Genomic DNA, 230,686 nt, shown 5'->3' with positions numbered 1-230,686 from the left:
TTAGATACGGCTTCCTTCAAGCGCTGGATTTTCTCTGTGCGCTCCGGATCCTGTACCTTGCTTTGTGCGCTCAGTTCCATCGCCTCCGGTGAAATCGATACTTCGTCCTTCTTGCGTTTCTTCTTATCGATATGCTGCAACTCCCGAGATTCTATATTCCGTTGATACGAATTGACGCCGTTCACGCGTCCCGATTCGTTAATCTTCACGTTCAATCACCTCACTTAAAATAAAAAACCGATAAGCTTTACTAAGTTTATCGGTCCCAAATGGAGCATAGTTAATAGTTCAAAAGTTAGTATTTACGCAGTTTATCGACTGCGCGATAAGTCTCTTTCCCTTTGCCGGACCCGGGCTGATGATCCTGGTCGGCTTCAGCCGCTTGCCGAAGCTCCCGCGTCAGTCTTGTCCTGCAGGACTCGCACATATTGCTCTCACGAATCAGCGTGCCGCACACCTCGCACGGATAGGCCATGTTGGGCGCATTGGCAATCGATATCCGGCCTTCCCTGATAAACCGGGTAATCTGGCGGATCGAAACCTCTGTCGCCTCCGATACTTCATGGATCGTCGCGCCTTTCTGCTCCCGCAAAAAGGTAGCGCATTTCTCATATTCCTTCTCAATCTCTTTCAAGCATTCCGAACACATATCCCGAAAATTCAATGCATACAATCTGCCGCACCGAGGGCAATTCCCCAGATTCATGCTAAACGACCTCCATGCTTATCTAGAACCTTTAATACCCCTAGATTACATGATATCAGGCCTTACGTCTATCTTCCGGAGGTAGAAATCGCGAGTTTTCCCGATGCGCTTGATCTTATGCTCTTAGGACCGGGCCCAAGTTAAGCAATAAACTTCTATCGGCTGACCCAGGGCTTTTTCATGTTTTCGCAACGCCTCCGCGCAGGCATGGACCGTGCTCCCGGTAGTATAAATATCATCGATTAACAAAACGCGAAGCGAAAGCAGCGCATCATTGCTTCTGTCCAGGACCATGTTCATCCGCTTCTCCGCCGAAGCTGCTGCGAGAGCCCGAGCCATAAGCTCGATTGCAAGCGGGCCCGTAACGAATGCGTCCTCCATATCCCTCATTCGGTCCATTCGGGTTTTAAAGCTCTGTTTATCGGTATGCCTTTTCCGCTGAAGCAGGCGAAGATACGGCACCTTTATCTGCCGGGCAAGTCCCATTGCCATCGCCTCTGCCTGATTAAACCCCCGCTCCCGAAGCCGAACTTCGCTGACCGGAACCGACGTTACGGCATGGACCGTCCAGCGGTGCATCTGCCCGCCCCGCAGAGGACGAGCACGCCCCACAGGGCTGAGCTCCCGCTCCATAAGCGCATAAGCCCGGGCCAGCATCCCCGACAACAAACCGGCATACCGTTCATTTCCCCGATATTTGTACTGGGCCAGCCATTCGCGCATCAGCCCATTGTACATCACCGCACTCCGATTCATGGCAAAAGCCCGTCCGTTCGGCCCTGAACGGCTGCAATCGGGGCACCCGATCGCCCTGCCGCAGGCCAGACAGCGGGGACGGACAATCCAGGGAATCGCTCTTGCACAAGCGTCGCAAATGCCGGCGAACTCCCGGTTTAATGGAGCGCTTTTTCCGCAAGCAAAACAAGTCTCTGCAGCCGTGCCCAACAAACCGTGAGCCTTATCCAGAATCTGTTTGAGGGAATGCATAATCACATCGATCGTCTCCTTCCAAAAAAATCTTATGTAAGCTCTATCCGCAAGTAGCCCCCTTTACCCGCAATCCGGTTCATCTGCTTGATCTGGCGTACGGCTTGACTCTGGCTCCGGGTCCATTGGGGAGCGGCGAACACCACCCGTCCGGCGGGATCATCCTTTGATCGTCCTGCCCGTCCTGCCATTTGGATGAGCGCGGCCTCGTCAAACAGATCGCTGTTGGCATCCACAATGTAGACGTCGCTCTTCGGTACCGTTACGCCCCGCTCGAGAATCGTCGTCGTGACTAGCAGCCGAATCTCCCGGTGGCGAAAAGCCATGACCTTGTCTGCACGCGCGGGATCGACGGAAGACGTTCCTTCCATTGGCATATCCGGCATCGCTTGCTGCAGCAGCTCAAGGAAGGGGGCAATATGGCGAATCCGGGAGACGAACAGGAACACCTGCGCCCCGCGCGACAACGAAGCTCTCAAGCTGCGCACTAAGGGGACCGGCAGCCGACGCTGCTGCAAACAGCGGTGCACCGGAAAGATCTTCAGCTTGCGAGGAACCGGCAGCGGATGTCCATGGAATCGGGCCGGAACCTTGGCATGGGGCAACTGTCCCCTGGCAGCCTCCCTTTGGAGGGGAGCAGGAGGAGTCGCCGACAAGTAGATGTATTTGCCCTCTTTCTTGCAAGCATTCCGGGCGGCATAAGCCAGCATCGGATCGTTATGATAGGGAAAAGCATCGATCTCATCAATAACCACGAGATCGAATGCCTCCCGAAACCGTAACAGCTGATGCGTTGTTGCCAGAGTGATGCTTCCCCGTTTCCACCGCTCCGGGCTCCCGCCATACAGCGTAATGACCTGCTCGTCCGGAAAAGCCTTCGACAACCGCGGGGCCAGCTCCAGCACGACATCACGTCTGGGGGCCGCCACCAAGACACGCCCGCCCGCGTCCAATACGGCTTGCAGCAGCGGAAAGATCATCTCGGTCTTTCCGGCGCCGGTGACCGCCCAGATGAGAAACCGGGCGGGCCCCGCGGAGCCCCCTGCGGGCGGCTCCGCCAAGAACCGCAGCGCAGCGCCGGCGGCGGCGCTCTGCGCTGCGCTCAGCCCCCACCGGCCCAAGGCCGCGGTGGGGGAACCCCCGGCCGTGCCCCGCACGGCCGGCCCTGCTGCGCCATGCAGCAGCAGGGTGCAAGCGCGGCTGCGCCCCATCGCGAGGCAGGCCTCGCAATAGGCGCAAGCCGCCGAGCCGCACGCGGCGCATGCCGTGCGGCTTCGGGCCTCGCTGCCGCATCGCCGGCAGCGGGGGGCCATGGCCCGGCCGCGGCGGAGCCGGCCGGGCGGCACCCGCGGGGCGGGCTCCGCCAGCCCCGCTTCCATGCGCAGGCGGCCCAGCAGGACGCCGAGCTGGGCCGCGGAGCGCCAGCCGCCGGTGACCCCGGCGGCTTCCGCCAGAAGAGCCTCGACCTCGCCGGCAAGCAAGGCTCGGCCCTCGATGGCGCAGATGAGCTGCTCAGCCTGCCTCATCAGCCCCGCCCATTCCTCGCGGCCGCTTGGCGTCCAACCGGACAGCACCGCGCGCTCATCAAGCACGTGAACATCCTGCGTGACGGCCCTCCATCTGGCTTGATTCCGCTCAGGCTCCTCGCTGACGCAGCTTGCGATCTGCTTATCCACATAGCATTGCCACTCGCCCGCATCCCATTGATCCATTTCTTGAAGCGGTCTGAACGTATCCCGGATTGAGGCTGCCCACCCCAGCGGGATCGAAGAAGCAAGGATAACGATACGAGGCGGACGGCCGCTGAACCCTTTGCGCCCCTCTCCGTCTCCATACCACCATTGCAAGTCCACCCGCATATCCAGTGAGAGATAGCATCGCCATGTATCCGGCGTCCGGACGGCATATACGATCATCTGCATATCCACGAACCTCCATTAACCATTGCTAAAGTTGGAATCTGATACATTCAAACCACAACAAGCATCCATGCAGCAGAAAATTCGAGTCCTATTTGAGGTCGTAAATTCCATTCCACGCCTATTCCATCAAAGGAGACTCCTCTCCCTTTCTTCACTGTACCGAACGAGGTTCGCAGTAAGAGATGCCTGCCTTGAATTGGATGCGCACCATTCGCTGGCGCGTGGTCAGAGCATCAGCCGCCTGAATTTTCTCCACAACGCAAAAAAGCACCCTCCTTCCATCTGGAATCGGAGTGTGCTTCACGCCTCTTTTGTTCCTATTCTATTCCAAAGCATCTTGGGACGAGTCGGCATCTTCATCGTTCATCCTTGGACATAAGGAATCCGGATCGCCTCGAGCGGGTTGCGCAGATCGATCGTCATGATCGGGGGGGCCCCCGCCTCCCCATCGGTGTCATGTAAGGGCGAATTGCCGGAGCGCCAAGTTCCGTACACCAGCTCAATGCCGGACAAAGGCGTTAATCGTTCGACAATCCGTAACGTATCGTCATGCGACTGGTCATCAAGGACGGTGACGCGAATCCGCGTCCCGCTCATTAGAGCATATAATGAAAGGGCTCTCAAGTACCATTCCACCTGCCGCTCATGGTTGGACGTGATCAGCACGTAATGCATGCGCCGCTTAGGGTCTTTACTTTTTCTCCGAAGATGTCGGGCGTGAATAACATGAACCAGAAGGGCAGCGATGCCGTACACCGCAAGGATCCACAGCAAATGGGCAACCATGAGGCTCACCTCCTTCTCATATCCACAATATATGCCGATATGGAAGAGACGGTGACAGTTATGTAACGGGCAGCCCACACCGAAGCCTGCCGTGGCGGCTCAAAAGGCGTTCGCTTCCCACCGGAAAGGAATCCGCCCAGGCAGCCCTCCTAAGTTATTACTCGTCCATGCGCCCCATACGAGCGAACAATTATAGCGTTACCCAGCCATATTTAATGGAATTGATAACGGCTTGGGTACGGTCGTCGACCTCCATCTTCTGCAAAATGCTGCTGACGTGGTTTTTAACCGTTTTTTCGCTAATGAACAGATATTCCCCAATCATCTTGTTGCTCTTGCCTTCTGCCATCAGTCTCAGCACTTCCGCTTCGCGGCGTGTCAGCGGATTATTCTCCCCTGCCACAAACTTGACGCCGGCCTCGCGCGTACCGCTCTCTGCCATTGCGCCTGCCTCGTTCACGTAGGTCATGCGGCGGAGCTGGTGAATCAGTTTGCCTGTAACCTTCGGATGGATAAACGCATACCCTTCATGCACGGAACGAATGGCGTTAATCAGCGATTCCGCCTCCATATCCTTCAAGAGATACCCGTTTGCTCCTTTGCGAAGCGTCTCGAACACGTAGCTCTCGTCATCATGAATGGAAAGAATAATAACCTTGATCTCCGGGAACATTTCACGAAGCTTCTCGGTTGCCTGAACCCCGTTCTCGGTCGGCATATTAATGTCCATCAGTACGATATCCGGCTTCACCTCGTTGCAGAACTCCAGCACCTGAATGCCGTCTCCGCATTCGCCGATGACGTCGATGTCGTCCTCCATATTTAAAATGCGCTTGAGACCCTCCCTAAATAATTGGTGGTCATCCGCTAATAATACTTTAATCAGTGTATTCTCATTTTCTAAGTGTTCCATCCCATTACTCCTTTCCCTTTTCTACGTTCGTCGGGATATGAATGATGATCTTCGTCCCTTGATTCTCGGCTGATTCGATCTCCATTCTCCCTTCGAGCAGCTCAACCCTCTCCCGCATGCCAATTAACCCAAAGTGGTCCTTGCTCTTCTGTTCCAGCAAGTCGACATTGAATCCCAGGCCGTTGTCTTGTACGACAATCTTGACCAATTGAGCCTGGTACGTAATTTCCACCAATACATAAGTCGGGTAAGCATGTTTTGCAGCATTCGTAAGTGCTTCCTGCACCAAACGGTAGATGGCCGCCTCCATCGCAGAAGAGAGACGATGCTCTTTCCCCCGTGTTTCGAAGATCGTGCGGATTTTGGATTTCTCTTCATAATCATGCACATATTTACGCAGCGTGGGGATTAATCCTAGATCATCGAGTGCCATTGGACGCAGATTGAAAATAACCTTTCGCATTTCCTCCAGGCTTGAGCGAACCTGCCCCTTCAAATCTACTATTTCGTCCTGCACCATCTTAAATTCCTGCTTAGCTAGCATTCTTTCTACAATTTCCGTCCTAAGAACCAGATTGGCAAGCAACTGTGCAGGACCATCGTGGATTTCCCGGGATATCCGTTTGCGTTCTTCCTCCTGGGCCAGGATAATTTTCAGACCGATGACCTGCCGGTTCTTCGCAGATTCGATAATACGGGACACCTGCCCCAGCTCACCGGACAAGTACTCCAGCACCACGCCCATCTGGGATCCGATCGATTCGGCTCGCTCGACGGAATTCTCCACGTTGCGGACGCGCTTTTGCAGCTCATCCCGCCTTGCCTTCAAGTACATTTCCTTCTCCCGGTAGATCATGAGATCCAGCTGCAGCTGCGTCGCCTTCTCGTAAGCCTGCTTGATATCCTCTTCCTTATACCGGACAAAATCCCGGCTGACTTCCGTCAGCCGGATCCGGGAACGGCGATAATTCAGTTCGAGTTGGTCCACTTTTTCCAAGGTTTCCGTCGTTTCCTTCAAAGTCCGCTTTAGTTCCTGATTCAGAGACACGAGCTCCTGCCGAGACGCCTCCAAAATTTCGAACATCTGGTATTTGCTGTCCTCCATCACTTTGATGGCATTCTTTATGACACGGTCGATGGCATCGGCTTGATAATCCACGCACTCTACTCCATTTCTAACGTTTCATATACATATCATACCATATCATGATTCGATCGTAACGGTCTTCGTGTTCTTGTCCCATTTTACTTTAAGGCCTAATTGCTCGGAAACGAGACGAAGAGGGACTAAAGTCCTACCTCCTTGTACCATAGGTGCTACAGCAGCCGAGTGGCGCTTGCCGTTCAAAATAAATTCCTTCTTGCCGACGGTCAGCTCCAGCAGCATGCCGCCTCTCAATACGCCTACCCGCTGTGCGGATTGATTCCAGGTGGCTTGTCCGCCAAACGCGTCCAGCACATGCTTAATCGGAACATACGTCGTTCCGTTCTTCAGAATTGGGGCCGAATCAATCGCTACCTTGGATCCGTTAAGCACGAGAGATTTTTGCCCGATCGTCATGACCGCCTTGCCTGTCGGAAGACCTTCGTTGCCCGCCACAGCCGGCATCGTAAACCGTATATCATCAAAGGATACCGAGCCTGTCAGGGCGCGCTCATCCTGTCCCTCATCCACATTCACGACGTACATGCGCTTCAATTGGGCAGGGAATGCGATATTGTAACCGGTCAGGTCAATATTCAGCGTTTTCCAACCGGTCCAGTCGATCGCCTTGGCCAAATCAACATAGACGGTCTTGCCATTGTTGTCCTTCAGCTCAGCCCGGAGCCAGTTCAGGCTGCTATCTCCTTCCACGTCGATCGCCATGGACGTTGCTTGTGCCGGAATCGTTTTACCGGTTGTACCGTTGAACTCGGCATATGCATACATCTTCTGTCCAAGCCCGCCGGTCATATCATAGGTCAGCTTCAGCACCTTCGAGTCGGCGTGGCTTTCGCTTCCCTTCACGATGGATGCCGTACCGGTTACAGAAGGCACATTCGTTGTGAATTTGATCGGATAGCTTGCGTTTTCAAAGTTCTCCCAAGTGCTTTCCCCCGCCGCGGACAAAATAACAACCGTGCTGAAGCCGTCATATCTAGCAATTGCATACCCTACCTTGGTGTTGCTGTTTACGGAAGTAACGGTCAGGCGGCCGTCTTTGACGCTGCCCTTAAACCCGATGAATTCCCACTTCAGCGTACTGTTTGGAACCTCCAGGCTTTGCCCCGATCTCGTAACAGCCGTAACCGGAACAGATACGCTTGTTCCTGCCTTAAGCGGCGCACTGGATACCGCTGTCGTCAGCGCTGCCAGATCATCGGCTCCCAGCACGTTCACCTGCATCGCTGCCTTTGTGCCGCTGCTAACCGCAGTCAGTGTGGATGTTCCCGGCTTTACGGCCTTAATGCTCTGGCCGTTGATTGCGAGATTACCGTTGCTGGATTTCCAGGTCGGCTTGATCGATCCCGCATCAATCGGGTTGTAGTAGGTGTCGTAGCCCTTCAGTTCATATGACCCTGTCTGGCCGATCAGGAGCGTGCTGCTGCCGCTAACCTTTAAGCCTTTCAGGCTGCCTTTAGGAGCTGTGGAGAACACGCCTAGCGCGTTTACGACGCTACGCTGCGTGGTGCCGTATTCCGTAGGGAATGTGAGCTCCGTATTCATTTCCGCCAACGGGCGATTGACCATCGTCGTGGATCCGCCGCCATCCAGATTCATGCCCTTCCATACTCCGATTTTGCTCATGAAATCCTGGAGCTGCTGCAGGGTCATGCCTGTGCTGCCGTCATTGCGCTCGGTTGCGATCAGATACGCATAACGGCCATCCTTCGAGTAGCCTACAGCCGTCCGGGCACGGGTGCCGCCGAGATCGTTGACGTTGCGGGAGAACGAAGCGGCTTTGCCGTTATCCACCAGAATCGTATGACCGCCGATCATCATTTGGAGTGAGGAAGGATCCAGCTTCTGACCCGATTTTTTAGATACTAGGGTGTAATCCGCCGTCAGCTTCTGACCGACCTCCAGGTTATTCTTCACGAATTCGGCAGCTGCTCCGTGAGTACGAAGAACATAGCTGCCTTCCGGGACTGCTGTCGGCAAGCCTGCCATAACGGATATGTCCGTAATGACGCCGTCCGTTACCATAACCTCTGTTGGTGTCGTCGAGCTATTTAATGGACGGTCAATGGCCTTCCAGGCGCTAGTGTACAAATACGCTGCGTTCACATGACTGAAGGTCGATCCGGTACCCTCCGGGTTGTAAGCTGTTTTGTTAATGCCTGCGAGCGGGAACGTTGCTCCATTCTCAGCCGTGATGCTTCCTGAAAAAGCAAACTCATCCAAGATCGGCTTGCCATCCTTGGTGACGGCAAATGCATACATTCCCTTCAGCGCGGATGGAGAGGACATGAGATCGCCATTGGACACTTGAGGACCCATTGGAGCCCCTTCGCGATTCGTAATGAAGAAGTCGCCGTTAATCGCGGCAACCGCCCCATGCTCCTTGGCCATACCGCCTGTGCTCTGTCTTGTTGTAAACTGGTTCCCCTTGCCTGCCATCACATCCAGCTTCACATACGGGTTGTTTAAGTCGACACGGACGACATTGGCATGCGATTTCGCGCCGGTGCTGCTCGTATATTGATACTTCATCAATACAGCACCAGAGGTGATAATCTCTTCTCCAAGCTTCTTGACCGACGTCGTTGCCGCATAGGCGACGGAGGCTGGTGACAGCTTGTCTATCACAGGCAAACTGCCGCTAAGTACGGGGCTCACCCAGATGACCCCTGCCAACGTAACGATTAACCATTTTTTACCTACTGTTGTTTGGTTTGACTTCAGTGCTTTCCCCTGTCTTGCCATGTAATCGTAACTCTCCCATCTCTTTGTTCAACACATATGCCGAACATGTAAAGTCTCTAATTAATAGACTTCATTTTTGAGGAAAAGTTACGATTTTGTTATAAAAAAACGCTTGGGCGTATTCTACACCAACTCTTTCTGATTTCACAGGTGGATTTTTTGGCAGGATTGGCGCCCCTGTCCTATTCTACTATATATTCGTGCAAAAATGACAGTTTTGTCATATAACCCTTTCCTATTTTACCATAAATTAAGCCAAAAAAAGCTGATACCCTTAGCAGGCATCAGCTTTTTAAAAAGTTACTTTTTTGTAATAATCATTGTTTCAAATGATGATGCTTAGTTGGCTTGAGCTTGCTCCTTCAGAGCCTCAGCCTTGTCTACGCGCTCCCATGGCAGGTCGATATCGGTACGGCCAAAATGTCCGTAAGCCGCTGTTTGCTTGTAGATTGGGCGGCGAAGATCCAGCATGCGGATAATGCCAGCCGGACGCAGGTCAAAGTTATTGCGAACGAGCTCAACGAGCTTCTCTTCGCTGACTTTACCGGTGCCATAGGTATCTACGCTGATCGATACCGGATTTGCGACACCAATCGCGTAAGCAAGCTGAATTTCGCATTTGTCCGCCAGGCCGGCAGCAACGAGGTTTTTAGCCACGTAGCGGGCCGCGTAAGCCGCGGAACGGTCGACTTTTGTAGGATCCTTGCCGGAGAATGCACCGCCTCCATGACGAGCGTAGCCGCCGTAGGTGTCGACGATGATTTTACGTCCGGTCAGACCGGCATCCCCTTGAGGACCGCCGATAACAAAACGTCCCGTTGGGTTAATGAAATATTTAGTTTCCGTATCCAGCAGTTCGGCTGGAACGACCGGAAGAATGACGTGCTCTTTGATGTCCTTCTGGATTTGCTCCAGCGTAACTTCCTCTGCATGCTGCGTCGATACGACAATCGTGTCTACACGAACCGGCTTGTCGCCGTCATATTCAATCGTAACTTGCGTCTTGCCGTCTGGACGCAGGTAGCTAAGCGTACCGTCTTTACGTACCTCGGACAAGCGACGAGCGATGCGGTGAGACAATGCGATCGGCAGCGGCATGAGCTCAGGCGTCTCGTTAGTTGCAAAACCAAACATGAGGCCTTGGTCGCCGGCACCGATGTTCTCGGTTTCCTTATCCACTTGGGAAGGATCACGACTCTCCAGTGCAGCGTTTACTCCCTGTGCAATATCGGCCGATTGCTCATTCAGCGATGTCAGCACCGCGCATGTATTGGAATCAAAACCGTATTTTGCACGCGTGTACCCAATTTCCTTCACGGTGTTCCGTACGATGGATGGGATATCCACGTATTCTGATTTTGTACTAATTTCACCAATGACCAATACCAGACCTGTAGCAACGGAGACTTCGCAAGCCACGCGCGCATTCGGGTCGTTAGCCAAAAATGCATCGAGTACCGCATCGGAAATCTGGTCACAAATTTTATCCGGATGTCCTTCAGTTACGGACTCTGATGTAAATAAACGTCGCCCTGTTAAAGACATGAGATCAACCTCCCATATAAATAGTATGTGAATATTCAAGAGGTCCTACACAAAAAATGAACCTTTTCCGACAGGAAAAGGTTTGAAATGTACAATCCTCAACATGCATATTAACGTATTTGTTACCAGGTGTCAATCCAGTTATCCGCCTGTTTTCAAGGATTTTCTTGGATGTTTTCAAGGCGAGGCAAATACTTAAATGTTTCCTACAATCGCTGTTGGTTTCAGATGTCCTGATTGTACAAAACCTAATACAGTAGAATTCTAAAACCAAAGGCGACACCGGCTTATGCTTTCGATGTAGCTTTCCTTCAGAAAGCTCTCGACTTTTTCGGAATCATTTACTCCCTTGCCTTCATCAGTTTCTAGTGTAAATTATGAGACCATTTACAATCTGCCGAACAGGCTCTGCTCTGCATTTCGTACAAGACGTTTGGTAATTTCTCCACCAACGGATCCGTTCTCACGGGAAGTGAGATGACCCCAACCCGGACGGCGGCTTGATGAGCCGCCTCCAATTGCTCCAAGTTCTGAGCCGAATTCGGTATCGGCACCATTCGAGCTGCTGCCATATCCTACATTCAAACCAAACTCAGCGGCAATTTCATATTTCATCTGATTCAGCATTTGACGGCTTTCCGGAACGATCTGGCGATTACGATTGCTGCGTGGCATATTAAAACACCTCCTGTAAATGTGATTACAGAAGTATTATTTGTTTAATATATGGTACGCACACGTATTAAAGCTTGTCACTGCTGGCAATAATTATAGGAACGCGGTTATCCATAAAACGCTTGGCATTAGTGGATTGAACTTTTAATACCTGGCTTTATTTGATGGTATAGCCGCCACGCACCATGACAATGAGACCATTCTTTTGCCCTTCCTTCACCTGAATGCCACGGCCTTCACGCGGGAAGGAAAGCAGATGGTTCTTCGGCGCAGCTTGTCCATTGAGCAGGTCCTTACCATCTGTAAGATCGGCAACACCATTGGAGTCTTCCGTGTAGATTACGGCATTACCCGAACGCACAATAAATTCTGCACCAGCATCTGCAATCAGAATTTTACCAGGCTTCAAGGCAACGTTCTTTACTTCATCCGAGCCTTGGGAAGGTTGCGTTGGAGTGGTTGGGTTCGTTGGGGTAGTAGGGTTTGTTGGAGTCGTTGTCCCTCCACCACCATTTAGCGCTTTTTGGATTTGTTGATCCACGTAGCTCTTGGTCACGACCGGATCATCGGCTGTGCCGGGGGTGGTGCTGGCGCCGTTGGCGGGGGTGTTGAGGATTGATCCTATATATAGAGTAAAACCAAGAACAACAAATGTAATTAATATCTTAAATTTTCTCATAGTCCCTCCATGATCATTTCTATACAGAAAAAGCAAGGGGCTATATAAGCACCCTTGCTCCTTCTAAAGTGTTACTTATTTTACTGTACGAATCGCGTCAAATGCTTTAACAGCGTTACCAGCTACGTCTTGAACGTATCTAGCGTTTTCACGGATACCGATAGTGTACAATCCTTCTCCATTTTCAACAGTTGGATCAGTGATTACAACTTGCAGAGTGTCCGCGTCAACTTTCACGATTTCAAAGTACGCTTTTTGGTTAGCAGTATCAGATTTAACTGGAATGCTTGATGTAGCACCAGTCAAACGTGTTACTACAAAGTCTTGAGCAAGAAGATCTTCATTGATGTTACCTTTCAAAGCTTCTGTGAAGTCAACAGTTGCTGTGTAAGTAGCAGCTGTAACGTTAGTTTCCACTTTGAAAGTAGTTTGATCTTTTGCAAGTTTAACTTCTGGAGCAACTTTGTCAGCCAGAGTATAGGTAGTAGAACCTACAGTTACAGGAGCGCCAGCTTGCCCCAGTTTAATAGTACTTTGTGCAACCGTACGGAAGTCTGCTTCGTTAAATACAATGGTCAGACCTGCAGTAGTATAGATAGGATCAACCAATTCTACAGTAACGATGTTAGTGTTGTTTGCAGTAACATTTGCAACAGTAACCTCGTTACCGCCAACATAAGCTTTAACATCAGCAATTTGACCTACGAAGCTTTCAACTGCTTGGCTAACCTTCACTTCTACTTTCTTAGTGGAAACGAGCGCACCTGTGTGGCCGTCACCATAAGTTGCGGAAGCATTAAGCTTGTTATAATCACCTACAAGGATATCTCCTGTGGTAAAGTCCTCAAGGAAGTTACCTGCGAGGTCTTTAACGCCTTGAACGCGGATTGCAGTCCAAAGAGCGGAAGTTACATCGCGACCATTGATTTGTACTGGCAAGTCGATAACTACGCCTTTACCATTCTCGATCACGGAGATAACTGCGTTGCTAGGAAGTGCAGTTGCCTTACCATCGAAAGTGATTGTATAGTGTGCAGGATTAGTCAAAGATGCTACATCCATAGCTTCGCTGAAGTAAATTACTGCACGACGAGCTTCATTATCGATTTTGAAGGAAGCTCCTGCAAATTTAGGTGCACCTGTGTCACCTACTGTGAATGTAGTAGTGTAATCAAGAAGCACGTTTCCAAGAACCGTGTTATCTCTGATACCTTTAACTTCCAGCGTGTTAGTTCCTTCTGGCAATGCCGAGAAGAAGTTAACTTCCAGAACGTTGTTAGTGCCGGACTTCAGGTTAGCGCTGGATACTGGACGCACTTTACCGTCTTTGTCCTTAACTGTGATCAACGAAGTCCAGGATTGCGATGGAGCAATACCTTTGCTGAATGTGATCAACAATTGTTTGGAATTTGTTTGGTTAACACGAGCATCAACTACTTGCGGACGCTCTGTATCAACAGTAGCTGTAATTTGTTTGGAAGTTTCAGTGATTTGGTTACCGGAGTAATCCTTCACACCTTCAACATAGATGTTAGTTGCATAAGTAGGAAGTGCATTCGCAGCACTGAAGTATACTTCATATTTGTTAGCTGCAATTCTTACAACACTGTCCGGCTTAATTTTGGTTGCTCCACGCAAGTGGTAGATGTTTTCTTTGAGAACAGTATCACTGTCAACATCTTCGCTGAAAGTGAGCGTTAATTTCTCAAGAGTTCCAACTGCCTCAGCAATTGTTGGAGCTGTTTTGTCTTCAACTACTGTGAATTTATGTTCGGACTTCAAAGATTTGAAGTTATTGAAATCTGTAACACCTTCAACAGTCAGCGTGTGCTCACCTACAGGTAAATCAGACTTAATAATCAATTCACGTCCGTTATACTGGCTGCTGCCATAGAAGCCTTTACCATCCAGCAAGAAGCTGGCAGTGTAAGTTTGTTGTACCGGCTCGCTAAACACGATCTTAACCGCTTTAGTACCAAGACCAGTTACACTTACTACTTCTGGAAGAGCTACGTCAACTGGAGTGAATTCAATATTGGAAGCAGAAATCACTTTAGTTCCAGCTTTGATACCAGAAACGGTCAAGCTATATTTTTGTTGGTTGTTCAGCTTAGTTTTAACCGTCAACGTAACTGCATTTCTCGCATCATTCAGAACTGCAGATTCTACATCAACGCCGCCGCTCAGTTTGTAGTTGTCCTTGATTTGAGCAGTTGTTTTGTCAACTTCGCCATCAAAGGTAACTACTACTTCTTTAAGGTTGCTTGCTGCAACACCCTGCACTTTGGAAGCATCAGTTACAACCCACTTAACTGTTTCAGTGTAGTTGTAGTTGTTATGTGTGAATTTAACTTCAGTATCTTTGTTAGGTACAAGCGCAGTTTCAAGGTTTACTTTAACAACTTCGTTGTTAGCAAGAGTAAACTCAACAGTGCGGCCGTTGTCAGATACCTTGTAGGAAACTACTTTTGGTTTTTGTTGGGACAGGTAGATGTCATAAGCAACTTCAACCAGTTGAGCACGAGTAGCGTTCGCTTTAGGGTTAGCTTTAGCGTCTACCAGACCAGCGTTGATTGCTGCTTGAACATAACCTTTAGCCCAGTCAGAAGCGTTGTTGTTAGTTTCTGTTGGGATTTCAAGTTTTTGAGCAACAACGAGAACCTTCGCCATTTCTTGAACGGTGATTTTACCGTTGAAGTCGAAGATCATTTTCGTTGTGTTCTTACCTTGCATCAAACCAGCAGAGTAAACAGCTTCTACATAAGGAGCTGGCCATTTGCTAGCTTTGTAGTTCTTGTCTTTGAAGGAAGCTTTGCCTTGGATTGGCTCAAGACCCATGATGCCAACCAGAACTTTCGCGAACTCAGCGCGAGTCATTTCCTTCTCAAGACCAGCAGATCCGTCTGGGTAGCCAGAGAAGATCTTAGCTTCTTTAAGTACGTCATACTTTTGTTGCGTGTTAAGTGCGTCGTCACCGAATGCAACAGAAGCAAACATGGAGAATGCCATTGCTGTAGACAGTGCTACGGATAAAATTTTCTTCATAACCTTTTTTTCTCCTCCTTGAATCATCACTTGATTGTTTTCTTTAATTTGGTAGCTCTTGTCACTCATTAGCCCTGCACCTCCTTTCCCGAGTTGAGCATAAATCATAAATGATGTCTGTGACGAGATCACAGAATCTTGTTAACGAGAGAACACTACATACTAGAATAGATTCCTAATCCTACCTAGGTATTATACAACGAGTCCCCAGCACCGTAAAGAACAATTTTCTAATTTATAGACAAGTTTCTTCTTCAGGTTAAACTTGGTTGCCTCATTGGGTTCTACATTATAAACGTTTAATTTTCCGAAAAGTTGCGGGGGGTGCAAAGTTTTTTTTAAAATTTTTTTCGAAGTTTTTTTACTTCCTCTAACAACAAGGGTTTTCCATGTAACGACAACAAAAAAAGACGCCCTTAAGGCGTCTCTTGTTGAACTCTATCGAATCTTCATGGCAAGCTGGATAATTTTTGCGCGCATCTCCGGATCCTGATTCAATCTGCTGTACATCAAATCGATCTCCGCTTTATTCGAACGATAAGTCTTGTCGTGTTTAATGGTTGTATGGGACCACTCGATCAACGCATTCTCGGCTAAGGTCAGTTCATTGAAGGAATCATGAAAGCCGGTCTCTAGTACGAGCTCCTCCATAATTTCTTGCGTTATCTCATTATGAGCGGCACGAGCCAGCTCAATCTTCTTCTCCATTACTTTGGCTTTATCTTCAAACTTCGTCTTCGCCTTCATGTAGTCGAGCTGCGCTTTGGATAAAATCGGCTTCATAAATTCATCTTCACCCTCTAAAAATAGTATGTGCTTCCGCTATTGTAGCGTATTCCATATCAAATTACAAAAATTAGATTTTGGAAAACGCTGTCTGCTTCTTGAAAATAAAAGCTCCCGCCGCGAATTATTTTACGGCAGGAGCAGGTATGTTTCAACCTAACTTAAATTTTTAGGGAATAAGTCCGTACTTTTCTTCAATAATTCTACCGCGATTTTAGCCGCTTCGGCCCGGGTTAGATTTCCTTTTGGATTGAAGTTGTACAGAGGCTTCTTCTGTCCTTCAACCGTAAACGGACTGCCTTCCATAATCTTCGCTTTGGAAACGGCGACAACAGAAGGACGTGCATAGAAATCCACTCTGGCTGCATCAGCAAAGGACTTAGACAACGTGTCACCAAGCTTATTGTCATTCGTAGCAAGCTTCAATTGAAGTGCACGGGCGATCATGACGGCCGCTTGTTCTCGGGTCACTCGCTGCGTTGCACCGAAGAAGCCATCTCCAAGCCCTTGAATGATCCCGGCTCTTGCTGCGGTTTCAATATGCTCGTAGCTCCATGTTGTTGTGCTCGTTCCTGGTTGGATATCGATAAAGGTTGGCTGGTTATCATAGTTCAGCGGCAGATCCAATCCTTTAACCAGCAGCATCGCAAACTCGCCCCGTGTCGTTTGGTCATCCGCACCAAATTCACCAAAGCGGAGATTATTCATAATGCCTTTGGCATAAAGAGCGTTTAGGACATTTCGCGCCCAAGGATGGTTCGTGATGTCACTGTACCCAAGCCGCATCTTCATGACCTTGTAGTAACCAAAATGGTCAAACGACACGGTTATCGTATTATTTTTCGTATCCACAGCCCCACCGATGTTCTCCCATCTACCGTTATCCGTATAGCGGAAAACGGTAACCGTAGTGCCGGCTTCATCAACGATGTTTCCGTCGAAGGAAAGCGTCAATTCTCCTCGCTGGGACGGAACAATTTTACGATCCGGCGTAAATTCTGTGAAATTCCCTTCTATTGAGTACGGAGCGAGTCCGTTCGTACCCGGCTTATAGCCGTTTTGTCCCCGATCATTCTGTTCTCCAATTCCGCCATGAATCCAGTAAATATCGGATACAAGCGAGAAATTGCTGGTGTCTTCCGAAGAATTGAAACGCTGAACTAAATACTCAGGAATTTTAATGGTATTCGCTCCGCCTGGCGTACGGTCATCGTTCGTTACGTTAATAATGTTACCGTAATCGTTCCGACGTTCAACTACGCCGTCCTTAGGATCAGCAATGCCAAACAAAATTTTATTGTCCGGATAGAATTTGGTCACACCTGACCCCGATACATTTGCTGATTGAAGCACAGTTCCCTTAGGGAAGGAAAGCTGAAGCTTCTTATTGAATACCGAATATTTATTTGATACCTTTTCGGCCATAAACTGAGAATCCACTGTCACTGCGCCTGTGTAATACACATAGATCGATTCTTTAATCGTACCGCCCGGACGAGTAATTTGAATGTCGATCTTATTCGACTTGTTTGCTTTCAGCCCTACATAATCAAGTACAAACCGATTATCCATATCGGCACGTTTTACGGCAGGCTCTTTACCGACTAGAACTTCAGTCGCTCCCTCCGCTTCAATATCGAAACGAACGAAGTTTTTATTTACAACAATTTGATCACCTACAGTAGGCTGAGGAGACAGAATGCGATATGGAACTACTTCCCTCAAAATTTCTAACCGCTGCGTCGTCCGCGCCCCGGTTCCGTTGATGAGCTCCAAATTATACACATGGCTGCCCGGCTGCTCAAATGGAATATCCTGAATCCGAAGGATAAAGTCCGACTCATTGCCGGCAAAGCTGAACGTGTAATCCTTGCCATTGAAAGTAAAGGTCGACGAGGTAACATGGTCAACCCCAGCTCTGTCTTTAATATCTCTGTGGAAGAACAACTGTGATCCAAAGTAAATATTGAGATTAGAAGCACCATTACCTCTCAGAACCAAATCATACTTCTGCTGACTGGTTACATATTTGTCCGTGTTCCACACAAAGTCAGGCGTTACCGAAAAAATACGGTTCATTTTATCTTCAGGATAGTTAGCCGGATTGTCTCGATCAAATGGCTCGCGGACCGGTACGGACAGGGTTGGCATAAACTTGGTAATCGTCGAAATGTTCGTGTCAATAATATAAATTTTAAGTTCTTTACGAACTACCCGTTCATTACCGGCTGCATCCGTAGCCGTTCCGGTAAAGACAATCCGGTTTTCCCCATAAACGAGCGGACCCGCTGCATCAATTTTAAAGTTAAAATCGAACAACGCTTTTCCTTGGCTGATTGTCAACCATCCACCTGGATTATTTGGATCCGGATCCATATTAATTCCGTTGACGAATACTTGGGCACTCGATTTGAAGAATGTGCTGTTTACATTTTCAAAGCCGATATACTCCCCTTTTACGTTCAGTGTATGAGTCGTGCGGGAGTCGAAGGAATAGGTTTGTCCATCATGCAAGTTGGCAATATAAATATAGTTTTTGGACACATAAGAAATATCAGCCGTAAATACGGACGTTGAACCTGCATAGTTAAAGCCCACCTTCTGTTGTCCGTTCGAAAATCCGGTAATCCGGTATACTTCCTCATTAGCTGAAAGACCAGGAGGCTGCGGTGATACTCGCGTCAGCGAAATCGGCTTCGTGCCAAGCGGCAAATATTTAGCTTCGAGCTGTGTACTCGCTGGCTTGTCTGTCTTTACAACGATATAGAAGTCAGCTGTATCGGTCTGCGAACCGTTCAATGGAATTCGAGTCACTTTACTTATATCGTTTGTTCCGTTATACCCAGGAAGCAGATCGACCCCTGTGATAACAACTTCATTCGGGAGATATTTGTAATTCACATTATAAGTTGCAGAAAAAGTATCGTACGTTACCACAAGATTAACGGTCTGGGTCCCCGACGATATCGGGAAAGACTGGGTTCTGAACTTTGCCAAACGATAAGCCGGCGTCACGCCGTCCGGACCTGGAATGACCGTTTCGCTAATCACCGATGATACCGGCGTGATTGGTTGTCCAGCAACACTATACGTTGCGCTTCCCCCAAAGGCCGAGGAATGATACGGAACAAGAATCTCCACTTCCAGGTCTGCAGTCGTCCCAGCGCTCGTCAATGTCGGTGTCTTGTCCAGCGCTGGATATGGATTGCCGTCATGGATGATATCTATGCTGGTAAATGGCTTGGTCGTATCAAAAAAGTAAACGCTGCGATTAATCTTGATGGAATCCGATGCATTTTTGATAACCAGTTCAATCGTATTCAAGCCTGGTTTGAAGTTTAAAGCAGGCGTGAAAAATGTTCCATCATTCAGCAATGAAGAGATAAACGCCGTCCCGCCGTTAAGGGCTACCGTAACTTGCGTGGCATTCTTCGCGTTCCCCTGCAGGGTTCCAACCCCGTTCGCAACAACGACGTGGGTCCCTTCGTTCAGGTTGATCGGTGTAGGCCCCCCCATTAATTGCAGGCTCTCGATATACGGAACTTTGTCATAAAGAACGTAGAAAGTATCCGAACGCTCTACATTCCCTTGCATTCCTGAAAAAGTCACCTTGTTGAATCCTGAGAAGAGAGTCAAATTGCTGGCGGTAAACTTGTTCGTTGCATTCGGATCGGCAGTAACCGGTGCCGTGATCGTATTCGTGCTGTCTGTTACCCAACGTACTCCCCCGCCTGTAACCGGTTGGGAACTCAGCTGCTCGATTTTAACCGACAGTGTGTTATTGGATACATGGGAATACACCCCGGTTATGGTCAAAGCCGGATTGCTCGTCTTGTACACGTTATCCCGTGTAATCTGAGAAGCTCCCGGTTCGGTCGTCAATAAAGCCGTGCTTCTGAACTCAACGATATCCGGAATAAAGTAAGTTGCTGCAGACGGGGCTGCATAGGCAGGACGAGCCAAGCCTGCGGGCAGCAGGGTGACCAGCATCGCCGTCAGCATCAACCAGACAATCGATCGTTTTATACGCTGCATGTCAGTTCAATCTCTCCCTTGGTCATTTTATTCGTAACCTTGCTTCCTATATATATCGGTCCCATACATTCAATTTTTTAGAAAAAACACAAAAAAGCCTCACCCTTTTCGGGTGAGGCCTGCATGTCCAATCGTATGCAAAAAGAATTAGTATAAGTTCTTATTTGGAGCGGCTTTCGGGATTCGCCTTCATCCGCATGCGGTTGATCAGGCCCAGGATCGGCCGTTTGGTCTTGCCTACAAGCCCGATAACCTCTGCGCCGATCTGCATGAAGCACATCATGACGCAGATGACGACGAAGGTTACCCAGTTCGCCTCATACATCGCCGCCGAGGATTGAATGACGGCCAGTACGCCGAAGAACGCAGCAATCACATAAATGATCAGCACGGTCTGGCGGTGGCTGAATCCAAGCTCGCGCAGGCAATGATGCAAATGTCCTTTGTCCGGCGCGAAGATCGGCTTCTTCTGAATTTTGCGGCGCACGATCGCGAAGAACGTATCCGACAGCGGCACCCCGATAATAATCAGCGGCGTAATGAACGATACGATCGCAATCTGCTTGAAGCCGAGCAAGGACAGCATGGCCAAACTGAATCCAAGGAACAGTGAGCCGGTATCCCCCATGAAAATCTTGGCGGGATGGAAGTTAAAGAACAGGAATCCGATAATTCCGCCCAAGAGCAGCAGGCAGAGCAGGGCGACGGTCGTATTTCCCATCAGGAACGCCATGACAGAAATCGTCCCGATCGCAATGCCGGACACGCCCGCAGCAAGACCGTCGAGGCCGTCAATCAGGTTGATGGCATTGGTCACCCCGACAATCCAGAAGATGGTGAGCGGAATCGACACCCAGCTCTCGAGCGCCGAGTACCGGTCCTGAAACGGTATATTTACAAAATCCACAGTAATATTAAATCCGAACACGACAACGCAGGCCGCTGCAATCTGTGCCAGGAATTTGACTTTGGCCGACAGCTCAAACCGGTCGTCCAGGGCCCCGATCAGTACGATCATGGAACCGCCGATCAGAAAAGCCTTCATGAAGTTGGCATCCCGCGGCGAAAGGCTATCCGGCAAGAAAGGAAGCACTGCAATGAGTCCGAGCACAAAAGCCAGATAAATGCCAAGCCCGCCGAGACGGGGCATGATTCGAGTATGAACTTTACGGGCATTCGGTACGTCGACGGCACCGATCTTGACCGCGAATTTTTTCACCAGCGGCGTAAGAAGCAGAGCCAAAGCAAGCGCCACGATAAACCCGATGATGTATATCATTAACATGTAATCATTCGACCCCCAATATTGTCTACCGGTTGAATTATACTCCCTTCGGGTCCGAAATCCAATACCAATTTCCGGTGAAATCCCGGATATTCGCCATAGAAATAAGCGATTTAGCTTGTTTTCGTTACGTTTTCTCTCTCGCGCAGCACTTTCACTACGAATTTCGGCAGCGCAAGCATTCTTTTGTAACGGGAGGGCTCCTTCAGAAGCCGGTAGAACCACTCAAGGCGCAGCTTCTGAAATACCTTCGGAGCGCGCTTGAGCTTGCCGGATATGATATCGAAGGATCCGCCGACGCCCATAACGACAGGAACCTGCAGCGCCTGCTTATGCTTGGCGATCCAAGGCTCCTGGTTGTCCGCACCGCGAGCGACAAACAAAATGTCCGGCGAAGCGGCCCGGATCTCCTCGATCACGGCGGCATCCTCCTCAGGCCCAAAAAATCCGTCCCGATACCCGCATATAATTGCAGCCGGATATTGCATTTGTAACCGATTGGCGGCTTCCTGAATCACTTCTGCAGTTGTACCGAGCAGATAAAACTTCCATCTGTAGGTTTCCCCGACCCGGAGCAATTCATGTAACAGATCGAAGCCCGTAACACGTCCCTCCAGCGGGTCGCCCCCTACACCGGCAGCCCATACGATTCCGGTTCCGTCCGGAACGATGATCTCGGCGCTTTGCATCATGGCTTTATATTCGGGATTATTCTCTGCGGTCATGACCATAATCGGATTGGCTGTAATGACCTGATGCGGTTTCCCGGACTTTACGGCCTCCGTCAGATATTTCACGGTATCCTTCATGTCCATTTTGGAAAATGGAACCCCGAACACGGAAACGGTTGGAAAAGGTTTTGTCTGGTTCATGATCTAATCATCCTCTGTGGCGTAAATATTCGACGATGCGTCGGGCCGGCAGAGCGGCCTCCCGCTTCAACTCGGCGATGAGTGCTTCGTGTTCCGTCACCCAGGCACGGCCGCCGTCAAGCAGCTTTGCAATCTCGCTCTTCAGCCGATCCGGATCCAAGGCCTCGCTGCTTCCGACAGGCTCGCAGCCCAGCCGTTTCAAAAAATGGTCAATCTTCGGATCATAGGAGATGCCCAGCAGCGGCACACGCCGGTTCGCCGCATAGATCAAGCTGTGGAGACGCATGCCGAGCACCACATCGCATCGGCTGACCTCCCTCAGCATATCCTGGGGCTGCTGCTCCTCTACATAATAGCTGATCTCGGAGCCGTTCGACCTGACATCGCCGACCAGCTCGGCTATATATCGGGAGGCTTCCAGATCATCCGGCTTGTGGAACGGAAGGAAGCGAAGATGCACCTTTCGGCTCGCAGCCAATTTCTTCAGTCCGTCCGCGATGCTCTGAAGCTCCTTGAGCTCAGGGTGCCAACGGCGAACCGAAATTCCGATCGTCGGAAGATGGCCGTCACCCTGATCTACCTGACCAGCGACTGCTCCTGCACCGGACGCCGGCGGATCAGCCTCGAGCAGAGCAGCTTGTCCTTCATCCGCTGCGCTTCGCTCAGCTTGAGCGCCTTGCAGCGCAGCATCTTGGGCTCCAAGGCCATGCTCCTGCTTGTCCCCCGAAAGCGGCAGACCCATGACCGGATCGGGAACGACCTGGATCGCTTCCGCCGATATGCCCATCGTCTGAAGAAGCTCGCCCGACTGGGTATCGCGAACAGAAATATAAGAGCATTTGCGGAACACCGAACGGATCATCGGATGGAAAAGCTTTCGGTTGACCGGTCCGACGCCCTGTGCGTAGATGAACGTCGGTTTTCCCAGCCACTGGGCAATCTTCAAAATGCCAAGGTAGTAAGGAATCGTCTTCGGACTGGTCGCATCCTGCAGAAGACTGCCTCCCCCGCTGATCAAACCATCGCTCTCCTTGATCGCTTGCCTGACCTCGCCCAGCTTCATCCGGTGTACGGACTTCACGCCGTACGTCGCCTCGGTCCATTCGGGATCGATTGAGAGCACGACCGGGTTGATCGTCACGCCGGCAGCCTGCCCTTCCTGCTCGAGCGCGGTCAAAATCGACTTGAGCACGGCCTCGTCGCCGCTGTTTTTAAATCCGTAATATCCGGAAATGACTAACGTCTTAGAAGTAGTGGTGACCATCGTTTCCAGATCCTTTCTAGTATCTGCCACGCCGCAATCGCAATCAAACCGATGATCAGGCCGAGTCCGAGGCCGAGCACCACGCGAATCGCCGAAATATAGATCGGCGTATGAATGTGCGTAAACGTTCCGACCATCGACAGCTGCCCCATAACGCCAATAACGAGCAGGTAGACCGCATGGCGGTATTTAAAGGACAGGAAGACGCCAAGAACCATCATGGGATGGGCCAGCAAAAATTCCTTGTTCCGCGGGCGAACCCCAAACGTGTTCTCCAGGAACGAGCGGAAGGCCATTTCGATCGGAGAAACAGCGCCCGCGTTGCCGGTCCGGCTTAAGTAGTACATGCCCACGATTCCAACGATGCCGGCTGCGATCACCCATGTGAGCGTAATCGGTGCCTTAAGCAGCTTCTGAATCGAGCTGTACGTAGATCCGCCCCGGTATAACACGACATACACGGCGATCAAAGCGATCGGTGCCGCCGCCAGAAGGCTTACGCCGCGGAACTGATCCAGAACGAGCATATACGTTACATTGTTCAGCAGCGCAACCACGACCGGAACTGCAGCGAGCGATATGATCGTTGTTTTCACCAGCAAAACAATGGAATGCGACACTCTTCGACCTGCGCTCATGTCCGGAATGATCTTCTGCGTATCGTTGACCTTCCGAATGGCCAGTATGACCGCAACGGTCGGCGCACTGATGGCGGCAAACAAAGCGAGCGCCTGCTCGAGCAAGGTAGGCTTGAGGACGTACAGACCTGCGCTGCCAACCAAGCCAATCAAGAAAGCCGGTACCGTCAGGAAAGGGATGTAATACGAAATCATCAGCGTGATCAGGGCGATTGCGCCTATAACCGCTCCAAGCTTAAAGTAACGCTGCATGGAGGAGTCGGTGACTTTAAACGGCTCTGCAAGCCCCATCGTAAATCCGTTGTCTTCCATCTTCTGAATCGCTTGCCCCGTACCCGTCAATGCGTCGATCAAATTATCCATCGGATGGGTGATCGATGCTTTGGTCATGTCCCGGCTCGGCTCGGCATTCAAATAAAACATGCGGATATTCCGGTCCTTTGATGCGAGCGCAAACCGGTCCCCGATGGTTTCCGGGTCAAGATTAGCATCCCGCTCACTGAGGGAATAAATACGGGTGACGTTATAATCCGTCATATAAGCAAGCTGGGTAAATCCTTTTTGCGGACGCTTAATGTTCTCGATAGCAATGAGGCCGATATTATACTGATTCAGGAGTTTACCGAAGGCATCCAGACTCTTCTTATCGGCATTATCATTGAAGCCCTTGGCAGCATCGCCCTCGAACAAAATCCGCTTGACGCCGATATCGGAGAAATACGCCATCAGCTGCTCGACGTAAGCCTCGTCATACGGCAGGCTGTCGGATAGACGCGGCACTATGGTAAAGCCCTTGTCCCGCAGCATCGCAATCGTTATCGGATCCGGAGTCATCGGTTTAATGATTGCATTAGAGCGTGGCGTTTCAAGAACGAGACCGTCCACCGCATGTTCATTGTTCCATCCTCTCACCGGAATCCCCAGTCTCGAATAGGTCTCCTCAATGATCGGCTTAATCAGAACTGCGCTCTCCTCGCTATTAAACGCGATGTACGTAAAGTTCTCATTCGGCGAAATCGTCGTTCCGGTTAAATCCGCTGCTTGCTGCGCGTCATACACGGTAATTCGGCGGGATTTCACCAGCTCGTCCAGCGTGCTCTCGTAGAGAGCCATGCTCATAACGCCATTTTCCTTCAAACGATCCAGCTGCTCGGATATGAAATCCTCCGGCTTGGCTTGGTATACCGACACATCCAATAAATCACGGTAATCAAATACCAGCTCTACATTCTTGGATGTTGATTCTGTCTGCAGCCGGTCATAGCCAACCGGCAGCGACGCTGCAACGCCCAGAACAACCAGAATCCACAGCCACTTTCGGGCTGCCGTGTTCCAGCGTTTCCATTTCTGAACCACGAAAGTACCTCCTCATTGAACCTACAGGGTTAGCAAAGCGAAAAGCGATGCCTTAATCGACCGGCATACGCTCCATTCGCTTCGCTGTTATCCTAAGTTTGTCCATCTCTAAATTCGTTTTTTTTATCATTTAATCCATCAAGCGTCGACGCGGGCCATTACATGCTCAACCAGCGTTTGAATTTTCTGCTGCGCATCTGCAGCGGAAGCTCCGCGAACCGCGAAATACACCTTAATCTTCGGCTCGGTGCCCGATGGTCTCAAGCAGAACCAGGAGCCGTCCTCAAGCAAGTACTTGAGTACATTTTCTTTCGGCAGGCCGTCCAATCCGTTCGCGTAATCAAGCACCTGCTCGATCTTGATGCCGCCGATTTCCTGCGGAGGATTGTCTCGCCAATCCGACATTTTTGCCGCGATTTGCGCTACGCCATCCTTCCCTTTCAAGGTCCGGGACTCGAGCTTTTCCAGGAAATAACCGAATTGCTCGTACAGCTCCTGGAGGACATCATACAAGGTCTTTCCTTGTCCTTTATAGTAAGCGGCCGCTTCGCAAATCAGCATGGAGGCCAGCACCGCGTCTTTATCCCGGGCATAATTGCCTGCGAGGTAGCCGTAGCTTTCCTCATAGCCGAACAAGAACGTATGGCTGCCGGACTGCTCGAACTGCGTCATTTTCTCGCCGATATACTTAAAGCCCGTCAACGTATTCAGCACCGTTGCACCGTAATGCTCGGCAATGGCTGCGCCCATTTCGCTGGTCACGATCGTCTTGATAACCGCCCCGTTGTTCGGCAGCTTGCCTGCTTCCTTCAGCTGGCTCATCAGATAATGAATCATGATCGCACCGGACTGATTGCCGGTCAGCACGACATATTCTCCTTGACGGTTCTTGACTACGGCTCCCATACGGTCAGCATCGGGATCGGTACCGATCAGAATATCGGCGCCGACTTCCTCGCCAAGCTTCATGGCCAGCGTAAACGCTTCGCGCTCCTCCGGATTCGGAGATTTCACCGTGGAGAAATCGGCATCCGGCTGCTGCTGCTCAGGCACCACATAAATATGCTTGAATCCGATCGTCTCGAGGACCCGTTTAACCGGCTCATGCCCCGTGCCATGCAGCGGAGTAAACACGATTTTGAAATCATCGGCAAGCCGGGAGGCAATCGCTTCCCGATTAACGGAAACGGCAGCAACCGTATCGATGAAGGCTTGATCCTCAGCTTCGCCAAGCCATACGAGCAGTCCCTGCGCTTCCGCTTCCTCCCTCGAAAGCTTCTTCACGGCGGCAAAGGAATCCACCTGCTGGATCAGGGCGATGACCTTCTCCGCTTCATGCGGAACCAGCTGGCCTCCCTCCTGATTGTAAACCTTGTAGCCGTTATACTCCGGAGGATTATGGCTTGCCGTGATAACGATACCTGCCGAGGCACCCAAATGACGGACGCTGAACGATAATTGCGGCGTGGAGCGCAGCGACGGATACAACTTGGCTACAATGCCGTTACCGGCAAGCACCAGAGCGGCCTCGAGCGCAAACTCCCGCGAGAAATGCCTTGAATCATGAGCGATGACGACCGAAGGCTTCTCTTTCTGTTGACCATGGGTATCCAGAATATATTGCGCGAAGCCTTGCGTCGCGCGTCCTACCGTATATTTATTCATCCGATTGCTGCCGGCGCCGATCACGCCGCGAAGTCCGCCTGTGCCGAACTCCAGATCGCGGTAGAACCGCTCCTCCAGCTCACGGGTATCATTCTCCAGTGCACGGAGCTCCCGCTTTGTCTCTTCATCGACATAAGGGTCGTTTAACCAGCGCTGAACCGTGTCCTTCGTTCTCTGACTCATCTCTGACATGAAAAAATATCTCCCTTCAAGCAAGAATTGTCTGCAAGAGGCTGTTCAAAAAGTCGTCCTCTGATCAGAAAATGAACATAGAGGAGTCATGCTGGACTACCGACTTTTTGAATCCGCACTGCATGGGTTATTCCTTGTCCGCAAGCGCGAACATAATTTCCCCTTCGGCAACCACGCGTCCGTCGACCGTTGCTGTCGCTTTTCCTTTTCCGATCATGCCCTTCAGGCGAATGATTTCAACCTCCAATCGGAGCGTATCCCCCGGCACGACTTGACCGCGGAAACGGAAGCCGTCGATTCCCGCCAGAAAGCCCAGCTTACCGCGGTTGCTCTCCACGTTGAGAATAGCGACCGCACCGACCTGCGCCAACGCCTCCACAATAAGCACGCCCGGCATTACGGCATATTCGGGAAAATGGCCGACAAAGAACGGCTCGTTGATCGTGACGTTTTTAATACCGACCGCGCGCTTGCCGTCCTCGATCTCCACAATTTTATCAACAAGCAGAAACGGGGGGCGATGCGGAATAATCTCTTGAATCTGTTTAATATTCAACATTCTTCAAAATCCTCCTTATGTACGTACCCGCCAAGCACTGCATTTGAAAACGCAGGCCTCGGAATGATGGCTGTCTTTGACGCCATGATCATCGGCAGCGGGCATTAGGGTAAACCTTCATTCGTTGAAGTCTAAGGTGAGCTTTTCTTTTCATGGATGCATAAAAAAACGGGCTTGCGGAAAAAATGATGATATCCTTCACCACTGCAGAAGTGAAGGTTTCACATAAGGGGCTTTTTTCGCAGGAGGCTTTGTCGCTGCGGAGAAGGCCCTTTTTACTCATGTGCGAATTTCCGCAGATAAAGGACCTATTGCAAGTCCCATCCCATTATACCGTTTTACCCTAAAAAAAGAAAACTCCCGGATTGGGAGTTTCAGCTTATATTAACACATTATTTCCATGACCTGCTTCACCGGCTACGGTGCGAAAATCAGGTCAAATACATGCCTCCAAGTGTCCCATTTAAACACTTCGCTAAGCTCTTGCTTGCCCAGCACAACATAGCCGAATGTCATGCCGCCAAACAATGCCAATATGAGCAAAATCGGGATCATGATCCGTACGGCAATTTTCCACCCGGAAGTTTTGGAGCGCGGCTTCGCTGCTTCCTTACTTTTGGATTCCTTCTTGGTTTCACGTTTCGCCCCGCTTTTCGGTTCGCTCATGATGCCCACCTACCCTCGCATAGTGTTGGCAAGGTTCATCATAGTGTCGCTCGAGCTGAGTGCCCGCGAAGCCAGCTGATAAGCCCGCTGAACTTCCATCATTTTGGTCATTTCCTGTGTCAGGTCGACGTTGGACTGCTCTACATAGCCGGACAGGACCTTCGATCTTGCCGGATCAACCGGATTCCGCGGAGTCAGGTCGAATACGTCCCCTTCGGCAAGCCCATTACCGAGCACGAACTGATTATCCCCTATGGATACAAGTCCCTCGGGACGATTCAGCTCGACCAGCTTTAATGCAGCTGCAACCGAGCGGGTTCCACCCCTCTCCAGGATGATCTGCCCATTGTCATTGACTGCAACCTTGCCGTTAGCCGGCAGCGAAATCGGACGATTGGCAACGTCCAGCACCGGATAGCCCTGGGAATTCACCAGCAGCACATTCTCGGCGTTGTTCGGATCCGGAGAAACATCAAAAGCACCTTCCCGGGTATAGACGACCGTTTCGCCTGCCTGAACGGCAAACATGGCTTGTCCCTCAATCATCAGATCGAGCGGGTTGCCGGTTTCCCGCGGAGCCCCTTGATCCATGTTCATCTCGAGGGAGGATAACCGCATCCCGTAGCCAAGCGTATAGCCTAGCGGCGTCGCGCGCCCGGGCCGGTCAAAATCCTGATGATGCTGCTGTACCTGGGTTAGAACATCCTCGAAAGACGCCTCCCGCTTCTTATAGCCGACTGTATTTACGTTCGCCACATTGTCTGCAATCACATCCAGCCGCTGCTGGAGCGCATTCATCGAGACCATGGCACTAATCATGGAGTTGTTCATTCCTTACCTCCTGTAGGCTTGCCTAATCCTGACACGATAGCCGCGGTCTGACCATTGGAGTCATGGCCAATGCTAGACTCGGCCAATCTCGTTTACGGCCTTCTCCAGCGTCTTATCGTAATATTGCACGATCCGCTGATTCGTTTCATACGCCCGCAGCGCGGCATTCAATTCCACCATCGATTGCGTCGGGTCCACGTTAGAACCCTCGATGAAGCCTTGACGGATCTCTCCGTTATCCGCAGCCGTCATGAAACGGACCTCTCCGTCAGGATCGTTCATGCGAAACACGCCGTTTCCTTCCCGGATTAGGCCATGAGGCTCGCTTACAATGCTGATGCCGAGGTAGGTGCCTGTCCCATTGCCGTCCGCGTCTATGATTTGCCCTTGCTCATCCACTGTAAAGTTACGGGCCGAGCCTGTCAATACAATCGGTGTGTTATTGTTATCCAGCACTTGATAACCGGCCTCGCTCAGCAGGCTGCCATCCGGGCTGACCCGGAAGCTGCCGTTGCGGGTGTAGCGGATATCGCCATTCTCGTTCCGAACGGTGAAAAAGCCTTCCGGCCGGTAAATAACGTCCCCATTCTCGTCTACATATCGTCCCGAGGCATCGAAAGCAACATTTTCCCCCGTGGCCGGATTCTCGACGCTGAAGGATGACACCAGCGCAAAATCCGTGCTTTTCCCGGTCTCGCGCAAAGCTCCCTCGGTATATAAGGAGATGCTCTCCTCCGCATAGACACCGGTGTTGAACTTGCCGAGCTTCCGGCTCGTTTGGGAAGGATCGTTTCCGCCGATCATCGAGACGAGCACTTCCGGGAATGAGCGCTGCACGCTATTGACGGCCTTATAGCCAGTCGTGTTCAGGTTCGCAATATTCTGGGTTACGGTATTGTGGCGCTGCTCCTGGGTCATCATCCCCGAAGCTGCGGTATAAAGTCCTCTTAGCAATGAAGACACTTCCTTCCATATCATAGGGCAAGTCCGTAAAATGTTCCTGCAATCGCTGTTGCTCCCGAATTTCTAATCTTATCATTTCAACAAGGCTGAAACCCGGTCACCAAGGCGACCACTACCGTTTTTCCGGCTCATTCTACTCCTTGCAGTATCTCATACGTTTGTCCATGTATATTAATATCGGAAGGTTAGAACTTTTTCTTAACGACCTTGTCCAAATTATCCAGCATAATGCCCGTTCCCTTAACCACACAGTGCATCGGATCCTCCGCAACGAGAACCGGCACCCGCAGCTCTTCCGTGAGCAGCTCGTCCAATCCGTGAAGCAGTGCGCCCCCGCCTGTCAAAATGACGCCGCGGTCGATAATGTCAGCCGACAGCTCCGGCGGCGTGCGTTCCAATACGGACTTGGCAGCCAGCACGATCGAGGATACCGGATCCCATAGCGCTTCCTGGACCTCTTCGGAGGATACCGTTACCGTTAACGGGAGTCCCGATACCATGTCCCGCCCCCGGATGTCCATTTCTGCCTGCCGTCCCCCCGGACGAACGGTGCCGATCGCAACCTTGAGATCTTCCGCCGTACGTTCACCGATCAATAATTTATATTTATGCTTAATGTACTTCGTGATCGCTTCGTCGAACTTGTCCCCCGCGACTTTAATCGAAGAAGCGGTGACAACATCGCCCATGGACAGGACGGCCACATCTGTCGTGCCGCCCCCAATGTCCACAACCATGTTACCGCTAGGCTGAAAAATATCCATGCCAGCGCCGATGGCCGCTGCCTTCGGCTCTTCTTCCAGGAACACATCTCTGGCGCCGCTGCGCTCAGCCGCTTCCCGAATCGCCTTCTGCTCCACCGACGTAATATTCGTCGGCGCGCAGATCAGGATACGGGGCCGGCTGTGCCAGCTGCGCGCCCCTACGCGATCAATAAAGTACTTCAGCATCGTTTCCGTTATTTCGAAGTCGGCGATGACCCCGTCCCTCAGCGGGCGGATCGCCGTAATGTTGCCGGGAGTGCGTCCGACCATACGCCGAGCTTCCTCACCGACCGCAAGGACCCTCTTCATGTCGGTCTCAATCGTGACTACGGAAGGTTCGTCTAACACTACCCCCTTCCCCTTAACGTGTATTAGCACGTTTGCCGTCCCTAGATCGATTCCTATATCCTTGCTCAACATCATGAAAAGCCCCCAAAGTGTTATTTTATGGTAAAGAGTCCTCATTCACTGCCCCGATATTCAATCGACAATATCCAGCAATCCATGATAATTTACGGCAAGGCAGGTCCCATGATTCGATCCTATACCAGCATTTAACATATCATACTTTAGGGGAGGGATTCAACGTCATTCTAGCGACCTAAGCACTATTTCTCAGGATTTTGCCGTGGCCACCGGTTCACGATTGCTGCCGGTTTTTTTGTACTTGATCTTCGTGGCTTCCCCGCCTCTTAGATGGCGGATGGATTTGTGGTATTCGAGAATGTGCTTCACCTGATCCGCCAGATCCGGGTTAATTTCCGGCAGACGTTCGGTTAAGTCCTTATGCACCGTGCTTTTGGACACGCCAAATTCTTTGGCTATGGTTCGAACCGTATGCCTCGTTTCCACGATACAGCGTCCGATTTTAATGGTCCGCTCTTTGATGTAATCGTGCACGCTCCCGCCTCCCTACTGTGTGGATAGTTTGGTACATTATATGAGGGGCATGACGGGATATTCGCGGTTTCACGGGCTGACAAGCTTAAGCAGACCCATTTATTTTCTGGACATGCCGGGGCGCAGCCGTGCCAAAAGCACGAAAAGGCATGGCGCAGCAAGGGTTGGACTTGCCTCACGGCAGCTTGGAGCGTCGGCCGTGCACTGGTTAACTTGCCGCGGGAAGTTCAAGGCCGCATATGCCTTTCCCCGAAACTTATTCGTAAAAGAACCGACCAGTCGTTTATGCGTAACCGCGCATCTTCTCCCTTATGCTGTCGGCTATCTGTCTGGGAACCTGCAAGAAGATAAAAAAAGGACAGGATCAAGATCCTGTCCGGTGTCGAGCGCGGTGGGCGCCTTTAGCCTAATATCCAACTTATTTTTGCGGGAGCAGCTTCTCCGGGTTCACCAGCTTATCGCCTTCGTATACCTCGAAGTGCAGATGATTACCAAGGTCCTTCTCGAGCTCGTTGCGGCCGGCGGTAGCAATCGCATCGCCCTGCTTCACTTCAGCGCCCTCGGAAACCTTCACCTCATTCAAGCTTTGGTACACGGTTCTCGTGTCACCCGATGTAACTTCCACAACGTTGCCGTTCAGCGGATGGTTCTCCACGCGTGTCACTTTACCGGAAAGCGCGGCTCTGATTTCAAACGCTTGATCGTCGGCTGTGGCCAGATCAATCCCCAGGTTCGGGCTGAAGGTGTCGTTATATTGCACCATCGCCTCTTGATGCGTTTCCGGGGACTCCTCATCAAAGTAAGGCTTGACTACACTTACCGCAACGTCATCCGCTACAGGCCAGATCATCGATTGCGCATTTGCAGTTACTTCCACAGCTTCTCCGTCTTTACCTTCCGCAGCCGGCGTCTCCGAACCTACTACCGATTCAGATACGGTGCTGCTTTCCCCTTGTGGCTTCAGCGTTTTTTGGCTGGCGTCCTGGTAGACCCACACGAGGGTTAGTATAATTGCCGCTGCTGCTAAGTATGCTGCCGGGAACACCCACCGTTTGGATAATGCTTTCTTCCACGAAGACGACGTTGCCGACGAATCTCCCTGCACAGTTTTAGGAGCTTCTTCGTGGGGTTTAGTATTTTTGTTTTGTTCATTCATTTGCAATCACCTCAGTAACCTATTGTTACCGGGGGGAAATCTTTTATACGTTATCTCACTATTATTTTTTTAAGAGGTTGTTCAAAAAGTCTTCCTTTGATCATGAAGTGAATCAAGAAGCAGCTCGGCATCGAATCTTGAATTCGGCCGGTCCTATGCAGATGCTTCCGAAGCATGTTTCCTGCGGAAACATTTCAGGTGCTCACGTATCTAAAACGTACGCTCTGCTCCTCAGTCCCTGGCTTCCTTCAATCTTCTCGGTGCTGAAAATCCGACTTTATGAACTCTCTTTTAAAGAGAGAAGATTTGAAGTTTGGTCAAACGAAATCCCTGTATAGTAGTGCTTCAGAATATCCTGGGCCTTGTAGCCTTCCCGGGCCATCCCTTCAGCCCCGTACTGGCTCATGCCTACCCCATGCCCGTTGCCGTAGGTCGTAATCTCGATCTTTCCGTCTACCATCTTAAAGCTGAATTGGCTGGATTTCAGCCCAAGCTTCTCTCTCACTTCGCGTCCAGTAAACGTCTTGTCTCCGACCTTCAGTCTCTCGATCCGATGCCCCTCCGTATATGAAAGAATCTTTATGATCGGTGCACCGCTCCCCTGCCCGCCTGCCGATACCGGGATTGCGCCATCCGCAAGCCCTAGCTTATCTATGAACTCCGCTCGGTTCATGGTCACAATCGTTTTATACTTGGGTGAAATCTTGATATCCCACGGGCTCTCAACGCTTCGCAGATAGGGAATCTCATTCTTCCAATAATCCTCTGAATTTTCCGTGAATCCGTTGCTTGTCGAGAAAAAAGAAGCCGTAATCGGCTTTCCCTGGTAGGTCATAACCATTCCCTTCGTTTCGTCCACGGCCCGCTTGAGCTTTGACAGCTCCGCTTCCTTCCCTGCTTGCTTCCATTCCTTCTCCAGCTGATCCTGGGACAGGTAGGCCTGGTGGCTAATGGTGTCCGTCACCACGGCCTTCGGGTCCGGCACGCCGCTGCGGTCGCCGGACAACAGCCGCTGCACGATATAGGTCCGTGCAGCGATCGCCTGCGCCTTGAGTGCCTCCGGCTGGAACTCCGCCGGCATTTCGGCGGCGAGCACGCCGACGAGGTAGGTTTCCAGCGGGAGCTCCTCCACGGTGTCCGTCCGCGTTAAATAGACGGACACCATCGGTTCTTCCGCCGCCTGCGGCTCGGCGGAAGGTGCGGGCGCCGGGCCCGGCGGGAGCGGCTCCTGCTGGCCGTTGCCCGGGGCAACGACCAGCAGCGGCAGCGCAAGCGCCAGGGCCAGCAGCCCGGCTATGGCCCAGACGGCAGGGTGCACGCGCACCCGCCGTCTTCCGGCCGCCGGGCGGCGCCGCGCGGCATAGCCGCGGCGCCACAGCCCCCGGGGCCGCGAACGGAACGTGCGGCCCCCGCGGGGGGCGCGGCCTTCCGCCGCCGGCGCGGAGCGTGGCGGCCCGGCCGCGGGCTGCGGGCCATGCGGCATAGCCGCCGGCCCGCCGGGGTCCGGCGCAGCGCCATGCGGCGCGCGTACGCCAGCGGGGCTGCCGGGCGGCGGCGTCTGCGCCGCCCGAAGGGCCTGGCCGGACTTGCCGGAGGCGTCCGGCCCGGACACGGGGCCGCGGTTCCCGCGCGGCCCCTGTACCCTCGGCTCGGGCGGTTCCGCCCCGAGCCGGCCGTGGCCTCCCTGGGCCTGCGGCTCAGGGGCTTCCGGGAACTCCCACTTCAATACCGGTGCGGCGGCACCTTCGGTAAACTCACGATACGGATGGACATCATCCTCATTCGCTTGTACCGCTCGACCTGACGCTTGCTCCTTATCTGAAAGATGGACATTCATCCGATACTTGGAATCTTTCATCTGCGTTTCCCTCCTGACATCGCTCTTCCAGCATTCGTTTCTACCTTTCGTACGTTCTACTTTATCTGTATGAGACGAAAGGAATTGCTAGAACTGTTCTGAGAGAAATGGAGGGCGACCTGATTGGGTGAGTAAGCTGTTGATTTTTGCTCCCATCCCAAGCCATTCCTAGATAATCCTTGCGCGTTAACTGCAGCTGCGATCACTACCAAGCGTCTTTCCCGGTTTGCCGGACTTTTGGCGGACAAAACAAAAATGGCCTTGCCCCTAAAGGCAAAGCCATTTGTTACCCCATATTAAATTCATGAGTCTTGAATTCGAGAGTCTTCACAAAACGAAGTGATTACGCCCAAGTAGGCTGCACGTTAAACAGCTTGCTGTCTTCCGCATCGTCCGCAGGCTTCATCGAAGCCTTCTCGGTGACCGGCTCCTCTGTGGAAATTCTCCAGATGTCTGCGCCAAGGCCCGACAGCTTCTCGGCCAAATTGACATACCCGCGGTCGATATGCTGAACGCCGCCGACCTCTGTCGTCCCTTCCGATACCAGACCGGCCAGGATCAGAGCAGCTCCCGCACGCAAATCCGTAGCGGTCACCTTGGCTCCCTTCAGCTTAGCTCCGCCGGTCACGATCGCTGAGCGTCCCTCAACCTTGATCTCCGCATTCATCAGCTGGAACTCATCCACATGCATGAAGCGGTTCTCAAATACGGTCTCCGTTACAACACTTGTACCTTCCGACACCAGCAGAAGCGCCATCATCTGGGACTGCATATCCGTTGGGAAGCCAGGATAAGGCAGCGTCTTAACGTCTACCGATTTCAGCGGTTTGTCCGCAATAACGCGAATCCCGTTCTCATCCGGCAGGATCGTAACGCCCATCTCCTCCATTTTGGAGATCACAGGCCCCAAATGATCCGCAATTGCTCCCTCGACGTACACATCTCCTCCGGTAATCGCAGCGGCCACCATAAACGTGCCTGCCTCAATCCGGTCCGGTATAACATGATGCTTCACGCCGTGCAGCTGTTCGACTCCCTCGATCCGGATAATCCCGGTTCCGGCACCGCGAACTTTGGCGCCCATGGCATTCAAGTAATTCGCCAAATCGACAATTTCCGGCTCTTTCGCCGCATTTTCGATAACCGTGACACCTTCGGCCAAGGTCGCGGCCATCATAATATTTTCCGTTGCCCCTACGCTAGCGACGTCCAGATATATCTTCGCGCCGCGAAGCTTGCCGTTGCTCTTTGCTTCGATATATCCTTGTCCGAGGCTGATCTCTGCCCCGAGTGCTTCAAATCCTTTTAAATGCTGATCGATCGGTCTTGTGCCAATCGCGCAGCCCCCCGGAAGAGAAATCCGGGTTTGTCCGCAGCGTGCAAGCAAAGGTCCCATGACCAAAAAAGACGCCCGCATCTTCCGCACCCACTCATACGGTGCTTCACATGTCGTTATGTGCTCTGCATTCACACGAATGACTTCATCCTGATATGTAATGCCTGCACCAAGCGACTCCAATACTTTACTGATTGTAATTACATCGTCAAGAGGAGGAGCGTCAATAATAACACTTTCCCCAACTTCCCCTAGTAGAGAGGCAGCGATGATCGGAAGAACTGAATTTTTTGCTCCGCTGACTTTGACGCTTCCGGTCAGTCTTTTGCCACCGCGGACGATAAATTTGCTCATCATGGTTTCCCTCCGCGTCCATAATATTCCTCAAGCATATTTGTAGAGGTTGTTCAAAAAATCGTCTTTTGATCACGAAGTGAAACAAGAAGCAACTCGGCATCGAATCTTGAAAAGCCGACTTTTTGAACTCGCACTTGAAGTGCATTTCCTTGCTAATTACCTAAATTTCATCTTATCATTGTTATTTTCCGCTAAACAAGCGATCTTTGAACTATTTATGACATCTGATACGGCGTTTAGTCCAGGAACTGAAAACTCATGATGCACTCCAAGACACATCTGTTATCCGCAGTATGGACCTATCGAAAGGTACCACGACTGACATACAATTGTCAATGTGTAACCATTGCCGGGAGAACAAGATAGTCCGGAAGTCATATCGTCCGCCCGATCAAATCCTTAACCTCAGTGTTCACATAATAAAATGTGTTTATTCGACATCTTCTTCAAGCAACCTAACAGAGATATAACCATTCGTACAACCATTCAAACAGGGGGAGATATTTACAAATACCCAACCTTATGTACGGTTCAAAAATTCGTCCCCTAAGCTTGATGATGATACGCGGTTCACTCTCGCTTTAAAGCATATATCGGATCATTTGACTCCATGTAATATAGTCAATTAGAAATTCAGCAACAAAGCGTCCTAGTACGATGGCTAGCAGCAGATGCAGCAGCTTCCCCTGCGGTCCCTTCGGATGTCGGACGACCAAATCCAGTTTCAGATGTTGTAACGCCCACCACGACAACGCAATGCAAGCCAGGGAAACGACAATGGATAATAATCCGTTAACCCCTACAGCACCGGAAATTGAATTGGATAAATCCTGATCCATATTCCCTCCTCCATTCTTCAATTATCTGCCGTTAAGGCTCGACTCTTCTATAATACTTTGCCCGGACCGAAGAATCCAGCACTTTCTATCCGACATTTCCTCGGAAATAATAAAGATTGTCGACAAGAGCCCTAAATGTTCGGTCCAATGCGGTTAGCTGAAGCCGCAATCCTGTTTAACGTTTCTATCACAAACATTCACCGTACAATCGTAATGAATGGATTTGGTATCTTTTACGTTTTGTACTCGCCAACTTATCCTCTAATACTCAATAATCGTCTAAATCCTAAACTTTTGTATGATCCCTTACATTTGAACTCATTATCCATTTCTGACCAATTCATTTTCCGTATATTGGAATAATTCAACAAAATTATTTCCTACTTAATAGGTAAATATCGGATGACGACAGCAGTCGCATGCTCAAAACACGTTGCTGCTTTCACTCAAGTGCTTGCAGCCTAGGGATGTTTAAACGATCCATTACTTTCAGTTCATCGTTTTACCTTGTGCGCATTATGGAAATCTGTCCCCGTCGTTTTTTTATGATAAAAGCCTTTGATCTGATTCATTGGTCACATGATTTCAAGTATATAAAAAAGAACCTCAATTCGAGGTTCCCATAGAAATTACGGCTGTTTATTTCTTCAATTATACTGCCGTAGCAATATGAATCGATCCGAAAGCAGGCACTGTTCCCGTCAGAAGCGCAGCCACCAGCAAGTTGTCTACTGTGAGACTAAGGCTGTTAAATCCCGGAATGACATACGTGGTTACCGGTTCATTGACGCGGGTAATGACGAGCGCCACCGCCCCTTCAGAAAAGTTGTTGACGGTTATGGTGGCTGGATCGCCACCTGTCAGGTTCTCGTAATAGGATTTACCGACATTCGGCGCCAGATTGAATATTTGTTCCGGAAGCAATATAGCCATTGGAGTTCCCCCCTCTCCTATTGGATGCTACAGTTTATGCTGCGAATCTAGCAAAAGTTATGGATATTCGGTGCCTTATACCAGCATATTTTCATAGATTCATAACTTTAGCTGCTGGTTGAACTGTAGCAGCCTTAGCTGAGCATCTGGGTTTGAACCTTTGGTAGCTTCTCTGCTCTTTTTGCACAAAATAAAAAAGACAGCCTGCTGCAATAGCATTGCAGCCAAGCTGTCTTTACGTTTAGCCTTGGGTTACCTTAATCCGGTTCATCGCTCTTTGCAGAGCGAGCTCTGCGCGGCGATGGTCGATTTCGTCCTGTCTTCCTTTGGCGTTCAAGCGGGCTTGCGCGCGCTCTTTCGCGGCTTCTGCACGCTCCCGATCGATTTCACTCGCTCGCTCGGCGCTTTCAGCCAGGATGACAACCTTATCTTTGCGGACTTCGACGAACCCGCCTTGTACCGCAAACGGGGTGCGTTCATTGCCGATCTTCACATAGACGGGAGCTATCTGAAGAGGCGTTACGAAAGGAATATGCCCAGGCAAAATGCCCAGCTCCCCTTCTACCCCGCGCACCGTAACACTGTTCACTTGCTCGGAATAAACGACGCGGTCCGGTGTTACGATTTCCAACAAAAAGGTGCTCACTTCCATCCCTCCTCACCGTTATCCGCGAATCACTCCATATCAGGCTGCATGGCTGCAGCCCGATATGGTCAGATACACCCGCGAAGGTGTCCGGCTTACAGTGTTTTCGCTTTTTCAACTGCCTCTTCAATCGTGCCTACGAACAGGAAGGCAGCTTCAGGAAGGTGATCGTGCTTGCCCTCCAGGATTTCTTTGAAGCTGCGAATGGTTTCCTTAACCGGCACGTATTTACCCGGCATGCCGTTGAATTGCTCCGCAACGTGGAACGGCTGGGACAGGAAGCGCTGTACGCGACGTGCACGGGCAACGATCGCTTTATCTTCCTCACTCAGCTCATCCATACCGAGGATGGCAATGATATCTTGAAGCTCGTTGTAGCGGGCAAGAATTTGCTTAACGCCTTGAGCGACATTGTAATGCTCTTCGCCTACGACTTCCGGAGTCAGAATCCGGGAGCTGGATGCGAGCGGATCCACCGCCGGATAGATACCCATCTCGGAGATTTTACGCTCCAGGTTCGTCGTAGCATCCAAGTGAGCAAACGTTGTTGCAGGAGCCGGGTCGGTGTAGTCATCCGCCGGTACGTAAATCGCCTGGATGGACGTTACCGATCCTTTCTTCGTCGATGTGATCCGCTCTTGCAGACGGCCCATTTCGGTTGCCAGCGTTGGCTGGTAACCTACCGCGGACGGCATCCGTCCAAGGAGGGCGGATACTTCGGAACCTGCTTGCGTGAAGCGGAAAATGTTATCGATGAACAGAAGCACGTCCTTGCCTTCCTGATCACGGAAATATTCTGCCATCGTCAGACCGGTCAAGGCTACGCGCAGACGGGCGCCCGGCGGCTCGTTCATCTGACCGAATACCATGGCGGTTTTGCTGATAACGCCGGAATCGCTCATCTCATGATACAGGTCGTTACCTTCACGGGTACGCTCACCAACACCTGCGAATACGGAGATACCGCCGTGCTCTTGCGCGATGTTATTGATCAGTTCCTGGATGGCAACCGTTTTACCTACACCCGCACCACCGAACAGACCGATCTTACCGCCCTTCTGATATGGAGCCAGCAGGTCGATAACTTTAATACCGGTTTCCAGCATTTCCGCTTGCGTCGAAAGCTCGTCGTAAGCAGGAGCTTCGCGGTGAATTGGATTGTTAACCTCGGAAACAACGTCTCCCGCATTGTCGATTGGCTCGCCAAGCACGTTAAATACACGGCCAAGCGTTGGGGCACCAACAGGTACCGTGATCGGAGCACCCAGGTCGACCGCTTCGATCCCGCGTACCAGTCCGTCTGTGGAGGACATTGCGATACAACGTACCAGATTGTCGCCCAGATGGTTAGCTACTTCCAGAGTCAGGTTTATAGAACGGCCGCCTTCCAGTGTGCCTTCAATTTTGATGGCGTTAAAGATCTCGGGAAGATGACCGCGCTCGAATTCAATGTCAACAACAGCGCCTTGAATGCTGACAACGCGTCCTTTTTTCATTGTTTGATTTTCCCTCCTACACACTCACTATAGCAAGTGCTCTTCTTAAACCGCATATTTCATGATCGATAGATTCCGATAAAATATCAATGCTATTACTGCTGCGCGTTTGCACCAGCGACAATCTCCGAGATTTCCTGCGTAATCGCTGCCTGACGGGCACGGTTGTACGTCAGGGTAAGCTCCGAGATCAGCTTGCTCGCATTCTTCGTAGCCGCACCCATTGCCGTCATCTTCGCGCCAAGCTCACTTGCTTTCGCATTTAACATCGCGCTGAAAATGAGGGTTTCGGCATATTTCGGAAGAAGCACTTCAAGCACGCGCTCCGGTGATGGCTCGTATTCATAGCTCGCAACCGAGACGCCGCCGCCGATGTTCTCCATCGGGAGAAGCTGATCGACCTGCGGATCCTGCGTCAACGCATTAACGAAGCGGTTATAGCATACGAACAGCTCATCGATCTTGCCGTTCTCGTATTGGCCGACAGCCGCATTCGCAATCGCTTTGATATCGCCGAAGGTCGGGCTGTCCGACAATTCGGTCAGCTCTTCCACAACCGGCATTTCTCTGCGGCGGAAGTAGTCGCGTCCTTTGCGTCCGATGACGAAAATGCAGTATTCGTCCTTGGACTGGTGACGCTCCGCAATGAAATTAGACACCTTACGCAAAATGTTGGAGTTCGACGCACCGGCAAGACCGCGGTCGGACGTAATAACGAGGTAACCGGTTTTCTTCACCTCGCGTTTCTCCAGCATCGGGTGGCTGATTCCTTGGGTGCCGGCGGCAATGCTGCCAACCACTTCTTTCAGCTTATCCGAGTACGGAAGTGCGGCGGTTGCTTTCTCCTGGGCTCTTCTGAGCTTGGCGGCGGCAACCATCTCCATCGCTTTGGTGATCTGCTTCGTGTTTTGGATACTTTTGATTTGCCGTTTAATATCACGTAATCCTCTTGCCATGATTTCACCACCTCAAAACTTTGGCAGAGCCAAAGTTACTTCGTAAGCATAAACCTAGCTTTGGCGAAGCCAAAGCTAACTTCGAAAGCATAAGCTTAACTTTGGCGGAGCCAAAGTTACTTCGTAAGCATAAACCTAGCTTCGGCGAAGCCAAAGCTAACTTCGTAAGCGTAAACTTAACTTTGGCTGAAACCAAAGTTGCTTGTTAATCCAGCTCGCTTTGGCTTTAGCCAAAGTTACATTCCATATGATGAAAGAGGATACCGGACTTGCCGCCCGGTTCCCCTCCTTATGCCATACCCAAAAGCTTAAACCGAAGCGGCAAAGCCCTTCTTGAATTGATCGATCGCTGCTTTCAGCGCGTTCTCGTTGTCTGCTGTCAGGTCTTTCGTATCCGTAATGGACTTGAGGATTTCCGGCTTGTTGCTCTCAATAAACGCCAGGAATTCCTTCTCGAAACGGCGGACATCCGCTACTTCGATGTCATCCAGATATCCTTTAACAGCGGTGTACAGGCTGACAACCTGCTGCTCAACGGACAGCGGCTGGTTGACACCTTGCTTCAGGATTTCCATCAGCTTGGAACCGCGGTTCAGACGAGCGAGCGTCGATTTGTCCAGATCGGATCCGAACTGGGAGAACGCTTGAAGCTCACGGTATTGGGCAAGGTCGAGTTTCATACCGCCCGCAACCTTCTTCATCGCTTTAATTTGTGCGGAGCTACCAACCCGGGATACGGAGATACCTACGTTGATCGCCGGACGCTGACCCGCATAGAACAGGTCGGACTCCAGGAAGATCTGTCCGTCGGTGATCGAAATCACGTTGGTTGGGATATATGCGGATACGTCGGAAGCTTGCGTCTCGATGAACGGCAGTGCGGTCAAGGAACCGCCTCCGAGCTCGTCGTTCAGCTTCGCGGCACGCTCCAGCAAACGGGAGTGCAGATAGAATACGTCACCCGGATACGCCTCGCGGCCCGGAGGACGACGGAGAAGCAAGGACAGCTCACGATAAGCTGCTGCTTGTTTCGACAAGTCATCATAGATAATAAGGGCATGCTCGCCTTTGAACATGAAATATTCGCCCATCGCGCAGCCCGCATAAGGAGCGATATACTGCAGCGGAGCAGGCTCGGATGCGGAAGCGGTCACGATAATCGTGTATTCCAGCGCGCCGTGGCGGCGGAGCGTTTCCACAACCTGTGCAACGGTCGATTGCTTTTGACCGATCGCAACATAAATACATTTAACGCCGCTGCCTTTTTGGTTCAGAATCGTATCGATCGCAACGGTTGTTTTACCTGTTTGACGGTCACCGATGATCAGCTCGCGCTGTCCGCGGCCGATCGGTACCATCGCGTCAATCGCTTTAATACCGGTTTGAAGCGGCTCATGTACCGATTTCCGGTCGATAACGCCCGGCGCGTTGCTTTCTACCGGACGGAATGCTGCAGCTTCAATCGGTCCTTTGCCGTCAAGCGGCTGGCCGAGCGGGTTTACAACGCGTCCAAGCAGCGCTTCACCGACAGGAACCTCCATGATCCGTCCTGTACGCTTAACCTGATCGCCTTCCTTGATCTCGGAGTAAGGTCCAAGGATAACGACACCGACGTTGCTCTCCTCGAGGTTGAGCGCAAGACCGGATACGCCGTTTTGGAACTCGAGCAGCTCCCCGGACATTGCATTCTCCAGGCCATATACGCGAGCAATACCGTCACTAACTTGAATAACCGTACCTACTTCGGAGACCGTGATATCGGATTTGTATTCTTCGATTTGACTTTTGATTAAAGTACTAATTTCTTCAGGTCTGATACTCAACGTTTTCACCCCTATCTACTATGCTCGTCTATTAAAAGACTTTTCGAGACGCTCCAGCTTGCCGGCAAGGCTTCCGTCATACAGCTTGTCGCCGATTACGACTTTCAAGCCGCCGAGCAGGCTTTCGTCTACCACATTGGTCACCCGGATATTCTGCTGAGCCAGCTGTCCGAATTCCGTGGCTACTTGTTCTTTTTCCTGATCGCTAAGCGGGTAGGTAGAATAGACTGTGGCATCCGCCATTCCCAGGCTGGCACCCTGAATCTTCACATAGCTGTTCAGAAGCTCGGCGAACATTTCCGTACGCCCTCTTTCAAGAAGCAGCTCGATGGTATTCAGCACAGGCTGCGAAACCTTTCCTGCTAACGCCCGATTCAAAACGTCCATTTTTACGGACAGCGGAATATTCGGCGTGGAGATGAACTTCTGAATGTCCGCGTCTCCTTCGATCGCCGATACGACGGCGCGCAATTCCGCTTCCACTTCCAGACCCTTCTGCTGCTGAGCCGCCACGTCGAACAGCGCCCGCGCATACCGCTTGGCTGCTACTGTATTTTGGCTCATGGTCTGCCTCCTACCTCTTTAAGGTATTGGTCAACCAGTTCTTCCTGTGCTTTATCGTTCTTGACTTCCCGTTCAATCAGCTTGGATGCAATCTTGACGGAAACGCTGCCCAGCTCGCTGCGGAGCTCTTCGACAGCCTTCTTCTTCTCGTTCTCGATATCCCGGACCGCTTCGGATTTGAGACGAACCGCCTCTTCCTTGGCTTGCTCCAGAATTTGCTCAGCCTGCTTGTTGCTCGTTTGTCTGGAACGCTCGATAATTTCGTGAGCGTCTTGACGCGCTTGCTCCAGTGCCTTCTTCTGCTCTTCTACGTAAGCAGCCGCCTGCTGGCGGGTCTGTGCCGCTTCGTTCATCTGGCTCATAACCAGCTCACGACGCTGCTCCATGATGCCGAACAATTTGCTGAACGCAAATTTTTGAAGCAAAAAGTAAAGAATAATAAACGAAATGATCGTGATTACGATATTTTCCCATAGAATGTTCATTGAGGTCACTCCTTTCCATCAACACGAAGTGCGGTGCCTAACAAAACGAAGGCGCGGATGGCATCGGCCCTCCCCGCCAAACCGTTGTATTGTTATTAAGAAAACATGATCAAGAACGCGATTACGGTAGCCGCCAAAGGAATAACCTCGACGATACCAACACCGATAAACATCGTCGTTTGCAATTGACCGCGTGCTTCCGGCTGACGAGCGATAGACTCAACTGTTCTGCTTACGATCATACCGTTACCCAAACCTGCGCCAAGAGCGCCAAGACCTACTGCAATAGCTGCTGCCAAAAATTCCATTGTTAAATATCCTCCTTAAAATTGGTTCATAATAGAGTGGTAGTGCTATAAATATATCTCTTTCGAAAAACACCGCTGTCACGGCGGATTCGTCCGAGTGAATCAATGCTCTTCATGAATCGTTGTTTGCGAAATGTACACCATGGTCAAGATTGTAAAGATAAACGCTTGCAATGCTCCGATGAAGATACTGAAGCCTTGCCATGCGGCCATGAACGGAATACCGAAGAATCCGGTTTTCAGAATGACCGTGATCAGAACTTCCCCTGCGAAAATGTTCGCGTACAGCCGGATTGCGAGAGCGATCGGCTTCGCCAGGTTCTCAATGATGTTAAGCGGCAGGAAGATCGGGAATGGTTCGATATAGTGCTTCAGGTAATGCTTGCGGTTCAGCTTCAAGCCGAGGTAGTTCATGAGCACAAACACGACAATCGCAAGACCCGCCGTAACGGAAATGTCCGCTGTCGGAGACTTCCACCACAAGACGTGGGCGTAGTGTCCGTGTTCAAGACCGATCGTAGCCTCAATCGGTATACCGAAGACTTCGAAGTTTTCCGGCAAATCGGTGATAATCGAGAACGGCAAGCCGAGCAGGTTCGCTACGAAGATGAATAGAATCAGAGTCAGGCCCAGCGATATGTACGCCTTCCCCTTCTTCAGATCCATAGCGCTTGCTACGACACCCTGCACAAATTCCACTACCCATTCCATGAAGTTCTGCAGTTTGGAAGGGTTTTCGACAGATAGATTCCGAACGGCCAGACGCACAAGCACAAAGACGATGATCCCTGTAACCAGCAGCATCATGACAGCGGATAGATCCAGACGGAATCCACCTAAATCAATAATCGGTGATTCATGCATAGAATTATTTTCACCCCTTTCCAAGTTAGCGCTGATCAATGATTGTTTCTCAAACTGAATACAATGCTGACAGGAATGGTCAACAATTGGGGGATGAACAGACCGGCGATAGCGCCGCCGAGCGATACCTGTTCGAGCTTCGCCGCGAAGACAACGATCAGAAAACCGATGCATAGTCTCGTGATAAAGCCGAAGTTGTATCTTTTCGGTTCAGGATTGACAGCCAATTGTGCCAGCTGCTGCACTTTCATGGAAAGGAAGCGAACATTAAACAATCCCGCCGCCATCCCCATGATCATCCCCACGATGACGGGGCGATATTCCGGGTAAAGAGCCCATCCCAGAAACAAGGCAGACAATAAGAGCAATGATACTCTAAAAACAGCGTTCACAATGGAAGTCAGATCATTCACTTTGTGCCCCCAGAAATCTTTTAATGAGAAGAGCAATATTCAAAATCCCTATAAAGAGCCCTAAAACGGTTCCAATCGCCAACCAGTATCTGGGCCCGTCCAGCCATTCGGCCAGCCACCTGCCTGTCAAAAAACCGATTACGATATACACGGCCAGTAATCCTCCGGCCCCGCTGATATACAGCGCTATCAACCAAGGGTGGTCTTGACTATTCGGATTTTTCATATAAACCTCTAATCCCAACTCATTTTACTGAATATGACAAGACTTTGTCAATGAATCGATTTTTTGATTTTCCGTGTAAAATCGGGCGTTTTGGGCTGCCTAAACTGCGCAAAACGCCGCGGTAACCGTACAGTTCAACTGTATGCTGTCCCCTTGCGAATCAGAATGCGGCAAACTATGCCTTTGTGAACATTCTGTGAAATTCTTCAGGGCGTTCTTTGAGGATGCCAAAATGGTGCAAAATCGCATTGACAATCCGCTGGGAGGCTTGTCCATCGCCATATGGATTGGCCGCCTTGCTCATCTTCTCATACAGCGCGTCATCCGTCAGAAGAGCCTTAATCCGACTATATACCTTTTCTTCTTCAGTTCCTACCAGCTCCAGCGTTCCGGCCTCAATGCCCTCCGGACGCTCGGTCGTATCCCGGAGCACCAGCGTCGGTACGCCGAAGGAAGGCGCCTCCTCCTGCATGCCGCCGGAATCGGTAATGATGAGGTGCGTATGCGCATAGAAATTGTTCATGTCCACTACATCCAGCGGTTCAATCAGCTTGATGCGCGGATGGTCGCCCAGAATCCGGTGAGCCGGCTCTTTCACCGCAGGACTCGGATGAACCGGATAGACGATCGCAATATCCTCGAACTCATTGGCAATGCGCTTCACAGCCTCGAAAATCTGACGATGCGGCTCCCCGTGGGATTCCCGGCGGTGTGCCGTCATCAGAATCAGACGCTTGCCTTCGGCCCAGTCCAGCACCGGATGCGTATAATCGTCCCGTACCGTGTATTGGAACACGTCCGTAGCCGTATTGCCGGTTACGTAAATGCGCGACTCCGGCTTGTTCTCTCTGCGGAGATTGTCCGCGGACCATTCGGTCGGCGCGAAATGGACATCCGCCAACACGCCGGTCAGCTGCCGGTTCATCTCCTCCGGATACGGAGACAGCTTGTTCCATGTCCGAAGGCCGGCTTCGACGTGGCCGACCTGGATCTGCTGCAGGAAGGCCGCATAGCTCGCCAGGAACGTCGTCAGCGTGTCGCCGTGCACGAGCACGATATCCGGCTTAGCCTCGCGCAGCACCGGTTCAAGGCCTTCCAGAACGCGAACGGTGATTTCATTTAATGTCTGGCGCTCCTTCATGACATCCAGGTCATAGTCCGGAACAATCTTGAACACCTCGAGCACCTGATCGAGCATCTGCCGGTGCTGTGCCGTAACGCACACCACGGATTCGATATGCTCTGGGTGACGCTGCAGCTCCAAAATGAGCGGCGCCATCTTGATCGCTTCAGGGCGCACCCCGAATATGGTCATCACTTTCACTTTAGACATGGCTGATATTACCTCTCCTTATCATCCTTGCTTCCGATCCCGCCGGCACCCTGGTCAGGCAAGCCGGTTAGCGGACAGTCAGCGGATTCTATTATTTCGTCCCGTAGAGCCGGTCTCCCGCATCGCCCAGTCCAGGTACGATGTAACCATGGTCGTTAAGCCCCTCGTCCAATGCCGCAACATAAATATCCACATCCGGGTGCGCTTCCTGAACCGCCTTAACGCCTTCCGGTGCGGCTACGAGATTCATCATTTTAATCTGGGTGCAGCCCCGCTTCTTCAAGACATCGATCGCGGCAATCGCGGAGCCTCCCGTGGCGAGCATCGGGTCGATCACGATCAATTCCCTCTCGGTCACGTCGGTCGGCAGCTTCGTGTAGTACTCCACAGGCTGCAGCGTCTCCGGATCCCGGAACAAGCCGACGTGCCCGACCTTTGCTGCCGGCAGAAGCTTCACCACCCCGTCCAGCATGCCTAAACCGGCACGCAGAATCGGCACCAGCCCGAGCATGCGGCCCGAGATGACCTTACCTTCGGTTTCGGCGACCGGGGTTTGGACGGAAATCGTTTCAAGCGGTACCTCCCGCGTGATTTCATAAGCCATTAATGTCGCGACCTCATCTACTAGCTCGCGAAAATCTTTTGTGTTAGTCCGCATATCGCGAATAAATGTTAGTTTGTGTTGAATCAACGGGTGATCACAAATCACCAATTTTCCCATGTCAGGTCCCTCCGGTTGGATACAAATATGTTTTCAATATGGGCGTATAATATGGTAAGCTCCATAAATCCTGTCTATTATATCATTCCCTCCGGCCATTTGACACCCGCATAGGTCATGTTTCTTTCGACTCGAAGGGCGTGTTAAAGCTCCTCGCCACCCACGCTATATACGATTCCCATTATTTCCAACAAAGATGCTCCCTCCATGGAATCCAACGACCTGCTCCAGCAGCCGCAAACCCTCCATGTGCAAAAAAAGGGTATTCCTGCAGGTTCAATAAACCTGAGGAATACCCACCTCGTCGATCCTGATTAGTACTTGAGGTCCGGATACAGCGGATACTGCTCCGTCAGCTCGGCAACCATACGGCCTGCTTTCTCGAGCGTCGCCTCATCCTTCGGCGCCTTCAGCGTCATCGCAATGATCTTCGCGATGGTGACCATGGCCTTCTCATCCATGCCGCGCGACGTAACCGCCGGCGTACCAATCCGAATGCCGCTGGTAACGAACGGGCTGGTCGGGTCGAACGGAATCGCATTTTTATTGACGGTGATGCCGATCGAATCCAGTACCTTCTCCGCATCCTTGCCGGTGATGTCCAGATTGCGCGTATCCACCAGCATCAGATGGTTATCCGTTCCGCCGGAAACGATGTTCAGGCCTTCCTCAATCAGCGTGTCGGCCAGCACCTTCGCATTGTTCACGACATTTTGAGCATAGGTCTTGAAGGACGGATCCAGCGCTTCGCCGAGAGCAACAGCCTTCGATGCGATGACATGCATCAGCGGTCCGCCCTGCGATCCCGGGAATACTGCCTTGTCAATCGCTTGCGCCCAAGCCTTTTTGCACAGGATCATGCCGCCGCGCGGTCCGCGGAGCGTCTTATGCGTCGTTGTGGTAACGAAATGCGCGTACGGAACCGGATTCGGGTGAAGACCAGCCGCAACAAGTCCTGCGATATGAGCCATGTCGACCATAAACAGCGCGCCGACATCGTTCGCGATCGCGGCCAGCTTCTCGAAATCAATGATGCGCGGATAGGCGCTGGCACCGGCAACGATCAGACGAGGGCGATGCTTGAACGCCGCTTTGCGGACTTCATCATAATCAATGAGGAACGTGTCTTCTTGAACGCCATAAGCGACGAAATTGTACAGCAGGCCGGAGGCATTGACCGGGCTTCCGTGCGTCAGGTGACCGCCATGGGCAAGGTTCATGCCAAGAACGGTATCGCCGGGCTTGAGCGCTGCGAGATACACCGCCATATTCGCCTGCGCGCCGGAGTGCGGCTGCACGTTGGCATGATCGGCGCCAAACAATTCCTTCGCCCGGTCGCGTGCGATATCCTCGACGATGTCCACACGCTCGCATCCGCCGTAGTAGCGTTTGCCAGGGTAGCCTTCCGCATATTTATTGGTGAGGACGGTGCCCATCGCTTCCATGACCGCTTCGCTGACAATGTTCTCCGATGCAATCAGCTCGATATTGCTGCGCTGGCGCTTCAGCTCCAGCTCCATCGCCTCAAGTACAGCAGGATCGTTCTTACGCAAATGTTCCATCATTATTTATATCCTCCTATGATCCAAAATCTTGCTTAAAATATTTTGTTTCCATATTACATAAGGCCAACGATCGAGCAGGGATGCGGGGCAAGTGCGTGAATTTTTTTCACAATCGCTGCTGCTCCCGGATTTTCTTCATCCTTGGAATGGGATCCAAGGCAGAATCGTTAACAAAGGCACACACGATCATGGAGTCGAAATCATTTCACTCTCCTGCCGGCATTTCCCTCTTCGTTAGTCCTACAAACAAGCAAACCAGATGTCGAGCCTCATTCCAAACGAATCAATTGCATGATCCGGAATCCGCATCCGGCACCTGACGATAAACGGCCCGCTCTCCGCCGATCAGCTTGGGCCGGGTATATGCGGCCGTAACCCGCGCCTCCCCGATGTACCGTTCGCTCGGCCTAAAAGGAACCGCGACGCTGCGAAGATGCATGCCGATCAGCGTCTCGCCGATGTCGATGCCCGCATGCGCCTGAATGGATTCCGCCAGGCAAGGCTGCTTCATGCTGCGGTAGGCGCTGGCTGCCATGGAGCCGCCGGCTCCCGGAATCGGCACAGCCGCCACTTCCGTCAAGTCAAGCCGCTCAAGCAGCTCGCGCTCGACGACCAGCGCTCGGTTCAGATGCTCGCAGCATTGGAAGGCCAGCGAGAATCCGTACTCCGCCTGAACCTCGGCAATGCCTTGAAGCAGCTGCTGCGCCGTCTCCAGCGCGCCGCCTGTTCCGATCCGCTTGCCTGCAACCTCGCTCGTGCTCACGCCGACGACCAGCACCTTGCCCGGTCCAAGCTTCGCCGTCTCGGCAAGCTCGCGGACGATGCGGGCGGTCTGCTCGTTTAAGGAAATGTTGGAAGCATCGCTCATGCCACAGTCCTCCCTTAATAGTCTCAACGTCGCTTCATGCCCTAAGTCCAGCGCCTTTCCGGAGAGAAACGTCCTATCCGTTCTTGAGGTAGCGTTCCTCGATCGCCTTGATCTTGTTGACGCGGCCGACATGACGCTCGCCGTGGCTAAACTCGGTTGTCAGCCAAGCATGGACGATTTCCGCGGCAAGGCCGGGGCCGACTACGCGTTCGCCGAGCGCGATCACATTGCTGTCGTTATGCTCGCGCGTTGCTTTGGCCGAGAACACATCATGCGTCAAGGCGCACCGGATTCCCGGCACCTTGTTCGCCGCAATGCTCATGCCGATGCCGGTCCCGCAGATCAGAATGCCGCGATCGGCTTCGCCGGACACGACCTTCTCGCATACCGGCAGCGCATAGTCCGGATAGTCGACGGAATCGGAGCAGCCGCAGCCGAGATCCTCCACCTCATGTCCAAGGCCGCGAATAACCTCCATGATTTCCTCTTTCAGGCGAATGCCCGCATGATCCGTGCCTAGTGCAATTTTCATCGATGAAACCCCCTCATATGTTCGCTTTCGCGTGATTAGCTTGTTTCATTATAACCCAAATATCCCGCAAAAGACGAAAAAAGAGCAGTCGGCGCACACGTAGTGCTCCAATGCTCTTTGCCCAGGCGACCGGCCGTATACTCCGGTGCTCCACCGTGGTTTCATCCACTTCGTCGCCAGTTACACCGGATCTATTGTTGTTTCCCCTACATCTTAAATCAATCGCCGAGGAAAGGCAAGCGGCTTTTTTTGCATCGCCTGCCTGCCGCGCCTTACCTTCCTATGTGTCCCGATGCTCAGGTCATCTGCTGTTCTCCCGCAGGTGCTTGGCGAATTCCCCGCAAAGCGATTATGCCAAACCGCCCGCATTCAGCTTGTCCAACAAACGAAACAATGCCGTCCGAATCTCGGCTGCGGTCGCTTCATACTCTTCCTTCGTGCCGCCGAACGGATCCGAGATATCAAAGCTCGGAATGCGCTGGCGAAGCTCGATCAGCCGTTCACGGTCCCTGTCGCTGACTTCTTGACCGAGGGATCGGGCCAGCTCAATCGATGCGTATAGACTGTCCTGCTCCTGCAGATCCGACAGTACCTTGCTGTCATCCTCAACATATTCCTTTAATGTATGCATTTTGTCAGCAGCGTGAGGAAACTGCCGAATGGCATATTGCTTATGCGATTGGGTCAGGGTCAGGACAAGATCGGCCCATTCCACGAGCTCCGAGGTGAGCGGCTTGGATACGAGCTCGTCCCGGATATCCTGATCCCGAAGCACGGATTCCGCATGATGGGATACCGGCATGCCTTCTATCGCCGATACGCCGGCGGATCGCACCTCCACCGGAATGCCCCGCTGCTTGGCCAGCTTGCGCAGCATCCCCTCGGCCATCGGACTGCGGCAGGTATTTCCGGTGCAGACAAACAGTATTTTTTTCACAGTCTTAAGGCTCCTCCCGTCAGTATTAGGTCCATACGGATATTGTATCAAATCCCATCACAAATTTCGCCAATTCGGTATTACTCGGAAAATGATTCCTTATAAGGTTGCGAGCCTTCCGATCAACAAGCCCCTGCATCCATCCCATATTCCATATCCGATTCGCCTTAACGGCCGTCCGTATTAAACAATAAACATCACGCCGAACACAACCAGAATAAGTCCTCCGAGCATCTCGCCGTACTCGCCCAGCTTGCTGCTGACCTGACGGCCCAGCATCAAACCGAGAATCGACATCAAGCCGCCGACAACGCCGAAGGTTACAACGATCAGCGTCACATCATGCACGAACATGCCAAGCGACAATCCGACCGAGAACGAATCAATGCTGACGCTAAGCGAGAACAACAGCATGCCCAGCAGCGCGGACGGATGGACGAGCCTGCCCTCGCCCCCGCGAAAGGCGTTGTGAATCATATGGCCCCCGAGCAGGACCAGCAGCCCGCCGGCGGCAAGCCCGGTAACCTGTCCCAGCAATAATCCGACATAACGGCCGGCAGACAGCCCCAGCAGGGGCATCAGCATATGAAACAGGCCGATCAGAAAGCTCATGCCCAGCATATGACGATAGCGCAGCCCGCCTCGCAAACCGACTCCGATGCCAAGCGAAAATGCATCTAGCCCAAGTGCAACCGCCATGAGCAGAATCGCCGCAAGCTGTCCCGATTGGACAGACGCCTCCAACATGCCCATTCCCCCAAGTCCCATGGTCTTGTACACCTTATGCGGACAAGGGATAAATGATGCCTAATCGGCCATCAAAAAAAGGCTGCGGTTAATGATCCACGTCGATCACACGATGCCCCGCCGCCTTCAGCAGCCGGTTCATCACCGCGGCGCCGAGGCCCTCTTCAGGACAGGCTTCCGCCAGAATGAAGGTGGCGCCGGCCTCGTCGAACCGGCGCAGGCCGGCGTACAGCCGGCGGGCCGCTTCCTCCGGCGCGGCCTGGCGGCCGAGCGGCACGGCCACGTCCGCGCGGTAGCGACCGATGTGCTCGTCGAACGACAGCACACCGGTCACCTCGCCGCGGCGGGCGGCGGCCTCAAGCTCGGCCGCGATGCGGGCCGCTACCGCGTCGGCGTCGCGGCCCTGCACCACGCACATCGCGCCCTTCGGCGCGTAGTGCGTGTACTTCATGCCCGGCGAGCGGGGCGCCGGGCTCTCCGCCTCCCCGGCGGCGCTTGTTAGCGCCGGGTCGAGGCGCACGCTTGCCGCTACCGCGGCAAGCTGCTCGGCCGTGACGCCGCCCGGGCGGAGCACCGTCACGGCACCGTCCTCGCCGGCTTGCACAACCGTCGACTCGACGCCGACCCCGGCAGGGCCGCCGTCAAGCACGCCGTCGATCGCGCCGGCCAAATCCTCCAGCACATGGCCCGCGAGCGTAGGGCTCGGCCGGCCGGAGCGGTTCGCGCTCGGCGCGGCCAGCGGGCATCCGGCTGCGCGGATCAGGGCGAGCGCAGCGGGGTGGTCGGGCATGCGAACCGCGACCGTGTCCAGCCCTGCCGTCACCCGGGGCGACACGGCACCCGGCTTCACAGGCAGCACCAGCGACAGCGGTCCCGGCCAGAACGCCTTCATCAGGGCACGCTCGGTATCGTTTATCCGAAGCGCCAGGTCATCCAGCTGAGACAAATCCGAAATATGCACGATCAGCGGGTTGTCCGACGGCCTTCCCTTCGCCGCAAATATGCGCTCAACCGCCTCCGTGCTGCCCGCATCGGCGCCTAGCCCGTAAACCGTTTCCGTCGGGAAGGCGACAAGCCCCCCGCCTGCCAGCACACGGCCCGCTTCATGCAAGGCCTGCTCCTCCTCCGGGGTGCGGCTTCCGGATTCCATCGATTCACTGTCGATACGCCACACCTTCGTCGGTCGGGACTGCGCATCGACATGCTCTCCGTGATGTTCCATTTGGCGGCTGTCCTCGCGGCCGCTTGCAGTATGTTCCATTTCCTATCCCAAGCTTTCTGTTTATGAAATATATTAACCATCATGCACGCGCTTTGTTGAAGCCCATCCGGGAACGGCTTTACAAGCTTGTCCAACGGCTTCCGTTTCCATTGCCTTGCCTGCCGGTATTGAAGACTTCGCACGCATCGATCGATCCGCAACGAAGCATTCATCCCGAATATAAAAATATCGTCACGTCTATCGAAGTCCTTCAAGAAGACAGACGCATACCGCAGCAGTTTGGCGCAATATCAAGCAGCAGATCCCCCAGAAGCTTACACGCTCCGATATTTAAAAAAAGCGCTTCGATTCTTTAGTCCGGGTCCCGGGTCACCACCCGGGCAGCCGGCCGTTCTAAAGAGAAAGCACTCTTCTATATAAAAGTGTATCACACTCGCCTCGGATTGAAAATCGATCGCCTGCATGTCCTTCTATCGCTCTTACCTAATATCATTGCGATACATCCGCTAGATTATCCAAATAATCCTGCTACCCAATTCCAAATGCCGATGAACATATCCCATAAGAAAAACCGAACTTCGGGCTCGGAATCGCCCGCATTGACTGGCTCATCCGGCTGACTATTACCCGCTTGCGCCGAGACGGTCTGGACTCCGGCATCCGCCGGCTGTGCCGCCGCATCTCCGCTGCCCCCGTCGATGAAGCACAGCGGCGGGAACAACACGCACCACCAGTTCTGTCCCTGTCCCTCGCCAAGCGTGATGCGCACCGCATCATAATCGCCTGCCGGATAGACCGTGCCGCCGTACAGCTTCGTTGGAAATGGTACGACTCCGAGTTCCACATTGTAGCTGTAGGTGATTCCCCGTTTTCTCAGCTCCTCGCCGACCAGCTGCCGAATTTCCGGCAGATGCCGGGTCGTCAGCACCTTGGCTTCCTCCAGGCTCTGCGGGTTGTCGAGTTCCTGGACCCACAGCTGCATCTGCTCCACGACCGCATCGCGGATTTCCCGCTTCACGAGCTGATCGGAGGGGCTGTCGGAATTGGCCAAGATGCGCAGCCGGATCGATTCCTGAGGAATCGGTCCCCCCACAACGGAAGCATCAATACGCTGGCCTTCCCACACGGTAATGACCATAAACATACAGGATAAGAGCAAAATCATTTTTTTCACGATAATACGGAGGGTTTCGCTATAATGGTTCATCTTGGACAACCGCCTCTCTATCAACCGATAATCTATGATGCTATCAGTATGTCCGGCCTCCGAAGATCTAAACGTGAATCTAGCAATTTATTTTAAAAGATAATAGAATCGCCTCGGGTGGTAGGGTCTTCAAACCGCATCTCCTGTCGTCACTCCAATTGGTTACTGCCCTGCCATGGGTCTGTCCGGACCGAGGTTTCAGCCATAACAAAAAAGAGATGCTACCCTCGGAGGACAACATCTCTTCATAAATGTATTTGCACATTTCAGCTTCTTCTGCTTCAAGATAGGCCATTTCGGACAATCCGTTTCGCACCACTGCACAATGAACAGGGCTTACGCCTGTTTCGCCACCGTCGACCGGTGCGCATGGGGATCCGGCATATCCTCGTCGATCTCCCGGCCGTGCAGCTTCACGCTCATGGCAACCCCGAGGCTCGCCATGCTGATTACGAGCGATGTTCCCCCGTAACTGATAAACGGCAATGTAATCCCTGTCAGCGGCATGAGGCCGATAAACATCCCGATATTCTCAAAGATTTGGTATAAGAACATGGACACGATCCCTATGATGAGAAACGGACCGGCACGTTCACGCGACTCCAGCGATATTAGAATCATCCGATGGATCAGAATGAAATAGAGCAGGAGCAGCACGGAAGAGCCGATAAACCCGTATTCTTCCGCAATCTGCACGAAGATGGAGTCGGAATAGGTATACGGTACCCGTCCCGATTGCACCGAGGTCCCCTGCATAAAGCCTTCCCCGGTCATGCCGCCGGAAGCGATCGCCAGCTTGGCATTGTGGGTGTGATAGCCGGCCCCGGCGTTGTCCGTCGTCTCGGGCATCAGCCATGGGTCGATCCGGTCGAGCCAGTGCGAGCGGCTCCCTTCCTTCATGAAGGCCGTAATTTCGTCATGGTAATGAATGTAAGCCTGGATTCCGCCGAAAGCAGTGCCGGCAACGAGCACCAGACCGATCAGCGCATGCGATAATTTGACATTACCAATCCACAGCAGCCCCATCAAAATGATGACGTAGCTGAGCGCATTCCCCAAGTCGTTGATGCCCATGACGAGCACGAAGGGAATAAACGCCAGGAAGCCGACCGGAATGACATCGCGGATAAAGGAAAGCTGCGATTTATTTTTCTTCACCAATATAAAGGTCAGGAAGATGATCAGCACCAACTTAAACATTTCCGCGGGCTGCAGGCTCGTAAATCCCAGATTGATCCAACCCTTCGAGCCGTTAAGCGTTGCCCCGAAAAACATAACGTACACAAGCAGCAGTAGGCCGCCGATATAAATGTACGTTGCGTGTTTAATGAGAACGCGGTAATCCAACAGGCTCATACCGAAGAAAGCGATAAAGCCCGCAATGTAGAAGATGAGCATCTTAATATGGTACCCGTCCCAATCAGCCGATCCGATGGTTACGCTGTATAAGGAAGTAACGCTGATGATCATCAGCATGACAAGGACGGTTACGACAACAAAGTCTATCTTTTTAAATTTCTGAAGCATGCCTTTGATCCCCCTGTGCCGGAGCGAAACCGCTCCGATGTGCCTTACCGGCCATATAACGATCTGCCCGGATAAAAAGTTTGGGCTCTCCCGGCCCATACCTGGCGCATTAGCCATCGCCCCAACAGCCTTTCAAGGATGCGGGCGGACGATAAGACAGAATACGAACCTTATGAGCACGAACGGATCATGAGCATGAGAAGCCTGCACGGGAAGCGGCGGATTTCCGCAAGTAAACCCATGATCATCATATATTGTAAAAGAATTTCCCTCCGAACACAATTTAACGGGCAATTCCCAAAACATGCCTGTCGATTCCCGCCAAATCCGGGATCGTTATGATCTCGTCCCAATGTCCGGCGGCCCGCAGCAAATCCGCCACGTCCTGCGCCTGGCCCATGCCCAGCTCGAAGGCGATCAGTCTCGGCGGTGCGGCTAGCAGCGGGAGCTGATCCATCATTACGCGGTACGGATAGAGGCCGTCCGGCCCGCCGTCCAGTGCGGTTCGCGGCTCATGATCCCTCACCTCGGGCTGAAGGCCGGCAATGTTGCTGGCCGGGATGTACGGCGGATTGGAGACAATCATATCAGGTCCCAAGCCGGCGAACGGCTCGAGCAGATTGCCCTGCCTGAACTCCACGCCGGCCCCGAGCCGGGCCGCATTACGCCGTGCAACGTCCAGCGCCTGCGGCGAAATGTCGCTCGCCAGCATGCGCAGCCCTTTCGCCTCCAGTGCCAGCGTTACGGCGATGGCGCCGCTGCCGGTGCCGATGTCGACGGCGGTCAGCTTTTCACCAGGCTGCAGCGTTAGCTGGTTTCCATACTTCAGCACGGCCTCAACGAGCAGCTCCGTTTCGGGACGCGGTATCAGAACGGCCGGCGTCACCTCGAACGGTCGCCCGTAGAACTCCTGCTCCCCGATGATGTATTGCGCCGGGACGCCCTCGGCCTTCCGGTTGATGACGGCCTCGAAGTCGCTGCGCCGTTCCTCGGGAAAGGCGTCGCCGAGGGCCACGTAATACGCCGTGCCGGTCAGTCCCAGCACATGCTCCAGCAGCAGCTGTGCATTTCGCTGCGGCTCCATGATCCCGAGCCCGTCTAAAAAAGAAGAAGCCTCCAGAAAGGCTTCCCGTATGCTGCGCTCCGGCGTCAATGTAAATTCGTTTCGCTCCAAAGCGTTATACTCCTTTATCCATCATTTCCGCTTGCTCTGCGATGGTCAGGGCGGAAATGATCTCCTCGATTTCGCCGTTCATCACCTGATCCAGCTTATGCACGGTAAGCCCGATCCGATGGTCGGTCACCCGGCTTTGCGGGAAATTGTACGTGCGGATCCGCTCGCTTCGATCCCCGGTGCCGACCTTGCTCTTGCGCTCGCCGGCGTACTTCGCTTCCTCTTCCTGGCGCATCATGTCGTAGATGCGCGCGCGAAGCACCTGCAGCGCCTTCTCCTTGTTGGAGTTCTGGGACTTGCCGTCCTGACACGTAGCCACGATGCCGGTCGGGATATGCGTTACGCGAACCGCCGATTTCGTGGTGTTAACGGACTGACCGCCCGCACCGCTGGAGCAGAACGTATCCACGCGGATATCCTTATCCAAAATCTCGATATCGACTTCCTCGGCTTCCGGCATGACCGCCACTGTTGAAGTGGAGGTATGGATACGACCTCCGGATTCCGTTGCCGGAATACGCTGCACCCGGTGCGCGCCGCTCTCGAATTTCATTTTGCTGTAAGCACCGCGGCCGTTGATCATGAAGATGACCTCTTTGAAACCGCCGAGGTCGTTCATGTTCACGTCCATCAGCTCAACCTTCCAGCCCTGGGAATCGGCATAACGGGTGTACATCCGGTACAGATCGGACGCGAAGAGCGCCGCCTCGTCTCCGCCGGCTGCGCCGCGAATCTCGACGATAACGTTCTTGTCGTCGTTCGGGTCCTTCGGCAGCAGCAGAATCCGGATTTTCTCCTCCAGCTCCTGTTGGCGGGCGGAGAGCTCCTCGATTTCCATTTTAACCATTTCGCGCATTTCGTCGTCGAGCTTCTCACCCTGCATGGTTTTTGCAGCTTCAAGCTCTTCCATTACATTTTTATATTCAACATAAGCCTCATAAGCAGGCTGCAGATCGGATTGTTCTTTGGAATAATCCCTTAGCTTCTTGGAGTCATTCGCGACATCCGGATCGCACAGCAGCTCGCTCAGCTTCTCGTAACGGTCCGCCAGGGATTGCAATCGGTCTAACAAGGAATTCACCTCTCTTACGTAATATTCCTGATTCTAGCGCCTATCGCTCCCTCGAATATGCGAAGCGTAAACGACTGTTTATTATAGCATGAAACGCCCTATTTGACTAGAAGGGCATACGCACGGGAAACGCAGGAAACGTTCCCTGCACTACATGAAACATCCGCTTGGCAAAAAGACCATGATCCCATGCATCAGCTAAGCATGGAGCCATGGTCTTTGTATCATAATATGCTACACGTTGAAGCGGAAGTGCATGACATCGCCGTCATTGACGACATAGTCCTTCCCTTCAAGGCGGAGCTGTCCGCGCTCCTTCGCGCCGTTCATCGACCCTGCGGCAACAAGATCGTCATAGGATACGACCTCGGCCCGGATAAAGCCGCGCTCGAAATCGCTGTGGATGACGCCGGCCGCCTGAGGGGCCTTCGTGCCTTTGCGGATCGTCCATGCGCGCACCTCCTGCACGCCTGCGGTAAAGTAGGTGTACAGGCCGAGCAGGCTGTATGCCGCTTTAATGAGGCGGTTCAGGCCGGATTCCTCCAGGCCCAGCTCTTCGAGGAACATGGCCTTGTCTTCGCCTTCAAGCTCGGCGATTTCGGCTTCCACCTTGGCGCTGATCGGAACGACGGCAGCATTCTCGGCAGCCGCGAACTCGCGGACCTGCTGAACGTACGGATTGCTGTCCGCGTCAGTCACGCCATCCTCGCTTACGTTGGCCGCATACAGCACCGGCTTGAGCGTCAGCAGATGCAGATCGCGGACGATCAGCTTCTCCTCATCGGACAGCTCGACGCTGCGTGCCGGCTGATCGTTGTACAGGGCTTCCTTCAGACGCTCCAGCAGCTCTACTTCCTGGGCGTACTGTTTGTTGCCGCCCTTCATGTTCTTCTTCGTACGCTCGATCCGCTTCTCGACGCTGTCCAGATCCGCCAGGATCAGCTCCAGGTTGATGGTCTGGATGTCGCTGACCGGATTGACCTTGCCGTCTACGTGGGTGATATTCTCATCCTCGAAGCATCGAACGACGTGCACGATCGCATCGACCTCGCGAATATGGGCCAGGAACTTGTTTCCGAGCCCCTCCCCTTTGCTCGCACCGCGAACCAGTCCCGCGATATCGACGAATTCGAATGCCGTCGGTACGGTTTTATTCGGCTGCACCAGCTCAGTCAGCTTATCAAGGCGCTCATCCGGCACCTCAACGACGCCGACGTTCGGGTCAATCGTACAGAACGGGTAGTTCGCCGATTCGGCGCCCGCCTGCGTTATCGCATTAAACAATGTGGATTTGCCGACGTTCGGCAAACCGACGATCCCTGCTTTTAAAGCCATTTATATGACAACTCCTTATCAGGTTACTATCACTGGTATGCATTTTATTTCAGAGGATTACGGCAGCTTGTGCCTCCTTAACCCCCGGGTCCAAAACAATCTTATTAATTATAGCAGATACCCGATAGAGTTCAACACGTATTGCCGCATCTATTCCCTCGTGTACCATAACGTTTCCTGCATGGCGATCAGTCCTGTCGTTATCGACCTTGCTTTGCGGTCGTTAGAGCTTTCAGTACAGACCAGACCTTGCTTGTCGTTACAAACCTTGCTTGCGGATCAAGCGAGGCGTTGACCTTAACGCCGTTATATCCGCAGCCCCGATTACCAGCATCGCGGTTCGAAGCTCCAGCTCCGCCTGAGCGAGGCGCCGGTCCAGCGCTTCCTCGGAATCGACGGCCGGCCCGAGCAATCCCCGCCCAAAGCCCGCCAGATCAGCGCCCAGTGCAATCGCTTTGGCGGCATCCACGCCGCTGTTTAATCCGCCGCTGCCGATCATCGGCATATCCGGAACAGCTTCCCGCACCTCGACAATACATTCCGCCGTCGGATTGCCCCAGTCGGCAAAGGCCTCCGCTGCGGCTCGTCGTACCGGATCGCTTGCCCGGAATTTCTCGACCTGGCTCCAGGAGGTGCCGCCGGCTCCCGCCACATCAATGAAGGCAACACCGAGCTCCTTCAGCATCCGGGCCGTCTCCCCGTCAATGCCCCAGCCGACTTCTTTCACCCCGACAGGAACCTCGAGCCTGCTGCACAGCTCTTCCATCTTGGAGGCGAGCCCGCCAAATCGCGTGTTTCCTTCCGGCTGGAACACTTCCTGCAGGGCATTGAGATGCAGCACCAGCATATCGGCGCCTGCAATGTCGACCGCCCGGCGGCAATCATCCGTTCCGAAGCCGTAATTGAGCTGAACCGCCCCGAGGTTCGCGATGATCGGTACGCTCGGCGCCCTCTCTCTTACGCGGAAGGTCGGGGCAAGCTCTTCCTTCTCCACCGCTGCCCGGATGGAGCCGACGCCAAGCGCCCAGCCCCTGCGCTCTGCCGCTTCGGCAAGCCGCATATTAATCTCGCCGGTTGTCCGGCTCCCGCCCGTCATGGAGCTGATGAGAAACGGCGTCCGTGTTGGAATGCCGAGAAAGGAGGTGTCTAGGCTGATGTCCTCGAAGTTCACCTCAGGCAGTGCGCAATGCCGGAAGCGGTAGCGCTCAAAGCCTGAAGTAATGCCGACGGAGCCGACCTCTTCCTCCAGGCACAGCCGCACATGCTCAATCTTCCGCTCGCCGGTGGGGACATCCGGAAGCAGCCGGCCGCCGGATGACTCCAAGCCGTCTGACCGATTACAAATTGCGGCAGGCTCCATCGTTCCGGCCCTTATTTTTTTCCATGCATTCATTTCCATAGCACCTCCTGTTTAAAAATTTTTGTGATCGATATTATGGCGGCTGTAGGCTTGTCGAACCGATGGGTGCTCAGCCAGACCGATAAATCCGGACCGGACGAAATGCCTGTCCATCGTGCGCCGCATCTGTCCGGCTTATTCGCGAATCTTCACGTAATAACGGGCTCCGCCCATGTTATCCATATATTTCTCTTAAACGGCTGTTACACATCAGCCCAAATATTCCCTTGCACCCGAGCAACGCTACAGCAGCGGCGACATCAGCCGCGCCGCGGATTCGAGCAGCCGGGTCATGATGCGCTTCTTCCTCGTGCGGCTTCGGTCATACAGCACCGCGTGCTCCAGATCCTGCTCAAAATCGGCTACCAGCTGATTGACGCTGTCCGTATGCACGAGAAGCGCGTTCACTTCAAAATTCAGGTGAAAGCTGCGCATGTCCATATTCGCCGTTCCGATTGTGGCAACCTCTCCATCCACAATGAGCAGCTTGGAATGCATAAAGCCCTTCTCGTATTCGAATACCCGCACCCCCGCATCCAGCAAAGCCGGGAAATAGGAATGCGAGGCCAGAAACGGCAGCCACTTGTCCGGTTTCGACGGAAACAGGATCCGGACGTCAAGGCCGGACAAAGCCGCGACCCTCAGCGCCGTCAAAATATCTTCGTCCGGGATAAAATAAGGCGTCGCAAGCCATACGGAACGACGTGCCGATGCGATCATGGAGAAGAAGATATGCTTGAGCGCCCGGCGCTCATTATCCGGTCCGCTGGCAATAATCTGCACGGCTCCGGAGGAGTGATCGACGAGATCCGGGGAGAAATACACCTGGTCTGTAGGCTGCTCTCCGGTCATATATTCCCAGTCCTGCAGGAACACAATTTGCAGTGTCCTGACGGCCTCGCCCCGGACCAGCATATGCGTGTCCCGCCAAAACCCGAAAACCTTGCTGCGGCTCAAATACTCGTCCCCGACATTCAAGCCGCCGATGAAGCCGACGGTACCGTCGATGACAACGATCTTCCGGTGATTGCGGTAATTGACCCGGCTCGTGAAGAATATCGCCTTCGGGCTGCCGAATACGGCTACCTTAATCCCCGCAGCTTTCATCTCCTCCAGGAAAGCGGGCGGCAGCTGCAGGCTGCCTACCGCATCGACCATGAACCGGACAGCAACCCCTTCCCTGGCCTTTCGCACCAGAATGTCCCGAATTTGGGTCCCGATGTCGTCAGGACGATAAATGTAATATTCCATATGAATATGATGCTTGGCCAGCTCCAGCTCGCGAAGCAGTGCCGCGAACGTCTCCTCTCCGTTCGTGAGCACCTTGGTATCCGAAGAGAACGAAACCGGCGCACGCCCGAGGCGGGTGGACAGCTGCAGGAGCTGCTGGTGTTCCCTTTTAAAACGGGAGATATCTTGGTTGCTGCGCCGAAGCACTTCGCTGGTATAGGCCAAGCCGTCCTTTTGCGCCTTCTTGTCATATTTTCTGCGTTTAAAATAGTTCTGTCCGAACAGAAAATAAAAAACTAGCCCTACGATCGGTACTAGTGCAAGCAGTAGAATCCAGGCCATTGTACTGGTCGGATGCCGGTTCTCCATGAAAATCATGAACCCGATCGAGACGACGGTCAGGGTCGAAAATATCCCGATGATAGTTCCTGTCGTCTTGCCGAAATAATCGATGCCAAAATAATAAAACGCGAATAATAACGCGGTAATCAGTACGGCCTGTATTCCCTTTCTCATATCCTTCTACCCCTTGCTTCATCGCTTCATCTCTCTTTTGTATGTACGATGCTGGTCAACCCATATTCTACATGATAAGTCTCGGGAACTAAAGCATGAACTAAAAAGCCCCGGCCCTCGTTAGGCCCAATAAAAAGACTATTGACAGAAGCAGCCCCGTTTGCTAAAAATATAACTAACGACCGTTAGTTAGGAGGATTGCGATGAGTGCCGCTGAGATAAAACAGTCCGCTCTGGCCCGCTTCGCCCAAGACGGCTATGAAGGAGCCTCGCTTAAACATATTGCCGATGATTGCGGAATAAAGAAGCCATCGATCTATGCTCATTTTTCCAGTAAAGAGGACCTGTTCCTGCAGGTGCTGGCCGATGTGTTCGAGCGGCAGAAGCAGCGGATCGAAGACTATTTCGAGGAGCACGCCTCCCTTCCGCTTGAAGCGCAGCTGAAAGGATTTGTGGTGGATTGGCAGCAGATTTACGAACGGGATGCGGAGAGAAAGTTTTTCCTGAGAATGGTTTTTTTCCCGCCAAGCGCTCTGTATGACGATGTCATGAATCTCGTCTATCCGTTCCTGGATGAGCAGGAACAGAAGCTGTCGAGGCTTCTAGCCGCCGGCTGTCCGGTACAAGGACGGATCATTCGGCACCCTAGGCAGGCCGCCATTGCCTACCTTACCTTGCTCGACGGCATTGCCGTCGAGATGCTGTACGGCGGGGAAGCCCGCACCACTCGGCGGCTTGAAGCCGCATGGCCCGTGTATTGGTCCGGCGTGTCGAGAGAAAGATAACGATAATTTCCGATCAAACAACGGCCTGACGCTCGGGCACGTAGAGTCACAGTCCATAAAAGTTAGCGTTCGCGCAAAAGGAGCACTTAGTCTTCTTAGTCAAGAAAAGGAGAGGAATCATCATGAATCGAAATTGGGTTTTTGTACTTTTGGCCGGCTTGGTCGAAATATTGTGGGTCATCGGCTTAAAGCACGCTTCAAATACGTGGGAATGGCTAGGAACCGCTCTGGCGATTGTCGCCAGTTTCTTTTTGATCATTGAGTCCGCTAAACGGCTCCCTGTGGGGACGGTGTATGCGGTTTTTACCGGAATCGGCACGGCTGGAACGGTCGGCACTGAAATGCTGCTGTTCGGCGAACCTTTTAAGCTGATTAAGGTGCTGCTGATCGGAGTGCTGCTGGCCGGAGTCATCGGACTAAAGCTGGTCACCACTGACAATGCCGAGCAAAACGGGGAGGTGAGCCGATAATGGCCTGGATCGCGCTTATTTGTGCAGGATTGCTTGAAATCGGCGGGGTGATCGGCATTAAGGGAGTGTCTCAGCGGAAGGGCTGGATCTATCTGCTGCTGATGTTCGCTTCGTTTGCAATCAGCTTCTCCCTGCTGTCGTTTGCCATGGAGAGCATTCCCATGGGTACGGCCTACGCCATCTGGACCGGAATCGGGACGGTCGGCAGCACCGTCACGGGCATGGTACTGTTCGGCGAGCCGAAGGAATGGCGGCGTATCCTGTTCATCGCCATGATTCTGTGCTCTGCCGTCGGATTGAAGCTGATCACTTAAGCTACTTCCTTATTCGTAAATGTACGGTGGTTGCATGGGTTAGCCATTGATGCTTGCGAGCGGATGTAGCTTTTATGCGGCTGAAACAAGTCCCTTTTGAGTACTTATGATGCGGATATAGCCCCATGTGGCGGAAACAAGTCCCTTTTTGGTACTTGTGGCGAATATAGCCCCATGCGGCGGAAACAAGTCCCTTTTGAGTACTTGTGATGCGGATATAGCCCCATGTGGCGGAAGCAAGTCCCTTTTGCAGCACCAGTAGAACATCTTTCAAAAGAACGGCCTTTCACGAAAGTTGAAACGGCCGTTCTTTTTCCTTTATAATCGGAAATGACCGCGAGGTCAATAACGGAACTCTTAAGTTCCCAAGCGAGGTGAAATCAGGCTTGGCTGATAAAACGGCAGATAAAAGGCAGCAAATTCTCATCACTGCGATGCAGCTGTTTTCCGCGAAGGGCGCCTCGGAAACCTCCATGCAGGAGATCGCCGAAGTATGCGGGATGTCGAAAGGCAGCCTATATTTACATTTCAAATCCAAAGAGGAATTGGAAAAGAGCATCTACGAGCATATCATCGGCCGAATTAAGGATGAGATTCTGCGAGTGGATAACGATCCGCTCCTCGAACCGAGGGAACAGCTGCGCAAGCAGGCCGAGGTGCTGCTCATCCATTTCATGGAGATTCGCGAATTTCTGCTGAAGCAATTCCACGATCAGACGGTGCCGGGAAAGCCGCCGTTTGACAAGGATAACGCCCAGCAGGAAATTGTGCAGGCATTGCAGTGGTTTAACCATAAACTTCAAGTCATCTACGGGCCGGAAGCCGCGCCCTATACCATGGAGATCGCCATGCTCATGGGCGGTATACTGGGCACCTACATCCGGTTCCTGTTCATGCCGGACTTCCACCTGAATGTGGGACAAACGGCCGAACATCTTATTCAGCTGATGGACGACGTGATGGCAAGCATGCTTCGCCGGCGGCCGAAACCCCTTATTCCGTTGGAGGTCGTTCTGGGTCAGAAGGATCTGTGTCAGGTCGACCTGCGGTCGCCGCGTCACCCGCTTATCGTGATCAAGGCGATGAAGAATGAAATGAAGCAGCTGAAGCTGGATCACGAACTCCGGCAAGATACCCTGGAGTCCCTCGGGATTATGGAGAAGGAACTGATTACCCTCCAGCCGAGCCGGGCGGTACTGAAGGGAATGCTAAGAAACCTTGAAGGAATTGAAGGTCTGGAAGACTTATATGAAGAGCTGAGGAATACCATCACGACCGTACTGGAAACCTACTTAACACCTGGCGGAATGACATAGGAAGATTCGTTTGGTCAAAGCTAGAGACATAAGTTATGGAGAGGGGAGAAACCCGACGCATGAAAGGAATTATTAATTTTTCGCTGCGGAACAAATTTGCCATCTGGCTGTTAACCATCATCGTAACCTTCGCCGGACTATACAGCGGGGTGACGATGAAACAGGAAACGATCCCGGATATTAACGTGCCGTTCCTTAGCGTAACCGCTGTTTACCCGGGCGCCGCACCCGAGGGTGTCGTAGAAGAAGTCACCAAGCCGCTGGAGACGCGCCTCCGGAATATCGACGGCGTAAAGACCGTCACTTCCACCTCTATGGAGAATGCGGCAAACGTCATGGTCGAATTCGATTACGGAACCGACCTCGACAATGCTACAGCGGCCGTTCGCGAAGCCATCCAAGAGGTTCAGCTGCCGGATGAGGCCCAGAAGCCGACCATCTCGAAATTCAGCATGAGCTCGATGCCGGTGGTCTCGCTGAGCATTTCGAACAGCAATAACATGAAGCTCGACGAATTGACCCGCATTACCGAGAATGACATCGTGCCTGCTCTCGAGGATCTGGACGGCGTAGCTTCCATCCAGGTTGCCGGCCAATACGTCAATGAAGTCCAGCTGAACTTCAAGCAGGACGAAATGGATAAGCTTGGCCTCACGGAGGATACCGTGAAGCAGATCGTCCAGGCTTCCTCGCTGTACGTTCCGCTCGGCATGTTCGAGATGGATAAATCGCAAAAAGCCGTTGCGATCGACGGCGGGATCATTACCATTGATGATCTGAAGAACTTGGCGATCCCCGTTATTCCAGGCGGTGCAGGTGCGCAAGCCGGCGCGGGAGCAGGGGCTCCGAACGCAGGCGGCGCTGGTCAGTCGGGAGCTGCTGCCGGTCAAGGGGCCGGAGCAGGGACAGGCGCCCAAGGAGCTCCACAGAACAGCACGGATGCCCAGGCAGCAACGCAGACAGGCGCAGGCGACCAAGCAGCCGCAGGCGCTCAAGGTCAGGGACAAGGCGCCGCAGGTGCCCAAGGTCAGAGCCAGGGTGCCGCAGGCGCTCAGGGTCAGGGTGCTCCAGGCGGGCAAACCGGCGCTCCTGCCGGCATTCCAACCGTGAAGCTGAGCGAAATTGCCGATATTAACGTCATCGGCACCTCGGAATCGATCTCCCGCACCAACGGGAAGGAATCGATCGGCATTCAGATCGTCAAGTCCAATGATGCCAACACCGTTGACGTGGTCAACCTGGTGAAGGATAAGGCCGAAGAACTGGGCAAATTGTATCCGGACATGGATCTGACCATCATGCTCGACCAAGGCAAGCCGATTGAAGACTCTGTGCATACGATGCTCTTCAAAGCGTTGTACGGGGCATTGTTCGCGGTCCTGATCATTATGCTCTTCCTTCGCAATATCCGTTCGACGATTATTTCGATCATCTCGATCCCGCTGTCCCTGCTGATTGCGATTCTGTGTTTGCAGCAGATGGATATCACCCTGAATATGATGTCCCTTGGCGCGATGACCGTTGCCATCGGACGGGTTGTAGACGACTCGATCGTTGTTATTGAAAACATATACCGGCGCATGTCGCTTTCCACCGAGAAGCTTTCTGGCAGGGAGCTCATCAGCGCCGCCACCCGCGAAATGTTCGTGCCGATTATGTCCTCGACCATCGTAACGATCGCGGTATTCCTGCCGCTGACGTTGGTCAGCGGTATGGTAGGCGAACTGTTCATGCCATTTGCATTGACGATGGTATTCGCGCTGCTGGCTTCTCTCGTCGTTGCGATCACGCTCGTGCCGGCCATGGCCCACAGCCTGTTCCGCAAGGGGCTGAAGAACAAGCATGACCATGCGGAGAAGCCGGGCGCGATCGCCAAAGGCTATCGCTCCATTCTGAGATGGTCCTTGAATCATAAGGCCATTACATTCCTAATGGCGATCATCCTGCTGGTCGGCAGCCTGTTCCTTACGAAATTCCTGGGCGTCAGCTTCATTCCGGAGCAGGAAGACAAATACGTAATGGTGACGTATTCCCCTGAGCCGGGCGTTCTGCTCGAGGATGTCGAGCAGCGCGCGCTGAAAGCCGAGAAGCTGATCATGGATCAGCCGGGCGTTGAGAAAATGCAGTATTCCATCGGCGGCAGCAATCCGCTTGGCATGGGCTCCGCCAATTCGGGATTGTTCTATATTATGTATGAATCGGATACCAAGAACTTTGAGGATGTCAAAACAGCCCTGATTGAAGATTTGACGAAGGCCGTTCCGGAAGGAACCTGGGCCAATATGGACATGGCCGGCGGCTTTGGCGGCAACCAGCTGACGGTGAACGTGTTCGGCGATTCCCTGGATCAGATCAAGCCGGTGGCCGATCAGATTGTAGAGCTCGCCAATAAGGACACCGCGACTTTCGATAATGCAGAGACGAGCTTGTCCGAAGCGTTTGAGCAGTACACGCTCGTCGCCGATCAAGAGAAGCTGAGCTCGCTCGGGCTCACTGCCGGACAGCTGGCCATGAAGCTCAGCCCTGTTCGCGAGCGTCCGGTGCTGACTGAGGTAAACATTGAGGACAAAACCTACAATGTCTATATCGAAGCCGACACCACCACTTACAAGAGCATCAAGGAGATTGAGGACGAAACCGTAACCTCCCCGCTTGGTATCGAAGTACCGATCAAGGACGTTGCCAAAGTGGAGAAAGGGACGACTCCGGACACAATCACACGCATCGACGGTAAAATGGTTGTGACTGTAACGGCCGACATTTTGACCAATGACGTAGGAACTGCATCCAGCAGCCTGGAAGCTGAGGTCGATAAGCTGGAAATTCCGGACGGCGTCTCCGTACAATTCGGCGGAGTCACGGAACAGATCAATGAAACGTTCGGGCAGCTGGGACTCGCCATGCTGGCCGCGATCGCCATCGTGTATTTCGTTCTCGTCGTCACGTTCGGGGGCGCGCTCGCTCCGTTCGCGATTCTGTTCTCGCTGCCGTTCATCGTCATCGGGGCGATTATCGGCTTGCTGGTGACCGGCGAAACGCTGAACGTATCCTCGCTGATGGGCGTGCTGATGCTGATCGGTATCGTCGTTACCAACGCGATCGTTCTGATTGACCGCGTGATTCACAAAGAGCGCGAAGGCCTCAGCACTCGCGAAGCGCTGCTCGAGGCAGGGGTGACCCGTCTTCGTCCAATCCTGATGACCGCACTCGCGACCATCGGCGCTCTGCTCCCGCTCGTGTTCGGATGGGAGAACAGCGCAGGGATTATCTCGCGGGGACTTGGCATCACGGTGATCGGCGGCCTGATCAGCTCCACGCTGCTGACGCTTGTCGTCGTGCCGATCGTGTATGAGTTCCTGATGAAATTCCGCAAGAAACAAACAGCCGAATAAACGGCTCGCCTATAACAATAAGGGCATCATTCAGGTCTGCGAAGACTTGAATGATGCCCTTTTGTTCATTCTATAGCATGTTTTGGGACGTCCATGCGGCCATTCAGACCTTCACGTCATCCTTCATATCCGCTCGTTAATGTACAAGCTCCCCCTCACGGGATTGCCTCCACACCTTCAGCATCCGTAAGTCCTGCTTAAGAAATTCCTCCAGCAAGCGGAACAACGCCCGATAAAGCGGGCTATCGGTAGAAGTCCTCATATCCTCGCAGAGCGAGGGCACCCATGCCAGCAAATGCTCCTCCAAAAATTGTTCCTGGGCGGCCATCAATTTCAGCAAACCGTCCTCGCCATAACAATTGTTCAGCATCCGGTCGTGAAGCACTGTCATGAATTCCAGCTCAATCGCCAAATGATCGTCGGCCTCTCCATGCAGTTTGTTAAAAGCAACGCCGACCGTCTCATAACACTCGGCAACGTCCCGAACGCAGCCGCTCTTCGTATACTGCGATTCGGACAGCGGGCGCTGCTTGTTCCGCTCGAGCAAACGGCGGTATTCCGTGCCTTCATACTCGCAGATCTTAACCAGCTCCTCAGGTGATCGGCCGCATAAATAATTCACCAGGTCGGCTCCCCCTTGGGTGCCTTCCGCCGCTTTGCCGATCCCGCTTCCGCGGCTCCATTCCGCAATCATAGACAAGCTGGGCGAATTGCCCATAAAATCGATCAAAAGCTCATAAACCGTCCCCCGGTTTTCCAGCCACCGGTGACAGACGTCAGGTACCTCCAAAGTTTGAACAGGTGATATCGCCATTTCGAACCTCCTAATGGTAACCTCTCTTGTTGGATGTGATATCCATGACAGTATAGCTTAGATGATTGTCTATTGAAAGTGATTTGAAATCATTTCCGAAAGTTTCGGAAAATTAAGGAAGCTTTCGGAAAATGAGAATGCCGCGACTTCCTGCTTCCAAGGGGAGAAAGCGGTTATCTGCGCCTTCATTATAACCGGCAACCGTAAACGCTTTCTGTGAGACGGATCACAGGCTCTTGAAATCGGCTCCTGGCTTGTCCCATGAAAAACAGGGCTTACCCTCATTGACTCCTGTTCGGGGAATGGCTACAATGTGACCATGTCATGCAACTAAAGGTACGTGTTCAAAAAGTCGGTTTTTCAGCACCGAGGCTTATCCTTCCGAAGTGCGTTTTTTCAAAACGCTTTAGGTTAGATGAAGCTAGGGAGTGAGGAGTGGAGCTAAACGTTTTCGTAGAAAACGACTTCGGAAGCATCTGCTTAGTTTAGGTACGTGAGCACCTGAAATGTTTCCGCGGGAAACATGCTTCGGAAGCATTGACTTAGGCCCGGCTGAATTCAAGATTCGATGCCGCGTTACTTCTTGACTCACTTCGTGATCAAAAGACGACTTTTTGAACAACCTCTAAAGGGGGATTTCAATGATTGAGCCGCTGACAGACTCCTTCGGTCGGATCCATGATTATATCCGCATCTCGGTCACCGATCGATGCAATCTGCGTTGTGTCTATTGTATGCCGGAGGAAGGAATGGAATTCCAGCCCCACGATCAGATTATGAGTTATGAAGAAATTGCAGCTGTCTTGCGCGTGCTGGCCCCCATGGGTGTGTCTAAGGTTCGCTTGACCGGCGGCGAGCCGCTGGTGCGAAAAGATCTGGAAGCCTTAGTCCATATGATTGCGAGCATTGATGGAATTAAAGATATATCTCTTACTACAAACGGATTGCTGCTGCCATCCAAAGCCAAGCTTCTGAAGGAAGCGGGACTGACCCGCATCAACATTAGTCTGGATTCGCTCCAGGAGGAGCGCTACGCCCGAATTACGCGCGGCGGCAGTGTGCATAAGGTGCTGAAGGGCATCGAGGCCGCTTATGAAGCCGGACTCGACCCGATCAAATTGAACATGGTCCTGATGAAGGGCTTCAACGAGGATGAAATCCGCGACTTTATCGCCATGACGCTGGACCGCCCGCTGCATGTCCGGTTTATTGAATACATGCCGATCGGCCATGCCTCGGAGGAATGGCGGGACTCCTACCTGCCGCTTAGCCGGGTCAAGGAGGTGTGCAGCGAGGCGGGCTGGGAGGTTCGGGAGGAGAAGGGTCCTTCCGGCAACGGCCCGTCCCGCAATATGAAGGTGGCCGGCGCCGTCGGCACCTTCGGCCTGATTCATCCCGTCAGCGACCATTTCTGCGATTCATGCAACCGGCTCAGACTGACCGCGGACGGCAACATCAAGGCCTGCCTGTACTGGTCCGACGAATTCAATGTCCGCCGGGTCATCGATGATCCGGTCGCGGTGGCGGACCTGTTCCGCAAGGCCCTCGGCGCCAAGCCCCTCAACCACGAGATGGCGCTCGCGCTTGAGAAAAAAACGCAAAGCCACACCCCGACCGTACGGCGCATGTCGCAAATCGGGGGCTAATATCGTACGTTAAATTTATCGACGATGACTGCCTCACGATGCTCGATGCTCAGCGTGGAACGATCGGACGGCGAGCCAATGACACGTCAAAGCTTTCAACATTTGCAAAAAGCCCGGCTGATATCCAATCAGCCGGGCTTTCTTTGATTCCTCTGACCTGCGCTTTCTTTGATTCCCCTGACCTGCACTTTCCTTGATTCCCCTGACCTGCGCTTTCTTTGATTCCCCTGATTTGCGCTGCCGCCTTCGGATCCATGTACAGACTACTCGTTGATCCAGCACCAGGTTCATTTTCCCTATTCCTCTTTTCCCTCTCCCCCTTCTTTTTCCCCTTCCTTTTTTCGGAACCGGCTCATTCGCTTCTTTTAATTCTCTGCACGGCTAATTCTCTGCATCCATACGGCAAGCCTCCACATAATCCTCCGGGCGGTTCATGTTGAATACGGCTTTGCGCGGGGAGCATCCCATCAAGGCTTCCAGCTGATCCTCCGGCACAAGCAGGGCATCCAGCTCTTCGATCCAATCCGTCATGCGCAGCCGCCCTTCCTGCAGTCTTCGCTCGAGACCGGCCGCCGTTTCCTTCCGATACAAAGCCAGCAGCGGATGCATTCTCCCCTGGATGACCGGAATAACCGCTTCCTGCCCGGCTGACGCAGAGTCCCCATGGCCATGCCCAGATTCAGCGAGACGCAGCAGCGCACCTAACAATGCCGGGCTGATGAACGGCATGTCACATGCTGCGACTATATTCCATGTGCGGTCGGACGCCGTCAGGGCAGCATGAATCCCTGCCATCGGCCCTTGTCCGGGATACCGGTCCGGCACGCATTCCACACCGAGGTTTCGAAACGAATCCGGATCGTTGACCGACAGGAGGATTCGCCCGCACACTTGTTCCAGGCACCGAACGGTTCGCTCAATCAGGCTTTCCCCGTTCAGGGACAACAGCGCTTTGTTCGCCCCCATCCGGCGGGAAGCCCCGCCTGCAAGAATAATTCCTGCCACCTGCCCGGACAGGCTGCTGCGGCTCCACTCCCTCATCTCCATCATGTTCAGCCCCCTTTCTCAAATTCAAGCTGACTATATAAGCCTCTAATTGGCAATTAAGTTAATTAAGGTTAATCTAACAAAAGATGGTTTGTATCCCTTTTCAATGCGTGATACATTGGAGAAGGTAGCGGTGTGGTTATGCCGCAAACATAATGCATTCGGTTTGAAAGGAATGACCTGCTTGCGGAATATGGATAAAGATCAACCTTCTCTAACATCGCTCAAGCTGTTCAACTTCTTCATTTACGGAACGATGGTCATTTTCACCGGTTTCTTTCAGCTGTATTTGCAAGATATCGGCATGAGCAAAATCGAGATCGGCAGTCTGATGGCCATAGCTCCCTTCGTCTCGATCTTCGCCAACCCCTTCTGGGGGTACTGGGGCGACCGGACAGCGAACATCAAGCGCGTGCTTCTGATTATGATGACCGGCACGCTGCTTCTGGTTCATTTTGTCTTCCAAGCGAATACGTATGCCATGATTTATATGGCCATGATTCTGTTTTATTTTTTCCAGACCCCGATGTTCTCGCAGACCAATACGCTAATATTGACCTATATCGACGGAACCCGGCACAAGTTCGGCTCTTTCCGGCTATGGGGCTCGCTCGGCTGGGCCCTGACCGCGATCGCAGCCGGCCCTGTCATTGATCAGCTTGGCTCCGGTCGTATTTCCATCGTCTTCTCGATTATGCTGTTCGTGGCGGCCATCTTCATTTTCACGCTTCCCGGCGTGCAGAAGACAACCGGGTCTGCTACAGTAACGCTGAAGGGATTAAGCCAGCTGTTCTTGAATTCGTATTTTGTGTGGTTTATCGTCTTGGGCATCTTGGTATCCATCCCGAATACGGCCAACAATACGTTCATGTCGCTGTATATTTTGGAGCTCGGCGGGACTACGCAGACGGTGGGGCTGGCCATCTTCTTCTCTTCGGTTTTTGAAGTGGTCATCTTCCTTGTCCTGGACCGGTTCTTGAAACGGAAGATCCATGTGCTGGTCGGCTGCCTGGCGGTCGTAAGCCTGCTCTTCGCCCTTCGCTGGCTTCTGATGGCTGAAGCGAGCAGCCCGGTTCATGTAGCCTTGATCCAGCTGCTTCACTGCGTTACCTTCGGCGGCTACTTCTATGTCGGCGTCCAGCTTACGATGCTGTTCGTCCCAAAGCCGTACCGCGCATCCGGACAAGCGATTTATACCTTAAGCTGGAGCGGGATTTCCGGCGTCGTCGGCGGTCTCGCCGGCGGCTGGATGTTTCAAAACTTCGGCGCCCAGACGATGTACCGTACCGGCATGATGCTCGCGATCATCGGCGTCATCGGCTTCGGCTGGATGTGGTACAATCTGCACAAGCACGGGTACCAGCCTCGGCAGCCCGATGAGCAGCTGGACGAGGCGGAGGAGGAATATTCCGTCGTCTGACCCGCATGCGCGCATGGACAAGACTTTCCCTTTGTATGGGATGTAACCTGGAATAGTGGCAGTATATGACAAGACTCGAAGACGCCGCACGGCGGAATCTTCGAATCTTGTTAGTTTAACATGCCGGCTGCAACCGGTCTGCATCCCCGTTCCCTGAAATGCTTAGCTTTTCGGGAGCTGGAACGAGCTCTTCAGCGAGACGACCCGGTTGAATACCGGACGTCCAGGCTGCGAATATTTCGTATCGACATTGAAGTAGCCATGACGGAAGAACTGGAATTTATCCTGCGGCTTGGCATCCTTCATATTCGGCTCCACAAACCCGTGCACGATCTGAAGTGAATTCGGGTTAATATCGTCAAGGAAGGATTTCTCCGCAGCAGCTTCCGTGCTGTCCTCCGTTTCACCGATGGCCTCCTGCGTCAGTTCCGGCTCGGCTTCATCCTCTTCGTCCTTGAACAGCGGCTCATACAGGCGGAATTCGGCAGGCACGGCCTGGCTCGCTTCAACCCAATGGATCGTCCCTTTGACTTTACGGCCGGTAAAGCCGGTGCCGCTCTTCGTCTCCGGATCATAGGTGCAGTGTATTTCGATGACCTTCCCGTTCTCGTCCTTGATGACGTCGTTGCATTTGATGAAGTAAGCATGCTTCAGACGGACCTCGTTGCCCGGGAACAGACGAAAATACTTGCTCGGAGGATTCTCCATGAAGTCCTCCTGTTCGATGTAAATCTCACGGGAGAACGGAATTTGGCGGGAGCCCATCTCCGGATTTTCCGAGTTGTTCTCCGCCTCCAGCCATTCCACCTGACCTTCCGGGTAATTGGTGATCACGACCTTGAGCGGATCCAGCACCGCCATCGTCCGCGGCGCCTTCAGCTTCAGATCCTCCCGGATGAAGTGCTCCAGCATTTGACGGTCCACCGTGCCGTACGCCTTGGAGATCCCGGTCTCATAGACGAAGCTCCGAATCGCCTCCGGCGTGTAGCCGAGCCGGCGAAGCCCGGAGATAGTCGGCATACGCGGATCGTCCCAGCCGTCCACATACTGCTCGTCCACCAGCTGCTTCAGCTTGCGCTTGCTCGTTACGGTCTGGGCAACGTTCAGGCGTCCGAACTCATATTGGCGCGGCGTGCACTCCATCTCGCACTCGGCGACCACCCAATCATAGAACGGGCGCTGATCCTCAAATTCCAGCGAGCACAAGGAATGGGTGACTCCTTCAATCGCATCCTCAATCGGATGGGCGAATGCATACATCGGGTAGATGCACCACTTGTCGCCGGTATTGTGATGATGCGCGTGGGATATGCGGTAAATGACCGGGTCGCGCAGATTGATGTTCGGCGAGGCCATGTCGATCTTGGCGCGCAGCACCCGCTCGCCGTTGCCGAATTCGCCCTGGCGCATCCGTTCGAACAGCTCCAGATTTTCTTCCACGCTGCGGTCGCGGTAAGGACTGTTTTGGCCCGGCTCCGTAAGCGTGCCGCGGGTCTTCCGGATTTGTTCGGCGGTTTGATCGTCCACGTATGCCTTCCCTTTCTTAATGAGCAGCACCGCGCGATTGTACATTTCCTCGAAATAGTCCGATGCAAAGCGCAGCTCCTCCCATTCGAAGCCGAGCCATTTTACATCCTCCTTAATGGAGTTGACGTACTCGATGTCTTCCTTCACCGGATTCGTGTCGTCGAATCGGAGATGGGTCCGTCCGCCGAACTCGTCGGCCAGCGTAAAATTAATCCAGATCGCCTTGGCATGTCCGATATGCAGGTAACCGTTCGGCTCCGGCGGGAAGCGGGTGACGATCTCCTTCACCTTGCCGGACTTCAGATCTTCGGCGATGATATTTTTTATGAAGTTGGAGGGGGTGCCCCGGTGGTTCTCCACGTTGATCAACCTTTCGTCCTGTAATTTCCGTCTATCTCCTGTATAAACGTGTTTCCCTTAAATATACCTGTAATAGCCCGATTGTTCAAGGAACGCGGGCGCTTCCAGGGGATAAGCAGGCCTTTCAAATTAGCCGGATATATTCGCTTGGAGCCCTTATCGCTCCTGCTGCCCAGGGGATGTGAAGCTTCGCTGGGCAAGCCAGCAAAAAGCGGGCAATCCGCGAGTAAGCCAGCGCTTCTGCCGCGGCACTACATATGCTTTGACGGGTGCGGCTTGAATGAGGTAGCATGGATACAAAAACAGCCGACAGGAGGCATTCCTTCATGAGACCGATCAAGCTTGCCAAGGAACAGCGCGATCTGCTGGTCGAAGAAGTCCGCCATTATTTCGAAACCGAGCGCGGCGAAACGATCGGCCATCTTGCCGCGGAAGGCATCTTGGACTATTTTGCGGCAACCCTGGGACCTCACATTTACAATCAGGCTCTCAGCGATTGCAGGCAAGTCGTAAATGAGCGGATGATTTCGCTGGAAGAGGACATTTACGCGCTGGAAAAAAACACGAACACGAAGCGAACCCGCTAAAGCTGCGGGGCAGGATCAACACAAAAGAGGGAGATGCGAGATGTTTGGATATGCGCTTGACGAGCATGTCGAGCTGCGTCCGCTTGCGATCGAGCATGCGCGGGCGCTGTTCGAAATCACGGACCGTTCACGGGACCGGCTGCGGAAGTGGCTTCCGTGGGTGGATTCCGTACAGGAGGTTAACGACACCGTCAATTACATAAAGGGAGCGATGAAGCAGGCTGCGGAAAACGGCGGCTTCTCCGCCGGCATCTGGGTGAGAGAAGAGCTGGCGGGAACGATCTCCTTCCATGAGATCGATTGGAACAACCGCTCCGTCGGCCTCGGCTACTGGCTTGATCAGCAATTCACCGGGCAAGGGCTGATGACGAGCGCTTGCCGGGCTTTCACGGACCATGCGCTCATGCGGATGGGGCTGAACCGGGTGGAGATTCGCTGCGCAACCGCCAACCACCGCAGCCGGGCCATCCCGGAGCGGCTCGGATTCGTCCTGGAGGGCGTGATCCGCGAGGCGGAGAAGCTGCCCCAGGGCTACGTCAACCATGCCGTCTACGGCATGATTCAGAGCGAATGGAAGCGGCTAGGCTAGATTGAGGACTTTACCGAACGGGGACAGGACGCAGCATCCAGACATACGGCGAATCGCCGGGGTCAGGATGGAGGCGCCCGTCCCTTTTTCCTTTTTAAAGAATAGCTTGGGAACCTATCGAGCGGAACCTCGCGGACCGGCCCTCCCTTAAGAGTGTGGTCGGCAAGCTATAGGCGTAACCGCCAACGGACGAAGCTTTCCCTGCGTTCGTTAGGGATCCTTAATTCATTTTCTCCAGCCACTTCGCGAACTGCCCCTTCAAGCTTGCAGCCAGCTCCTCCAGCTCCAGCATCCGGCTTAGCGCCTCCTCATCCTTGCGGCCTTCCTTCATCACGCGCAGCACTTCCCGCACCGTTACACCGGAGCTGCGGCGATCCAGCGGAATCACTGGGGAATCCGCGCTGACCTCGCCTTCCTCCAGGACGCGGAAATAAAACCCGCTGTAGCCCGTATTAAGCACCCTGGCCGGCATATCCTTCACCCCATGCTTGTGCGACAGCTTGAAGCACGGATATCTGGGCTGGCTGACCTGCAGGACTGCACCGCCAATCCGAAACACATCGCCGATGCATACCTGGTCCTCCAGGAGGCCTTGCAGCGTTAAATTTTCCCCGAATGAGGCATACGGCATATCCTTGCCCAGGGATCTCTGCCAATATGGATAGTGCTCGTAAGGGTAAGCGCACACCGCCTTGTCCGGACCTCCGTGATTCACGAGATCGGCCTGACCGTCCCCTTCAAAATTCACATTGCTTAAAAACACCGGTCCTTGCACGGGCTGCTTATGGATTCCGGTCGTCAGAGCCTTGCCCTCATAGTCCACCGTGACCGGCTTCCCAACATTCAGCGAAACGATTCCCAACGTCATGGCAACTCTACCTCCGTCTAACTGATCTTTTCATCATACTATATGAGGTTGTTCAAAAAGTCATCATTGGATCACGAAGCACACGAAGACGCCTGCTGACACAGTAGGCGCGGCGCTTAACCTTCGAGGAGGTCCTGTACGCGTAACGCATGCCGTCTATGACGCTGCATAAGGCCTGTATGCATACGTCTATGGCCATGCACAAGGCTGCCCGGACACAGCAAACGGCCCGGCAATAACTGCCGGACCGTTCATTCCATAATCGCGGCCCATCGCCGGACCAAGATTGTGAGCATTCCTGATATTTTATAAAAAGCAGCACATCCATATATCATCCACATATCGGCCATCCACATAAAATTCCCGGACCAGCCTTCCCTCTTCCCGGAAGCCGCAAGCGCGGTAGAAGGATAAGGCTGCAGGATTCGAGGACAGCACCCGGAGCCTCAGCTTGGCAATCCCCTCTCCGCCCGCCAGCTCCTTGGCCGCCTCGATCAGCTGCAGACCGATGCCTTGGCGCTGATAGGACGGATGAACCGCAATATTCAGCTCCATCACATGGCGATGGCTCTCCATCCCGCTGGGAGAACGAAAGCCGACATAACCGCACAATATATCATCGCAAGCCGCCACCAGCTGGCTTCCTGGAGGGCAATGCAGCAAAAACTGCTCCCTCGAGGTCCAATGCAGCGGCTCGGGGGCCGTATTCCTGTTCCATATCAGATGGTCCAGCTCCATCAGCTGAGCGGCGTCCTTCATCTCCGACAAGCGGATGGTGACGATTTCCTGACTGGCTTTCACCCTAGCATCCCCTCACTTTAAACAGCGCGTACCCCTTTATTATAACAGGCGGGGGCAACCACTGCAGGGTGAGGCTCGATATGCAGCAGCCTATCCTATAGCGTTCGATCCGGCCGAGGGAGCAATGGCAGCGGGGACCCTATGTCCAAGCAGAACCGGAAGCCCCTACACACGGTATCTCATTGTATTCATCTATAACAACGGGTAAATTTCTGTCCAAACTGCATCCATAATCTCCTGCATTCGGTCTTCCTGGCTATTCACCGCGATGACCGCATCTTTGCCAGGGATAACGATGCATAGCTGGCCGGAAGCCCCATCTGCACGGTAGGCATCATGAGTGCACATCCAAAATTGACAGCCATACCCCTGGGCCCAATCGGGATTGCCCTTCGTATCGATCTGTTTGGTGGATACGAATCGGATCCACGCTTCAGGCACAATCTGTTGTCCTTCCCACAATCCACGCTGCAGCAGAAGTTGACCAAATACGCTGAGTTCCTCATTGCTGATAAATAAGCCCGCACAACCCAGCGTCACACCCAACGGGGATGACTCCCAATGAACATTTTCTATACCCAAGGGCTCAAACAGGCGCGGAGTCAGATAGTCCCTTACCGTTTCGCCTGTCGCCGCCTGGAGCATAGCCGAGATCATGAACGTATCTCCACTGCTGTATGTAAAAGTCTCGCCCGGCGTCCGGTCAAGCGGTAACGACATATAGTACTTAGCCCAATCCTTCTCTTTCAAAGATGCTCTTTCGTTTGCCCATAAGGGCGGCGAATCATGGCCCGAAGACATTCGAAGCAAATTGTACAGTGTGATGTTGCCGGGATCAAGAGACGGCTCCAGCGTGTCGACCATCGAAGAATGACGCTGAAAAAATTCACCCAGCCGGCTGTTCAGCGCAAGCTTGCCTTCCTCAATGGCCAGGCCAACGGCCATACAAGTAAAAGATTTGCTGATGGAATGCTGAACACGCCGTTTGTCCTCCGTCAAATCGTACTTTCCCCACAGCCGGCCGTTTTGGCGAACCCGCGCTGAATGCACCTGCAATCCTCTCTCTGCGATGTAATCAATAAAGCCAGTTAATGAATGATTAGACATGGATTTACCTCCTATCCACTTAAGTCTCGTTAGACTGCAGCCCCTGAAAAGGTTTTTGGCATGATTCATGCTCTCACCCCAGAATAACATGTTTCAAACCTAACATGTTGCACCTCAATAGAAACGTTTCAACAATGGATGGTTTTTTTACCAATACATCATTACAGGAATCCATAGTATTCTCAACTTATTGAAAGCGTTTTCTATAGGCGAAAATACACCGAAATAGGGTGAAAATATAGATATTAGTCCTTGATCGCAACATTTTCCACGGAAAATCATATTTTTAAAAACGATATTGACAAAGATTTGATGTCGAATTATGATGTTATCGAAACGATTCGATAAATCGCTTACATAAAATAACGGTGTTTTTGAATCACATCGGTAACGGAACTGACAGGTGTTTCGGCAGTCCCGCTTGGATTTTGTGGATCATCGGGATGCATAGATCCCACCGCCTACCTGCCTAGATCATTCACATTTGAAAGGGGTTACTTATGGCGCATATTACGATAGAGACCGGCTCCCCCACTTTATGCATGACGACAAGCATCCATGTCGTGTCGCCCGTGGAATCAGGCAAAGCACCGGATTACACACTCTATCTTCTTCATGGAGCAGGCGATAACGCGAGCACTTGGCAGCGCCTGACTACCGTTGAGCAATACGCACATCAATACAACTGCACCGTCATTATGCCGGAGGCAAACCGAAGCTACTATACAGACATGACGTATGGCCTTAACTATTTTTATTACGTTACCCAGGAGCTCCCGAAGTTTTGCAGCCGATTGTTCCAGCTGAATGAGGACCCGGCCCGTACCTTTATCGCCGGCTTGTCCATGGGCGGATATGGAGCCCTTAAATGTGCGTTGACTTATCCGGGACAATACGCAAAAGCCGTTTCGTTATCTGGTGTAACCGATATTCGGCAGAGGATTCACGATATGGACATGCCTGCCGGTATGGTCAAGGAAATGCAGGCCGTATTTGGTCCGGAGCTTGACATCAAGCCGGATCAGGATCTGTATAAGCTCGCGGAAGCGGCACTTTCGCAGACCGGAAAGCTGCCCCCGATCCTCTGCTGCTGCGGAACGGAGGATCCCTTTATCAAGATGAACCGCGAATTTGCCGCATACCTGAGACAAAGCGGTTTCGACTTCCGCTACGTGGAAGGACCCGGGGCGCATGAATGGCGGTTCTGGGAGCAGCATCTGGAAACGGCATTTGATTTTCTTTGTAACGACAAGACTCAAGAAGAGTGAGGAGATGCGACTTGAAACCTGCAGCCTTAGGGCCCACCAAGAAACCGAACGGACGCTCAAAATTCAAGAAGCTTGCGTCTGAAATCAAAAAAAACCGAATGACCTACACCCTGCTGATTCCCGGGCTTGTCTGGCTGATCATCTTCGCCTACATGCCGATGGGCGGCCTGTCCCTCGCATTCAAGGACTACAAGGCCAATCTCGGAATCCTGGGCAGCCCGTGGGTCGGATTCGAGAACTTTAAGTATGTATTCCGGGACCCGACCTTTATCGATGCCGTCTGGCGTACGCTCTACATTAACATTATCAAGCTGGTGGTCACGTTTCCGGTTCCGATCATTCTCGCGCTGATCCTGAACGAGCTGCGGATGCATCGGATGAAAAAGGCCTTCCAGACGGTGCTGACCTTCCCGCACTTCCTGTCCTGGATTATCGTCTCCGGTATTGTCATCAACGTGCTGGCTTATGACGGCCTGGTGAACAGCACCCTTGCGATACTCGGTCTGCCGACCATCAACTTCCTGGGTTCGGAAAGCAACTTCATTCCGATGATCCTGCTCACGGATATCTGGAAATCGGCCGGCTGGGGAGCGATCGTCTACCTCGCCGCCATATCCGGTATCGATCAAGACCAATATGAATCGGCTCAAATCGACGGAGCTACACGGATGCAGCAGATGTTCCGCATTACGCTGCCTAATATTATGCCCACCGTGACGATCATGTTCATCCTTTCGGTAGGCGGACTGATGTCCTCCGGCTTCGATCAAATATTTAACCTGGCGAATGCCGCGACCAAGAACGTATCGGAAGTGCTGGACGTCTACATTTACCGGATTACGTTCCAGTCGTCAACGGACTTCTCGTTCTCTACGGCGGTCAGCTTGTTCCGGTCTCTCGTCAACATGGCGCTTCTGCTTATTGCGGACAGAGTAGCCAAAAAAATGGGCGGAGACGGTTTATTCCGTTAAGAAAGGAGTCGAAAAGAAATGAGCACTATTGATACAAGCCCCAAGAGGACGAAGATACGCAAGAACAAGAAGACGATGACCCTTCTGGATTATATTTTGCTGGCCGTTCTTCTCGTACTGGCTCTGCTGATCGTGATTCCGTTCTGGAATGTCATTATGATCTCGTTCTCCACGCCAAAAGAATACGCCGATAACCCGCTCATGATGCTGCCTGCTAATCCAACGCTGGAAAATTACAAAGCGCTGTTCGCCGACGGAAGCATCCTGACCGGCTACTGGAACACCTTCAAGCTCCTGATTATCGGCTTGCCGCTCAGTCTGTTCTTAACCATTACGATGGCTTATGCGCTCAGCCGGAACAAGTTTCCGGGCAAAAAGCTGATCTTTATGCTGGTCCTGTTCACCATGATCTTCAACGGCGGGATTGTTCCGCTCTATCTCATCATGAAGGCGCTGCACCTGACCGGAACGCTCTGGTCCGTTATTCTCGCAGGCAGCTTCAGCGCCTTCAACATGATTCTGATGATGAACTACTTCCAGGGGCTCCCGGAATCCTTGATGGAATCCGCCCGGCTTGATGGGGCCGGAGAATGGAAAATCCTCTTCTCCGTCGTCCTGCCGCTGGCCGCCCCGATTATTGCGACCATTACGCTGTTCTACGGCGTAGCCATTTGGAACAGCTGGTATGACGCCATGATCTTCCTGCGAAAGGCGGATCAGCTCCCGCTCCAGAACGTGCTGCGAACGATCATCGTCGAATCGCAGACCAACGCCTCCAACGCTTCAAGCGTGGATGCCGCCGGGAAGTCCAACTTCTCGACCGGTATGAAAATGGCAGCGGTATTTGTCAGTATGGTACCGATTATGTGCTTCTTCCCGATGCTTCAAAAGCATTTTGCCAAAGGGGTATTAACAGGGGCTATCAAGACCTGATTAATGCATAGATTCAGCCAAAAATTTAATCATTCATGGGGGTAAAACATGAAAACGAACAAACGGCTGTCGGCTAAATCCATTCTGTTGCTGCTGCTGAGCATGAGCCTTGTGCTTGTGACCGCATGCTCGAAGGGAGATTCTTCAAGCAGTGGAGAAAGCGGTAAAGACGAGAACGGGAACTACAAGGATAAGCTGAAAATTTCCGTAGCAAGCACCGTTACGGTCAAGGACGGCGATATGGACAACGAGTTCCACAAGTACTGGATGGACAAGTACAACATCGAGTGGGATTACAACTTTGTCGAGTGGGATTCCTGGGGCGAGAAGCTCCGTCTGTGGATCAACTCGGGCGATTTGCCTGATGTGGCTGTCTGGGATTATGTTCACGGCGATGCGATGAACTACATTGATCAAGGTCTCTTGTACAAGTTCCCTGATGACTGGAAGGAACGCTGGCCGAACGTTGCGAAGGCATACAGCCTGACCGGACTTGGCGATAAGCTGGAAGAGCTGACTGGCGGAACTTACATTCTGCCAAGACCGGTATACTTCGAGAACAAGCCGGCTGATCCGCTCACGAACCAGATTGGCGTTATCGCTATTCGCAAGGACTGGGCAGAGGCTGTCAATTTTGAACTCAAGGATGCTTACACAACAAGCGAACTCATGGAGTACGCCCGTCTGGTGAAAGAGAAGGATCCGGGCAAAGTAGGATCCAAGCTCGTTCCGATCTCCTACAAGCCTGATGATGTCCTGACGAACATCATGATGCCGAACAGCGCACATTCCCGTGTGGAATCGGCGTTCTATAAAGGTGAAGACGGCAAATACAAGTGGGGTCCGGCAGATCCGGAGACACTTACCGGCCTGAAGCTGGTTCAGGAAGCATACAAGGAAGGCCTTCTGAATCCTGAATTCTATACCTGGAAGAGCAGTGAAGCCAGCAACAACTTCCGTGTGAACGGAACGGCTGCTGTCATGAGTCTCGGCGGACTGGCTTCCTACCGTCAAGACGTGGATAAAGACATGAAGAAGAACCTGAATCTGAACAGCGATGATGTTGTTCATACCGCTATCGTCCTTGGCGAAGACGGCAAGTACCGCAATCTGGAGCAGGTTAACTTCTGGTCCGCCCTGATCTTCTCGCCGGATATCAGCAAAGAGAAATTCGAGCGTGTTATGGACCTTGTTGACTTCTCCGTCACAGAAGAAGGACAAATGATTCTGAACATGGGCTTTGAAGGAACCGACTGGAAATACGGGGAGAACAAAGAATTGATCAGCCTCCTTCCCGAAGGAACGAGCGTCGGCGACAAATATCCTGGACGCTTTGAAGGTCTTTACCTGCTTGGCGACGATTTCAGCATGATCAACCCTGCAATTAAGCAAGAATACCGTGATACGGCAGTCAAGCACTACCAGAACAAAGCGAAGCTCGGCAAGGAAGGCGGCGCACTCGCTCTGTACGATTGGGATGTCCAGCTGTATGATTCCAAGGCTAAAAACCAGGCAACCTTCAATTACGCTGAAGAATACACCAACCTGATTCTCCAAGACGGGGATTTGGAAACGAATTGGAAAAAGTGGGTTGAGAGCAAGCAATCTCTTGTGCAACCTGTCTTGGATGAACTCAATAACTTAAAAAAGTAAAACAAACAGCTTCAAACTAGAGTTGGCCTGAGGCATTCGCCAGCGGTACAAGTCCTTTGAACCCGGTGTGCAGGATTTCAAATGCAGCCGGGTTCTTGACTTCTGCCCTGCTCATTCTTCTGAATGAGGAGTTTGCACAACTACATGCCCGTCCATGTTTTGTGCATGCTCCTGAGAAAGGAGATAGAGACATCAGTCAACCCGTTCTCATTCTATTTATTCTCGTAGATATAAAGAAGTGGAGGGAAATACATGGACCAGAAGCAGTTAACCGACCTTTTAACGAAGATGACGCTAGAAGAAAAGATAGCACAGTTGCTGCAGCTTACATCTAATCTCCATGAAGGCACGGAAGATCAGGGCCAAATTACAGGGCCCATGGAGGAAATGGGGCTCACCACCGACATGGTGCGTGCCAGCGGTTCGGTTCTCGGTCTGTCAGGAGCCGCTTCGATCATAGCATTACAACAGAATTATATGAAGAACAGCCGTCTCGGGATTCCGCTCTTGTTTATGGCAGATGTGGTACACGGGTTTAAGACCATCTTTCCGATCCCGCTTGCCATCGGCTGTTCCTGGGATCTCGAGCTTGCCGAGAAAAGTGCAGAAATTGCCGCACGGGAGTCCGCCGTCTCCGGCATCCATGTCACGTTCGCTCCAATGGTTGACCTGGTACGCGATCCACGCTGGGGACGAGTCATGGAAACAACGGGCGAAGACCCGTATTTGAACGGCTTGTTCGCCAGAGCTTTTGTGCGCGGGTACCAGGGAAGCGCGCTGGCGGAGGATAACGAACGCCTGGCCGCCTGCGTCAAGCACTTTGCCGCGTACGGGGCTGCGGAGGGTGGCCGTGATTACAACACGGTGGACATGTCCGAGAGACAACTGCGCGAATATTATCTCCCTGCTTATAAGGCCGCGCTGGATGAAGGCTGCGAAATGGTGATGGCCTCTTTCAATACCGTTGATGGCATTCCTGCCTCCGGCAATGAGAAGCTGATGCGCGGTATTTTGCGTGGTGAGTGGGGATTTGACGGGATTCTCATATCCGACTGGGCATCCATTCGGGAAATGATCGCCCACGGGGCCGCAGAGGATGACCGTGAAGCTGCCTACCGGGCGATGCGCGCAGGCGTCGATATCGAAATGATGACCCCTTGCTACGTCCATCATCTTCCGAATTTGATCAAGAGCGGGCTCATCGATGAATCGCTGATCGATGAGGCCGTCATGCGTATTCTGCAATTGAAAAACAAGCTGGGATTGTTCGAGAATCCGTTCCGGGGAGCGGATCCGGAACGGGAGCGCGAGCTGCTCTTCTGTGACGAGCATCGCCAGGCAGCTTACGATCTGGCGGTGAAGTCCAGCGTCCTGCTAAAAAATAACGGTGTTCTTCCACTTCAACCTGATTCCAATGTCGCTTTGATCGGCCCTTTTGCAGACCAGGAGGACATCCTCGGATGGTGGTCCTGCGTCGGAGCCAAGGAAGATGCCGTAAAGCTGGGCACGGCCATGAAAGAACGCATCAGCGGCAAGCTGACCATCACTGCCGGATGCAATTTTGACTCGATGGACGCAAAGCAGCTGGAGTTGGCACTGGACGCTGCCCGTGAAGCGGATGTCATCGTTCTGGCACTCGGCGAACAATCCGAGATGAGCGGTGAAGGCGGTTCGCGCACGGATATTACGCTGCCGAAAGCGCAGCTCGAGCTGGTTCGACATCTGAAGCAGTTAAACAAGCCTATTGCTGCTGTCATCTTTAACGGCCGTCCACTGGATCTGCAAGGTATTTTCGATAAAGCGGATGCCGTGCTTGAAGCTTGGTTCCCAGGCAGCGAAGGCGGTGCAGCCATAGCCGATCTGCTGATCGGCCATATGAATCCGTCCGGAAGGCTCACCATGTCCTTCCCGCAGTCCGTAGGTCAAATTCCGGTTTATTACAACGCCTTCAATACTGGCCGCCCTATGGACCCTTCCAAAACCGGTGAACGCTATGTATCTAAATATATCGACAGTCCTAATGAGCCTCTGCTTCCGTTCGGCTACGGCCTGTCTTATACGACCTTTGAATACGGTGAGCTTCAACTGTCCAGTAGCGAGATTACAGCGGATCAGCATCTTACGGCGCGGATTCAGGTGACCAACACCGGTACTAGAACGGGTGTCGAAACGGTCCAGCTGTATATTCGGGATATGACAGGCGAAGTCGTTCGGCCACTGCGCGAGCTGAAAGGATTCCAACAGCTGGAGCTTCAACCGGGCGAAAGCTCAATCGCCGAATTCACCATTAGCGAAGATATGCTCCGTTACCATCACAGTGATCTCAGCTTTACTAGTGATCCGGGCAGCTTCCAACTGTTTGTCGGTCCCAATAGCCGGGATTGCCTGCAGGCTTCCTTTAAGCTTGTATAAATCTATTACTATATCGATTATTTAAACTACATCACAACTGCCTTGGCATAGCCGCCGGACATGGCGGTTACTGCCAGGATAGGAGGAGTGACCTACTTATGACAACTATTACACAAGATCTGATTCACATTCAGGCGGGCGACCTTTGCTTTAGCTTCTGGCAAAGCGGTGACTTATATAAAGCCGTAAGCGGAAATACCATGATCAATCAGCTGATCTCCAGTCCGCTGGACGGCTCCATGAACAATATCTATTTGCGAATTCACAATGAAGCGGGCATAACCAGTTATCCACTGCTCGGCATTCATTCCTCCAGTAAAGTAAGCACGGGAAAAGGAATGATCGTCTGGGAGGGGACAGCGGAAGATGTGGAATACGAGGTTTCGTTCGTACTCCAGCCGGAGGGAATCTGGTTCTGGGATGTTCAGACCCGTGGGCAAGGCCAAGTCATTGACATCATCTACGGACAGGATGCAGGAATTGCTGACATTGGAGCGGTTCGCAGCAATGAAGCTTATCTATCCCAATATATTGATCACCGCGTCTTTGAGCACAGTGAACAGGGATATGTGGTATGTTCCCGCCAAAACCAACCCCAAGGCGGTGCCTTCCCTTATCTCCAGCAAGGTTCTCTCACGGGAGCTTCAGCATATTCAACGGATGGCTTCCAATTCTTCGGACTGTCGTACAAGGAAACGAACACGCCGGTCTGCCTGAGTCAGGAGAAACTGGCCTGTGAAGTGTACCAATATGAATTTGCCTATACCGGGCTTCAATCTAAGCAAAAGACATTAAACGGCGAAGAGCATTTTGTGTTTTATGGCCTCTTTAAGGGAAATCACCCTGCTGCAGTTGAGGAGCTTGAGTATTTGACGGAGGTTCAGCAAGCTTGGCAGTCCTATGAGAATCAGACTTCCAAGCATAAGCTCGAGCCCCTCCCTGCCACTCGTCTTAAACCGTATATCGGCAAACCGCTGCAAGCGCTCGAGTTGTCCGAAGAAGAAATCAATGCGCGTTTTCCAATAGGCAGCAGACATCAGGAGGAGCGCAATCAGGGTAACCTGCTGGCTTTCTTCACGGATACCTATGAACATATTGTCTTGAAGCAAAAAGAAATGCTCGTTGAACGCCCGCATGGGCATATTCTGTTGAGCGGCGACAACCTGAAGCTCGGTGCTGAAGTGATGGCAACTACCTCTTTCATGTACGGCATCTTCAACTCCCATGTCGTGGTTGGCAACACGAATATGAATAAAATGATGAGCAATTCCCGCAGCGCACTCAATGTGCCAAAAACGTCGGGCCAGCGGATTTATGTAGAAAAGGACGGAACGTATCATCTGCTGACGATGCCGTCTATGTTCGAAATCGGCTTTAACTATGCTCGCTGGTACTATAAAACGGAAGACGACATGCTGATCATTACGAACTATACGGTGCTGGATGCCCCCGAAGTGCGGCTGCATGTCCGATCGGAGAATGGAATCCCGTATAATTATTTAGTCACGAATCATGTGACGATGAACGTTAATGAGTACGAAACTCCGGTACACATGACAGAAGAAGCCGGAGTGCTGACGTTCCACTCCGATACGAATCCTGTATCGGCCAAAGCTTATCCGGAATTGCAATACCGCCTTTGGGTTGACGGTGCGAAGGTAACGGTTGGAGATGAAACGACGATGGCTGACGGTGTGGCACCGGGCTCCTCTTCCTTGGTAACCCTCCGTCTGGATCGCACTAGCGATTGGACGCTTACGATCCAAGGCCTGCTGGAGGGCAAGACCATTACAGACCGGCCTCGCAGCGTATCCCAAGAAATCATTCGTTACCGCGAATACTATCGCCGAGTCATGAATGGCTTCCATCTCTCGCGTCCCGGAGATGATGCAGATAAATTATTCAAATTAAACGCACTAGCCTGGTGGTATACGCATAATATGTTCGTCCACTACTCGTCTCCTCATGGCTTGGAGCAGTACGGAGGCGCAGCCTGGGGAACGCGCGATGTCTGTCAGGGACCTGTCGAATATTTCATGGCTACACAGAAATATGAGCAGGTGAGAGATATTCTAAAAATGGTATACTGTCATCAATATGAGGATAGCGGAAACTGGCCGCAGTGGTTTATGTTTGACCGATACTTCGCCATACAGCAGGAAGAGAGCCACGGTGACATCATTGTATGGCCGCTGAAAGTATTGAGCGACTATTTAACGGTCACACAGGATTACAGCATCCTGGATGAACAAGTTCCTTATACTTTGAAGCATTCTTTCCAGTTCACGGAGAAAAAAGCGTCTATTCTGGAGCATGCCAAAAAAGAAATTGAATATATACGCAATCATTTTCTGCATGATACCCATCTATCCTCCTACGGAGACGGTGACTGGGACGATACCCTTCAGCCTGCCAACGCGCAGCTTAAGCAGTTTATGGTCAGCAGCTGGACTGTAGCCCTGACTTATCAAACGATGAAGCAGCTCTCTACAGCTCTGCAATCGTTTGATCAAGAACTGGCAGGCACAATATCTGATATTGCAGCGAATATCGGGCAGGATTTCAAGAGGTACATGCTGAACAATGATGTTATACCTGGATTCCTCTACCTCGAGGATCCCGAACAACCTAAGCTTATGTTACACCCTGAGGATCAGGACACCGGTATACAGTACCGGCTGCTTCCTATGACCCGCAGCATGATTGCCGAACTTCTCGAACCCGAGCAAGCGCGTTCCCATTACGAGCTTATTCAGAGCACATTGCTGTTCCCGGACGGCGTGCGTCTGATGAACCGTCCAGCCTCTTATAAAGGAGGCGTAAGCACGCATTTCAAGCGGGCGGAACAGGCTTCCAATTTCGGACGCGAGGTAGGCTTACAATATGTCCATGCCCATATCCGTTACATCGAAGCGATGGCGAAGCTTGGACATGGAGAGGATGTTTGGAAAGGGCTTGAAACGATTAACCCTGTCGGTATCCAAGAGGTGGTACCGAATGCGGCAATTCGCCAGAGCAATGCTTATTTCAGCAGCTCTGACGGCAAGTTCAATACCCGCTACGAGGCTCAAGAGCATTTTGATGACTTGCGCAGCGGAAAAGTAGAGGTCAAGGGCGGCTGGCGGATTTATTCCAGTGGACCGGGAATCTACATGAACCAGTTAATTTCAAACGCCCTCGGCATCCGTCAGGATCGCGGCGACCTGGTATTGGATCCGGTTATACCTGCCAGCATGGACGGACTCCATTTCGACTATGAATTCGCCGGTACCAAGGTAACCTTTGTCTACCACGTTACGGGCAACAGCATCAGCCGCGTTGTGATGAACGGGACCGAGCTGACAGCTGAGCGTATCAATAACCCTTACCGAGAAGGCGGTCTGCGCGTTTCCATACAGCAATTCGAACAGATGATTCAGGGACGGAACAGAGTCGAAATCTTCATGTAGTCTGCAATCCCGCCAGGGATTGGTTTATGCGAAGGAGCGAGCAAAATTGGTAAGTATTAAGGATATCGCAAAAAAAGCCGGTGTTTCGATATCGACCGTATCTTATGCCCTCAACGGCAGCAGTAAAGTGACGGATGAGACGAGCTCTCGAATTTTGGCCATCGCTCAGGAACTGAACTATATACCGAATGCGGCAGCCAGAACGCTTAAAAAGCGAGAGTCCAAAATCATAGGCGTCTTTCTGACCGATTTCAAAGGAGATGTGTACGGAGATCTTCTGGACGGCATGAAGGAAGTCGCCAACGCGCAAGGCTATGATCTGATTGTATGCAGCGGCAAGCAGTCCCACCGAATGCTTCCCGAGCGGATGATTGACGGCGCCATTATTCTTGATCAGGCCTTCGAAAGCGAAGAGCTGCTGGAATATGCGGATCGCAATCACAAAATCGTTGTCTTAGACCGCGAGCTCGATCACAAAAACATCAATCAGGTGCTTCTGGACAATAAAGCAGGCGCTACGCTCGCTATGGAATTTCTGATCGAACGTGGACACCAGAAGATCTATATCGTTACCGGTCCGCCGGGATCCTTCGACTCCATGCAAAGAATGAAGGCCGTTAAACAGGCCCAGGACCGGGTAGATCATATCGAGTGGATCGAGATCGAGGGAGATTTCAAAAAGAGCGGCGGTGAAAAAGCGGCTAAACAAATCATGGCGGAATATAAGCATCCGGTAGCCGTGTTCTGCCTAAATGATGAGATGGCGATCGGACTTTACAACCAGATAACCGAAACTTCTTCTCTGATCATTGGCGAGCAGATTCATCTGATCGGCTTTGATAATATCGAGCTGACCCGCTATATGCAGCCGCGCTTGGCAACGATTGATTACTCCAAACGCAAGTGGGGGGCCCTTGCAGCCGAACAGCTGATCAAGCTGATCGCTGGGGATACCGTTGAGAATGAACGCATCTACGTCACCCTGGTCGAAGGCGAATCGGTTGGATACGCCGTAAAAGAATTTAACAGTACTGATCTAAATGCCTCAAAGAGGGGTGTCCCCGTAAAATTTGGAACCCCCTCAGAATAAAGCAGGATGGTGTTCAAAAAAAATGAAGGAGCTAAGCGATTTATTCTCGCTTAGCTCCTTGTCTTTTGGCGTCGACGGAGGCATGGACGACTTGAAATTCAGCAGACCACCCGGCCTGCTCTACAACATTCGGCTTGCTTGAAGCACTCCCTTATAGCGGCAGGGTTTCCTTCGGAACGCCCCGCTTCCCAGTTACCTGTAAACGGCCGTCATCACCCAGAATGACGCTGCGGCTGATGCGGGCATGGACAACAAACGAGGCAAATGACAGCACCGCCGTGGCTGCCGCCAGCCAAGCCACCGGCGTCAATCCGCCGCCGTCATACATCGTGCCCATCGCATACGGACCGAGCACCCGCCCGGCCGCGCCCATTCCTCCGGCTACGCCGATGTAGAACGGAGCCGCCCGTCCGGCCCGCTCTGCTATGAATGCCGGAATCGCCGGCGAGATCAGCATTTCGCCCAGGGTCGCTAGCACCATCGCCAGCACCATGCCTGGATAGCTGTGCATCGCGACGATAACCAGGTAGGCCGACAAATAAAATAACGCGCTGACAGCCATCTGGTTGCTCTCCGTCCGGGCGAACCAGCGCTTAATCAGCTTGGTTACGGGCTGTGCCGCAAAGATCAGGATGCCGTTAAGCGTCCACAGATAGCCGTAAGCGGTCTTGGACATCCCTTCCGAAATGATGAAGGGCGACACGCCCGTGTTCCAGATGGAGTTGCCGAACCAGAGAAACAGCGAGCCAAGCCCCATATAAAGGTAAATGCGCGTGTGCCCGAGAAGCGCCCATGTCCCTGGCCCTGCAGCGAGGGGCGCCTTCAGCTTCGGGTGCCGGTCTTCCTGTGGTACGGCGCTGCCGTCCAGCTTGGTCAGATAGGACAAGAAGAAGATCGCGAAGCCGAGCGAGGTCACGCCGTTCAGCACAAAGCTCAAATGATACGAAATTTCCGCCAGAAATCCGCTCATGGCCGTGCCCAGGGCAACGCCGATATTGTTGGCTACATAGATCACGTTAAACAGCTCGCCGCGCCGATCGGCAAACCGGAATCCGATAAATGCCTGGATCGCCGGCATCGATACGGCATTGCAAAAGCCGATGAAGCCCATCATCGCCACGAACAAGCCCCATAAGCCGTTAATGAACGGCAGGGTGAACAAACCCAGCGCATTCAGGAGGAGGGAGCCCACGATAAGCCGTTTCACGCCGACCTTGTGATACAGGCCCCCGCCAACCAGCTGGCCGGCGATTCCTCCAAGCGATTGAATCAGGATGACGAAGCCTGCATCCTGCATGCTCCGTCCCAATTCGTCGAACACGTACATCGTGGTGAGCGGCCACATAAGCGAGCCGCCGGCCGAGGCCACGAGACTTGCCACAAGAAAACCTTTTACTTCCTTAGGGTACTGCTCCAACCATTTCATCGTCTTAATCTCCCAGCAGCCTCGCAAGCAGTATTCAGCAGCTAATGCCGCTATCATAATCCAAATAAAAAAGCCCTTGGCGGGCTTGAATAGGTATCACTCGCAGGGCAATGGGCAGGATGCCTCTCCCGCTTCTGCTGCAGCTTACATAACCTGTAACTTTGTGCTTGCCCAATCTCTAGTATCGCCGAAAGCCATGTGAGTTCGCAAGCACATTTAGTGACGCTTTAATCCAGCAGCGAATCAGGACCGCTTCAGCGGCCCTGCTGCTCCGTACTTCCGCTCATCGCTCCGCTGCTCCAGTCTCCGTATCGCGGGAATCCGGATTTGCACCGAGGTTCCGATGCCGACCCGGCTAAAGATGCTTACGCCATATTCGGGGCCGTAATGCAGCTTCACCCGCTCGTCGATATTCCGAATGCCGCAGCCGACATGGCTGTGATCCCCCGGATCAAAGATCTCGCGGATGCGTTCCGGCTTCATGCCCAGGCCATCGTCGATGACCCGGTAAAGGATCGTGCCCTCCTCCTTCTTCACCAGCACGCGGATATGGATCCGGTCTCCGCTCCAGGCATGCTTCAACGTATTTTCGATGAAGGGCTGTAGAATGAGCTTCACCGTCTCGTAAGGCCAGATGTCCGGATCGATGTCGAAGGAAACCTCCATCCGCCGGCCGTATTTCACCTTCTGGATATCCAGATAAGCCGAAGCTTGTTCGATCTCCGCGGCAATCGGGATCATCGTTCGGCCGGAATTCAGCGTCAACCGGTAAAACTGCGCCAGCTGGACCACCATCTGCTGAAGCTTCTCCGTCTCGCCGAACTTGGCCAGCTGATTGATGGACGACAGCGTGTTATACAAGAAATGCGGATTGATCTGCGCCTGCAGCATCTCAAGCTCCGCCTCCTTCTTCTGAAGCTGAGTAAGATACACCTTATTGATAAGCGCCTCGATATCTTCCCCCATGGCGTTGAGCGCATCGGCGATCTGCGGAAATTCTCCCCGTCCCCGGTATTTGATCCGCTTGCTCAGGTTTCCTTCCCGGAAAGCGTTCAGTACGGATACGATCTTCGTAATTCGAATGGACAGATACCGGGACATGAGAAATCCCGTCAGGGCGAACAAAATGACGCACGCCAGACAGATGAGAATAAAGACGGTGCGTACGCGCTTGGCCTCCTGCTCGATAATGTGAAGCGGGACCTCCGCAACGAGTCTCCAGGACTGCTGGGGAAGCTGTTCCTCCAGGATCAGAGCATTGCTCTTGGCGTCTGCCGCCGATATCGGGTCCATACCTGCCTTAAGACGACCGCCTTGACCGCCCTCCACCCGTCCCCTGGAGGAATAGAGGACGTTCCCGGAGGCATCGATCACCGTCAGCGTGCTGCCTTCTCCCAGCTTCTTATAGTTTACGCTTTCGAACAGCTCGGACAGGCGGACGCTGAACCGCATGATTCCCACTTCCTTGATCTCAAGCAGGTTTCCCATATCCACGATCCGCCGGATCAGCGAAATTCTGCCGTCGGTTTGATCCTCCTCGACCTGCCGCCACAGCATGGTTTTGTTGTAGCTCTCCTCGGGAAGCTCTGCATACCAGCGCTTGTTATATATACGATCCATGTGATAGACATTGTATGTTTGTTCGGTGTAGTCTTCACGGCCTCCCCACAGCCGGTATATTTCGTCCAGGCTCTTATTATGGAAGTACACGGACAGTCTTAGATTCAGTCCGATCGCTTTGGATGCGCTTTCCAGTTTCGGGATGATGACCTTGTTCATCCGGACATAATTGTCCATCCGCTCGTCCATCCGTTTCACGCTTTGGATCAGGCTCGAGTCATTGTATAAAGTCGCCGAGGTTTGAACGATATCATCGACCTTGTAAGCCACGTTGTCCCGGATCTGCGCCAGCGTACCCTGAATATTCTTCCGGGTTTGCTTCCGCATGCTCTCGTCGTACATCGTCTGGGATATATAAAAGTTCGCGGAAACCAAAAGGATAATAAACGCCATATACGACAGCATCAGCTTGTAACCGATCGGTATGTATCCCGGACCGTTGCCTGTTCTTTGACCGGGTTGAAGGAACCGGCAGATCATTCGCTTTCTCGCTTTCGGTATTCCAGCGGCGTGATGCCGAATTTCTCCTTAAACTGCCTGCTGAAATAAGGAAGATACCGATACCCCACCTGGTCGGCCACTTCATAGATTTTCATGCCGGGCTGCTTTAACAGCTCGCAGGCCTTCTCCATCCGGAGCTGCACCAGCAGCTCATTGAACGTATGGCCCGATTTTTCCTTGATTAAATACCCGATATGGCTCGGGGAAAAGGAAAAGTGCTGGGCGATATCACGGATGGTGATATTTTCGCTCATATGCTCCTTGATGAAGCTGATCACGCTCCGGGTGAACTTGCCGTCCTTGCTGTTTGATTTCTCATACAGCTTCTCCGATATTTCAAACATGCGCCGAACCAGCCACCCCCGGATATCGCTCACCGTCTCAAACTGCATCAGAATATCCAGATGTTGCATCTCCATGCCGAGCAATTCGAATAAATCCTCATCTTTGCTGCTTAAATATTGATCAAGCTTCCATACAATATAGCTGGACATATTGTGAACGGTAAACCGGGAGCGCAGTCTCTTGACCGAGTCAAACCATTTATCGAGCTCATCGCAAATCCGGACCAGCTCGTAATCCTCCATCGCGGCCAGCAGGCTCTGCATCCGTTCATCCAGCATCCGGGCATCCAGCATGGCCGGCTCGGTCCGGACATCCTCATACTTGATCACCGTGCCCTTCCCCAGAAACATTTTGCCTTCCACCGCCTCCACGGCCTGCCGGTGCGATGCCTGAAGATCATCCGGCCCTTTAGCGGTTCCGCCGATTCCAGCAGTAACGGTTGCAGGCAATTGCCGCCGAATCCGGTCAACCAAATCCCGTACCGCAGCGTCAGCCTGGGCTTCCTCCATCAGCAGCGCGATCCGATGGGAAGACAGCTTGCACCACGTGACGAGCCCGAGGGCCATCATGCTGTCCTGCACCTGCTGCAAAAACTTGCGGGTCGTCTCCCGCTGCGAGGACACTCCCCCCGCCTGCTCCCACGGCAAATTATCCAGCTCGATGACCGCCACCCGCATCGGCCAATTCATCCGGTCAAACCCGTACGATACCATCTGTTTGGCCAGCGCTTCGCCGTCTTCGCTGTCCCCCCGTTCCAGCAGGCGTATCAGAATGTCGCTTTTGACAATCGGGATCATTTCCTGATAAGCCGTTTCCACTTCGCGCTGCTTGATCTCTTCATCGAGGTCCCGCTTTGCTTTCAATAAGGAGGATACAAGCTCGCTATCGTTCATCGGCTTCAGTACATAGCTGTATGCCTTGAGGGATAACGCCTGCTGAACATAACTGAACTCCTGATAGCCGCTGACGAAGATGATCCGGATGTTCGGCTTGCGTTCAAGCGCGATTCGGGCCAGCTCAAGCCCCGACATATAAGGCATATTTACGTCACTGACAAGAATGTCGATGTCTTCCCTCTCAATGATGTCGCAGGCCGACAAGGCGTTGTTCACGCTTCCCCTTACGACCATATTCAGGTCGGACCAAGGGATAAACCTCCTCATTCCCTCCAAGTCAAGCTCTTCATCATCTACCAGCAGAACTTTATACATGCAATCCCCCCTGTTCGAAATCGATCACAAAAGTCGGCCGCGGCCGCTTCTTCGGAGCTGCTGGGCTTTCCTGCCCGCTCCTTGTTCTTCCGTTCATCCTCTCTGCCTGTAAATTCCGTCATGCTTGACGCTGTCCTGCCGGAACTTGCAATTACGTCTATCTAAAGCAACGTTTTTTGAAGGTTCCTCCATGTAAACGGAGATATCCCAAAGAATCCACCTGCGGATTCTTTGGGACGTTGGAATAAGATTGAATATGTGTAGTAAGAAAAGATTATTTCTGCATTTTGGCGAGGTTTTCTTGCCATTTGACCGTACGCCATTCCAGGAGTCTGTCATACCCCAGATCCATCAAGTCTTTATTGCCCTGGTCGAGGATCTTGTCGACTTCCTCATCGCTTGCAGCCATGGACGACTTGGCATAGATCTCAAGGAACAATTCATCCACCGAAGTTCGGATAATGCCCTCCTCGGAATCGGTCGGAGGATTCAGTCCGGTAAACTCGGTCACGTTCAATTGAGTCGGCCAAGTGATGGTCTGCTGATAACGTGCGACCCAATCCTGCTCCTCAACCGGAAGACTCTCCATGTACTTCCACTTAGCTGGGTCGATATAGCTGGTATTGCCTACGAACATCACTTTGTCGTTCTTCGTTTGAATCTCCGCCACTTCTTTCGGATCATAGTTCTCCGTGAAGTTCGGCTTGCCTTCTTCATCAAATCCCTTCCAGTTCTTCCCTTCCGGACCGAAGAACTGCACATTCATGCCTTCAGGTCCGGTATACCAATCGAGGAATGCAAAAATGGCTTCAGGGTCTTCGGCAGCGGTCGTGATATAAGCGGCGTTCCAGCCGAAGCTGGTATACGTGCCCGGGTAAATTTTGTTCTTATCCAAGCCTTCCTTCCGGATCGGCCAAATCATGAAATAGCCGGCATCCGGATCCGTCTTGGTTAATTCCTTATGCGCTTCGCTGGCGAAGAGCGTAGGATTCGCCGAAGCATAGACGGCTACTCTCCCGGTCATGACCTTCTCCTTAACCTGATCCTCCGTCTGGTTGAACGCATCCTGGGAAATCAGCTTTTCCCGGTACAGCTTGGAAATATATTTCTGGGCTTCGCGGAATACCGGATCGGTAAGCAGCGATGTCAGCTTGCCGTCTTTCGGGACCGCCAGCAGATTCGCGTTCAGGTTCGTGTAGCTCGCTCCCTCTCCAAACGCGGTGTACAGCACGCCCAGACCTTGTCGTTCCTGGGCACGATGCGGCTCGAACGGAACCACCTGGTCTCCGTACTTTTCTTTTACTTTGACCAGATAGCTGTAAAGATCGTCGGTTGTTTCCAGTTTGGGCGAACCGAGCTCCTCATAGATTTTCTTGTTCACGGCGTATCCCGCATTTCCGAAAGGACGGGAGGAATACCAGTTCGGAAAGCGGTACAGCTTGCCGTCTGCCGAACGGAGCAGGTTCAAATCGTCTCCCATCCATGTCTTCAGGTTCGTGTACTTATCCAGATAATCATCATAAGGAACGAGCTTGCCGGCCTTCTCGAGCCGGTCCATATCCGGATGGTCCCGGTCCGTCCAGATCATGTCAGGCAGATCATCAGAGGCCATCATGGCGCTCAGCTTTTGCGTGTGGGCTCCGGCAGCTTTGATCATGTCGATCTTGACCTGCTTTTCCTCGCTGAGATATTTACCGATCGGCGTGCTTTCCCATTTAGGGAAATCGGTATCCTGGTAATGGGCGTATGCGCTGAACTGAAGCGGCTTCTCCCCCAGCACCCACTTATCTTCTGTATTTTCTTTAGACGGTTCTTTCGGCTGTTCATTCGTCTTCGGTGGATTGTTCGTTGGCGGCGGCGATCCTTCGTTGGACTTGGTGCATCCCGCCATGACGGTAACGAGCACCAGCAGCGCCGATGCCATGACCAGGAGCGGCTTTTTCATCTTGCTCATTCTCTTAACCCCTCTCATTCTCGAATTATATATGTTCAAAGCTGTTCGCCTTAAACCGGTGTCGGCATTACCCTTTCAGCGAGCCTACGAGCACGCCTTTCACAAAATACTTTTGCACGAAAGGGTACACGAGGATAATCGGAGCGGTAACCACGATCATCATTGCCATCGTCAGCGATTTCGAGCTGGTGTTCTTGGAGCTTTCGATCAATGCAAGCGCGCTGCTGTCGATAGCCGAGCTTTGCGCGGTTTTGATATTGGCGTTTAGGGTCTCCCGCAATATCGTCTGAATCGGCAGCAAATCCTCGTTGGTGATGTAGATGCTTGGCAGGAACCAGTCGTTCCAGTGACCGACCGCCGTGAGCAGTGCCAAGGTCGCGATGACCGGCCCCGAGAGCGGAAGGACGATTCTGAAAAAGGTCCCCCAATTGCTGCACCCGTCCATATGCGCCGATTCCTCCAGGCCGACCGGCAGCCCCTTAAAGAACGTGCGGAAGATGATCATATTCCAGACGCTCACCATAGAAGGAATGATAAACACCAGGAACGTATCCATCAGGCCGAGGGACCGGATCAGGAGATAGGTCGGGATCAAGCCTCCGCTAAAATACAGGGTGAATATAAAGAACGTCATGTAAAAGCTCCTGCCATACAAATAAGAGCGGGTCATGCCGTACGCCACGATGGACGTCATCAGAATCGAGGTGGCGGTTCCGACGACCGTCCGGGCGATCGAGATCATGAATCCGTTGATCAGACGGTCATCCTGCAGGATGACCTGATAATTCTCCAGCGTGAATTGACGCGGCCAGAACGTGATTCCTCCTTTGGAGGTATCCACGCCGACATTGAAGGAGATCGCCACCGCGTTCCAGAACGGATAGAGCGCTGAGAAGGCCAGTAAACCAAGCAGAACGTATATGACGGCAAGCATGACCTTGTCTCCGAAGCTGATTCTTTTTAACATGCTGTACCTCCTAAGGCTTGTGGATCTTACCACAGACTGTTGCCGGATCGCCGGGCCAAGTAGTTGGCAATGGTCAAGAGCGTGACGCTGACGATGGCCTTGAATAGCCCGATGGCGACGGCATAGGAATAACGGTGTGTGCCTAGCCCCACGCGATAGACGTACGTATCGATGACATCGGACACCGGCCTAAGTACCGGATTCGTTGCGAGAAGCAGGATATCCTCAAATCCCGCATTGACCAGATTGCCAATGGCCAGAATCATGAAAATGATGACGACCGGCATGATGCAAGGCAGCGTAATTTTGAAAATTTGCTTGAATTTGCTTGCGCCGTCGATATCGGCTGCTTCATACAGTGCCGGATCGATCCCTGCGATGGCGGCCATAAACACAATGGAGTTAAACCCGATCTCCTTCCACACATTCGCCGAGATGAGAATCGACCAGAAATATTCCTTCATGCCGAGGAAGTTAATCGGCTCGCTGATCAGTCCTGCGCCCTTCAGAAGCATGTTGACGCTTCCGTTCTCAGTGGACAGCATCGACATCGTCAGGCCGGCCACGATGACCCAAGAGAGAAAATGAGGCAAGTAGGTAAGTGTCTGAACCGTTCGTTTAAAGAACATATGGCGGACTTCGTTCAGCATCAGCGCCAGCAAGATCGGGGCCGGAAAGCCGATAAAGAACTTGAGCAGACTGATGACCAGGGTATTGCGGATCAGCCGCTCGAACTCCGGCGCGTTGAAGAAGGCTTCGAAATGCTTGAAACCGACCCATGGATTCTCCCAAATTCTCGAACCCGTAAACAGGTCGTAATCCATAAATCCGGTAATCACCCCGTACATCGGCAAATACGAGAAGATGAAGACGAGGATGACTCCGGGAATGACCATAAGCTGGACTTCCCATTGTTTCACGAAGCGCCGCAAGAAGCTGGAGCTGTGGATGCGGGGCTCCGGGGCAACCGGGACCTGCCGCTGTTTCGGTGCAGATTGGGACATGTTGTTCCTCCCGCTTGAAAAATATAGTCAAGGCGCATGCGAACATCCTTGACACGTTAACGCCAGCCTAAGGGCTGCGGTCTTTCGGACTTAAGGACATTCTAACCTTGGCAATGGGGCGAAACTATATAACAAACCCGCGATTTTTTATACTTCTGACGGATGATCGATAGGGACGCCGCTTGAAAAAGTATAAAGTCTGCCCGTTCACTGCATAAAAAAAGATGCCGCCTAATGATAGACGGCATCTTGATCTTATCAATTCCTCTTTTCATATCGGTTGAAATGGATCGTTTCGGGGCATTGTACATCAGATCCGAGCAAGCATTGCGCCCTGGCACATTACGTTCAGCTCCGTACAGCTTACGCATCGCGCCTAGTCCCATATCGGGGAGAGGTATCCCCCCGGCTTATGAGCGCTTGACCTCGACAACGGTCGAGAAGAAGGTTGCCCCCTCACCCATGTCTGCCAGCCTGTCCGGCGTAAGGGCATTGGCCCGCTGCTTTCGGCCCTCGCCTTCCCACCAGAGGCCTTGGCTGACTACGGTGCCCGGCAGCATCTTATCCACCACTTTGGCGCGAGCCTCATAGGTTCCGCGATCATTGAACACGATAACCGGATCGCCGTCGGCAATCCCCCGCTGCTCCGCATCCTCGGGATGGATTTGGAGCGTCGGCTCCTTCTCCATCTTCTGATGCTTCTCGACATTTGCGAAGGTTGAGTTCAAGAAATTGTGGTTCGGCGGGGAAATGAACATCAGCGGATACCGGTTCCCCCTTCCGCGCCGCACCCCGTCATAGCCTTCCTTCAGCGGCACATAGGTCGGCAGCGGCGGAAGTCCGGCTTCCGCCAGCCTGGCCGAGTACAGCTCGATCCGTCCCGAAGGGGTTGGAAGCCGATCCAGAAAGCTCTCGAGCGGCGTCATGTCCAACTTGACATGACGCTCTGCCTTCAGCCTGTCCAGGGTCACTCCGTTCAGATACGGATTATCGGGATAATCGAGCGCCCGGGCAATCATCTCTTCTTCCGACTCGCGGAAGGCTTCTTCCTCAAAGCCCATCGCCCGTCCGAGCAAGGAGAACAGCTCAACATTGCTCTTGCTCTCCCCCTGCGCCGGGATAACCGGCTCTTGGAGCTGTACGTATTGGTGCCAGTAGGAAGCGTACAGGTCCGTGCTTTCAAAGGAGGAGGTGGCCGGCAGTACGATATCCGCGTACTTGGCCGTGTCCGTCATGAATAGATCATGAACGACCGTGAACAGATCCTCCCGCGCAAACCCCTCCCTCACGCGCTCCGTATCCGGGGCGACGACCAGCGGGTTGCTGCAGTATACGAATACCGAGCGGATCGGATTCTCGGTCATGGCCAGCGCTTCTCCGATCCGGTTCATATTAATCGTGCGCGCACTCGGGTTCGGCCGCAAATCCGGCCGTTCCAGAGCCTCGCTGTTCATGCTGTTGTAGCCCCCGTTTGATTTGGCCGCCCCGCCGCCCCGCTTGAGCCACTGCCCGGTCAGCGCCGGCAGGGCTGCGATGCTGCGCACCGTCATGCCGCCGTTATCATGATGCTGCAGACCGTTGCCGATGTGAATGTAAGACACGCCGGCACGGCCGTACAGCTCGGCCAGCTTCTCCACATCCTCGGCCGGAATGCCCGTTACCGAAGATACGTATTCCGGCGTATACGTCTTCACATGCTCCCGCAGCTCCTCATGACCGATCGTATAACGCTCCATGAACGCTTCATCCGCCAGCCCGTCGCGGAACAGGACGTGCATGATCCCGACGGCAAGCGCGGCATCCGTGCCGGGATGCAGCGGGATGAACCAGTCCGCCCATTGGCCGGTCTGATTTTTGTGAACATCGATGACGACGACCTTCGCGCCCCGCTTTCGCGCTTTTTCAGCCAGCACCACCTGGTGCATATTCGTGCTGACGATATTCCCGCCCCAGACGATGATGACATCGGCGTTCACCGTATCTTCGGGGACCGTTCCCCCGTTGAAGCCCATGACCGATTTCCAGCCTTCGTTTCCGGCCGAATTGCAGATGGACTGCTTCAGCTTGCTGGCGCCCAGCCTGTTGAAGAAACGGCGGTCCATGCCGTCTACGCTCAAGATGCCCATATTGCCGTAGAAGCTGTAGGGCAGGATGCTTTCAGGGCCATCCGATTCAATCAGCGCCTTGTACCGGTCCGTGATTTCCCGGATCGCCTCGTCCCAGCTGATCCGCTCAAATAATCCGGCCCCTTTAGGGCCTGTCCGGCGCAGCGGATACAGCACACGCTCCGGATGGTAGACCCGGTGAGCCATGTTGCGGACTTTATTGCAGATCGCGCCTTGCGTGATCGGATGGTCGGGGTTGCCCGTAACCTTTACGATTTTGCCGTTCTCTTTATGCAGCAGCAGGCTGCAAGTATCCGGACAATCCAACGGGCAAACCGCCGGAAATACGCCATATTCCTGATGAATCACTTTGTCCTCTCCCCCTTGTGCTTCAGCCTCAATCATATCCCCTTATCTTAAAAAAAATCAGCCCCATCGTAAAGTCATACATTTTTTTCTAAAGATGTGATTCAGCGCTCGACCTCCCGGGTATATTTCTATCGAGAGCAAGGATGAGAAACCCAGACCCTTTCTCCTCCTCGCCATATCATGGACCACTCCCAAAAAATTCGCCATGCTTGTATCTCCTCCCCCGAGATACGGCATGGCGAATTTACGTTACGGCCGGCTCAAGATGCGGCCGCGAATGCTCTCTTCGGCTTGCTTCTTCGATAGGAGCATCCTCTTTTATCTGCACGCCTACCTTCTTCCCCTCACCGCGTTTTCTGCTTTCCCTACCGCGCTTTCAGTTTCCAAATCTTCGCATACAGTGATTTATTGCGTAAATCCGCAAAATAATGATCCCGCGAAAGTCCGTATCCCATGTAATCGCTTACGTCCCATCCATTTGGCTCCCTTCTGCCGAAAATAGCGGCAAAAGGCCGTTTTACAATCGAATCCCGCAGGCGTAATATACTATTCAGATTTCAAATCCAATATGAATCTCACAGTTGATTCGCCGAATTTCCAGGAAGGAAAACGGGGGAACCGAAGCGTATGCCTGCCGAAGCGGCAGCCATACTATGGGGTGAATCCTGAATAGCCGCGGCATGTCCCGAGCGGCATCAGGTAGGGCGACTCTCGCGCCCGAATCCGACAGCTAACCTCGTAGGCGTTAATGGGAGGGTTGTGAACTTGTGCAAAAAAACACAGGCTCTAACCTGTGTTTTTTCTATGCCAAAAATCGAAAATTCGAAACGGAGATGCATCCCATGACCGGCTCTTGACCATTCACCCAAGCTCATAATTTTACGCTTTTCTGGGGGATAAACGACCCAAAAACCAAATCGAATCGGTGGTGAACACGATGTTATCTTCCATCAAGCGCTTCCTCATCGGAAGACCGCTCAAGTCCAATGAATTAGGCGATCAGAAGCTGAATAAAACGAAGGCCCTGGCGATTTTGTCGTCTGATGCCTTGTCATCCGTCGCCTACGGCCCCGAGCAAATTCTGCTGGTGCTGATGACCGTCGGCGCCGCGGCCTATTGGTATTCTATCCCGATCGCCATCGGCGTGCTCGTCCTATTGCTGGCATTGATCCTATCCTATAGACAGATCATATTCTCCTATCCGCAGGGCGGCGGAGCCTATGTCGTGTCGAAACGAAATCTGGGCATGTATCCCGGCCTCGTTGCCGGAGGCTCCTTGCTCGTCGACTATATCCTAACGGTGGCGGTCAGCGTATCGGCCGGTACGGATGCGATTACGTCGGCTTTTCCCGAGCTGCGTCCCTATAATGTCGGGATCGCCGTACTGTTCGTCCTGTTTCTTACCGTGCTGAACTTGCGGGGCGTGACGGAATCCGCCTCGATCCTGGCCTATCCGGTCTACCTGTTCGTGCTGGCCTTGTTTATTCTGATTGGCGTCGGTCTCTACGATATCGCAACCGGCCACGCTTCGCCGGAGCTGCACACCAAGATCGGCACGCCCGTCGCCGGACTGAGCCTGTTTCTGCTCCTGCGGGCGTTCGCTTCAGGCAGCTCCGCGCTCACCGGGGTTGAAGCCATATCCAACGCCATTCCGAACTTCAAGGAGCCTGCGCCGAACAACGCCGCCAAAACCCTGGCCGCGATGGGCTCCCTGCTCGCCCTGTTATTTTCGGGAATCGTCTTCCTGGCCTATTATTACGGGGTCAGTCCCAGCGAAGAGGTGACGGTTGTCTCCCAAATCGCCGAGCATACCTTCGGCCGGAACGCGCTGTATTATTTCATCCAGGGGACCACGGCGTTAATTCTGATCCTGGCGGCCAACACGGGGTATTCGGCATTTCCTCTGCTGGCCGTCAACCTGGCGAAGGATAAGTTCATCCCGCGGATGTTCACGGTCCGGGGGGACCGCTTGGGGTATTCCAACGGCATCATTATCCTCGGTCTTCTGTCCATCGTGCTGATCCTGGCCTTCGAGGGCAAGACCGAGCATCTGATCCCGTTGTACGCCGTCGGCGTATTCATTCCGTTTACCTTGTCGCAGACGGGGATGATGGTGAAGTGGCTTCGCGAGAAGCCTCCAGGCTGGCTCCCCAAGCTGGTCATTAACACGACGGGAGCCGTTATCAGCTTTGCGGTAACGTTGATCTTTTTCCTCACGAAATTCGCCCAGGTGTGGTCGGTGCTCCTGTTTCTGCCGCTCATCATCTGGATCTTCACCCGGATTCGGAATCACTATGAAGCGGTCGCCGATCAGCTCCGGATTACGACCTGCGAGCCGGCAAAGCCGATCGAGGGCAACATTATTATCGTACCGGTAGCCGGCATTACGCATGTGGTGGAGAACTCGCTCAATTATGCCAAATCGCTGTCCGCCGACCAGATTATCGCCGTTTACGTGAACTTCGAACGAGAAGACCAGATTGCCTTCGAGGAAAAATGGAAGAAGTGGCAGCCGGACGTCCGGCTGGTGACGCTGCATTCGCCATATCGCAGCATCATCTCGCCGCTGACCAAATTCATCGACATGGTACAGCGCAAGGCCAGCGAGTCGGACTACCAGGTGACGGTCGTCATTCCACAGTTCATTCCGAAGAAGGGGTGGCACAACTTCCTGCACAACCAGTCCAGCCTGCTCATTCGCGCTCATCTGCTGTACCGGCGGGATGTTATTCTTACGACGGTTCCTTATCATCTGAAGAAATAGCTGCAGCCCGGCCCCCCATGGGGGGGACGGGCTTTTTTCTGCCTCTGCGCCCGGTTTTGCATCCCGCATCCGATCACAGGCGGCTGATGCTGTTTCTTCTGAGTTAAAGCGAAAGGGAGCGGGTATTTAACCGGAGGGAGGCGTACTCGCATGGCCCGCCGGCCCCTTCACTGTTGGCGTTTTTTCGGGACAGGCAGCCTAAGGCTTTCAAAGCATCTTATTTTTATTTATAATGTCGGAATGGATGGGTCATGCATCGGGGAAATCTATCTAAATAAACATCTAGGAGACTCCATTTATGAGCTTGAAACACAATCTGCTTCGCAAGAAGCCGATTCCGTCTTTGACAGGCGGAGAAGTGCGTTCCGCATTGAAAAAACAGCTTGGCGTCATGGACTTGATCGTCCTTGGCGTCGGTTCTATCGTGGGGACGGGAATTTTCGTATTAACCGGCGTGACGGCCGCCACCCATGCCGGTCCGGGACTGATCCTGTCATTCCTGCTGGCAGGTCTCGTATGCGCCTTCTGCGCACTGTGCTATGCCGAATTCGCATCTACCGTGCCGGTGGCCGGCAGCGCTTATACGTACAGCTACTCCGCGTTCGGGGAAGGACTCGCTTGGCTGATGGGCTGGGATTTGCTTCTGGAATACGGCTTCGCAAGCGCCCTCGTATCCAGCAGCTGGTCGGGGTATGTGCAGAGCATTCTGTCCGGTTTCAATATCCATCTTCCTGTCGCCATTACTAGTGCTTTCAACCCGGCGAAAGGCACGTATGTGGATGTGCCGGCGATCGTCATCGCCCTGTTGATTACATGGATCGTATCCCGGGGAGCGAAGGAATCGACCCGGCTCAACACCATCATGGTATATCTGAAGATAGCCGTCATCGTTCTGTTCATCGGTGTCGGAGTTTTCTACGTGAAGCCGGACAACTGGACGCCGTTCCTTCCGTTCGGCATCGAAGGGGTCATGACGGGGGCGGCCATCGCCTTCCTCGCATATATCGGCTTCGACGTCATCGCCACAGCTGCGGAGGAAGTGAAGCAGCCTCAGAAAAGCCTGCCAGTCGCCATATTAGGCTCACTGCTGATCGTTGCCGTCCTATACATTGCCGTTACGGCGGTATTAACCGGCCTTGTACCGTATCATCTCTTGAACGTGAAGGACCCTGTCGCCTTCGCGCTGCTGTATATTGAGCAGGACTGGATGTCCTACTTCATCTCGCTCGGAGCCCTCGCCGGCCTGACCACCGTCCTCATGGGGGTATTGTTCGGTCAATCCCGGCTGCTCTACGCGCTCGGTCGGGACGGCTTGCTCCCGAAACGGATGAGCTCGGTCAATCCGAAGACGAAGTCGCCCGTATTCAGCACTTGGGTATCCGGCATCTGCATCGCGGCGCTGTCGGGCTTCGTTCCCCTCGGAAACCTGGCGGACCTGGCCAGCATCGGCACGCTGTTCGCCTTTATTACCGTTTCGCTCGGCATCATTGTCCTGCGCAAGACGCACCCTAACCTGAAGCGGACTTTTCGCGTGCCGCTGGTTCCATGGCTGCCCTTAATTGCCACGCTCAGCTGCTTGTACCTGCTCACGACGCTGCAGCGGATCACCTGGATCGGGTTCATCGTCTGGATCGGGCTCGGCATCATCATCTATGCCGTGTATGGGTACAGGCACAGCTCGCTGCGCCAAGACGCAGCGCCTGACGAATCCTGACTACGGGTGAACGTCTTGCGTTACCATAGATTAACCAGCCTTGACCTCATCACGTAACGAGGAGAAGGGGCCGTCCCGGAAGGTCATTGACCTGGGACAGCCCCTTCTCTTTTCTTATAGGTTAAGTGTTGAGAGCTGAGCGCTCTAGGATTCCATCGCGCCCTTAGCGGCAGCCGTCGACCCGCCAGGCATGCCTTCCACCGGCGCCTTGGCCGCGGGAAGCTTCATGCTGACAAGCGAGGACACCAGGAATACGGCTCCTGCCGTGAAATATACCGTCACGATCGACGATGCCGCCATGTACCAGCCCGTCAGTCCCGAGCCGATCAGCAGCATGCCGGTAAAGACCGGCGTCATGACGCCATTGAGTCGCCCGATATATTGCTCATCAACCTGCCGCATCATCAGCGCCATCAAGACGGTTTGCGCCAGCGCCATCAGTACGCCGGTAACAAAACGCATGGCACCGGTCAGGAGCGGCCACTTGGACAGTACCTCGATGCATGTGGACACCCCAAGGAAGGCAAGGCCAGCAAACAGAAGATACGAGCCTTTCACCCGCCCGGCGATGACGGCAGCAATAATCCCCCCGATCAGCATCCCTGCACCCTCAAGTGCCGTAAACCACTGCACACTGGTCATATCCAGCATCAAACGCTCGGTGATGACAAAGATATCGAGCGGCTGGACAAACCCTGCCCCGAGCGCCAGAAGAATATAAACCACCAAAAGCACCTTCAGCCATCCGGTACGGCCGATGTAGCGAAAGCCCTCCTTCAGTTCTTCTGTGAAAGAGCTTGCAGATTCGGTCTTATCCGCTGCTTCATCCACATGCGAGGGGAGGAATGCCAATACGGCGGCAGAGCCGGCAAATATGACAAGCAGACCAATCAGTGACGCTTCGAGGCCGAAGGCCTGATAGATCGTCGTCCCGATCATCGGCCCTAGAATAATGAACAGCGACATGAGCGTCTGGGACAGCGCCGTCGCAGAAGAGACATGCTCATCCGGCAGGCAGCGCTTGATAATTTTGAACGAGGACGGCTGGGAAAACTGGGAGACGACGGCCGAGATGAGCGTCACCGCGAAGGCTGCCTGCCAATATCCTGCAAATACGACGAACAGGATGAGCAGCACGGATATGAAGCTCAGGATGTCCCCCCAAATCATCGTGCGCTTCGGCCGCCAGCGGTCGGCTAGTACGCCGCCGACAATCGAGACCAGGAAGATCGGCGCATATTCAATAACGGTCAGCAGCGATATGGCTACCGGGTTATGATGGCTTTTCTCCATAATAAAGTAGAGCAGCGCCATGTTGCGGATCCAGATGCCGATGTTCTGCAGGACATCCGAAATCGTAAGCAGTACAAATGCTTTGTTGCGAAATAGGTGTTTCATTTCCCATGCCTCCTCATAAAACCGACTAGTCAGTTTATTTATTCTTAAAAGAATAACGTCTTTCGACGTACTCTCAAAGTAGACAGACCGTGTTAGCGGTCGTTTTTCTGCTGGATCAGAGCAGCGATCCTATTGAAGATGTTTATGCTCCATGATCTTCAAAAGCCGTGCCTGCCGTCCCGCATGTTCTGTGCTCTACCAAATGAGGCTCGATGATCCGGGTCAGTCTTCGGCCCGGCCGGCCAACACCCCTTGCAGAAAAATACTGACGCCCTTCCGGTACAGAACGCGCAATTCCTCCTGTGACCGTTCGAAGAAGGTAGTCGACAAGCCGTCCAGCAGCGATCCGAATATGACGGATACTTCCTCGATATCGTCCGGGGAGATGATTCCTTGATCTGCCCCCTCCTCCAGGATTTCACGGTACAGCACCCGCGGCCCTTGCAGGATCGTCAGCAATTTGCCCAGCAGCGTGTTGTCATTCGGCTGATTGATGTAAAATTCCTCGGCAACCTTCGTGAGCGGATTCTGAAAATCATCGACCATATGATCAGCGATCCCGTACAGCTTCTCTTCAAAGCTTCCGTAATTCGCCTTCTTCTCATGCCATGCGTCCATCCATTCCTGATTCTGTTTGGCAAGAAGCTGGATAAAGAGGTCCTCCTTGCTGTCAAAATGGTAGTAGATGCTGCCCTTGCTGGCACCGGTGAATTTGACCAATTCGTCCATGGACGTTGCCGCATATCCCCGCTGGATGAATAGAATCTTCGCCTTATCCAAAATAAGGTCCCGCTTCCGCTGAGCTTTCTCTGTTGCCATCAAATATGCACTCCTACAAAAAACCGACTATACGGTTTAATTTTCTCCATCATACCCCAACCCTTCCCCAATGTAAAGGAATGGCCTGAAACACAAGAACAGGAGGGCATTTCGACTTATCGAAAACCCTCCCGTCCACATGCTGCCGACATTGTGGATATGATCAATCGGATTAGAGATTCCAGACAGCTCTGTCCATCTTCATCGGATCCCCGAAGCTCAGCTGCAGACCCTTGGCATCTTTGGCTACCTCATAGGAAATCTCCCCCTTGAGCTCCTCTCCGGGAGCTAAGGTTCCATCGAGCGTCTGCACGTCTGAGGAGATCGCAGGCGTATAATGCACCTCCTGGTCATCCGTCAGCGCAAAGGAAAGGGCAGATGAAATGACCACCGGCTCGGCTCCGTTATTTTTAACCGTTAGATCGACCACCTTGAACGTATTGCCGTCCTGGGGCTTTTTATAATCGTCTCCTTCCGATTCCCGCAGCCCGTTCAGCGTGATCACGACTCCGTGATAGTCAATCGTATCCCCGACAACGCCCGTTTCGCCGACACTTAGCGTCTTGCCGCCATCCGGCGGGGCCGTCGGATCCTCCTGGGGCTTGGCTGGCGGGTCTTCAGCAGACCCGGAGGCTTTGCCCGAATCGGCGCCTCCGCTTACGGCAGGGGGCTGTTCCGCCGGCGAAGCTGCCTGATCATTCGAGCAGGCTCCAATAAGCAGCATCGTCAGTATTGCAGCCGAAATCTTTATCATCATCGGATTCATCCTCATTCGTATTACCTCCTACAGCTTCATGTGTTGATCAAATTCTTTCTTTAATGCTGAACTTATTGGATTCGCCATGCACCCGCAAAATCCTGCACAAACACGAAAAAGACCCCCTAAAAGGGGATCTTCAAAGGAATAAATCAGACGTGCGCAGGCGTTTCGGTTTGGATTTCAGGGAGGGCCTGCAATCCGGCCGTGTTCAAGAAGTTCCACGGCTTATTGTAATGCGGCTGGAAGAAGAAGTCGATAAACGCCAGCTGGTCAATCGTCATCCGATTCTGGATGCATACCGACAGCGTATTGATGGACTGGGTCAAGTCGGCCTCGGAAATCACTTGGGCACCGATCACGCGGCGGGTTTCCGCTTCATACACGACCTTCAATGTGACCGATTCGGACGTCGGCATAAATTCCGGACGGTAATGATCGGTGATCGTAACGGCTTCGACCTGGAGCCCCTCATCCTTAGCGGCTCCTTCCGTCAGCCCTGTGGACGCGATGTTATGCTCATAAATTTTGAGACCCGAGGTGCCTTGCGTCCCCATATAAGGCGTGGTGTGCTTCACCAGATTGCGGGCAACCAGCGTACCCATGCGCACGGCGTTCGTCGCCAGCGGAATGTACATCATTTTTCCTGTCGGATTATAGAGCACCGAGCAGCAATCGCCCGCGGCGTACACATCCGGCTTGCTGGTCTGCATGTACGAGTCCACGACGATGGCCCCGTTATCGAGCATGTCGACCTGCCCTTTAAACAGCTCCGTGTTCGGGCGGAAGCCGATGCAGAGAATGACCAGATCTGTTTGGATTTCACCCTTGTCGGTAATCACCTTGGTCACTTTGCCCCCTTCTCCTTGGAAGGAGGTTACCGTCTGACCGAGTGCCAGCTCAATCCCTTTTTCCCGGAAAGAATTCTCGATCTTATCACTGAATTCCGGGTCCAAATATTTGTTCAGAATGCGGTCCGCGCTGTCGATCAGCGTAACCTGCTTACCGTTCTGCTGGAAGGCCTCGACCAGCTCGACGCCGATATACCCGGCACCTACGACGGTAATATGCTTCGCGTGACGCGCTTTTTCGATAATCGTATTGGAATGGCGGTAGTTCTTCGAAAGCAGGATATTATCAAGATCAATGCCCTCGAGTTTCGGAACGATCGGCCAGGAGCCGGTCGTAATGATCAGCTTGTCGTACGTATCGTCGAAGGTTTCGGACGTAGCCAAATTGCGGACCTTAAGCGTCTTGCGGCCGGTATCAACCGATACGATCTCGTGGCGCATCTTGGTGTCGACGCCCAGCTCTTTGAGCTTCTCCGGCGAGGAGTAGAATAATCCATCCGGATCTTTCACAACGCCTCCGACGTACAGCGCAATGCCGCAGGATAAAAAGGAAATATTGTCATTGCGTTCATAAACGGTAATCTGTGCATCCGGATACAGCTTGGCGGTATTTACAATGGCGGACGTTCCTGCATGGGTACAACCAATAACGGCGACTTTCATGGTTTTTCCTCCTCCAAAATGAAGCTTGTATTTGTTTAAGATGATCTGTTTGGCATGGAATCATGCTTGGTAACCGTTGACGCCATTCTGATCCGATGCCCGGTTACGATTGTGAAACATTTCACTTTAACTATGATTTCATTATAATGTGATTTAATTCACATTTCAATAGGCTTTGGGAATAGCCACACATTGTTCACATTTTCACAATCTTATCGTGACCCATTCCATTGACTTTTATCATGATGCAAAAGGCTGGTACTTATCCTGATTCTGTTGCAGCATAAAAGGGAATGAATTCGCTGGGTGCGGAACATACTATTTCGGTCGGCTTGGCCAGGATCGAAACGGCGAATCATGAGCTGAGGCGTTCAAATCGGCCCGCACAGCAAAAAGCAGGACTGCAGTGACCGGATCGTCCAGCTAGCCCCCGGCACTTACAGCCCTACTCTTCAGCATTGAACAAAACTCTCTAAATCATTCATCCAGCAGCGATTCAATCGCGCTTTTCATCGATTCAGCGGTTTCCCGCGGCTCAAACCGGTGCACGATTTCGCCCTCGCGGCTCACAAGAAACTTGGTGAAGTTCCAGGCAATCTCTCCGTTTCCTTCATGACCTGGCTTCTGGGACTTCAAATATTGAAACAGCGGATGCGCCCCTTCCCCATTCACATCAATCTTTGCGAATATCTTGAACGTTACGCCGTAATTCAACTGGCAGAACGCTTCCGCTTCCTCGCTTGTACCCGGCTCCTGTGCTCCGAATTGGTTGCAAGGAAAGCCCAGCACCTCCAGGCCTTTGGATTTATACTGCTCATATAGCTCCTGAAGCTCCCCGTACTGCGGTGTCAGCCCGCATTGACTGGCCGTGTTCGCAACCAGCAGCACGCTGCCCTTATAAGCCTCAAGCGAAACGGTTTTGCCTTGTGTATCGACGGCTTGATAATCATAGATTGACATCATTCATTCCCTCCTCTATCGTGCTGCCCTGTTCGGATAACGCTGATCGGGCGTGCACCATCTACTCCTCATCATACCTGATATCGTGGGGTGAATCCAAATTTCCATACCTCGGACTGATACCCAAATGAAAGCATTTGTATTATGATATTTTTATTGGGCAGGCGAGGAATACCTACAGCCTGTTTTGCCGTACAGCTCATCCGTTTCGTCCCTTCCCCCTTGCGGGTAATGGATAGAGTGGATGTGCCCGGCTGCAGCGTACAGCTGCCATTTCACATGTAAGCGAGGAAGTAGCATGAAATTATACCCGGAAATGTTCGTATCCCCTTGGCATCTCATTGTCGTCTTCTTTGCCCTGATTGCTGGGGTGGGACTCATGATTGGCAAGTACGACCGGAAAACCGTATTGCGCAGTACCGGCCTCTCGGCATTGGTATTTTATTTTATCGTGACGATTCCCGTGGGGCTGATTACGCAGGATTCCTTGTATAAGCAAGAAACGATGCAGACGAAGCTCGACCAAAGATTCGAAGAACTGAAGGAGAAATCCAGCCTGTCGAGCGTTCAGGATCATATCATCGTTTATGTCGGGGCTTACGGAGGCAAGGAGGACACGGATATTCTCGTCTATGCCGGCAATTACCACAGCAGCGAAACGTTCACCGGGGATATTAAGGTCACCGTGTATGATATGAACGAAGAAGAGGTCTTTACCGAAACCTACGAGCAAGTAACGCTTGCGCCCGGGGAGAAAAGGAAGCTCGACTCGACATATACAAGTCAGCCGATGAATACCTACCAATTTCAATACGAAGCGCAGCCCTAGGGCTGCGCTTCTTTACTTGCTTATCACATATTGGTCCGTGCGAACGACAGCTGCTTAATTCACTTTGCGCGGTACATCCGTTTTATTGGCAAGCGTACGGCCCAGCCTAGCTGCTCGATTCCCATTACAGCTGCTGGCCCTTTGACCAATCGATCTCCGGTTCAGGGGGGTGGCCGGCTGGTCTGTACGGTTCAGGCGCCGGCGGCAAATTCCTGGCATCGCGGTTCTTCCGCAATCGGCGGAGCCCAAGATAGACCAGCCCATATAGCGGCAGAAGCATGAAGGACAATGCTATCAGACTTCCTGACATAATATAGGTGGGGTCAGTCTCAACATCGGAGAAGTCCACAAAAAAGAACGTAAACAGCGAAACCAAGGAAAAGATAAGGATCTGCGGCCATCTCATCCACTTCACGAGGAGAAAGAACAGAATGCTGCCGCAGCCGAGCAGCGAAATCGAATAGGCGTAATTGTTCGGGTCAATTGAGCCGTTATCCGATAATCTTACCAGCCAATAGCCGATAGCGAATTGAACCGGGAATACGAGCCAAGCCAGCTTCCCGACCCCGCGAAAGGCGGATTTCCTTTTTCTCAGCTCCTCCTCGTATTCCAGCCGCTTCATCTCATGCTCAAGCTCTTCCAGCTCGGCTTCCGTATACTCGCGCTGCTGCTCCTCTTCGATTAACTCCTCCATATACGGACGGAAGTCACGTTCGATATTCCCGTCAAATTCCGCTGCCTTCAAATCTTCATCGCTCCGCAGCTGCTGCGGCACCGAGGCATCCCTGAAATCATGGATGACGAGCGAGGTAAGGTACAGCGGTATATTTCTTTGGCCCACGGCCTCCAGCCAGCGGTTCGCGTCCATCGGATCCAGGAACGGAACGGCGATGGCCCGCTCCCTCATCCCGCTTCGGGCAATCAGGTACAGGACCGGCATCAATTCGAACATCGGGCTTCTTTCCATCATTTTGGTTTTCTTATAAGCATAGCTGTATTGCAGCACGTAACGGCCATAGTACATCTCCGTCACATCGGTCAGGGAGACACTCCCTTGCTCCGATTCTCCCGTAGCCGGATCCCACAGCTCGTATTCAACGCGATCCTCATACAGCGCGAATCGGTCCAGATGCGTATTGGCCCACACCTGCTTCCTCAGACTTCTCAACAATTTGACGAACATGATGATTCCGACAGGCACGGCTAGCAAGCTAAGCCAGGTCCAGACGGAAGGCCAGCGAAGCAGAAGCATAACCGGGCCGACGATCAGGGCGAGGCCGATCAGTAGGCCGATCGTATACGCCTCAAATGTCAGCACCCAGTAAAAGGGCTGCATCTTGGGCTTTTTCTGCTCATGAATCAAGAGGGACATGCAGGCAACTCCTTTGTCTTCAACGTTTGACTTATATAAGATATGGAACGGGATGTGGACCGATTGCGTGTCATGCCCCTGCTCCCTTACCATACTGAATTCTTCATCCTATATAATCATCCCTATGTATCAATACTCCAACCTTTATAATACGGCAAAATCCTTCCCAAGAGGAGATGAATTTAGACCCTATTTCAGGCAGCTTCATTTCTATAAAACCGGACAAAAACCAACGAAAATCAAAAAAGCCCTCCCCGGCAGCACCCGCCGGAGAAGACATACTGACGCGCTTTGAACACGACCTGCGCCTTAACGCTTTGAAAACGACCTGTTCCTTAACGTTTCTGGGCCAGCTTGACGAGGAGATGAGCCAGCTTGTGCTGCTCCTCGGGCGTGCCCACCTTCCACAATTCCTGAAGAAGCTTCTCCTCCGAATTTCTCGGCTCTTCGTTTGCAGCCAGATAGCCGGCCACCTTCTCCGCCGCCTGGGCAAGCTGCTCCTCATTCAATCCGATGCTCTCGGCCAGCTGGATTCGCTTGTTCAAGTAGGCTTGAAACGAATCGAAATCCGCCAGAATCCGCTCCTTCTCCTTATCGTCAATCCGATCCATTGCGTCATCGACCTTACTTACGTCGAGCTCACCGTTTTTGTTCACGACATGATTATGTTCAGACATGATAACGCCTCCTTGTGATGGATTAGGTAACGATCAGTTATTAACCGCAAGGTCTGCAAATGAACCACCGGATGGCGTTAACGGCCGCGGCGTCCTCCGTTCCGGCCGCTTCCTCCCCGACTGCCGGAACCGCGGCTGCCGCCCTGGTTGGCCTGGCCCCGGGCCGGACTGCCGCTGCGGCCGCCGGATCTTGCCGATCCCCGGCCGGCACCGCCTTGGCCTTTGCTCTGCCCGCGGCCGCGGTCATCGGCAGCTACCAATCTTCCTCGGCCGCCACCGCGTCCGGCGCTTTCTTCCCTGCGGGGCTGCTCCGCCCTCCCCTTGGCTTGGGAACGGCTCCGGCCATCGGCGCTGCCGCCTCTTGCGCTGCGGTCCGATTGACCGCGGCGTGCCGATCCCGTTCCGCCCTCTCTTCGTCCGCCGCCTTGGCCGCGCTCGCGGTCAGACTCGAGCGAAGAGACATGTCTAGCTTTTCTCGGACGGCCGGACTCCATACCCGGGTTGTCTCCGCGATCCTCCTGGATATTCCCCTCGTATGCGTCATAGCGCACCCGCTTCAAGCGAAGCGAAATGCCCTCCTCGATCCGCGCCAGGTCCGAACGGTCCTTGGCCGCCATAAAGGTCACTGCCATTCCGCTGCCTCCCGCGCGTCCGGTCCGGCCGATCCGGTGGATGTAACTTTCAACATCATGGGGCATATCGTAGTTAAATACATGCGTAACCCCCTCCACATCGAGCCCCCGGGCGGCCACGTCCGTGGCGACCAAGAGCTGAAGCTTGGCTTCCCGAAACCGTTTCATGACCGCTTCGCGCTTGGCCTGGGACAGGTCGCCGTGGAGCTCGTCCGATTCGTATCCGGCAGAGAGCAGGGCTTCGTTAAGAGCCGATGCCCGCCGCTTGGTACGGCAGAAGATGATGGCAAGAAACGGCCGGTACCGCTCGATCATGGCCCGGAGGGCGTCCTGCTTGGAGCGGTCGGTACACTCGACAACCACCTGCTTGATCTGCTCCAGCGGAATAGGAGATGCCCCTTTAATCACAATATCTTCAGGTTTATTCATATAACGAGCCGCAAGCTGCTTTACCCCGGCAGGCATCGTGGCCGAGAAGAGCATCGTCTGGCGGCGGTATGGAAGGGCATCGATCAGCGCCTCCACTTCGGCCAAAAAGCCCATATGCAGCATTTGATCCGCTTCATCGAGCACGAGCATTTTGACTCCGCCGAGCTCCAGCGTGCCGCGGCGCAGATGATCCAGCAGCCTTCCCGGCGTGCCGATAATCAAATGACGGCCGCCTTCCAGCTTGCGCAGCTGCTTCTCGACATCCTGGCCGCCGTACACGGCCAATATTTTAATCCCGTCCGGTTCCCCTGCGGTCAGCTTCCGGGCTTCCTCCGTGATCTGGAGGGCCAGCTCCCGGGTTGGGGCGATAATGAGCGCTTGCGGAAAAGGCCGATTCGGATCGATATGCTGCAAAATCGGGAGCATGAAGGCCAGCGTTTTGCCGGTTCCGGTCCGCGCCCGGGCAATGACATCCTTCCCTTCCAGCAGCAGCGGAATCGTCTCCTGCTGTACCGGCGTCGGTACCGCGATTCCCTGCTCCTTCAGTTTTCTCACTCTCTGCTCGTCAATGCCCAGCTGTTGAAAGTTCGGCAAACGTTCCACCTCATTTAAGTATTTTTCGCTATTGAAATCGTATTAAGAAACTGACAAATGATCCTGTCTTTGGTAATGTCAATATTAGAAGATTCATCCCACCACGGCAAGGAGGTGTCCCGAATGAACCCGCTCCAGCTCATAGTCACTGTAATCGTTCTGCTGATCCTGTTCACCTTGATTAACATGATGATGAATTATGTTTCAAGACGGGACGGGGAGCCGCCCGTGCCTCTTAAGAGGAAGCTGTGGCTTGTACCGCTTCTCGCTGCCTTTATCATTGTGCCGATCGAGCTGTTCTCCGTCCTGTACGCACTGCTGTTCCAGGTGACCGATTCTGCGGGACAGATGCTTGCCTATAACGGCGGCGGCGTGCTGCTAAGCCTGCCCCTGCTGCTCCTGATCGGGTTTCTGATCTTTGAAGGCCTCGTGCACCCGATCATGATTACCCTGCTGCGACTATGGCTGCGGCGGGACGCTTCCGTATACGTTAAGCAGACCGTCACTATAATCACCGATTCGATCCTGGTTTACGCACTTGCTTCGGTCATTCCCGCCATTCCGGTCGGCGGCTGGCTCCATGCAATCATCATCGCCGTATTCTACCATTTCATCGAATGGGTCCTGATCGGCGTTCAGGCCTGGATCCAGCAGCGTAAACGGGCCAAGGCAGCGGCTCCCGGCTAAACAGCCTTGGTAAGCGCCCACGGCTAGAAACGCCCCGATTTGAAGATCGAATACAGCAGCCATGCCACCATGAGGAGCGCCACGATGAATCCGACCTCGATCACCGGAAAATTCCACAGCATCATGGGCTCCCGGCTCAAGGAGGAACCGATGATGAGTCCTACCATAATAATGCTGAAGGCCAGCAAAACGATGCTGAAGGAGAGCCGGTTGCTGATCTGATCCAGCTTCCGCATCAGCTGCTGCAGCTCCGGCACGCTGATTTCCACCCGGAGCTTCCCTTTGCTGATCAGGGCGGACAGCTGCCTGGCCTGTCCCGGCAAGTCCAGGAGGCTTTCTGCAAGCCCCGCCAGCCCGTCCAGCACCTTCCTTCCAATCCTGCGCGAATTATAGCGCTCCTTCAGCAGCTTCCGTCCGAAAGGCTCCGCCATGTCGATGATGCTGATTTCGGGATCCAGCATTTCGATGACTCCTTCCAGCGTAAGCAGCGATTTGCCGAGCAGCGTCAAATCCGGCGGGAGCATAATCCGGTGACGCTGGGCAACGGTGAACAGGTCGGTAAGCGCCTTACCTAACCGCACTTGAGAGAACGGCACGTCATAATATTCGCTCCGCAGCCGGTCCATATCCGACCGCAAGGCGTCCATATCGCAATCCTCGGGTATGAGTCCCATCTTGGAAATCGCGCGGATCATTCCTTCCGAATTTCGGCGCATCAATGCAATGATCAGCCCCGACAGATGATCCCTCATGTCCTCGCTCAACTGCCCGACCAGTCCAAAATCCAAGAAGACGAGCTTTCCGTCCTCGGCGACAAGCAGATTGCCCGGATGGGGATCCGCATGGAAAAAGCCCTCGATAAAAATCTGTTGAAGCATGCCGTCGATCAGATGCTCCGCAATTTCCTTCAGGTCATAACCCTTGGCGGCCAGCTCCTGCCGACGGCTGAGCGTAATGCCCTCCGCGAACTCCATCATCAGCACTTTCGAGGACGTATATTCCCAATAAATCCGCGGGATACGGATATACTCATGGTCATTCAGCCTGGACGAGATTTTCTCGGCGTTCCGTGCCTCATGACTATAATCCAGCTCCGCCATCATCGCCCTGGCGAATTCGTCCACAATCCGGTCCACCCGGTACTGCTTCACCCAATCCCAGTGGCGCTCGGCAATCGAGATCATATCGCGCAGGATTTCCAGATCGCGTCCGATCATCCGGGCTACGCCCGGCCGCTGCACCTTGATCGCCACACGCTCACCGCTCTTCAAACGGCCGGCATGCACCTGCCCGATCGAAGCAGCGGCAAGCGGCTTCTCCTCAAATTCCTGCAATACTTCATGTATCGGCATGCCCCATTCCTGCTCGATCAGCTCCCGCGCGCTGGCGGAAGAGAACGGAGGAACCCGCTCCTGCAGCTTGACCAATTCCTGGATAATATGGTCAGGCAGCAGATCCGATCTTGTGCTCGCTAATTGGCCCAGCTTCACGAATGCCGGTCCTAGATCCTCCAGCACCCTCCGAATCCGTTCCCCGAGGGTAATGGTCTCCGGCTGTTCCCTGGAGCTCCAGCGGACGGGCATCGACAGGACATGGAACAGTCCCATCTCCTCCACCATATAGCCAAAGCCATGGCGCATTAGCGCCATGGCGATTTCCCGGTAGCGTCCGGCATGCCTCAATCGGACCGCCATCTAATCCTGCTGCGGCCCTTCCAATTCCACGATTTTCTTCTCAAGGACAGCGATGCGCTGTTCCAGGCTAGCGACATCGGTTCCTTTCGGCACGTCCAGTTCGGACAGTACGCGCTGCACCTGTTCATAAATATACGTCTTGATCTGGGACTGCTCTTCCTCGCCGCGTTCAATGAGGCGATTCACCAGCGCTTTGGATTCGGTGGGCGCCAGCTCCCCCCGCTTGACCAGATCATCCACGATTTTCTCGACTTTTTCTTTGCTGACAACGGTAAGGCCCAATCCTAACGAGATTGCTTTCTTAAAAAGATCACTCATGATTCTATCCCTCCCGATCTTGTCTGGTTCCATTATAACCGTTCGCGCTGGTAAAAACATCTATCCGCAGGCTTCAGCACCCATGTCTCGAGGGCAATCACAGCTTATATGTCGGAATATTGCCAATTCCTTATGTACTTAGAATTACCCGGATCCGGCCGTAAATATGAGGGCAGTGATGGCGATCTCTAACGCTTCATAGGTTAAGAAAAGAAAACAGACCGAAGGGCATTGCCCCGCGGTCTTCAATCTTTTAACAGCATCACTTGAGCTTAATCGTCATAACGATCATCGTCATCGTCGTCGTGATCATCATCGTAACGGTCGTCGTCGTGATCATCGTCATGATCGTCATTTTGATCATCATCGTCGTGATCGTACTCGGACTTTACGATTTTCCCGCTCAGGGCGTTGACCTCGACTTCCATGCTGCCTTTGGAGGTCTTCACTTCAACGTCATAGATCCAGCGGTTATCGTCCTCATCCAGATCGACATCAGTCACCGTGCCGCCTCCTGCATGCTTCAATGCAGCTGCAGCGGCCTTCCCTGCCCCGATCAAGCCGCTGGGATAACGATCGCGGTCATCCTCGTAATCATCATCCCGATCGTAGTCGTCATGGTATTCGAAAGTCCGCTTCCCAAGCGACTTCCCGGTTGCTGCATCAATCCACAGCTTGGTGCCCCGGTCGCTTTGTTGGATGTACACCTTATAAGCGAGCCGTCCTTTATAGTGTACCAGATCAATATCTTTTACCGTTCCCTTGGCGACAGCCAGAGCAAGCTGCTCCGCCTTCTCGACACTGATCAGCTGTTTGCCCGTTTGCGCTGCAGTCGCAGCACCGGTGCTTGCGCTTCCGTTCGAGCCGGCAGCCTGCACGGCGTTATATCCGTATACGCCGCTTGCCGCTATAGCCACAGACAGTGCACCGGCCCAAAGTATTCTTTTTCTCGTCTTGTTCGTTCCCATCGTTATTACCTCCTCATGCTTATCAGTCGTTCTCTTTACAATTTCACTATAACGCCCCAACATGAGAGCATTCAGAGAGAAAGATTAGAAAACGATGATAAAAGCTTCCGGACTACGACGAACAAATGATGAAGGTTGTGCAGAAGCAGGAGGCTGTGCGGAATGCCATCTAATGTTCACGATGTGAAAATCAAGAAGCAGCTCGGCATCGAATCTTGATTACGTCTCGTTCCCTCAATCATCCCATGTGACGGTCATAATCTTGCCGGTAATGGCATGAACCTGAATGGTGGCTTCCCGCCCGTCGCTCTTCTCGATTTCGACCAGATAATAGCGAACGCCGTCATCTTCGCGGTATTCGATATCCTCGATCGTCCCGGGAACCTTGGCGAGCGACACCTTCTCCGCGTGCTCCCTCGTGATCATCCGCATCGGCGGATTCTCCGGCTCGGTGCCTTCGCCATCGTCAGGGTCTTTCGGGGTTCCGCCGGATCCCTCCCCGTTCGGTTCCGCTGCTGGAGGGTTATTGCCCTGACCCTGCCCTTCGCTCGGACCCTGCCCTTCGCTCGGATCCTTCCCGCCGTTATCCGGCGCAGGAGGTTCGGGCTGCTGTCCGGTCGGATCCTGATTACCAGGCACGCCCTCGCCCTTCCCCCTTTCCAGCTGTTTGATCGACACAATGGTTCCCTCGCGGGCATCCACAGCCAAATCATACTTGCCGAGATCGGATACCAGCTGAACCCGGTACACGTCGCCGTCCAATTCAGTATCCGTTATCGTCCCCGAATAGAGCAAATTCACTTTACTTATGATTTCATCCTCGCTCATACGCTCCGACGATGCGCTGAACGGCTTCCACAGCAGCGTACCTGCCACAACGACCACGACCAGCAGAACACCGCCCGTCAGCATCCCCATTTGTTTTCGCATCCCAATCACCTCGGGTACATTCTGTTTAATTAACGCAAGTATACCGCAGCAAGGTTAGAAATCGATGAGAAACAAGAGGACGTTTTAACCTTAACTTCGGGCCTCGGGAGGCTGCAGCCGAATCGTCGCGGTGGTCCCGACTCCCGGCAGGCTTTCAAGCTCCAGCTCGGCGCCGATGGCCTCCGCAATCTCTTTCGCCAGCGACAAGCCGAGCCCTGCTCCGCCGGTTTTCCTGCCGCGAGCTTCATCGACCCGGTAGAAACGGTCAAACACATGCTCCAGATCTTCCTTCGATATCCCGATTCCCCGGTCAATAACCCGAATGTATACCCCAGGCGGCTTTCGTCCGACTTCGATGACGATCGACTCATCGCTGTACTTGCGGGCATTATCAAGGAGGATGAACAGCAGCTGCTTCAGCCTGCGGCTGTCCGTCCAGGCGTGCACCTCGCCTTCAGCGCGGACGTCAACCTTCCGGCTGTAGGCGTCCCGGATCGCACGTGCCGATCCGCTTGCCAGATCGGAGAGCTCCACCGATTCCAGCTCGATCTTCCATGAATCCTGATTCTTCGCCAGCAGCAGCAGCTGCTCGGTCATCTCCTTCATTCGGATCGCTTCCGAATGGATCGCTTCCACCGACTCCTGAAACAGCTCCGGCCGCTCAAGTCCTCTGCGCTTCAGCAGGCTGGCATAGCTCTCGATAATCGTAAGCGGGGTCTTCAGCTCGTGCGAGGCGTTGGATACGAACTGCTCCTGCTTCTCGTGATTGCTCTCGAGCAGCGTGATCATATCATTGAATGCCGCTCCCATCTCCGTCAGCTCGTTTTTCGGCTGCTCCTTAAGCTCGATCCGGCGGAACCGTCCGCTCTCGCGGATATCCTTCATCGTGCGGGTGAGCGCCGTTATCGGCTGCATAATCAAGCGGCCCAGCACGCGGGTCGACACGACGATCGGAATCAGGCCGATGGCCGTGACGGCCACGAGCACGACACGAAGCGCCTTCAGAATATCCATCGTCAGAGCAAGCGTGCGCGCAAGCTGAATATTGTTGACCGAGCCGTCCGGCCAAATGACCGGGATCGAGGCGAATGCGTACGTTTCCCCTTGGATCGTGATCAGCCGCACCTGCTCCCTTGTATCATACGGCTCATCAAGGCCGTCCAGCTCCACGCCTGGCGCCGTCGTCAACCGCTCGGGGCTGCTGTTATCGGGCATGACCACCTTGATCCCTGCGCCAGCCGGAACATAGCTGCGCTGCAAGTCGGCGAGCGGGACGGATTTCGCGGCCTCCACCATATTTCCAGCAATCTGCACGGCTTCGGCCTTCGTCTGCTTAAGCTGGCTATCCACCGTCATCCGGCTGAATACAAAGTAAACCAAAATATTCATGACAATCAGAATGACCGCCATAAGTACCGATGAATACAGATGAATTCGGCTGCTCAGCTTCATGGGCTGTCCTTCAGCACATATCCGACGCCGCGGACGGTATGAATCAGATCGGGCAGGCCGTCAAGATCGATTTTCTTCCGCACATAACGTATGTACACATCGACGACATTCGTATCGCCGTAATAATCGTATCCCCATACCGCCGCCAGAATTTGCTCACGGTTCAGCACCTGCCGTTGATTTTTGAGCAGGTAAACGAGCAGGTCGAATTCACGGGGCGTCAGCTCAATCTTCGTTCCGGCCCTGACCACCTCGCGCGTTCCTTCATGGAGCTTAAGATCTCCCGCCGAAAGCCATTCTTCCCCCGGGTCATTACCGTTCTGGCGACTCCCCTGAAGGCGGAGCGCGGCCCGAATTCTGGCGAGGAGCTCCTCGATCTGAAACGGCTTCGTGATATAATCATTAGCTCCCAGATCAAGACCCGACACCTTATCCTCGACCGAGCTCTTGGCGGTGAGCAGCAGCACCGCCGTATGCGTATCCTGGCTCCGGATGCGCCGCAGCAGCTCGATGCCGCTCATGCCCGGCAGCATGACGTCTAACAGAATCAGATCGAAGGACCCGCTTCGGTATACGCTCAGCGCATCAAGCCCGTTATCCGCTTTGGCAACCTCGTAGCCCTCGCTCTCCAGCTCAATTTCCAGCAGACGGGATATTTTAGCTTCATCCTCGACGATTAAAATTTTCCCGTTGTTCATCCAATCCCTCCTACAGGCATGCTCCGTATGTTCTAGCCCGGAACGCGCGCCGCCCATTTGGCAGCCTGCGTGATAAGCCTCCGAAGCTGCGGCTGAAGGAAGCTAGGCTCATGGTGGCCCGGCATGATAAAGACCACACGGCCGATGCCGTACGTATGGCACCAGGCTGCCGGCCACTGCTGACCTTCATACTCGTAGTGCAGCAGCACCGTTTTTTCCGTAAACGGGCTAAAGGTGAAGCGGTAAGGCTCCTCATCCAATACAAACGGCTCCACGCCTTCCGTGATATCATGACCGGTCTCGGCGGGAACGAAGTACAGCTTATCCATCGGCGGATGGCCGTCAAACCGCGCTCCGATGAGCTGAGCCAGCTCATACCGGTTAGCCAGCGTGATCCCGTTATGAATGACAAGCAGGCCGCCGCCGCCGCTGACGTAAGACAGCAGGCCCGCCGTCTGCCGGGGAGATACGCGCTCATCCCACAAGTCGCTGTAGGCTATGCACAGCTCATAAGGGTACAGATTGCTCTCATGGAGCATTTTATGATTTTCGGTGCACTGCACCGTGAACATATCGTTTAAAAGATGTGTCACTTGTTTATCGATCCCTTGGAGCGGGTGAAACTTGGGGTGGGTGTAGCTGCCTAGCAGCAGTGCTTTTCTTTTATCCATGGGGCATCCTCCTATTTACTACTTACAATATTACACATGATGGTCCATTACATGCACAAGCCTTACGCTCAATCCGGAAGACACGCCCGTCTCCCTCCCCTATCATGCCATTAATTCGCCGATTGGGCAAAAAATCGACCGAGCTCGACCATCATGCTGCCCATGCGCTCATCCTCGGGGACTAGCAGGCGCGCGATTCCTTCCTCGCGCAGCCCCTGTGCCGTAACCTTGCCGACGGCAACGGCGATCACCGGTCCCCGGAATGCCTCCAGCACCGCCTCGAGCTTGCCGTGATCTCTTGCGAAATCGGCCAGGAACCGGAATTGCGGCGCACTGGTGAACGCGACGGCATCCACCTTGCCCTGAATAATTTCGTCAACGAGCAGCGAGATGTCTTCCTCCCGCGGCGGAATATGCTTATACGGCAAGATCGTCTCCACCTGAGCGCCCCGGCTCTCCAGCCATTCCACGAGCTTAGGGGCAGATTCGCCATGCAGCTGGAGAACGATACGCTTATCTGCCAGATCAAACGGCTCCAGCGCCCGAATGAGTCCGGAGGTGCTGCCGTCATCATCCCTCACGATAGGTGTAAGCCCTCTTTTTTTCAACGCGTTCACTGTTTTGTAGCCTCTTGCCGCAATGGTTGTTTGCGTAAGCGTTGCATTCAACCGGTCCAAAACGCCCATCTGCTCCGCCATATCATAGATGGCTTCAAGGCCGATGCCCGTCGTAAAAATGGCCCACGGCGGAGCGGGCTCTTTAAGCCAATTCTCAATCGACTCACGCAGTACCTCATCATCCAAAAAAACCGTCCCCTGTGCCGGACGAATCAGCGGGGTTCCCCCCATGTTCTCCACCAGCTTAGCCATTTCCGCCGCTTTGCGGGGGCCGGCCAGGGCCACAACCCGATCTTTCATATGCTGTGCCATTATTTTTTGCCTCGCTCTCCTAGAGTGTGCAGGTTCTGCCATTTGACTCCAGTATAATGGCCCGCTCCCGAGAGTGAAAGTCACTTTGGTCTTAAACTTGAGCCGCAGTCCTCATAAAAAAAGCAGCAAAGGGAATTCATCTCCTTCGCTGCTTGAATGTTCATCTCGAAGTGCTGCAATTCAGCCCGCTCCTATTAAGCTGCTAAACCTTGAAACGCCGAACCAGCTCTTGAAGCTCCTCCGCCTGCCGGCTCAAATCCGTCGCCGACGCGCTCACCTCTTCCATCGAGGCAAGCTGCTCCTCGGAAGCGGCAGATATGGATTGCGTCCGGCCGGACGTCTGCTCCGAAATATCCCGGATGGCATCGATAGCGGTTCTCGTTTCGTTCGCGTCGTCCGCCAGCTGACGAGCCGTTTCGGCGGTTTCGCTGACCTGACCGGTCACCTTGTGGACCGCCTTCTTAATACGGGAGAAGGAGCGTCCGGTCAGGTCAGCCGCGCCGACGCCTTCGGAAACGTTCTCCTGGGCCGATGCCATTACTGCATTCGTCCGTTCCACCTCTTGCAGGATGGCGGCGATGAGCTCGGCAATATGCTGCGCCGATGCCTCCGAGCGATGCGCCAGGCTGCGAATTTCCGCGGCCACGACGGCAAATCCTCTGCCGTGTTCTCCCGCCCTCGATGCTTCAATGGAGGCATTAAGGGCCAGCAGGCTGGTCTGTTTGGCAATCTCGCCAATCGTCCCGACGATGCCGCGAATTTGCTCCGACCGCTCGGACAGCTGGCTGATGACGCCGCCGAGCTCCTCCATCGAATGGTTGATGTCCTGCATCGTAGCCGCAGCCGTGATCACGGCCGTATTCCCTTCCTGGGCCAGCTCTTCCGTCTGATTCATGGCCCCTCTCATAACCTCAAGGAGAGCGGCAATGGAATCGGCATGCTGGGTTACTTGATTCATCCGCTTTACGATTTCCTCGACGGCGAAGAGCTGGCTCTCGCTGCCTGCCGCCACCTCCTGAATCGAGGAGGTCACATGCTGGACGGCCGCTGTGTTTTGCATCGCGTTAGCCGACAGCTCCTCCGACGAGGCGGATACATTCTCCGACATCCCCATAACGCCATGCACCATTTCGCGCAGATTATCCACCATAGCCTGGAAATGATCGGCCAATTCTCCGATTTCGTCCCGCTTGAATCCGCTCATTCGATAAGTCAAATCTCCGTCGCTGATCACTTCGGTCGCCTTGCTCAGCTTGCGGATCGGCTTCAGCACCGAGCGGATATTCCATATGGCCAGCGCAAACGCGCCAAGAAGCGACAACGCCATCACCAATACCATCGTATTCCGGATGCCGCGAACGGAATCTTCCACCTCCGAGAAATACATCGTTCCGGCAATCTTCCATCCGGTCCGTTCGTTGGTAATGTAATTCAGTTGTTTATCCTCGCCGTTATGCTCGTAATGGAATTGTCCTTCCGTCCCCTCATACAGGCGGGAGATCCAAGCCTCTTGTGCCAATGCATCCGTCCCGGCCGCGTATTCCGGGTGGAATAAATAGTGCTGCTTCTGATCCAGCACCATGGTATAGCCTTCGCGTCCAACCTTGACCTCAACCAGATCGCGGATCTGGGTTAAGTTCAGATCAATGCCGACCACGCCGGATCCGTCCGGGAGCATCTGCGCAATCGTCACAACGATCATCGATCCGGCCTGTGACGCATACGGCGTCGTAATGATCGGTTCACCCTTGGCGTTGACGGCCAGCTTATACCACTCGGTCTGTCTCGGGTCATACCCTTCAGGAAGCTTGTCCGTAGAGGCTTTCAGAATGCCGCCCCGGGCTGTCCCGGCAAAAATATCGACCGTTTCGGGGTGCAGCCCCAGATATTGCCGCAGCACGGCCGCGAGTCCCGTTTCGCTGCCGGATGCCAGCTCCTGATCGACCGCTGCCCCTTTGATCTTGCCGCTGAAATAGCTTAAGTCATGAATTTTATTTTCGATCGTCTGGTTGATGACATCATTGGCCGTCTCCACGCTCCGCGATGCACTCCGTAAAATTTCCTCCTCTACAGTATTGCTGGCGTCGCGATACGTAATATAACCAATCGCAAAGCTTGGAACGAGCAGCACCGCAAGAAACGTGATGATCATGTTTCGCCGAAGCCGGTTGGTTTTCTTTGTCTTCATATTGGTTCCTATCCTTTCAATCCGCAGGGAGGACACTCCCTCGTCACTAAAATCTTCCCTTCAACTTATCGGCATCAGGTAAAGGAATCGTTATATCCCTCATGTGGTAATTGTTTACAATTGCGCCGGGAGGACCAGTGTTGGACCAGTGTCCTTCCGTGAAGAGCGGGTTACGGACAAGCGAAGCGACGAATGGATGACTCCAGGAAATCGAGATAACAGCTAGGCGGAATACGATTCATGGATAAAGCATCTCCCCACCACCCAAGACAGGAGGAAGCCCACGGCAAGCTCCGAAACGACACGAGACAGGTATCCCTATAAAAAAGATGACTAAAAAAGAGGTGCCCCAAAAGATCTCAGGATCTTCTGGACACCTCTCTATATGTGATGGCTTCACGGCCTGCACAGCGGAAGAAGCAGGCCGTTAGGCTCTGGCTCTTTTACGGACAATCGACCAAGAAGTTATTCCGTCTTGCCTTCCTTCGTTAATAACGCCGCTTATACCATCTCCGGCTTGTTCCCGGCCGGAATGAAGCCGCTCAGATCAACGCCGAGTCCCTCAGCCAGTCTGGCTCCATATTCGGCGTCTGCACGGTAGAAGTTGCATACGGCACGCAGCTGGATATCCTGCTTCACCTGGCTCAAATCCGCAATCAGGTTGCGGAGCAGGTTGTCCTTCTGCTGCTGGGTAAAGGAGCGATACAGCTCTCCGGCTTGGGTGAAGTCGTCCGTCTTCTCGATACGCTGGCGAACGACATGACCGCTAAGCGGCGCTTCGCTCTCCTGAACGGATCGATCCTCAACCGGTCCGGTCGTATAGCTGTTCGGCTCATAGTTGACCGGAGACGGATCCTGCTTGACGTTCATCAGACCGTCGCGCTGGTGGTTGCGGACCGGTGCATATGGACAATTGATCGGAATTTGGAGGTAGTTGGGACCAAGCCGGTGACGCTGCGTATCCGGATAGGAGAACAGGCGTCCTTGAAGGAGCTTATCCTCCGAAGGCTCAATGCCGGGAACCAGCGCGCTTGGCGAGAAAGCGGCCTGCTCAACTTCCGCGAAGAAATTTTGCGGGTTGCGGTTCAAGGTCATGGTGCCTACCGTAATGAACGGAAAGCGGTCCTCCGGCCATACCTTCGTTGCATCGAGGGGATCGAAGGGCAAATCGTCCATCTCTTCCGGAGACATCAACTGCACCATCAGACGCCACTTCGGAAAGTCGCCTTGCTCGATATGCTCGCGCAGATCCCGCGTTGCATGGTTGAAATCCTTGCCCTGCACTTCAACCAGCTCATCGGCATCCAGGGTGCGTACCCCTTGCTGCGATTCCCATTTATATTTCACATAAGTGACTTTGCCTTCGCTGTTGACCCATTTAAATGCATGCACGCTGAATCCGTCCAGCTCGCGGTAGTTGGCCGGCGTTCCATGATCGGAGAACACCCAGGTCATCATATGCGTCGATTCCGGGGACAGCGTCATGAAATCCCAGTACCGTCCGGGCTCTTGGATGTTGCTGTCCGGAGCCGGCTTCAGGGAGTGAACCATATCAGGGAATTTGATGGCATCCCGAATAAAGAAGACGGGGATATGATTACCAACGATATCGTAGTTGCCTTCCTCCGTGTAGAACTTCACGGCGAAGCCGCGCGGGTCCCGTGCCGTTTCCGGGGAACCCGTTCCATGAATGACGGTGGAGAATCGAACGAAGACCGGCGTCTCCTGTCCGATCTCCTGCAGGAAGGCCGCTTTGGTATACGGCTTCATGTCATTCTCCACGACGAAGATGCCATGCGCCCCTGCTCCACGGGCGTGAACGACGCGCTCCGGTATCCGTTCACGGTCAAAGTGCGCGATCTTTTCAATCAGATGATAATCCTCCAGCAGCGTAGGACCGCGGCGGCCGGCCGTCTTCGAATTCTGATTGTCTCCTACAGGAGCTCCTTGGTTCGTTGTCAATCTATCCATGCGGAAAACCTCCATCATTTCGATAATTGATTTTAGACTGAATCTAAATCTATGAAATGATTGTATCATCCCGGAATTTGTCCGGTCATGAGTGTCGCATGAGCCTTCGATGAGCGTTACATGATTGACCAATGAGCTTTTATGTTCGTTCGATGAAGTTCTTATGAACGGCCCGTGAACAGAAAAAAAAGGAGGAGGTTAGTCCGCCAGGCGGTAACCTACTCCACGAACCGTCGCGATATAGCGCGGTGCTCCTGCATTGTCGCTCAGCTTCTTGCGCAAGCTCTTGATATGGACGTCCACTACATTGCTGCCGCCCATAAAATCCGTATCCCAGATCTTGCTCATTAACTCCTCTCGGGTGCAGACGGCTCCCTTGCTGTCCATTAGCAGCAGAAGCAGCATGTATTCCGTCTTGGTGAGATGAATCGGAGCTTGCCCGCGGTGAACCGTCATTTTATCCCGATCAATGGTCAGATCCTTATATACGAGACCTTTAGCTTCCTCATCGGCGGAAGGAGCCGGGACGGGGGCGAACAGGCGGATCGTCCGCTGCACTTGGTACATCATCGTATCCTTCGAGCGAGCCGGCCAAACCATGAGCTCCTCGTTCATCAGACTAGTACCGGCATTGCTCATGAGCTCCTCGCCAACAAGGTATAGCACCGGGATCGAGGGATGCTCCGGCAGCAGCAGCTCTCGTTCTTTGCTGAAGGCAGCCATGTCTCTGCAGCCGGTCATGTCGGCAATGATCAATCCGGTGTTCAGAGCCGTCTGCAGGCGCGGCTCCCACTTCCGGAACATCATCACCTCGAAGCAGTTCTCCGTCAGCGTCATGAACATTTCATGAACCCGACCAGGCGAACGGCTTAACAGCGCCGCCCGCATCGTCGTAGGACAAGCATCGCCGATCGGCATTCCCGCTCCCGGATGCTGGTACAAGCTCGTCGTCTTCCAGTCCGGAAACGAATATACGGTCGCCATCTCCATTATTTCTTCCGTTTGGTTTGACATTCTGGACACACCCCCCCGAATACAACGTGAGCATGATGGATCACGTAGCTGGTTTCGCCCGCTACGGTGTCCGCCCAATCCTTAGGCACCTCCGTCATGACCTCGTCGACTTTGCCGCACACTTCACAAATGATATGCTGATGCTCATCCGTCCGGGCATCGTACCGGCTTGCGCTTTCGCCAAGCTTCAGCTCCCGGATCAGCTGCTTATCCGTCAAATAGCGCAAGGAGTTATAGACGGTCCCGTACGCAAGGTTATATCCTTTCTCCACCAGGCGGTTCATGATCTCCGCGGCCGTCGGATGGTCATGCGACTCCCGCAGCACATCATATACCGCTTGGCGCTGTGTGGTTAGATTTAATGATTTCAAGGTATTCACCCTTTTAATTTATTTTTAGATCAAGTATAAATCTTATTCCGGTCAAGGTCAACCTTACAGGGATACTCAATTGCTGGTAATCTTTATGTTTTCTTAAGATTCCATTTACAATTCCTTTAGCTCGCGCGGCTAGACTGATTAATATCATTTGTTTCGGTTACATATTCCCGCTAAAAAGGAGACGATCCATCCGTCATGGCAACGGTATCCAAACCACGTTTCTCTTCTTCAAGGCAGCGCACCGACAGCCCTTTGCCGTATCGTTCCCCGCGTCGGTCGAAGCCGGCCGGAAGACGCAAGGGACAAGCCGGGTGGGCTCTGTGGTTCCTTGGCCTTTGCGTCAGCCTGCTCTTCTTTTACATCGTGAAGGTCTTCATTCCTCCCGCGATCGAAGCTCGTTCGGCTATTCTCATCCATGCCGAAACCGGAAGAGTGCTGTACGCGCAGCGGGCCGATCTGCCGCTCCCTCCTGCAAGCATGGCCAAGATGATGACCGAGCTTATGGTCATGGACGCCGTCTCTTCAGGACGGCATGATTGGAACGAGACGGTACCCGTCAGCCGTTATGCCGAAAAAGCTCCCGGCTCCCAAATCGGCATGAAGGCCGGGGAGACCTACACGCTTAGAGAAATGTTCGAAGCGCTGATTATTCACTCGGCCAATGATGCGGCCATCGCCATCTCCGAGCATCTAGCCGGAAGCGAGCGCGAATTCGTCGATAACATGAACCGCCGCGCGAAGGAGATCGGCCTGTCCGGCCGGACCGTATTTGCCAATGCATCCGGTCTTCCCGCCAAAGATTTGAGGGGCTTTCCCGAAGCGGCCTCCGCAGGCGAGACGGTCATGACGGCAAGGGATGCGGGCATGCTCGCCAGGTGGCTGCTTCAGAACTATCCCGACGTCGTCGAAGTGGCGAGTAAACGCGACCTTTCGATTCCCCAGAAGGGAGTCTCGCTGCACACGACCAATCTCATGCTCCCCGGCGAGCCGTTTGCCTATAACGGAAGCGACGGCTTTAAGACAGGGTATACCCGCTCCGCCGGCTATTGCTTTACCGGAACCGCGGCCCGGAACGGAGTCCGGCTTATCTCCGTCGTTCTTGGGACCGGCCATGCCGAGCAAAGATTTACGGAGACCCAAAAGCTGATGGATTACGGATTCAGACGGCAAAACGCAATATTAGGCCTTTTTTCCATTCATATTTAGGGTAAACTGTTGCTAGAAGATACAACGCCCCACCCGATACCTGCCTTAGAGGCAGCGACCCTATCGGGCCGGATGGGAACATCCCGGGACGAGTCGGAGAATGCAATCGTTATCTTAGAGATCCACATATGAGACTGATGAATCGGATATTCGCCGTGAAAAGCCGTCCCGCAAAGCCGTATCTAATGTAGATTTACTGGAGGATTCAAACGTGAGAAGAGTATTAATCGTTGACGATGACAAGGAAATATCGGGATTGATCTCGATCTACCTGGAGAATGAAGGATACCGGGTCATTCAAGCGCATGACGGGGAAGAAGCGCTGCTTGAGCTCAAGCTGCATCAGGGATCGGTGGATCTCGTCATCCTGGATGTCATGATGCCTAGATTGAACGGGATCGAGACCTGCCGCAAAATCAGGGAGACCTCGTCCATCCCGATTCTGATGCTGAGCGCCAAGAGTGAGGATATGGACAAAATATTGGGCCTGATGACCGGGGCTGACGATTATATGATCAAGCCCTTCAATCCGCTGGAGCTGACCACACGCGTGAAAAGCTTGATCCGTCGCTCCACCCAGTACAACACGGGGCTGGCCCAGCCGGACGCCGACCGCCTGCAAATCGACGGCCTGGATATCAACCGCACGACCCATGAGGTCAAAGCGAACGGCCGGCCGGTCACCCTGACCGCAAGGGAGTTCGACATTCTGTACCTGCTCGCCCGTCAGCCGGGAAGAATCTTCAGCGCCGAAGATATTTTCCAGCAGGTGTGGAAGGAGAAGTATTATGTCTCCAACAATACCGTCATGGTCCATATCAGCAACCTGCGGGACAAGCTGGAGAAAGAGCTCGGCTACAAGCTCATCCAGACCGTATGGGGCGTAGGGTACAAAATCCATGCATAAGCTTCAGTGGAAAATCATCACCCTGTTCTTTGTGAGCGGGGCTTTGACGCTGTCCATCCTGTTCGGCTTTCAAAAAATCATGCAGGTGATCGGACGGGAATACTGGAGGGAGCCCTGGGTAACCACACTGTTCAACATCAGCCGCCGGCTGGAGAACATGTTCGGCTTTCCCGTCGCTGCCACGATCATTGGAATCGTCATCTTTATTGTTGTCGTGCTGCTGATGAGCCAAAGCACCATTCGGCAGATCAATCAATTGATGCAGGGCACGGAGCGGCTGGCGCGCGGGGAGCTTGATCAGGAGATCAAGGTAAGCTCCGGGGACGAGCTTGGCCAGATGGCCCTCCAGATCAACCAGATGGCCAAGCAGCTCAAGCTCTCCTTGGAGGAAGAACGGATGGCTGTCCAGTCCAAGAACGAGCTGATCAGCAATGTGTCCCATGACCTCCGCACGCCGCTGACCTCGATCATCGGCTATTTGCGGTTAGTCAACGAAGACCGCTACAAGGACGAGGTCGAGCTCCGCTACTATACCGATATCGCCTATAGCAAGTCTTTGCGGCTCGGCAGGCTGGTCAACGACCTGTTTGAATACACACGGATCGGCTATTCGCCATTAAATCGTACCGATATTAATCTGGTGGAACTGCTGGGTCAGCTGGCCGTCGACTTTTCGCTAACCGGGCAGACCTCGAAAGAAGGCGTGCAAGTACAGTTCATGCCTACCGAGGAGAAAATCAGCCTGTCCGCCGACGGCGACAAGCTGATGCGAATCTTCGAGAACCTGCTGTCGAATGCGGTGCGCCACGGCAAAGATGCCGGGAGGATCGACTTGAAAGCGTTCAGGGACGGAAGGAGCGCCATCGTTCAGGTGATCAATTACGGCCCGCCTATTCCGCAGCATGCCCTCCCCCACCTGTTTGAACGGTTTTACCGGGCGGATGAATCCCGTACGGACCAGACCGGAGGCTCCGGCCTGGGGCTCGCCATCGTGAAATCGATCGTGGAAGCCCACGAGGGGAGCATCGAGGTGACCAGCAATTCGGATCAGACCCTATTCGAAGTGCGCCTTCCTCTAAACGGGAGCTGAACGTCACAAAATTTGGATTTTGTTCGACATAATAATCTATTTTCCGATAAAATAGGGATGACTGTCCTTATCGCCCTGGGCGCCTTTGTTCAGGGTTACGTGAAAGGAATGACTCCCTGACATGATCAACATCCTGTTTACCAACTTCTGCATTCTCGTAACTTTTCTATATGTATCGGGCCTGCTGTCCAGGCAATACGTAACGGGTTTCGATTCGCCTTCCCGCTCCGTTAAGCTCTGCGGCGGGGTGCTCTTTGGCATCTACGGGATCATCCTGATGTATTACTCATTCCCCATCGATCCGAGATTTTTCGCCGATTTGCGACATCTGGCCATCATCGTGATCGCCAGCTATCTCGGATGGCTTCCGTCCCTGGTTGCCGGATTGTTAATGGCCGTCGGGCGAGTGCTGCTCTTTGGCATGACCGGTTACTCCGCTGCAGCGGGCGCAGGCATGCTGGTGATCGGTATGGTCTGCGGGCTCATCTCCTTAGCCCGATGGGACCGCTTGACCAAAATGATGACTATGTCCATCGCGAGCATGCTCGTGCTGTTCTTCGTCATCTCGTCGAACATTCCCGATCGCGATAAAGTGTTCAGCGTCTTCACCCAGCACCTGATTATCTCCTTGCTGGCCACGCTGGTTATCTACATGCTGACCGAGTACATACATACATCCAATAAGCTGTTTCTTCAATTGAAAAAATACGCCGAGACCGATTATTTGACCAGCCTGAACAATCTTCGCCAATTCGAGCAGCTGCTCTCCGAGCGCTTTCTGGAAGCCCAGCATTTCAGCGAACGCCTGGGGGTGCTCATGATCGATATCGATCACTTCAAAAAAATAAACGACACCTACGGCCATGCGGCCGGAGATGCCGTTTTGCAGCAGCTGAGCAAGGTGCTGAAGGATAACTCCCGCTCGTTCGACGAGGTATCCCGCAACGGCGGGGAGGAGTTCTCGGTTCTCGTCCCGGAAGCCACCATCACCGAGACGACGGCCCTGGCCGAACGGATCCGGGCCGCGGTGGAGCGCCACGCCTTCACGCTCGATGATGGAACGAAGCTGCATATCACGATATCGGTCGGCGTTGCGGTCCATCCGGACACGATTCGCTCCAGGGAAGCCCGCCAGCTGATGGAGCAGGCAGATCAAGAGCTGTACCGGGCCAAAAACAACGGGCGGAACCGCGTGTGTTCCGCCCCCGAAATCCATGACTATATGCTGGGTTAAGCGTTATTCAGGATATCCTCGATCGCCGACAGCGTATCCGGCGTCAGCTTGATGCCGGATGCCTTGACGTTCTCCTCCACCTGCTCGGGACGGCTTGCGCCGACGAGCGCGCTGGATACGTTGTCCTGGCGCAAAATCCACGCGAGAGCCAGCTGACCGACGGTGATGCCGAGCTCGTCCGCAATACGTCCAAGCGACTGCACCTTCCGGATACGGTCTTCGCTGATTTTGAGGCGATCCGCTCCCAGCTTGGAAGCCCGGCTCTCCTCAGGCACATCCTGCTTAGTGTTGTACTTCCCCGTAAGTACCCCTTGAGCCAACGGGGAATAAACGACCTGGCCGATGCCTTTCTTCTCGCCGAGCGGAATGATCTCTCCCTCGATCTTGCGCTCGAACATGTTGTACAGCGGCTGGTTCACCACAATCCGGTCCAGCAGGTAACGGTCGGCGATCGCCAGAGCGGCTTCCATCTGGGCGGCCGTCCACATGCTGACCCCGACATAAAGCACCTTCCCTTGCCGAACGAGATCATCGAGCGCCCGCAGTGTTTCTTCAAGCGGCGTCTCCTCGTGAAAACGGTGGCAGTAATAAATATCAACGTAATCGGTGCCAAGCCGCTTCAGGCTTGCATGGCACTGCTCCATAATGTGCTTGCGGGATAACCCCTGATCATTGGGCCCGTCGCCCATTTTGCCGAATACCTTCGTTGCCAGCACATAGGATTCGCGCGGGAATGCCCGCAGCGTCTCGCCTACGACGACTTCGGCCGCTCCTTGCGCGTACACATTTGCCGTATCAAAAAAGTTCACGCCGAGTCCGTAAGCGGTCTGAATCGACTTCACCGCATTATCCCGCTCTACATACCCTCCGTACGTGAGCCAGCTTCCAAGACTGATTTCGCTTACCTTCAGTCCGCTTCCGCCCAATCTTCGAAATTCCATATTCAAGCCTCCTCTTCTACAGAGATTGATGCCTACAACCGTATTGTACCATTTTCCGGTACGCCAGAGGGAGAGAATCCCTGCTTACCGTTTGTAGCCGGTGGACTTGATTGTCATTCTGACATGAACGTTGAATTTGGCCCGCGGGTAAATTTCAGCCCACTTCTCCATTTCGGTATCGTTGTTCCAGTGGGTACCTCCGTATCGCAGCCCGAAGCCCAAGGGGTCCAGCCCCGTCTTCTGGATCTTCTCCAGCAGCTTGGTAATCGACTCCTTCAGGTCCTTGTTGAATTCCTTCTCAATTTTGCGGAGTCCTGCAGGGGTCATCGGTGCCTTATCCTCCTTCTCCTCCAGGATGGCTGTGATGTTGACCTTGTAATCGATGGTCTCGGCACCCTCTTGGGATTCGTTGATTTTGTAGCGGGCCCGGGTCCGGTCCGTGTTCACCTCAAACAATTCCCCTTCGATTTTAATTCCAAAGTTGGTGCTTAAGTGCCGTTGGTCCAGCAAATTATACAGCCTCGTCTCATCCCGCGTCAGGATCGTCTTCACCCGGCTCTTGTCCATTAAGGCAACCTTGTCAATGTTCAAAATCTCCTTCCCGGTCGCTTCAATGACCGGCATGACGGGGTCCTCCCCGAACTCTGTCATCCGCCTGCTTAAATCAAAGGAATACGTTTTGGCAATAAAGGGAGACTGCGTTCCATCCTCGCTGAGCGCCAGGAAAATCGCGTTTCCGGCAATCCGCTCCGTAGCGGGCTGTACCTTCAAGACCTCCTCAGCCGTCGGAATGGCAACGGCCGGATACATCAGAAGCTGCATATCCCGCCTTCGGACGGTCCAGTCCTGGATTTTGCCGATATCCTGCCGGGCATACGCCTCCCCGTACAAGACCCCTTTGCAATGACCGAAGTCCAGCTCCTTATCCACCTTGGACTTCGCCTCCCGGATCGCCTCCGCGATGCTGGTGGATTCCTGCGTAATCAGCACGGTTTTGACGTCCCCCGATTTCGGATCACCTGTAGGGATCGCAATCTTGAAGCTGAACCGGTTCATGTCCGGATTCGTCTCCGAGACGTCGATGCCGATCGCCACGACGAAGAGCCGAAGATCGATATCCCGAAATTCGCACCCGCCGAGCATCATAATCGAACCGCAGATAAGCAGCGTAAACCACCTTTTCAGGGATCTCACGCCCTCCTCCTCCTTCCTCTTCTCATTGCGGCATAGATCAACAGGATGACAAGCAGGATTTCACCCGCAAACCGGACGTCCAGGAACACAATCGCCATATCATTCAGCGTATACTGGTTGATGACCGTGGCCAGCACGAAAATAATGACCGCGAAAAGGGCCAAAACCCACCACTCCGCCTTCCGTTTCTTAGGCAGCAGCGAGGGCTTCTCGCCTTCCAGCTTGAACCCTCCCAGAACCAGTTCTTTCCCTACATGCCAGTGGATGATCGAGTTCATCAGGGACAGCATCATATAGACAACAAAGAACACGTAGATCATCCGCTCAATGATAAAGTACCGGATTCGCATCGCATCCACCGTCGAAAAAGCGGGATACACATGCTCGCCTGCCCCGTTGGCTCCCAGAATCCCGAGCGGCGCAAAGAGCGATATGAACAGGGACACGATGCTTACCAGGATAATCGAGAACATGTGCTTCATTTTGAATCGGCGGAAGATCCGGTTGAAGACCACCATATTAATGTAACCGGTATAGATATAGGTCGCTGCGGCTATGGTGCGGTAATTCGGCATATTCCAGGCATAGGTAATAATTTGCCTTACGGAATCCCAGCTGAAATAAGGATTGCTGAAGACCCGCCAGGCCATATAGGCAATCAGCGGCATCGCTATGTACAGCACCATTTCCAGCGCATAGAGCAGCGATTCCGAATCCAGCCTTGCGCTTAGACCGACAACGACGAGAAATCCGGTCAGAACGATATAAGGCGATACGTCCGGACTGATATAGCGTGACGTGATATCCATGAAGCTGATCAGCGTGATGACGCTGGAGAAGTACCATGCCAGTCCGTACAAGATTAACAAAAATCCCGAAATCCAAACCGGAAAGACCGAATGGAAGATTTCCGGCAGGCCTTCTCCCGGAAATCTTTGAAGCAGCTTGGAGAAGACATACATTAGAAGTGAACCGACCGGTACGGCGATTAACATCGACATCAACACTCCGCCGAACCGGTCCTGGATCAGGATGCGGGGCACATAGTTGATCAGGTTGATCGAAGCGTTGAGCAGAAAGAGATAGTAAAAGTATTTGTTCCTAACCACTCTGCTGATCTCCCTTCCTTCTCCACTCGATCGCGAACATCTTCAAATAAGGCTTACCGAACGAGCGCAGACTCGTCAGGTACATGATCAGGGAGACGATGCCAAGGACGATCCCGACCAGGCCGAAGAAGGTGGATAGGACAATGAACACGTATTTCGTGACGCGGATTCCCATGCTCATCATCGTGATCGGGATGACGAAATTCGTAATAGCCACCGCCGCAACGAGAATAATCATGACGTTGCTGACCAGGCCGGCTTCCGTTGCGGCCGTCCCCAGGATGAGACCGCCTACCGTCGTGGCCGACTGGCTGACCGCTTTCGGAAGGCGGACGCTCGCCTCGACGAGAAACTCCATCGCCAGCAGCATGAAGATGACCTCGAAGGAAGAGGGATAGGGTACCGTAGCCCGGCTCCCGGCAATCAACAGCGTAATTTGCATCTTCAAAATTTCCGGATTATAGGACGTGAAGGCCACGTACAGACTTGGCATCATGACCGTAATGAACAGGGCAATATACCGGATGGCCTTCAGGAACCAGCCGATGGGCGGCAGCTGGATCTTGTCATCCATCGCCGTGAAGAAATCATTAAAGATGGCCGGGAGCACTAAGACATACCCGGTCGAATCCATAAGCACGCATACCTTCCCCTGCGAAATGTTCAGCACGGCCCGGTCCGGACGCTCGGTCAGCATCAGCGTCGGAAACAGCCGTAATTTCGGATGCATCGTATGCCGCTCGATCTCGGAAGCAGACTGAATGATATCCGTCTTGAGCTCGGACAGACGCTTCTTCAGCTCCTCTAGCACCGAGTGATCTACTTTCGTCTCGTCATACATAATGATGAGCCGGGTCTGGGAGATCCGGCCGACCGTCATGAACTCCGTCTTCAGGTCTGTTGTCTGATACCGATGACGGATCATGTTCAAGTTGACCTCGATATTTTCCGTAAAGGAATCGTCCGGCCCCTGCATCACATTCTCCGTGCTTGCCGGTTGGATGGCCCCCGCGTTGACCAGCACGGCATCAAGCAGCAGCACCCGGTCGCGGATGAAGATCGCAACGCAGCCTCTAAGCATATTGCGGAGCAGCTCCTGCTTATCCTTAGGCTCCAGGCTTGACGGGAACGACCGGATAAATCGCTCGAACAGCTCCATGGAGTCCAGCTCATAGAATCGGTTGATCAAATTTTCATTAACCAGAATAGGGTCGCACATACTCTTAAGGTAGATGAGATGCGCATGCCCTTCTTCATTCTTCAGCTCCCGCTGCTCAACGTCCCCGATATTCTTCAACTGCTCCTGCAGGCATTTCCTTGCTTCTTCGGCGTGCAGCTTTTGGTCGGTGGCCATGATCGATCCCTCCTTTATCATTGACAAGCAAACCGTTCATGTCCTTCTATTTTCTGTACAAATGTCCCAAATTATTAACAATCAACCAGAAAAGTTTGCGGCACTAATCCAAGCTTCGGGAGAGCGCCCTTTATTCAACCCGCTCTCCTCGTTTCTAATTGGTCGAATGTGGTAATAATGGGGACAGGCGTATTGGAGAAACAGCATCTGAATTTATAGAGAGACTAAAGGAGGAATCAAGATGAACCCATCGGGCACATCGTATCATCAATTGCCCCGGTATCCCGAGTCGCTGTGGAGAGCAACGACGGAGCTCCCTTCCTTTCCGCGGCTCGCGGAGGATATTGAAACGGACGTCGCGGTAGTCGGCGCAGGCATAACGGGCATAACGACCGCCTATTTGCTGGCAAAGGCCGGGAAGGCTGTCGTGCTTCTTGAGGCAGGGAAAATATTCAACGGAACGACCGGTTATACGACCGCGAAGGTTACGGCTCAGCACGGACAGATTTACCATGAGCTGATCCAGCACTTTGGAGAGGAGCAAGCGCGCCTCTATTATGAAGCGAACCGGGAAGCCATTGAATTTATAAGGGATATCGTTGGCGGAGAGGAAGATAAGTTCGGTCTGAAGCTGGAGGATGCCTACATCTATACAGAGCAGGATGGCAAAACGCTCGAGAAGCTGGAGCAGGAATACCGGGCTTACGAGAAGCTGGACATTCCAGGAGAGTGGACAGATCGCCTTCCATTGCCGATTCAGGTAACCGGGGCCGTGAAAATGCCGGGGCAATACCGATTCCACCCCTTGCACTACGTGAAGCATCTGACCGAGAAGTTTCTGGAGCTTGGCGGGCGTATTTATGAAAATACGACCATCGGAGGAAAGGTGGAGACCGATGGTCCGCTGTCGCTCCAGACCAAACGGGGCAACCACCGCATTACGTGTAACTACGCGGTGTCCGCCTCTCATTTCCCTTTTCATGACGGCAAGGGCCTCTATTTCTCCAGGCTTCACGTTGAACGGTCCTATGCCATTGCCGTTAAGCCGGAGACCGCATATCCGGGCGGCATGTATTTAAGCGTGGACAATCCGACCCGTTCCCTGCGATCCGCATCGTACGAGGGCGAAGAGCTCGTTATCGTCGGCGGAGAGAATCATGCGACAGGCCGGAGCATCTGTACCCATCAGCATTATGAGAACCTGGAGGTGTTCGCAGGAAATCTGCTGGGGGCAATCTCCATCCCTTACCGATGGTCCGCGCAGGATTTGATTACGTTGGATAAAGTCCCGTACATCGGACCGATCACATCGGACCAGGATCGAATCCTGGTAGCAACGGGATACCGGAAATGGGGCATGACGACAAGCACGCTGGCGGCCCACATCATCAGCGATCACATCCTGGAGACCGGTAACCGGTATGCCGAATTGTTCAGCCCGTCCCGGTTTAAGGCGGATCCGGCCATCAAAACCTTCATCGTTCAAAACGCGACCGTAGCGAAGGATCTGGTGTCCGGCAAAATGGATATGTCCGATGCGGACATGTCCGAGCTTCGGAACGGAGAAGGCGCCGTCGTCCGTCATAACGGACAGCGCGCCGGCGCGTATAAGAATGAAGAGGGCCAGCTGTTTTTGGTGGACACCACCTGCACGCATATGGGCTGCGAAGTTGAGTGGAACGAAGGCGAGCGTTCCTGGGACTGTCCTTGTCACGGTTCCAGATACAGCTATAACGGCGAGGTGCTGGAGGGGCCGGCGACGGAGCCGCTCAAGCAGCTGGACCCGGAGAGCTGACCCATAACGCGGAACCAGGTGAATAAGGCGGGTTCAACGCTTGGTTAAATACGTCATTTGCAATTAGTGGAGCAAATGGCTGTCTGTCCATGTGCTGCGTTCTGTTTTTCTCGTTCAAAAGCATGCAAAAAAGGCACCCCTTGCGGGTGCCTTCATGTATGGGTACAGCGTTGACGTCCGGCATGAATCGGCCGACGGTTCAGCATGAATCAAGCAATAATTGTTTCCGGTTCTTCCCGGTATGCCTCGAGCGATTGATCCACGATCATCTTCACCAGTGACGGATCCATATCGCTTATCCAGGGCATCGCAAGATTCCAGGCATTCTCCTCGATTTGCCGCAGGATCCGCATATATTCCTGTTCATCAACCGATGAATCCAGCAGATCGCACAGCTCGGATAACTGGTCGTCCATCGAATGACCCAGCTCATGCGCGAAGACGACGGCATAATAAGCGTACACCTGTTCAAGCGATCCGAACAACTGCAGGCACTGCTGGCGAATGACCTCCGTATACATGGTCACGCTGTGATTGCCTATGGCATATTTTCCGCCGACTAACCGGCCCCCCGGGAAATAGCCATCCAGCTGTACGGTAACGCTGCTGCCCGACCGACGTAGAAGCTCTTGCGTAATTCGGTTCAGTTCAGACTTATTCAATAATGATCATGGCTCCCTTAAAAAGTATAAACATCATTATAAAAGAACATTATGAAAATGCAACAAGAAATATGCTGTTCAGCTTGCTGTGACGGGCTTTTTTGCCGACTCTGCGGTTTATCGAATCATCCCGCTTCGGGCTGATCGCTGAACTGGCTGTTGTACAGATCCGCATAAAAGCCGCCTTGCGAAAGAAGCTCGTCATGCGTCCCCTGCTCGATGATGCTGCCCTTGTTCATCACCAGAATGAGGTCCGCATCCCGGATCGTCGACAGCCGGTGTGCGATAACGAAGCTGGTCCGATTCTTCATCAGCTCCTTCATCGCCTTCTGGATATACAGCTCCGTCCGCGTATCGACGCTGCTTGTCGCCTCATCCAGAATCAGAATGGCCGGATTGGCAAGAATGGCCCGCGCAATCGTCAGAAGCTGCTTCTGTCCTTGCGATATGTTGGATGCCTCCTCGTTCAGCACCGTGTCGTACCCGTCCGGCAGCGTCCGGATAAAGTGATCCGCATGCGCGGCTTCCGCTGCCCGTATGATCTCTTCTTCGGTCGCGCCTTCGCGTCCGTATCCGATATTATCCCGGATCGTGCCGTTAAAGAGCCATGTGTCCTGAAGCACCATGCCGAACAAGCTTCTCAAATCGCTTCGCTTCATGGAGGCAATATCCTTGCCGTCGATCGTAATGCGGCCGCCGTTAACCTCATAGAAGCGCATCAGCAGATTGATCAGCGTTGTCTTCCCGGCGCCCGTCGGGCCGACAATGGCAACGGTCTGCCCCTGCCGGACGTCCACGTTCATATCCTCGATAAGCAGCTGATCCTCCTTGTACCCGAAGCTGACATGCTCGAAGGACACGTCGCCGCGAGGATGGCGGAGCACCGCCGGTGCGGATGCTTCGGCCACTTCCTCCTCTTCGTCCAGCACCTCGAATACACGCTCTGCCGAAGCAATCGTCGATTGAATGACATTTGCGATATTCGCCAGCTGCGTAATCGGCTGCGTAAACTGGCGCGAGTATTGGATGAACGCCTGAATGTCCCCGATCTCGATCGCCCGGCGGGTAACGAGCACCCCGCCGACAACGCTCACGATCACGTAGCCGATGTTCCCGACAAACCCCATCAGCGGCATGATCGTGCCTGAGATGAACTGCGCGCGCCATCCGGCCTCGTACAGCTTGTCGTTGACCTCATCAAACTGCTCCACCGACTGGCGCTCCCGGCCGAATGCCTTCACCACCTTGTGCCCGGTATACATCTCTTCGACATGACCGTTCAGCTGCCCCAGATGCTTCTGCTGGGCCACAAAATGCTTCTGCGACCGCTTGGCTACCATCATCGTCACGATCACGCTCAGCGGCAGCGTCAGAATGACGACGAGAGTCAGCAGCGGACTGATGGTAAGCATCATCACGATCACCCCGAGCAGCGTGACGGCCGATGTAATCATCTGCGTCAAGCTCTGCTGCAGCGTGCCGGCAATGTTGTCCATATCGTTGGTTACCCGGCTGAGCGTCTCCCCGTGGGTACGGGCATCAAAATATTTCAGCGGCAATCGGCCGAGCTTATCGTATACCGCCTTCCGCAAATCGTACACCGTTCTCTGTGCTACGCCAGCCATCACATACTGCTGGATGTAGGCGAACAGAGAGCTGAGGAGATACAGCCCGGCCAGCCACAGCAGGATGCGCTGGATCGCAGCGAAGTCAATGCCCGCTCCCGGCACGCCTTGCCTTTTCGCCAGGAAGCCTTCAAACAGGATCGTGGTCGCATCGCCCAGAATCTTCGGGCTTACGATGCCAAAGATCGTGCTCAGCATCGCCGCAGCCAGAACGATCAGCAGCTTGCCGGTGTGCGGCTTCAGATAGGTCGTCAGTCTCCGGAAGGTTCCCTTGAAGTCCTTGGCTTTCTCCGCAGGCATGCCCGGGCCGTGGGGGCCGCCAAAGGGACCGCCGCCAGGACCTCTTGGATGTCCTCCGCGCTTCTTCTCGCTCATGCGATCTCCTCCTCTGAAAGCTGGGAAGTGACGATCTCGCGGTACACTTCGCTCGTATTCATGAGCTCCTCATGGGTGCCCATGCCCGCGATCCGCCCTTCATCCAGCACAATAATCCGATCGGCATCCATGACCGTGCTGACTCGCTGAGCGACGATCAGGACGGTAGCTTCGCCGGTCTCCTCCCTTAATGCTGCACGGAGCCTCGCATCGGTCTTGAAGTCCAGCGCCGAGAAGCTGTCGTCGAAGATATAGATTTCCGGCCGCCGTACCAGGGCCCGGGCGATCGAAAGACGCTGCTTCTGTCCGCCGGACACATTGCTGCCTCCCTGCGAAATCTCGGCATCATAAGCGCCTTCCATCGCTTCGATGAAGTCCGCGGCCTGAGCGACCTTCGCCGCATGCCGGATCTCCTCGTCCGTCGCATCCTCCTTGCCGTAGCGGATATTGTCCGCGATGCTGCCCGTGAACAGGAGCGCCTTCTGCGGAACGAATCCGATCCGCTGGCGCAGCTCTTCCTGGCGCATCTCCCGGATATCGGTTCCATTCACGAGAATCCGCCCTGAAGTGACGTCATAGAAACGAGGGATCAGGCTGATCAAGGTGGATTTGCCGGATCCGGTTCCGCCGATAATGGCGGTTACTTCACCCGGTCCCGTGCGGAAGGAGAGATTCGATACCGCCGGCTCCTCCGCTCCAGGATAGAAGAACGTAACATCCTGGAACTCGACAGCGGCCTTCTGAAGTCCCGGCTTTCCAGGCTCTTTCGGATCATGAATGTCCGGCTGCATATGGAGCACTTCGTTGATCCGGACGGCCGACGCCTGCGCGCGCGGAATCATGACGAACATGACCGACAGCATAATGAGCGAGAACATGATCATCATGGCATATTGAAGAAACGCCATCAGATCGCCCACCTTCATATGGGCATCGTCGATGCGATGCGCCCCGAACCAGACGATGGCGATCGTCGCAAAGTTCATGACCAGCATCATGACCGGCATCATCGCCCCCATGATTTTGTTCACCTTGATCGAGGTCGCCGTCAAATCCTCATTCGCATCGTTGAAGCGCACGGTTTCATGTGCGGCACGGTTGAAGGAACGGATGACCCGGATCCCCGTCAGATTTTCCCGCACCACGCGGCTCAGCGTATCGATCTTGACCTGAATCGCTTTAAAGAGCGGAATTCCCTGCTTCGCAATAAGGAAGATCGCCAGTGCGAGAATCGGCAGCACAGCGAGGAGAACGGTGGTCAGGCCCGGATCCCTCGAAATGGCCATGACGATGCCCCCGATGCACATCATCGGCGCAATCGCCATCATGCGAAGGATCATGATCGTCACCTGCTGGACTTGAGTAATATCATTCGTCGTACGGGTGATCAGCGACGCGGTCCCGATTTTGTCAAACTCCTGGAGCGTAAAATTCTCAACATGCGAGAAGACGCGGCCCCGTACGATACGTCCGAACCCTGAAGCCGCTTTGGACGCCAAATAACTGGCCACGATCGCGCAGACCATTCCTCCCGAGGCGACCAGAAGCATAACGCCTCCCACCCGCCAAATATAAGGGACATTGCCAAGAGTGATGCCTTTGTCTACAATGTCCGCCATCAAGGTCGGCAGATACAGATCCGATAAGCATTGAAAGAATGTAAACAATAGGACCAGCAGAACCGCTGTCCGGTACGGTCTCATATAACGAAACAGCTTAAGCAAAGCGAACCACCCCCTGATAGAGACTTATGTTTCCTTCGATCGTTGTTGCTCCTGGTACTGGTATACCTTCATGAGGAGGTCGGCGAGTTTAACGCTGTCCTCTTCGCCCAGATAGTCGACCAGGCCGTTAAAGCTTCTTGCGACGTCTTCATACACCTGTTGGACGACCCGGATCCCCTCCGCAGTCAGCTTCACGCGGACAGCCCGGCGATCGTGCTCATCCATGACCCGCTCGACCAGCCCTTTCCCCTCCAGGCCGTTGATGAACTGCGTGATGGTCGGAGAGGTGACATTCATCATGCCGCTGATCTCCGACACCTTCATGCCGGGCCCGCCCAGCCTGTTAAAATGCATAAGACCCATCAGCACACGGACTTCACCCGGCGTATAGCCCGAAATCATATGCCGATCCCACTCCTGCTTGTGAAACAGACGAATGCTGTGCAGAAGCCTTCCGGCAATACTGTCGTCTGGCAGTCTCCCTGCGTAGCAGCCCTCCGGCGCACCCGGGTCTTTCCCGGCTTGGTGATGCTTATGTAAATCTGGATGAGATTCCTGTGACATCGTCCACCTCCTGCGCATATAAAACCGTAACCATCCGGCCGGGTTGGCCGGGCGGTTACAATCCAAGCATGCAATGAATTAGTTAGTTAACCTATTAATTAGGTAACCTAAATATAATCCTTGGCGAGGACCGATGTCAAATTCATCTCAAATTCCGGGAAGGCCCGCGTTACTCATCCATCAGCTCGAAATACGATCCGGCATGTGCATTACGGCTCCTGGCCGCATGCTTCCCGCCGGGCTTCTTGCCCTGCTTCTTCTGGCGCCTTGTGCTGGCCTGTTCCTTGCGGGCCTGATGGGCCAGTTCCCTCTCGGTTTTTCTGTAATTAGCATACCGCTCGGCATCCAGGGTCCCGGCCTGGAGGGCCTCCTGCACCGCGCATCCATCCTCCTTCTCATGCCGGCAGTCGTGGAATCTGCACTGCGCCGCGAGCGAGGAGATGTCTGCGAATGCAGCCTCCCAGCCATCCTCCGATTCCCACAGCTGCAGCTCCCTCATGCCCGGCGTATCGACCATGATCGCACCGCCCGGCAGCACGAACAGCTCCCGATGCGTCGTCGTGTGGCGCCCTCTGGCATCTTCTTCACGCACGCCCTGGACCCGCTGAATGTCTTGGCCGGACAGCCAGTTCAGCAAGGTTGATTTTCCGGCGCCCGACGAGCCCGTTACGGCCACCGTGGTGCCCGGGTTCAAATAGCTCTGCAGCTGCTCCTTTCCCTGATCCAGCAGCGAGCTGACGGCATGAACCGGCACCCCCGGAGCCGCAGCTTCGACGAGGGCGGCATGCGATTCAGGAGAATCGCATAAATCCGCCTTGGTTAACAGCACGACCGGCTGGGCTCCGCTCTCCCACACGGCGATCAAGTAGCGCTCGATTTTGCGGATATTAAAATCCTTGTTAAGCGCATTGACGATAAATACGGTGTCGATGTTGGCGGCAATGACCTGTTCGTCCGGCACACTCCCCGCCTCCCTGCGGGAAAACGCCGACTTGCGCGGAAGCAGCTGGTGGATCACCGCCCGCGGTTCGCCCTGCAAGGGCTCCACCATAACCCAATCGCCGACAGCCGGGAAATCGCTCTTGCTGGCTGCCTCATATTCATATTTTCCCGTTACGGCGGCCGTCATCTCTCCATCTGGCGTGACGATCCGGTATTGCTTCGAAAATTGGGCGACGATGCGCGCAGGCACCAGGCGTTTGTCCCGCTGGATCGATTGGAGCGCTTCCTGCGCCGCCCGGTCCCAATCCTCATTCCATCCAAAGCCGTTTAAATGATTCATATCTTGGTTTGTCAAAGTGGTTGTTTTCTCCTTATCTGCTTTTAGTTTTGGTTTAACTGAACAACAAAAAAAACCGCAGAATCGTATTCTGCGGTTCGTTATTGGATACAGCTTAAGCAAGACGCACCCCGCCAAAAATGGAGCAAAAAAGCCCATTAGCGGCGATGTGACGCTAGACCTATGCCTATACCAAAAAAGACCCGCAGAATACCGATCACGGTCTCCTGCGGGTCTTGATCTTACGCGAATCATGCATGGAGCCATCCTTAAAGCTTAGGCCCCGTGCCTATTCAACTTATCGATAACCCGTTCGAGGAGACCAACGCCAACAATTTGTCATCATTCACATACTTCATCATGGTCATCAGCCTCCTTGTGCTCCTAAATATATCCGTATTATAGATTCCGCCGAAGCGGCTGTCAACTTTTTCCTGATCGCGATCGGGCAGCGCCGGTTAAATCCGCTTAAAATGCCGCCATTCCTCTGGCAGCAGCATGCTGTACTGCCGGTTAAGGAACCGGTCATCGACCAGCGTCAGCGTGCCGGTGTCATGCTCGGAGCGGATCAAGCGGCCTCCGGCCTGCAGCACTTTATTCATGCCGGGGTATACATAAGCATAGTCATAGCCCCTTTTGCCGGTGCGGTCGAAGTAATCCTTGATAATATCATTCTCGAAGGACAGCTGCGGCAGCCCTACGCCTACAACCACAACGCTGGAAAGCCGCTCTCCCTTCAGGTCAATGCCTTCCGAGAAAATGCCGCCCATCACCGCGAAGCCGATCAGCGGCTCCGAAGCATCGGCCTGAAAGGCCCCGAGGAAGCTCTCCCGCTCCTCCTCACTCATGCCATGGCCCTGAAGGAGCGTTCGCAATCCGGGATTGCTCTCGGCAAATGCCTTGTGAATCTCCTGCATATAGGGATAGGACGGCAGAAAGATCAGCGTGTTGACCGGCTTCTCCCGGACCAGCCCGCTCAGCATGCGCACGATCGCGTCCTTGCTCTGCTCGCGGTCCTTGTACCGGGTCGATAGCGGCATGATCCTTACATCCAGCTGCTCCCGGGAAAAAGGCGACGGAATGGACAGGCTGTAATCCTCCTCTTCCGCCCCCAGCATGTCCCGATAATAACCGAGGGGCATCAGCGTCGCGGAGAAAAAGACGGCCGAGCGGTAGTTCTTGCCCGCCTTCTGCAGCAAATCGGACGGATCCAAGCAGAACAGCTTCAGATACACCTCGCTTTGGCTGATCTCGGCATAGGTGACAAAGCGGTCGTCATAGAGCTTGGAGATCCGCAAATATCCCTGTGCGGCAAAATAGCACTCCAAAAGCGCATCCGCCTCTTCGCCGCTCTTCCCGGTCATCAGCTCCCCCTCGGCCTGCAGAACGAAATCCTCCAGCAGCTCGTCCATCATTTCCGGCTGCTGCGAGCCGACGAACCGCTCCTCCTCCCCGCTGACCTTGCGAATGACGATAAACCGGTTATTTACCCGCTTCGCGGCATGGTAGAGTCCCGGATTACTTTCTTTATATGCCCGCTGTATTTCTAGAAAAGCCGATTTGTACAGCTCAGCCGAGAACATCCCGCGCGCCCGGTCCACCAGATTATGCGCTTCGTCGATCAGAAGAACGCTGCGCTTCTTCACTTCCTCTGGCATCCGTTTAAAGGATACCCTCGGATCAAAGACATAGTTATAGTCGCAGATCACGACATCGGCCGCATACGAGGCATCCAGGGAAAATTCGAACGGGCAGACCTGATGCTTCCGCGCATAGGTCTCAATGACCGATCGGGTGATCAGCGTTTCGTTGCCCAGCAGGTCCAGAAGCGCAGCATTGATCCGGTCATAGTAGCCTTCCGAGAAGATGCAGCCCTCTTGGCCGCAGCCTTCGGCCTCGCTGAAGCAGATTTTATCCTTGGCGGTCAGCGTAACGGCATGCGTATGCAGTCCCTGACGCTCCATCAGAGCCATGGCCTCCTCCGCTGCCGTACGGGTAATCGTCTTCGCCGTCAAATAAAAGATGCGCGACAGCAGGCCCTCGCCGATCGCCTTAATCGACGGGAACAAGGTCGAGATCGTCTTGCCAATGCCGGTCGGCGCTTTGGCAAACAGCCGCCGGCCCTCTTCAATGGTTTTATAGACCGAGCCCGCCAGCTTGCGCTGTCCCTCCCGGTAAGCCGGAAACGGAAACGACAGGCTCTTGATGCTTCGGTCCCGCCGCTCCGCATGATCCCGGAGCAGACGGGCGTAAGGGGCGTAGGCTGCTATCACTTCTTCGACGAAAATCTCCAGCTCATGGATGCTGAAGCTGCGTTCAAACTGCTTTCGCTCGCCGCTCGGCACCTGGAAGTAAGTCAGTCTGACCTCCATCGCTTCGATATCCTGCTGCTTGGCATACATATAGGCGTACATTTTGGCCTGCGCCCAGTGTACGGGATAGCTGTCCTCCTCGATTTGGGACAGGTCTCCCGAGGTCGACTTGATCTCATCAATCATGATACGATCGCCCTTCCGGATCAATCCGTCGCATCGCCCCTCTACGACAAAGAGCAGCTCTTCATATGTAATTTCGGCCTCCAGCTGGACCTCCTTCTGGTCGTTCTCTCCGTATTCGCGCTGAACCTGCTGGTGCGCCCTCGTACCTTCCGTGAGGGATGCAGCGCTGCGGAACCCCGAAACGATGCTGCCGCTGCGAAATACATACTCCACCAGCGGCCTAACCGATATTTGGATCGTATGCGGCATGTCGGTCTCCTTCGCCCCCATCGTATTTAGTGCCGTTATTATACCAAACATCCGTTCCTCACGGGTAGCAGGAAGCATCGCTTAAGGACGGCCAACCGAATGGAAACCGATGTGTGGCGAATGCGGCAAGTACGTTGTAAAGCCCTCGTTTCCGTTTAACTCGCTAAACTCCAAGCGTGCGGCGCTCGCGTCACATAACGGCAGCCAACCTTATCCCCGCCCATTGCGCTCATGCCAAAAAGCGCAGTCCCCTCCAAGGAAGGGACTGCGCGCAATAAAAAAACCGGATCGGCTATGCATCCAATATTTTTCTTGAATTACGGAGCTTTCTTCTGCATCTGGTCCAGGCTTTTAAACTCGTACCCGCGGCTGCGGGCTTCATCGATAATCCGGCCGAGCGCCTCCGTGTTATCTTTGGAAATCGAGTGCAGCAGAATGACAGCCCCCGGATGCAGCTGCGCCGTCACCTTATCAAAGGCGTATTGGGCACCCCGCTGGGATTTCACATCCCAATCCATATAGGCGAGCGACCAGAACACGTTGGTATATCCGAGCTGCTTGCTGACCGCAAGGGAGCGCTCGTCAAAAATGCCGCGCGGCGTGCGCAAATACTTCATCTCCTGCTGGCCGGTAATGCGGGCCACTTCCTTCTTCACCCGCTCCAGCTCCTCCGTCAGCTTCTCCGCGGATAGGGTGGTCACGTCCGGATGATTCCAGGAGTGGTTGCCGATAATATGCCCTTCCGCCGCCATCCGTTTCAGCAAATCCTCCTGCGTCTTTACATAATGACCGGTAACAAAGAAGGTAGCGGGCACCTTCTTTTCCTTGAGCGTATCGAGAATGCGAGCGGTATAGCCGTTCTCGTACCCGTTATCAAACGTAAGGTACAATTCCTTCTGGCTGGCATCGCCCATAAAGATAGCATCGTATTTTTGCAGCAGCTCTTTAAAGCCTTCTTGATCAATCGAAGGAAGCTGACCGTTCACGCTTCTCTTAAAGCCAAAATGAAACGGGCCGCTGCCGGCCGCCGCTGCCGGAACTGCCAGGGTCGCTGCCAGAAGCACGGCAAAGGCTATTCCAAACAGCCATGCCGGCCGAAGAGCATTACGCATCTTCATTCCTGTTCTCTCCTTCTTGAATGTGGTGTTGGGTTCCTAATCCCCCATGGCAAGGCATGCTAAGGGGTTATACACCCTACTATCCCACAAACCGGAGCAAACTATGTGCCCGTTCAGCGGCATGCAACCAGTCTTCCAGCCCGCTGTCTCGCCGGACGGTCCTCGAAGATACTAGACGACCTCCACCGTGCAGCCTTTACGATGACTCTCTATGGCATATTCGATCATCCGGATCACATCCCGCGCCTCCTCCGGCCGCACCGGCAGAGGACCGCCCTCGAGAATCGCCTCCGCCAAGCCCTGATAAAATGCCTGATACCGCCCGGGCAGCGTCTCGATCTCGCCTTGAACCGCCAGGCCGCTCAGCTCCGTTGCCAGCTCGCCGTACATATCCGGCTGATCCTCTCCCCAGCCGGCATCGCCCGGCCGCATGCCTTGCTTTAATTGACCTTCCTGGGGGTCCATTCCGTATTTCAGGAAGCTTCCCTTATCGCCGTGCAGCTCAAATTTCGGCCCGGCTTGCCTGACCAGGGAACCGGCATGCAGGATGACCCGATGGGATGCGTAGCCCAGCACCAGATGGAAATAATCAGGCGCTTGGGAGCCCTCGCGCTCCTGCCGAAGATCCGCCCACAGCGTCCGGGGCTTGCCGAACAGGAAGAGCGCTTGATCAATCAAATGAGAGCCCAGATCATACAGGATCCCGGAGCCGGGCAGCGCCTGCTCTCTCCAGCGGTCCAGCTGCGGATCGGGGCGGTAACGGCTGAACTGCGATTGAAAGATCGTCAGCTTGCCGAGCGCCCCGGTCTCAAGGAGATTGCGGACGGTTAAGAAGTCATTGTCCCAGCGCCGGTTATGATATACCGTCAGCAGCACGCTTCTTTCAGCCGCCAGCGCAATCAGCTCGTCCGCTTCCTCCGAGGTTACGGTAAACGGCTTTTCCACCACCACATGCTTCCCCGCTTCAATCGCAAGCTTGGCGTATTCATAATGCGTTGTATTCGGACTCGTGATGATGACGACCTGAACCTCCGGATCCGCCAGCAGCTCATCCACGCTGTCGACCACTTCGGTATCCGGCAAGTCCCGATGCACCTTGTCAGGATCCGACGATACGACGGTCCGTACATTAAAATCCGGCACGCTTCGAAGAATCGGTGCATGAAACACCGAGCCGGACAACCCATAACCGATGATTCCCGTCTGTATTGCCATATCGCATAGGCCCCCTTTTCATTAGTACTAGGTTCTAATTCGAGATTTGCCGGGTTGATTCCTTGCAGCTCTCCTAATTTCCACGAAAAACCAGGGGCCATATCGCGTTAAAAAGCCGCCCTCCACGATTCCTCGCAGGAAGACGGCTTCTTGTGCTTGCTCGCTCTCGTATAATTAACCCAATCGTAACGATAAGCCTATCCGCTTAGTAAGGATCCGCCTCGTGACCCATGCGCTCGGCATCCTCCACCGCTTGATCCCGCGCGCTTTCTCCTGTGCCCGCCTTCTTCTTGGCGTCCAAGCCTTCCCTAACCCGACGGCCGTAATCCTCGTCGGCGTTCGTAAAGTACTCCACCATTTTGTCCTGAATGCGGACGTCGCATTGAATCAGCGCATTAACCAGGTTGCTGATCAGATCATCGCGCTCCCAATCCTCGAACGCTCTATACGTATCGCCCGCCTGCTTGAAGTCGAGCGTCCGGTCCAGCTTCTCGCGGACCAGGCTGGCATCGTAATGCGGCTGATGCGGCTTAGCCGTCTGCGACGCTTCCTTCAAGCCGTCCGTCATCGACGGTTCGTAGTCAACATGAGGGCTTTGTCCCGGCGCCTTATCAACGAAATACGACATTTGCCCGCCGCGCTGGTTGGTCGCCACCCGTTTCTTCGGCGCATTAATCGGCAGCTGGAGGTAGTTCGTTCCTACCCGGTACCGCTGCGTGTCCGAATACGAGAAGGTCCGTCCTTGAAGAAGCTTGTCGTCGGAGAAGTCGAGACCGTCGACGAGCACGCCCGTTCCGAATGCCGCTTGCTCCACTTCGTTATAATAGTTTTCCGGATTGCGGTTCAGCACCATTTTGCCGACCTTCAGGAACGGGAACTGATCCTGCGGCCACAGCTTGGTCGGGTCGAGCGGATCGAATTCCAGCTCCGGATGCTCGTCGTCGCTCATGATCTGGACGCACAGCTCCCACTCCGGATAATCCCCGCGTTCAATCGCCTCATACAGATCCTGCGTCGCATGGCTGTCGTTCACAGCCTGGATTTTATTCGCTTCCTCTTGCGTCAAATTTTTGATTCCCTGCTTGAGGGGCTCCCAGTGATATTTCACCAGCACGGCCTTGCCCTCGGCGTTCACCCATTTGTATGTATTGACGCCGGAACCCTGCATTTGCCGGTAGTTCGCCGGGATTCCCCACGGGGAATAGACAAAGGTGATCATGTGCGTGGCTTCCGGCGAGCGGGAGACGAAATCGAACATCCCTACCGGTCCCGGAACGTTCGATACCGGATCCGGTCTGAACGCGTGCACCATGTCCGGAAACTTGAGCGGGTCGCGAATGAAAAATATTTTCAAATTGTTGCCGACCAGATCCCAGTTGCCTTCCTCCGTATAAAACTTGACGGCAAAGCCGCGCGGATCTCTAAGCGTCTCCGGGGAACCGGCACCGTGGATAACGGTCGAGAATCGGACAAACACCGGCGTGCGCTTTCCCTCCACCTGGAAGAGCTTCGCGCGCGTATACTTGGATACCGGCTCGTCACCCACCTTGCCATAGGCCTCGAAATACCCGTGCGCCCCAGCTCCTCGGGCATGGACGACCCGCTCGGGAATTTTCTCCCGGTCGAAATGCGTGATTTTCTCCAAAAAATGATAGTTCTCCAGCGTCATCGGTCCGCGATTGCCGACGGTTCTTACGTTCTGGTTATCCGAGATCGGATGCCCCTGCCGGTTCGTCAGCGTGTCCTCGCGCTCGGTTTCCCCGCGGTTCTGGTCGTAGCTGCGGCGCCCGTCTTCAACCTGTTTTCCTGCTCCAAACTCTTGATCACTCACGGATTTCATTCCTCCTTGGATATATCGCTCCTTACTATGGATATTATGTCCAAGGACTGAAAATGTATGAAAGGATCGAAAGGTTTACTAGCTTGGCTGATACGCCCGCTACCGGCCTCTCCAATTCCTGGGGATATATGGAACGCATCGGCAAATAACCCGGATGCTACTCCTGCTCACCCAGCAACCCGCGGGTAAATGCAATCCACTCCCGCACCGCAAAGGACAGATATCGATCCTTCCGCCAGATCATGCCGAGCTGCCACGGAATCGAAGGATTGTCCAGGGGAAGAATGGAGACGCGCGAGGAATCGATCTCCTTGCAAATCGTTTCGGGCAGCAGCGCGATCCCCAAATTCGCCGCCACCATCCCGCTGATCAGGTCCCACTGCGAGCTTTCATATACGACGCGCGGCTCGAATCCGGCCTCCACGCATTCGCGGATAATCCGGTCGTGCAGCGTGAAATCCTCCCGGAACAGAACGAACGGCTCCTCTGCAAGCTCCTTCAAGTTCACGCTGTCCCTGCCGGCAAGCCGGTGGGACGGGTGCACGAGCAAATTCAGCTTCTCCTTAACAAAGGAATAATAATGAAACACCTCTTCGTTCACCGGAAGTACCGCCACGCCGATATCCGTCTGACCGCTCTCCACGTCGGCCTCGACCTTCTTCGCCCCGTCTTCGATCAGCTGAATCGTAATTTTCGGATAGCTCTTGTGGAACTGGCCGATCACTTCAGGGAAAAAGCTTGATCCGACCATCGGCGGCAGACCGATCCGCAGATGCCCGCGCCGAAGATTCATCAGATCCTCCAGCTCCGCGGACACGCGTTGAAAAGCCTCTACCATCTGCTGGGCCTGCTGGTACATGATATGCCCGGCATCCGTCAGCTCAATCCGCTTCCCTGCCCGGTGGAACAGCGTGACCCCCCACTCATCCTCCATATTCCGGATCGTCTTGCTGATGGTCGGCTGCGTGATGTAAAGCTTCTCCGCCGCCTTGGTAAAGCTCTGGTTTCTTGCAACCTCAAGAAAATACTGCAGCTGACGTATATCCATTCGCGTATTCCCTCCCCGACAGTATGTATAGATAAATGGAATAGTTGGCATTCGATATATGCATTTTACCTATGAAAGCAATCGCTGTAAAATTTCATTAAAACATGAAAACAAGGAGGAGGCCGGTCATGAAAAACATCATCAAGGGAAGCTTGCAAGTGGCCGGTTTCATGCTGCTGTCGACACTGATGAGTCAGCTTGCCGAACTGGCCCATATTCCGATACCAGGAAGCATTCTCGGCATCGCCGTCGTCTTCATTCTCCTCGAAACGGGCGTCCTGAAGCTGGAGTGGATCGAGCTTGGCGCCAATTGGCTGCTTGCCGAGCTCCTGCTCTTCTTCATTCCGGCCGCAGTCGGGGTCATGAATTACTTCACCGTGCTCGAAGCCGACGGATTCCGGATTCTGGCCGTCGTCCTGCTCAGCACCGTGCTCGTCATGGCAGGCTCGGGACTGACGGCAACCTTAATTTCTTCAAGAAAGGAGCGTAAATCATCATGAATACCCTGCTATCCGTGCTGACGGGATTGCTGCTGACGATCGGCATTTATGCCGGAGCCAAGCGGCTGTATCGCCGCGTGCCAAAGGTCTATCTGTCCCCGCTCCTTATTACTCCGCTGCTTATTATCGTGATTTTGACCCAGTCGGGCATATCCTATGATGCATATAATGAAGGTGCGAAGTGGATCAGCAAGCTGCTGGAGCCGGCAACCGTCGCGTTTGCCGTCCCGCTGTACAAAAACTTCCAAACCCTCAAGCGCCATGCGGCTGAGATTATTTGCGGCGTTGCAGCCGGTTCGGTGCTTGCGATGGTCTCCTCCGGCATGCTGGCCAAATGGATGCATCTGAGCAGCCCGCTTGCCACAAGCCTGATTCCGCGCTCGATCACGACGCCCATCGCCATGAATGTGTCCGAGGTCATCGGCGGCTTGCCCAGCATGACGGCCGTCTTCGTCATCATGACCGGCATTCTCGGCTCCATGGTCGGGCCCTCGATCATGCGGATCTTCCGGATTCGGGGAGAGATCGCACGCGGAATTTTGTTCGGGACCGCGGCACATGGGACCGGGACCTCGAAGGCGTTCGAATTCAGCTCGCTGTCCGGAACCATTTCCAGCATCTCCATGATCATGGCGGCGCTGTTTACCCTCGGGGCCGCGCCGATGCTGATGGCATTTTTACACTAGAAGAGCTTTCCTTCGCTAAAATCGGCCTTTGGCCGGTTTTTTCATTGTTTAATTTCGGTTGTTATGCGAAGAATATGGACTTACTTTAACTCTTTGACAACCTCCCTCGAAGAGGTCATAATAAATTCTGTTCATAACTTTTGTAAAATTTATGGGTTAATTATTTGTTAAAGCAGCTGTCGGTAGCCGCCTTTAACCCTGCTCTTAGCCGCTGCGGCATCGTATAAGCGGCACGAAGAACGCGCTTTGTACGGACTGGTCGGAGAGAGCGGCATCAACATCGTAAAATCTGCATGTGCGACATGAAAGGAAGGCGATACAGGTGTTTTCCATCTCACGGTTTCGTTTAACGGTTACGAAGCCATTTATATTTTTCTCCGTCATTATGCTGCTCAAGAGCTACTTGGCTTGGGTCGTCATATTTGACGACGTGCTTCCGTGGAGGCCTCTGATAACGGAGATCCCCTTTATCTGGCTCGTGTTCAGCTTGATCGAGTGGTTTGCCTCCAAGCGCAAGCTGGCTGTCTACATGGGCGTCAACCTGTTGTTGACCGCCATTTTCTTCGCGGCCATCATGTATTATAAATATTACGGCGTTATCGTCACTTATCATGCACTGGAGCAGGTGAACCAAGTCACCGCGGTGAGCAACAGCGTATTTTCGCTCATGGATCCGTACTACCTCCTGATCTTCACCGACATCATCGTATTGTTCGTCCTCCTCTGGCGGAGCGACCGCGTCAAGAACTGGAAAATCCGGCACACCAAGAAGGAGAAGCGGAAATTTGCACCCATTATGTTCGTGCTGTCCCTGATGCTCTGCCTCTTCCAGATTATGCCGAACCGTGCGAGCATGAACGAAATCGTGAAGGCGCAGGAGATGGGTATACTGAACTATGAAGCGTACACCATTTTCCAGCAGGAGAATAAAAAGCTCGAGGATGCCAAGTCGATTACACAGGCACGGATCAACGAGCTAAAGGGTATTCAGCCCGCCGAGCAGCCGGTATTGTCCGGCGCAGCCAAGGGCAAGAACCTGATCATCATTCAAATGGAATCCTTCCAGAATTTTCTGATCGATCTGAAGATTGACGGCAAGGAAATTACGCCGAACATGAATAAGCTCGCCCGGGAGAGCCTGTACTTCCCGAACTTCTTCCAGAACGTCGGCCAGGGCAACACCTCGGATGCGGAGTTTGTTGTCAATACGTCCTTCTATATTCCACCACGGGGAGCGGCGACGCAGCATTATGCGGACCGGGTTCTTCCAAGCCTGCCGAGACTGATGCAGAGCCAAGGCTACGATACGGCAACCTTCCATACGAATGTGGTGGAATTCTGGAACCGCGGCGAGCTGTACAAGGCGCTTGGATTTAACCGCTATTACGATAAAGCCTTCTTCGGGGAAGATGACAAGCTGTTCTTCGGCGCATCGGATGACGCGCTGTATACCAAAACGGCCGCCGAGCTGAAGAAGATGCACGAGACCGGCAAGCCGTTCTATACCCAGGTTATATCGATGTCGGCCCACCATCCGTTTACCATTCCGGAGGAGAAATACCGGATGACGCTGCCGGAGCGGTATGAAGGCACCTTCGTCGGCGACTATATCCGTGCGCAAAACTATGCGGATGACGCCCTCGGCAAATTCATCGAGCAGCTGAAGAAGGACGGCATATGGGACGACAGCCTGGTTGTCGTCTACGGCGACCATCTCGGTCTGCCGATTTATTCCTTGGACAACAAGGATAAAGAGCTCATGCAGGAGATCTACGGCCGGGAGTATACTTCTGCCGATATGATCAACATCCCGCTTATGATCCACGGCAAAGGTCTGGAGCCGGCCGTGAAGGAGCAAGTGGGCGGGCAGATCGATCTGCTGCCGACCATTGCGAACCTGCTTGGCGCTCCGCTCGATGACCAGCTTCACTTCGGTCAGGACCTGCTGAACCATGCGGACAGCAATCTGCTGCCGGAGCGGTACTATCTGCCTTCCGGGACGTTCATCAACAATACGACCATGTATATCCCGGGGATCGGCTTCGAGGACGGCACCAAGCATCCGCTGCCGCATCAGGATGCTTCGTCTACGCAGGCTTCGCGGGAAGAGTTCGAGCGCGCCCTGCAGCTCCTCCATCTGTCCGACAGCTATATCAGACAGCTTCCGCTTCACAAATAAACAGCAAGGATGCAAGGACTTCACCTGATTTTCGGGTGGGGTCCTTTTTTTGTCCCCGACAGATGCCGCCAGGCCACTCCTGAAGCGGACTCTCATCAGCTCAATGAACGGACATTTGACATAGTGGCACAATTTTTCTTATGATGTATAACAATATACCTTGTTTTAAATACGATGATCGTGGTGAAATTACGTACAACAACGAGATTCATTGAATCATATGAACGCATTTCAGCCATATATTGGTTAGAGCAAATCGATTACGAATTGTAGGAGTGACGATCCGACTTGGACCCCATACGAAGGATAAACAGAATTATATGTTCCGCTCTTGGCTTCATGCTGCTCTCTTACGTTACGCCCGCGCTCGGCGAGGATCTGTCTGATTCCGTTGTTGCCCAGCAAGGGATGGAGGCGCCCGAAGGAGCATATCCAGCCCCGGCCCCCGTGCCCAAAAGCCCGGACCCCGTCCGGCTGATGCTGGAGCTGCCGCCCCATGAGTCTCTGCTTTCCTTGAATGACGTTATATGCTCCACTGAAACCGATATGTTCCTGATCCTCAAGCACATGATGCTCGAACCTTTGAAGTTCCGGTCGAATTATGTTGACAGCTATGTATAGTTGACACAGGTTATTTAAAAACTAATTCAGATCAGAAAGAAAAAGGATGTGTTTTGTTTGGATGACAATATTGGCCTAAATATATTTCTTGTTGTTTTATTAATTGCTGCTACAGCTTTCTTCGTTATGACGGAATTTGCCATCATCAGGCTTCGTCCCAGCCGGGTCGACCAATTGGTCATGGAAGGGCGTAAAGGTGCACTCGCGGTTAAGAAGGTGACGTCCAACCTTGACGGGTACCTGTCGGCGTGTCAGCTCGGGATTACGATCACCGCGCTCGGTCTCGGTTGGCTCGGGGAGCCGACCATCGAGAAGATCCTGCATCCGGTATTCGATAATTTCGCGATTCCGGCCGCCATATCTTCGTTGATCTCGTTCCTGCTCGCGTTCATTATCATGACATATATTCACGTCGTGATCGGCGAGCTTGCGCCGAAGACCATCGCGATCAATAAAGCCGAAGCTGTTACGTTCTTGTGCGCAACGCCGATTATCTGGTTTAACCGCATCATGTATCCGTTCATCTGGCTTCTGAACGGCTCGGCGAATAAAATCGTCCGCCTGTTCGGCATGCACCCTGCGAGCGAGCATGAAGAGGCTCACTCCGAGGAAGAGCTGCGCATGATTCTAAGCGACAGCTATGAAAGCGGCAAGATCAACCAGGCCGAATACGGCTATGTTAGCCGGATCTTCGCCTTCGATGATATGCTCGCGAAGGAAATCATGGTGCCCCGCACCGATATGATCTGCCTCTATGTTGATAAGCCGCTGGCTGCGAACCTGCAGATCATCAAGCGTGAGCAGTATACCCGTTTCCCGGTCGTCCGGGGAGATAAGGACCAGATTGTCGGTACGATTAACACCAAGCAGTTCTTCCTGGAGTTCGACGATAATTCGAACATGGACCTGACCAAGCTGATTCATCCGGCGATGACGGTATCCGAAGCGATTCCGATCAAAAAGCTGCTGCGGAAGATGCAGCTGGAAGGCACGCATATGGCTATCCTGATCGATGAATACGGCGGCACGTCCGGCATGATCACCATCGAGGACATTCTGGAAGAGATCGTCGGTGAAATCCGCGACGAATTCGACGAGGATGAAGAACGCGAGCTCATCCAGCCCGAGCCGAACCGCATTATCGCGGACGGCAAGGTGCCGATCAACCGGATCAATGATCTGCTGCACACCGACCTGTCCACGGACGATCTCGACACGATCGGCGGCTGGCTGTACGGACACAACTCGGAGCTGTCCAAGGGCGACATCTGGACCTACGAGAACTTGACCTTCACCGTCTTGGAGAAGAAGACGCATCGCTATACGAAGCTTCAAATCGTAAAAGAGGTTGCCGAGGAATCGATGCAGGAAGCATCGGCGGCTTTGGCCGGAGAACGTGAATCCTAATCGTGTATCCTAGGCATCGACGATAGATATCCAACCGCTGTACAGGCCCAAGTGGCCGGTACGGCGGTTTTTTCTATTTGTGCACGCAATACGAGATCCTGGGTCCAGCTGCCATACGGCAGCCCACATAAAATAAGCCATTAGACTGGCCCTGGAAATCGAAAGAACGAAAGCCTAAGTCCTGGACTGTCGCTATTTATTACCGGTACTCAGCACGGTGAAGAGCTCAGCCGAAATATAATATGCTGCACCTTGAAATAAAGATTGTCCATTTTACTGCTTTAATAAGTTACTTCAACGCTGTAATATAGAAAATAACATTTCTCAATTACGGGAGGCGGCATATCATGAATCGTCAAATTGCCATAATCGGGAGCAGCGGCGGCAATCTGTACAATTTGGGCGGCAAGGAGCCCCGCAAACTGCTGGACGAAATCCTGGTGCAGATGGAGAGCGCGGGGCTGTCGTGCGGAGCGCTGCAGTTCATTGCCGCCGGGGTTTCTATGGATGCTGCGAAGGAGACCACACCTGCGGCGCTCTACAGCTGGAGCTCTTCGCAGGGAGCACCTGTCATAATCGCTGAGGGCACTCTGCAGCAGGTCAATCAAGCTGCAGAACGGCTGGATCGGGAAATTGCCGAGCAGATTGAGCTCGGAGAGATAGACGGAATCATTGTCATGAGCGCTGACCCGGAAGGCAGCAACCGCCATGCGGTGGAAGCCTGCGCCAAATACAAGCTGCCGGTGACCGGAACCGGCGGCACCTCGATGGCAATGATTCAGGCGAAAGGCGTCCACGTGATTGCCGCTTCCGGCACGACGGGAACGACGAACCGGACCCGTGCCGTTACGTTCGTCACTTCGCTCAGCAAGCATTGGCGGATTCCGTACCGCCCGGTGATCGGCACAGCCCAGGTATCTTCCTCTTCCGGTTCGGGAGGCAGCGCATCGCCCTGGCGCAGAATTAATATTCGCGGCATGATGATGGCATCGCTCCCCGGCTTTATCGGGATGGCATTGGTGCTGGCTGTGAGTAAAATCCCCGGCTTGTCGGCATTATCCGAGGTATTCGACCTGATGATCAAAGCGCTGCCGGTCATTCTTGCCGCTATCGCAGCCAAGCAGGTGTCGGAACTGGACGAGGTATCGATCGTGGCCGGTATCGTGGCCGGCATCCTGTCCGTAGAGGGAGGCATCATCGGGGGCATCATCGGGGGGATCGGCGCCGGGATCATCGTCCATTACCTGTTCCGTAAATGCGTGGAATGGCGCTTCCCCGCCACAACGGTCAATATCGTCGCCGGAGGCATATCCGGCCTTATTGCCGGGCTGATCGTCTACTTCCTCATTGCGCCGATTGCGCTCAGCGCGGGTGAAGGCATCCGCACGCTGATCGAAACGCTCGTCTCCTGGAGCCCGGTCATGGCGGGTCTGATTGCCGGCCTGCTTATCTGGCCTGCCATCATCGGCGGCGTATACCATGCCGCCATCCTCCCTATTGTTCTGCTGGAAATGGAGACGACGAGCAACAGCTTCCTGGGTGCCGTCGATATGGTGGGCCTGGTCATGGTATCGGCAGGAATCACGCTGGCCAACATGATCGCTCCCCGCGACAAGGGAGAAGCGGCAGTTGCGGCCCCGGGATTCGCCATGAATATGGGCTTCGGCACATTCGTTGAAGCCGCGTATCCCTTCATGTTCTCCAGCAAGCTGGTCTTTGCAGGCGCGATTGCTTCAGCCGGTCTCGGCGGCATGCTCGTCGGACTGTTCGGCGTTCGGGGAACGGCCTACGTGCCTTCCTTTGTCGGTCCGATCACATCCAACAACACGTTCGGCTTCCTGATCTCGATGCTGGCAAGCCTGCTCTGCTCCTTCTTGATCACCTTCTTCGTGAACAAGATGTCCGTCTACCGGAGCACCAAGGGAACGATCGGCATGTAATGTAATCGGCAAGCGAGGCGTTACGGTGCTTTGGGCTTAGAATAACGGTAATACTCTTATAAAGAACGGCCTGGGGTCATCCTCGTGGCCGTTCTTTATTTGATATGGAGGTTTTTTTTCGTCGATTTATGCCGCATCTTGGAATCACTCTACCAACACTGGTAAAATAGTAGATACGGCCTTCAACATTCAGACGATTCTACCTTGCCATGGGGCAACTCTAAGCGCCTGCAACAGTTCCTTAACCGGTTCCGTGCAGACGCTCGGATTAGAAAGAGGGGATAATTGACACAATGACGATGATCGGTATTGATCTTGGGACGACAAACAGCCTTGCGGCTTATTGGGCCGAGGACCGGGCGGCAATCATCCCGAACGTGCTCGACGAGCATCTGACGCCTTCGGTCGTAAGCGTTGACGATAATGGGGAGATCCTGGTCGGCCGGGTTGCGCAGGAGCGGCTTATCACGCATCCGCATGCGACAGCAGCGACGTTCAAGCGATTTATGGGGACGGAAAAAACCTATGTGCTCGGCCCTCACACCTTCACGCCGGAAGAGCTCTCATCCTTTATCATCAAAGCGCTGAAGGCCGATGCCGAGGCTTATTTGGGCGAGCCGGTGACGGAGGCCGTCATCAGCGTTCCTGCCTACTTCAACGACACCCAGCGCAAGGCAACGAAGACGGCCGCGGAATTGGCCGGTCTCAAGGTGGAGCGGCTCATCAGCGAGCCGACGGCCGCGGCAGTTGCCTATGGATTGCATCAGGAGAGCCCCGAAACGAAATTTCTCGTATTCGACCTGGGCGGCGGCACATTCGATGTGTCCATACTCGAATTGTTCGAGGGCATTATGGATGTGAAATCCATTGCCGGCGATAACTTTCTGGGGGGCGAAGATTTTACGGAGCTCCTCTTTACGCACTTTTTACATACGCATAGCTTGAATGCCGAGGAGCTCAACGCCAAAACGAAATCGCTGGTCTATAAGCAGGCCGAAATGTGCAAGCGGGCCCTTGGTCAGGAGAACGAAGCCAAGATGACCGTCCCTGCCGAAACCGGCAGCTTGGAGCTGCGCATAAGCCGGACGGAGTTCGAGAAGCTGGCCCAGCCGCTTCTGCTCCGCCTGCGCCAGCCGATCGAGCGTGCGCTGCGGGATGCCTCCCTTACACCTTCCGAATTGGACGCCATCATTCTTATCGGCGGCGCTACGCGCATGCCGCTGATTCGCAGCGTCATCGGCCGGATGTTCGGACGGATGCCTTACAGCAACATCCATCCCGATGAAACGGTGGCGATCGGCGCGGCGATCCAAACGGCGCTGAAGCAGCGCAACCAGGCGCTTGAAGAGATGATTTTAACGGATGTGTGCCCTTACACGCTCGGTACCAGCGTTGTGCGGGAGATGGGAGGCGGCCAATATTCAACCGGACATTTCCTCCCGATCATTGAACGGAACACGCCGATACCGGTCAGCCGGGTCGAGCGCCTCTACACGATTTCCGATAATCAGCGGCAAATGACCGTCGACGTGTATCAAGGGGAGAGCCGGCGCGTGGAGAACAACATCAAGCTCGGCGAGCTCCGGATCAAAATTCCGCCGGCCCCGGCGGGGGAGCAGAGCATCGACGTGCGCTACACGTACGACATCAACGGCATTTTGGAGGTCGAGGTGATCAGCGTCGCAACCGGCGAGAAAAAGAGAGCGGTCATCGAAAGCAACGCCGGCTCCATGACCAAGGAGCAGATCGAAGCCCGGCTTGCCGAGCTGAAGGATATCAAGATCCATCCCCGGGATCGTACGGAGAACCGGCTGCTGATCGCAAGAGGCGAGCGGCTGTACGAGGAATCGCTGGGCGACCGCCGAGAGATGATTGCCCGGCTGATCCAGCAGTTCGAGATGCAGCTGCAGACGCAAAACGAGCAAGTGGTTAAACAGGCCGCCGAAGCGCTTAAGGAGCAGCTGGATCAGATCGAAAGGTGGATGGATTTAACATGAGTGTATGGGACATTTTAGGAATCGAGGCAACCAGCGATATAACAGCCATCAAAAGAGCCTATGCGAAAAAGCTGAGACTCCACCACCCGGAGGATGACCCTGAAGGCTACCAGCGCTTGCGCGAGGCTTATGATTCCGCGTTGAAAATGGCGCCTTACGTTGAGCCGGAGGAAGAAGAGCCTTTGGATTTTGCGGAGCCCGCCGCTTACGAAGGCGGCCAGACGGCGGAATCCGGCGGCGAGCTTGGGCTGGGGACGGACGAAGGCGATTACCCGGCATCTAAACCATCTTCGGTGTCCGGTTATTATGGAGAACCGCTTCACCACGCCCGCGAGCCGATTCCGCAGGACCCGATTGAGCAGTTCATCGATGAGATCGACGAAATTTATGACAATTTCCAGGCGCGCATTGATCCCGAGGCTTGGGAGGACGCGCTTAACCGGGACATCGTGTGGGATGTGGAGCGGAGCGGGGAACTGCAGTACGCACTGATGGACTTTCTGGAGGATCATCGCCATCTCCCTCGCCCGGTATGGCAGCGGCTTGACGACATGTTTCACTTCACGGAGAACAAGGAAGACCTGCTGGAGGAGTACCCCGATTCGCTCATCGAATATATCATGAGCCAAATTAACGGTACGTCCGAGCTGCGGTACGAGTGCTTTAAGGAGAATCCCGCCGAGGATATTGATATCGAGCAGTATCTTGACCTGAGGGAACAGGGGCAATACATGATAAAGGAAGGCGAGCTGGAAGAAGCCCTCGACTATTTGGCCCACGCCAGCGAGATGTACCCTCATGATCCCGACCTTCAGCTTATGCTCGGTAAATGCCATGCGCGGACCGGCAATCTGACCGCCGCGGACGAATGCTTCGGTCAAGCCATCCGGCTGGCGCCTGAGGAGCTTGATGGATATTGGCACCGGGCCCAGATCCGGTTCGAGCAGGCTGATTATTCGTCCGCATTGAGCGACCTCGAGAAGGTGCTGGACCAAGAGCCGGAAAATACCGATGCGCTCAGCCTGAAAGGACGCTGTTATATAGGACTTGAGGAGTTAGATCAGGCACGGGATATCTTGAAACAGTCCAATCAGCTCGAGAATCCCCATATCCACTCGTATATCTACCTGTGTATGGCGTCTAACAAGCATAAATACGGCCAGAGACACATCACAGCCGCTGACCGGTGGCGGTCATGGAGAAGCAATCTGTTATTCGATACGCTCATGGTGCTCCGCTTAAGCTGGCTCTACATTCTGGTCTATCTAGCTTTGCAAGTAGTCTTCGACCTGCACCCGGTATATACTTGGCTGCTGATTGCCGTCATCCTGTGGAACACCTGGAAGGCCATCAAAGTGCATTGGGTACTTGCAACCTAGAAAGGAGGCATTCGCATAATGAAAGGATTCAGCCGCAAGCACAAGAAACGAATCGAGCTCTATCTCCGCTGCTTGTCCAGCGTTTGTATCGATAGCATGCTGGGTTATTATTATATTCCTTATGAATTTCACCCCTCGGAGCGTTGGCTGCGAAAAGGCGTGATGAAAAGAGCGCTGGCCGACTGGAAGATCACGGACGCGGCCTCTCTTAGAGAGCGTATCGATTTTTTGCTAAACGACGGCCACTGCCAGGAATACCTGGACGTTCATAACCGTTTGTCCGCCCTGACCCTCAAGGCACGCGAGCGTTATCTCGAGGACGCCAAAGACGACCCCGATTACAAAAAAATGGCCGTTGTCGGCAAATGGATGGGGATGCTGCCATCAGCCGATATCGCCGCTTTAGGCGGGGGCTGGGCCATCCTTCTTAGCCGGATTGGGCGGATCTACCGCTTCCTGAGCGAAGAGGAGGCCTGGGAGATCAAACAAAAGGCAGCGGCCCTCCTGCAGCAGCATTACCGAAGCTGGGACGAATATCTTACCGCTTTTGCGGCCGGCACGCATTTTATAAAAGAGGATATCGCAATGAAGCACTCCCACCATGTTATAAGCAGGGCCAGCAACATACTCGGGGGCAGCAAGCTTGCCTACAATAAAGTGCCTTGGGATCTAAGCCTGCTGCCGGACAAGTCCGCTTCGGGCAGCATGTCAGCTTCGGTCTGATTGACCTGGGACCGGGCTCGAGTTCATAAGGTCCGGAGGTCCACCCCCTTCTGTCATATGAAAAAGCCAGGCGAACCCTGCGAGGTTTTCTGCCTGGCTTTTTCAGTTCTAAGACTTGCGGAGCTCGATGTCCGATATCCCCTTGACCTGCGATATGTCGAATTCCCTGAACTGATACGTCGGCGACGCATCACGCAAAGTGCCATTCCCCTTCTGGAGCTTCGCTGCATTGGCAGGCGTGTTCAGTTTTGCCGGATAATACTCGATCTGAAGATCGGTCTTGCCCGGAACCGTAACCCCGGGCAGCTGCTTGACCAGCTCCAGGATGCGCTCCTTCTCTTGGTCCAGGCTGCCCTCCGCAACATCGGCAAACACAACGATGTCTACACTCTGGCTAACCGGCCCGCTGCTGCAGGAATCCAGCTTGTCGTATTCCCGCACCACCTGCTTCATATTGCAGCTTACCCAGGCCTGAACGAAAGCGCCGTCCGGGTACAGCCGGTCGATGACCGGCTCCGCTTTGTCACGAAGCTGCGCTCCCCATACACGATTAAGGTACGTTTCACCGGATGGGACCGGCGGGCTGCCGTCAGTGCTGTCCAGCGTGAATTCCAGCTCGGGAGCTCCTTCGGGAATCGCCTTAAGATTATAGGACCCGACGGCCCATGTATAATCGATCTTGGTGACCTTGAACGGTTCGCCGTACTTTTGCTCCAAATATTGCTCGGCGGCTTCCCGGACCGCCTGCTTCTCCGCAGCCGACTTGGTAAACGGGGCTATTCCCGCCGTGTAACCGGCATACACGGATCCGGCAAGCAAGAGGAAGCCGATCACCGTGCGCACGGCGATGGCGCCTGGAGAAGACAGCTGCCGCTGCCGTTTCTGCTCCAGCCATGGTTTTTTCGGCGACCGGTAGGTAAAATAAATAATCGTGATCACGATGCCCGCAATATGCAGCGCAAGCGCGGCCGGCAGCGCCAAAAAGCCGAGGAAGCCGAGCGTCAGCAGCAGAAAATAAAGTACAACTCCCTGCAGCGCCATAAGCAGCGCCCCGATCATGATCAGCATCGGGGTCCCGATATAAAACAAGCCGAGACCAGTTAAGATCACGGAAAGCGCCACCGCGGTCAGCTGATGTTTTTTCACTCGTCATCCGTCCTTTTTAAGGTAAAATTCTGCTCCATCCATCCGTTGACACTTCATTATAACAGTAACAGCCGTTCCTCTGTAGAGAAACAAAAACCCATCCACCTCACGGGTGCATGGGTTTATTGGCCTTCAGCATCAGCATCCTGCCTATTCCTTCGGATGGATCATCTCTTCCGGCCGCACGATCCGGTCGAATTCCTCGGCGGTCAGCAGCCCGCTCGCCAGCGCCGCTTCCCGAAGGGTCGTGCCCTCTTGATGCGCGCGTTTAGCGATCGCGGCCGCATTCTCGTAGCCAATATGCGGATTCAACGCCGTTACCAGCATGAGCGAACGCTCCATATTGCCGCGGATGACATCGAGATTCGCTTCGATGCCGACCGCGCAGTTCCGGTCGAACGAATCCATCGCATCCGACAGCAGGCGTGCGGATTGCAGGAAATTATAAATGATCACCGGCTTGAATACGTTCAGCTCGAAATTGCCCTGGCTTGCCGCGAACCCGATCGTTGCATCGTTCCCCATCACCTGGCATACCACCATGGTAAGCGCCTCGCTCTGGGTCGGATTCACTTTGCCCGGCATGATCGAGCTTCCCGGCTCGTTGGCCGGTATCGTCAGCTCCCCGATGCCGGAGCGGGGCCCGCTCGCCAGCCAGCGCACGTCATTGGCGATCTTCATCAGATCGGCAGCCAGCGCCTTGAGCGCTCCGTGTGCAAAGACCACTTCGTCATGGCTTGTCAGCGAGTGGAACTTATTGCTGGCGGAGGTGTAGCTTTTGCCGATTTGCAGGCTGATTTCCGCCGCGGTCATCTCGCCGAATTTCGGATGGGCATTGATGCCCGTGCCGACGGCCGTGCCGCCGATCGCCAGCTCCCGCAGCGGCTCGATCGAGGAAGCGATCATAAGCTCGCATTTCTCCAGCATCCGATGCCAGCCGCTGATTTCCTGCCCCAGCGTAAGCGGCGTGGCATCCTGAAGATGCGTGCGGCCGATTTTAATGAGATCCTTGTACTCCTCGCTCTTCTCTTTCAGCGTCTTCTTGAGCCGTTGAAGCGACGGCAGCACGCTGTCCTCCATTGCGATAACGGCAGCCATATGCATCGCCGTCGGGAAGGTGTCGTTGGAGCTTTGGGATTTATTCACGTCATCGTTGGGGTGAATGCGCTGGTCGCTACCCTTTTCCTGAAGCAGCTGGTTCCCCCGGTTCGCGATAACTTCATTCACGTTCATATTGGACTGCGTGCCGCTGCCTGTCTGCCAAACGACAAGGGGAAAATGCTCATCATGCTTGCCTTCAATGATTTCATCGGCTGCGACGGTAATGGCCCAGACCTTGTCTTCATTCAGCTTGCCAAGCTTGCCGTTGACAATCGCGGCGCTCTTCTTCAACACGGCGAACGCCCGGATAATCTCCTTCGGCATCGTTTCCGTGCCGATCCGGAAATTCTCGGAGCTGCGCTGCGTTTGGGCGGCCCAGAGCTTATCGGCAGGCACCTTCACCTCACCTAGCGTATCCTTCTCAATACGGTATTCCATCTTGTCTTCCTCCTTTGGCATCCTTGATTTCAGCATTAAACGCTTTATAGAGGTTGTTCAAAAAGTAGTCTTTTGATCACGAAGTGAATCAAGAAGTAACTCGGCATCGAATCTTGAATTCAGCCGGGCCTAAGCAGATGCTTCCGAAGCATGTTTCCTGCGGAAACATTTTAGTGCTCACGTACCCAAAACAGCAGATGCTTTCGAAGGCGTTTTCTGCGAAAACGTGTAGCTCCACTCCTGACGTCCATAGCTTCATCCAACCTAAAGCGTTTTGAAAAAACGCACTTCGGAAGGATAAGCCTCGGTGCTGAAAAACCGACTTTTTGAACTCCTATTTATATTCCATCTCCCCTATTATGGCACAGTCTGGCGCTGGAGAAAAATGCCGCGGTATGGAGAAGCGAAATGAAAGCACGGAGAAGGATGGCAGACGGCTTGGTGAAGCGGAATGAAGACGAAGCAGGATTTCAAACGGCTTCGAAAAATACACGATTACTGGCGATTCACGCCAGCCATTCGAACCAGCGCCCATGACCGTCGGCTCTAAGAATGGTCTGTTCGCTCGATATGCCGCCGACAATCAAGTCAGCATGGAGATCGCCATCCCACATATTGTTGTACACATGGACGATGTCGCGGTGTTTGCCGATATCGTTCAGATGATGGAGCAGCCGATGTTTGTTATCCTCGGGAATCTGGTTGGCTACATGCGTATGAAAAACGCATACAGCGGCCTCTTCGGGAATGTCCCGCACCAGGCCGGGCAGCAGCTCCGTCCCGTCCCCTTCTACGAACCGAATGTCGGACCGGCTCTTCAGAAGAGCTGCGGCTTGCTCGAGCATCGATACCCGGCCGGGATTGCCCGGCCAGATCAGCGCCCGCAGCCACAATATATCCTCCGCGCTGTGCACGTCGTTCACGTGAAGATCGATCCCCATCCGGTAGACGACCGGGGGACTGGAAGAGAGCAGAAACGGAGCCTTATCGCCCCTGATCCCGGCTTCGATGCGAACGGCGGAGTGCTTGTTGCCGTATACCTCCTGGCCGCCGTAAGCGTAGCCATACTGATCCCACAGCAGCTGCAGTCCGGCGCTGCACCCCAGCTCCACAAGGGCGAGCGGCTTTTGCACCTTGGCGTACACGGAGCAGAACACCGGATAAAGATACGCACAGCGCCGGACCTCGTTCGTCTGCACCCGCTTGCTTCGTAGGATCTCTATAATCCCTTCCCTATGCTCCAGCACAAATGTCCGAAAATGCGGATAGCTTGCCTCCATTTCCTTCGGCTCCTCCGCGAGCCCCGGATAGTAGGCGCTAAGCGCTGCCCCCTTGCCCTTCAGCAGCAAGTACTGAACCGCGCCGAACAGCAGATTGGGCACCGGCTGTCCGGGCGAAGCCTGCGCAGCTATCGCCAAAACCTCCGCGTCGCCGGCGATCTGCCGCGCCAAATGCGCGTACAGATCGCTGGATCCCGGAAACTCCTTATCGGCAAAATGCCGAAACACCCTCACTAGCCGCTCCTGATCCATATGTCACTCTCCTAACGAAAAAATGTATAGACCGGTCTAAGACCATGTTACATCTTTCCAGCCGTGCTTTGGATTGCGATCTTTTATCGGTCCGATAAGAGAAACAATGGAATGGTTCAGGCATATTCCTATTCCGATTATGCGCCCGGGCGGTCAAGCCGATACAACCCGCGATACCTTGGGCAGCGCTCCATCAGCTCCTCGTGCGTTCCGCGCATGACAACTCTCCCTTGCTCCAAGAACAGGATCTCATCCATCCGCTCGACACCGACGAGATGATGGGTCACCCAGATCAGCGTCCGGTCCTGAAGGCTGGAAAAGATGGTAGAGAGCAGCTCGCGCTCCGTTCTGGGATCCAGTCCAACCGTCGGTTCATCAAGGATAACGACCGGACGCTTCTGCAGCAGTATGCGGGCAAGGGCTACACGCTGGCGCTCTCCTCCGGAGAAACGCTGCCCCGCTTCCTGCATGCGGGTATGAAGTCCGTCCGGGAGGGAGTCGACCAGCGGGGTAAGCCGGGCCATCGCAGCAGCCTGCAGGATCTCCGCTTCCGTGGCATCCGGTCGCCCGAGCCGGATATTGTTTGCCAGTGTCGTATCGAACAGATGCGGGCTCTGATTGAGGACGGAAATCACGGACGAGATATCGTCGCCAAAGCGGGCCGCATCCATGCCGCCGATCGTAACCGTGCCCGACGAGGGTGCCAGGACGCCCTGGATAAGCTGCAGCAAGGTCGATTTGCCGGCGCCTGAGCGTCCAATGACCGCCACCTTGGCCCCGGCGGGTACGTCGAGGGAGATGTCCCGGAGCGCCTGTGTACCGTTGTCAAAAGAGCATGATGCAGTTGCACCTGCCCAACGTGCCGGATGTACCGGATCTTTTGAATGTGCTGCATCTGTTGAGTGGATCGCATCTGTTGAGTGAATCGCATTCGTTAAGTGTGTCTCATCTGTTGAGTGTGCTGTCTCTGCTGTTTGATGTGCTGCTGTTTGATGTACTGCTGTTTGATGTACTGCTGGTGAATTTGCTGCAGACGCATCTGGTGAAAGTGTTGCATCGGTCGCATTTGTTGCATATTGAAACGAGACCGAATCCACCTTTATATGCGCGCCGCTTCGAATGACGGCATCCATTTCGCCCCGGGTCAGCGACGGCTGCACCGGGTATCCAATCTCAGCAGAGTCTTCGCCATGCCCGACGGCCTTCAATCGCTGAACGGATTGACCATACGACGGAATCCGCTCCACCGCCTCAGACACCGGCAGAAAAGCATCCATCAGCGGAAACACCGCGAGCACCATTGCCGCGATCAGCGTAACGTCCAGTGCGCCGGCCGCATGCTGCTTGCCCGACCAAAACACCACCGTGACCACGGTGACCGCAACGATCGTCTGCCCGATGAAGCCGCGCAGCCGCGCCCACCGCTTCAGCGCCCGGTCAATCCGGTCCACCTCGGCTTCATCCTCCTCGTAGCCCGTCAGAAACTGCTGCTGCCGGCCGCTGACATACCATTCATGCATGCCAAGCACCGCATCGGTCAGCTTCTGATACAGCCGGTTCCTCGCCTGCTTCATCTCCCGGTTCTTCCGCTTCGTCAGCAGCAGGGAAATAAGCGGGAGCACGAATACCAGTACGGCCACATAAATAGCGAGCAGAAGAGCGAACACCGGATCGAATAGCCCAGCTGCCGCAATTAAGCCGGCATAGAGGACCAGTGCCACGAACGACGGAAACACCGTGCGGATGTAGACGTCCTGCAAATACTCGATGTCATCGGAGAGCACGCCGAGCAGATCGCCGGTCCGGTAGCGGGAAGACAACCGGAGCGCCTGAGGCTCCAGAATCCGGTACAGCCGGAGCCGCATCCGGGACAGGATACGGAGAATCGTATCATGCCCTACAAGTCGTTCCGCATAATGCAGGACGGCCCGTCCGATCCCGAATGTACGGACGCCCACCGTCGGCACATACACCATCAGAATATTCTCCGGACGGAGCGCGGACTTCGAGATCAGGTACCCGGACGTAAGCATCAGCATGCAGGCAAACAGAACGGTAAGCACGCCGAGCACGGCAATGAGCAGAAAGCGCCAGAAATTTGCCGTCACATAAGGCCGAAACCACGATTCCTGCTTCATCCGATTCCCTCCATCTGCGATGTAATCAAGCCGTAATACACGCCCTTCAACTGTATTAACTCCTCATGGGTTCCCGTTTCCGCCACGCGCCCCCGGTGGAGCACGATCATAAAATCCATATCCCGCATCCAGTGCAGTCTGTGCGTCGCTAGAAATACCCACCTGTCCCGAAATAGGGACAGCATCGTTTCTTTCAGCTCATATTCCGTCTCAATGTCAAGATGAGCCGTCGGCTCATCCAGCAGCAGCACCTGCCTGCCGCCGAGCAGCGCTCTCGCCAAGGCGACGCGCTGGGCCTGCCCGCCGCTTAAAGCCCGCCCTCCGGCTCCGATCATTTCATGGAGTCCTTTCGGCAGCGTGCGGACAAGATCAATCAGTCCCGCCGCCTCGACAGCGGCCAGAACGTCCGCGTCGGAAGCATCCGGCGCATAGAACCGCACATTGTCCTGAAGCGTGCTGCTGAACAAATACGGATGCTGCGGCATATACGTCACCCCGCTTCGCCATGTCTCGCGGTTCCCTTCCTCCAGCTTCACGCCGTTCAGCCTGATCTCGCCTGCAGTAGGAGCCGCAAAGCCGCCGAGCAGATCGATGAGCGTGGATTTGCCGGCCCCGCTCTCTCCGACGATCCCGATCCTGCCCTTGCCCGGAATCCGGAAGCTGACGTCCTCCAGAGAGGCCGGCCCCTGCGACTCATGCCGCAAGCCCACACCGCGCAGCTCCAGCATGCTGTGATCATCCCATCGAAATACAGCCGGCGAGCTTCCGCGGTTTATCGAATTATCCTTAATTTGAAGTATCGGGGCTGGGAAAGCCGCTCCGACTTTACGTGCCGTATCCGTTCTCGCCGCATGCAGTGCATCGGCTGTCATCGCCATTGTTGTATTGGTCGTTGCGGCGATTGCTGCGTCGGTTGTCGCTGCGATTGCCGCGTCGGTTGTCGCTGCGACTGCCGCGTCGGTTGTCGCCGCGATTGCCGTGTCGGTTGTCATCGACACCGCTGCTTCAGCATCGTCAGCTGCATCCGCTGTGCGTATGCAACCAGCTCCGCCGGCACCCACACCCGAATCGGCCACAGCGGCTTCGCAGGCGCCATCCGCCCCCCCATTCGGAGCAGCCTCCGACACTGACGGCTTCCACTTCCCCTCAGCCCGCGACGCCCGAATGATCGACTGCATCGCTTCCCCCGCCTGCTTGCCGTCCAGCGTGGCGTGGAAATCGGCGCCGACCATACGCACCGGAAGAAAATACTCCGGTGCCAGAATAAGAACGAGCAGCGCCGGCAGCAGCTCGATGCTGCCGTTTATGAGCCGCAGACCAAGGTTAACCGCAACGGAGGCCACGGACAGCATCGTGAAGAAGTCCAGCGCGAAGGAGGACAGAAAGGCCACGCGCAAGGTGCGCATGGTCGCTTTCCGGTAATCTTCGCTGACCTGCTGAATGCTGGCGCTGTGCCTGCGGCTCTGACCTAGAAATTTCAGCGTCATCAACCCCCGGAGCGAGTCGACGAAATGATTGGACAGCAACCGGTAAGAATCCAGCTGCCGTTCGGTCTGCTTCCTCGCAGCGAGGCCGACGAGAATGAGGAAGGCAATCAGAATCGGCATGGTGACGAGCAGAATAATGCCCGAAATCCGGTCGGTCATGAATACGTACAGCCATACCAGCGCAGGCGTTATGCCCGCGCCCATCAACCGGGGGATGGTCAGCTCCGCATATTTGCGGAACTTGCCGATGCCCTCCAGCACAAGCGTAACCACATTACCCGTTCCTTCCGCCCTAACAAGCGCCGAGCCTTTTTGAAAAAGAACACCGAGCAGCTCCTTTCGAAGGCTTGCGCCGGTCTGCTCCGCAAAGCGCTGCGCAAGCCCTTGCTGGACGGCTCCGACCCCGTGCCGCAGCAGAAAAGCAAGAAGGAACAGGGCAATGGTTCCCCCCTGCTCCTGCAGCGAGGCCCCCGCGAACAGCGCGGAAACCGTCTCTGCAAGCCATTTGGCCTGCAGGAGGATGGCCATGCTCTGTGCCAGGGTACATCCAGCGACCAGGAGAAACGTCGTCTTGGCGCCACGGTAACCCAGCAGATCTTTTCCCATCAGTATTCCAGATGCTCCTTCTCATGTACCCGTTTGTGGAAAACGAAGTAACTCCAGATTTGATAACCCAAGACGAAAGGCAGCAGCGTGACGGCCACGATGGTCATCACCTTCAGCGAATACGGGCCGGAAGCCGCGTTATAGATCGTCAGATCGAACGACTGGCTGATGGAGCTGATCATGACCCGAGGGAACAATCCCGCAAACACGGAGGTTACCGTAAGGGCAATCACGGCCCCGGTCATCCCGAACGCCCACCCGTCCCGCTTCAGGCTCATGAAATAGCCGCCGAGCAGAAAGGCCAGCAGCGCCAGCCCCAGCAGGACGGCGATCAGGCCGCCCCGCCGCTCGAACACGTCCGTCATGAAATACGTCATGACGCCGAACGCCGCGAACAGTCCCGCGACCGGAAGCAGCAGCTTCCGTGCCATGGAGCGTGCGCGCTCCTGCAAATCCGACGTCGTGCGGAGCGTCGTGAACATCAAGCCGTGCAGCAGGCACAGCAGCGTCATCGTCAGCCCGCCGACCACCGTATAGGCGTTGACGATATCGAAGAAGCCGGCGTGCATTTCCATTGCTTCATTGATCGGCAGCCCCTGGATCAGGCAGGCAAATACGACGCCGAGCAGGAACGGAGGCAGCACGCTGCCTGTGAATATGGCGCCGTCCCATACTTTTTTCCAGCGGGTATTCTCAACCTTCCCCCGGAACTCAAAGGCTACTCCGCGGCCGATCAAGGCCAGCAGGAGGAAGACGAGCGGAATGTAGAAGCCGCTGAACAAGGTCGCATACCAGTTCGGAAACGCCGCGAACATCGCGCCGCCCGCCGTCAGCAGCCATACCTCGTTCGCGTCCCAGAACGGGCCGATGGAATTGATGAGCACCCGGCGCTCCGTGTCGCTTTTGGCCAGAAGCTGCGTGGACATCCCAACGCCGAAATCAAAGCCCTCGAGAAAAAAGAACCCGATGAACAATACGGCAACCAGCACAAACCATACTTCATTAAGAGACAGCATTGTAGCCCTCCTTGTTAAACGGATCGCTTGCGTGGCGGTGATCCGCTTCCTCCGCATACGGTCCTTTCTTGATCACCTTCACGAACAGATACGCCATGACAGCCGCCAGCACCGCGTAAATCGCCGTAAACACAATCAGCGAGAACAGGATCGACCCGGCGCTGACATTCGGCGAAATGCTGTTCTCCGTCGTAATGAGCCCGAACACCGTCCACGGCTGGCGCCCGATCTCCGTCATAATCCAGCCCGAGCTGTTCGCAATGATCGGCAGGGAGATGCCAAACAGCATCATGCTCAGGAACCACTTCCCGGCCTGCTCGACCTTTTTGCGCAGCATCAGCCACGCACCGTACAGACCAAGCAGGATCATGGCCGTTCCGGCTGCCACCATAATCCGGAAGCTCCAGAAGGTCGTGCGCACCGGAGGAATATAATCGCCCGGACCGTACTCCTGCTCATACTGGGACTGCAGCTCTTTCATACCGGTCACTTCGCCGCTAAATTTGCTGTAAGACAGGAAGCTGAGCAAATACGGGATTTTGAATTCCGCCGAGTTCTCCTGCTTTTCCGGATCGATCGACGCAAAGACCGTCCACGGTGCCGGATCCTCGCTTGTTTCCCACAGGCCTTCGGCGGCAGCCATCTTCATCGGCTGGGTCTGCACGAGGTACTGCGCCTGCTGGTGGCCGAACACCGCAACCAGAATGGAGGTAAGCAGGCCGACCACGATCGCAAGGTTGAACGATTTTTTGAAAAAATCCACGTCCTGCTTCTTCATCAGCTTATACGCGCTCACCCCGGCCACGAGGAACGCGCCGGTAGCCAGCGCCCCGAAAATCGTATGCGGGAATTCCACCAGCAGCTGACCGTTCGTGATCAGCGCGAAGAAATCGTTCATCTCCGCCCGTCCGTTGTTGATCTCGAATCCGACCGGACGCTGCATGAACGAGTTGGCGGCCAGAATCCAGAACGCCGACATCAAGGTGCCGAAGGACACCAGCCATATGCTCAGCAGATGGACTTTCTTCGAAAGCCGGTCCCAACCGAAAATCCACAGGCCGATGAACGTCGATTCGAGAAAAAAAGCCAGCAGGGCTTCGATCGCCAGCGGCGCGCCAAACACGTCCCCGACAAACCGCGAATAATCGGACCAGTTCATGCCGAACTGGAATTCTTGCAGAATCCCCGTCACGACGCCGACCGCAAAGTTAATGAGAAACAGCTTGCCCCAGAATTTGGCCATCCGTTTATACACGTCCTGGCCTTTGACGACGTACATCGTCTCCATGACGGCGATCAGAAACGCCAACCCGATGGAGATCGGTACGAAAATAAAGTGAAAAATGGTTGTCGATGCGAACTGTATTCGCGCCAGCATCACCGGATCCATAACATACCCCTTCCTTTAGCTCACGTCATCATTTTAAATTTGATTCTTTTGGTATTGTCGCAGACTGGAGCAGGAAGGATTGTGATAAACATCACAATATCGAGGCCAAAAACGGATAAAAAGTTATAAATTTGTGACAAAAATCACGAAGTCCCGAACCTAAAAAGGACAGGCCGCCATCCCTGGCGAGCCTGCCCCTTGTATGCTATACCGCATGCCTCTCAGGCGCGCGGCGTACCTGATCATGCTGTACGACCCTCGTCGTTATTGCTCGTACGGTGCCGGCATGCAAATCATTGCATTAGCTTGTACAATTTATTGAACCGGACCTATCTCGGTTTCGATCAGCTTAAACTCCGTGACGTCGGCAATCCCGCGGTTCGTGATGCGGATTTCCGGAATGACCGGGAGCGCAATGAGGGAGAAGGTCATGAACGGCGCGTTAATGAAGCAGCCGAGCTCCCTCCAGGCATCCTCCAGCGCCGCCACTTCCTCGGCCACGACTTCCACCGGGCGGTCAGCCAGGAGGCCTGCGATCGGCATAGCCACCTTCGCCAGCACCTTCCCGTCCCGGACGACGATCATGCCGCCGCCGCAAGCCGCCAGCTCATTGGCGGCAAAGGCCATATCGTCCACATTCGTGCCCATCACCAGCAGGTTGTGGCTGTCATGGGCCACGGTCGAGGCGACCGCACCCGCCTTCAGACCAAAGCCGCTAGCGAACCCGAGCGAGATTTGCCCGGTTCCGCGGTGACGCTCGATGCAGGCAAGCTGCACAACGTCCTGCTCCAGATCCGGCCGGATGATTCCGTCCACCACCGGGAGAACCGCCGTCATTTTTGCCGTGCGGGCACTGTTCTCAATGACGCGTACGACATTGACTTCCGTTCGCGCCGCCGAGTCGGTTTTGCTGCGGAGCAGGAAATCCTCCGGAGCGAGGGCCCGGGCAAGACGCACCGATTGATAAGCCTTCTCCGGGTATTGGTAGGACGGAAACTCCACCACAAGGCGGCCGTTCTCCGCAACGACCTCGCCATCGGCAATGACGACCGACGGAACCATGCGGTTCAAATCGTCAATGAGCAGGATGTCCGCCGATTTTCCCGGGGAGAGGCTGCCGAGGTCCAGCTCCATTCCGAAATAGCGAGCCACGTTGATCGTTCCCAGTTGAATCGCGGTTACGGGGTCAACCCCTTCTTCCATCGCCCGCCGTACGATATGGTTCATGTGGCCGAGACGGACCAGTGTCTGCGGATATACATCGTCGGTAATGAGCGACATATTGTCCGTACGCACCTTGTCCTCGGTCACCACCTTGATGACTTCCTTGATGTCCTGCCAGGCCGATCCCTCGCGAATCATCAGATGCATCCCGAGCCGAACCTTCTCCAGCGCCTGCTCCCGCGTCACCGTCTCGTGGTCGGAGCTGACCCCTGTAGCCAAATAAGCTTGAAGCATCCGGTCATCCTCCGCCGGAAAATGTCCGGTTACCGTCTTGCCAGCACGCAGCGTAGCTTCAATCTCTCCGATCATCGTCGGATCGCCGTGCACGACGCCTGGGAAGTTCATCACTTCACCGAGGCCTGCCGTGCCCGGCCAGGTCAGCCCCTCTTCGATATCGGATACGCCAAGCTGGGCGCCGCCATCCTCCAAATCGAATGTTGCGGGAACACAGGAAGGAATGGTCGTGAACACCTTCAGCGGCAGCTGTTGACCCTCTTCATGCATCCAGCGCACGCCTTCCATACCGAATACGTTGGCAATCTCGTGCGGGTCCATATAGATTCCGGTCGTTCCGCTTACGATGGCTGCCTTGGCAAATTCGGTCACCGTCAGCATCGTGGATTCGACATGCATATGGCCATCAAGCAGTCCCGGCGTAATATACCGCCCTTTGGCATCAATCACCTTCGTGCCCTCGCCGATGGTATGATCCGCATTGCCGATATAGGCAATGCGCCCGGCTGCAACGGCCACGTCCATATTTGCTTGAAGCTCGCCCGTAAATACGTTGACCAGCGTGCCGTTCTTGATCACCAGCTCGGCTGGCGACTGCCCTAGAGCAACCTGTCCCAGCTGCCGGCTGACCTCGTATCGTTTATATCTTCTGCTTGAACTCATGATGATTGCACGCTCCCCTTTTTTTGCTGATTGGATATTTCTGCGCAGTGAGTTTGATGATGCCCTTCATCGCGGTTTTTCACGCATGGAGGGAGGGGCCCATGGTTTAGATCAATACGATCCCCCTGCGCTGCCGGAACGCAAAACAACCCGGACAGCGTACCTGCCCGGGATGCCTAAAGATTGAATTCATCAAGATGAGGAAGTCCCTTGCTTATCTGCTGCGCTCGCGCGATATTGCCGCTGATTCCGGATTAGACCTTCCGCCGGGCCCACTCGGACGAATACGTGAAACGCCATGCGTACCCGGGTACCGCCATGCCTCGCGATTCCCTTCAAAGCTCGGGCTGTCCTATTCTCATCTTTTATGTAGTCAAGTCATTTACGGTAACCTGGTAGAGACGCCTGGGCCCTATTCCCCGGCATATACATCAAGATTTGCTGCTAAGACCTTTACCCTATTCAATTCTACTCATTTGTTGTTAGAATTATAATCCTCCTGTCCAAGAAGTCAAGTGACAGGAAGGAACCGGCCTCTTTAGGAAATACCAGGATGCCGCCAATATCATGGCGGCAAGCCAGGAGCCTATGTACCGAACGAAGCACCCCTGTATTACAGGCTGACTTCGGTTGGAGCCTTTGTTACCTTTTTGGCGTACAGCATCATCAGCGGAATGCTGACGGCAAACGCCCCCGCAACAAGCAGGAACGGAATACGGGGATCGATGCCATAAGCCCAGCCTCCGATCACGCCGGACGGCGTAATCACGATCAGGATAAGCACCTGGAGCAGCGCGAATATTTTGGCCCGGTTATCGTCATCAATGGCATTCGCAACCGCCGTTTCAAGATACGGATAAGTCATCACCGTTCCAACCGCCGCGATGATCGTGCTTACGCTCAGCACCACAAGGTCGCCCTCCGGGGCGATGACGAGAACCACGTTCGCCAGCACCGAAATGATGAATCCCCAGACCATCGTGCGGTTCACTTTGGACTCGCTGATCCGCGGCATGATCCATCTCATGAACATCAGCATGATGATGGAGGAGAATGCCGGAAAGACGGAAATCAATCCGCTGCCCAGATGCAAATATTCCACCATAAAAATAGAGACATAGGTCGTCTTTACGGTCATCTGAAAGTTAAACAGAATATAAACGCCGAAGATGATCAGCAGAAGCGGGCTTTTCAGCATGCCCTTCATGACGGATATATAGTCAACCATGCCCTCGCGCAGACTCATGGACTTTGTCTCCCTCATCTTGCGGTAGCCGATCTCCGTCTCCCGGGTCGCATAGTGTCTGCCGATGAATTGAATCGTCATCAGGATACAGGCCAGCACGAACATGATCCGCACCCCCGGCACCAGGGAGAAGTAATGCACCAGCAATCCCCCGATCGGAGCAAACAAGCCTCCGACGACGCTGATCAGCTGAAGCAGCGTGAACACATAGGTCCGCTCCTTGGGGGCCGTGTCTTCAACAAGCAGGCAATAGAATGCCGTATGCGGCACTTTTTGAAACCCGTTGACGATAGCCGCGATGACAAAGAACCAGAAGTTTTGCGAGACGGCCCATAGCAGCGTAGCAATACTCCAGCTGAGCACGTCGAAGTAGAGCAGCGCACGCTTGCGGCCCATCCGGTCCGTAAGATATCCGCTAAGAAACGAGGATAGCACTTGAACGAACAGGCCGATCGAGGTGATCCAGCCGATTCCCGTCTCGGTTACGCCAAGCTGATACATAAAGATGGAGCTGTACGTCGCAAACATGCTGTAGGGAATCAGGAACAGCGGTTCATAGACGAGACAGCCCCTGGCATTACCGGTTAATTGCCGAACAGAAGTTGAGCCCATGGATGTCCTCCGGTCGATAGATAGTAGGCAAATGAAATCATTTTCCAGGTTATTATAGCGTACCAAGGATCGTTGCGGGCGGTTTTTTTTGCAGCTGCCCGGCCGAGAGACCGCAGCCTAAAGCATTCGGGCGTGCAGGACTATAGAGCTCGTTCTTTACCGGAGCCCGCTATCATTTCTCGCTCGAATCCTTGCCGGGCAACGGACGGCTCACCGTCTCCCTGCCCAGCCTCGGGCAGCAGTACGGTGATCGTCGTGCCCCGACCCAGCTCGGACCAGATGCCTACCTTGCCTGCATGGGCCTCCACGATGGCCTTCGCAATGCTCATCCCGAGACCCGAGCCGTCCACGCTTTCCTCCGTGTTCGTTCCGCGGTAATACCGCTCGAACAGGTTAGCCTTCGTCTCCTCGTCCATGCCGATGCCTTGATCCGCGACAATGATTGCGGCACCGCCAGGCCGGCTCTCGACCCGCACCTCGATCTTGACCCCTTCCGGATTATGCTTGACCGCATTGATAATCAGGTTATCCATGAGGCGCTGCAGCCACTTCGCATTACCGTTTACGAGCAGCGGCGTTTCCCCGCCAATATAGGTAAAGGTCGCTTCATTCAGCGTGGCATCGTTCACGTATTTCAGCACACAGCGGCGGACCAGCTCATTCAGATCAAGCGGGATCAGCTCCTGCGGGCGGATCGTGCTCTTGAGGCGGAACACGAGCGAGAAATCGTCGATCAGTTCCAGCATATAATCTCCTTTTTCCCGGATGACGGTGCCCATCTCCCGCAGCTCCTCCGCACTCCAATCATTCGGAGCGCTTTCCAGCATGTAACCGTAGCCCTGAATGGAGGAGAGCGGGGTGCGCAGATCATGCGATATCCCCGACATCCATTCCTCCCGGTTCCGTTCCAGACGTTCGCGTTCCCGTTCAGCCTCTGCCAGCTGCTCGGCCATCCGGTAAAAGGAATGGATTACTTCCTTGTACAGCTTATATCGCATGCGAAGCTTGCCGTTCTTGCGGAAGACCCGTTTGCGGTCTTTCGGCGTCAGCACCTCTTCATAAGCTCCGCTGCCCATTCGCTCGAACCAGCCGGTGAAGAGCAGCAGCGGGCGGCTGTATCGGTAACCGTGCCAGATCGCAATGGCGAGCGAGAGAAGCAGCACGCTCAGCATCGCCCACAGGGCGATGCGAATCAGCTCGGTCATCATCGGCCGTTTCCCCAGCGCTTCATCCTGCGGGGTATGGTAGATCCAGGTATTGCCGCTGATCTTGTCCCGATATACGGCAATATGCGTCGAATAAGTACCCGGCTGCTCCTGCATGGCGATGATCTCCAGCGGGTGGTACTCGGACTTGTCCCCTGCGCCTTCCCCGAGCGACTGGACGATGCGGCCTTCCCCGTCAATGATATGGAGGTAGCCGCCTGCGCCGCCAAGCTTCCCTTGCAGCTCCCTTTCAAATTCAGGGTCGATAAGCCCGTTCTTCTCATAAGCGGCCACCCAGTCCAGAAGCTGGTCCGAGCCCTCATCAACCCGCCCCGCCAGGAACAAGAGCGGTTCTTCGTAGAACAGGTCCATCTGCCAGTCCATCGTATAATTGCCGAGCCTCCGCTCTTCCTTAATGGCCAGCAGCGTGCTGACGGAGTACTGGCTTGGAACATCCGAAGGCGTATTCGTGGAATGGATGACGTTCCCTTCCATGTCGACGACCTGAAGCCACATGCCCCTCTCCTGCAGCAGCACCTTCCAGTGCTCCTCCAGCTGAACGCTTCCCTTCTCCGTAATCGTCTCCCCGACGATGCTGTCCAGCACCCCTGCCGGGAAATTCCGCTTAATCTCCTCGTTGCTGATATGGCTGATAAGGATAAACATCAGCACGATAATAAAACAGAACATGAACGCCGAGAATGCAATCAATTGATAGGTAAAATGAAAGGCAAGCCTTCTTCGCAGTCTCATCGGCCGCTCTCCTTGACGAGTTTATAGCCGAGTCCCCGAACCGTAAGCAGATACTGCGGGTTGCTCGGATCCTCCTCGATCCGCTCCCGGATGCGCCGGATATGCACCATCACGGTATTGTCCTCGCCCATGCCGTCAATGCCCCATACCGCTTCGTACAGCTGGGATTTGGAGAAGACGACGCCGGGATGCTTGCAAAAATACAGCAGCAGCTGGAACACCTGCGCCGGACACGGCACCGGTTCCCCGAGGACCATCAGCTCGCCGGCAGCCTCATCCACCTTAAACCGGCCGAAATCCCAGGAGCTTCGAATGACGGCCGGACCGGCCGCCGCATTCGTTCCGATGCCGCCGCGCCGCAGCCGCGCTTTGATCCGGGCCGCAATCTCCAGCGGATTAAACGGCTTGGTCACATAATCGTCCCCGCCCATGGCAAAGCCGGTGAGCACGTCAAGATCCGAAGCCTTGGCCGTCAGAAACAGAATGTGCGGACTACCGTAGGCGCGCAGCTGAGGACACAGATCAAAGCCCGTGCCGTCGGGCAGCATGACGTCCAGCAGCACGAAGTCGGCACCGTGCGCAGCGATTTCATGAAGCGCCTTCTTGCAGCTGGCGGCCGTGTATATCCGGTTGAAGCCTTCTTTGCGCAGCACCATCTGGAGCATTTTCACGATCGAAGGCTCATCATCAACTATTAAAATTCGTGTATTGTCCATAATTCTCACCCGTACATTATGCTAGCACAGCAACCTTAACAGGAGTTAAACAATTGCCGCAGGCGTTAAGAAAAAGTTAGGTTGCCGTTTCCTTTATATTCAAGTGCAATGGCTATACTTATGGCTAAGAGGTGATGATGTGTGAGTACACATAAACGTTCAACGGCCGTGGACGCGATTCGCGGGTTAAGCCTGGCGGGCATTCTGATGGCCAATATGCTTATTTTTCAATACGGCATGTTCGGAAAGGATGAGCTGCATTTCTTCCAGCCCTCCGCGCTGGATACGATCAGCCACAATATCCTGAAGGTATTCGTGGAAGGCAGCTTCATGCCGATCTTTACCTTCCTGTTCGGCTACAGCATGGTGATGATGAGGGAGAGCCTTACAGCCAAAGGCCTGAAATACGGACGCAGCTTCTCCCGCCGCTCGGTGCTGCTGATCGGGCTCGGCCTGCTGCACTCGACCTTTATTTGGGAAGGCGACATTCTATTGTTCTATGGGGGAATCGGCTTCTTTCTGCTCCTGTTCGTGAAACGCAAGGCGAGGACGCTGCTCATCTGGGGAATTATTCTGCTGGCCCTCATGACGGCCCTTGGATACGGCTCCATGGAACCGACCCCGGAGGACGCCTCCCGAATGGAAGCCTATGTGACCAAATCAATCGAGGTGTACGGCAGCGGCAGCTTTGGTGAAATCATGGATTTTCGGTCGAACGAGGAGATGCCGATCAACCTGCCGGATTGGCTGATGCTCCTTGTGGTCCTGATCGCTCCGCTTATGAGCGCCCCGATGTTCCTGTTCGGCATGGCGGCGGCCAAACGGCGACGCTTCCTTCATCCGTCCATGGAAATCCGGCTGTATATCCGGTGGGCGCTGCTCATTCCCGTCGGCCTTGCGCTGAAGACCGCCGGCGTAATGCTGGGAACGACGCATGAATGGAACGGCATCTTCATGATGCTTGGCGGCCCGCTGCTGGCTCTGGGGTATATTTACTTGTTTGCTTCGCTATACGCCTTCTCATCAAGGCAATCGGTCGTGATCCGGGCATTCGAGGCGGTAGGCCGCATGTCGCTGACCAACTATTTGACGCAGAGCGTCGTCTGCGTGTTCATCTTCTACGGATTCGGACTCGGCTTGTTCGGCAAGCTCGGCGTGCTGCAAGGGGCGCTGTTGGCGATCGGCATCTATGCGGTGCTCGCAGTAGGCAGTCTGCTGTGGCTGAAGCGGTTCCGCAGCGGTCCCGTGGAGAGGCTGCTCCGGATCGGCACCTATTGGTCCTGGAGCGGGCGGCCCAAGACCAAGACTGGACCGGTTCCGGCAGCTCCGGCCGCCGATGCGCCGGGCGAGGGGCCGGCGGCAACGTAAGCATCAGGGGTACAAGAGGCAGCCCGCTCGCCTCGCCTCGCCTGCACCGGCTCTCCAAGATGAAATCGGTCCGTCCGTTCCTGTATAATGGACATACGTTAGAGGAACAGGATGAATGAAAAAGGAGGATGCGGCATGCTGGTTGTGACCAACTCGATTAAAGTGAAGCCCGGCCACGGCAAGGAGATCGCACAGCGATTTGCTGAGGCCAAAGGAGTTCAAGAAATTGAAGGATTCGTGCGGATGGAGGTATGGCATGAAGCCAAGGAAGGCGCTGAGGCCGAGGAACTGAAGGTTTCTACCGTTTGGGAGGATGAGGAAGCATTCAAGCGCTGGACGTCCAGCGAATCGTTCCGCCAATCCCACGGTCAGGGCCGTAACGAGAATATACTCGGCGCTTCCCTCAATAAATACGAGCTGCTGATCAGCCATACCAAGTAAGGCAGCGAAAAACGGAAGGCACGTGAAATTGGTTTAAAAACAGCTCGGCGTACGTCTCCAAGAATGTGCGCCGGGCGACAGATTGTGCAAAGCACAATTAGGATCCAGCCAAAGGCATACCAGGGAAGCTTCCCCTTTGCCTGTCGGCTGGATTCTTATTTTTATAGGGACTCTCACACCAGCCCGTTTCCGGCGCAATAAATCGCCAAATACAATGACGTCCGAATGGTTATATTAAGCAGGACACGCTTGTTATCTCACATTTTGATGCAAAGGAGCCGAACCACCAATGGAAAGCACCCATGATTTCGTAGAAAAAATGAACGAGAATGCGGAGAAAGCCCGCCGCAACAAAAACAACGGCAAGGGGACGCCAAGCGACAAGCTCCCGACCAAACAGCACGGAACAAAAAAATAGAGCCGGCCTCGTCCGCGATCCCCTCAAGATCGCGGATGAACCGTCTCCACCGATACCCGTCCCGTCTGTCCACCGGTTGCTCGCTACAGGCTTGCGGAAGCCTGCTTCAGCAGGGATGAAAGCGCCTGCCAATCCACATCCTGCCCCTGGGCGACCTTCATCGTTTTCCGCTCCGGCGGGCCATCGAACGTATCCTCCGACCATGCCAATCCATCCGCGTTAAAAATCGTAAAGCTCACCGCGCTTTTGGCAACGCTGATCACCGCCGCATATTTTCCGTTTTTCAAGAAATGCGGCTTTTTGTACTGCATCCGCTCCTGAACGTCCGGGATCGTCTCGTGCACAAGCTCCCTGAGCTTCACGCTCAGCTCGATCTTCCAGGCATCGCTCAATGCTTCGATGTAATCGGACACTTCTTGGTTTAGGTTCATGTTTTACAGCTCCCTCTATGTCATTGGATAATGGGTTCACGCGGTAATCAGTAATGCTGCGACGGCATGTCTCCTAAGCGCATGCGGTCATGTCAAAACGCCACACACGCTACCGGCAAGCTTTATGCTCGCTCACTAGGTACGACCGGTATCTTGGACATCCACGTTCTTATGCCTCAGCCCTGCTTCACCAGCTGCCATGTCATGCCGAAGCGGTCCACGAGCTCGCCGTAGTAGAAATTCCCCCATGGCTGAAGGGCAAACGGATATTTCTCCACGCCTCCGGCGCTCAGATTACGGTAAGCGGTGCGTGCAGCCTCCTCGTCATCAAACGATAGCGATAGTCCCATATTGGCGCTCGGCTCCGCATCTTGAAAAGCATCCGTCATGATTAACGTGTTCCCTCCCGCCAGCGTCATCGACAGGTGCATTACCTTATCCTTGCTCGATTCCGGCGTGCCCGGGGCATCTCCAAAGGTAGACAGTGCATGGATTTCTCCTCCAACCGCTTCGATATAGAACGCGGCCTGTGCTCTCGCGTCACCGGAAATAATAAATGGAATCAATTGTGCTTGCATATTCTTCATCCTCTTTTCATTCGTTTTTTTGTTTTTCTACTTAAGTGACGAACGGCCATCGCCCAAATCGACATCCATCTGTAAATTTTCCAAAAAATTTTTTTCGTCTGCGGGAAAGCCCTATTATACGCCGCCTGACGCGCATTCCGCGGCACGGCTAAGCAATAACTGCTTCTCCCGCTGGTTATCGGTCAACGAAGCGGCTCGCTTGAATTCCTGGCATGCCTCATCCAGCCGCCCCAGCTTGAACAGCAGATCTCCCCTGACGCTGGGCAGCAGGTGATACTCTTTCAAAGACGGCTCGGCTTGTAAAATGTCCACGATCTCAAGCCCGATCTCCGGCCCGAACGCCATGGAAAGCGCGACCGCCCGGTTCAATTCCACAATCGGGGATGGGGAAACCTGAGCGAGCGCCTCATACAAGGCTGAGATCCGGATCCAGTCGGTATCCTCGGCCTTCGACGCACCCGCATGGCAGGCGGAGATCGCGGCCTGGATCGCATACGGGCCGGTCATGCCGCCCAGCTGCTCCACCCGCTCCAGCGCGGCAAACCCACGCCGAATAAGCAGGTAGTCCCACAATCCCCGGTTCTGATCCATGAGCAGAACCGGCTCGCCGCGATGGTCCACCCGGGCCTTGAAGCGGGATGCCTGGAACTCCATTAACGCCACCAAGCCGTGGACCTCCGGCTCCGCCGGCGCAATCTCGGCCAGAATTCGTCCGATGCGAAGCGCCTCCTGGCACAGCAGCGGACGAATCCACTGGCTGCCCGATGTCGCTGCATATCCTTCGTTGAACATTAAATAGATGACCTCAAGCACCGACGAAAGCCGCGGTTTTAGCTCCGGGCCTTGCGGAATTTCAAACGCCACCCGGGTCGCGGACAGCGTACGCTTGGCACGGACGATCCGCTGCGCGACGGTTGCCTCGGAAGTCAGGTATGCATGCGCAATCTCGGCCGTCGTGAGCCCTCCGAGAAGGCGCAGGGTCAGGGCGACCCGCGCCTCCGGCGAGAGGACCGGGTGGCACGTCATGAAGATCAGCCGCAGCAGATCATCCCCCACCTCGCCGGCTTCCGGCACATCCGGCTCGGAATCGGCCCACGGCTCCTGCTCCCGGCCAATCAGCTCATACTTCCGATCGCGCAGCTTATTCCGGCGAAGCATGTCCAGCGCTTTGCGCTTGGCCACCGTCATCAGCCAGCCGCCCGGGTTCTCCGGCATTCCCGTCTCCGGCCACCGTTCCAGCGCGGCCACGAGCGCGTCCTGCGCCAGGTCCTCCGCCAGTCCGATATCGCGCACCATTCGAGTCAAATGGGCAATGATGCGGGAGGATTCAATTCTCCAAATGGCATCAATCGTACGATGAGTATCCATTATCCATGGCTCCCTCTATCGCTTCTGCCGCTCGATATGCTCTCGCATCTCATATTGCTGGGCCTGGGATTCCGGATCCTCCGTCAATTCGGTCGGCTCGAACACCTGCCGAAGCTCAATCTGCCCCGAGCCGTATCCGTGGGGGTCCGGCATGCGCATCGCCCACTCGATCGCCTCTTCCCGCGATTTCACTTCGATCAGCGTATAGCCGGCGATCAGCTCCTTGGCCTCGGTGAAGGGCCCGTCCGTAACCTTCGGTTTCCCGCCAGGCTCCGGGTACGAGATCCGGATCGCGCCTGAGCTTGGATGCAGGCCGTCCGCCGCGAGCAGCACGCCGGCGCGGGCCAGCTCCATGTTATACCTCATCATGGCGTCAAGCTGCTCCTTGCTCGGCAGCACACCCGCCTCGGAATCCTCGGTTGCTTTTACAATCATCATAAATCTCATGGAAAGTTCCCTCCTGTTATCAAATAGGACCTCGAAATCCGGCCTTTACTAGTTCAACGAACAAGCAACCGGAAATTCGACATCGCAGAAATATTTTTTAAAAAAAAATGAACTACCCACCTTTTTCGTGAACAAACGGAGGAATCCTGTTATAAAATAGGCAGCCGGAGAGATTTATTGTCGGCGGCATTGTAACGTAAAAAGGGCCTCCCATTGGAGACCCCTTTTGCCATATCAGAAAATATCCATGCTCAAATACCGTTCGCCCGTATCCGGGGCGATACAGACGACCCGCTTGCCTTCGCCCAGCCGCTCGGCAACACGCATTGCCGCGAATACCGAGGCGCCGGAGGACGGCCCCACAAGGATCCCTTCTTTGCGGGCCAAGTCCCTGGCAGTCTGCAGAGCATCCTCGTCCGCAATCTGAATAATTTCATTATAAATCCCTGTATTCAAAATCTTCGGCACGAACCCGGGACTTGTGCCCACCAGCTTATGCCGTCCCGGCTGCCCGCCGGAAAGCACGGGCGACCCCTTGGGCTCCACGACCGCAATATGCAGGTCCGGCAGATGCCTCCGCAGCTCCTCGCCGGTGCCCGTTACCGTTCCGCCCGTACCCGCGGTAGCGACAAACGCATCAAGCCAACCTTGGGTCTGCTGCAGGATTTCCGGCGCAGTCGTGACGCGATGAATATCCGGATTGGCTGCATTCTCAAACTGCTGCGGAATAAAGCTCCCGGGAATCTGCTCCCGCAGCTCAAGAGCCTTCGCGATCGAACCCGGCATGCGCTCGCTGCTCGGCGTCAGGACAACCTCGGCCCCGTATGCCTTTAGCAAATTGATCCGTTCCTTGGACATATTATCCGGCATCACCAGGATGGCGCGATATCCCTTGGCAGCGGCGATCATGGCAAGCCCGATACCGGTATTTCCGCTGGTCGGCTCGATGATGGTGCCGCCCGGCTTAAGCAGGCCCTTCGTTTCCGCCGTTTGAATCAAATTGTATGCGGCCCGGTCCTTCACGCTGCCGGACGGATTGAATTTCTCCAGCTTGACATAGATCTCGGCAGCTCCTGGCGGAGCGAGACGCTGAAGCCTTACCATCGGCGTCTCCCCGATCATATCGGCAACGCTGTCAAAAATATTAGCCATAATGCTTCATACTCCTTATAGAGGTTAACCTAAAATGATCTTCCGGCTGTGGCCGTCATCCATTTATCTAACAAAGGAAATAAACTTACTCGGATTATAGGGGAGTTTTCTTCTGCTTGTCAATGAAGCCGCCTGCCGAGAACGTCCGTACGGGACAGCCGCCAAGCCCGCTTTATGGTATGCTGTTGATGTGAAAATACGGAAACGAACGGTAACGAATCGAAGATGGTAATACAGCCATTGTTCATTAGAGGAGGCGCAAGAAAGCGTGAATACCCCGCTGTCACTGCAATACCAACCGATCCTGCTGCTTGATCGGACCAACGATTTGAATTCAGATGATGTGCTGCTCCATTTTGCATTGGATGAGCTGTTATGCCGGCAGGCTGGAGGCGGCGGTCCTGCCGTGTGTCATTTGTGGCGTCACCCGGGGGCGTTTGTCCTGGGCGCTCGGGACAGCCGTCTTCCGCAAGCGCCGGAAGGGGAAGCCTGGCTCCGGTCCCTCGGCTACGATACCGCCGTCCGCCACTCCGGCGGTGCAGCCGTGCCGCTGGACCCCGGCGTCGTCAATGTATCCCTGATTGTTCCCTTTCAATCGGCCGGCCCGGCACCGGACTTTCATCAGGATTTCGAGCTGATGGTTGCACTGATCCGCCAGGCGCTTCAAGGCACGGAACGGCAAGTGGACACCGGCGAAATCGCAGGCGCCTTCTGCCCGGGGACCTTCGACTTAAGCATCGGCGGGCTTAAATTTTGCGGCATCGCCCAGCGGCGGCAGCGCAAGGCCTTCATCGTCCAGGCTTTCGTTATTGCGGAGGGCTCGGGCAGCGAGCGTGCCCGGCTCGTGCGTGCCTTTTACGATATCGCAGCCGCAGGCGCCGACCCGAAGCTGTACCCGGTCGTGGAGGATACCAGCACCGCCAGTCTGGAGCAGCTGACGGGGATCGGCACGGGCGAAGGCGCCGTACAGCGTTTTGTCGACGATGTGCGGGAGGTGATCCGCAGCTGGCAGGCGGATCAGGATTTAAGCGAAGCCGCCGTCTCATTCGCCATGCCGGAAGCCGAGAGCATCCGCGCAATGGCCGAGCAGATGCGGCAGCGGTATCAGCGAACGGAATAGCACGCTCATTTTTTTCATGCCGCACCCGATATTACTTCTATTTTACAAATCCCCCATGAGCGATGATATGGACTTAACATTTCCAGCTTACACTTGTCCTATCGAACATTTAATCATGAGGGGTGGATTAGTTTGAGTAAAACGATGGACCGCAAAACCTTCCTTTCTTATCTGGGCACCGGCGCAACCGCGCTTGCAGCTGCTTCCGCCGGCTTAGGCGTTCTGGAGGGCAAAGCTTCCGCGATGTCGGGGACAGCCAATCATCTGTTCGGATTCAAAACAAACCGCGTCAGCGGATATTTCGATCCGATCGAGCCGACCAAAGCCGACGAGCTCGTCCTGCCGAGAAATTTCAAATACGACGTCATTGCCGCATTCGACGACGTGATCAATCCGGCCGGCGAAAAATTCGGCTCCGGCTGCGATTACAACGCCTTTTTCCCGATCAACGGGTCCAACGTCCGCGGTTTGCTGGTCAACAACCATGAATATTCCACCATCTTCTCGATCGGCCCGGTGAAAGACGGCAAAATGACGGCCGAACAAATCGAGAAAAACTTGTATTATCAAGGCATGTCGGTGATCGAGGTGTACCGCGACGAGAAGGGGGTATGGAAGATGGACACATCCTCCAAGCATGCCCGCCGCATTAACGGTTTCACCAAATTCGACATTACCGGCCCGGCGCGCGGCATTCCGGCGCTGAAGGGTGCAACGACGGCAACCGGCACGTTCGCCAACTGCTCCGGAGGCGTAACCCTGTGGAATACGGTGCTGTCCTGCGAAGAGAATTTCGAGGAAACCGCAAGCATCTCGGGGTTGCCGGAAACCCATTACGGCTGGGTCGTCGAGGTCGATCCTTTCGATAAATCCTTCCTTAAAAAGCATACGGCGCTCGGAAGATTCAACCATGAGAATACGGCAATGGGTCTTGCGAAAGACGGCCGGATCGTAGTCTACATGGGCGATGACAAGAAGGATGCCTGCGTTTATAAATTCATCAGCAACGGCAAATACGACAAGAGCAAGGGACGCGCCAACTCCGCCCTGCTGGAGGACGGCACGCTCTACGTAGCCAACCTGAAATCCGGCAAATGGCAGCCAGTCACGCTGGAAGAGGTGCTGAAGGCGGCAGCCGATGCACCGGAGGTTAAAGGCAAGTTCAAGTCCCAAGGCGATGTCGTTACGTACTGCCAGGAAGCCGCCCGCCTCGTTGGCGGAACGCCGACGGACCGCCCGGAGGATATCGAAATTTCGCCGTTCGACAACACCGTCTTCGTCTGCCATACGAACAATGACAATCACGGCAATATCCATGGCCATATCACGCGGATCTTCGAAGCCGGGAACGATCTGGCAGCCCTCGAGTTCGATTTTGAAATCTTCGCGGCAGGCGGCCGCCAATCGGGCTTCAGCTCCCCGGACAACCTGGCGTTCGATTCCAACGGCGATCTGTGGGTCGTGACGGATATCTCCAGCAGCAGCCAAAATAAAGGCGTGCATAAATCCTTCATGAATAACGGACTGTTCGTTATTCCAACGAGCGGACCGGATCAAGGCAAAGCGCTGCAGTTCGCCTCCGGCCCGGTGGAATGCGAGCTGACGGGCCCGTTCTTCTCGCCGGACGAGCAGACGCTCTTCTTGTCCGTACAGCATCCGGGCGAGAACACGCAGGATCTGAGCAAGCCGACCAGCACCTGGCCGCACCGCTCGGGCGAGAACATGGCGCGCTGTGCAGTAGTCGCCATCAGCGGCTTCAAGCTGGACTAATCTTAACTACAGATAGGAGCGATAGTCATGCCGTTTGGCAATATCGGGATCGGTGGCTTAATCTTGATTTTAATTATCGCCTTGATCATCTTCGGGCCTTCCAAGCTACCTGAGCTGGGACGGGCATTCGGCAGAACCCTGAGCGAATTCAAAGGCGCAACCCGGGGCTTGGTGAACGGGGATGATGAGAATGAGGACGGGAAGAAAGACGATGCTCCTAAAGCGGCTGCTGCAGCGGGCAAGCAAGGCAGCTAACCCGAACGACCAGAGCGCGATCGAGCATCTCGAGGAAATGCGGAGGCGCCTGATCCGCACCCTGATCGCGTTCCTCGTGGCGATGGTGGCCGCCTTCATCTACGTCGAGGAGATTTACCGCTGGCTGGTTCGGGATATGGACGAGAAGCTTGTGCTTCTCGGTCCTTCCGAGGTCATGTGGGTCTATATGATCATCGCCGGCGTCGTTGCGCTGGCCGTCACGCTTCCGGTTGCGGCCTATCAGGTCTGGAAGTTCGTGCAGCCTGCACTGCCGGATGGCGCCCAGCGCTCCGCGCTGCTCCTCATCCCGGTCATCAGCGTGCTGTTCATTGTCGGGCTCGTCTTCGGCTACTTCGTGCTGTTTCCCATGGTGCTGCAGTTTATGCAGCGGATGGCGGAAGGCCAGTTTGAGACGATGTACACGGCTCAGCGGTATTTCACCTTCATGATCCATATGACCGTCCCGTTCGGAATCCTGTTCGAAATGCCGGCCATTGTCGTATTTCTTACCAAGCTTGGCGTCGTGAATCCGCTGCGGCTGGCCAAGATGCGCAAGGCAGCCTACTTTCTGCTCTGCATCGTAGCCGTTACGATCACACCGCCGGATATCATGTCTGACCTGATCGTGATCGTCCCGCTGTTTCTGCTGTATGAGATCAGCGTATCGATCTCCAAAGTCGTTTACCGCAAGCAGCTGCAACTATCTCCTGCAAGCGGAGGCACATCCTGATCCTTCAGTTCCCCCTTGAAGGATGATACCCATGGAATCCGCGAATCTGCTCTCTTACCTACAAGTAAGCGGCAGACTCGCGGTTTTTTTTCGTACCCGGTCCGTCCCAAACAAGTTGATTACCCCCTTTCTCTGCAGCTTCTGGAAAGAATCCATCAAAACTTTTAAATGATGCATTGATTTATGAGGCAAGTTCTCCTAGTATTTTTAATAGATCATTTAACGGCTCGGCAATCCGGCAATTGCTTCGCTGTCTTTATGATAGCGCTATCACGGTGCTATTAAATAACGGGAGGCCTGCAATATGAAATGGAATCACTTCAAGTCCAAGCTTTTGGTTAAGTATACACTCTCATATATATCCATTTTCCTGATCCCTCTTGTTATTTTGACCGTCATCATTTATCACAACGCCGTTAAGACCTTACGCTCGGAAATTGAGCAGACCAATGTCAATCAGCTGACCCAGGCCAAGACCGTCATCGACGAGCGCATGAAGGAGCTGCAGGATATCGCGTTCCGCATCGCCTACGACGAACAGCTGACGCGTTATTGGACGCATCATCCATATTACAGCCGGGAATCGATTGGCGCCCTGGTCAAATATAAAGCCACCAGCTCGATTATCGATGAGCTGTTCCTGTTCTTTCGCGGGGATAATAACATCTACTCTTCCCAGGGTCTGGAGAACCTCGACGTGTTCACCGGACGCTACAAATTCAACACCTGGAACAAAGAGGATTTGGTCCGGGATTTGAATACCGTACGCCTCCCGACGATGCGCCCGGCGGAGCAGGTTATCCAGGGCACCCGAGGGCAGAAATCCATGCTGGCCTATCTTGTGCCGATCGCGCCGAACAATACCCCTGCCCATGGAACCGTCATGTATTTGATCCACGAATCCAATTTGACGGGCTTGATCGATTCCATCTTGACCGATTACCATGGCATGACCTATATATTCGATAATAACGGCCAGGTGCTGGCCGCCAACCATCACGGTGATACCATCACGAAGAACGACGTAAAGGCGCTGTTCCAATTGGAGCCCGGTACGCACAGCCTGTCCCTGAACGGAGAGACCCATTCGGTGGTCTCCGTCAAATCGGATGACGGCTGGACGTATGTTACGGCGATGCCCAGCAGCCAGTTTTTCAGCCGTATCGTCCACATTCGCACCTTTGTTGTATTGGTGTTCTCGTTCGTTGTCATCATGGGTACCGTCCTTGCAATTTTGCTTGCCCGCAGGCAGTATCACCCGATCTCCGATCTGATGGAGTTCGTGCGCTTGAGAAATGTCCGCAGCCTCTCCGAGCCCTCCTCCCAGACCAACGAGCTGGACTGGATCAAGAAGACGCTGCATGACTACAGCCAGCGCGTCGACCTTCAGGAGCCTTACGCGCGCAACCATATTCTGCTGATGCTGCTGAAGCACGGACATACCGGGGAATTGCCGTCCGACCTGAAGGAGCAGCTCGGCATCCGCTTCAACCGCTCCCATTATTTCGTCGTTACGATGGGCTGGGAGACGCATGCCCTGCCCGAAGCGGATCCTTCCGGCGGCTGGCTGCTGATGCAGCTGATGAACGAGGTCGAGCTGCCGGAGCTGACCGCCCATGCGTACGGCGTGGAGCTGCCGCAGCCTGACCGGCTGGCGCTCATCGTCGGTTTCGATGCCGATACCGGGCATGAGGCCAGCCTGAACGCCATCATGGAATCGATCGTGGAGGCGTTCCGGTCGATGGTTACGGAGCACGCCGGCAGTCCGCCTGTCATCGGGACAGGCAACCGGTACAGCCATCCGGAGCAGCTGAACCAGTCCTATATCGAGGCATCCACCGCATTTGAGGCATCCATGCTTCACGGCCAGGGCAGCACCACCTTCTTCCACGCGCTCTCCGGAGCGAAGGATTCCTCCTCCTTCTGGGTGCCGAAGGACGTGCTGCTGAAGCTTGATCAGAGCTTGAAGCAGGGCAGCTATGACGTGGCAGCCCGGATGATCTCCACCGCGCTGGACAGCCTGAAGGAGGAAATGCCGTCGGTGCCGCTGCTGCGCTGCATCTGCTTCGATATTTTGAACACGCTGCTGAAGACGGCCTCGGAGCTCGGCATGCACCATGTCGTGAACGAGCTTCCAAGAATCACATCGTACGACTCTCTGGAGGACTTGGAGAAGAAGCTCGCCGGTCTTGCCGCCGACATCTGTACCCACGTCGAGGCGAAGAGCGAGACGGAAGAGAGCTCCCTGATGGACGAAATCGTAAGCTATATCAACGCGAACTATTCCGATTATGACCTTAGCCTGGGAACGATCTCGTCGAAATTCTCGATCTCCTCGTCCTATTTCAGCCGCTCCTTCAAGGAGAAGGTCGGGATGAATTTCACTCAATATATTTGGCAAAAACGGATGGACGAAGTAATTCGGCAGCTGCTCCATACATCCGATCCGTTGAAGGACATCATTTCGCGGGTCGGCTACCTGGATACGCCGAACTTCATCCGCAAATTCAAGAAGGAAACCGGCTATACGCCGGGACAATACCGCAAAATGCACAGCCAGAACGGAAGCGCCGACTCCTCGGACGATGAGGATGAGGATTACGTCGGGTAGCCGATGGCAACCTGCATGCATTGCATCGCTATATGCAAAACCTCCCCTAAAAGCTCGCAAGCTTAGGGGAGGTTTTGTTTGTTCGTGCTCTTAGGATTGAACAGCTATCCAGGCAGGCTCTGAACGTGCACCATGTGCCATTTAGGGCGTGCTGTCATTTCTGAGTAATCCGGATCCTTCTTTACCAGCCTATTGATTATTGATCGGAAACAGGGCCGATTATTAGCTTCCCAGGCCTTGATGCATCGCATCCAGCAAGCGTCCGGTCTTGTCGCAGCCGTATTCCCAGAACATGATGCCCGCCAGGCCTTCATCCCGGACATAGCCGCATTTGCGGCCGATCGACTCCTCATCGTCGTAGGAAATCAGACACGAGCCGTTAAATAAAAACGGCGCGCACGCCTCGTCGTCCCAGTACCGGACATAGCCGTTCTTGTCGATGTAATCGGCGGCAATCTCGGCGTAGCCTGGCCCGTAGCCGCCCGTGGTACCGGCCATCTGGTGCAGCCCCCGGTTGCGGTCCGGAACCTCGCGCCACATCCGGGAATAGAACGCTGCCCCGATCACGATTTTCTCCTTCGGCACGCCGGCGCGCACGAACAGGTTCACGGAAGCATCGACGCTGATCCGGAACAGATCGCCGGACGGCGCATACAGATTCGTATGATGCCCGGTGAGAATCTGAAAGCCGCCGCGCATGTCATATGTCATCAGCTGGACGAAATCCAGGTACTGTTGAACCTGGTCCATCTCAGTGCCATCCACATAATATTGGTCGGCTCCCGCCGCGATCGTCAGCAGATAATGGCGGCCATCGCGCTCGCCCTTGGCATCCAGCGCTTCGCGGATCGCCTTCAGCAGCAGCGTGAAATTCCGCTTATCATCCGGGCTCGAAGCAATGCCGGCTTCGCCGTAGCAAGGATATTCCCAATCAAGATCAATCCCGTCAAACGGATGCGATTCCAGCACTCGGACGGCCGAAGCCGCCATGCGGCTTCTTCCTTCTTCGGTGGAGGCCGCTTCGGAGAATCCCCCTGCGCTCCAGCCGCCGACGGACAGGAGCACCGTAAGGCTGGGATGATCCCGCTTCATGGCATGCAGAACCTCCGCGTTCTTCAAATGCTCCGTCGTAATTTCATCATTCCGAACATGGCCGAAAGCCACGTTCAGATGGGTCAGCTTCAATAAATCCTCCCGCTTCATTTCCGGAAGAACGGCATCAACGGCATAGCCTGCCACAATATATTGCTTCATGTTCCTTCGCCCTCCAGCTCTCCATTTTAAGAGGTTATTCCCGATAGTATGCGCAGCGCTTCCTTGCCCGTGCCGATCTTATACCCCGATGCCGTATACCGGATCTGGTCCTGACTGTCCAGCACGAACAGATGCGGAAATCCGGCTTCGCGGGCCGGCGATTTCGAGATGAAATCAGGCAGGGCCGAGTAGCTGTCGTCCCGCGCAAACACCGTGCGCTGCGGCAGCTTCGGATAGCTGGCAGGATCGAACGAAGCGCTCCATTCCTTCTCTCCGATCACCAGGACAATCGGGACGTTGAGCTGATCGAGCGACTCCGCCAGCTCGCTCAATTCACGGAGCAGATGCTTCGTCGGCTCCCGCTCCGGCTCAAGCCAAGCGGCGATCGCGCCTTCGCTACCCAGCAGATCACCCAGAAGCACAGCCTTTCCATCAAGCAGGGTGAGCCCATGCTCGCGCGTGAGCGTGCCCAGCACCGGGATTTCTTCCCGGGTGTCACGGAACGTCAGGGATACCGCCGCGGTCCCGTCTGCACGGACGGTAAAATAAGTAAAGCGCACTCGAACCGTGCCGTCCTTGAGACGAACGCCGGTCGTTAAGCGGTAGACCCCTGCCTCGACCTCAAACGGATCATCATACACGTTGGACATGCCGTATGGATAAATCAGCGTCTTATACACGCCGTTCGCAAGGCGGGCGAGCGAAAAGTTCTCGCCGTAGGACGCGGACGGCGCATCCTGCCCGGCATTCGAATCCTTCAGCAGGCGCAAGCGTCCCCAACCGCCGGCATCCTGATTCACCTCACGATCGGCGCTTCCGGCAGCGTCCGGCTGCAGTGAAGCCTCTTCCCAGGCGCCGTTATACCAATACTGCGGCTTCTGCTCGCTTGGGTGCAGCCGCGCCGGGATGCCCAAGCTGCGGCAGACGGCGACGAAAAGAATGTCCAGCGACTCCGAATCGCCCTTCCGCAATCGGAAAGTGCCTGCCGGGTTGCCTTTCCCCTTCAGATTAGGAAGGTCCTCCCACAGCTCGAAGCCATCCGCAAGGCGGTCTGCAAGCTTCGCCGGCGTTTCTCGGAAGGCTGCGATCTCTTCAGGAGTAAAAGCCCCCTTGAACAAACGGCGATACGGAACAAGCATTTCAAACGATACGCGCGGACAGAGAATGTATGGGACGAACAGTTCCTCCGCCCAGCTCCCTTGATGCTCCATCGCACCGGTCAGATGATCGTTCAGCGTAGGCCGGAAGGTATCGATCAAGTCCTTCTCGTTCAGAGATTCCAAGAGCCGCAGCGGCCACTGGCCAAACTCGCCTGACTGCTCCTCAAGGAAAGCGGCAATCTCTCTGCTGTTGCCCCGGGCTTTATGCAGAACGTCCCACACCCGCTCCGGCGGCAGCCCGAGTCCGCGGGCGATGCTCTCCGCCTCTTCGGCTTTCAGGAAGGTATCCTCGTATTCGGTCCGGATCCTCGTCCCTTCCTCCAAGCGGCGGTTATGGCGTTCCTGCTCCTCCTCGGACGGCTGTTCATCGGCATCTCCCTGAGCTTCGGGAGGGGGAACCATATCGAAATCAACGGTACCGACCGGCTGCGCGGCTTCGGCGACCACGATTTGCACCTGCTCTCCGTCCCCGGCGCCCAGCTTATGCTCGCCCCAAGCGCCGTCTTTCACGACACGGATCAGCACGTCGCCATAGCCCGTCTTGAACGAAGCTTCACCCTGCTCATCGGTCGGCAGAATCGCAATCGGATACAGCTCCGCCATGTTATACAGCTCGAAACGCACCTCGGCGCCGGCCACCGGTGCCCCGTTGTTATCCTTGACTTTGACATGGATCGTGCGTGTTCTTGCATAATTCTCGAGCAGATTGATTTCGGTGAACCACTTATCGGCCAGCGTAATATCCTCCGGTCCCGGGTAATCGGCGAAAATCCGGGTGTTAATCAGCATCGCCCGCCGTGCGGGCGGACTGAACCAGCCTTGATTCAGGCGGGCTTCCGGCTCGCATGCGCCGATGTAATACCACTGCCCGTCGGCCCATGCCTCCACCCAGGCATGATTGCTGTCGCAGTGGGCCCAGCGCGGCGTATATACCTGACGGGCCGGAATGCCGATGCTGCGCAGGGCGGCTACCGCGAGCGTGGATTCCTCGCCGCAGCGTCCGCGCGCGTTCCGGATCATCGTCAGCGGCGATATCGTCCGCAGGTCGCTCCCGATATAGGTTGCCTTCTCATGGCACCAGTAATTGGTCTCGAGAATGGCATCCTTCATCGATAACCGCGAAGTCCGCTCTGCCAGCGCATCATACAGAATGCCGCGGGAATCCTCGATATTTTCCGTGTTGACGCGGTAAGGCAGCACGAAGTGCAGGAATAGATGATCCGGCACTCGATTTCCCCAAGGCACCTGCTTTCGGATCGCCAGCGTTCGGCGCACATGGCTGAGGAACAGCTCCCCGTCGTAATCGGCCATGTCGTTCACCGGCATGTAGGCGTATAGATACTTCAGAGCCCACGTTTCCTCCTCGGTCAGCTCTTGGTCAAATATGCCGAACAGCTCCCGCTTTCTGGCCTCTCCCAGGATCAGCTTCTCTTTGAATTTCGCCTCGATGGTCTCCCGCATATCGGAATCCAATGAAAAAACGGAGGTTTGAATGGTCATATCGGCTTTCACTCCTTCCACAGCTTCCCGTCTTCCCGTATACAGATCACGGCGCTGCCGTCCGAGGACGGTGCGCTGATCTGGAACAGGCCGCGGGTCGTTTCGATGACGGGCTCGATGCTCCATGAATCCTCGCCCATCAGCAGCTTCAAATCCTTTGTGAATTCGCCATGCGCTTCGTAATAATTGCGCTCGCGGTAATAGAGCTTGCGCAGCTCCCACTTGATCCACTCGTCTTCCGGCAATTCAAAGCCCGAGCCCGCTTCGCCGTCCGCGAAGACGACGTAGCCCCACAGCTCCGGATAATGCATATTGATGATGCCCATCGGCGACCAGACCCAGTTGTCCTCCGGGTATGGCTTGCCTGTCTCCGGATTCAGCACCTTGCGGTATTCGCCGTCCTGTACCTCTGTCCGCCATTCCACGCGGGAGAAGTTGACGCGCCAGAATTCGCCCGGCACCGGCGGACGCCCCTCCTTCGCGCATTCCCGCAGACTGCTCCAAGGCATCGCCACTTCCACGCTCCACTTCCGGTTATCCGCCCCGGGACGGTTCAGCTCTCCGTCGATATGCACGGCGGTCTTCAGCCCGGCGATATCCCAGCCGTTGACCGGAGGCCCGCCGTCCCGGTACGGCTTGATCAGCAGCAGATCCCATACCGTATTCAGCGCATTGATCTCGAACTCGTAATATTGATGACTATCCCCGTCCGGATCGATAAAAATCTCAAAATCATTGTCGTAAAAGATCACCGAGTCCCGCTCGGTCAGCGTTGCCCAGATCTGATCCTCGATCAGCTCCGCTGCGAAGTAGAAATACTCGTCATCCCACAGCATTTTGACCCGGGTCCGCTTTTCGGGCTTCGGCCTAAGATCCCCCTCGATATCCACGAAATCCTCGGTCCATTCCGCCGCGTCCCAGAACAGCTTATCGATCCGTCCATCCAGCTCAAGGGGCTCCTTCGCACGACGGCATACGTAATGTTTCGGAGCATATTTGATCTGCGGCTCCGGCACTCCGCTTCGGTTCATTTCATTCCCTCCGTTTGAACCGGGAGGAGGCGCCGGCTGCATAACCCGCGCCCTCCCGGCGATTGTTTAGTTATGGGTGACAACGGCTCCGGAGCCGCCGTACATCTCCAGCTCTTCGTCAAACTCAAGTTTCAGCACCGTTACCTGTTCATGCGCATCTTCCGGAGTCATATGGATCCAGGTCGTTCCCGGAATGTTGAACCATGGCACCCCGCCATGAATTTCATGGGTCAGCTCCTTGCCCGAATGCAGCACCGTAATCCTCTTGATCGGGTTGCAAAGACCTTTCAGGCATACATTCTCCTTCGGATCGTCATAGACGAACAGGTACAGCGTCTTGCGGTCCTTCGAAATGGTGCTTCCCCCCAGATAATAACGGGTCATGATGCCTTCCCCGGTTCCGAATACGGCTTCTTCATGCGTCCGGATCCAGTCGCCCAGTCCGAGCAGGATGTCCTCCTGCCGCTTGTCGATCGTGCCGTCTTCCCTCGGTCCGATATCGAGCAGCATATTGCCGCCCATCGAGATGCAGTCGCAGAACATCCGAATGATCTGATTCAGCGATTTGTACTTGTGATCGGTCGGCACGTAGCCCCAGGATGTATTGATGGTCGTGCAGAATTCCCACGGCCCCTCCGGCCTCGTGATCGGAATGCCCTGCTCCGGCGTCTTGTAATCGCCGTGCCCCTGAAGTCTTGAATTGATGATCAGATCCGGATTAAAGGACTTTAAGTAATCCTTGAATGCCGGCAGGTTCCACTGCTCGGCGCTGCGCTCCCAGTCCCCGTCGAACCACAGCAGGTCCACCTTCCCGTAATTCGTCAGGATCTCGCGCAGCTGCTGATTGTTAAATTCGAGGAACTTCCGCCATCTCTCCTCATCCTGAACGCCGTCCACCGGGCTTGAGAACCGGTTGACGCTCCCGAGGTCTTCCGGCACGCGGCCTCCTTCATACACGGTCGGATAATCCGGATGCGACCAGTCGATCAGCGAAAAATACATCCCGAGCCGGAGCCCCCGCTTCTTCACCGCTTCAGCATATTCCTTGATAATATCCCGCTTCGCAGGCGTCCGCTTGACCACATTCAAGTCGCTGTACTGCGTATCCCACAATGCAACGCCGTCATGATGCTTTGTCGTCAGCACCGCATATTTCGCGCCGGATTTCTCGATCAGATCCGCCCAGGCATCGGCATCGAATTTCGATGCCGTAAAGCCGTCAAGCTGTTTCATATACTCCTCATAGCTGATCCTTCCGTTATAGAAGGACCAGGATTCGGAGACCCCGTCCACCGCATAGATGCCGTAGTGGATAAAGATCCCCAGCTTCGCCTCCTCAAACCATGGCTGCATATCGTCCGCACCTTTCCCCGATGTACTTGTAGCTTCCCTTCGCCGCCTTCCGAGCTGCCGGCCTATCCCTTAACGGATCCGGAACACATGAGCGATCGGCGCCGTTCCATGCAGCTCCCGCTCCGGCAGCCGTACCGCAATTCCGTTCTCCGTACGGCGGTAATCCAGCATCTCCTGGCCGCCGATCAGGTCGATACGGCTCGGATCTGTCTGAAGCGGAAGATGCACTTCCCCGGCAACCTCCTCCTGCTCGTCCTTGTACAGATAGAAGGCGTACGTTGTGTCCCCTTTTCGGGTGAAATGGACGTTCTGGACGGAATACGGCTCGCAGGTCCGCGTGCCATAGATGGCATCGCCGTATACCTTCAGCCATTCGCCCATGCCCTTCATCCGCGAGATCGCCGTCTCCGGCAGCCTTCCGTCCGGCTGCGGCCCGATATTGAGCGCGAGGTTGCCGCCCTTGGCCACGATCTCCACAAGCAGATGGATCAGCTGGCGCACCGATTTATAACGGTCCTCATACCGGAAGGAGAACGATGTTCCCATCGTGATGCAGCTCTCCCAAGGAACGTGCAGGGCACGCTCAGGCAGCGTCTGCTCCGGCGTAATGAGATTTTCGTAAGGTCCGCCGACCGTCCGGTCCGCCGACAGAAGCCACGGCTGAATCTCGCGCGCTTTCTCCACGACCTCGCCCAGCCGAATGTTCTGATCCCGATAATCATTCACCCAGCCGGCGTCAAGCCACAGCACGTCAATCCGTCCATACCTTGTCATGAGCTCCATGATTTGCTGATGCGTGAACTGAACGAATTGCTCCCATAACCAAGGGTATTCCTTCGGGTTATAGCTAGGCCCCCGCGACGTGAAGCTGCCGGCTTCCATGCCGGGCGCCCAGTAGTAAGGCGTATGCCAATCGGCTTTGGAGAAGTAGGCGGAGATGCCAAGCCCCCTTGCCCGGAACGCATCGAACAGATTCTTGGTAATATCGGCGTATTTATGCCGATGGAACGGACAATCCGGGCCCGTGATCCGATAGTCGGTCGTATGGGTATCCCACATGCAGAAGCCGTCATGATGCTTCGTCGTAAAATTCAAATACTTGAAGCCGTTATCAGCGGCCAGGTCCGCCCACAGGTCCGGCTGGAAGCGCAGCGGATTGAACGTTTTATTCAAGTCAAAATACTGCCGCTTAAGCTCCTCCGCGTCGATGTCCCAGTCAATTCCGTCACGCGACCATTCCGCATCCTTATCGCTCAGCGCCCAGGATTCAACGAGCCCCAGCTGGGAATAAGGGCCCCAGTGCATCATGAGCCCAAGCTTCTGGTCCTTAAACCATTCAAGACGCTCCAGCAGCAGCGGATCCTCCGGCTTGACCCATTTGTCTTCACTGCTGTAATTGTGGACGCCTGCCTCCACGACCGGCTGCTCTTCTTCGATCAGCTTGTTCTCCGACATGTTAATACCTCCGAGTAGGTTGATTGTTCGTCACCGGGCGATTCGCTTCGGGCGGTCCGCAAGCCGCTCGCCGGTTTCGCTTCATTTTTCTTTTGTCCGTTTAAAAATAAGAGCCAACCCCCGGTCTAGAAGCCTGGACCGGGATATGTTGGCCTTTTGTTGTTCTTGTTATAGATCTGTATTATTTATTGGTGTTCCAGCGGTCGTAAGCGCCTTGGTACAGCTCGACGATGCGGTCGCCGCCCATCTTCTTGACTTGGGCTACATACTTATCCCAATTTTCAAGCGGCTCTTGGCCCGTGATGAACTTCGCTTCCATCTGTTTAACGTAAGTGTCCAGATCGGACATCAACGCCGTAGCCTCGCTTTGCTCCTCATTGGTCAAATACACGTTAGGGAATGGAGCTTTGCCGATCGGCACCAGCTTCTCTTGGTTTTGCTGATCGATCCACTCATCAAATTCGGTACGCAGCCCTTTCGCCACTTCAGGATCGTTGATGCCCGGCGTCAGAATGCCGTAGTTTGGCGTGATTTTACCGCGGTATTCCTCACGGTCGCCGCCATCCGGAACCGGAAGCCATTCTTTCACGCGGTTCTCTTTATCCTTGAACTTCCAGAGCACGCCTTCAGGTCCTTGATTGAACAGCGTCGAACCTTCATAGCTGTAGAGGTAGTCGATCCAGCGCATAGTCGCCTCAGGTGCAGGGTTCTTGCTGGAAATGGCGAACGTGCCGCGTGCCGACATGCCCGGATGCTTGCCGTATACCGGAGATCCTTCGATTTCGCTCTTCACCGGCGTCATGAGCGGATGCTCGGTGCTAGGCTCGCCACCCAGGGTGAAGTACGGATGATAGTCGTTGAATAATGCGAGCTGATTGTTTTCGCCTTTGGCTTTCTTCTGGTCTGCCGTTTGGGAGAAGGTTTCGTGATCCAGCAGCTCTTCCTTCCACAGACGGTTCATGAATGTCAGGTAGCCCTTATAGCCTTCTTCTTGGAAAGGATAATGCACCTTTCCTTCCTTGTCGGCATAGATGCCTTCGTTGTACATACCCCAGAAGCCGAAGAAGTACATCCGCAGGTCATCCAGCTTGACGGAAGTCAGCGGAATCTCGTCCTTCTTGCCGTTGCCGTTCGGATCCTCTTCCTTCACGCGCTTCAGGAACGTATACAGCTCTTCGGTTGTTTTCGGCTCGCTGACGTTGAGCGCTTTTAGGAACTTGCCGTTATACCACATCGGTCCGCGGTACCATACCGCTGCGGTATCGATAAACGGCAGTGCATACATATGGCCGTCCGGCGTCGTAAACGATTTGCGCACATCCGGATGCGCATCCAGAACCTTCTTGATGTTCGGGGCATAGCCTTCATCAATGTATTTTTCTAGCGGAATCAGGATGCCTTGACTGCCGTAAGTAACTTGCTCAGCCGGCTTCAAATCCGCAGCGTAAAACATATCCGGGAGATCACCGCTTGCAAACACCAGGTTCTTCTTCGTCTCAAAGCTGTCGATCGGCGAGAGCTGATACTCCAGCTTGATGTTCGTCAATTTCTCCATCTCTTGCAGGACAGGCATCGTCTTCCAGTCCGCCACCCCGGCGTCCTGGGACATGACCGTCAGCGTAATCGGCTCATCGACGATCGGGAAGCCTTCCTTCTTGACCTCCGTGCTGCTGGACGTTCCGGAAGGTGCGGCAGAACCGCCGTCTCCCTTTGGCGAACCGCAGGCTGCAAGCATGGCTGCCGACAAGGTAAGACAGAGTAAAACGGATGATGCCTTACGAAGCTTCTTCATAACAACAACTCCCCTTTTTTTGGTGTAGATTATGGTTTAAGATCAGCCCTTTACAGAACCAATCATAACACCCTGCACAAAGTAACGCTGAAGGAATGGATAGATGACAATAACTGGCACCGTTGCGACGATGATGACGGCGTATTTGACCAGTGCGGCGATTTCGGCCTTCGAGTTCATGGCGGCAGCCGATGAAATGTCGATGGCTCCTCCGCCTTGGGCCGCCATCTCCTGCAGAACCAGAATCTGTCGCAGGAAGAGCTGCAGCGGATACTTCGCCGCATCGTTCAGATAGATCATGGCGCTGAAATAGCTGTTCCAGTGCCCGACGCCATAGAAGAGCGCCATGACGGCGATAATCGGCATCGACAGCGGCAGCACGATTTTGATGAACAACCGGAAATTCGTACATCCGTCGATATGAGCGGCTTCCTGCAGCTCCTTCGGAATGGTCGACTGGAAGAACGTCCGTGCAACGATAATGTTCCAGATCGAAGCGGCTCCCGGCAGAATGAGCGCCCACATGCTGTTGACCATGCCGAGATCCTTGACGAGCAGGTAGCTCGGTACGAGGCCCCCGCCGAAAAACATCGTGACCAGGAACATCGCCATGAAGAATCCACGGCCTACAAAGTCGCTCCGGCTTAGCGCGTAAGCGGCCGGCAGCGTGACAAACAGGTTGACCGCCGTTCCGATCACGGTATAGATAATGGTGTTCTTGTAGCCGATCCAGATATTCTGGTTCTCGAACACCCGAGCATAGCCCTCGAAGGTAATTCCTTTAGGGAACAGCCACATTTCGCCCGAGGCGACGGCCTTCGGATCGCTGATCGATGCGCTGACGATATACAGCAGCGGGTACAGAACAATGACTAGCGCGATCGTTAAGTACAGATAGTTGCAGAATAGAAACAGTTTATCTCCGTTGCTTTCTTTAACTCCGGATGCCATGCGTAATTCCTCCTTCTACCACAGACTGTTTTCGCTGGTGCGCCGCGCAATTTGGTTGACCGTGAGCAGCAGAATCGCATTGACCACGGAGTTGAACAAGCCGACTGCCGTTGAGAAGCTGTACTGCGCATCCACCAAACCGGAGCGATAAACGAAGGTCGAGATGACATCGGACGACTCCATATTAAGCGGGTTCTGGAGAAGCAGGATTTTCTCGAAGCCGACGCCCAGAATGCTTCCCATATTCAAAATCAGCAATATCGTAATGGTCGGAACGATCGCCGGAAGATTGATATGCAAAATCCGTTTGAACCGGCTGGCACCGTCGACGACGGCGGCTTCATGCAGCTGCGGGTCCACGCCCGACAAGGCTGCCAGGTAGATGATCGTTCCCCAGCCCGTGCTCTGCCAAACCCCGGACAGCACGTACACCGTCTTAAACCAGGCAGGGTCGGTCAAAAATTGGGGCGGCGTAAATCCGAGAAACTCCACCAGATTGACAATCATGCCCGTCGATGGCGTCAAGAAGGTAATAATCATACCGGACATGACGACCACCGAAATAAAATGCGGTGCATAAGTTACCGTCTGTACCGTCCGTTTGAAGAACGAGTCCCTTACCTCATTAAAGGCAAGCGCCAGGATGATCGGCAGCGGGAATCCTATCGCAAGCTCGTACAAGCTGATGCTCAGCGTGTTCCAGAGCAGGTCCCAGAAATAATAAGAATTAAAGAAGCGAACGAAGTGGTCGAATCCGACCCACGGGCTTCCCGTTATCCCTAATGTCGGGATGAAGTTTTTAAAGGCGATTTGTATCCCGTACATCGGCCCGTAATGGAATATCAGAAAGTACAGAAATGCGGGGGCGATAAACAGGTACAGCTCCCAGTTTCGGACCATCCTCCTCCATAAGGTATTTTTCTTGCGGCTTGCCGTTGTGTTAACCGATATGCTCTGCGACAGGGCGGTGTGGCCATCTTGCTGCATCGGTTTCTCCCTCCTCTTCTAATGGAAATCCGGTCAATTTAAGAGGCTGTTCAAAAAGCCGCCTTCTGATCTCGTAGCCAATCAAGGTGCTGATAGACCGACTTTTTGAACGCTCGCTTTAAGGATAAGCACCCCTGTTCAAATGTAAGGAAAGAGGTTCCTTGAGCACACTTCCTCATCTGCGGATTGCCGCACCGGAAAATGTTAACGCTTACATCCCAAGTGTATGAACTGCGGACCGATCCGTAAATATGTCATTTTCAATGGTCATTGTAAGCGGCTACAATCGTTGATCCTACGCGGTTTTGGGCGTTTTTGCGCAGCTTGTCATTGTCATTTCGGCCAAGGAAAACATGTTGATTTTGACCGCAGCCAACGCTTTGGCAAACTGTGCAAACGATTCGCGCCGTCTTGACAGATGCTGGATAGGAACGCTAAGCTTCAAAAAAACAGCCGTATCGCAAATCTCACATATTTTATTGAAACGAGGTTGAAGCTCATGACGGAATCCCCTTGGATTTTTGCCGGATATGCGGGACGCAGGGTTCTCTCCGAGGTTACGGCAGAGGACGCGCTGCGGCTCACCCATCTGAACGTAGCATTTGCCCACATCCGGGAAGGCGCCATTTCGTACCCCCATCCGGAGACTGCCGATGAAATCCGCCGGCTGAAATCGGTTAACCCCAAGCTTCAGGTTCTGCTGTCGGTCGGCGGCTGGGGCTCCAGCGGCTTCTCCGAGGCAGCCGCCTCGCCGGAAGCAAGGGCGCGCCTTTGCGAATCCGCTAATGAAATTTTGGAGAATTATCCTTTTGACGGAATCGACCTGGACTGGGAGTATCCCTGCTATTCGGTTGCCGGCACCTCCGCTTCGCCTGACGACAAGCGGAATTTCACGCTGCTGCTTCAGGCGCTCAGAGAGTCTCTGGACCGGTTCGGGCAGGAGAAGCACCGCCGCTATATGCTGACCATTGCCGCAGGAGCCGATCAATATTATATAGATGGAACCGAGATCGACCTCATCCACCCCTTTCTGGATTTCATACAGCTGATGACCTACGACATGCGCGGCGGCTTCCAGACATACACCGGGCACCATGCGAATCTGTATACGTCCACCGGCGATCTGTTCCGGATCAGTGCGGACGCCTCGGTGCGATTATTCACAGCGGCGGGGGTGCCGCGCGGGAAAATCGTCATCGGAGCTGCCTTCTATTCGAGAGGATGGAACAACGTGCCGAACGTAAACAACGGATATCTCCAGGTCGCTCCGACCGCAGGCGGTTACGGTCCGACTTATACGCAGCTCGCCGCTCATTATTTGAACAATCCCGCCTTCACACGGCATTGGGACGACGAGGCGAAAGCCCCTTACCTGTTCGACGGCAGCAGCTTCATCAGCTACGATGATCCCGAGTCGTTAACGCATAAATGCCATTACGTAAAGGAGCAGCGGCTTGCAGGGATCATGTTCTGGGAATACAGCTGCGATGCGACACGCAGCCTGCTGGATGCGATGCATAAGGCGCTCCTTCTGGAATGATCGACCTCGCTCTAGCCTCCTTTCTCTTTTAATCGAATCTTCTTCGGTTTCGGCCTGCTTTCTCTTTTGACGGAGAGGCAGGCTGTTTTTCGTTTGTGGGATTAACAGCAGCAAATCGATCGTTAATGTAATATTATTTAACACGTTGTTGTCATCCGCTCAAGCCTGTGTTTGCTGCTTGTTTTCATTCTAGGGGACCCTCTTTTTTTCGTAAATATGTCGTTTTTAATCGGGGTGAAATTCGGGAACACCTTGATATGACTGGACATTGTCTGTATGATATGTTGATTTTGTCCTGTGAATCCGCAAGGTTCACATGATCGCTCATACATAAAAAAGCCGCTTCGACAAAACGAAGCAGCTTGTTTACAAACCGTTTTATATCATCTATATTACATGGATATGTTATATAAATTAACCTATTTAGCTGTTCTTCGATCATCATTGGTAACGTCACCGAAGAATCGGATCGAGTACAGCGCACACAGTCCCACAATCGTGTAAACGATCCGCGAACCTGCAGAGCTCTGCCCGCCGAACAATGCGGCGACCAGATCGTATTGAAACAAGCCAACCAGCAGCCAATTGATGCCGCCAATGATCAGCAGCAAGAGCGCAATGGTATTCCACGTTTTCATCGTTTTCCCCCCTTATATGATCCGAATGTTGATGAACTTCTTGAATCGCGTGCTATATAAGATGAACGATTGAACGGGATATCGGGCAATTGGGCTGTAATTTTCCTGCAAATCGCTGCTGCTCCGATCTCATTCTTTGGTTCATTCTATATAGTTCTAGTAGTTTTAGTATCCAGTCTTAACCTTTTCTTGGCATTGTAATCATCTATGTGCAAAAAAACATCCTCCGTAAAGGAGGATCAGGCTGTCGAGAAAGTCTCGACAGCTATTTTCTTGTGAATTTAATTCAACACGACACCGCGTTAATGTTGTATAATAATAGTAAATAAACCGTTCGGAAGGGTGTTACATATGTTGCGTTCGAATCGAGAAAAACAGCAGACTTACGAATTTGTTTCGATTGAAGAATTGGTTCCTCAAGATCATCTGCTCCGTAAAGTGGACAAGTATATCGATTTCTCTTTCATCGACGAAAAGGTTCGTCCGCTTTACTGTGCGGATACTGGGCGGCCTGCTATCGACCCTGTCGTGTTATTTAAGATGATTTTCCTCGGTTATTTTTATGGCATCCGTTCCGAACGCCAACTCGAACGTGAAATTCAAACCAACCTTGCTTACCGCTGGTTTTTGGGGTTAGGTTTAACCGACAAAGTGCCGGACCACTCTACGATTAGCTGGAATCGTCGCACGCGCTTTAAAGACACCGAGATTTTTCAGGAGATCTTCGATGAGATTGTGCTTCAAGCTATCCAGCACCGTATGGTGGGCGGACGTGTCTTAGTTACCGACTCAACCCACGTCAAAGCGAATGCGAACAAGCATAAATACACAAAAGAACAGGTTTTGCAAAACACTCGTGATTATGTGAGTGAACTTAATGCGGCCGTAGAGGCTGACCGGAATGCACATGGAAAAAAGCGCTAAAGCCAAGAGAGGACGTGATCGAGGAAAAGGAAGTTAAAGTGAGCACGACAGATCCCGAAAGCGGTTATATGATTCGTGATGGGAAACCGGAAGGATTCTTCTATTTAGACCACCGTACCGTGGACCTGAAATATAATATGATTACGGATGTCCATGTCACCGCCGGAAATGTCCATGATTCTGTACCATATTTGTCCCGTTTGGATCGTCAACAAGAACGATTTGGTTTTAAAGTCGAAGCCGTTGCTCTGGACTCCGGGTACTTGACTTCACCCATCTGCAAAGGGCTGCAAAGCCGAAACATCTTTGCCGTTATTGCTCACCGAAGATTTCACCCGACCCAGGGTTTATTCCCTAAATGGAAGTTCACGTATGATGCGGAGCGCAATCTTTATGTTTGCCCTGCAAAGCACGAATTACCGTACAAGACGACCAACCGTGAGGGATACCGACAGTACGCTTCGGATCCACAGCACTGCAAGAACTGCCCGTTATTAAATGAATGCACGCGGTCTCGCAACCACCGAAAGGTGGTAACTCGTCATGTCTGGGAGGACAGCAAAGAGTGGGTGCGAGGCAACCGGTTGAGTCGATCCGGGAAATATCTCTACCGAAAACGAAAAGAAACGATTGAGCGAAGCTTCGCGGATGCCAAAGAGCTCCATGGGTTTCGCTATTGCCGTTTGCGCGGGCTGCAAAACGTCAGGGAACAGGCCCTGATGACAGCAGCTGTACAGAACATGAAGAAGATGGCGATCCACCTGGATCGCCTGGAAAAACGGGGGTAATCTCCCCGTTTTCACTTTTGAAGTGACCACTTGAAATTGAGAAACCCTGCACTTTAGAAAAAAGTACAGGGTTTCTCGACAATCTGATCCTCCGTAAAGGAGGATGCTGCGACGTCTGGATTTTGCTGCGCTCGGTTCCAACCGCTCCCGGTACCATATCTGCACAATCTAAACCGTTTCGCTCTTTATTATGCTGATTGAAAAAGCCGCGCTTTGGATTTTGAAAAATCCTCATGAAGGGGTTCATTTCAGCATGCGATATAAATTGAGCGGACCGTACCTGCGGCACTTTATTTGGCCATCCCCTCCTTGCTCCTAAGCAGCTCAAGAAATACTTCCACGGCTTTCGTATGGTAGGGCGTTTTCTGTAAAATGAGGGAGAAGCGGCGAATCACGGGCCGTCCGTCCGGCTTCAGCATATGGAGGGTGCCGAGCTGGAGCTCCTTGCGCACGACAAATCGTGACAGCAGCGTAACGCCTAAGCCAGCCTCAACCGATTCCTTGATCAGCTGTGTGCTGCCGAATTCAACCACATGCCGGGGATGAAAGCCGCTTGCAGCGAACATTCGCTCCGTCGCCTCGCGGGTGCCCGAGCCCTGCTCGCGCACGATCCACGTCTCCGTTTGAAGCTCTGCCAGCGGGATTTCAGACAGCTGTTCATAGCGCTGGCCCCGCGGAACGACAATGACCATTTCATCCTCGGCGAACGCCTCAATTTGCAGCCGCTCGTCCTGATAATCCCCCTCAACGATACCGATATCCGCCTCGTGCCGCAGAATCATTCCCGCCACTTCGGCCGTGTTTCCGATGGTGATGGTTGGACGGATTAACGGATACTGCTGCCTTAAGGAAGCGATCATGCGCGGGAGCAAATACTCGCCGAAGGTGTAGCTGGATCCGATCGACAAATCGCCGCTTGCCCGATGCATTACATCATCCACCAGGGCATTCATGCGTGTATATAACCCCAGAATCTCCTTCGCGTGATGATATACGATCTCTCCCGCTTTATTCAGTCGGACATATTTATTGCTCCGATCCAGCAGCCGCGTCCCTAATGAGCGCTCCAATGCCCGAATATATTGACTTACCGCAGGCTGCGTCATTAACAGCTCCTCCGCTGCCCGAGTGAAGTTCCCTTTCTCAACGACGGTTACAAAAACCTCTAGCGCCTGATCCATCCCCCGCCCTCTCCCTCTCTTTGCATTCATTATGTTGCACAGCTCAAATCCTATCATAATTAAATACTTATCATTACTATTATTATGATTTATTTTTCTTATTTAATAAAGTGGGATACGATAGGTTCAGACCAACCGAACAAACCGGAGGTTATGACTTATGGCTGAACCCGTGCATTCCCAATCGCAAGCCGCCGTCCCTGCCGCGCTGCCGAAGAAGCCGTCGATGACGGCTGTCATCGGCGGTATCGCATTTACGCTGGCGATCGCCCTCATCGGCCTGGCGCTCGCCAGCCTTCCAGGCCTTCGCTATCTTGGCCAACTGGCTTGGGCGATTCTGATTGCCGCCGTGTACCGCCAGATGCGCGGTTATCCGGAGGCGCTGCGCCCCGGGATCCAGTTCACGGCCAAGCGGCTTCTTCGTCTGGCCATTATCTTGTATGGGCTGAAGCTGAATATCGGCATCGTATGGCATCAAGGCCTTGGGCTCATGCTGAGGGATGTCATCAGCGTTGTGTTTGCCATCGCCGTGACACTGCTCATCGCCAAGCGGCTTAAAGCGGATATGTCCCTGTCCCTGCTGCTGGGGATTGGAACAGGCGTATGCGGGGCGGCTGCCATTGCAGCCGTATCGCCGATCGTGCAAGCCAAGGAGAAGGATACCGCGCTGGGAGCAGGGATGATTGCATTTGTCGGCACGATTGCTGCCATCCTCTATACCTTGATACAGCCGTTACTGCCCTTAACCGCCACCCAGTTCGGCATCTGGTCGGGCATAAGTCTTCACGAAATCGCTCATGTAGCGCTTGCGGGAGCTTCCGCGGGCGAGGAGGCCTTGACGCTCGCCCTGCTCGCCAAGCTTGGCCGCGTATTCCTGCTTCTGCCCTTGAGCGCCCTCCTGATGCTCTGGATGAAGCGGACGCGCCCGAATGAAAGCCGGGCCAAACCGGAGTTTCCCTGGTTTCTCATCGGCTTTATGGCAGCAAGCATGCTGGGCAGCTGGGAATATACCGGACAGCCGATGATTCCCCTTCCGCTCAAGGATGCGTTGTCGCAAATCGCCTCCTTTCTGCTGGCGATGGCGATGGTAGGCCTTGGATTGAATGTTCATGTCAAGGATGTACGCAGAGCCTGGAGACCGCTGCTGGCCATGGCCATAACGACGACCCTGTTGGTCCTGCTGACTTATATGTTGGTCTAAATCCACGGCTCACGCTGCCTGAGACGACTTTTTCTTACCGCGTGTTTTTCTTACCGCGTGCCTCTCCCCGCGCGCGGTGTAATGATGACTGCTGCACGATGATCGGCGTCGACGCTCTGACGTCAAGCCATGGAGCATGTCGGCGCAAGCGGGCGGAATCCGCAGGCTATGCCGCCGGAATTGTCAGGTACACCAGCCTTACGAATAGGCTGGGGTCAAGGCCGTAAATCCTTGACCCATGAACGTGCTGACCCGTTATGATCGGGGCAGCACGTTTTTATATACGTAAATTCGTCGTTGTGTCTCGCCGTTCCGCTCGTCTGTTCCATGCCATATTCGGGAACAATTGAACTGTGTTTAACACGGTATGCTCCCCGGGTATGGTTATGGATATGGATAGCTATACCCTGTATGACATAAACGCAAGCCATCTTTACAGAGGAGATGAACGCACGAATGCAGCGAAATCATACCATGATGCAATTTTTCGAATGGCATGTCGCCCCCGACGGCTCGCATTGGAAACGTCTGAAGGAAGCGGCGCCCGAGCTCAGCAAGGCGGGAGTCGATACGGTATGGATTCCACCGGTGACCAAAGCGCTGTCGGCGGAAGATAACGGCTACGGTGCGTATGATCTGTACGATCTGGGGGAGTTTGATCAAAAGGGCACCGTACGTACGAAATACGGCACGAAGCAGGAATTGATCGATGCCATCGCGGCCTGCCACAAGCACGGGATCGCCGTCTATGTGGATCTCGTGATGAACCATAAGGCCGGAGCGGACGAAACCGAGCGATTCCATGTGGTCCAGGTCGATGAAATGGACCGGACCAAGGAAATATCGAAGCCCTTCGAGATTGAGGGTTGGACCAAATTTACGTTCCCCGGCCGGGGCGGCAAGTACTCCTCTTTCCAGTGGAATTTTCATCATTTCAACGGGACCGACTACGATGCGAGTAGAAAGCGTGCCGGCATATACCGCATTCTTGGCGAGAACAAATCATGGAACGAGAAGGTGGACCATGAATTCGGCAACTATGACTATCTGATGTTCGCCAATATCGATTACAGCCATCCCGAGGTTCGCAAAGAGATGATCAAATGGGGCCAGTGGCTCGTCGATACCCTGCAATGCAGCGGCTTCCGGCTGGATGCGATCAAGCATATCAACCATGATTTCATCAAGGAGTTTGCAACGGCCATGAAGAAGAAACGGGGAGACGACTTCTACATCGTCGGGGAGTTTTGGAACCCGGAGCTTCAGGCATGCCGGAGCTACCTCGACCGGGTAGATTACAAGATCGATCTGTTTGACGTATCGCTTCACTATAAGCTTCATGCTGCGGCCAAAGCCGGGCGGTCCTTCGACCTGCGGACGATCTTCGACGATACGCTGGTGCAATCCCATCCTATGAATGCCGTTACGTTCGTCGACAATCATGACTCCCAGCCCCACGAATCACTGGAATCCTGGGTGGAGGACTGGTTCAAGCAGAGCGCTTATGCCTTGATCCTGCTTCGGAAGGACGGCTATCCCGTCGTCTTCTACGGGGATTATTACGGCATCGGCGGGGAGCATTCACTTCCGGGCAAGAAGGAAGCCATCGACCCGCTCCTGTATGCCCGGGCTCACCTCGCGTACGGAGAGCAGGATGATTATTTCGACCATCCCAACACGATCGGCTGGGTTCGAAGAGGGCTGCCGGAAGTTAAAAACTCCGGATGTGCGGTCGTTATGGCAAACGGGGATCCCGGCGAAAAACGCATGTATGTCGGAACCCACCGCGCCGGCGAAGAGTGGATGGATCTGACAGGCAACCGGGATGAGCGTGTTACGATCGGGACCGACGGCTTTGGCGTCTTTCCTGTACACGGCGGCAGCGTATCGGTATGGGCACGGAATGGGGACCGCCAAAATTCGCTGGGCTCCTAACGCAGACTCCCCACGATTGTTCGGATGATGCATTAACAAAAAAACCGGAAGCATCGAATTCGCATATCGCCATGCATCGGTTGCAGGCATTTAAGCGAATCATGATCGACTTCCGGTTTTTTTTGCGTAATTGAAGCTAGGCCAGCACGTTTTTTTAGCCTCTCACCTGGAAACGGCGGCGCAGGCCTTCTGCGAGCAGATTGAATGTCACAATGGCAATCATCATTGCACACGCAGGATAGAATACATATTCAAACTTGCCGAGGAATATATCCGTGCGGTGTCTGGCCAGAATGGTCGCCCAGTTCAGCCCTGTCTCAACGAATTCCATCGTATAATAATCGACTTCCTTCCACTCATGCCCCAGAAAAATATTCACAATCGCAAGCTGGCCGAGAAGGAGCAAGACCTTACCCATGTCCAGACAGAAATTGACGACCATCTCGGGAAACATGATGGGAACGTAATAGTTCTTTGTCAGCGTTCTGGTACGCAGCCCCAGTGCGGAGCTCGCTTCCATGTACGGCTCCCTGGACAATTTATAAGCCTGCTCCTGTACGGTGACGGCAACACGTCCGACCTCCACGCTAGCCAGGATCAGGATAGCCCAGGCCAGCCGGTACTGGGCAAACAGGAGGAACGGAAGCGCAAGCAGCAGCGCCGATGCGAATACCGGCGGCATATAGGAGAACAGCTGGTTCCAAAACGTGATCAGCCGGTGGCAAAACCCTGTTTTCTTTCGGGCCATGATCCCCAGCGGAACCGCGATGATGTACCTGACGGCCGCAATGGCCAGGACAAACAGGATCGTTTCCTTCGCGCCGACAACCAATCGGCTTAGATTGTCGACCCCTTCCTTGTCCGTGCCGAGCAGGTTTTTGGACGATGGCTTAAAGGCAGGCAGCACGAGCTTCTCTTCACCGTTCTTCATGACCCACCGGGATCGCTCTTTGCTCAAATCCGCGTCGATAAACGGAAGATGGGGGCCGACGAACGCTACAAACACCAAGAAAGCAAGCAACGTGCCTCCGAGCCATAAAGGGATATTTCTCAAGTCCGGCTACCTCCATTCATTTCTTTATCTAGGATCGAAATATTTGCGGGCTGAATGACTAATCCATTGCACGACCAGGAAGATCAGCATGAAGAAAAAGGCGATCCCGATAATGACGCCCGGTTCATATTCGGGGCCCGTACCCGTGTAGGGGTTGAAATCCAGCGCCTGGAACAGCCTCCAGGCTGCGCCCGGGTAGTTCCGGTAATACTCGACCACCAGCAAATTCGATAGAATGAATACGAGCAGGCCCGGAAGATGCGTCAAGATCGCCGCGATGCCGTTGCGGAGCATGTGCTTGTACACTACGGCCCTGTCGCTGAGCCCCTTGGCCTTTGCCAACAGGATGTACATCTTTCCTTCCTGGGCAAGAAGCGAAGCGGAGGTCACTCTGGCGATAAAGAAGATGGGGTAGATCGAGACCAGAAGCGCGGGCAGCGCGAACGCCTCCCAGCCTTCCACGGCAAAATAGCGGACGGCCGGTACATGCTTGACCAGAAACCACTGCACAAACAGCATGAGGAAGAAATCAGGTATGGACTGGAACAGCCATGTTGTCCAATGGCCGAGCACATTGAATTTCGTCTTGGACAGCTTGTAGTCTGCAATCCCTTTCAAAATCCCGACGACAAACCCGATTAAAAGCGCCGAGATTATGACCAGCAGGCTCATGCCGACGGCGACCAATGCTGCAGCCTCTGCCGTCTGACCCTTATATCGCGACGGTCCGAGGCTTCCGTGCTCGATGAGCTGGCGGAAGAAATCGCCTATATATGTAAGGTACCGGTTCATGTCGAATGAGGGATCCGCTACAACCTTATGACCATCCAGTGAAATATTGATGTCTCGGGGAATCAGGACGATCAGGACAATGAAGCTAAAGGCCAGCAGGCTGATGATCGTCGATTTGAGCATTTGCGTTTTCAAATTCATATCGGCCTCCTAAGTGTCCTCGTAATACGGAAAATCCTTCATATGCTTAATTGGTTATTCTACTACTACCATAATTCTCCTAGTTTAGTCCAGTAAAAAATTACATATTTTTACTCTCTTATATGTTCATAGGCTTGCGATGGACGTGTATTGCCTGCGGCAATGCTGCACGATGATCAGCGCCGACGTCCGACGGCAGGCCTTAACGCCATAACGCGACCGGTCAACGGCCGAGAAGTTGCAATGCTTCCCGATAGCATATAATCTGGTTGCATAACCCAAGTGCGATGAAGGAGGTTTACAGGATGACCATTTATGATTACGAGGTAACGACAATCACCGGCGAACGCGAGAAGCTCGAGAAATATCGCGGCCACGTGCTGTTAATCGTAAATACTGCGACCAAATGCGGATTCGCCCCTCAATTCAGCGGGCTGGAGAAGCTGCATCAAACGTACCGCGACCAGGGACTGGCCGTGCTCGGCTTCCCCAGCAGCCAGTTTATGAACCAGGAGCTCGAGGACAATGCCTCGATCGAGGAAGCGTGCAAATTGAATCACGGGGTGACCTTTCCCCTCTTCGCCAAGATCGACGTAAACGGCACCGATGCCCATCCCCTGTATAAGCATCTGACCCAAGAAGCGCCAGGCGTGCTCGGCAGTAAAGCCATCAAATGGAACTTCACCAAATTCCTTGTGGACCGGGAGGGGAAGGTAGTCAAGCGGTTCGCCCCGGCCGATACGCCCGAGAAGATCGAAGAGCATATCAAAAAGCTTTTACAGGCATAGCTTGGGGAACACGCGGGAAAATTGCAGCAGACCTCCTGAATTTCCGCCGGAACCGTTGAAAGTTATCCCTTTCAATGGTTGAAAAAAAAGACGCCTCCCGAAGGGCAGAATATTGCCTCTTCGGGTGACGCCCTATTGCTATAGGATCTACTGTTCCATTAACCGTTTCCGCAGGCGCTCCATGGCTTGTCGTCCGAGCGTCGACGCTGATCATCGTGCAGCACTCATCATTACACCGCGCGCCGGGCTCGGGGTCTGCCAGTCGAATCCGGCATTTACACCAGGCTTGCTTCTTCCCGGATCCACACGGCCATCTCGTTCTCCCCTCGATTCCCCCACAGATAATACGGAATTGCCTTTAATGTCGCGGATTTCGCCTGCCGCGGCGCTGCCCGGTACAATTCTCCATTCCAGGACTCCGCCTCTTCCCGCCAGCCGGCTCCCTCGATGACCACGGCGCCTCCCGGCAAATCCGGATCGAATCGCGAATTTAACTTCGGATCAGCCGCCAGGGTAACGGCCGAGATTGGCGCGCCATTATCGACGCTCTCCCAACAGTATACAAGCGGTCCCCGCTGAATGGCCGCTTTGCCGGCATTTGCACGAACCAGCGGATGGGCTCTTACCTGAAGAATATCAAGCGAGAGCGCAAGCTCCAGCGTATCGCCCGAAGCCCAGGTTCGGGTTATGTAAGCATAGCCCTCCCGGATCAAGCCTGCCGTCTCCTCTCCGTTCACGCGGATCACGGCTTGGCCGCGGCACCACCCCGGGATGCGCAGAGCCAGCGTCCACTCCGCCGCCTGCTGCGGTTCAACGGTAAAAGTAACGTTCCCGCTCCACGGCAGCTCGCTGGTCTGCTTGACCTTTACGGTGTTACTGCGAAGGGACACCGCTGTCTCGCCGCCGATGTAAAGATGGGCAAACAACGTATCCTCATTCGAGGTATACACGTACTCGCCGAGTGAAGTCAGCAGCCTTGCCACATTCGGCGGACAGCAGGCGCATGCGAACCAGCCCGGCCGGACCGGCTTCACGTGATGCTTGCCCGGATTATGACGGCAGGCATCCGGCCACACCTCCAGCGGATTAACGTAGAAGAAATGGGTGCCGTCCTGCGCCATGCTGCCGATTACCGTGTTGTACAGCGCCCGCTCCATCACGTCCGCATACTCGGATTTCGGCGACAACTCCAGCATCCGCCGGGCGAAGAAGATCAGGCCAATCGAAGCACAGGTCTCCGCATAGACAGTATCGTTCGGAAGATCGTAATCGATCGTAAACGCCTCGCCGTGGTGGGTCGAGCCGATCCCGCCGGTAATGTACATTTGTTTATGGACAATGTTATCCCACAGATTCTCGCATGCCTTCATCAGTGATGCATCTCCGGTGCGGGCGGCCAAATCGGCCATCGCAGTATACATATAGACGGCACGCACCGAGTGGCCCACCGCTACCTTCTGCTCCCTGACCGGCAGGTGACTCTGATGATAAGGGAGATGGGGAGCTCCGGATACCGAAGCATAGAAGGAGCTTTTTCCGCGCCGTTCCCACTCTTGGTGGAAAAAATGCGGCTCCCGTCCCCGCTCGTCGATAAAGTATTGGGCTAGCCGCAAATACTTCTCCTCATGGGTAGCCTCATATAATTTCACAAGCGCCAGCTCAATCTCCTGGTGACCGTCAAAGCCATGGATTTTGCCCTCTTCCGGTCCGAATACCGTATCGATATAATCGGCGAACCGGCAGGCCACATCCAGCAGCTTCCGTTTGCCGGTTGCACGGTAGTGGGCCACCGCAGCTTCGATCAGATGCCCGGCGCAGTACAGCTCATGGCAGTCCGTCAGGTTGGTCCAGCGTTTAGTTGGCTCTTTTACCGTAAAATACGTATTCAAATAGCCGTCCGGCTGCTGGGCATCGGCAATCAGGTCAATCAGCTCGTCCACCTGCTGCTCCAGCTTCGGATCAGGGTGAATGGCCAGGGAATAAGCCGCAGCCTCCAGCCATTTCGCCACATCGCTGTCTTGAAATACCATGCCTTTATATTCGCCCTGCTCCCTGCCGGCCGCGATACGGAAGTTGGCAACCGCGTGACTCGGCTCCACTCCCGGAATCCGGTCATGAAGCGCCTCGTATTGATAAGGGATGACCACTTCCCTTACCAGCCGGATATAGCGGGACCAGAAGGGATCGTTCAGCTTAACCTGTTGAAGCGGCACCGCAGCGGATCGTTCGGTCACAACTCTCATCGGATAATCACTCCTTAGGATCGTATTGTTGCCTCGACACCTCCCATTCTACGTTTTATGATAGGATGAAAGCGATAAAGGATATGACCCAGTTTTTTATACGATTTCACACAACGATCGAGGTGATCAAGCTGGCCGATTCGAATATGCTATCCCTTCCTTCCCTGCCCCCGCCCTACTACCTTGAATCCGGGTCAACCTTGTATGCCGCAGGGGATCAGCACCCCAACCGGAGAAATCTCGGCGTATATGATCTCATCCTCGTGCGAAGCGGCTGCCTGTACCTCGGCGAGGAGGAGCAGCAGTGGGAGCTGCGCGCGGGAGATCTGGTCATCCTGCTGCCGGATGCGTATCACTATGCGGTGCAGGCATGCAGGGAGGAGACCTTTTTTTACTGGCTGCATTTTCAAGCGACTCCGGACAGCCCCTCGCATCCGGGCAGCATTTCAGACCGCATACATCTGCCGAAGCTGGCTGCCGTTCCCTACCCGGATCAAGCCTATCAGCTGTTCGAATCGCTCCATCTCCTGGCAACGGAGCCGCGTTCTATTGCCTTTTGGCGGGAACAGTCGCTGTTTATCGAGCTCATGCAGATGCTGGACCAGTCAAGGGCCGGGCAGGAGCAATCCCGTGCACGCAAGGTGGCCGAACAAATCGAATCGTTCATCAAAATGCATTACCGGGAACCGATCAGCAACGGCCGTTTATCCGAAAGTCTGCATTTTCACTACAATTACCTGACGCGGTGCATGAAGGAATCCCATGGCGTGACGCCTTCCGAATACTTGCTGCAGTATCGCCTGGATCAAGCGAAGAGGCTGCTGCTGACCACCCGATGGTCCGTGTCCCGCATCGCCGAGCATGTCGGCTTCCAGTACCCCCCTTATTTCACGCGCCGGTTCTCGGCACGCTTCGGCGTATCGCCGCTGCAGTTCCGAAAGCAGTATACTGAATAGGAGTGGGCACTATAAATCACACTAAAAAAAACCGCCCGGGTGTGTGCTTAGCCTGGGCGGTTCTGCGGCAATCGGATCATATGAAGGCTCCTATGGAAAGGCAAAGCCTGGACTAAAATGCCTGCATCGTATGTCAGCACATTCGGCGGCTTCGAGGCAGTGAAGAGTGCACTTAAGCAGGTCCTGGGTTCGTTCAAGCTTGTCGCATGATTAAGATTCGGCCGGGAGATTCAGCTGCCACGAGACGCCGAACTTGTCTACGATCCAGCCGAATTTGCGGCTGAAGCCGTAATTACCCAGCGGCATTAACGGTCCTCCCCCGTCCAGCAGTTGGTGATACAGCCGCTCGATCTCCTCGTCTGAATCGCAGGTCAGGTAGATGGAGAACGCAGGTGTGAACGTAAAATCATGCTTCACGTTGCTGTCGATGCACATGAAGGGCTGCCCCTTCAAGGTGAAGACGGCGTGCATGACGCTCCCTTCTTCTCCCGGCTGTCCGGGACCGTACCGGGTGATGCTCGTAATCTCCGAATCTTCAATCAAGGACGTATAGTACGTCATCGCTTCTTCCGCATCCCCTTGAAACATCAAAAACGGCGTCGCCTTGTTCATCGTTCATACCCCTCTCCTTATGGAATGGAAAACGTCGGTTGAAACAGCATTGCAATCTTGCAAGCAGTCCGCTTGAGCTTTCTCTGAGTACCGTCTTAAGAACCCAAAAGCCCGCTGAGCATGCGCCGAAGCTCCTCATAGCTGGTCGCCACATGACGGGGCTCATGCTCCGATTCAGGCTCAACCCCGCGGTGATTAAACCATATGACATGCCAGCCGGCCGCCAGGGCGCCGACCACGTCATTGCGCCAGGAATCTCCGATATAATAACAGTGTTCCGGCACGGTTCCCGTCCGCTCATTCACATGACGGAAGATCCGGGCATCCGGCTTGTCCCACCCGACCGCCCCGGATACGAATATGCGCTCCTGCGGGATCAGATCCCCCAGCTTCATGGCCGTAATTTTGTTCATCTGATGATCTGCCGGCCCGTTCGTAATTAACCCTACAAGATGCCCGGCATCCTTCAATGCCTGAAGCAGCTCGCGAGCGCCATCAAACATGGTAATCTCATATTGCCGTCCAAGATACGCCCGCTGAACCGCATCGGCTTCCTCGCGGGTCAGCTGTATCCCGAACTCCGCCAAGGCCAGCTGAAAGCGGCGGGTTCTCATATCCCCAACCGCGTCCCCGTAAGCCGCCGTACCGGCCCCTCCAAGCTCTTCGGACAACCGGTCGCTGTAATACCGCATCCGGTGGTAGGCCTTCTCATAAGGGAAGGACTCCCGGGGCTGTACAATCGCCTGCAGCGCATCCCGAAACGGTGCCAAATGGTCGTATAACGTATCATCTACATCAAAGAAAATCCCTTTCCGTTCTGATTGCCCAGTCATGTTCATCCCTCTTCCTATCATCGGGTCGCTTGTCTCTATCGGGATCATGCATCCACATCAATATGGTGTGCTTGCCGGTAAAATCATCTGTGACCGGTTCCCTGCCACCCTGCTTCTAATTCCTCTATTGTACATGCTGGACCTCCTGTCACACCACCCCACCCGGGCCGCCAGCTGCTTAAGGCCATGTCCCCCGCCGTTAATGATATTTCCCCGTTTGCCAACAACGTGACCCCTCTCTCCGCTCCATATGTAAATATGTTCCTCCGCTATGATAAGATAGTTGCAGACATATGAGCAGCCAGTTCCATCGAAGAACGAAAAAGGAGATGAATCGCTTATGACCAAGGACTTGACCGCGGGATGGCAAGGGGACTCTGTTCCCGAAGGCAACCGTGTCAGCAACGTGGAGCGCTTTAGCGGCTTCGAAGACACGTATGACCGGCACCGCCCGGAAGCCCCCGAAGAGGTCGTTACCCTACTCACCGGATATCTGACCCGCAGACCTTCGCTTGTCGTCGATCTGGGCTGCGGAACCGGGTTGTCGTCTTTTGTATGGAAGGACGCCGCAGACCGGATTATCGGCGTTGAACCTAACGATGATATGCGGGGAAAAGCTCTCGCCAAATTGCATTCCCTCACGGAGCAAGGCGCTAATGGTCACGCCCATTCGGGTGCCATCACCTTCGTCTCCGGCTATTCGAACCAACTGGCGCTGCCGGATGGGGCTGCGGACATCATTACCTGCTCCCAGTCCTTTCACTGGATGGAGCCTGCCAGTACGCTGAAGGAGGCCGCACGCGTGCTGCGCGAGGAGGGCGTATTCGCCGCCTATGACTGTGACTGGCCGCCCAGCCTCACTTGGAGAATCGAGCAGGCTTATCATGAGCTGATCCAGCTGGCCGATGACATCATCGGCCGCCGCGTCAATCCGGACGACCAAGCTTACAAAGGGAATAAAAACGAGCATTTGAAGCATATCCGGGAGAGCGGACTGTTCCGGTTTTCGAAGGAAATCGTATTCCACCATGTCGAGCCGTTCACCGCAGACCGTTACACCGGACTTGCCGTCAGCCAAGGCGCCATCCAAACCGTCTTCAAGCTAAATCAGCCCGAGCTTCACGAGAAGATCGCATCATTCCAAGCGATGGTTAAGGAGTATTTTCAGGAACGAATCCTTCCGCTCATGCTCAGCTACCGCATGCGGATCGGCATTAAATAGCCTGGGCAGCAGAACAGCAGCAGGGGCAGCCTCCTCTCGAACGATGGGGCTGCCCTGCTGCTGTTACATGTCTCGTCGTCCAAGCGACGATGATCATCGTGCAGCAGTCATCATTACACCGCGCACCGGGAGGGGCACACGGTTGCTAGGCTAACGCGAACGGGATGCCATTCCAAGCCGGTCAACCGGTCAACCGGCCAGGATCATCTCCGGTTCATCGCCTGCATCAGGCGGATGATATTCTCCGCGGTTCTCTCCACATTCCGCCTTCCGCCTGCCAGCGCCTCCTCCAATGTGGAGGCGCCGGGCATAATCCCGAATATCGCATCAATTCCCAGGTCGTACAGGATCTCCGCTCCGTCGCCGACCCGGCCGGCCAGCGCCACCACCGGCTTGCCGTGCCGTTTCGCGACCTTGGCAACGCCGAGCGGCGCTTTGCCGTACTGCGTCTGGGAATCCATCGCGCCTTCTCCGGTCCATACCATATCGGCCTGTCGGATTCTGTCCTCCAATCCGGTGAAATCGACGACCATTTCGATCCCCTTCCTTAGGTTCCCGTTCAGGAAAGCCATCAACCCTCCACCCAGTCCGCCCGCAGCCCCGGCACCCGGTACGTCCGCAATATCCTTGCCGAGCTCCTGCTTGATCTTCTCGGCATAATGGCGAAGATTACGATCCAAAAGCCGGATCATATCCGGGTTGGCCCCTTTCTGAGGCCCGAATACGCTGGAGGCCCCCGTTTCTCCGCAGAGCGGGTTCGTCACGTCGCAAGCAACCTCCACCTGCACATTCCGAAGACGCGAATCGAAGGCGGACAAGTCAATCCGCGCAAGGCGTCCCAGCTCCCCGCCGCCATAGGCAAGCTCCCTGTCCTCCGTATCGAGCAGTCTGCCGCCCAGCGCCTGCACGACTCCGGCTCCCCCGTCATTCGTAGCACTGCCGCCGATGCCGATCAGCAGCTTGCGGATGCCGTGATCCAGGCAGGCTCTGATGAGCTCTCCCGTCCCGTAGGTCGTCGCCGCCAGCGGATTCCGTTCCCCCGGCGGCACGAGATGAATTCCGCTGGCACTGGCCATTTCGAGAATACCGGTGCTGCCGTCGCCGGAAATCCCGTACGAGGCCATCACCGGATGCCCCATCGGACCTGTCACCCTTCGGGTATAAACCGTTCCGCCTGTCGCATCCACGAGGGACTGCATCGTTCCTTCTCCGCCATCCGCCATAGGCACATGAATGCAGGTGACATCCGGACTTCCCTTCTTGATGCCGCGTTCCATCGCTTCACACACTTCCTTGGCTGTCAAACTCTCCTTGAAGGAGTCTGGCGCCAGCACAATGACATAGTCCCGTTTCACGTTATCCCCTGCCAATCCTCGTAATTTCAGGTCTCTTTGCCGCTTCAGGCGTCTTTTGATTGTTCCGGTCATGAATCCCCTTAGCCCTTTTCAACCGGCTTCCCGCGTTCGGATCTCGTCCGGGGCGACATGAGCGATTGTCTGCATGACCTCGAACTGTCCCCTCGAGCTGGTTCTGCGTGCCAGCAGCGTGCCGAGGATGCCGCCGGCGAACCCGATCGGAATCGAGACGATTCCCGGATGCTTCAGCGGAAATACCGCCTCGGCCCGGATCCAGCCCGTAACCGGGTCCATGACGTTCGGGCCGATCGCGATGAGCGCAAGGGACGAGATCAACCCGCAGGTAATGCTCGCCATTGCGCCGAAGGCGTTAAAGCCGCGCCAGAATAGGGTGAACAGCAGCACGGGCAAGTTCGCCGAAGCCGCAACCGCGAAGGCAAACGAAACAAGGAAGGCGACATTCAGCTTCTGCGCTCCGAGCGCGAGCACAATGGAAGCCGCGCCGACCACGATCGCAGACAGCTTGGCCACCTTCATCTGCTGCGCCTCGCTCGCCTGCCTGCTGCGAAAAATGCTGCTGTACACATCATGGGCAAAGGCCGACGAGGCGGTGAGCACGAGACCGGAAATCACGGCCAAAATCGTGGCGAACGCGACCGCCGATACGAATGCCATGAGAAACTCGCCCCCGAGGGCGCTGGCCAGCAGCGGAATCGCCAGCTCCACACGCTCCGACAGCGCGGACCAATCCACGAAGGCGGCCGCCCCGAAGCCCAGGAATACCGTCATTACATAGAAAATGCTGATCGTCACGGTCGCCGTCTTCACCGACAGCCGCACCGCGCGCGGATCCCTAACCGTATAAAAGCGGGCAATGATGTGCGGAAGTCCGGCCGTACCCAACACGAGCGCCATGTTGAATGAGATCATGTCCAGCGGGTGGTCGAACATGTTCCCCGGCTTCAGGAACTGTTCCTTAAGCGGTGTTCCATGCTCCATGGAAGCGAACAGCCCCAATAAATCCCAATCAAACCGTGACAGCACGATAAGGCTGATCATTAACGTGCTGCTCACCAGCAGAATAGACTTCACGATCTGGACCCAGGAGGTCGCGAGCATGCCGCCGAAGGTAACATATACGGTCATCAGGCCGCCGACAAGCACGATGGCCCAGGAGGTTTCCAGGCCAAACAGCAAATGGACAAGCCAGCCTGCTCCGACCAGCTGGGCGATCATATAAAAGACCGTAATCATCAGGTTATTGAGCGCGATCAATCCGCGCAGCCGTCTCTCTCTGAACCGGACCGCAACCGCATCCGCCATCGTATACCGGCCCAAATTATGAAGCGGCTCGGCGATGAGGTATTGCACAATCACATAGGAGGCCAGAAATCCGATCGAATAGAAAAATCCGTCAAAGCCGTACACCGCAATCGAGCCCGCGATGCCAAGAAAGGACGCGGCGCTGATATAGTCGCCCGAGATGGCCAGCCCGTTCTGGAGGCCGTTCAGCCGGTTGCCTGCCGCATAGAAATCGTTCGTGCTGGTTGTCCTTCCCGCAGCGTAATATGTCATCATTAATGTCCCGATGACGATCGCCAGAAAAAAAACGATGCCGGATATGTTCACGTACCAGGCCTCCTTATCCATATACGCATAAGCTCCTTAACTATCATTTTACGATAAGATGACAGAAAAAGGGTGATCTTCCTGCTGAAATGCAGATGGAAGACCACCCTTTTGAAGCTGAGCCATATCGCTAAATCCGGCGCTGCTTATGCGCCCGTATTCGCCTTCACCAGCACTTCGGCATACTTCGCATCATCCTTGGAGGAGGATAGGAATGTGCCGACATAGGCGGCCAGGAATCCGAGCGGAATGGAGATAATCCCCGGATTGCTCATCGGGAAGATCGGCTCCCCGATCAGGATGGCCTTGCCCGCCGGATCCCATATGTTCGGGCTGAGCGCGACGAGGATAACCGTGCTGATCAGACCGGTCAGCATGCCGGTGATCGCACCGGCCGTATTGAATCTTTTCCAGAATACCGTGAACAGGATAACCGGCAGG

At 54.1% G+C, this 230,686-nt stretch carries 186 protein-coding genes and 3 riboswitches (2 of these 189 running past the window's edge); of the genes, 49 read left to right on the top strand and 137 right to left on the bottom strand.

The window, feature by feature from the left end; genetic code table 11:
- The 55 genes from flgM to cls form a co-directional block, all read right to left on the bottom strand.
- Positions 1 to 209: the 5' portion of a flagellar biosynthesis anti-sigma factor FlgM gene (gene flgM, locus BBD41_RS16705; protein ID WP_099478252.1), read on the bottom strand. The gene continues 88 nt to the left of window position 1, outside the view; the window shows 209 of its 297 coding nt (coding positions 1-209); it begins with the start codon at positions 207 to 209; the stop codon falls past the left edge of the window.
- Between the two features lie 86 nt (positions 210 to 295).
- Positions 296 to 706: a TIGR03826 family flagellar region protein gene (locus BBD41_RS16700; RefSeq protein WP_077568418.1), complete on the bottom strand. Its 411-nt coding sequence runs from the start codon at positions 704 to 706 to the stop codon at positions 296 to 298.
- Between the two features lie 123 nt (positions 707 to 829).
- Positions 830 to 1,693, bottom strand: a complete 864-nt coding sequence (locus BBD41_RS16695) for a ComFC family protein (RefSeq protein WP_099480666.1) — start codon at positions 1,691 to 1,693, stop codon at positions 830 to 832.
- Positions 1,694 to 1,725: 32 nt separating this feature from the next.
- Positions 1,726 to 3,615: an ATP-dependent helicase ComFA gene (locus tag BBD41_RS16690; protein ID WP_099478251.1), complete on the bottom strand. Its 1,890-nt coding sequence runs from the start codon at positions 3,613 to 3,615 to the stop codon at positions 1,726 to 1,728.
- Between the two features lie 363 nt (positions 3,616 to 3,978).
- A complete protein-coding gene (locus tag BBD41_RS16685) occupies positions 3,979 to 4,401 on the bottom strand; it encodes a hypothetical protein (protein WP_099478250.1) in 423 nt (140 codons plus the stop codon).
- 190 nt (positions 4,402 to 4,591) lie between these two features.
- Entirely contained in the window at positions 4,592 to 5,314 is a 723-nt protein-coding gene (locus tag BBD41_RS16680; protein ID WP_007133256.1) for a response regulator, read from the bottom strand.
- 4 nt (positions 5,315 to 5,318) lie between these two features.
- Positions 5,319 to 6,473 (bottom strand): sensor histidine kinase, encoded by a 1,155-nt coding sequence (locus BBD41_RS16675; protein WP_077568421.1) that lies wholly within the window; start codon positions 6,471 to 6,473, stop codon positions 5,319 to 5,321.
- Between the two features lie 45 nt (positions 6,474 to 6,518).
- Entirely contained in the window at positions 6,519 to 9,221 is a 2,703-nt protein-coding gene (locus BBD41_RS16670; protein ID WP_099478249.1) for a phosphodiester glycosidase family protein, read from the bottom strand.
- Positions 9,222 to 9,560: 339 nt separating this feature from the next.
- Positions 9,561 to 10,766, bottom strand: a complete 1,206-nt coding sequence (metK, locus tag BBD41_RS16665) for a methionine adenosyltransferase (RefSeq protein WP_099478248.1) — start codon at positions 10,764 to 10,766, stop codon at positions 9,561 to 9,563.
- Between the two features lie 387 nt (positions 10,767 to 11,153).
- Positions 11,154 to 11,441, bottom strand: coding sequence for an alpha/beta-type small acid-soluble spore protein (locus BBD41_RS16660; RefSeq protein ID WP_099478247.1), 288 nt, complete (start codon positions 11,439 to 11,441; stop codon positions 11,154 to 11,156).
- A 157-nt stretch (positions 11,442 to 11,598) separates the two neighbouring features.
- On the bottom strand, positions 11,599 to 12,120 hold the full coding sequence (locus tag BBD41_RS16655) for a hypothetical protein (protein ID WP_099478246.1): 522 nt from the start codon (positions 12,118 to 12,120) through the stop codon (positions 11,599 to 11,601).
- Positions 12,121 to 12,195: 75 nt separating this feature from the next.
- Positions 12,196 to 15,234 carry an Ig-like domain-containing domain gene (locus tag BBD41_RS16650; RefSeq protein ID WP_099478245.1) on the bottom strand — a complete coding sequence of 1,013 codons (3,039 nt, stop codon included), beginning with the start codon at positions 15,232 to 15,234 and terminating at the stop codon, positions 12,196 to 12,198.
- 369 nt (positions 15,235 to 15,603) lie between these two features.
- Positions 15,604 to 15,948, bottom strand: a complete 345-nt coding sequence (locus BBD41_RS16645) for a hypothetical protein (protein ID WP_099478244.1) — start codon at positions 15,946 to 15,948, stop codon at positions 15,604 to 15,606.
- A gap of 159 nt (positions 15,949 to 16,107) precedes the next feature.
- Positions 16,108 to 19,953 (bottom strand): S-layer homology domain-containing protein, encoded by a 3,846-nt coding sequence (locus BBD41_RS16640; protein ID WP_237087115.1) that lies wholly within the window; start codon positions 19,951 to 19,953, stop codon positions 16,108 to 16,110.
- Positions 19,954 to 20,146: 193 nt separating this feature from the next.
- Positions 20,147 to 21,271, bottom strand: a complete 1,125-nt coding sequence (locus BBD41_RS16635; protein ID WP_028405631.1) for a glycosyltransferase family 4 protein — start codon at positions 21,269 to 21,271, stop codon at positions 20,147 to 20,149.
- A 113-nt stretch (positions 21,272 to 21,384) separates the two neighbouring features.
- Entirely contained in the window at positions 21,385 to 22,143 is a 759-nt protein-coding gene (locus tag BBD41_RS16630) for a WecB/TagA/CpsF family glycosyltransferase (RefSeq protein ID WP_007133266.1), read from the bottom strand.
- Between the two features lie 7 nt (positions 22,144 to 22,150).
- Entirely contained in the window at positions 22,151 to 23,407 is a 1,257-nt protein-coding gene (csaB, locus tag BBD41_RS16625) for a polysaccharide pyruvyl transferase CsaB (RefSeq protein WP_077568429.1), read from the bottom strand.
- Positions 23,380 to 25,401, bottom strand: coding sequence for a DUF5693 family protein (locus BBD41_RS16620; RefSeq protein ID WP_077568430.1), 2,022 nt, complete (start codon positions 25,399 to 25,401; stop codon positions 23,380 to 23,382). The genes csaB and BBD41_RS16620 overlap by 28 nt, the downstream gene beginning before the upstream one ends.
- Positions 25,402 to 25,539: 138 nt before the next feature.
- Positions 25,540 to 27,258 carry a phospho-sugar mutase gene (locus BBD41_RS16615; RefSeq protein ID WP_099478242.1) on the bottom strand — a complete coding sequence of 573 codons (1,719 nt, stop codon included), beginning with the start codon at positions 27,256 to 27,258 and terminating at the stop codon, positions 25,540 to 25,542.
- 127 nt (positions 27,259 to 27,385) lie between these two features.
- On the bottom strand, positions 27,386 to 27,817 hold the full coding sequence (gene fabZ, locus BBD41_RS16610) for a 3-hydroxyacyl-ACP dehydratase FabZ (protein WP_007133270.1): 432 nt from the start codon (positions 27,815 to 27,817) through the stop codon (positions 27,386 to 27,388).
- 417 nt (positions 27,818 to 28,234) lie between these two features.
- The gene (locus BBD41_RS30120; protein ID WP_077568432.1) at positions 28,235 to 28,483 is read right to left on the bottom strand and encodes a DNA-directed RNA polymerase subunit beta; all 249 of its coding nucleotides are present in this window, start codon (positions 28,481 to 28,483) and stop codon (positions 28,235 to 28,237) included.
- Between the two features lie 9 nt (positions 28,484 to 28,492).
- A complete protein-coding gene (locus BBD41_RS16600) occupies positions 28,493 to 29,314 on the bottom strand; it encodes a flagellar hook-basal body protein (RefSeq protein ID WP_099478241.1) in 822 nt (273 codons plus the stop codon).
- A gap of 72 nt (positions 29,315 to 29,386) precedes the next feature.
- Complete coding sequence (locus tag BBD41_RS16595) at positions 29,387 to 30,268, bottom strand: flagellar hook-basal body protein (RefSeq protein WP_077568434.1); 882 nt, start codon at positions 30,266 to 30,268, stop codon at positions 29,387 to 29,389.
- A 194-nt stretch (positions 30,269 to 30,462) separates the two neighbouring features.
- Positions 30,463 to 31,461: a rod shape-determining protein gene (mreB, locus tag BBD41_RS16590; RefSeq protein WP_189636132.1), complete on the bottom strand. Its 999-nt coding sequence runs from the start codon at positions 31,459 to 31,461 to the stop codon at positions 30,463 to 30,465.
- Positions 31,462 to 31,656: 195 nt separating this feature from the next.
- Complete coding sequence (gene spoIIID, locus BBD41_RS16585) at positions 31,657 to 31,941, bottom strand: sporulation transcriptional regulator SpoIIID (protein ID WP_009594246.1); 285 nt, start codon at positions 31,939 to 31,941, stop codon at positions 31,657 to 31,659.
- A gap of 418 nt (positions 31,942 to 32,359) precedes the next feature.
- Entirely contained in the window at positions 32,360 to 33,097 is a 738-nt protein-coding gene (locus tag BBD41_RS16580; RefSeq protein ID WP_099478240.1) for a M23 family metallopeptidase, read from the bottom strand.
- Positions 33,098 to 33,374: 277 nt separating this feature from the next.
- On the bottom strand, positions 33,375 to 34,955 hold the full coding sequence (spoIID, locus tag BBD41_RS30305; protein WP_237086816.1) for a stage II sporulation protein D: 1,581 nt from the start codon (positions 34,953 to 34,955) through the stop codon (positions 33,375 to 33,377).
- A gap of 343 nt (positions 34,956 to 35,298) precedes the next feature.
- Positions 35,299 to 36,645 carry a UDP-N-acetylglucosamine 1-carboxyvinyltransferase gene (gene murA / locus BBD41_RS16570; protein WP_167393026.1) on the bottom strand — a complete coding sequence of 449 codons (1,347 nt, stop codon included), beginning with the start codon at positions 36,643 to 36,645 and terminating at the stop codon, positions 35,299 to 35,301.
- Positions 36,646 to 37,229: 584 nt separating this feature from the next.
- Positions 37,230 to 37,487, bottom strand: a complete 258-nt coding sequence (locus tag BBD41_RS16565) for a DUF1146 family protein (RefSeq protein ID WP_077568438.1) — start codon at positions 37,485 to 37,487, stop codon at positions 37,230 to 37,232.
- A gap of 651 nt (positions 37,488 to 38,138) precedes the next feature.
- Positions 38,139 to 38,420, bottom strand: coding sequence for a hypothetical protein (locus tag BBD41_RS16560; protein WP_077568439.1), 282 nt, complete (start codon positions 38,418 to 38,420; stop codon positions 38,139 to 38,141).
- 241 nt (positions 38,421 to 38,661) lie between these two features.
- Positions 38,662 to 39,066, bottom strand: a complete 405-nt coding sequence (locus BBD41_RS16555) for a F0F1 ATP synthase subunit epsilon (RefSeq protein ID WP_077568440.1) — start codon at positions 39,064 to 39,066, stop codon at positions 38,662 to 38,664.
- Positions 39,067 to 39,161: 95 nt separating this feature from the next.
- Entirely contained in the window at positions 39,162 to 40,562 is a 1,401-nt protein-coding gene (gene atpD, locus BBD41_RS16550) for a F0F1 ATP synthase subunit beta (protein WP_077568441.1), read from the bottom strand.
- Between the two features lie 95 nt (positions 40,563 to 40,657).
- Positions 40,658 to 41,518, bottom strand: a complete 861-nt coding sequence (gene atpG / locus BBD41_RS16545) for an ATP synthase F1 subunit gamma (protein WP_007128776.1) — start codon at positions 41,516 to 41,518, stop codon at positions 40,658 to 40,660.
- A 308-nt stretch (positions 41,519 to 41,826) separates the two neighbouring features.
- Positions 41,827 to 43,341, bottom strand: a complete 1,515-nt coding sequence (gene atpA, locus BBD41_RS16540; protein ID WP_007128777.1) for a F0F1 ATP synthase subunit alpha — start codon at positions 43,339 to 43,341, stop codon at positions 41,827 to 41,829.
- 18 nt (positions 43,342 to 43,359) lie between these two features.
- Positions 43,360 to 43,905, bottom strand: coding sequence for a F0F1 ATP synthase subunit delta (locus BBD41_RS16535; protein ID WP_099478238.1), 546 nt, complete (start codon positions 43,903 to 43,905; stop codon positions 43,360 to 43,362).
- On the bottom strand, positions 43,902 to 44,390 hold the full coding sequence (gene atpF, locus BBD41_RS16530) for a F0F1 ATP synthase subunit B (protein ID WP_099478237.1): 489 nt from the start codon (positions 44,388 to 44,390) through the stop codon (positions 43,902 to 43,904). The genes BBD41_RS16535 and atpF overlap by 4 nt, the downstream gene beginning before the upstream one ends.
- A 95-nt stretch (positions 44,391 to 44,485) precedes the next feature.
- Entirely contained in the window at positions 44,486 to 44,698 is a 213-nt protein-coding gene (atpE, locus tag BBD41_RS16525; RefSeq protein ID WP_007128780.1) for a F0F1 ATP synthase subunit C, read from the bottom strand.
- Positions 44,699 to 44,800: 102 nt separating this feature from the next.
- On the bottom strand, positions 44,801 to 45,562 hold the full coding sequence (atpB, locus tag BBD41_RS16520) for a F0F1 ATP synthase subunit A (protein WP_099478236.1): 762 nt from the start codon (positions 45,560 to 45,562) through the stop codon (positions 44,801 to 44,803).
- Between the two features lie 35 nt (positions 45,563 to 45,597).
- Positions 45,598 to 45,975, bottom strand: coding sequence for an ATP synthase subunit I (locus BBD41_RS16515; RefSeq protein ID WP_007128782.1), 378 nt, complete (start codon positions 45,973 to 45,975; stop codon positions 45,598 to 45,600).
- A complete protein-coding gene (locus BBD41_RS16510; RefSeq protein WP_099478235.1) occupies positions 45,968 to 46,201 on the bottom strand; it encodes an AtpZ/AtpI family protein in 234 nt (77 codons plus the stop codon). The genes BBD41_RS16515 and BBD41_RS16510 overlap by 8 nt, the downstream gene beginning before the upstream one ends.
- 175 nt (positions 46,202 to 46,376) lie before the next feature.
- Entirely contained in the window at positions 46,377 to 47,534 is a 1,158-nt protein-coding gene (gene wecB / locus BBD41_RS16505) for a non-hydrolyzing UDP-N-acetylglucosamine 2-epimerase (RefSeq protein ID WP_077568446.1), read from the bottom strand.
- Between the two features lie 91 nt (positions 47,535 to 47,625).
- Complete coding sequence (gene upp, locus BBD41_RS16500; RefSeq protein ID WP_007128785.1) at positions 47,626 to 48,255, bottom strand: uracil phosphoribosyltransferase; 630 nt, start codon at positions 48,253 to 48,255, stop codon at positions 47,626 to 47,628.
- 314 nt (positions 48,256 to 48,569) lie between these two features.
- The gene (locus BBD41_RS16495; protein WP_099478234.1) at positions 48,570 to 49,820 is read right to left on the bottom strand and encodes a serine hydroxymethyltransferase; all 1,251 of its coding nucleotides are present in this window, start codon (positions 49,818 to 49,820) and stop codon (positions 48,570 to 48,572) included.
- Between the two features lie 283 nt (positions 49,821 to 50,103).
- The gene (locus BBD41_RS16490) at positions 50,104 to 50,688 is read right to left on the bottom strand and encodes a TIGR01440 family protein (RefSeq protein WP_099478233.1); all 585 of its coding nucleotides are present in this window, start codon (positions 50,686 to 50,688) and stop codon (positions 50,104 to 50,106) included.
- A 73-nt stretch (positions 50,689 to 50,761) separates the two neighbouring features.
- The gene (gene rpiB / locus BBD41_RS16485) at positions 50,762 to 51,220 is read right to left on the bottom strand and encodes a ribose 5-phosphate isomerase B (RefSeq protein ID WP_099478232.1); all 459 of its coding nucleotides are present in this window, start codon (positions 51,218 to 51,220) and stop codon (positions 50,762 to 50,764) included.
- Between the two features lie 112 nt (positions 51,221 to 51,332).
- Positions 51,333 to 51,414, bottom strand: a riboswitch (ZMP/ZTP riboswitch).
- A gap of 155 nt (positions 51,415 to 51,569) precedes the next feature.
- Entirely contained in the window at positions 51,570 to 52,157 is a 588-nt protein-coding gene (locus BBD41_RS16480) for a low molecular weight protein arginine phosphatase (RefSeq protein ID WP_099478231.1), read from the bottom strand.
- Positions 52,158 to 52,340: 183 nt separating this feature from the next.
- The gene (locus BBD41_RS16475; protein WP_099478230.1) at positions 52,341 to 52,904 is read right to left on the bottom strand and encodes a manganese efflux pump MntP; all 564 of its coding nucleotides are present in this window, start codon (positions 52,902 to 52,904) and stop codon (positions 52,341 to 52,343) included.
- A gap of 88 nt (positions 52,905 to 52,992) precedes the next feature.
- Positions 52,993 to 54,126, bottom strand: a complete 1,134-nt coding sequence (locus BBD41_RS16470; RefSeq protein WP_418304234.1) for an L-threonylcarbamoyladenylate synthase — start codon at positions 54,124 to 54,126, stop codon at positions 52,993 to 52,995.
- A 511-nt stretch (positions 54,127 to 54,637) separates the two neighbouring features.
- Entirely contained in the window at positions 54,638 to 55,333 is a 696-nt protein-coding gene (gene spoIIR / locus BBD41_RS16465; protein ID WP_077568452.1) for a stage II sporulation protein R, read from the bottom strand.
- Positions 55,334 to 55,669: 336 nt separating this feature from the next.
- Entirely contained in the window at positions 55,670 to 56,860 is a 1,191-nt protein-coding gene (locus BBD41_RS16460) for an FtsW/RodA/SpoVE family cell cycle protein (RefSeq protein ID WP_077568453.1), read from the bottom strand.
- 283 nt (positions 56,861 to 57,143) lie between these two features.
- A complete protein-coding gene (gene prmC / locus BBD41_RS16455; protein ID WP_099478228.1) occupies positions 57,144 to 58,034 on the bottom strand; it encodes a peptide chain release factor N(5)-glutamine methyltransferase in 891 nt (296 codons plus the stop codon).
- Positions 58,035 to 58,038: 4 nt separating this feature from the next.
- Positions 58,039 to 59,106, bottom strand: a complete 1,068-nt coding sequence (gene prfA, locus BBD41_RS16450; RefSeq protein ID WP_007128795.1) for a peptide chain release factor 1 — start codon at positions 59,104 to 59,106, stop codon at positions 58,039 to 58,041.
- Positions 59,107 to 59,340: 234 nt separating this feature from the next.
- Entirely contained in the window at positions 59,341 to 60,441 is a 1,101-nt protein-coding gene (gene ychF, locus BBD41_RS16445; RefSeq protein ID WP_007128796.1) for a redox-regulated ATPase YchF, read from the bottom strand.
- Between the two features lie 259 nt (positions 60,442 to 60,700).
- A complete protein-coding gene (fni, locus tag BBD41_RS16440; protein WP_418304255.1) occupies positions 60,701 to 61,801 on the bottom strand; it encodes a type 2 isopentenyl-diphosphate Delta-isomerase in 1,101 nt (366 codons plus the stop codon).
- Between the two features lie 282 nt (positions 61,802 to 62,083).
- On the bottom strand, positions 62,084 to 63,586 hold the full coding sequence (gene cls / locus BBD41_RS16435; RefSeq protein ID WP_099478226.1) for a cardiolipin synthase: 1,503 nt from the start codon (positions 63,584 to 63,586) through the stop codon (positions 62,084 to 62,086).
- 203 nt (positions 63,587 to 63,789) lie between these two features.
- Here cls and BBD41_RS16430 point away from each other — a divergent pair, with 203 nt between their 5' ends.
- The 5 genes from BBD41_RS16430 (at position 63,790) to BBD41_RS16410 (ending at position 69,863) form a co-directional block, all read left to right on the top strand.
- Positions 63,790 to 64,371, top strand: coding sequence for a TetR/AcrR family transcriptional regulator (locus tag BBD41_RS16430; protein ID WP_028405655.1), 582 nt, complete (start codon positions 63,790 to 63,792; stop codon positions 64,369 to 64,371).
- A gap of 122 nt (positions 64,372 to 64,493) precedes the next feature.
- Complete coding sequence (locus tag BBD41_RS16425; RefSeq protein ID WP_099478225.1) at positions 64,494 to 64,841, top strand: DMT family transporter; 348 nt, start codon at positions 64,494 to 64,496, stop codon at positions 64,839 to 64,841.
- Positions 64,841 to 65,155, top strand: coding sequence for a DMT family transporter (locus tag BBD41_RS16420; RefSeq protein ID WP_007128801.1), 315 nt, complete (start codon positions 64,841 to 64,843; stop codon positions 65,153 to 65,155). Before BBD41_RS16425 ends, BBD41_RS16420 begins: the two co-directional genes overlap by 1 nt.
- A 386-nt stretch (positions 65,156 to 65,541) precedes the next feature.
- The gene (locus tag BBD41_RS16415) at positions 65,542 to 66,471 is read left to right on the top strand and encodes a TetR/AcrR family transcriptional regulator (RefSeq protein ID WP_099478224.1); all 930 of its coding nucleotides are present in this window, start codon (positions 65,542 to 65,544) and stop codon (positions 66,469 to 66,471) included.
- 59 nt (positions 66,472 to 66,530) lie between these two features.
- Entirely contained in the window at positions 66,531 to 69,863 is a 3,333-nt protein-coding gene (locus BBD41_RS16410; protein WP_099478223.1) for an efflux RND transporter permease subunit, read from the top strand.
- A gap of 136 nt (positions 69,864 to 69,999) precedes the next feature.
- Here BBD41_RS16410 and BBD41_RS16405 read toward each other — a convergent pair whose 3' ends face one another.
- Positions 70,000 to 70,677, bottom strand: a complete 678-nt coding sequence (locus tag BBD41_RS16405) for a TorD/DmsD family molecular chaperone (RefSeq protein ID WP_099478222.1) — start codon at positions 70,675 to 70,677, stop codon at positions 70,000 to 70,002.
- Between the two features lie 641 nt (positions 70,678 to 71,318).
- On the opposite strand from BBD41_RS16405, the gene moaA reads away from it, so the two are divergent.
- On the top strand, positions 71,319 to 72,323 hold the full coding sequence (moaA, locus tag BBD41_RS16400; RefSeq protein WP_099478221.1) for a GTP 3',8-cyclase MoaA: 1,005 nt from the start codon (positions 71,319 to 71,321) through the stop codon (positions 72,321 to 72,323).
- A 49-nt stretch (positions 72,324 to 72,372) separates the two neighbouring features.
- On the opposite strand, the gene BBD41_RS16395 is transcribed toward moaA, so the two are convergent.
- Positions 72,373 to 72,579 (bottom strand): hypothetical protein, encoded by a 207-nt coding sequence (locus tag BBD41_RS16395; RefSeq protein ID WP_157929312.1) that lies wholly within the window; start codon positions 72,577 to 72,579, stop codon positions 72,373 to 72,375.
- Positions 72,580 to 72,704: 125 nt separating this feature from the next.
- The gene (gene mobA, locus BBD41_RS16390; protein WP_077568462.1) at positions 72,705 to 73,373 is read right to left on the bottom strand and encodes a molybdenum cofactor guanylyltransferase; all 669 of its coding nucleotides are present in this window, start codon (positions 73,371 to 73,373) and stop codon (positions 72,705 to 72,707) included.
- Between the two features lie 181 nt (positions 73,374 to 73,554).
- On the opposite strand from mobA, the gene BBD41_RS16385 reads away from it, so the two are divergent.
- Positions 73,555 to 74,790 carry an MFS transporter gene (locus tag BBD41_RS16385; RefSeq protein ID WP_418304233.1) on the top strand — a complete coding sequence of 412 codons (1,236 nt, stop codon included), beginning with the start codon at positions 73,555 to 73,557 and terminating at the stop codon, positions 74,788 to 74,790.
- Positions 74,791 to 74,952: 162 nt separating this feature from the next.
- On the opposite strand, the gene BBD41_RS16380 is transcribed toward BBD41_RS16385, so the two are convergent.
- Complete coding sequence (locus BBD41_RS16380) at positions 74,953 to 76,686, bottom strand: glutamine--tRNA ligase/YqeY domain fusion protein (protein WP_077568463.1); 1,734 nt, start codon at positions 76,684 to 76,686, stop codon at positions 74,953 to 74,955.
- 317 nt (positions 76,687 to 77,003) lie between these two features.
- Between BBD41_RS16380 and BBD41_RS16375 the strand changes: the two genes are divergently transcribed.
- Both BBD41_RS16375 and BBD41_RS16370 read left to right on the top strand, forming a co-directional pair.
- Complete coding sequence (locus tag BBD41_RS16375; protein ID WP_099478219.1) at positions 77,004 to 77,264, top strand: DUF2164 domain-containing protein; 261 nt, start codon at positions 77,004 to 77,006, stop codon at positions 77,262 to 77,264.
- 40 nt (positions 77,265 to 77,304) lie between these two features.
- Positions 77,305 to 77,853 carry a GNAT family N-acetyltransferase gene (locus tag BBD41_RS16370; protein ID WP_007128811.1) on the top strand — a complete coding sequence of 183 codons (549 nt, stop codon included), beginning with the start codon at positions 77,305 to 77,307 and terminating at the stop codon, positions 77,851 to 77,853.
- A 220-nt stretch (positions 77,854 to 78,073) separates the two neighbouring features.
- Here the strand turns inward: BBD41_RS16370 and BBD41_RS16365 are convergent, their stop codons facing one another.
- From BBD41_RS16365 to BBD41_RS16355, 3 genes are all read right to left on the bottom strand, one after another.
- Positions 78,074 to 78,721, bottom strand: coding sequence for an MOSC domain-containing protein (locus tag BBD41_RS16365; RefSeq protein WP_099478218.1), 648 nt, complete (start codon positions 78,719 to 78,721; stop codon positions 78,074 to 78,076).
- 306 nt (positions 78,722 to 79,027) lie between these two features.
- Positions 79,028 to 79,522 (bottom strand): GNAT family N-acetyltransferase, encoded by a 495-nt coding sequence (locus tag BBD41_RS16360; RefSeq protein ID WP_099478217.1) that lies wholly within the window; start codon positions 79,520 to 79,522, stop codon positions 79,028 to 79,030.
- A gap of 192 nt (positions 79,523 to 79,714) precedes the next feature.
- Positions 79,715 to 80,629 carry a serine hydrolase domain-containing protein gene (locus BBD41_RS16355; protein ID WP_077568466.1) on the bottom strand — a complete coding sequence of 305 codons (915 nt, stop codon included), beginning with the start codon at positions 80,627 to 80,629 and terminating at the stop codon, positions 79,715 to 79,717.
- A 500-nt stretch (positions 80,630 to 81,129) separates the two neighbouring features.
- On the opposite strand from BBD41_RS16355, the gene BBD41_RS16350 reads away from it, so the two are divergent.
- From BBD41_RS16350 to BBD41_RS16320, 7 genes are all read left to right on the top strand, one after another.
- A complete protein-coding gene (locus BBD41_RS16350) occupies positions 81,130 to 81,897 on the top strand; it encodes an alpha/beta hydrolase (RefSeq protein ID WP_099478216.1) in 768 nt (255 codons plus the stop codon).
- Between the two features lie 11 nt (positions 81,898 to 81,908).
- Positions 81,909 to 82,868, top strand: a complete 960-nt coding sequence (locus BBD41_RS16345) for an ABC transporter permease (RefSeq protein ID WP_077568468.1) — start codon at positions 81,909 to 81,911, stop codon at positions 82,866 to 82,868.
- A gap of 18 nt (positions 82,869 to 82,886) precedes the next feature.
- Positions 82,887 to 83,801, top strand: coding sequence for a carbohydrate ABC transporter permease (locus BBD41_RS16340; RefSeq protein ID WP_077568469.1), 915 nt, complete (start codon positions 82,887 to 82,889; stop codon positions 83,799 to 83,801).
- A gap of 48 nt (positions 83,802 to 83,849) precedes the next feature.
- On the top strand, positions 83,850 to 85,454 hold the full coding sequence (locus tag BBD41_RS16335) for an extracellular solute-binding protein (protein WP_077568470.1): 1,605 nt from the start codon (positions 83,850 to 83,852) through the stop codon (positions 85,452 to 85,454).
- A gap of 252 nt (positions 85,455 to 85,706) precedes the next feature.
- On the top strand, positions 85,707 to 87,866 hold the full coding sequence (locus tag BBD41_RS16330) for a glycoside hydrolase family 3 N-terminal domain-containing protein (protein ID WP_099478215.1): 2,160 nt from the start codon (positions 85,707 to 85,709) through the stop codon (positions 87,864 to 87,866).
- Positions 87,867 to 87,964: 98 nt separating this feature from the next.
- On the top strand, positions 87,965 to 91,315 hold the full coding sequence (locus BBD41_RS16325) for a GH36-type glycosyl hydrolase domain-containing protein (protein ID WP_099478214.1): 3,351 nt from the start codon (positions 87,965 to 87,967) through the stop codon (positions 91,313 to 91,315).
- A gap of 46 nt (positions 91,316 to 91,361) precedes the next feature.
- Positions 91,362 to 92,405 (top strand): LacI family DNA-binding transcriptional regulator, encoded by a 1,044-nt coding sequence (locus BBD41_RS16320; protein WP_237086814.1) that lies wholly within the window; start codon positions 91,362 to 91,364, stop codon positions 92,403 to 92,405.
- 151 nt (positions 92,406 to 92,556) lie between these two features.
- Here BBD41_RS16320 and BBD41_RS16315 read toward each other — a convergent pair whose 3' ends face one another.
- From BBD41_RS16315 to BBD41_RS16285, 7 genes are all read right to left on the bottom strand, one after another.
- Positions 92,557 to 93,831: an MFS transporter gene (locus tag BBD41_RS16315; protein WP_099478213.1), complete on the bottom strand. Its 1,275-nt coding sequence runs from the start codon at positions 93,829 to 93,831 to the stop codon at positions 92,557 to 92,559.
- 243 nt (positions 93,832 to 94,074) lie between these two features.
- Complete coding sequence (locus tag BBD41_RS16310; RefSeq protein ID WP_099478212.1) at positions 94,075 to 95,931, bottom strand: cache domain-containing sensor histidine kinase; 1,857 nt, start codon at positions 95,929 to 95,931, stop codon at positions 94,075 to 94,077.
- On the bottom strand, positions 95,928 to 97,508 hold the full coding sequence (locus tag BBD41_RS16305; protein ID WP_099478211.1) for a response regulator: 1,581 nt from the start codon (positions 97,506 to 97,508) through the stop codon (positions 95,928 to 95,930). The genes BBD41_RS16310 and BBD41_RS16305 overlap by 4 nt, the downstream gene beginning before the upstream one ends.
- 274 nt (positions 97,509 to 97,782) lie before the next feature.
- On the bottom strand, positions 97,783 to 99,462 hold the full coding sequence (locus BBD41_RS16300) for an extracellular solute-binding protein (RefSeq protein WP_099478210.1): 1,680 nt from the start codon (positions 99,460 to 99,462) through the stop codon (positions 97,783 to 97,785).
- A gap of 67 nt (positions 99,463 to 99,529) precedes the next feature.
- Positions 99,530 to 100,429: a carbohydrate ABC transporter permease gene (locus tag BBD41_RS16295; RefSeq protein ID WP_099478209.1), complete on the bottom strand. Its 900-nt coding sequence runs from the start codon at positions 100,427 to 100,429 to the stop codon at positions 99,530 to 99,532.
- 26 nt (positions 100,430 to 100,455) lie between these two features.
- Complete coding sequence (locus BBD41_RS16290) at positions 100,456 to 101,433, bottom strand: ABC transporter permease (protein WP_099478208.1); 978 nt, start codon at positions 101,431 to 101,433, stop codon at positions 100,456 to 100,458.
- Between the two features lie 410 nt (positions 101,434 to 101,843).
- Positions 101,844 to 103,943 (bottom strand): molybdopterin-containing oxidoreductase family protein, encoded by a 2,100-nt coding sequence (locus BBD41_RS16285; protein ID WP_099478207.1) that lies wholly within the window; start codon positions 103,941 to 103,943, stop codon positions 101,844 to 101,846.
- 541 nt (positions 103,944 to 104,484) lie between these two features.
- Positions 104,485 to 104,667, top strand: a riboswitch (cyclic di-AMP (ydaO/yuaA leader).
- A gap of 177 nt (positions 104,668 to 104,844) precedes the next feature.
- On the opposite strand from BBD41_RS16285, the gene BBD41_RS16280 reads away from it, so the two are divergent.
- Entirely contained in the window at positions 104,845 to 106,671 is a 1,827-nt protein-coding gene (locus BBD41_RS16280; protein ID WP_099478206.1) for an APC family permease, read from the top strand.
- Between the two features lie 298 nt (positions 106,672 to 106,969).
- Entirely contained in the window at positions 106,970 to 108,385 is a 1,416-nt protein-coding gene (locus tag BBD41_RS16275) for an amino acid permease (protein ID WP_099478205.1), read from the top strand.
- A 144-nt stretch (positions 108,386 to 108,529) separates the two neighbouring features.
- Here the strand turns inward: BBD41_RS16275 and BBD41_RS16270 are convergent, their stop codons facing one another.
- From BBD41_RS16270 to BBD41_RS16250, 5 genes are all read right to left on the bottom strand, one after another.
- The gene (locus tag BBD41_RS16270; RefSeq protein WP_099478204.1) at positions 108,530 to 109,783 is read right to left on the bottom strand and encodes an MFS transporter; all 1,254 of its coding nucleotides are present in this window, start codon (positions 109,781 to 109,783) and stop codon (positions 108,530 to 108,532) included.
- A 222-nt stretch (positions 109,784 to 110,005) separates the two neighbouring features.
- Positions 110,006 to 110,602: a TetR/AcrR family transcriptional regulator gene (locus tag BBD41_RS16265; protein WP_077568478.1), complete on the bottom strand. Its 597-nt coding sequence runs from the start codon at positions 110,600 to 110,602 to the stop codon at positions 110,006 to 110,008.
- Between the two features lie 172 nt (positions 110,603 to 110,774).
- Positions 110,775 to 111,374, bottom strand: coding sequence for a DUF4352 domain-containing protein (locus BBD41_RS16260; RefSeq protein WP_206098249.1), 600 nt, complete (start codon positions 111,372 to 111,374; stop codon positions 110,775 to 110,777).
- A 137-nt stretch (positions 111,375 to 111,511) separates the two neighbouring features.
- Positions 111,512 to 112,873 carry an FAD-dependent oxidoreductase gene (locus tag BBD41_RS16255; RefSeq protein ID WP_099478203.1) on the bottom strand — a complete coding sequence of 454 codons (1,362 nt, stop codon included), beginning with the start codon at positions 112,871 to 112,873 and terminating at the stop codon, positions 111,512 to 111,514.
- 477 nt (positions 112,874 to 113,350) lie between these two features.
- Entirely contained in the window at positions 113,351 to 113,833 is a 483-nt protein-coding gene (locus tag BBD41_RS16250; RefSeq protein WP_099478202.1) for a glutathione peroxidase, read from the bottom strand.
- A gap of 298 nt (positions 113,834 to 114,131) precedes the next feature.
- Between BBD41_RS16250 and BBD41_RS16245 the strand changes: the two genes are divergently transcribed.
- Entirely contained in the window at positions 114,132 to 114,662 is a 531-nt protein-coding gene (locus tag BBD41_RS16245; RefSeq protein ID WP_077568481.1) for a hypothetical protein, read from the top strand.
- A gap of 124 nt (positions 114,663 to 114,786) precedes the next feature.
- Here BBD41_RS16245 and BBD41_RS16240 read toward each other — a convergent pair whose 3' ends face one another.
- From BBD41_RS16240 to BBD41_RS16230, 3 genes are all read right to left on the bottom strand, one after another.
- The gene (locus tag BBD41_RS16240; protein ID WP_099480656.1) at positions 114,787 to 116,034 is read right to left on the bottom strand and encodes a hypothetical protein; all 1,248 of its coding nucleotides are present in this window, start codon (positions 116,032 to 116,034) and stop codon (positions 114,787 to 114,789) included.
- A gap of 335 nt (positions 116,035 to 116,369) precedes the next feature.
- Positions 116,370 to 116,711 carry a DUF3243 domain-containing protein gene (locus BBD41_RS16235; protein WP_077568482.1) on the bottom strand — a complete coding sequence of 114 codons (342 nt, stop codon included), beginning with the start codon at positions 116,709 to 116,711 and terminating at the stop codon, positions 116,370 to 116,372.
- Between the two features lie 77 nt (positions 116,712 to 116,788).
- Positions 116,789 to 118,366 (bottom strand): DEAD/DEAH box helicase, encoded by a 1,578-nt coding sequence (locus BBD41_RS16230; RefSeq protein WP_099478201.1) that lies wholly within the window; start codon positions 118,364 to 118,366, stop codon positions 116,789 to 116,791.
- A 123-nt stretch (positions 118,367 to 118,489) separates the two neighbouring features.
- Here BBD41_RS16230 and BBD41_RS16225 point away from each other — a divergent pair, with 123 nt between their 5' ends.
- Positions 118,490 to 119,053 (top strand): hypothetical protein, encoded by a 564-nt coding sequence (locus BBD41_RS16225; protein ID WP_099478200.1) that lies wholly within the window; start codon positions 118,490 to 118,492, stop codon positions 119,051 to 119,053.
- A gap of 23 nt (positions 119,054 to 119,076) precedes the next feature.
- Here the strand turns inward: BBD41_RS16225 and BBD41_RS16220 are convergent, their stop codons facing one another.
- From BBD41_RS16220 to BBD41_RS16165, 12 genes are all read right to left on the bottom strand, one after another.
- Positions 119,077 to 120,747, bottom strand: a complete 1,671-nt coding sequence (locus BBD41_RS16220; RefSeq protein ID WP_099478199.1) for an ABC1 kinase family protein — start codon at positions 120,745 to 120,747, stop codon at positions 119,077 to 119,079.
- Positions 120,748 to 121,065 (bottom strand): phasin family protein, encoded by a 318-nt coding sequence (locus tag BBD41_RS16215; protein WP_028404109.1) that lies wholly within the window; start codon positions 121,063 to 121,065, stop codon positions 120,748 to 120,750. It abuts the gene before it with no gap.
- A 272-nt stretch (positions 121,066 to 121,337) separates the two neighbouring features.
- Positions 121,338 to 122,033: a PepSY domain-containing protein gene (locus BBD41_RS16210; protein WP_099478198.1), complete on the bottom strand. Its 696-nt coding sequence runs from the start codon at positions 122,031 to 122,033 to the stop codon at positions 121,338 to 121,340.
- A gap of 234 nt (positions 122,034 to 122,267) precedes the next feature.
- Positions 122,268 to 122,963, bottom strand: coding sequence for a PepSY domain-containing protein (locus BBD41_RS16205; protein WP_099478197.1), 696 nt, complete (start codon positions 122,961 to 122,963; stop codon positions 122,268 to 122,270).
- 90 nt (positions 122,964 to 123,053) lie between these two features.
- Positions 123,054 to 124,415 carry a sensor histidine kinase gene (locus tag BBD41_RS16200; protein ID WP_099478196.1) on the bottom strand — a complete coding sequence of 454 codons (1,362 nt, stop codon included), beginning with the start codon at positions 124,413 to 124,415 and terminating at the stop codon, positions 123,054 to 123,056.
- The gene (locus BBD41_RS16195; RefSeq protein ID WP_077568488.1) at positions 124,412 to 125,113 is read right to left on the bottom strand and encodes a response regulator transcription factor; all 702 of its coding nucleotides are present in this window, start codon (positions 125,111 to 125,113) and stop codon (positions 124,412 to 124,414) included. The genes BBD41_RS16200 and BBD41_RS16195 overlap by 4 nt, the downstream gene beginning before the upstream one ends.
- Before the next feature lie 32 nt (positions 125,114 to 125,145).
- On the bottom strand, positions 125,146 to 125,784 hold the full coding sequence (locus BBD41_RS16190; protein WP_077568489.1) for a ThuA domain-containing protein: 639 nt from the start codon (positions 125,782 to 125,784) through the stop codon (positions 125,146 to 125,148).
- Between the two features lie 110 nt (positions 125,785 to 125,894).
- Positions 125,895 to 126,713, bottom strand: a complete 819-nt coding sequence (locus BBD41_RS16185; RefSeq protein ID WP_099478195.1) for a uroporphyrinogen-III synthase — start codon at positions 126,711 to 126,713, stop codon at positions 125,895 to 125,897.
- Positions 126,714 to 126,915: 202 nt separating this feature from the next.
- The gene (locus BBD41_RS16180) at positions 126,916 to 128,901 is read right to left on the bottom strand and encodes a methyl-accepting chemotaxis protein (RefSeq protein WP_099478194.1); all 1,986 of its coding nucleotides are present in this window, start codon (positions 128,899 to 128,901) and stop codon (positions 126,916 to 126,918) included.
- A 501-nt stretch (positions 128,902 to 129,402) separates the two neighbouring features.
- Positions 129,403 to 130,872, bottom strand: a complete 1,470-nt coding sequence (locus BBD41_RS16175; protein WP_099478193.1) for a catalase — start codon at positions 130,870 to 130,872, stop codon at positions 129,403 to 129,405.
- Between the two features lie 198 nt (positions 130,873 to 131,070).
- Positions 131,071 to 131,886, bottom strand: coding sequence for a winged helix family transcriptional regulator (locus tag BBD41_RS16170; RefSeq protein ID WP_077568493.1), 816 nt, complete (start codon positions 131,884 to 131,886; stop codon positions 131,071 to 131,073).
- The gene (locus tag BBD41_RS16165; RefSeq protein ID WP_077568494.1) at positions 131,862 to 132,257 is read right to left on the bottom strand and encodes a Fur family transcriptional regulator; all 396 of its coding nucleotides are present in this window, start codon (positions 132,255 to 132,257) and stop codon (positions 131,862 to 131,864) included. Before BBD41_RS16165 ends, BBD41_RS16170 begins: the two co-directional genes overlap by 25 nt.
- Before the next feature lie 204 nt (positions 132,258 to 132,461).
- Between BBD41_RS16165 and BBD41_RS16160 the strand changes: the two genes are divergently transcribed.
- From BBD41_RS16160 to BBD41_RS16145, 4 genes are all read left to right on the top strand, one after another.
- Positions 132,462 to 133,472 (top strand): D-alanyl-D-alanine carboxypeptidase family protein, encoded by a 1,011-nt coding sequence (locus BBD41_RS16160; protein WP_099478192.1) that lies wholly within the window; start codon positions 132,462 to 132,464, stop codon positions 133,470 to 133,472.
- A 211-nt stretch (positions 133,473 to 133,683) separates the two neighbouring features.
- The gene (locus tag BBD41_RS16155; RefSeq protein WP_099478191.1) at positions 133,684 to 134,379 is read left to right on the top strand and encodes a response regulator transcription factor; all 696 of its coding nucleotides are present in this window, start codon (positions 133,684 to 133,686) and stop codon (positions 134,377 to 134,379) included.
- Positions 134,372 to 135,469, top strand: coding sequence for a sensor histidine kinase (locus BBD41_RS16150; RefSeq protein ID WP_077568497.1), 1,098 nt, complete (start codon positions 134,372 to 134,374; stop codon positions 135,467 to 135,469). The genes BBD41_RS16155 and BBD41_RS16150 overlap by 8 nt, the downstream gene beginning before the upstream one ends.
- Before the next feature lie 121 nt (positions 135,470 to 135,590).
- Positions 135,591 to 136,703 carry a GGDEF domain-containing protein gene (locus BBD41_RS16145; protein ID WP_099478190.1) on the top strand — a complete coding sequence of 371 codons (1,113 nt, stop codon included), beginning with the start codon at positions 135,591 to 135,593 and terminating at the stop codon, positions 136,701 to 136,703.
- On the opposite strand, the gene BBD41_RS16140 is transcribed toward BBD41_RS16145, so the two are convergent.
- From BBD41_RS16140 to BBD41_RS16125, 4 genes are all read right to left on the bottom strand, one after another.
- Positions 136,700 to 137,644, bottom strand: a complete 945-nt coding sequence (locus BBD41_RS16140; protein ID WP_099478189.1) for an aldo/keto reductase family protein — start codon at positions 137,642 to 137,644, stop codon at positions 136,700 to 136,702. The genes BBD41_RS16145 and BBD41_RS16140 overlap by 4 nt on opposite strands.
- 84 nt (positions 137,645 to 137,728) lie before the next feature.
- Positions 137,729 to 138,838 (bottom strand): Ger(x)C family spore germination protein, encoded by a 1,110-nt coding sequence (locus tag BBD41_RS16135; RefSeq protein ID WP_099478188.1) that lies wholly within the window; start codon positions 138,836 to 138,838, stop codon positions 137,729 to 137,731.
- Entirely contained in the window at positions 138,835 to 139,947 is a 1,113-nt protein-coding gene (locus tag BBD41_RS16130; RefSeq protein WP_099478187.1) for a GerAB/ArcD/ProY family transporter, read from the bottom strand. Before BBD41_RS16130 ends, BBD41_RS16135 begins: the two co-directional genes overlap by 4 nt.
- On the bottom strand, positions 139,940 to 141,301 hold the full coding sequence (locus BBD41_RS16125) for a spore germination protein (protein WP_099478186.1): 1,362 nt from the start codon (positions 141,299 to 141,301) through the stop codon (positions 139,940 to 139,942). Before BBD41_RS16125 ends, BBD41_RS16130 begins: the two co-directional genes overlap by 8 nt.
- A gap of 241 nt (positions 141,302 to 141,542) precedes the next feature.
- On the opposite strand from BBD41_RS16125, the gene BBD41_RS16120 reads away from it, so the two are divergent.
- Positions 141,543 to 143,096, top strand: a complete 1,554-nt coding sequence (locus tag BBD41_RS16120) for an FAD-dependent oxidoreductase (protein WP_099478185.1) — start codon at positions 141,543 to 141,545, stop codon at positions 143,094 to 143,096.
- Positions 143,097 to 143,305: 209 nt separating this feature from the next.
- On the opposite strand, the gene BBD41_RS16115 is transcribed toward BBD41_RS16120, so the two are convergent.
- The 10 genes from BBD41_RS16115 to cidR form a co-directional block, all read right to left on the bottom strand.
- A complete protein-coding gene (locus BBD41_RS16115; RefSeq protein ID WP_099478184.1) occupies positions 143,306 to 143,758 on the bottom strand; it encodes a hypothetical protein in 453 nt (150 codons plus the stop codon).
- Positions 143,759 to 143,883: 125 nt separating this feature from the next.
- A complete protein-coding gene (locus BBD41_RS16110; RefSeq protein ID WP_099478183.1) occupies positions 143,884 to 145,758 on the bottom strand; it encodes an ABC transporter ATP-binding protein in 1,875 nt (624 codons plus the stop codon).
- The gene (locus tag BBD41_RS16105) at positions 145,755 to 147,482 is read right to left on the bottom strand and encodes an ABC transporter ATP-binding protein (RefSeq protein WP_077568507.1); all 1,728 of its coding nucleotides are present in this window, start codon (positions 147,480 to 147,482) and stop codon (positions 145,755 to 145,757) included. Before BBD41_RS16105 ends, BBD41_RS16110 begins: the two co-directional genes overlap by 4 nt.
- A 24-nt stretch (positions 147,483 to 147,506) precedes the next feature.
- Positions 147,507 to 148,046 (bottom strand): MarR family winged helix-turn-helix transcriptional regulator, encoded by a 540-nt coding sequence (locus BBD41_RS16100; RefSeq protein WP_077568509.1) that lies wholly within the window; start codon positions 148,044 to 148,046, stop codon positions 147,507 to 147,509.
- 169 nt (positions 148,047 to 148,215) lie between these two features.
- The gene (gene rsgA / locus BBD41_RS16095; protein WP_237086812.1) at positions 148,216 to 149,343 is read right to left on the bottom strand and encodes a ribosome small subunit-dependent GTPase A; all 1,128 of its coding nucleotides are present in this window, start codon (positions 149,341 to 149,343) and stop codon (positions 148,216 to 148,218) included.
- Positions 149,344 to 149,783: 440 nt separating this feature from the next.
- Entirely contained in the window at positions 149,784 to 152,072 is a 2,289-nt protein-coding gene (locus BBD41_RS16090) for an ATP-dependent DNA helicase (RefSeq protein WP_099478182.1), read from the bottom strand.
- A gap of 317 nt (positions 152,073 to 152,389) precedes the next feature.
- Complete coding sequence (gene pdaA, locus BBD41_RS16085) at positions 152,390 to 153,190, bottom strand: delta-lactam-biosynthetic de-N-acetylase (protein WP_077568514.1); 801 nt, start codon at positions 153,188 to 153,190, stop codon at positions 152,390 to 152,392.
- 171 nt (positions 153,191 to 153,361) lie between these two features.
- Positions 153,362 to 154,405, bottom strand: coding sequence for an oxidoreductase (locus tag BBD41_RS16080; RefSeq protein WP_077568516.1), 1,044 nt, complete (start codon positions 154,403 to 154,405; stop codon positions 153,362 to 153,364).
- A 205-nt stretch (positions 154,406 to 154,610) separates the two neighbouring features.
- Positions 154,611 to 156,245, bottom strand: a complete 1,635-nt coding sequence (locus BBD41_RS16075) for a catalase (RefSeq protein ID WP_077568517.1) — start codon at positions 156,243 to 156,245, stop codon at positions 154,611 to 154,613.
- 157 nt (positions 156,246 to 156,402) lie between these two features.
- Complete coding sequence (gene cidR, locus BBD41_RS16070; protein ID WP_099478181.1) at positions 156,403 to 157,293, bottom strand: cidABC operon transcriptional activator CidR; 891 nt, start codon at positions 157,291 to 157,293, stop codon at positions 156,403 to 156,405.
- Between the two features lie 128 nt (positions 157,294 to 157,421).
- Here cidR and BBD41_RS16065 point away from each other — a divergent pair, with 128 nt between their 5' ends.
- From BBD41_RS16065 to BBD41_RS16025, 9 genes are all read left to right on the top strand, one after another.
- The gene (locus BBD41_RS16065) at positions 157,422 to 157,793 is read left to right on the top strand and encodes a CidA/LrgA family holin-like protein (RefSeq protein ID WP_077568521.1); all 372 of its coding nucleotides are present in this window, start codon (positions 157,422 to 157,424) and stop codon (positions 157,791 to 157,793) included.
- On the top strand, positions 157,790 to 158,479 hold the full coding sequence (locus tag BBD41_RS16060) for a CidB/LrgB family autolysis modulator (protein WP_077568522.1): 690 nt from the start codon (positions 157,790 to 157,792) through the stop codon (positions 158,477 to 158,479). Before BBD41_RS16065 ends, BBD41_RS16060 begins: the two co-directional genes overlap by 4 nt.
- Before the next feature lie 322 nt (positions 158,480 to 158,801).
- On the top strand, positions 158,802 to 160,658 hold the full coding sequence (locus BBD41_RS16055) for an LTA synthase family protein (RefSeq protein WP_099478180.1): 1,857 nt from the start codon (positions 158,802 to 158,804) through the stop codon (positions 160,656 to 160,658).
- A gap of 288 nt (positions 160,659 to 160,946) precedes the next feature.
- Positions 160,947 to 161,279 carry a hypothetical protein gene (locus BBD41_RS16050; RefSeq protein WP_077568524.1) on the top strand — a complete coding sequence of 111 codons (333 nt, stop codon included), beginning with the start codon at positions 160,947 to 160,949 and terminating at the stop codon, positions 161,277 to 161,279.
- A 57-nt stretch (positions 161,280 to 161,336) separates the two neighbouring features.
- Entirely contained in the window at positions 161,337 to 162,686 is a 1,350-nt protein-coding gene (locus BBD41_RS16045) for a hemolysin family protein (RefSeq protein WP_077568526.1), read from the top strand.
- 347 nt (positions 162,687 to 163,033) lie between these two features.
- Positions 163,034 to 164,626, top strand: coding sequence for a PTS sugar transporter (locus BBD41_RS16040; protein ID WP_099478179.1), 1,593 nt, complete (start codon positions 163,034 to 163,036; stop codon positions 164,624 to 164,626).
- A 293-nt stretch (positions 164,627 to 164,919) separates the two neighbouring features.
- The gene (locus tag BBD41_RS16035) at positions 164,920 to 166,623 is read left to right on the top strand and encodes a molecular chaperone HscC (protein ID WP_099478178.1); all 1,704 of its coding nucleotides are present in this window, start codon (positions 164,920 to 164,922) and stop codon (positions 166,621 to 166,623) included.
- Positions 166,620 to 168,002 carry a J domain-containing protein gene (locus tag BBD41_RS16030; RefSeq protein ID WP_099478177.1) on the top strand — a complete coding sequence of 461 codons (1,383 nt, stop codon included), beginning with the start codon at positions 166,620 to 166,622 and terminating at the stop codon, positions 168,000 to 168,002. Before BBD41_RS16035 ends, BBD41_RS16030 begins: the two co-directional genes overlap by 4 nt.
- Before the next feature lie 18 nt (positions 168,003 to 168,020).
- Complete coding sequence (locus tag BBD41_RS16025; protein ID WP_099478176.1) at positions 168,021 to 168,725, top strand: DUF1266 domain-containing protein; 705 nt, start codon at positions 168,021 to 168,023, stop codon at positions 168,723 to 168,725.
- A 108-nt stretch (positions 168,726 to 168,833) separates the two neighbouring features.
- On the opposite strand, the gene BBD41_RS16020 is transcribed toward BBD41_RS16025, so the two are convergent.
- The 11 genes from BBD41_RS16020 to BBD41_RS15970 all read right to left on the bottom strand — a co-directional run bounded on the left by BBD41_RS16020 (position 168,834) and on the right by BBD41_RS15970 (position 186,232).
- Positions 168,834 to 169,871: a hypothetical protein gene (locus BBD41_RS16020; RefSeq protein WP_099478175.1), complete on the bottom strand. Its 1,038-nt coding sequence runs from the start codon at positions 169,869 to 169,871 to the stop codon at positions 168,834 to 168,836.
- Between the two features lie 150 nt (positions 169,872 to 170,021).
- On the bottom strand, positions 170,022 to 171,410 hold the full coding sequence (gene fumC / locus BBD41_RS16015) for a class II fumarate hydratase (RefSeq protein ID WP_077568536.1): 1,389 nt from the start codon (positions 171,408 to 171,410) through the stop codon (positions 170,022 to 170,024).
- A gap of 506 nt (positions 171,411 to 171,916) precedes the next feature.
- Complete coding sequence (locus tag BBD41_RS16010; RefSeq protein WP_099478174.1) at positions 171,917 to 172,942, bottom strand: DUF2332 domain-containing protein; 1,026 nt, start codon at positions 172,940 to 172,942, stop codon at positions 171,917 to 171,919.
- A gap of 137 nt (positions 172,943 to 173,079) precedes the next feature.
- A complete protein-coding gene (locus BBD41_RS16005) occupies positions 173,080 to 175,080 on the bottom strand; it encodes an amino acid ABC transporter ATP-binding/permease protein (protein WP_099478173.1) in 2,001 nt (666 codons plus the stop codon).
- Positions 175,077 to 177,173 (bottom strand): ABC transporter ATP-binding protein/permease, encoded by a 2,097-nt coding sequence (locus BBD41_RS16000; RefSeq protein WP_099478172.1) that lies wholly within the window; start codon positions 177,171 to 177,173, stop codon positions 175,077 to 175,079. Before BBD41_RS16000 ends, BBD41_RS16005 begins: the two co-directional genes overlap by 4 nt.
- The gene (gene cydB / locus BBD41_RS15995) at positions 177,173 to 178,189 is read right to left on the bottom strand and encodes a cytochrome d ubiquinol oxidase subunit II (protein ID WP_099478171.1); all 1,017 of its coding nucleotides are present in this window, start codon (positions 178,187 to 178,189) and stop codon (positions 177,173 to 177,175) included. Before cydB ends, BBD41_RS16000 begins: the two co-directional genes overlap by 1 nt.
- Positions 178,176 to 179,579 carry a cytochrome ubiquinol oxidase subunit I gene (locus BBD41_RS15990; RefSeq protein WP_099478170.1) on the bottom strand — a complete coding sequence of 468 codons (1,404 nt, stop codon included), beginning with the start codon at positions 179,577 to 179,579 and terminating at the stop codon, positions 178,176 to 178,178. The genes cydB and BBD41_RS15990 overlap by 14 nt, the downstream gene beginning before the upstream one ends.
- A gap of 315 nt (positions 179,580 to 179,894) precedes the next feature.
- The gene (gene ade, locus BBD41_RS15985; RefSeq protein ID WP_099478169.1) at positions 179,895 to 181,700 is read right to left on the bottom strand and encodes an adenine deaminase; all 1,806 of its coding nucleotides are present in this window, start codon (positions 181,698 to 181,700) and stop codon (positions 179,895 to 179,897) included.
- 350 nt (positions 181,701 to 182,050) lie between these two features.
- A riboswitch (purine riboswitch) is annotated at positions 182,051 to 182,152 on the bottom strand.
- Between the two features lie 161 nt (positions 182,153 to 182,313).
- Positions 182,314 to 183,558 carry an MFS transporter gene (locus tag BBD41_RS15980; RefSeq protein ID WP_099478168.1) on the bottom strand — a complete coding sequence of 415 codons (1,245 nt, stop codon included), beginning with the start codon at positions 183,556 to 183,558 and terminating at the stop codon, positions 182,314 to 182,316.
- A gap of 140 nt (positions 183,559 to 183,698) precedes the next feature.
- Complete coding sequence (locus BBD41_RS15975) at positions 183,699 to 185,516, bottom strand: sensor histidine kinase (protein ID WP_077568549.1); 1,818 nt, start codon at positions 185,514 to 185,516, stop codon at positions 183,699 to 183,701.
- On the bottom strand, positions 185,513 to 186,232 hold the full coding sequence (locus tag BBD41_RS15970) for a response regulator transcription factor (protein WP_077568551.1): 720 nt from the start codon (positions 186,230 to 186,232) through the stop codon (positions 185,513 to 185,515). Before BBD41_RS15970 ends, BBD41_RS15975 begins: the two co-directional genes overlap by 4 nt.
- A 141-nt stretch (positions 186,233 to 186,373) precedes the next feature.
- Here BBD41_RS15970 and BBD41_RS15965 point away from each other — a divergent pair, with 141 nt between their 5' ends.
- The 3 genes from BBD41_RS15965 (at position 186,374) to BBD41_RS15955 (ending at position 188,459) form a co-directional block, all read left to right on the top strand.
- Entirely contained in the window at positions 186,374 to 187,600 is a 1,227-nt protein-coding gene (locus BBD41_RS15965; protein WP_077568553.1) for a DUF418 domain-containing protein, read from the top strand.
- Positions 187,601 to 187,735: 135 nt separating this feature from the next.
- A complete protein-coding gene (locus BBD41_RS15960; protein ID WP_077568554.1) occupies positions 187,736 to 188,041 on the top strand; it encodes an antibiotic biosynthesis monooxygenase in 306 nt (101 codons plus the stop codon).
- A gap of 289 nt (positions 188,042 to 188,330) precedes the next feature.
- On the top strand, positions 188,331 to 188,459 hold the full coding sequence (locus BBD41_RS15955; protein ID WP_007128896.1) for a DUF4023 family protein: 129 nt from the start codon (positions 188,331 to 188,333) through the stop codon (positions 188,457 to 188,459).
- Between the two features lie 83 nt (positions 188,460 to 188,542).
- Here the strand turns inward: BBD41_RS15955 and BBD41_RS15950 are convergent, their stop codons facing one another.
- The 5 genes from BBD41_RS15950 to cysK all read right to left on the bottom strand — a co-directional run bounded on the left by BBD41_RS15950 (position 188,543) and on the right by cysK (position 192,444).
- Positions 188,543 to 188,890 (bottom strand): DUF1801 domain-containing protein, encoded by a 348-nt coding sequence (locus BBD41_RS15950; protein WP_099478167.1) that lies wholly within the window; start codon positions 188,888 to 188,890, stop codon positions 188,543 to 188,545.
- A gap of 176 nt (positions 188,891 to 189,066) precedes the next feature.
- On the bottom strand, positions 189,067 to 189,468 hold the full coding sequence (locus BBD41_RS15945; RefSeq protein ID WP_077568557.1) for a VOC family protein: 402 nt from the start codon (positions 189,466 to 189,468) through the stop codon (positions 189,067 to 189,069).
- 123 nt (positions 189,469 to 189,591) lie between these two features.
- Positions 189,592 to 190,845: an RNA polymerase sigma factor gene (locus BBD41_RS15940; RefSeq protein ID WP_099478166.1), complete on the bottom strand. Its 1,254-nt coding sequence runs from the start codon at positions 190,843 to 190,845 to the stop codon at positions 189,592 to 189,594.
- 15 nt (positions 190,846 to 190,860) lie between these two features.
- The gene (locus tag BBD41_RS15935; RefSeq protein WP_077568560.1) at positions 190,861 to 191,292 is read right to left on the bottom strand and encodes a YciI family protein; all 432 of its coding nucleotides are present in this window, start codon (positions 191,290 to 191,292) and stop codon (positions 190,861 to 190,863) included.
- A 234-nt stretch (positions 191,293 to 191,526) separates the two neighbouring features.
- Positions 191,527 to 192,444, bottom strand: a complete 918-nt coding sequence (gene cysK, locus BBD41_RS15930; RefSeq protein ID WP_099478165.1) for a cysteine synthase A — start codon at positions 192,442 to 192,444, stop codon at positions 191,527 to 191,529.
- A 268-nt stretch (positions 192,445 to 192,712) separates the two neighbouring features.
- Here cysK and BBD41_RS15925 point away from each other — a divergent pair, with 268 nt between their 5' ends.
- The 5 genes from BBD41_RS15925 (at position 192,713) to BBD41_RS15905 (ending at position 198,930) form a co-directional block, all read left to right on the top strand.
- Entirely contained in the window at positions 192,713 to 193,564 is an 852-nt protein-coding gene (locus tag BBD41_RS15925; RefSeq protein ID WP_099478164.1) for a lipoate--protein ligase family protein, read from the top strand.
- 144 nt (positions 193,565 to 193,708) lie between these two features.
- Entirely contained in the window at positions 193,709 to 195,334 is a 1,626-nt protein-coding gene (locus BBD41_RS15920; RefSeq protein ID WP_077569121.1) for a PhoX family protein, read from the top strand.
- A 27-nt stretch (positions 195,335 to 195,361) separates the two neighbouring features.
- Entirely contained in the window at positions 195,362 to 195,589 is a 228-nt protein-coding gene (tatA, locus tag BBD41_RS15915) for a twin-arginine translocase TatA/TatE family subunit (RefSeq protein WP_028404067.1), read from the top strand.
- On the top strand, positions 195,546 to 196,319 hold the full coding sequence (gene tatC / locus BBD41_RS15910) for a twin-arginine translocase subunit TatC (protein ID WP_077568565.1): 774 nt from the start codon (positions 195,546 to 195,548) through the stop codon (positions 196,317 to 196,319). Before tatA ends, tatC begins: the two co-directional genes overlap by 44 nt.
- 304 nt (positions 196,320 to 196,623) lie before the next feature.
- On the top strand, positions 196,624 to 198,930 hold the full coding sequence (locus tag BBD41_RS15905; protein ID WP_099478163.1) for a helix-turn-helix domain-containing protein: 2,307 nt from the start codon (positions 196,624 to 196,626) through the stop codon (positions 198,928 to 198,930).
- A gap of 222 nt (positions 198,931 to 199,152) precedes the next feature.
- Here BBD41_RS15905 and BBD41_RS15900 read toward each other — a convergent pair whose 3' ends face one another.
- From BBD41_RS15900 to BBD41_RS15865, 8 genes are all read right to left on the bottom strand, one after another.
- Positions 199,153 to 200,184: a glycoside hydrolase family 18 protein gene (locus BBD41_RS15900; protein WP_099478162.1), complete on the bottom strand. Its 1,032-nt coding sequence runs from the start codon at positions 200,182 to 200,184 to the stop codon at positions 199,153 to 199,155.
- Between the two features lie 26 nt (positions 200,185 to 200,210).
- On the bottom strand, positions 200,211 to 202,844 hold the full coding sequence (locus BBD41_RS15895) for a transglutaminase domain-containing protein (protein ID WP_099478161.1): 2,634 nt from the start codon (positions 202,842 to 202,844) through the stop codon (positions 200,211 to 200,213).
- Between the two features lie 8 nt (positions 202,845 to 202,852).
- A complete protein-coding gene (locus BBD41_RS15890) occupies positions 202,853 to 203,875 on the bottom strand; it encodes a carbohydrate-binding family 9-like protein (protein ID WP_099480650.1) in 1,023 nt (340 codons plus the stop codon).
- A 66-nt stretch (positions 203,876 to 203,941) separates the two neighbouring features.
- Positions 203,942 to 205,228: an alpha-L-fucosidase gene (locus BBD41_RS15885; RefSeq protein ID WP_099478160.1), complete on the bottom strand. Its 1,287-nt coding sequence runs from the start codon at positions 205,226 to 205,228 to the stop codon at positions 203,942 to 203,944.
- Positions 205,229 to 205,297: 69 nt separating this feature from the next.
- A complete protein-coding gene (locus tag BBD41_RS15880; protein ID WP_099478159.1) occupies positions 205,298 to 206,683 on the bottom strand; it encodes an alpha-L-fucosidase in 1,386 nt (461 codons plus the stop codon).
- Between the two features lie 181 nt (positions 206,684 to 206,864).
- Entirely contained in the window at positions 206,865 to 208,475 is a 1,611-nt protein-coding gene (locus BBD41_RS15875; protein WP_007128912.1) for an extracellular solute-binding protein, read from the bottom strand.
- A gap of 42 nt (positions 208,476 to 208,517) precedes the next feature.
- Positions 208,518 to 209,426 carry a carbohydrate ABC transporter permease gene (locus tag BBD41_RS15870; protein WP_077568575.1) on the bottom strand — a complete coding sequence of 303 codons (909 nt, stop codon included), beginning with the start codon at positions 209,424 to 209,426 and terminating at the stop codon, positions 208,518 to 208,520.
- A 15-nt stretch (positions 209,427 to 209,441) separates the two neighbouring features.
- Positions 209,442 to 210,413 carry an ABC transporter permease gene (locus tag BBD41_RS15865; RefSeq protein ID WP_007128914.1) on the bottom strand — a complete coding sequence of 324 codons (972 nt, stop codon included), beginning with the start codon at positions 210,411 to 210,413 and terminating at the stop codon, positions 209,442 to 209,444.
- Between the two features lie 499 nt (positions 210,414 to 210,912).
- Between BBD41_RS15865 and BBD41_RS15860 the strand changes: the two genes are divergently transcribed.
- Entirely contained in the window at positions 210,913 to 211,953 is a 1,041-nt protein-coding gene (locus BBD41_RS15860; protein WP_099478158.1) for a glycoside hydrolase family 18 protein, read from the top strand.
- A 419-nt stretch (positions 211,954 to 212,372) separates the two neighbouring features.
- Here the strand turns inward: BBD41_RS15860 and BBD41_RS15855 are convergent, their stop codons facing one another.
- Positions 212,373 to 212,591, bottom strand: coding sequence for a DUF378 domain-containing protein (locus BBD41_RS15855; RefSeq protein WP_077568578.1), 219 nt, complete (start codon positions 212,589 to 212,591; stop codon positions 212,373 to 212,375).
- Positions 212,592 to 212,942: 351 nt separating this feature from the next.
- Here BBD41_RS15855 and BBD41_RS15850 point away from each other — a divergent pair.
- A protein-coding gene (locus BBD41_RS15850) for an IS1182 family transposase (protein WP_099476806.1) occupies positions 212,943 to 214,303 on the top strand; the annotation gives its coding sequence in 2 pieces (ribosomal slippage) (positions 212,943 to 213,510 and positions 213,510 to 214,303; 1,362 coding nt in all).
- A gap of 290 nt (positions 214,304 to 214,593) precedes the next feature.
- On the opposite strand, the gene BBD41_RS15845 is transcribed toward BBD41_RS15850, so the two are convergent.
- Complete coding sequence (locus BBD41_RS15845; protein WP_099478157.1) at positions 214,594 to 215,484, bottom strand: LysR family transcriptional regulator; 891 nt, start codon at positions 215,482 to 215,484, stop codon at positions 214,594 to 214,596.
- 160 nt (positions 215,485 to 215,644) lie between these two features.
- Between BBD41_RS15845 and BBD41_RS15840 the strand changes: the two genes are divergently transcribed.
- Both BBD41_RS15840 and BBD41_RS15835 read left to right on the top strand, forming a co-directional pair.
- A complete protein-coding gene (locus BBD41_RS15840; RefSeq protein WP_099478156.1) occupies positions 215,645 to 216,685 on the top strand; it encodes a YeiH family protein in 1,041 nt (346 codons plus the stop codon).
- A gap of 456 nt (positions 216,686 to 217,141) precedes the next feature.
- The gene (locus tag BBD41_RS15835) at positions 217,142 to 218,620 is read left to right on the top strand and encodes an alpha-amylase (RefSeq protein WP_099478155.1); all 1,479 of its coding nucleotides are present in this window, start codon (positions 217,142 to 217,144) and stop codon (positions 218,618 to 218,620) included.
- Between the two features lie 154 nt (positions 218,621 to 218,774).
- Here the strand turns inward: BBD41_RS15835 and BBD41_RS15830 are convergent, their stop codons facing one another.
- On the bottom strand, positions 218,775 to 219,674 hold the full coding sequence (locus tag BBD41_RS15830; RefSeq protein WP_099478154.1) for an ABC transporter permease subunit: 900 nt from the start codon (positions 219,672 to 219,674) through the stop codon (positions 218,775 to 218,777).
- Between the two features lie 24 nt (positions 219,675 to 219,698).
- Positions 219,699 to 220,607 (bottom strand): ABC transporter permease subunit, encoded by a 909-nt coding sequence (locus tag BBD41_RS15825; RefSeq protein WP_099478153.1) that lies wholly within the window; start codon positions 220,605 to 220,607, stop codon positions 219,699 to 219,701.
- Between the two features lie 305 nt (positions 220,608 to 220,912).
- On the opposite strand from BBD41_RS15825, the gene BBD41_RS15820 reads away from it, so the two are divergent.
- Positions 220,913 to 221,395, top strand: coding sequence for a glutathione peroxidase (locus BBD41_RS15820; protein ID WP_077568590.1), 483 nt, complete (start codon positions 220,913 to 220,915; stop codon positions 221,393 to 221,395).
- A gap of 275 nt (positions 221,396 to 221,670) precedes the next feature.
- Here the strand turns inward: BBD41_RS15820 and BBD41_RS15815 are convergent, their stop codons facing one another.
- Positions 221,671 to 223,638 (bottom strand): glycoside hydrolase family 127 protein, encoded by a 1,968-nt coding sequence (locus BBD41_RS15815; protein WP_099478152.1) that lies wholly within the window; start codon positions 223,636 to 223,638, stop codon positions 221,671 to 221,673.
- A gap of 83 nt (positions 223,639 to 223,721) precedes the next feature.
- Here BBD41_RS15815 and BBD41_RS15810 point away from each other — a divergent pair, with 83 nt between their 5' ends.
- Entirely contained in the window at positions 223,722 to 224,594 is an 873-nt protein-coding gene (locus BBD41_RS15810; protein WP_237086811.1) for a helix-turn-helix transcriptional regulator, read from the top strand.
- A gap of 210 nt (positions 224,595 to 224,804) precedes the next feature.
- Here BBD41_RS15810 and BBD41_RS15805 read toward each other — a convergent pair whose 3' ends face one another.
- Positions 224,805 to 225,206 carry a VOC family protein gene (locus BBD41_RS15805; protein WP_099478151.1) on the bottom strand — a complete coding sequence of 134 codons (402 nt, stop codon included), beginning with the start codon at positions 225,204 to 225,206 and terminating at the stop codon, positions 224,805 to 224,807.
- Positions 225,207 to 225,301: 95 nt separating this feature from the next.
- Positions 225,302 to 226,039: an HAD family hydrolase gene (locus BBD41_RS15800; protein WP_099478150.1), complete on the bottom strand. Its 738-nt coding sequence runs from the start codon at positions 226,037 to 226,039 to the stop codon at positions 225,302 to 225,304.
- Between the two features lie 340 nt (positions 226,040 to 226,379).
- Between BBD41_RS15800 and BBD41_RS15795 the strand changes: the two genes are divergently transcribed.
- Positions 226,380 to 227,261, top strand: a complete 882-nt coding sequence (locus tag BBD41_RS15795; RefSeq protein ID WP_099478149.1) for a class I SAM-dependent methyltransferase — start codon at positions 226,380 to 226,382, stop codon at positions 227,259 to 227,261.
- Positions 227,262 to 227,464: 203 nt separating this feature from the next.
- Here the strand turns inward: BBD41_RS15795 and BBD41_RS15790 are convergent, their stop codons facing one another.
- From BBD41_RS15790 to BBD41_RS15780, 3 genes are all read right to left on the bottom strand, one after another.
- Positions 227,465 to 228,616: a glycerate kinase gene (locus tag BBD41_RS15790; protein WP_099480646.1), complete on the bottom strand. Its 1,152-nt coding sequence runs from the start codon at positions 228,614 to 228,616 to the stop codon at positions 227,465 to 227,467.
- 90 nt (positions 228,617 to 228,706) lie between these two features.
- Complete coding sequence (locus BBD41_RS15785; protein ID WP_206098248.1) at positions 228,707 to 230,266, bottom strand: solute symporter family protein; 1,560 nt, start codon at positions 230,264 to 230,266, stop codon at positions 228,707 to 228,709.
- A gap of 125 nt (positions 230,267 to 230,391) precedes the next feature.
- A protein-coding gene (locus BBD41_RS15780; RefSeq protein ID WP_099478148.1) for a solute symporter family protein crosses the window boundary here: on the bottom strand, positions 230,392 to 230,686 show its 3' portion. 1,217 nt of this gene lie beyond the right edge of the window; only the last 295 of its 1,512 coding nucleotides appear in the window; the start codon falls outside the window, past its right edge; it ends in the stop codon at positions 230,392 to 230,394.

The sequence above is a fragment of the Paenibacillus ihbetae genome, assembly GCF_002741055.1.
GTDB classification, from domain to species: Bacteria; Bacillota; Bacilli; order Paenibacillales; family Paenibacillaceae; genus Paenibacillus_AQ; species Paenibacillus_AQ ihbetae.
Note: the sequence above shows the minus strand (reverse complement) of the source record. Positions and strands in the feature narration are given on the sequence as shown.

Coding starts and splice junctions, on each gene's coding strand:
- BBD41_RS16255 (WP_099478203.1), bottom strand. CDS start 112,873: ATGAAAGTCGCCGTTATTGGTTGTACCCATGCAGGAACGTCCGCCATT.
- BBD41_RS15860 (WP_099478158.1), top strand. CDS start 210,913: ATGACGGAATCCCCTTGGATTTTTGCCGGATATGCGGGACGCAGGGTT.
- BBD41_RS16220 (WP_099478199.1), bottom strand. CDS start 120,747: ATGGCGGTCCGATTGAGGCATGCCGGACGCTACCGGGAAATCGCCATG.
- BBD41_RS16295 (WP_099478209.1), bottom strand. CDS start 100,429: ATGTTAAAAAGAATCAGCTTCGGAGACAAGGTCATGCTTGCCGTCATA.
- BBD41_RS15875 (WP_007128912.1), bottom strand. CDS start 208,475: ATGAAGAAGCTTCGTAAGGCATCATCCGTTTTACTCTGTCTTACCTTG.
- BBD41_RS16420 (WP_007128801.1), top strand. CDS start 64,841: ATGGCCTGGATCGCGCTTATTTGTGCAGGATTGCTTGAAATCGGCGGG.
- BBD41_RS16375 (WP_099478219.1), top strand. CDS start 77,004: ATGAGACCGATCAAGCTTGCCAAGGAACAGCGCGATCTGCTGGTCGAA.
- BBD41_RS16175 (WP_099478193.1), bottom strand. CDS start 130,872: ATGGATAGATTGACAACGAACCAAGGAGCTCCTGTAGGAGACAATCAG.
- BBD41_RS16000 (WP_099478172.1), bottom strand. CDS start 177,173: ATGGGAAAAGATCTGCTGGGTTACCGTGGCGCCAAGACGACGTTTCTC.
- BBD41_RS16405 (WP_099478222.1), bottom strand. CDS start 70,677: ATGGCGATATCACCTGTTCAAACTTTGGAGGTACCTGACGTCTGTCAC.
- BBD41_RS16010 (WP_099478174.1), bottom strand. CDS start 172,942: ATGGATCAGGAGCGGCTAGTGAGGGTGTTTCGGCATTTTGCCGATAAG.
- ade (WP_099478169.1), bottom strand. CDS start 181,700: ATGAGTTCAAGCAGAAGATATAAACGATACGAGGTCAGCCGGCAGCTG.
- BBD41_RS15835 (WP_099478155.1), top strand. CDS start 217,142: ATGCAGCGAAATCATACCATGATGCAATTTTTCGAATGGCATGTCGCC.
- BBD41_RS16180 (WP_099478194.1), bottom strand. CDS start 128,901: ATGAAGACAAAGAAAACCAACCGGCTTCGGCGAAACATGATCATCACG.
- wecB (WP_077568446.1), bottom strand. CDS start 47,534: ATGTCTAAAGTGAAAGTGATGACCATATTCGGGGTGCGCCCTGAAGCG.
- metK (WP_099478248.1), bottom strand. CDS start 10,766: ATGTCTTTAACAGGGCGACGTTTATTTACATCAGAGTCCGTAACTGAA.
- BBD41_RS16460 (WP_077568453.1), bottom strand. CDS start 56,860: ATGCTTCAGAAATTTAAAAAGATAGACTTTGTTGTCGTAACCGTCCTT.
- BBD41_RS16310 (WP_099478212.1), bottom strand. CDS start 95,931: ATGATCTGCCGGTTCCTTCAACCCGGTCAAAGAACAGGCAACGGTCCG.
- BBD41_RS30120 (WP_077568432.1), bottom strand. CDS start 28,483: ATGAGCGAACCGAAAAGCGGGGCGAAACGTGAAACCAAGAAGGAATCC.
- BBD41_RS16195 (WP_077568488.1), bottom strand. CDS start 125,113: ATGAACAACGGGAAAATTTTAATCGTCGAGGATGAAGCTAAAATATCC.
- BBD41_RS15880 (WP_099478159.1), bottom strand. CDS start 206,683: ATGTCGGAGAACAAGCTGATCGAAGAAGAGCAGCCGGTCGTGGAGGCA.
- fabZ (WP_007133270.1), bottom strand. CDS start 27,817: ATGTTGAATATTAAACAGATTCAAGAGATTATTCCGCATCGCCCCCCG.
- BBD41_RS15935 (WP_077568560.1), bottom strand. CDS start 191,292: ATGAGATTTATGATGATTGTAAAAGCAACCGAGGATTCCGAGGCGGGT.
- BBD41_RS15980 (WP_099478168.1), bottom strand. CDS start 183,558: ATGGGCTCAACTTCTGTTCGGCAATTAACCGGTAATGCCAGGGGCTGT.
- BBD41_RS16670 (WP_099478249.1), bottom strand. CDS start 9,221: ATGGCAAGACAGGGGAAAGCACTGAAGTCAAACCAAACAACAGTAGGT.
- BBD41_RS16600 (WP_099478241.1), bottom strand. CDS start 29,314: ATGAACAACTCCATGATTAGTGCCATGGTCTCGATGAATGCGCTCCAG.
- BBD41_RS16430 (WP_028405655.1), top strand. CDS start 63,790: ATGAGTGCCGCTGAGATAAAACAGTCCGCTCTGGCCCGCTTCGCCCAA.
- atpG (WP_007128776.1), bottom strand. CDS start 41,518: ATGGCAAGAGGATTACGTGATATTAAACGGCAAATCAAAAGTATCCAA.
- BBD41_RS16075 (WP_077568517.1), bottom strand. CDS start 156,245: ATGAAATCCGTGAGTGATCAAGAGTTTGGAGCAGGAAAACAGGTTGAA.
- BBD41_RS16685 (WP_099478250.1), bottom strand. CDS start 4,401: ATGGTTGCCCATTTGCTGTGGATCCTTGCGGTGTACGGCATCGCTGCC.
- BBD41_RS15820 (WP_077568590.1), top strand. CDS start 220,913: ATGACCATTTATGATTACGAGGTAACGACAATCACCGGCGAACGCGAG.
- BBD41_RS16140 (WP_099478189.1), bottom strand. CDS start 137,644: ATGGAATTTCGAAGATTGGGCGGAAGCGGACTGAAGGTAAGCGAAATC.
- murA (WP_167393026.1), bottom strand. CDS start 36,645: ATGAGCAAATTTATCGTCCGCGGTGGCAAAAGACTGACCGGAAGCGTC.
- BBD41_RS16425 (WP_099478225.1), top strand. CDS start 64,494: ATGAATCGAAATTGGGTTTTTGTACTTTTGGCCGGCTTGGTCGAAATA.
- BBD41_RS16150 (WP_077568497.1), top strand. CDS start 134,372: ATGCATAAGCTTCAGTGGAAAATCATCACCCTGTTCTTTGTGAGCGGG.
- BBD41_RS16290 (WP_099478208.1), bottom strand. CDS start 101,433: ATGTCCCAATCTGCACCGAAACAGCGGCAGGTCCCGGTTGCCCCGGAG.
- BBD41_RS16565 (WP_077568438.1), bottom strand. CDS start 37,487: ATGGATCAGGATTTATCCAATTCAATTTCCGGTGCTGTAGGGGTTAAC.
- BBD41_RS16260 (WP_206098249.1), bottom strand. CDS start 111,374: ATGAGGATGAATCCGATGATGATAAAGATTTCGGCTGCAATACTGACG.
- BBD41_RS16470 (WP_418304234.1), bottom strand. CDS start 54,126: ATGGAACATCACGGAGAGCATGTCGATGCGCAGTCCCGACCGACGAAG.
- BBD41_RS16355 (WP_077568466.1), bottom strand. CDS start 80,629: ATGTCTAATCATTCATTAACTGGCTTTATTGATTACATCGCAGAGAGA.
- BBD41_RS16185 (WP_099478195.1), bottom strand. CDS start 126,713: ATGGCACAGCATATGAAAGATCGGGTTGTGGCCCTGGCCGGCCCCCGC.
- BBD41_RS16285 (WP_099478207.1), bottom strand. CDS start 103,943: ATGATTGAGGCTGAAGCACAAGGGGGAGAGGACAAAGTGATTCATCAG.
- BBD41_RS15990 (WP_099478170.1), bottom strand. CDS start 179,579: ATGGATCCGGTGATGCTGGCGCGAATACAGTTCGCATCGACAACCATT.
- BBD41_RS16700 (WP_077568418.1), bottom strand. CDS start 706: ATGAATCTGGGGAATTGCCCTCGGTGCGGCAGATTGTATGCATTGAAT.
- BBD41_RS16235 (WP_077568482.1), bottom strand. CDS start 116,711: ATGTCTGAACATAATCATGTCGTGAACAAAAACGGTGAGCTCGACGTA.
- BBD41_RS15785 (WP_206098248.1), bottom strand. CDS start 230,266: ATGGATAAGGAGGCCTGGTACGTGAACATATCCGGCATCGTTTTTTTT.
- BBD41_RS16250 (WP_099478202.1), bottom strand. CDS start 113,833: ATGTCAATCTATGATTATCAAGCCGTCGATACACAAGGCAAAACCGTT.
- BBD41_RS16215 (WP_028404109.1), bottom strand. CDS start 121,065: ATGAGTGATCTTTTTAAGAAAGCAATCTCGTTAGGATTGGGCCTTACC.
- tatC (WP_077568565.1), top strand. CDS start 195,546: ATGCTCCTAAAGCGGCTGCTGCAGCGGGCAAGCAAGGCAGCTAACCCG.
- BBD41_RS16650 (WP_099478245.1), bottom strand. CDS start 15,234: ATGAGTGACAAGAGCTACCAAATTAAAGAAAACAATCAAGTGATGATT.
- BBD41_RS15975 (WP_077568549.1), bottom strand. CDS start 185,516: ATGAGACTGCGAAGAAGGCTTGCCTTTCATTTTACCTATCAATTGATT.
- BBD41_RS15805 (WP_099478151.1), bottom strand. CDS start 225,206: ATGAACAAGGCGACGCCGTTTTTGATGTTTCAAGGGGATGCGGAAGAA.
- csaB (WP_077568429.1), bottom strand. CDS start 23,407: ATGGTCACCACTACTTCTAAGACGTTAGTCATTTCCGGATATTACGGA.
- BBD41_RS15890 (WP_099480650.1), bottom strand. CDS start 203,875: ATGAACCGAAGCGGAGTGCCGGAGCCGCAGATCAAATATGCTCCGAAA.
- BBD41_RS16325 (WP_099478214.1), top strand. CDS start 87,965: ATGACAACTATTACACAAGATCTGATTCACATTCAGGCGGGCGACCTT.
- BBD41_RS16475 (WP_099478230.1), bottom strand. CDS start 52,904: ATGTTGGAGGCGTCTGTCCAATCGGGACAGCTTGCGGCGATTCTGCTC.
- BBD41_RS16635 (WP_028405631.1), bottom strand. CDS start 21,271: ATGTTAATGATATACATCATCGGGTTTATCGTGGCGCTTGCTTTGGCT.
- BBD41_RS16490 (WP_099478233.1), bottom strand. CDS start 50,688: ATGAGCGATGCTTCCAACATTTCCTTAAACGAGCAGACCGCCCGCATC.
- atpE (WP_007128780.1), bottom strand. CDS start 44,698: ATGGAATTTTTGGCAGCAGCTATTGCAGTAGGTCTTGGCGCTCTTGGC.
- BBD41_RS15825 (WP_099478153.1), bottom strand. CDS start 220,607: ATGAATTTGAAAACGCAAATGCTCAAATCGACGATCATCAGCCTGCTG.
- BBD41_RS15855 (WP_077568578.1), bottom strand. CDS start 212,591: ATGAAAACGTGGAATACCATTGCGCTCTTGCTGCTGATCATTGGCGGC.
- BBD41_RS16370 (WP_007128811.1), top strand. CDS start 77,305: ATGTTTGGATATGCGCTTGACGAGCATGTCGAGCTGCGTCCGCTTGCG.
- upp (WP_007128785.1), bottom strand. CDS start 48,255: ATGGGAAAATTGGTGATTTGTGATCACCCGTTGATTCAACACAAACTA.
- BBD41_RS16495 (WP_099478234.1), bottom strand. CDS start 49,820: ATGATGGAACATTTGCGTAAGAACGATCCTGCTGTACTTGAGGCGATG.
- BBD41_RS16630 (WP_007133266.1), bottom strand. CDS start 22,143: ATGAACCAGACAAAACCTTTTCCAACCGTTTCCGTGTTCGGGGTTCCA.
- BBD41_RS16245 (WP_077568481.1), top strand. CDS start 114,132: ATGAAATTATACCCGGAAATGTTCGTATCCCCTTGGCATCTCATTGTC.
- BBD41_RS16560 (WP_077568439.1), bottom strand. CDS start 38,420: ATGGCTATATTGCTTCCGGAACAAATATTCAATCTGGCGCCGAATGTC.
- BBD41_RS16305 (WP_099478211.1), bottom strand. CDS start 97,508: ATGTATAAAGTTCTGCTGGTAGATGATGAAGAGCTTGACTTGGAGGGA.
- pdaA (WP_077568514.1), bottom strand. CDS start 153,190: ATGAAGATGCGTAATGCTCTTCGGCCGGCATGGCTGTTTGGAATAGCC.
- atpB (WP_099478236.1), bottom strand. CDS start 45,562: ATGCATGAATCACCGATTATTGATTTAGGTGGATTCCGTCTGGATCTA.
- cls (WP_099478226.1), bottom strand. CDS start 63,586: ATGAGAAAGGGAATACAGGCCGTACTGATTACCGCGTTATTATTCGCG.
- fumC (WP_077568536.1), bottom strand. CDS start 171,410: ATGGAATACCGTATTGAGAAGGATACGCTAGGTGAGGTGAAGGTGCCT.
- BBD41_RS15865 (WP_007128914.1), bottom strand. CDS start 210,413: ATGCAGCAAGATGGCCACACCGCCCTGTCGCAGAGCATATCGGTTAAC.
- BBD41_RS16510 (WP_099478235.1), bottom strand. CDS start 46,201: ATGAAAAATCCGAATAGTCAAGACCACCCTTGGTTGATAGCGCTGTAT.
- BBD41_RS16005 (WP_099478173.1), bottom strand. CDS start 175,080: ATGAAGCAGGAATCGTGGTTTCGGCCTTATGTGACGGCAAATTTCTGG.
- BBD41_RS16680 (WP_007133256.1), bottom strand. CDS start 5,314: ATGGAACACTTAGAAAATGAGAATACACTGATTAAAGTATTATTAGCG.
- tatA (WP_028404067.1), top strand. CDS start 195,362: ATGCCGTTTGGCAATATCGGGATCGGTGGCTTAATCTTGATTTTAATT.
- BBD41_RS15810 (WP_237086811.1), top strand. CDS start 223,722: ATGACCCAGTTTTTTATACGATTTCACACAACGATCGAGGTGATCAAG.
- BBD41_RS15900 (WP_099478162.1), bottom strand. CDS start 200,184: ATGAAGCAATATATTGTGGCAGGCTATGCCGTTGATGCCGTTCTTCCG.
- BBD41_RS16535 (WP_099478238.1), bottom strand. CDS start 43,905: ATGAGCCAAAATACAGTAGCAGCCAAGCGGTATGCGCGGGCGCTGTTC.
- BBD41_RS16335 (WP_077568470.1), top strand. CDS start 83,850: ATGAAAACGAACAAACGGCTGTCGGCTAAATCCATTCTGTTGCTGCTG.
- BBD41_RS16170 (WP_077568493.1), bottom strand. CDS start 131,886: ATGTCAAACCAAACGGAAGAAATAATGGAGATGGCGACCGTATATTCG.
- moaA (WP_099478221.1), top strand. CDS start 71,319: ATGATTGAGCCGCTGACAGACTCCTTCGGTCGGATCCATGATTATATC.
- BBD41_RS16090 (WP_099478182.1), bottom strand. CDS start 152,072: ATGCCGCATACGATCCAAATATCGGTTAGGCCGCTGGTGGAGTATGTA.
- BBD41_RS16160 (WP_099478192.1), top strand. CDS start 132,462: ATGGCAACGGTATCCAAACCACGTTTCTCTTCTTCAAGGCAGCGCACC.
- BBD41_RS16315 (WP_099478213.1), bottom strand. CDS start 93,831: ATGAAATGGTTGGAGCAGTACCCTAAGGAAGTAAAAGGTTTTCTTGTG.
- BBD41_RS15870 (WP_077568575.1), bottom strand. CDS start 209,426: ATGGCATCCGGAGTTAAAGAAAGCAACGGAGATAAACTGTTTCTATTC.
- BBD41_RS15800 (WP_099478150.1), bottom strand. CDS start 226,039: ATGACTGGGCAATCAGAACGGAAAGGGATTTTCTTTGATGTAGATGAT.
- BBD41_RS16695 (WP_099480666.1), bottom strand. CDS start 1,693: ATGCATTCCCTCAAACAGATTCTGGATAAGGCTCACGGTTTGTTGGGC.
- BBD41_RS15970 (WP_077568551.1), bottom strand. CDS start 186,232: ATGGACAATACACGAATTTTAATAGTTGATGATGAGCCTTCGATCGTG.
- spoIIR (WP_077568452.1), bottom strand. CDS start 55,333: ATGAACCATTATAGCGAAACCCTCCGTATTATCGTGAAAAAAATGATT.
- BBD41_RS15960 (WP_077568554.1), top strand. CDS start 187,736: ATGCTGGTTGTGACCAACTCGATTAAAGTGAAGCCCGGCCACGGCAAG.
- BBD41_RS15945 (WP_077568557.1), bottom strand. CDS start 189,468: ATGCAAGCACAATTGATTCCATTTATTATTTCCGGTGACGCGAGAGCA.
- BBD41_RS16080 (WP_077568516.1), bottom strand. CDS start 154,405: ATGGCAATACAGACGGGAATCATCGGTTATGGGTTGTCCGGCTCGGTG.
- BBD41_RS16280 (WP_099478206.1), top strand. CDS start 104,845: ATGTTATCTTCCATCAAGCGCTTCCTCATCGGAAGACCGCTCAAGTCC.
- BBD41_RS15920 (WP_077569121.1), top strand. CDS start 193,709: ATGGACCGCAAAACCTTCCTTTCTTATCTGGGCACCGGCGCAACCGCG.
- BBD41_RS15885 (WP_099478160.1), bottom strand. CDS start 205,228: ATGCAGCCATGGTTTGAGGAGGCGAAGCTGGGGATCTTTATCCACTAC.
- BBD41_RS16030 (WP_099478177.1), top strand. CDS start 166,620: ATGAGTGTATGGGACATTTTAGGAATCGAGGCAACCAGCGATATAACA.
- BBD41_RS16655 (WP_099478246.1), bottom strand. CDS start 12,120: ATGAGAAAATTTAAGATATTAATTACATTTGTTGTTCTTGGTTTTACT.
- BBD41_RS16065 (WP_077568521.1), top strand. CDS start 157,422: ATGAAAAACATCATCAAGGGAAGCTTGCAAGTGGCCGGTTTCATGCTG.
- BBD41_RS15895 (WP_099478161.1), bottom strand. CDS start 202,844: ATGACCATTCAAACCTCCGTTTTTTCATTGGATTCCGATATGCGGGAG.
- BBD41_RS16580 (WP_099478240.1), bottom strand. CDS start 33,097: ATGAATGAACAAAACAAAAATACTAAACCCCACGAAGAAGCTCCTAAA.
- BBD41_RS16615 (WP_099478242.1), bottom strand. CDS start 27,258: ATGTCAGAGATGAGTCAGAGAACGAAGGACACGGTTCAGCGCTGGTTA.
- BBD41_RS15795 (WP_099478149.1), top strand. CDS start 226,380: ATGACCAAGGACTTGACCGCGGGATGGCAAGGGGACTCTGTTCCCGAA.
- BBD41_RS16340 (WP_077568469.1), top strand. CDS start 82,887: ATGAGCACTATTGATACAAGCCCCAAGAGGACGAAGATACGCAAGAAC.
- BBD41_RS15840 (WP_099478156.1), top strand. CDS start 215,645: ATGGCTGAACCCGTGCATTCCCAATCGCAAGCCGCCGTCCCTGCCGCG.
- BBD41_RS16330 (WP_099478215.1), top strand. CDS start 85,707: ATGGACCAGAAGCAGTTAACCGACCTTTTAACGAAGATGACGCTAGAA.
- spoIID (WP_237086816.1), bottom strand. CDS start 34,955: ATGAAAGATTCCAAGTATCGGATGAATGTCCATCTTTCAGATAAGGAG.
- BBD41_RS16300 (WP_099478210.1), bottom strand. CDS start 99,462: ATGAGCAAGATGAAAAAGCCGCTCCTGGTCATGGCATCGGCGCTGCTG.
- ychF (WP_007128796.1), bottom strand. CDS start 60,441: ATGGCTTTAAAAGCAGGGATCGTCGGTTTGCCGAACGTCGGCAAATCC.
- BBD41_RS16640 (WP_237087115.1), bottom strand. CDS start 19,953: ATGCTGACGGCGATGCTGGTCACCCTGCTGCCCGCAGGCTTGGCTCGT.
- BBD41_RS15950 (WP_099478167.1), bottom strand. CDS start 188,890: ATGAACCTAAACCAAGAAGTGTCCGATTACATCGAAGCATTGAGCGAT.
- BBD41_RS16350 (WP_099478216.1), top strand. CDS start 81,130: ATGGCGCATATTACGATAGAGACCGGCTCCCCCACTTTATGCATGACG.
- rpiB (WP_099478232.1), bottom strand. CDS start 51,220: ATGAAAATTGCACTAGGCACGGATCATGCGGGCATTCGCCTGAAAGAG.
- cidR (WP_099478181.1), bottom strand. CDS start 157,293: ATGGATATACGTCAGCTGCAGTATTTTCTTGAGGTTGCAAGAAACCAG.
- BBD41_RS16035 (WP_099478178.1), top strand. CDS start 164,920: ATGACGATGATCGGTATTGATCTTGGGACGACAAACAGCCTTGCGGCT.
- cydB (WP_099478171.1), bottom strand. CDS start 178,189: ATGCTGTCTCTTAATGAAGTATGGTTTGTGCTGGTTGCCGTATTGTTC.
- BBD41_RS16270 (WP_099478204.1), bottom strand. CDS start 109,783: ATGAAACACCTATTTCGCAACAAAGCATTTGTACTGCTTACGATTTCG.
- BBD41_RS16225 (WP_099478200.1), top strand. CDS start 118,490: ATGAACCCGCTCCAGCTCATAGTCACTGTAATCGTTCTGCTGATCCTG.
- BBD41_RS16275 (WP_099478205.1), top strand. CDS start 106,970: ATGAGCTTGAAACACAATCTGCTTCGCAAGAAGCCGATTCCGTCTTTG.
- BBD41_RS16200 (WP_099478196.1), bottom strand. CDS start 124,415: ATGAAGCTGAGCAGCCGAATTCATCTGTATTCATCGGTACTTATGGCG.
- BBD41_RS16060 (WP_077568522.1), top strand. CDS start 157,790: ATGAATACCCTGCTATCCGTGCTGACGGGATTGCTGCTGACGATCGGC.
- BBD41_RS15955 (WP_007128896.1), top strand. CDS start 188,331: ATGGAAAGCACCCATGATTTCGTAGAAAAAATGAACGAGAATGCGGAG.
- BBD41_RS16410 (WP_099478223.1), top strand. CDS start 66,531: ATGAAAGGAATTATTAATTTTTCGCTGCGGAACAAATTTGCCATCTGG.
- BBD41_RS16040 (WP_099478179.1), top strand. CDS start 163,034: ATGAATCGTCAAATTGCCATAATCGGGAGCAGCGGCGGCAATCTGTAC.
- atpF (WP_099478237.1), bottom strand. CDS start 44,390: ATGAACATTCTATGGGAAAATATCGTAATCACGATCATTTCGTTTATT.
- BBD41_RS16100 (WP_077568509.1), bottom strand. CDS start 148,046: ATGTCACAGGAATCTCATCCAGATTTACATAAGCATCACCAAGCCGGG.
- BBD41_RS16145 (WP_099478190.1), top strand. CDS start 135,591: ATGATCAACATCCTGTTTACCAACTTCTGCATTCTCGTAACTTTTCTA.
- BBD41_RS16660 (WP_099478247.1), bottom strand. CDS start 11,441: ATGCCACGCAGCAATCGTAATCGCCAGATCGTTCCGGAAAGCCGTCAA.
- BBD41_RS16205 (WP_099478197.1), bottom strand. CDS start 122,963: ATGCGAAAACAAATGGGGATGCTGACGGGCGGTGTTCTGCTGGTCGTG.
- BBD41_RS16210 (WP_099478198.1), bottom strand. CDS start 122,033: ATGGGAACGAACAAGACGAGAAAAAGAATACTTTGGGCCGGTGCACTG.
- BBD41_RS16240 (WP_099480656.1), bottom strand. CDS start 116,034: ATGTCCCTCTTGATTCATGAGCAGAAAAAGCCCAAGATGCAGCCCTTT.
- BBD41_RS16125 (WP_099478186.1), bottom strand. CDS start 141,301: ATGGCCACCGACCAAAAGCTGCACGCCGAAGAAGCAAGGAAATGCCTG.
- BBD41_RS15815 (WP_099478152.1), bottom strand. CDS start 223,638: ATGAGAGTTGTGACCGAACGATCCGCTGCGGTGCCGCTTCAACAGGTT.
- BBD41_RS16120 (WP_099478185.1), top strand. CDS start 141,543: ATGAACCCATCGGGCACATCGTATCATCAATTGCCCCGGTATCCCGAG.
- BBD41_RS16395 (WP_157929312.1), bottom strand. CDS start 72,579: ATGGATCCGAAGGCGGCAGCGCAAATCAGGGGAATCAAAGAAAGCGCA.
- BBD41_RS16110 (WP_099478183.1), bottom strand. CDS start 145,758: ATGAGCGAGAAGAAGCGCGGAGGACATCCAAGAGGTCCTGGCGGCGGT.
- mreB (WP_189636132.1), bottom strand. CDS start 31,461: ATGTTGAGCAAGGATATAGGAATCGATCTAGGGACGGCAAACGTGCTA.
- BBD41_RS16365 (WP_099478218.1), bottom strand. CDS start 78,721: ATGACGTTGGGAATCGTTTCGCTGAATGTTGGGAAGCCGGTCACGGTG.
- mobA (WP_077568462.1), bottom strand. CDS start 73,373: ATGATGGAGATGAGGGAGTGGAGCCGCAGCAGCCTGTCCGGGCAGGTG.
- BBD41_RS16190 (WP_077568489.1), bottom strand. CDS start 125,784: ATGGATAAAAGAAAAGCACTGCTGCTAGGCAGCTACACCCACCCCAAG.
- BBD41_RS15845 (WP_099478157.1), bottom strand. CDS start 215,484: ATGGATCAGGCGCTAGAGGTTTTTGTAACCGTCGTTGAGAAAGGGAAC.
- BBD41_RS16690 (WP_099478251.1), bottom strand. CDS start 3,615: ATGCAGATGATCGTATATGCCGTCCGGACGCCGGATACATGGCGATGC.
- cysK (WP_099478165.1), bottom strand. CDS start 192,444: ATGGCTAATATTTTTGACAGCGTTGCCGATATGATCGGGGAGACGCCG.
- BBD41_RS15905 (WP_099478163.1), top strand. CDS start 196,624: ATGAAATGGAATCACTTCAAGTCCAAGCTTTTGGTTAAGTATACACTC.
- BBD41_RS16265 (WP_077568478.1), bottom strand. CDS start 110,602: ATGGCAACAGAGAAAGCTCAGCGGAAGCGGGACCTTATTTTGGATAAG.
- BBD41_RS16645 (WP_099478244.1), bottom strand. CDS start 15,948: ATGAAGCCGATTTTATCCAAAGCGCAGCTCGACTACATGAAGGCGAAG.
- BBD41_RS16025 (WP_099478176.1), top strand. CDS start 168,021: ATGAAAGGATTCAGCCGCAAGCACAAGAAACGAATCGAGCTCTATCTC.
- BBD41_RS15940 (WP_099478166.1), bottom strand. CDS start 190,845: ATGGATACTCATCGTACGATTGATGCCATTTGGAGAATTGAATCCTCC.
- fni (WP_418304255.1), bottom strand. CDS start 61,801: ATGGAGCCTGCCGCAATTTGTAATCGGTCAGACGGCTTGGAGTCATCC.
- atpD (WP_077568441.1), bottom strand. CDS start 40,562: ATGAAAAAAGGACGCGTTGTCAGCATTCAAGGCGCTGTTGTTGACATT.